Origin of the sequence: Chitinophaga sp. RCC_12 (genome assembly GCF_041360695.1) — a bacterium.
Taxonomy (GTDB): Bacteria; Bacteroidota; Bacteroidia; order Chitinophagales; family Chitinophagaceae; genus Chitinophaga.
In genome coordinates, this window is record NZ_JBFUPS010000008.1 from 1 (window position 1) to 230686 (window position 230686).

A 230686-nucleotide genomic window follows, 5' to 3' on the forward strand; every position below is an offset into this window, starting at 1 on the left:
TATCCGCTTATATCTCCCCAAATCATTTAAAATCCAAAGTGTTCAAATCCCTAAATCAGTATAATCAGCGTAATCAGCGGGAAAGACAAACTCCGCGCTAGAACTCCTGTTCAAGACGGCCCACGCTGCCATCTTCGCCGATACCTTCCACGACTAAACGAAAACGTTTGGTGTAGTCATTGTTGTAGAATTCTACTCTGGCGGTGTGCGTTAGGGTGTCTATTGCTACGTTCGGGTTCCAGTAAAGGGTGAGGCGTTTATCCGGTAAGGCGTGTACTTCTTTTTTCACGGAGTAATCCGGTGAATAGAATTGTTTCACGATCTGGTAACCGGCTTTTTTATAGAGTTTAAAGCCCCGGATGCTGGGGTCATTTTTCGGTGAATTATCGCCGCCTTTTTTGGTGTATACCGCGATAGCGCCATTGGCGCCGCCGAAGCCACCCATAAATGGCGGACGGAATACTTTAATGAGCGCGATATCCTGGATAGAGAGGGTGCTCAGCATGCTCACATCCGACTGCATTTCATTAAGGTATAATCCCGGTGCACCACCGCGCCAGGAAAGGGTGGGATTATTATAATCGCCTGTAATCTGCAAGCCTGCTACTTTAGATTGCAGGTACTGAAATACGTTGAGGGCAATTGGTGTTTCTTTGGTTAAGTCGAAGGAGTAGCCGTCGCCACCGGAGAACATACCGGAAGCATAACGTTTTTCAGTAGTTTCTTCCGGCTTCACTTTTTTCGCATTTACGTTTACTTCCTGCAGGTATACCGTTTTATTATTGATAGAGCGGTTTACTTTGTTGCCTTCTGCTGCATTGGCGAGGAATTGTTTCAATGCGTTATTATCCACCGCCGGCGGTATGCGCAGCGGGTAAGGAATTTTAATTTGTGTAGGACGTTCAAAGAAGTGGTTATCGAATTTCACATTTACATCCACGCCTTTTTTTACGAGGTCGTTGCCCTGGTAATAAATGTAAGCTGTATCCGGGAATACCATGTTGGCCATTTCAAACTGTCCTTTATCGTTGATGGGAGTAGAAGCAAACATGGAGGAGCTGTCTATCGGCAGGCGGATGATCATATCCAGCTTACCGGTAGGCATGGGGCGGCCATTGAGCATGGTGGCCACGCCTTTCATGAGCAAGCCCTGTTCGTAAGGGAACCTGACTTCAGGGAATTCGTTATTGACGATCTTTTCCCAGCTGAAACGTCTCCATCCGTTGGTCATCATTACCAGGTCCAGGCCTTTCAGGGTGGAGTCTGCGTCATTGCGGAAATACCACGATGGGTTGTAGATATAACCTTTGATGTCGGAGGTGAGCAGGAAAGTAGAGATGATGTTATTGGAATTTTTATCTACCGGTACCGCGTCTGCATCTGTGATGGCTACAGAGATATTTGTTTGCATGGTATCGGGTAGTCTTAGCTCAATAGCATTTTTTGTTCTTGGTTCCTTGTGAGTATCTGCATCCAGTACATCTATCTGCATGAGGTCATTTTTGCGGACGAAGGCAAGCCGTTCCGCGAGTGGCATACCTGATTTGGCAAAAAGGGTAATTTGAATAATGCCTGACGGCAGATGATCGGCGGGGATAAATCCGCTGATGCGACCTTCTCCTATGTCCAGGTTGGCTTTGTATACCAGTTGGCTGCCCATCTGGGCAATGATCACGAGGTCATTTAAGGAGGTATCGGCTACGTTGCCGGGTACGGCCTGGTAAAAGATGCGGCTGCCTTTATTGAATACTTTCAGGGAGGCGCCGGCCGCTACTGCTGCGGGCAGGGCCACTGTTTTGGTTTGGCCTTTATTGTTTTTTACGGTTGCCTGGAAGATGTCCTGTGCATTGGCGGGGGTGATCTCGAATGATCCCATGCCATCGTGCAGGGTTTTGATCACTGCGCTGCTGGCGCCTTTGGCGTCTTTTACAGCGCCGGATACTTCTACCGGGTAGCCATTGTTATCGATGGCCTTAAAGGCTACTACGTTCGGCTGGCCTGCGATCAGGTTTCCGCCTTCGGGGAAGAACTGTACGGCAAAGTCGGGTGTGGTAGCGCTATCTGCTTCCGGTGATGTTTTCTTTGAAGGATCAAAGATTTCTATGGTCCGGGTATAACTGAATGCAGGATCGAAGTTGAGCATCCAGGCGGTATAAGCCCTTAGCTGGTATACACCTGCTTTTTGTGTTTCGGGCAGGTCGAAGTTACCGGGTGCGCCGGCGTTGCCCACGGCGAACAGTTTCTTCTGCACGATGTTATTGTTTTTATCCAGCAGCTCCACATACAGGTTGGTGGCGGTGGTGGCGGGCATGCCCTGCAGGGTGAGATAGGCTTTGAACCAGATGGTTTCACCGGCTGCGTAGTAGTCCTTATCAAGATGCAGATATACTTTTTCGGCCGGGTAACGGCTGCCGAAGGTTTGTAATGCCTTTATAATGCGGTCGGACCAGTCAGTTGGGCGTGTTTGTATAGCCAGTGCACTCATTACGCCGCTTAACATTACGGCTGGTATTATCCATTTCAGATGTTGTCGCTTTTTCTTCAGGTTCGATTGCATGCAATATAGTTTGAGCGGGTATAATATATGTCAAAAATATAAACTTTGGAAGATTAATCAGTAAGATTACGGCAGGTTTGTTATTATTGCGTGTTCAACCTACGGTTTTAACAAGATTTTAATGAGTTCAGGAAAGAAACGTTTAGTGATAGCTGGTGGCGGTGCTGCCGGTTTTTTTTGTGCGGTGAATGCGGCCCGCTTATGCCCGCAGCTGGAAGTGGTGTTGCTGGAAAAAACAGGCAAGCTGTTGTCGAAGGTAAAAGTGAGTGGCGGCGGGCGGTGTAATGTTACCCACAATGCCCCTGATATTACGTATATGGCTAAACGCTATCCCCGTGGCCAGAACTTTGTAAAGAAGTCGTTTTCCCGGTTCTTTGTTCCCGATACCATCTCCTGGTTTGGGGAAAGAGGCGTACAGCTGAAGGCGGAAGACGATGGCCGGATGTTCCCGGTAACAGATAGTTCCCAAACGATCATCGACTGCCTCCTGCGCGAGGCCGACAAATACCATCTTAACATCCGCACGAATACAGAAGTTACCTCTTTTAAAAAAGGCAGCGACGGGCGCTGGCAGCTGCAACTGCAGCAAGGTCCTGCGCTCACCGCCGATTATTTATGTATCGCTGCGGGGGGCTATGCGCAGGCAGGTAAGTTTGCCTGGCTGGAACAAACAGGTCACAGCATTGTGCCGCCGGCGCCGTCCCTGTTTACCTTTAACATGCCCGGTAACCCTATCACCGGCCTGATGGGAGTAGCTACCCATGCACAGGTGAAGGTGGCCGGTACCAAACTGCTGGAGCAGGGTCCCTTGCTGATCACCCACTGGGGAATGAGCGGCCCGGCCATATTGCGGGTGTCGGCCTGGGGCGCCCGGGAACTGCAGCAGCTGCAATATACTTTTACTGCCATCGTTAACTGGATTCCGGCTTACAACGAAAATACCCTGCGGGAACACTGGCAGGACCTGCGTTTTGAATCAGGGAAGCAAAAAATATATAATAAAAATCCTTTTGGTTTACCACAGCGTTTATGGCAGTTCCTGCTGCAACAGACCGGCATTACGGAAGAGATGAGATGGGCGGACATCCCTGCGAAAGACCAGAACCGTTTAATGAAATTGCTGGTAGGCATGGAGTTCCCGGTGAAAGGTAAAACCACTTTTAAAGAAGAATTTGTTACCTGCGGCGGTATTACGCTCAGTGAAATAGACCCGGCTACCATGGAAAGCCGGCTGGTACCCAACCTGTTCTTCGCCGGCGAAGTAATGGACGTGGATGGCATCACAGGCGGCTTCAACTTCCAACACGCCTGGACGAGCGGCTTTGTGGCCGCTAGTGCGATAGCCCAGCGCGAAGGTTGTCTTTCTCACTGATTACGCTGATTATACTGATTACCTTGATTTTATTTTTTGGATTTTATAAAGGATTTAAAAGATTTTATTTTTTGGGGAGATATAAGCGAATATATCCGCTTATATCTCCCCAAATCATTTAAAATCCAAAGTGATCAAATCCCTAAATCAGTATAATCAGCGTAATCAGTGAGAAAGACAACCTTCGCGCGCGATTACAATTTGAGGTAATGTACCCCCGGTTCGTACTCTTTTTCCAGCGCCAGCAGCAGGTGGTCGAAGTCTTCCGGCTGCCGCAGGAAATCTACTTTGGTGGTGTCTACCACCAGTGTGCGTACGGGATGTTGTTTGATGTATTGCATGTACATGTCGTGTACATTCAGCAGGTATTCGTCGGGTATTTGCTGCTCATAGGAGCGGTTGCGGTGACGGATATTTTCCTGCAGCTTTGTAACCGGTGCGTTCAGGAAAATAAGCAGTTCGGGTTGTACCAGCTGGGGATTGATGATGTCGAAAAGTTTCTGGTAAAGGGAGTATTCTTCTTCTGGTAAATTGATCTTGGCAAACAGCAGGCTTTTGATGAAGAGGTAATCAGAAATGATCACATCGCTGAAAAGGTCCTGCGACTGCAACATTTCCTTGAGTTGTTTATACCGTTCTGCCATAAAGAATAGCTCCAGCGGAAAGGCGTATTGTTGCGGACGTTCATAAAAAAGAGGGAGAAAAGGATTGTCTGCAAACTCTTCCAATATCAGTTTTGCAGAGAAATGGGTAGCGAGCATGTTGGCCAGCGTGGTTTTGCCGGCGCCAATATTTCCTTCTACCGTAATAAATCTATAATGCATGAAAACGGGTTTAAAATTAATCCTGGTAACGGTTTGCAGCTAATGTATCCGGACAGCTGGCGGACAGCTCCCGCACGGTTTTATGCAACACAGGATGCATATAATCCGGGATGATTTCCATCAAAGGCGCCAACACAAACCGCCGGAGATGCATCCGCGGATGCGGTACCTTCAGATCCGGCAGCGAATGAATGCTGTCGTTGTAAAAGATCAGGTCGATATCAATAACCCTCGACCCCCATTTCTCCTGGCGGATACGGCCGATCTTTCTTTCTATTTCTAACAGTGTATGCAATAACGTTAGTGCATCCAATGATGTGCGGATCTCCACTCCCTGGTTCAGGTAGTCGGGTTGATCCACGGCTCCCCAGGGAGCGGTTTGGTATAAGGCCGAGGTTTGTACCACCTCTCCGGCTGTTTCAGCAATCAATTGTACCGCCTTTTGCAGGTTCCCGGTACGATCACCTAAATTGCCACCTATAAGTAATATTGCTGTATTCATGTATATTTCAGGACTCAAAAGTAGCCATATTCCTTATTTTTGAAAAAATGTATCTTTCCATCTCAGTTTCATCTTAACAAAAAAGTATGCGTTTCTTTAAAGTTTTCCTGGCCGCATTCCTTGCATTCGTAGCATTCACGGCAATATGCTTCTTTATATTGCTGATCATGATAGGAAGGGCCGTTACCCCTGAAAAGGTAACAATTTCCCCCAATGGCGTACTGGTACTCGAAACAGGGCAGTCGTACAACGAACAGAATATAATTAACCCACTCGGCAGACTGATGAACGACGACGCCGCAGTTACCCCCGGATTGTATCAGACCGTAAGACTGATAGAACACGCCGCTGACGATGACAACATCAAAGGTATTTACCTGAAAGTAAATGGTAACCCCAATGGCTTTGCCAGCACAGAGGAATTCCGCAATGCACTCCTCCGTTTCCGGAAGTCAAAGAAATTTGTGTATGCCTACGGAGAGGTAATGGACCAGAACGCCTACTACCTGGCCAGTGCTGCCGATAAAGTATACCTGAACCCTAAAGGCGGGGTTGATTTTACCGGCTTTGCCAGCCAGGTGATGTTCCTGAAAGGAACCCTGGATAGATTGGAAATCAAACCGGAGATTTTTTACTGCGGCAAATTTAAAAGCGCTACCGAGCCGCTGCGCGAAACCCAGATGACAGATGCTAACCGCATACAAACCACCCAGTTCCTGGGAGAACTGTATGGCACCTTCCTGAAAGGAATAGGTACGGCACGCAACATCGACACGGCCACTTTACATGGCTATGCCAATGAAAACCTCATCCAGCAACCCGCAGATGCGCTGAAGTATAAGCTGGTAGATGGTTTGAAGTATGACGATGAAGTAATAGCGGAACTGAAAAACAAAACAGGCGTTAAACAGGGCGACGAGGTAAACCTGGTGACGCTTAAAAAATATAACAGTGGCACCGACCTTTCTTCCGGTGGCGGAGATGGACAGTTAGCGCTGATCTACGCAGAGGGCGATATTATAGGTGGGGAATCAGACCGCGATAAAACCATTGCGAGCGACGACTATATCCGTGAAATCCGCAAAGCCCGCGAAGACAAAGATGTAAAGGCAATCGTGTTCCGGGTGAACTCCGGTGGCGGCAGTGCGCTGGCATCTGAAGTAATCTGGCGGGAACTGTCGCTGGCAAAGAAAGTGAAACCGGTGGTGGTATCCATGGGCGACTATGCAGCATCCGGTGGTTACTATATTTCCTGCATGGCCGACAGCATTTTTGCAGAACCCAATACTTTAACCGGTTCTATCGGCGTATTCGGCGTGATGTTTAATATGCAGGACTTCTTCAAAAATAAAGTGGGCGTTACCTTCGATGGCGTTAAAACCGCACCTTATGCGGATCTTGGTTCCGTTGGCCGTCCACTCACTGACGCAGAGAGGCGCTTTATACAGAACGGCGTTGACAGCACCTATGCCTCTTTCAAATCACGCGTGGTGGCCGGCAGGAAGCTGAACCCCGCCATCGTGGACAGCATCGCCCAGGGGCATGTATGGAGTGGGTTACAGGCAAAGGAACTCGGACTGGTAGACCGCATCGGTGGTATCAACGAAGCGCTGGCCTGTGCCGCGCGGCTGGCCAAGCTGCCGGACTACCGCCTGCGAGAGTTCCCGGAAGAGAAAAACCCGTTGAACAAATTCTTCAAAACCTTCGCCGGCAACGTACGCATGCAGCTGGTGAAGCAGGAACTCGGCGCCAATTACGACATTTACCAGCAGGTAAAGGACGTACAACAGCTGCATGGCGATGTTCAGGCGAGAATGCCGTTTAAGTATAATTTCTAGCGAATTTTGTCTTGGCTCAGGATTACGCTGATTATACTGATTAGCTGGATTTTTACTTTTTGATTTTATAAAGGATTAAGGGAGATAGCAGCGGATATTCGCTCTTATCTCCCTTAATTATTATTTAAGAAAATCTAAAAAATCAAAAAAAATCCAAAAGTAAAAATCCAGCTAATCAGTATAATCAGCGTAATCCTGAGCCAAGACAAAATCCCCGCCCCCGCATTTTTTGCTAAAAGCTGGAAAAACGTCGTAGTTTTACCGCCGGTTTTTAAATAGCAGAATCAGATGAATGGAGCGAAGTACAGTCAGTTGAGGGCCATGCTGGCCATTACAAAAGGAAGTTTAAGAGGTATTTTCCGTAGTCCTTCCGCCGTAGTGTTCAGTTTGGGGTTCCCGCTGGTATTTATCCTGGTGTTTGGGTTTATTGGTAAAAGTACTGTTTCCGTTAAAGTGGGGGTGGACCGCCGGACTGATATTACCAGCAGGTATTACCAGGAATTGTCGCATGCCGGTACACTGAAACTGGTTACCGATCAGCCTGAAGCGGAAATGGAGGATGATCTGAAGAAAGGCCGTTTGGTGGCTATTCTGAACATTGTGCCCAAAGCGGGAGTTAACCATGTAACTGCTTACGATATCAATATCCGGACCTCTACGGCGTCCGATGCCGCGAAGAAAGTAACCCTGTTATCGGTGCTGAAAAGCATCGCCGGCAAACTGGATGATGAAACCTATAAACGCCCTACGGTAGCCACTTTTACACAAACAGAGGTGCCTGGTCGTGAATTTAAGACCATCGACTTTATTTTACCGGGTCAACTGGGCTTTGCCCTGATGAGTGCCGCCGTTTTTGGTACGGCCTTCCTGTTTTATAATATGCGTCAAACGCTGGTACTCAAGCGTTTTTTCGCCACGCCCATCAAACGCACCTATATTGTACTGGCAGAAGCGCTGAGCCGGATGATCTTTCAGCTCATCAGCTCTGTGGTGATCATTGCGCTTGGGCATTTCGCCTTTGGCTTTACGCTGGTACATGGTTTTGCCACCTTCCTGGAAATGCTGGTATTGTCGGTATTCGGGCTGCTGGTATTCATGGGTTTTGGTTTTGTGGTGAGCAGCCTGGCAAAAAACGAGAGCACTATTCCGCCCCTGGCCAATATCGTTACCCTGCCACAGTTCCTGCTGGCAGGTACCTTTTTCCCGATAGATTCCTTCCCTGGCTGGCTGCAGCCAATCTGTAAGATCATGCCGCTGACCTACCTGATAGACGCCCTGAGAAAAGTGGCCTTTGAAGGGCTGCATCTCTGGGATGTGGGCTGGGATATTGCGATCCTTACTTTATGGGGTGTTGTCGTATATGCGGTAGCCGTGAAAGTATTCAAGTGGGAATAAGGCGATTTCGTTAGCTTTGTGGGACCTAAATCCAGTCACATGCAAGCCTTTTTCATTATCCTGGGTGCGTTCATTGTCCTTGTGCTGGGGCTTTTCATTTTCAGTTTATTCCTCTCATCTGCCATTAAGGTGGAGCGTTCGCTGGTAATACCGGCTGCGCCGGGAGCTATTTTCCCGCTGATGAACGTAGTGCGTAACTGGGAGCTATGGTCGCCCTGGAAAGAACAGGATCCCAACGTTAAAATTACTTACGGGGAAAAGGAAAGTGGTGTGGGCGCCGGTTACAGCTGGGAAAGCCGCAACCGGAATGTAGGTAAAGGACATATGACGATCACGGAGTCCAAACCTGATCAGCAGGTGGCCACCCACATCGATTTTATGGGCATGGGCGCTACCAAAGGCTATTTCCGGCTGGACCCGGTAAATGGCGGCACCCTGGTTACCTGGGGAATGGTGTGCGATATGGGGCAACATCCTATCCGGAAAGTGATGGGGCTGATGATGGACAAATGGGTAGGAAAGGATTTTGAGAAAGGACTGGAAAACATGAAACGGCTCCTTAAAGGGTAATATATTTTTTCTATGCGGTTTATTAAGTTGTTACTGATCAGCGTGATCATTTTAGGCATGGTGATTTTCGGATTGTCGCTGGCATTTCCTTCTACGGCGGTGGTGGAGCGTACAGGTGTTATCCGGGCGCCTATTGATACTGTTTATGCACATATCAGTAACCTGAAAGCCTGGGATGCCTGGAATCCCTGGACCCGCCCCGATACTACCGCTACCCTGGTATACTCCGATCCGCCTTCCGGCCCCGGCGCCTGGTACAGCTGGAACGGACAACTCAACAGCGGTAAGGTAACGGTGCTGGACAGTGATCCGGCCAAAGGAATACATTACCTGCTGGATATTAAAAGTGTGCGTCCTGTAAAAGGAGGCATAGAACTGAAGCCTACGGCAGATGGCAAAGCCACTGCGATCTTCTGGCATATGGAAATTAAGCTGGGCATGCTGCCGTGGTGGAAGCTGAGGGGATTTGTGGCCGACAGGGTATACGGCCCCGCTATGAACGACGGGTTGACAAAGCTGAGCCGGATCTGTGAAGGGAAATAGTATGGAGTTATTTTACCATTGATCCAATAGTTTTGTTTACGATGGTTTTTATGATTTAAATTGTTATCGTATCTCAACAACTTCTTACAGAAAAAACTAAAAAAAATGAAACATTTCTTTTTGGCAACCTTATTTCTGGCCTTTACCAGCCTCGTTTTTGCTCAGGAGAAGGCACGTAAAAGCCCCCACGTTACAGTAGAAGCCAACGGTATTAAAGTAGTGTACGGCCAGCCTTCCAAGAAAGGCCGCGAAATTTTTGGCAAACTGGAACCATTTGGTAAAGTATGGCGTACAGGCGCTGATGAAGCCACCCAGATCACTTTCAGCAAAGACGTGTCTTTTGGCGGCAAACCTGTAAAAGCAGGTACTTACACTTTGTTCTCTATTCCTGATCCTAACACCTGGACCGTTATCCTGAATGGTAAACTGGGCCAATGGGGTGCTTATGATTACGACAAGAATAAAGGCGAAGACGTAGTATCCGTGAAAGTACCACGCGAAAAACTGTCTACACCAGCAGAAAAACTCACCTTCACTTTACCCGGTAACGCCGTGGTATTTGAGTGGGATGACACTAAAGTATCCGTACCGGTTAAATAACACGACCGGTAAAAATATCAGGGGCACAGACACCGCGTCTGTGCCCTTTTTTTATGATAAGGTGGCTACCAGTTCCCGGATACTGCCATACACTTCATCCAGCTGTTCGTTGGTGATGCAGTAAGGCGGCAGTATATAAAGGGTATTCCCCAGCGGGCGCAACATCACTCTTTTTGCCCGGAAGAAGCGGTGCAGCTCATCGGCTAACGCATTCGTATAACCGTCGGCGTTAGCGGTTACTATTTCAAACGCCAGGATAGTGCCCAGCAATCTCGGATTTTTTATGACCGTGTAAGTAAACAATTCCTTCAGAAAGACGGTATGCTTTTCGTGTATGCGTTCCCGGTTGGCCGCGCAGGCCGGGTCGGTAAAGAGGTCGAGACTGGCCAGTGCAGCTGTACAGGCCAGCGGGTTGGCCGTGAAAGAATGCCCGTGGAATAATGTTTTCAGCTTGTCTTTGGAAAGAAAGGCTTCATACACCGCCGCAGTGCTGGTAGTTACACCGAGCGCCATGGTGCCGCCGGTAAGTCCTTTCGAAAGACAAACAATATCCGGTGGTGTTTGCAGGTATTCCATAGCAAAATTTTTCCCTGTTCTGCCGAAGCCGGTCATTACTTCATCTGCAATCAGCAGGATATTTTGGGAGGAACAAAACTGCAGGAGCTGTTCAAAGGCGGCAGCGTCATACATCACCATGCCACCGGAGCCCTGGAGGAGCGGTTCAAATACAAAGGCGGCAATATCTTCCGGTTGCAGTGCAGTAATGTTGTTTATAATTTGGGAGATGTTTTCCGCAGTGGGCACTTCTATGAATTGCACATCAAACAGGCGGTCATCAAAAACGCGGGTGAACACACTTCTGCCGCTCACGCTCATGGCGCCGAAGGTATCGCCGTGATAGGCGTTGTGGAAGGCCAGTATTTTATGTTTCGGTGTGCCTTTGTTATCCCAGTACTGGATGGCCATTTTCAGGGCTACTTCTATGGCTGTAGAGCCATTGTCGGAATAAAAAACGCGGCGCTGGTTGGCGGGAAGAAGCGGTAATAGCCGTTCCGCCAGATGAACAGCCGGCGGATGGGTGTACCCGGCGAAAATACAGTGCTCCAGTTGCAGCGCCTGTGCTGCCAGCTGCTGCGCAATATGCGGGTGTGCGTGACCGTGAATATTCACCCACCAGCTGGAGGTAGCGTCTATATAGCTGTTATTATTTTCGTCGAAAAGTAAAGCGCCTTCGCCGCGTACAATGCCTATGGGCGCAGGTGCGGTTTGCATTTGGGTGTAAGGATGCCAGATCACGTCCAGATCACGGGCCGACAAAGAAGATGTTTGCATAATTGCTGGCTGTTGGTGCAGGCGCGAAGGTACTATAAAAGCAGGTTATGTTTTCCTGTGCCGCTCCAGTATCTCCAGCAAATCCGCTGCTGCGTAAGGTTTGGGCAGCATATCTTTTACATGCAGGCGGGCCAGCCGTTCGGTTACTTCCGGCATAATGTCTGCCGTTAACACAATGATAAAAGCATCCGGCTGCAAGTGCTGAATGTGCGGAATAGTTTCATAACCATTCATCTCCGGCATATGCAGGTCGAGGATAATACCATCAAAAGATTGTTCCTGTATTTTCTGTAGTGCCAGTCTGCCATTGCTGGCTGTTTCAATCTGCGCACCGGAGTTTTTCAGCTGTAATTGCAGGATGCGGATATTGATGGCATTGTCTTCTACTACCAGCAGCTTCATATTTTCCAGATGGCCTTCCTGTTGTTTAGTTTTCTGGGGCACAGGACCGGGTGCAGTTTCAGGTATTGTAAAACTGATATCAAAACGGAAGGTAGTGCCTTCATTTTTTTTGCTTTCCAGTATGATGCTACTGTTGTGGAGCGCCACCAGTTTCTGGGTGATGGCGAGTCCAAGCCCTGTACCACCGTGATGGCGGTTGGTAGCCGAATCTTCCTGTACAAAAGTATCAAATACTTTTGCCTGCATTTCCGGAACAATGCCCACACCGGTATCCTTTACGGCAAAGGAAAGTGTGCAATCGCCGGCGGAAGCGGTTGCCCGGCGTACTTCCAAAGTAACTGATCCTGCACTGGTAAATTTGATGGCGTTGTGCAACAGGTTATTGAGTACCTGCGATAATCTTACGGGATCTCCTTTCAGTGTTCCCGGTAAATGATCAAACCGGGAAATGAGTTCAATACCCTTGCTGGTAGCCAGTGGCTGGCAGTTACGTACAATGCCCGTTAGCAGCGCCTCCGGATCAAATGGAGTATTTTCCAGTTCAATTTTTCCTGCCTCCATTTTACTGAAGTCGAGGATATCATTGATCAGTCCAAGCAAATGATGGGCGGAGAACTCCAGGTTATGCACCAGTTCCGCCTGTTCGGGTGCGGGATTTTCTCCCAGGATACCGGCGATGCCGATGATGGCATTGAGGGGTGTACGGATTTCGTGGCTCATTACGGACAGGAAATCACTCCTCGACTGGGCGGCTTTCTGTGCATTATCCCGGGCAGCAGTGAGCGCCAGTTCTGTATCTTTCTTATCAGTAATATCCATGATAATGCCCCTGAAATGCGTGAGCTGGCCCTGGCTGTTAAATACCGCCCTGCCGATGGTGCGCATCCAGGTATGTTTCCCTTTGGCAGAAATGTGCCGTAATTCCAGGTCGAACGGGGTTTTATGAGTAATCAGCGCTTCCCTGGCAGCAACGAAAACAGGCTGGTCGTCCGGGTGATAAAATGCAACGGACGAATGAAACGTAAGCGGGAAGTCGTGCGGCACCTCCCTCAATTCATACACTTCACGTGTCCAGTAGGTTTCGCCGGTGGCTACATTGAATTCCCATCCGCCCATTTTGCCCATCTGCTGGCAGATACCCAGCAGCTGGTTACTGCGGCGTAGTTCAGACTGTGCCTGTAGGTAGCTGTTGTTCTTTTTTTCTATTTCAGAGATATTACGGATCATCAGCAGGATGCGCCGGGGTGCGGGCAGCTTATCTTTAATCAGCCGTACTTTCAGCTGGTACCAGTTTTGAGGACCCTGCCTGATATCAGGATACACGTATTCCTGGTTTTCTCCGGTTTCCAGCAGTTTGTCGACTAGCCGGTTAAAAGCGCCGGCATGCTCGCCAAGGGCTTCTGAGATGGTTTTGCCGATCACCTCTTCCCGGGGCCGGAATAAGAGGTTGTCGTTGCTGCACCATACCCCGGTAAAGACCTTCTGCTCGTTCATCTCAAATAAGATATCATCCAGGGTGAGCATCAGCGAATCCCACTCGTATTTTAACCGGGTAAAAGCGGATTGCAGTTGCCTGGTTTCCTGTTCCCTGATACCGTGAAAATGCAGATGCCCCAGTATTTGCAGTAGTGGTTGGAGGAAAGTTACTGTATCTGCCGAATAGCCGTCCATGCAGCCTGCGAGCCCTATTACGGCCAGCACCTGCTGCTGGTATGTTACCGGCAGCCCGATAAATGCAGTGGTAGCATCCCCTGCCGGCAGGATCAGCGGTTGCCCGTTGCCGGCCACTTCCTGCAGGGCAGGCGTGAAATTCCAGCTGTGTTCCGGCGCATGATTAATGATCGTGATGGTATGCAGTTGGGAAGGTGCATCGCTTTTCTTCAATTCCCCCACAAAACCGTAAGAGCTGCCTGTCAGGTCCATTAGTTGTCCTAACAGTTGCTGGACGGCATTAACCGGGTGTTCCTGCAAACCGTAATCTGCGGGAATACTGCTAATGATATCCAGTAATTTTTGTTGACGCAGCGCTGCAGTAGCCAGCATGAGCGATGTTGGTTTTAATATTCGGTGTTAAAAAGAGGCCAGATTATGAAACCGGTGTAGTTATATTGTTATCGTCAGGATTATACCGGGGGAATAAATTTAGGGAATTAACCGGAGAAACGAACAAGGAATATTGTCATAAGCGGAGGGAATGGCCAAAAGGCGTTCCCTCCGCCGAGGTATTGTTATTTTGCCATGCCGCCGTTTTTAAACAGGGCATAAGCAGTTTGATAGTTGGCAATACTGTTTTTGAGGAGTGCACTGTCCATTGCCGTGGCATGTTGTTCATTGCGCTCTTTGTTCCAGCTGAAGCATTGTGCTTTTTGCTGCGGACTGAGGATCAGCAGTTTACCGGGCTCCAGGTAACCCAGTTTTTGATAGGTACTTACCATGGCACGGGGCTGGTATCCCGGTTCCAGTACGTTTTCTCCGTAAAACTTGCTGTTGTAAGACCAGTGCAGCATGCCCAGGAGGGTAGGGTAAATATCTATCTGGGAGCACATGGCACTGATTTCCTGCGGCGCTACACCCGGAACATTGTACAGGATACAGGGGATATGATATTTACTGATCTCTATTTCATTTTTACCGGCGCTGCTGGCGCAGTGGTCGGCCACAAAAATGATCACGGTATTTTTAAACCAGGGCTTGGTGCGGATCTTTTTCAGGAACTGCCCGATGGCGTAGTCGGTATACTTTACAGCGCCTTCACGGCTGCTGCCGGAAGGGATGTCTATTTTGCCGGAAGGATAGGTGAAAGGCCGGTGATTGGAGGTGGTCATCACGAAATCGTAGAACAGCTTGCCGGCCGCATATTTCTGATCGGCGCTTTTAATAGCTGCAGCATAGATGTCTTCATCACATACGCCCCAGGCATTTTCGAACTGTACGGCGCTGTCAGGAATATTTGTGCGGGTAGTGGTGATATGATCATCCACCAGTTTATGACGGAGCCGGTCGGTAATATCATAGCCGTTGTTCCCAAAGTACTTGTTCATGTTATCGAAGTAGCCGTCGCCGCCATAAAAGAAGGTGCTTTCATAACCCTGCTGCTCAAATAACTGGCCCACGGAAAAAAGTTGTTCATTCTTTTTCCGGCGAACAATGCTTTGCCCGGGGGTAGGTGGCACCGCCAATGTGAGCGCTTCCATTCCTCTTACCGTACGGGTGCCGGTCGCATACATATTGGTAAATAGGATACCTTCTTTGGCAATACTGTCCAGCACAGGCGTGATATGACCGGTGTTACCAAAGCGGTCCATGAAATCGGCGCTGAAGCTTTCAATGGTGACCATGATCACATTGGGTGCAACACGTGTACCCGTATCCGTTATACTCCTGTAAATATTGTTACCGGCAGTCAGGTAATGGCTGTCGGGCGATTGCAGCAAGGTGCGCATCCGGCTGAAGGCGGTGTTATCATCTTCCAGCAAATAATATTTATCGTAAGCCAGCTCATTATTCAGGTAGGCGGAAATAAATGAATACACACCTGCTTTGGATAACTCCTGTGCATACCGGTTTTTGCTTTTTTCGGCCCAGGTGTTATTGATGAAGAAAATGTGCAGGAGCATCAGCCCGGCCAGCCCGGCAAAGATGAGCAGCCGTTTCCCGAAAGGGGTGTGCGACTGGAAACTGTTGCGGAAAATACCTCTGCGGGACATTACCCAGGTGATGAGGGCGGTGAATAATAATACGCCGCCAATCAGCAATGGTAAAGGGTACGACTGGTTAATATTACTGATTACTTCATAGGTATAAATGAGGTAGTCCACCGCAATAAAATCAAAGCGCCCGGAGTATTCGCCCCAGAAGGTTAATTCTGCAAAAAAGGAAAATACAAGGATCACCAATGCCAGGAAAAAGCCGGTGTAAGTGAATATCCGGTTAAACAGCGTGTTATTGAGCCGTTGCGGCAGCAGCAGCAGGTAAAGGGCATAACCGATGGTAAAAAACAAAGCTACTCCGGTATCATATATCAGCCCTTTGCCATAAATGGCTGGTAAATGAGATAAGCGCAGCCCGGATTGGGGGAAAGCCCATACCAGCAACGCAGTTCTAACGAGGAACGACAGGATCAGGAGTACGGCGCCAAAGCCCAGGAGCACCGCGTACCTGTTTTTGATGAATTTCATAGTGTACAGAAAATTAAAGACCGCGAAGTTACACTCTTCCTAATAAATTTAACTATAAATTAACTTTCAATGACATATTGATGATTCTTCCATCTATAGGCCCCCATAATTGAGCAAATTCCGGGTGCGTAATGGTGCCGGTATATAAGGGTGTGTTCTTGCCTTGTCTTGCGTCAAAAATGTTCTCCCCGTTGAGTACCAGGGTAACGTGTTCCCCTAACTGCCGGGAAACCATCGCAGCCCAGAACCAGTAGTCGGGTGTTTTTTGATTGTGATCGTCGTACTGATGGCCTATCCGGCTGTTTTCAATGCCGAAGCGCCATTTGCCTTCGATGTTGTAAGCCAGCGTGCCGGCAAATTTGTCCTGTGGCGCAAACGCGACATTGGTATGGGCAGCATCGTTGTAACGGGATACGGTGTGGTTGTAACCCAGGTACAGTTCCAGGTGATCCAGTTCAAAGCGGAGGTAGGTATCTGTACCGAGACTATTTACGGCATAAGGCATATTCTGCAAGAGGTACATCCCCTGGCTACCGGGTTGCAGCACCGGCAGGATAGGATCTTTGATATGGGTGTAATAGAGCGCCTGGTTCAGGGTCATGTCTACCTTACCTAAACTGGTATGGTAGTTCCCATCAAAGTTAATCCCCTGGCTGCTTTCCGACTTTATACCCGCGCTGAGTGGCAGCAGGTAGCGGTAGCCGATGGTTTGGGTCTGCGTGGTGAAAACAGCCGGTGATTTATAACCCGTGCCTGAACTCAGCCGGATGGACAGGTCATCCACCGGTTTGTATACAAACGCCAGCCGTGGTAGAATGTACCATCCGAATTCATTGTGATGGTCTGCGCGCAGCCCGGCTTCTGCCATCAGCTGATCCGTGATCCGGAAGCCATCCTGTATAAAGGCGCCCACTGTGTTATACTGGTAGTTGCCGAGTAATGTGCTGTCGCCTTTGGCGCGGTGATATATTTCGCCGGTATTATTGATGCCGGCTACCCAGTTGTGCCGGCCGCTTGTTTTGTGGTAGGCTGCTTCTGCATAAGTGCTGGTTTGATTTCCCAGCAGCGTAAAAGTTTCTACGTTGTTTTGCAGGTGAAAGAAGCTGCCGGCTCCTTTTATTGTCAGCGTGCCGCCGCCCAGGTTTTTCCGGGTGAACTGCAGCTCTGCGCTGTGTCTTTCGCTGTTATTGGCTTCCGTATACTGGTGGATGCCGGCGGGCGCATGATCCAGTACCTGCATATCGCCGCCTTCGCGTTTTTCGATGGTACCGGTATAGCCGGCTACCAATGTGGTTTGCGGATTGAGGTACCAGAAGAAGCGGGGGTGAAGCAGGTATTGACGCAGGCGCGGCACATCGCTGAAGCCATCTTTATTTACATCGCTGGCGTTTTGTGTGGTAACGCCGGCAAAGAGGGTGACACCGGTTTTGCCGTATTTTTCTGCATAGTAAGCGTTTATGTTGGTTTCTTTCAGCGTACTACGATTAACCAGCACCGTTAGTTCGGGTTTACTGCCGGGCGTTTTGGCAATGAAGTTGATGATCCCGGCAATAGCGCCGCCGCCATAGAGGGTGGAAACAGATCCCTTTATGATTTCCACCTGTTTAAGATCTAATGGCGGAATGGACAGTACACCGAAGTTGCCGCTCAATCCTTCGTATACCGGTACACCGTCACGCAGCAGCTGGGTGTATTTGCCGTCCAGTCCCTGCATGCGGATGGCATTGTTACCGCTCACCGCAGAGGTATTCTGAATATGGATTACCGACAGGTCGCCGAGGATACTGGCCACGTTACCCGGTTTTATGCCGCTCTCTTCCATCATATCTTCTTTGCCAAGTACTTCTACTTTCATGGGCAGGTCTTCAATGCGGCGGTTATCCCGGGTAGAAGAAATCACTACTTCTTCCAGGTCGGATACTTTGCTGATGGTGGTATCTTTCGCCGGTTGCTGTGTGGTATCTTTAACGGAAACGGGTACACGATTTTGTGCGGTTACAATGCCTGTCGTGCTCAGTAAAATGATAGCCAGTATTACGTGTTTCATATGCTCCTTTATACTGCAAAGAAAAACATGGAATCTGGAGCAAATCTGAACGGTGGGTTATAGGCTTACACGGAAAGTATGCTGGCCGTTTGCATAATAGTAGGTAAGATGGAAATGATATGAGTCTGCCATTTTTTTAACAATGGCCAGTCCCAGTCCGTTGGAATTAGTGTAGCCGTTGTTGTGTTTTTTGAAGCGCTGAAATAGCACATTGGCGGGTATTTCAGGCAGATGGCTGGTATTGGTAATAGTGAACGCCTCGGGTGTTAACTGAATAGTGATGCTGCCTTGCGGATAATTATATTTGATGGCGTTTCCGAGCAGGTTGCTGACCAGTATATCGGTGAGTGCAGGATGCAGCGGCCATGGTGCGGTAGCGGTTATTTCTTTATGGATGTGCAGTTCTTTCTCTTTGATCAGTTCTTCAAAAAGCAGCAGGTATTTTTCAACAACGGTGCAAAGGTCCGGCTGTTCTGTCAGCGGGTATTGCTGGTTTTCTATTTTGGCCAGCAGCAACAGGTTGTGATTGAGGCGCGACAGGCGTTGCAGCTCATCATAGCTGGTGAGGATGCTGTTTAGTTGTGTTTCAGAGAGGGTATCGTCCTGCAGCAATAATTCCAGTTTGCTTTGGGCAATAGCAAGGGGTGTTTGCATTTCGTGGGCTGCATCTTCCGTTAACTCTTTTATACTGGTGTAATCGTTGTGAATACGGCTGGTCATGGCGCTGAGGGCGGTATTCAGCCGGTTAAATTCATGGGTGGCAGCTGGTTCAAAAACGGTGCCGTCCAGTTTGTTCAGTTGCAGCTTTTGTATTTTGTCGAGCGACCGGTAAAACGGTTTCCAGATGCTTTTGCTGATCAGCCAGTTGGAGAGCAATGCAAACAGGAGTAAACCGCCAAAAGCCGCCAGCATTACATGAATGATGTTTTTTACCAGGTCATCTTTTTCTATCAGTGATTTACGGAGTACCAGTTCATAATTTTTGTTATGCAAACGGATTACCTGCGATAGTTGCCGGAAAGGAGCGTAGGTATTTTCCGGTTCCTGGTAAATGTTTACGCCTTTCAGGTGATGTGTTTGCTGCGCTGCGTCATTTGTAGGATGCAGGTTAAATTCCGGTGTTTTGATACTGAAAACCGGGTTGTTCACGCTGGCGGTATCAAGATACCGCATCCACTGGAGTTTGTCATTCACCAGTTCCTCATCTGTTTCATACTTTATCTCCTGATTGAATTCCGTATACAGGTAAAAAGCGCCTGCGGTAAACACCGGGAGCATGATCAGTAAAAAGTATAGGGTTGTTTTTGTCAGCAGTTTCATGTGCGCAATCTTTTAAGGGATGTTATCCGAAGCGGTAACCGGTTCCGTATACTGTTTTGATATAATCTTCGCCGCCTGCTTCCAGCATTTTTTTCCGGAGATTTTTAATATGGGTATAGATAAAATCATAGGAGCCTGCCTGGTCGTATTCATCGCCCCAGAGATGTCCTGCCAGGGCGGATTTGGTGACTACCCGGTGTTGATTGGCAATAAAATACAGCAGCAGTTGGTATTCTTTCCCGGTGAGGGTAAGGGATTTATGATGAACCAGCACTGTTTTGGAGGCGGGTTTTATGGTAATTTCCTGGAAGTTGACGGTGGTATTGCCGTCAAAGTTTTTCCGGCGTAAGATGGCATTTACCCGGGCATTGAGTTCTGAAAGATGAAATGGTTTGGTGAGATAGTCATCTGCACCGAGTTCAAGGCCGTTAAGTTTATCTTCCAGGGAGTCTTTGGCAGAAATGATAATGATGCCGGCTTTGGACTCCAGCAGTTTCAGTTCCTTTACCACCTCCAGGCCGCTGCCTTTGGGCAGGCCGATGTCTGCCACGATGCAGTCGTAGTCAAATTCATTGACCTTGTCAATGGCCTGTGGAAAATCTGCCGCCAGTTCACAGATATATCCCTGGTGTTCCAGGTATTCCTGTATACTGGCCCTGAGAGCCGGTTCATCTTCTATAATCAGCACTTTCATAGGCTAAAAGTAGGCATAATTCCTAAAGGAATTCTGTAGCAGTATTCCGCAATCCCATACCGGGATTTCATCATTTTTTGGCAGGAATGAAAACTATGTACTCCTGTATTTCGTAAATACAATACCGATATCAAACCATTCATTCAGGCATTCTTATGAGTACTTATTTTAAAATGATGGCAGATAGGCTATTACTGAAAAAGTTGCCGGAAGCAGCCATCACACAGCGAAAAGTTTCAGATGATGACACGAGGGAGTTGTGTGCCCTGATGGACCATATTCCCAATGCGAAATCAGTGGCAGCAATGTACCGTCAGATGATGAGAACGGGCCGGCTCACAGAGCGTTATACCAGCGGGGATCCTGGCAGGAGGTGGCTCGAAGTGGAGCAAATTGTGCTGGACCGGAACGAGAGAAAGAAAGAAAACAAACGCCGGCTCCTATGGATGATGGTGGTTTTCATCACCGTGGGCATTGCTTCGTATTTCGGAGGCGTTTATTTGCTCGCAAAAGGAAAGCACCTGGCGGTCCAGGTATGGAGATAAAATATATATTTTATACACTTATAATATGGCTGAATAAAAACGTCCCGGCAGTACTGTACTGCCGGGACGTTTTTATTCAGCCCGTTTCCGGTATTATTTTCTTTCAGGCATCTTTACACTCAATGGCTTTTCGTTGCGCAACATGCTGGCGGCTTCGCCGGTTAGCCAGAGATAATGATCTGAAGGCTTCCCGTCGAAATTAATAAACGGCGTGGTGCTGCTTACGGGAGGCTGATCGCTTCCCTTAAATATGGCAGTGGCTTCATTTACTTCATCAAACATTGCTACGTACAGCATGCTGGCACCTGCGGTTAAGGCGGTGGAAATTTGCTGCCAGTAAAAACGTCCGCCCTGGCGGGGAATAGAGCCTACGGGTTTTATATCGTCCGGGAATTCATAACGACTGAGGTTGTGCCAGCTAAAGCCGGGATATACGCAGGGTACATATTCCAGGTGGTTGGCGCGGCACCAGGCCAGGTCGTCGATGAGGTTATCGCGGTAGCGGTCCATATCGTTGTGAAGCAGCGGGGAATACCGTTGTACCGTCCAGGGCAGCACCAGGTCGGCCTGTTTGATGATGGTGTGCAGGTAAGGATCCGGGAGGCAGTCGGCGTTCAAAGTACGCCAGGCAGTGGGTACGCCCAGCATAATGGCACAGCCGCCATACACCGGGTCATTTTTCAGGAAATCGATGAGCCTTTCCAGGCCAATATTACGGAGATTATACGGGCGGTCAGGAAAGCCAATTCCCCAGATGGCTACCACCGGTTTGCCGTTTTGCTGCAAATAAGTTTTGGCGCCGGGCTGGTTGGTTACTTTCAGTTGATCCACCAGGTATTTCCAGTCTTCAATAATAGCGGAGCAATCTTCCCCTGTGGCGCTTAACCCGGAAAGGTCGTACATCACGGCGATGGCCCTTTTATATTTGGAAGCTGCTGCGAAGGCGTTTTTCAGGATAACGGAAGAGACGCTGTCGCGGCGTTTGGCATTATTAAAAAAGCGTTGCATGAAAACGCCGTCAACCCCATAGTGCTGCATCCATTTGAAGTGAATGTCCACGGTGCTTTTGTCGTAGGAGCTGAAAAAACGGGCGGGCTGGCCGTTGGCGAGCTTAAAAGGTGTGGCGTATGTTTTCTCATATTCGCTTACGTCCGGCCACATGTCTATTCCACTGCGGGTTTCATCGCCATAGGAAAAGCGCCGGGCGCCGGAGCCATCACCTTCTGCGCGGAACCATCCCTGGTAGCCGGCCATCACCAATCCATGATAAGTTGGGTACTGTGATTCCCTGCTGTGTTTCAATTGTGCCTGGGCGGTTATGCTCAGCAGGAGAAGGAAAGCTAGTAAAATACGCTTCATATATATGCTGTTTGTTATTAACGTGGAACCTGCTTTTAAAAAGAGGAGAACCCGGCTTGCCCGGATTCTCCAAAGGTTTTGCATTCACCTTAGTTGTGTATCCCGGTGATGTTCCCCGGAATAAGATGCAAGTAAAGCGGGAAGGACTAACAGGAGCGTTAACAAAGCATTAATTGCGGGCATTAATGGCCTATTTACCGGATTAATTTCCGGAAACGGGCAAATTGACGAGGAGGAATCGCGGTATTTAGCAGTACCTTTTATTTTTCGCCGAACAGCATGGCAGAATAATATTTATCTTTCTGTATACGCAACCCAATGTTTTATGCCCGTAAAAACAAACAGATTACTATTCCGCGTTGTTACTGTATGGCTGCTGATGATTTTTGCAAATGATGCAAGCGGCGCCCGGGATATTTGTGGTGGAGGGGTCATTTCAGATACCAACCGCAGCAAGCCTGCCTTTGCAGCATTGGTGCTGTATGAAGGCGGTGGCCACCATGTGGCGTTTTCAAAAGCAGCCAGGGTTTGGCTGGACAGCCTCGCGGCGAAGAAACATTTTGCCGTTACGTATATCAACAACACCGAGGTAATTAATGATGACTACTTAAAGCAGTTCCGGCTTTTTATCCAGCTCGACTATCCGCCTTATGGATGGAAACCAGCGGCAGCAGCGGCGTTTGAGCGATATATTCAAGAGGGCCGGGGCGGATGGATCGGGTTACATCACGCCACCCTGCTCGGTGAATTCGACGGCTTTCCTATGTGGGATTGGTTTTCGGCATTTATGGGCGGCATCCGGTTTACAAACTATATTCCTGAGTTTGCCAACGGGAAGGTAATCGTGGAAGATAAAAAGCACCCGGTGATGAAGGGCATTACATCTCCCTTTATTATTAATAAAGAAGAATGGTATACCTACAATAAAAGCCCCCGCCCGCAGGTGCATGTACTGGCCAGTGTGGATGAAAGCTCCTATGTTCCTGCTTCTGACAGGAAGATGGGCGATCATCCGGTGGTATGGACCAATGAACATTATAAAGCCAGGAACATCTATATTTTTATGGGGCATGGCCCCGGGTTGCTGGACAACCCGGCATACCTGCAACTGTTTGAGAACGCTATTTTCTGGGCAGCCGGTAAATAGCAGGATGTGGAAGTTTTAGTAACTTTAAATGCTGCGTAGGAAGAGCCCTCCTTTGGGTGAGTTATAAGAAAAAATAAACCATATAAAATGGAGAAAAAATTTCTTATCAGCCGTATGCTGTATTGTTTGCTCCTGCTGCCGTTGTTTTTAAACGCACAGCCACTTCCCATTGGCGCGGCTGCACCGGATTTTACCCTGCCGGCTACAGACGGGAAAAACTATTCCCTGTCTTCTTTTTCCAGGGCGAAGGTACTGGCCGTGGTTTTTACCTGTAATCATTGTCCTACTGCGCAGGCGTATGAAGACAGGATAAAACAACTCACTTCCGACTATGCCGGTAAAGGCGTGGAGCTGGTGGCGATTATGCCCAACAACGCGGAGGGGTTGCGGTATGATGAGCTGGGCTACACAGATCTTGGGGATTCGTTCGACGATATGAAACAGCGTGCAAAAGACAAGCAGTTCAACTTTCCCTATTTGTATGATGGCGACAGTGAAATAGTTTCACGGGCCTATGGTCCTATCGCTACGCCGCACATTTTCATTTTTGATACAGACAGGAAGCTGCGTTACCAGGGAAGGATCGATGATATGGAGAATCCTGCAAAGAAGCCAGGATCGATGGATGCGCGGAATGCTATTGATGCATTGTTGCAACAGCGGGAAGTGCCGGTAGTGGTTACTAAAGTATTTGGTTGTTCTGTGAAGTGGAAAGATAAGAGCGGCAGCGTGGAAAAAGCAACGCAGGCCTGGGCGAAAGAACCGGTAAGCCTGGATACCGTGTCGGTGGACGGCATTAAGGAGCTGCTGAAAAATACTTCTTCCAATCTGCGGCTTATTAATATCTGGGCTACGTGGTGCGTGCCTTGTGTGGCGGAGTTCCCGGAGTTTATTATCCTGGCCAAAACATTCAGTGAGCGTGATTTTGAGTTTGTAAGTGTGAGTGCAGATGAACCGGAGAAGAAAGATAAGGTATTACAGTTTTTACAGAAGAAGCATTCTTCCGGGAAAAATTATCTCTTCAGTGGAAAAAGTAAATATGAGTTGATTGAAGCTGTTGACCCCAAATGGCAGGGCGCATTACCGTATACAATTTTAGTGGAGCCGGGTGGAAAGATCGTATATGCGCAACAGGGAGAAATTGATCCGGTGGCGCTTCGGAAGTTAATCTTTCATAACCGCATGATCGGCCCCATGTTTAAATAGATCGGTGTCCGGCCATTTTGTGGCGGGGTCGTTTACTGCTTTCCACAGCAATCCATCCAGGTCGTTGAAGAAGCTGCTGTCGGTACGCGTGTTGCAAAGCATCACCCAGTTGAATCCTTTTTGTGCGCGTATTACTTCGCTGGCAGTGCCGGGCAGGGAGCCCGAGTGCCACCAGTTGTGGTAGGGATTTACGGCCCATCCCAGGGCGTAACCGGGATTGGCTTCCGAACCGGTGGTCATAGCAGTGATAGACTTTGCCGTGAGTATATCCGGAGGTAATGCAAATCCATCTACGTGAACGAGCAGGCGTGCAAGGTCGGCAGCGCTGGCTATCCATCCTCCATGCGCATCCATACGGGTAATGTTGTAAATGTATGGTTGTTCGCCATGCTGGCCGTAGTATACTACCTCATTTGGTTTCCGCTCCGCCAGGGTATTGCCGCCTGTTTGCATCGCTGTAATACCGCAGGGTAGCAGCACTGCTTTCTTTACATACGCTTCATACGGCATACCGGATACTTTTTCAATGATACGGCCGAGGATACAGTACCCGAAATTGGAATAGGCGTATACTGTTCCGGGAATGTTGTCCAGTGGCTGATGATCAATAGTCCATGAAATCAGCTGGGCGGCGCTCATGTGCGGATGGCTGAACATGGGATCGGTACCGTTGTTGGTCCAGCCGCCGGAGGTATGTTCAAGCAACTGCCGTACCGTGATCTTTTTCAGGTCTTCCCGGTAGGGCGGTGTGCCGTAAGCCGTGCCTAATAAAGCATTGGGCCCAAATACATGGTCGTTCAGTGAGAGCTTTTTTGCTTCTGCCAATTTTAATATAGCCGTAGCCGTTATACATTTGGATACGCTGGCAATGCGGAACAGGTGTTGGGAATTTACCGGGATATGTTGTGTGGTATCTGCATAACCATAGTTGCCGGTATATACCAGTTTGCCTTTGTAAGTTACTGCAACCGCCATTCCGGGTACGTGGTAGCGATCCATGAAAGCAAGTACGGTGCTGTCTATTTGCGGGAGGGATTGTGCGGCAGCGGTATTCACTGCCAGCAGGTATAACAGCAGTATACGGGTATATCTCATAAAATTAAGGTACAAAAATATTTCCTTCCAGGTAAGTCTTGCAGGTACCGCCTATCAATACGCGTTCGCCGGCATCCACGCAGTAGAGCTTTCCTGTTCTGGGGGATACCTGCAGGGCAATCATTTCTTTCTTATCCAGTTGCCGGCTCCAGAAGGGGATGAGTGAGCAATGTGCAGAGCCGGTAACGGGGTCTTCAAAGATACTGGCCTGTGGCGTGAAGAAGCGTGATACAAAGTCCACCTGCTTTCCTTTTGCCGTAACAATAATGCCGCCGGGGTCGAGGTTGATCTGGTCAAGGATGGCTTTATCCGGATGCAGGTTGCGGACAATTTCCTCATCGTGATACACGAGGATATAGTCCCTTGCTTTCAGCACTTCCATGGGGTATGCGCCCATTCCTTTGAGTATTTCCGGAGGAAGGGATGCGGGTACTGCGGGTCTTGACGGAAAGTTAAGGGTGAGCAGATCGTTGTTTTTGGAAACGGTAAGCGGTCCACTTTGCGTATGAAAAGTGAGTTGGTGCATATCCCATCCGAGGTGATTGAACAGCACATGTGCGCTGGCCAGTGTGGCATGTCCGCAGAGGTCCATTTCTATTTCGGGCGTGAACCACCGGAGCTCGTAGTGGCCCTGTTGACCGGTGGGAATAAAGAATGCGGTTTCGGGCAGGAAATTTTCCGCCGCAATTTTCTGCAGGGTATCTGTTGGCAGCCATGCTTCCAGGAGACATACTGCTGCGGGGTTTCCGCCGAACAGTTCATTGGTGAAAGCATCTACCTGGTAAATGGGTATATGCGGCATGGAAATCAGCTTTGGTGTTGTACTGTAAAGGTATTGCTTTTTTGAGCGTGTATCTTCCGGGGGAGGGTGCATGTCCAGAAGAGCAATCCTGCGGCGCTGACAGCGGCACCGAGTATGCATACGGCCGTCCACCCGGCGAGGGCATATACCGTAGTGGCGGCAATGCTTCCCGCTCCGCTGCCGATGGAATAGAAAAGCATGTAGCCGGCTACCATGCGGTTGCGTGACTCCGGCCTGATGCTGTACAGCATACTTTGGTTGGTAACATGCACCGCCTGGATGGCCAGGTCCAGCAGGATGATACCGGCAATAAGTGCGGTCAGCGAGTGTGTGGCAAAACCCAGCGGGAGCCATGAAACCAGCAGTAATAACAAGGCGGCGCCGGTGGTGCGTTGGCCGTGGCCACGGTCTGCCAGTTTACCTGCATGGGCGGCGCCCAATGCACCTGCCACCCCGATTAAACCAAACATGCCAATCGTGGTAGCCGGAAAGGAATACGGTGGCGCGCTAAGTGGCAGTACCAGCGACGACCACAACACGCTGAAGGCTGCGAAGATGAAGAAGGCAATAATAGCGCGTACCCGTAGAATGGGTTCTTCCAGGAATAACCGGAATACAGACAGCAGCAATTGCGGATAGGAGGTATTGGCTTTCTGCGGGTCGTGAACGGGCAATACGCGGTAAAGGACACCGGCGGTGAGGAGCATTAGTGCAGCGGAAAAAAAGTATACCGACCGCCAACCGGCGATGTCTGCAAGTGCGCCTGAAACGGTGCGCGCGAGCAGGATACCCAGTACTACGCCGCTGGTCACCAAACCCACCATGCGCCCTCTTTCCGCCGGGGCGGCCAATGTGGCGGCATAGGCCACCAGCGTTTGCGTAACCACTGCCAGGAATCCTACGGCTGCAATGCCGCCCAGGAAAGGCAGTTTGGCCGGCGACCATGCTACGGTGAGCAATGCTGCCACGGCCAGTAGCAGTTGGGTTACAATCAGTTTGCGGCGGTTGAACAGATCGCCCAGCGGCAGTAACAGGAGAAGCCCGAGCGCATATCCTGTTTGGGTAATGGTAACAATGATGCCCAGTGAGCGGGATGGAATATGAAGATCGTTTCCCATTGTGTTCAGCAAAGGCTGTGCATAATAAACATTGGCAACGGCGAGGCCGCACGCTACCGCAAAAAGCAGCGCGGTAAACCGGGTGAATTTTTCCATGAGTGAAGTATGTATTTTGTACTTTATAGTACAAAATTGATCAGAAAAAAAGGAGATACGATGTCTCCTGGTTAACCAAGTATTTTTAATTGTGTTTCTATCAGTTCGGAGAGGGCTTCGTTATCCGGGTAAATCCGCCGGGTAATACCAAGTCCGTTCCAGTTATTGAGTAGCAGGCGGGCCAGCAGTGGGGGCGGCAGTTTGGAGTGCAGGGTGCCTTTTTGTTTGCCGCGCAGCAGTGCATCCAGGAATAATGCTTCCAGTCCCTGCAGGTGAGTGGCGGCCCTTTTCATCATAGGGTTTTCTACGTTTGAAAGCTCTGCTACTGCGTTGCCAAAGATGCAACCTTTCTGATGCCTGGTTTTGGTGCTTTGTGCCACCCTGCGGAAAAATTCCCGGATGTAATCCACGGGATCCACAGCGGCGTCCAGTTCTCTTCTGAACTGTGCAATCGCCTGATCACTATGTTGCGCCAGCGCCTTTTCATACAGCTCTTTTTTACCTCCTTTAAAAGCCAGGTAAAAGCTGCCCTTACCTATGCCCATAGCAGCGAGCAGGTCTTCCGTGGAAGTAGCCTCATATCCCTGGCGCCAGAAGATTTCAGCTGCTTTGCTGAGTACTTCCCCGTCGTCAAATATTTTCGGTCTGCCTGACATATCTCTCTCTTTTACATGCCAAAGATATATTCTTTACCAAATAGTACAAAATTTTTCCGGCATAAAAAAACCTGCGGAATACGCAGGTTAATCTTTTGTGTGGAAAATATACCGGCTAGTGATGCGGAGTTTGTGGGTGAAGCAGCTGAAACAATTCTCTTTGCAGATCATCATTATGAAGATTGTTTAACTGCTCCGTTGAAATTTCGTAAAAGGCAGTTTTCTTGCCTAATACGCCTATCACAAACGTGTGTCCGGCCTGCACCGGTTCTGCGGTCTGGGGGTGTTTTTTTGATAGTGTTACCACTACATCTTTGAATTTTGACATGTAGTGAATATAGCAAAAATTCCGGATTTTGGGTAAAATCACGGATCAGCTCATCCTTACCCCATGCAGTAATTTTTCCATTGCATTTTGTAAAGACCCCGCCCGCGTGACTTCTCCCGAATTCACAAAAAAGATCTCATCGGCGTTTTCAATGGTATTCAACCGGTGCGCAATGATTACCCGCGTGGTATTTTCCGGCAGCTTTTCCAGGATTTCTCCCAGCAACTGTTCGGTAACCGTATCAATATTGGCGGTGGCCTCATCCAGGATAAGGAGATCGGGTTTACGCAGTACTGCCCGCATAAAAGCAATCAGTTGTTTTTGCCCAAGGCTCACACCATCTCCGCCGGAAAGCACTTTTGTTTCCAACCCGTTTTCAAAAATGGCCAGCAACTTTTCCAGGTTGGCTTCCCTGATCACTTCCGTCAGCTGTTCGTTGGAGAAATCTTTATACGCCGGGTTGCCGTACAGGATGTTTTCTTTCACGGTGCCGGTAAACAGGAAAGGTTCCTGCAAAATGAAACCTATTTTCCGGGAACGTTCATCGGCATCATAACTGCGGATATCCCTTCCATTCAGTAATACCATCCCCTGCGTAGGATCATACAAACGCGCAATGAGTGATGCCGTGGTGGTTTTGCCGCCGCCGGTTGGTCCTACTAAAGCATAGGTTTTCCCTTTCTCCAGCGACAGGCTGATGTTATGTAATATTTCCCTGCCTTCGGGGTAACCAAAATGTACATTCCGGAACTCCAGTAACGCTGACGAGTCGCTGTAATCCTCGCCGGCATTCAGGGTAACAAGATCCGTTTCCAGTCCGAGTATTTCGGAGATCCGGTCCCAGCCAGCCATCGCCACCTGGAAGTTGGCCCACAATGTAGCAAGTTGCCGTAACGGATTATAGAAATAAGTAGCATACGCCAGGTAACTAACGAGCAGGCCTATACTAAATTCTCCCTGGGTGATCAGGTAGATGCCGCCGGTTAATACCAGCAATTGTGCGATACTGGCGCACATAGCGTAAAAAGGCAGGAACACGTTGTTGGCAAGCCCCGTACCAATGGCGCTCCGGTAGTTTTTTTCATTGGCATCCTGGAAGCGCTGACGGAAATAATCGCGGCGGTTGAAGGCTACAATTACTTTGAAGTTGCTGAGACTTTCCTGAATTTCCGCGCTCATATTACCTACTGTTTTCAGGTTGGCCGCATTTTTTCTTTTTACCCAGGGAGATAATATCCTGGTAAAGATGAGGATCAGCAAACCGGGCGCCAGTGCGGCAATGCCGATCTTGTAATTGATGATCAGCAGGAAGATACCGGCGCCGATCATAGTAGAAATGTTACCAATAAACTGCATCAGCGATTGTGAAAAAAACTGGTTGAGTTTATCCGTATCATTATTTACGCGGGAAATAAGGTCGCCTGCTTTATTCTGGTTAAAGAAGGCTACGGGCAGTTGCTGTATCTTACTAAAAATAGCATTCCGGAGGGTAAATAACGTACGCTGACCAACACCGCCCATGAGCTTTGTCTGGAAGTAACTGGTGAACAGCGCCGTCAGGTAAATGCCCAGCAGGATGCCTGAAAAGATCAGTACGCCGTGGTATTGCTTATGCTGCACATAATGATCGATGGTATAACCTATTAAGAAGGGACCCAGCAGGTTGAGTATAGAATTCAGCAGGATGGCGGTTAGCGCCACTGCCAGGTTTCTTCTTTCGTGGGAAATCAGCTTCAGCAAATTCCTGAATGCGGAGTAGTTGGATATCTTCTGCTCCTTCTCCGTAAACTTATTAAGATTGTAATTCATAGTTGCTGGTGCTTTGTTGGGAATTAAAGATCTGCACGTACTCGGGGCTGGTATGGAGAAGTTCTTCATGTCCGCCCGTGGCGATAATTTCGCCCTGCATGAGCAGGATGATCTGATCGTAATGCGTTACTGAAGAAATTTTCTGTGTTACAGACAGGAGTGTGATGCCCGGGTATTCCACCTGTACGTTTGCCAGGATCTTCTTTTCTGTATTGGTATCTACGCGGGCGGTGAAATCATCCAGCAGCAGTATCTTCGGGTTAATGGCCAGCGCGCGCGCCAGCATGATACGTTGTTTTTGTCCGCCGGAAAGACTGGCGCCTCTTTCTGAAACAATAGTATCCAGTTTTTCGGGGAGCGCTTCGGTAAATTCTTTCAGCTCCGCAGTATGCAACGCTTTTTCCATGGCCGCTTCCGTAACGGTTTCGTTGAATGCAATATTTTCCCGGACGCTCATATTAAAGATGATACTGTCCTGGAATACAAAGCCCACCTGGCTGTGAAAGGATTCGCTGTTATAATCCGCTACGGGGCGCCCGTCTACCAGCACTGTGCCGGAGGTAGGTTTGATTAACCCTGTGAGCAGGTAAAGCAGCTGCGTTTTACCGGCAGCAGTAGGCCCGATGATGGCTACTTTTGATCCGGCTTTTATGGAGAAGGAAATATCTTTGAGCACTGGTTTCTGACCGTAGTTAACGTTCACCTGCTGAAATTCAATATCTCCCTTAACAGGCGCCGTCAGAGAACCTGCGGGCATAATGTCGGGCATATTGATCACAGCGCTGATCCTTTGATAGGAGGCAGTGGCCTGCGCAATAATATTGCTCATAAAACCGATGACCAGTATCGGAAAGATCAGAAGGGCAAGATAACTGCTGAACGCCGCAAAATCGCCCAGGCTCATACTGCCGGTGATAACGAAATGCCCGCCCAGCGCCAGGATGATCAGGTTGGCAATGCCGGCGGTAAAGGTAATCACCGGGATCAGTCCCGCGAAAAGTTTTATGATGGATAATCCGAAGTCCATCGCTTTACCGTTGGCGTCCAGGAATTTCTGGTATTCCAGTTGCTGCGAGTTGATCACACGGATCAGCGCTGCACCGAGTATACTTTCATTGATCACTTTATTCAGCCAGTCCATTACTTCCCGGCTCTTGATGAACAGGGATCTCACTTTACGCAGTACCAGGAAAAAGGTAATGCCTATTACCGGCAGCGTGGCAATCACTGCCAGTGCCAGTTCCCAGTTGATGGTCAGCAGCAGGATGCTGGCGCCTATAATAATAAATAAGGAAGATACCAGTGAAACGATGGCCTGGGAAACAAACAGCTTGATGGAATCCACATCGGCAATCAGGTTGGTGAGAAGCCGCGAGGGGTTGGCCTGTTCCACCCATGCGTAACTCTGACCGGATACTTTATCCGATATTTTGGTGCGCAGGTTACGCGCCACTTTTTCAGACACATAGGTTTGTATGATGTTCTGCAGATAGGTAAACACCAAAATGATGATGACCGCCACCATAAATTTTATGACCAGCGTATTCAGCTGGAAGGTGCCATGTTCGTAGCTGTCGATACCGTTTCCGATAATTTTGGGCAACCACAGGTTGAGGCCATTGCTCACCAGTGTAAACAGGATCAGCAGGCTAACCATACCCATATATGGTTGCAGGAGACTGAATACACCGGCTTCTTTCTTTTTACTACCCTCTTCTTGTTTCATTTTTAACTGGTATGTTTAGCAGGATGCGGCTTTAAAGGTTTCCACATGAGGACGGATCCGCTCCGCAAATATTGTATAAATATCTCAACAAGATATTGTTTTTTTAGCGGTTTGGGGAACGCATTCAGGTGAGATATCCGGAGAAGGAGTAGAGGTGGAGAAGGAAAGAAGAACCAGCGCAGGTCCCTGCCCGTTGGGAGATGCGCTGGCCTTTGATTTAAATAGTGACAGCCGCCTTCTTTTTTTCGTAGATGGCGCTGGCCAGCCAATAAAATTCATCCATGAACCTGGCTGCTGATTTGAGGGTATGTTCGCTGGTAAGGTCGTGTGTATCATTGAATGCGCCGTACACTTCCGGCACCAGCAGTTTTACCGGCAGTGCGTAAGCGCCTACGCTGAGGATCACCTGTTGCAGTTGTGTAGCTGCGTTGATACCGCCCAGTTTTCCTGCACTAACGGTAACAATACCGATGGCTTTCCTGGAAAATTCGCTGTAAAAATAATCCAGGGCATTTTTCAGTACGCCGGAAAAACTGCCGTGGTATTCCGGTGTAACAAATATCAGGGCGTCTGCGGCGTGCAGGCGCTGACTCAGTTCTTTTACCACCTGCGGCAGCTGGGGATGTACGCCTACCCGTTCTTCCAGCATGGGCAGCGGGTTTTCGGCCAGGTCTATGAGATCGGTTTCCAATCCCCTGCCCTCTAATTGCTTTTGCAGGTAGTGGGCAATTTTCTGTGATTGCCTGCCCTGCCGGATGCTTCCGATTAATATGGCTATTCTCATTGTTTTTTATTTTTTGTGAAGACATGCAGCTACCTGCACTGAAAGTGATATTTCAGCCGTAACCGGTTATTGCATTGTTTGGTTGTTACCAGCCGGAGGGCCCTGCCGGCTGGCATATAGGAGCGCAGTATGCCGCTTTTTCATACCTGTGTTTGCGCACCGCACAGGTATAAAACCCGCGGAAATCTATGCCCGCGTTGCGTATCCAACTAGTCGTTTTCTTTATGGAACAAAGATAGTATCTTTGCTTAATAAACCAAATAAACACTTTGTTTATTATGAATAATAACTTTGCCGATAATGAGCGGGCGGTATGGATACTGAAAACACAAGGGCCACAACCCCTGTGCAAGTTGGCAGAGGAGCTGAAAGTAACGATGGAGGGCGCGCGGTTTCAGTTGCTCAAACTGGCAAATGAGGGATTAGTGCAGGCCACCACCGAAGCCAAAGGCAGGGGCAGACCCAAACAGATCTGGTCGCTTACGGAGGCGGGCAATTCACGTTTCCCCGACCGGCACCAGGACCTGGCATTGCGGCTCCTGTGTAATATGAATAAAACACTCCCCACCGGTGTGATGGACGAAGTGCTCGACGCCACGGCTCAAAGCACCCTCGAAAAATACCAGGAAGAGCTGAAAGGCATCACCAGCCTGGAAAGCCGTGTGAGTATATTAGCGGATATCCGTAACCGTGAAGGATACATGGCAGAATATATCAACGAAGGAAACAGTTATCTCCTCGTGGAAAATCATTGTCCCATTCAGGCCGCTGCCAGCTGCTGCAGCCGCTTCTGCCAGTCGGAACACGAGATGTTTGCACGGATACTGGGAAAGCATGCGAAAGTGGAGCGGCTGGAACATATACTGGGAGGGCAGCGGAGATGTGTATACAGGATCACGGGGAAATGACAATTACTTATATCTATGGAAGCAGTTATTTTTTGTGGCATTCAGGCTACGGGGAAAACATCTTTTTACAAACAAAAATTTTTTGAGACACACATGCGGATTTCGATGGATATGCTGCATACCCGTAATAAGGAGCGTCTCTTTTTAGAAACCTGTTTCTCTATACAACAGCCTTTCGTGGTTGATAATACCAATCCTTCCAAAGCGGAGCGGGAAAAATATATCCATCTTGCCAGACAATATAAGTATAAGGTGACCGGTTATTACTTTCAATCGGTATTGTCGGCTGCTGTTCAGCGTAATAGTGGCCGTACGGGCAAGGCCAATGTCCCGGAAGCCGGCATCCGTGGCACTTACAGGAGATTGGAATTGCCATCTGCGGAAGAAGGATTTGATGAACTGTTTTTTGTAGCATTACAGGATGGTGAGTTTATAATTAAAGCCTGGAATAATGAAATTTGATGATCTTGATGTAAAAATGCGGGCATTTGAAACGGCCCAGGACAGGCAGATATTGCCTGAAATGTATATGGTAGCCAGGATTGACGGCCGCGGGTTTACCCGACTGACCAAAGAAACACATCCGTTTGAAGCCCCATTTGATGAGCGTTTCAGAGATTATATGATCGCTACTACCGAACATCTCATGAGTTGCGGGTTTAAAGTGATCTACGGCTATACCCAAAGTGATGAAATTTCACTGCTGTTCGATTTTAATGAAAGCGCATTTTCGCGGAAGTACCGGAAATATATTTCTATCCTCGCAGGCGAAGCCAGTGCCAGATTTTCAACCCTGTTGGGCGACGTCGCAGCATTTGACTGCCGTATCTGCGAATTGCCCAATGAAGGATTGGTGATTGATTATTTCCGCTGGAGAAATGAAGATGCACATAGAAATGCCCTGAACGCGCACTGTTACTGGCGTTTACGGCAGGAAGGATTGAACAGGCTGGAGGCAACTAAACGCATAGAGAAACTAAGTACAGCTGAAAAAAACGAACTGCTTTTTTCATTCGGTATCAACTTCAATGATTTACCACTTTGGCAGAAAAGAGGCACCGGTATTTACTGGTCTGAAACAGAGAAAGAAGGGTTTGATGTGAAGCAGCAGACCACTGTAACTGTAAAAAGGAAGCAATTGCAAAGAAATATGGAATTGCCTATGAAAGACGACTACAGCCATTTCATCAAAAGTATTATAGGGGCTTGAACCGGGTTTAGCCCTATATTTTCCCCCTATCCATAAATAAATCAGCTTTTATCGGTATTTTTATACCGATAAATCATCGTTTATATTGCCAGGAGGGTGTTTCCAGGGATGATAGAGGAGTATTCAAACAAGGAGCATATTTTACTGCAAAAGTTCGCTGGTGGAGAACAATCCGCTTTCCAATTCATATTTAACCAGCATTACAAAGCATTATGTTATTTTGCCTTTACCATTGTCGCGGACGCACAGGAGGCGGAAGACCTCGTGCAGGAAACCTTTTCGAAGCTCTGGGATAAACGAGGCAACTTCAAATCTGCCGCCAACATAAAAGCCTTTCTTTTTATTGCCACCAAAAATGCCTGCCTCAATTTTTTGAAAAGCAGGGAGCGGCTTAATGTAAAGGAAAAGGAATTTTCTTATTTACAGGAAGAACAGGTCACCACGGAAATAGCCGGATTTGATCCGGTACTCACGGAAACGGAAATCATTCAGCAGCTGTACCGGGAAATAGAACATCTGCCCACCCAATGCCGGCGGATTTTTAAGATGAGCTATCTCGAAGGAAGAAAGAATGAAGAAATAGCCACCTCCCTGCAAATCTCCTACAATACGGTGAGGGCGCAAAAGCTCCGGGCGCTTAAACTTATCAGGAGCAGCCTTATTAAAAAGAACATACTGCCTTTACTGGGCATCTATATTACCCTTCTCAAATATTATTATAATTATTACTGATCCTGTTAGCCCGTAAAATTTTTTTCAGATTTATTTAATCGAAAGTAGTTTTTTATTGTTTCTATAGTAAAAGAGGTGAGTTGGAAATAGATCAAAACAGTGAAACAAATCCATTATTGCAGCGGATAGCCTGGCTGGTAGGCCGTTACCAGCAGGGTGCACTGACAGCCGCCGAAGCCGAAGAGCTGCGGACCTGGTGTGATGTCTCCGCGGAGAACCGTCTTTTTTTTGAACAGATGACCGATCCGGATATACTCCGTGATAAATTGCTGCAATACGAGAAATTTGATGTTACTGCCGGCTGGAACACTTTCAGTGCAAAGCATTTCCCGGTAAAAGATAAGGTGCCGGTACGCCCGTTGTATCGCTGGTGGACCGCTGCTGCGGCTGTTTTGCTGTTATTGGGTGCAGGCTTATATTTTCTTCGCCCTTCCGCCCCGCCTGCCCCGGTAGCGGCCCTTTCCACCACGTCTATTCAGCCCGGTACCAGCAAAGCCACGTTAACACTGGCAGATGGTTCGGTAGTACCGCTGGATAGCAACGGTAACCGCGTGATCACACAACAGGGCGCCCTTATTCACCTGAATAATGGTCAGCTGCAATACAACGCGCAGGATTATACTGCACAAACCACGCTGAACACACTGGCTACGCCAAGAGGCGGACAATTCCGTCTCACGCTGCCGGATGGTACCAGGGTGTGGCTGAATGCAGCTTCCGCAATTACTTTCCCCACTGCCTTCCAGCAAGGGAAAAGGGAAGTGGAGATAAAAGGAGAAGTTTATTTTGAAGTGGCTGCCATGGCGAAAATGCCTTTTCAGGTAAAAGTGGGCCACCAAACCAACATAGAAGTATTAGGCACCAGTTTTAATATCAACGCCTATACAGATGAACCAGGCATCAAAACGACCCTTATACAAGGAGCCGTAAAAGTAAATGCAGGCAACAATTCCAGGGTATTATTACCCGGTCAGCAGGCATTGGTAAAAAGTCCTGGAAATATCGATATCGTAGCGCATGCAGATACGGCTGCGATACTGGCCTGGAAAAAGGAAGAATTTAATTTCCGCGATGCAGACATCCCCACCGTGATGCGTCAGCTGGCCAGATGGTATGATGTAACAATTGTTTATGCAGGTAATATCCCTGCCCGCCGGTTCCAGGGAGAAATTCAACGTAACCTGCCACTGTCGGATGTTTTGGAAGGACTGCAAAGTACCGGTATCCATTTCCGCCTGCAGGGACGCAGCATTATCGTGGAACCATAATGGGTTTATTTTTTAGCTATTGTCAACTGAACATTTATGCACCACCAACTTCAGAGATTGTAATGCGACTATACGGATAAAAAAACCGGAGGTGATTGGACCCACCCCCGGCGAATATGTCCGGATGATAGTAGCACTAAGCTTGTACATACTTGAATACTGATTATCCATCCTAACAAATGCAAATCTATGCAATTGAATTATTATGGTAAAGTCCTTTCTATGCCTGGACTTTCCCCAACCAAAATTGCACTTACTATGAGATTAACGATTGTTCTCATGATTGTGGCGACATTGAAAGTATCTGCGGGTGCCTTCGGTCAAACAGTGTCTGTATCGGTGAAAAATGCGCCGATGGAAGAGGTGTTTACCTCCGTAAAACAGCAAACCGGCTACCTGTTCTTTTACGATCGGGACCTGCTGCGCACCGTGAAACCGGTTACCATCAAGGCGGAAAACACTAAGCTGGCAGACTTCCTTACCGAAATCTTTAAAGGCCAGCCACTGGATTACACGATCAAAGACAAAACAATTTTCATCAAAAAGAAAGCGCTGCCCGCAGGCAGCAACAACATCAGCACCGCACCGGAAGCCACTCAGCAACCGGTGACAGGTGTGGTGAAAGATGCCGCAGGCAACCTGCTTATCGGGGTAACCATCAAGGTGAAAGGCACTAATATTGGTGCCATCACTGATGAAAACGGACATTTCTCCCTGGCAGCAGGACCCGGCGATGAACTGGTGCTAACCTACGTCGGCTACGAGCCATATACCGTTCGCATCGGTAACTACGGCCCATTACAGCTGTTCCTTCGCCAGCGCGCCAGCAGCCTGGATGAAACTGTGGTAATTGGATACGGTACCACCAGCAAACGCAATAACACCGGATCAGTATCCAGCTTAAAGGCGGAAGACATTGCCTCACAGCCGGTAATGGACCCACTCGCGGCGATGCAGGGCAGGGTGGCCGGTATGCTGATATCATCTTCTAACGGTTTGCCCGGATCCAGTTTTAGGGTAACCATAAGAGGACTGAGCTCCATTGACCGCGATCACAAAAATGATCCTTTGTACATCATCGATGGGGTGCCTTTTTACTCCGAACCGCTGAACCAGTTTACTTCTGCCAACGGCAGTCAAAGTCCGCTGGCGACCATCAATCCTTCTGATATTGAACGCATTGATGTGCTGAAAGATGCAGATGCTACCGCTATCTATGGCTCCAGGGGTGCTAACGGCGTAGTGCTCATCACTACCAAAAGAGGGAAATCCGGTAAAACACAGGCTAACTTCAACGTATATACGGGCGCAAATAAAGTAGTTAATACCGTGAAAATGCTCAATACGCCTGAATATATTGCCATGCGTAAAGAAGCCTACAAAAATGATAATAAACCATACGACGAAGATATTGCACCAGATCTCACCGTCTGGGATCAGCAACATACCACCGACTGGCAGAAGTTCATGATCGGCGGCACTGGTCATACTACAGAGGCACAGGGCTCTGTGTCCGGGGGCAATGAACAAACGCAGTTTATATTAAGCGGTACGTATCACAAGGAATCAACGGTAATGCCGGGAAGTCTCGGTTACCAGCGTGGAGCAGGCCATTTCAATTTAAATCATAACAGCGCCGATGGTAAGTTTAACATCAGCACTTCGGTAAATTATACTGCCAATAAAGATAATTCGCTGGCAAGTGATCTTACCTCTTTCTTTAACATGTCTCCTAATTATCCGCTGTACGATTCAACTGGTAGATATTACTGGTTTGGAAATGCACAAAACCCACAAGCTTACCTGCTGCGCCGGTCTGAAATAAATACCAATAACCTGGTAGCTAACAGCACCATCAGGTATACCATCCTGCCGGGACTGAATCTGAAAACCAGCCTGGGTTACAACAAATCCACCATGAGGCAGGTGCAGGTATACCCCGATGCAACCTTTAATCCGCTCACTTCTACCGGAAGCATGTCGTATTTCGGTACTTCCGACATTGGGTCTTACATCATTGAGCCACAGATAGATTATAACAAAACCATTGCAAAAGGAGATCTGCAGGTAATGGTAGGCGGTACCTGGCAGCAAACCATTAACCAGGGGCAGTCCGTAAAAGCAACCGGCTTTTCCAGTGATGCACTGCTGGAAGATCAGCAGGCAGCCAATCTCGTCATACCCAATCCATCGAAATATGCCTTTTACCGCTACACATCTGTTTTCGGCAGGATCAATTACAACTGGGATGGAAAATATTTAGTAAATGCCACTTATCGCCGTGATGGCTCCACCCGCTTCGGCCCTGGTAATCGCTTCGGCAACTTCGGCGCCATAGGAGCAGCCTGGATATTTACCAAAGAAGGTTTTATGAAAGATGTGAGCTTCCTCAGCTTTGGTAAACTTCGCGCAAGCATCGGCCTTACAGGTAACGACAACATAGGCGATTACAGGTACCTCGATAGCTGGACTTCAAATCCCTATCCTTATGATGGCGTGCCAGGACTCGCACCTTCCCGATTAGCCAATCCACTGTATAAATGGGAGGAAAACCGTAAAAAGGAACTCGGACTAGAACTGGGATTCCTGAAAGACAGGATACTGTTTAATACCAACTATTATCATAACATTTCCGGTAATCAACTGGTGGAGGATCAGCTACCACCACAGGTTGGTTTTTCGACTATCACCGCCAACTTCCCGGCAACCGTGCTTAACAGCGGATGGGAATTTGAAGTAAATACTATCAATATCCAGCAGCGCGACTTTACCTGGAAATCATCTTTAAACCTGACGGTGAGTAAGAATGAACTTAAATCGTATCCGGGATTTGAAAGCTCTGCTTATAAAGACATGTATGTGGTAGGACAATCATTAACCATTGTAAGAGGATACAAGTTTGTGGGTATCGATCCTGAAACCGGCCTGGCGCAGTTTTACAGCAACAGCGGCACCACCACCGATCCGGCGGAATTTGACGACTATGTAACACTGGGTAAAACCATGCCTGCATATTACGGTGGGTTACAAAACAGCTTTACTTATAAAGGCATTAGTCTTGATTTCCTGCTGCAGTTTGTAAAACAGGAAGGCCCGCAAATTGGCTATGGATACAGTAGTCCGGCCATCGGCACATTTGCCAACCAGGACCTGCGCGCACTAGACCGGTGGAAAAATAAAGGCGACAACGCAAATGTGCCCGGCGCTACTACCTCCGCAGGAACGGCTAACTACAGGAACTACAGCCTCTCTACCGCCAGTTGGGGCGATGCTTCTTATATCCGCCTGAAAAATGTTTCGGTGAGATATGACTTGTCGAAATATACCAAACGTTGGAAAGTTAATAATATCAGTGTTTATGCACTGGCGCAAAACCTGCTCACCTTTACCAACTATAAAGGTCTTGACCCTGAAACACAGGGTATGGTAATGCCGCCATTGAAAGCATATACCATCGGCTTTCAGTTTGCTTTATAAAGAATATTCCTGTTTTGCAGATAATAAAAAGATTTACCATGAAACGAATTCATATATTTTTAATCAGCGTCCTCCTTTTCAGCAGCAGCTCCTGCAGCAAGTATGTGGATACGCCGTTACCAAAGAATGAGCTGGTATCCGGACTGGTGTTTACAGATGATAAAACTGCTACGGCCGCTGTTACCGGTTTATATGGCACCATGTACTCGTTCAACTACCAGTTTGCAAATGTGCTCATCAACTACCTGACCGCTATGCAGGCAGATGATATGGCTTATTACTCCTCCTTCGCCAACTACGATGTTTTTAAAGAAAACAGGTTACTGCCCAGCAGCCAGTATGTACAAAGTATGTTTGCAGATCTTTACAGTTATATCTACCAGACAAATGCCTGCGTGGAAGGGCTTTCCACGGCAACTGCATTAACGCCTTCTGTAAAGAACCAGTTGATGGGAGAGGCCCTGTTCATGCGTGCTTTCTGTTATTTTTACCTGGTGAATATGTATGGAGATGTACCCCTGCTCACCGGCACCGACTATAAAGCAAACGGCGTGAAACCACGCGCACCACGGGCAGATGTGTATAATGCGATCATCACAGATCTTAAAGCGGCAGTGGAATTAATGGGAGATGATTATCCTACGGGGCAGCATATACGCCCGGATAAGGCCGTAGCTAATGCTTTACTGGCAAGGGTTTACCTGTATAATCAAAACTGGGCGCTGGCAGAAACCACCGCCTCACTGGTTATCGATGGTGGTCGTTATTCATTGGTGACAGATCTGAATAAAGTATTCCTGGCTAACAGCAATGAAGCTATCTGGCAGCTGCAGCCCCTGAATGTAGTGGGTGGCCGCAATACCTGGGAAGGATTTACTTCCACACCAGCAATTAATCCTACGACGGGCGCCTTCGGTACCGCGGTATTCCGGTTAGATACCATCAACCTGATTAAGAAATACGAGCCGAATGATTTGCGGTTTACTAAATGGATAGTTTACTATAAAACTACTGCCGGCACAAGTGTTTACTTCCCTTATAAATACAAAGTAAGAACCAGCACCAGCGGCATTACCGAATACTCCATGGTGATGCGTCTTGCAGAACAGTATCTCATCCGTGCGGAAGCCCGCATCCAGCAAGGAAAACTGGACGATGGCCGTGCTGACCTGGATGCTATCCGTCAACGCGCCGGCTTACCCGGTTTGTCCGCTTCCCTCACACAACCCGCCCTGCTGCTGGCAGTGGAGCAGGAACGAAAAGTGGAATTGTTTGCAGAGTGGGGCCACCGCTGGTTTGACCTGAAACGTACCAAAAGGTCGGATGCGGTGCTGGGACCGATTAAAGGCGCCAACTGGCAGTCTACCGATACCCTGTACCCGATTCCTTCTGATGCCATCAGAACCAATGTTAACCTTACCCAGAACGAAGGGTACAAATAACCATTGCCGATATGAAGAAATTAACCATCCTACTTTTACTGGCTGCCCTGGCAGCCGGTAAAATATATGCACAACAACGGGTAGTGATCACCCCGGAATATCCGGAACGTGGTCAAACCGTTACGGTCACTTACGATCCCGCCGCGCCGGGAGCTGGTATTCCGGTCACCGCAGCATCGGTCACCCTCGTGTTTTCCTATTCCAATTTTTACAACCTCGCATGGCGCATGAACATGCAGCGTACCGGGAGTAAATGGACCACCTCTTTTGTACTGGCCGACTACACCACCTTCGCTACCTTTTACCTGGAAAGCGGCGATGCTGTGGATAAGCCGGCAAAAGACCGCCACTACGAAGTAGCCGTGTATAAAAATAAAGTGCCGGTAAAAGATATGGCGCTGTACAAAGCTTACAGTCTTAGTGCGCAAATGGGCAAATCTCCTTTACTGGCCGATAAACAGGCCGCGCTTTATAAAGAAGAACTGAAACGTTACCCGGACAACTACGAAGCAAAACTGCGCCTGCTTACCTACGAAATGAACAAGGCCACCAATGCGAAAGAAAAAGAAAAGTTCAGGGCACAGGCACACCAGGTGATTGCAGATAAATTTAACAGCGCACCCACTACTCCCGGCAACATGAACAAGGTAACCATGGGCTACCTGATCATTGGCGAAAACTCCCGGCTGGATTCTATCCGGCGCATAGTGATGGAACGCTACCCGGAATCCGCACTGGGCCGGGATATCATGACCGGCATCGTAGCCAAAGGAAAAGACACGGCCAGGCAGATCACCTTCTTTGAAAACGAACTGAAAAAGGAAACCCCGGAAAACAGGGAATCTTTCACAGAAATGCACGATGTCCTGTTTCAATATTATGCTGTAAGACAGGACAGCAACAAAGCATTGTATCATGCCCGTTTTATGACCACCGAAAAGGAAAATCCTTACAAGGTGATCACCTGGCAACAGATTGCGCAAACATTGCTGGATAATAATCTCTCGCTGGATACCGCACGCCGGTATGCACAACTGGCGTTAGACAGCGTACGCAGCTACCCGGTAGGCGTGATCCGCCATTTCCCGGAAACAGGATACATCTATCCGTATGCAGACGACAGTACACGCAACGCGGTGTATAATAAGGCCAGCCGGCATCTCGCATCTGTACTGGGCCTCATTGATATGAAACAGGGACGCCTGGCAGCGGCAGACAAACACATGGAACAAGCGGTGGATTATTATGCAGATAAAGAAACACTCGACAACGCAGAAACATATTATCAGCAAACCAATAATACCGCTCAACTGAACCAGCTGCAGGAGTTCCGGAAAAAAATACTGATAGAAAAAGTAAAAAAACAACGGATCAACCGCCCCGCGCCACCACTGAGCTCCTTTGTGGATATGAAAGGCCAGCCGGTATCTGCCGCTTCACTGAAAGGCAAAATCATACTGATCGACTTCTGGGCCACCTGGTGCGTACCGTGCATGCAGGAAATGCCCTACCTGCAGAAATTGTACGATCAATATAAACAACACCCGGATGTAGTTTTTATGATTGCCAACAGCGGCGCCCGCAACACCCTGGCCGATGCGCAGGGCTGGAGCGGTAATAAAAAATATTCCTTCCCGGTGTATTATAATACCGACCCGGCCATAGGAGATAAGTTCAGATTTAACATAATTCCCGCTTCCTATCTCATCAACAAAGAAGGAAACATCATTTTCGCCAACATCGGCTTTGAAGGACCGGAAGTAGAAGAAAAGCTGAAACAACAGCTGGAGATCCTGTTAAACGACTAAATACTTAAACGATCACCATTAAATACTTAAGTAGTCACCATAACCAGCCGGAAAGATTCCCGGAAATTTGTCTTATCAAAAAAAATAAAACAAAATGGCAACAAAGAACAAAATAGCCCTGGTTACTGGTGGCAGTCGCGGATTAGGCAAGAATATATCTTTACAACTCGCTAAAAGCGGACACGATATCATCCTTACTTACAGAAGCAACCAGGCGGAGGCCGATAAGGTAGTAGCAGAAATACAGGCCATCGGGCAAAAAGCCATCGCCTACCAGCTGGATACCGGCGATACAAAATCGTTCGATGGATTCCTGGCAACAGTTGCGGCGCACCTGCAGGAAAACACCGGCGAAGGCAAATTCGATTTCCTGGTAAATAATGCGGGCATCGACAGAAGCTCCCTCATCCCCGATACCACGGAAGATGATTTTGATGAGCTGTATCATGTGCACTTAAAGGGCGTATACTTCCTCACACAGAAAGCATTGCCTTTTATTAATAACAATGGCCGCATCATTAATTTGTCGACCGGCCTGGCGCGGTTTGCCACACCCGGGTATGCCGCCTATGCCTCCATGAAAGGCGCCATAGAAGTGTTTACCAGGTACCTGGCCAAAGAAGTGGGCACGCGTGGCATTACTGCCAATGTAGTAGCTCCCGGCATCATTGAAACAGATTTTACAAAATCCGTTTTTGAACATGCTCCACAGGCAATTAAACATATTGCTGCCCAAACAGCCCTTGGACGCACCGGCGTACCGGATGACATTGGCGGCGTTGTTGCCTTCCTCTGTACCGAAGAAGCCCGCTGGATCACGGCACAACGTATTGAAGCGTCCGGAGGCATGTTCCTGTAAGAGATGTAAAACAAATTATGCAGCACGGCGGGTTTCCTGCCGTGCTTTTTTTATACCCGGCGATTAAAATAGGTTTATTTTTGGCTGTTGCCGCTAAATAAACCATGACCGTAATCGGACACCTGCTGTATTAAAACCGGGCATCCATCAGTCATGTATTGATGTTAAAGTGCTGATTATCATGTCTCCTGATTTCCGGCATCCATTTAGAACGCCAGCATATTATGTTTAAGAATTACTTCAGCATTGCACTCAGGAACCTTTGGAGAAACAAAGGTTTTTCGGCTATTACTATATTCGGGTTGGCCATTGGCATGACTACCTGTTTACTTATCACTTTGTTTGTAACAGATGAGCTGAGCTACGACCGGTTCAATAAAAAAGCCCACAGGATCTATCGTATCAATGCCGACTTTTTTGTAAATGGCAATGCTTTTAAAGAAAGATTCAGTCCCAGCCAGCTGGGTCCGGTGCTATTACAGGAATATCCCAACGTGGAAAACTACGTACGGTTTATCCGCCAGGGAAGTATCCTGGTAAAAAAAGGAAACACCACACTGGTAGAAAAAAATGCCTGCTTTGCTGATTCCACCCTGTTTGATGTATTCAGCTTACAGATGATCAGCGGCGACCCTAAAACCGCGCTCACCCAACCTAATACGATGGTCATCTCCGAACGGATGGCCCTCAAATACTTCAACAGTACCGATGTAGTAGGTAAAACACTGCAAACAGATAATGTGGCCACTTACCAGATCAGCGGGGTAATAAAAGATGTGCCGGATCAGTCGCACCTGCACTTTGATTTTGTGCGCGCCATGTCCGAATTACCCGAAAGCCGGGAAAACGGCGGATGGATGTCAGATAACTACGCCACTTATGTATTAATGCGGGAAGGCGCCACCGGCGCGCAACTGCAAAGCTATGTGGATGCTGTTACCAAAAAATATATGGAGGGGCCGCTGAAAAAAATGACCGGCAGTACCTTTGCAGATCTCGAAAAATCAGGCGGGCATTTTGGATATAACCTGCTGCCGCTCACAAGCATTCATTTATATTCCCCGCTGCCCGATGAAGCAGAACCTTCCGGCAATATTCAATATGTGTACATCTTCATTGCGGTGGCGATCATCATTCTGCTGATTGCCTGCGTTAACTTCATGAACCTTTCCACCGCCCGCTCAGCGGGGCGCGCCAAAGAAGTAGGGGTGCGGAAGGTGCTGGGGTCCCAACGGTCTTCCCTGATCTTCCAGTTCCTTACCGAATCCACCCTGACCAGCTTCTTTGCCCTGATACTGGCAGTAGCATTCGCCATTTTACTGCTCCCGTATCTCAACCAGCTGTCAGGAAAAAACATCACACTGGAGGCGGGTTATTTTTTATGGCTGCTGCCTTTCCTGCTGGTAACCGCTGGTGTGATTGGGTTGCTGGCTGGCAGTTATCCCGCCTTTTTCCTGTCGGGCTTTGAGCCCATCAAAGTGCTGAAGGGCCGGTTGAACAGCGGTTTCAGGAATGGCTGGCTGCGGAACAGCCTCGTGGTTTTCCAGTTTGCTTCTGCCATCCTGTTGATTGTAGGCACGCTGGTGATCAACAGCCAGCTGAATTATATACGGAATAAAAAGCTTGGTTATAACCGCGAACAGGTGCTCATCCTGGGCAATACCCAGTCGTTGTGGACACATGCCCGCAACTTTAAAAATGAAGTGCTGAACATACCAGGTGTGGAATCGGGTACCATGACCGGCTCTTTGCCTACCGATATAAGACAGAACACCAATATCTATTCAAAAGATGCCGCCCGCAGCACGGGGCAGGTAACCGGCGTACCTGAATGGTATGTGGATGCTGATTACATCCACACAATGGGCATGCAAATGGCCAGTGGCCGGAACTTCTCGCCAGACATGCCTTCCGATACTTTTGCGGTTTTGCTCAATGAAACAGCTGCCCGGTTATTTGATTTCAGGGATCTGAATGAAAAGTATCTCTATGCGGATGGAAACAGGCCGCTGAAAGTAATAGGAGTGGTAAAAGATTTCAATGCCGGTAGCTTAAGGAATAAAATACCGCCAATGGTGTTCCGGCTACGGGAAAATTTCCAGTCAATGGCATTCCGCATCCAGACCAGTAATATCCAGGGACTCATTGCAAAGATAAAAACCGCTTATGAAGCGCAGCCGGGTATGGGCGGACAACCATTCGTCTATTCTTTTCTTGATGACGATTTTAACCGCCTCTTTATTGCGGAACAACGCACGGGTAAGATCTTCATTTCCTTTGCTGTACTGGCTGTATTAATTGCGTCCCTGGGTGTATTCGGCCTGATCACTTATGCAGCGGAACAACGTACCCGGGAAATAGGCATCCGCAAGGTGTTGGGCGCGTCAGTAACGGGTATTGTGGCCATGCTGTCGAAAGACTTCCTGAAACTGGTACTGGTGGCTGTTGTTATTGCCAGTCCGCTTGCCTGGTATATGATGAGCCGGTGGCTGCAGAATTTTGCCTACCAGGTAAAAATGAGCTGGACTACTTTTGTATTGGCCGCGTTTATTGCCATCGCCATCACCATTTTAACCGTTAGTTACCGGGCTATCAGGGCTGCTACCGCCAACCCGGTGAACAGCCTCAAAGCAGAATAATCAGTTGGCCAGCGGGAGTTCCAGGTAGAAGGAGCTTCCGCCTTCACGGTTGTTTTCAAACCAGATCTGTCCCTCCTGGGCGGTGGTGTACTCCTTACAGAGGAATAACCCCAGTCCAATCCCCTTTTCATTATCTGTTCCAAAAGTGGAACGTACTTTCAGGGAGAAAATATCCGGTTGCCTGGACAGGTCAATACCCACACCGCTGTCTCTCACTTCAATTAAGCATTTGTTGCCGGCCCTGCTGGTTTTGATGAAAATGGTGCCACCGGAAGGGGTGAACTTGGCGGCATTGCCAAGCAGGTTACGCACAATCAGCTGCAGCATATTGATGTCGGCCATCACTTTTATAGACGCGTCTATATTGGTATCCAGGCTGATCTTTTTTTTGGATACCGCCATTTTGTTGATCTTAAGAATGGGATGTATGGCCGATGCCACGTCTACGGGAGTAAGATTTACATTGAGCCCGTCCATTTGCGTTTTAGACCATACAAGGATATTATATAGCATCTCCTGTGTGCTGTTGACCACGTACAGCAGTTCCGTTTCTATCTGCGTTTTGTTTTCGGGGTCCAGTTCTATTTCCCGCATCAGCTGGAGGTACGATTGTATCGCTGCCAGTGGGTTACGCAGGTCGTGCGAGATCAGCGAAAAGAGTTTGCTCTTTTCCGTGTTCATGATTTCGAGTGCGCGCGTTTTTTCTTCCCCCTGCTGCTTTTCTTTGTTATACGCATTTTTCAGGTAAACCGTTCCTACAAAAATTACGCACACGCAGATAATATAGGTAGGGGTCATATCTGCAAAAATGTCTTTCCTCGTTTTATAAACCGCATCTACCGACGCCGGGTGATAATATTCCCACATGATCAGCCCAAGTACGGTGAGCAGGTTCAGCGCCAGCCACCAGTAATATTGTTTCCGGGAGGAAATCAGCATGACCAGGAAGAACGCCAGGGTAAAGGACAACAAGGAGGCGCCCTGTATTCCCCCGCTGTAGAAATAGTTAATGGCGAAGCTCACGTTAATAACGATCGCGGCAATGGCTATACTGATATTTACCTTCTTCCGGTATCTCGACAAAAAATAAATAAAGGAGAACGCAGGCACCAGTAAGGCAAAGATGAGCGAGGTAACCGTAAGGCCGGTAATATAATTATATGGTACGTTAATGGCAATTATAAAGAGGGAAATAGCACATATCGCATTGAATATGCGGTTTTCCAGCGAGAACTGTCTGGGGTCTCCTATCAGGAAGTGTGAGAATTGTTTCAATCGTTGGGATATCGTTATAGTTCCGGGTGTTGACATGTTACTAATTTAAGCAAAAACAACTGCTGTTGGCAGTGAAAATGCCGGGCTCAGGATAATCATATTATTGTAATGTCACAATTTTTTCGCGGTTTTCTTTATACTACCTGATTAATTTTAAAAAAAAATGCAGCATGGCCAAAGAAAATCTGACCGCCATCAAAAGCAATATCCGCGCCATTATCTGTAAGAAAAGATAATATGCTCCCAAACCCGAAGGGGTATACGTAAAGACCACCCGTTTCTGTTGTATTTTGCTAAATGCATTTTACAAAAGCGGGAAAGCTAAAATAATTATCATTAATTTTCGGCTGCGGGAGAGATGATGAGGTATTCACCCACTTTTAATATGCGCGAAAAATGATGAGTGATGGAGACTTATTACAGCTTATAAAAAGAGATGATACAGCTGCTTTTGAATCTATCTATGATAAATATTGGCAGGCCCTTTATTTAAAGGCTTGTCAGCGTGTGGATAAAGATGAGGCGAAAGACATGGTGCAGGAAGTGATGATTACGTTATGGAGGAGAAGGAACGATATCCGGGTAACGCAGGAGGGAGACCTTGGCCGGTACCTGTTCACCGCCATCCGGTACCGCGTGATCAGCCATTATGCCTTTAGTGCCGCAGAAATTAAAAAGGCGGATTTTTTTGATACTTTCGACGATTACATTGCGACAGATACATTAGAAACCAAAGAACTAAAAGCCAAAATCGAAACCGAGATCGGCAGGCTGCCTGCCCGTATGCAGCAGATCTTCCGCCTGAGCAGGGAGGATGATTACACCATCGCCGATATTGCAAAAACACTTAATATTTCTGAACAAACCGTGAAGAATCAGCTGACAGATGCCTTAAAACGCCTCCGTACTTCATTGAAAGCCTCTTCCACCGGCGACTGGACACTGGTATTAATATACCTCTTCTCCCAGTTACATCAGCAACAGTAGTCCGCCGGATAAAGTTTTTCCCGGCGTACAGGATTGGCCTGATGGTCTAACCTTTTCCCTTTGTTACCGGCAGGCTTCCCGCAGGGGAGGGGCGGTGCCGTGTCATCCGTTGCCGGGGGCGCATCATTCATTCATGCAGATGGGGCGTTCCCGGAGTGGCCGTTCCCGGGAAGGCCATATCATTGGTGGTAAAGGGCTATCTCCCGGAGATGATCTACCGCCAGGCTTCCTTCTCCCGGAGGGAAAATATTTTTTTAACCGGACTAGTACCGGATATTATTTTTTCAGATAACTAATAAAATCGCGCGCTTTGGAAGTCAGTAAAATCAGACAGCTTTTTAAAAAGTATATGCTGGGCCATAGCTCTGGACCGGAAAACCAACTCATAGAACAATGGTACCAGTCGTTCGATGCAGCAACTTTACCAGAAATGGACGAAGCGGAGCAGCAGCATATAAAACGCGAAATGTGGCTGAATATCCAGCCGCAAATTGAAGTCGCTAAAACGTTTTATCTTACCCGTGGTTGGAAAAGAGCCGCAGCGGCTGTATTGCTGCTGGCAGGCGCCGGGGCGGCCTGGTACCTGCTGAATTCTCACCCACGGGTTACCTGGACCACCTACGCCACCCGCACCGGTGAACGAAAAACCATTCACCTCAACGACGGATCAATAGTGATGTTAAACGCCGGCTCCACGATCCGGATACCCGACAACCTCTCCAAAGAAAGAAAACTCGACCTGGTTGACGGCGAAGCCTTCTTCGATGTGAAAACAAATCCCGGTGTACCGTTCATTGTAGAAAGCGGTCCGCTCCAGACCACCGTACTGGGAACGTCCTTCAACATCGCCGCCTATAAAGAAATACACACCCTCAGCATAGGAGTGGTATCCGGAAAAGTAAGCATCTCCGGAAAAGCCTCGTCCGCGCACATCCTCGGGCAAAACCAGGAACTGGTGTACAACCGGAGCAACGGGCAGATAAAAGTTTCACCGGTAGACGAACAACTCCCCGGATGGAAGGATGGCAAACTCGTTTTCAACGATGTCACTTTCCACGACATGGTCATACTGATGGAAAAAAACTTCGGCATCACCATCACCACCACACAGGAACATGTAAGAACTACCAGATATACCACGGAATTGCCAACAGATATGGCGCCCGAAAAAGCAGCCCAGGTGCTGGCGGCAATCCATCATCTGAAAGTACGCACGATCAATCAGCACACCGTTATTTACGAATAATAAACAATGTATCACCAAAGCTAATCGCTTAAAACAACTACGTATTAATGCCACGTAAATGGAACCTTTTGTTAATGCTAACAATTAATGCCTAACCACGTATGAAGAAAATTGTAAAAAATTTCAGAAAACGAATGCTTGCAGTCGTTTTGGCCCTGACGTGTGTCCCAGCCATACTGCCGGTATACGCCGGCCAGGGACAAATCCTGCAGGAAACCAGCGTCACCATTGCATTGAAAGGAGGTAGCCTGGAATCTGCTATCAGGGACCTGCACCGCCATACAAAAATTAATTTTGCCTACGACAGGCAACTGCTCAGCGGCTACAAAGTAGAAGGGTACTCGTTTTCCAACGAGCGACTGGACTACGTTCTCGAAAAATTACTGCAACACAAATCCCTCGGATATGCAGAAGTAAATGATATTGTAGTCATCAGTAAACTCACTGCCCCCAAAGCGGCCATGACCCGCCAGGAAGTAGTGGTGTCCGGTGTGATCAAAGATGAAAACGGTAAACCCCTCCCCGGCGTAAGCGTAGCGGTAAGGGGCGTAAGCACCATGACCACCACCGACGTCAACGGACGTTACAAAATCATCGTAAACGCTGCTACCGATGTACTGGCATTCAGTTTCATCGGTTATGAAACGGCAGAAATAGTGGCCGGCAGTCAAACTACCATCAACGTACAACTGAAAGTAGCCAGCAAATCACTCGGCGAAGTAGCTGTAGTAGGTTTTGGTACCCAGCGTAAAGTAAGCCTGGTAGGCGCCCAGTCTACTATTCGCCCGGCTGAATTCAAACAACCGGCATCAGACATCTCTTCCATGCTGGCAGGCCGCATCGCCGGCGTAATAGGCGTGCAGCGTACCGGCGAACCCGGTAAAGGCAGCGCCGATATCTGGATCCGTGGTATCTCCACCTTCGGAGGCGGTAATAAAGCAACGCCCCTTATCCTCGTGGATGGCGTGGAAAGATCTATCAATAACATTTCCCCGGAAGACATTGAGTCGTTCACCATCCTGAAAGATGCCGCCGGTACCGCCGTATATGGCGTGCGTGGCGCCAACGGTGTTATTCTCCTGAAAACAAAAACGGGGAAGGTAGGTAAACCACAGATCTACTTCGATTATAATGAAGGTGTAAACTCCTTTACCAAAAGACCGGAAATGCTCGATGGCGTTACTTATATGAACCTCGCGAACGAAGCCTCTACCACCCGGAACCACAACCCGGTTTTTTCAGAAGAAACCATCGAAAAAACAAAAAATAATGCGGACCCGCTGTTATACCCGAACGTAAACTGGATGGATGCTGTATTCAATAAATACGGTCATACCCGCAGCGCTAACCTCAACGCCAGCGGCGGTGTGGAAAATGCACAGTACTACGTATCACTCGGCTACTACAACGAAAGCGGCTTCCTGAAAACAGACGACCTGGAGAAGTACAATTCTTCCCTAAAATATAACCGCTATAACTTTACCTCTAACCTGAACCTGAAAGTAACAAAGTCCACCAAGCTCGATGTAGGGCTGCAGGGATACTTCTCCAACGGTAACTACCCCGGCATTAACACCCACGATATTTTCCAGAGCGCGATGGACGCCTCCCCGGTAGTGTATCCTGTAATGTACCCTGGTGGCTTCGTTCCCGGTCGCTCCGCTAACGGCGGCTTCAGGAATCCTTATGCCGACCTTACCCGCAGAGGTTATCGTAACGAATTCAGGAACCAGCTGTATTCCAATATCCGGGCTACGCAAGACCTGAAATCCATTACGGAAGGGTTGTCGGCCACCGCGATGTTTGCTTTCGACGTATTTAACCAGAACTATATTACCCGCTCCAAACGCGAGGACACCTGGTTCCCGGATATGAACAATCCGTACAAACCGGATGGTACGCTTAACCTGCTGAAAACATTCACCGGTAATCAATACCTTGGCTTCGATAAAAATGATGGCGACCGGCAGACCACCCGCCAGTTTTATACAGAGGCCGCCATCAACTACGACCGTGGTTTTGGTAAACACCGCGTAACCGGTTTGGGGCTGTTTTATACCAGCGATAAAACCAATACGCTCGCCGGCGACTTTATCAACTCCATCCCGGAAAGATACCTCGGCCTGGCAGGTAAAGCAGCCTATTCTTACGACGACCGCTACTTTATGGAATTCAATTTCGGTTACAACGGCTCTGAATTGTTTGCACCGGAAAACCGCTACGGATTTTTCCCCGCTATCGGTTTAGCCTGGGTGCCTTCCAATGAACGTTTTTTTGAACCGTTCAAAAATGCCATCTCCTTCCTGAAGTTCCGCTACTCCAACGGTAATACCGGTCTTGGTAGCGCAGAAGAACGTTTCCTGTATATCACCAAACTGAATGATAACGATCACGGCTATACGTTTGGGAAAGGTTTTAACGGCGGCAGCGGTATCAGCATCACCCGTTATGCATCGGATGTGCGCTGGTCTGTTTCCAACAAACAGGACCTGGGTATAGAACTGCGTACACTGAACGACCGCCTCCTTGTAAATGTGGATGTATTCAAGGAACATCGTACCGGTATCTTCCTGCAACGCGCTTCCAACGTGGATTTCATGGGCCTTGATAATCAGCAGTACGGTAACCTCGGCGCCGTGGAAAACAAAGGTTTGGATGCCAACCTGGAATACAATGCACGTATCGGGAATGTAGAAGTATCCGTGCGTGGTAACATTACCTGGAACCAGGATAAAGTATTGGAAGATGACCGCCCGCCGCAGCTGTATCCATGGATGGAACACCGCGGCAATAATATCCTGGCGCGGTATGGTTATATCGCAGAAGGCTTGTTCATTGACCAGGCCGACATCGACAAAAGCGCCGTTCCGGGTTCCCGCTCACAGGTGAAACCGGGCGACATCAAATACAAGGATCTTAACGGAGACGGTAAGATCAACTCCTCCGATGAAACAAAGATCGGCCGCGGCGATGTACCCGCAATGGTGTATGGCTTCGGGTTAAATCTTGCCTACAAAGGATTTAATATTGGTTTCCTGTTCCAGGGAATTTCTGATGCCGATCGTATGCTGCAGGGCAGCGCCATCATTCCATTCAATGGCGGTGGCGGAGAAAGCAACGCCTATAGCATTGCTACCGACAGATGGACCCCTGAAAACCCACGCCAGGACGCGTTTTACCCGCGCCTTGCCTATGGCGAAGCAGAGAATGTAAACAACACACAGCCTAGCAGCTGGTGGGTAAAAGATGTAAGCTTCATCCGCCTGAAATCTGCGCAGATCGCCTACAACCTGCCCGCCAGTTTGCTGCAGCGCATAGGCGTCCGGAATTCATCTGTTTACTTACAGGGTATCAACCTGCTTACTTTCAGCAAGTTCAAATTGTGGGATCCTGAATTAAATACCGACAACGGTTCTACTTATCCAAATGTGAGAACCATTTCGCTGGGAGTAAACCTGAAATTTTAATCACGTAAGCAACTGATCATGAAAAAGCTATTATATATTTTACTGGGCATCGTGTTATTGACGTCGTGCAAAAAATACCTGGACCAGGTGCCGGACGACCGGCTAACCATCGAGGAAACTTTCCGTACCTGGGCTACTGCACAGAAGTTCCTGAACAACGTGTATGTCCGCATACCGGATGAATTCGGACAACGCAACCCCGGCGATTACAACAACCGCGGCTTATGGACCGGTGGCTGCGATGAAGCAGATTATGTGTGGGGATTTGTACAATCCAACAGCGTAAACATCGGCAGCTGGGATGCCAAATCCGGTTTTGTGGGCGACTACTGGACCAATTTTTACCGGGGTATCCGCGCAGCCAGCGTATTTATTGATAACGCCGGTAAAATAACAGATCTCTCCCCGGATCTCATCACCCAATACAAAGCAGAGGCCCGGGCACTGCGCGCCATGTACTATTTTTACCTGATGCGTATATACGGTCCCGTTGTACTCATGGGCGAAAAACCAGTAGAAGTGGATGCCAGTCTCCAGATGCCCCGCAACTCCTTTGATGAGTGCGTGGCCTATGTAACCTCCGAACTGGAAACAGCTGCGGCTAACTTACCGGTAATACCCAACAACGATCAGGACTACGGCCGGATCAGTAAAGGCATTGCACTGGCCTTCCGCGCCAATGCACTGATGTACAGCGCCAGCCCGTTGTTTAATGGCAACACCGATATGGCTGCCCTGAAAAACACGGATGGCAAACAGCTGATTAGCCAGTCGTACGATGCCAATAAATGGAAACTGGCAGCAGACGCCTATAAATCTTTCCTCGACCAGTTTGTGCCTTCTACCTACAGTTTATTTAGGAAGAATAATGCAAAGGGAGAATTTGATCCTTATCTTTCCTGCAGGGATGTATTCCTGACCGACTGGAACCCGGAAGTGATCTTTGCCCGTCCTGCCAATTCGCTGAATTCCCGTCAGTACGAAATGACGCCGTTCCACAGCGGCGCGCCTTCCAGCGATGTACGGGGGAGCGGCGGCTTAGGCGCTACCCAGAATATGGTAGACGCATTTTTTATGAAGAATGGCAGAAGCATCGATGACCCGTTATCGCAGTATGTAAAAACAGGCTATTCAGATTTTACCGGTCCTAACGAAACGGCGCCCAGCAATATCTATAACCAATGGGTAAACCGCGAGCCCCGTTTTTATGTAAACATCACTTACGATGGAAGCACCTGGCTGAATAAATCTTTTGGGAATATCGTTACCCGCATCTATAATCACGGCAACTCGGGTAAGGCCACAGGCAACAACGATTACAGTCCTACCGGCTATATTGTACGCAAGGCGCAGGGCCTCGGCAAATGGGATGTAGGCGGCCGTACGCTGATGCTCATCCGCCTGGCGGAGATCTATCTCAGCTACGCAGAATGTGTGAATGAAGCCAATCCCGCCAGCCCGGAAGCACTGAAATATGTGAACCTCATCAGGGAAAGGGCAGGGATTCCGCAATACGGATCTGCAGAATTGCCGGCACCTGCAGGGCAAGCCGCCATCCGTGAAGCGATCCGCAAAGAACGCCGCGTGGAACTGGCTTTTGAAAATAACCGTTTCTTTGATGTACGCCGCTGGAAAATAGCAGAACAAACAGAAAATGGTCCTGTCTATGGTTTGAACATCGGATCTGATATGCCCGACTTCCTGCAGGTAGTGCCTTTTGAAACCCGCGTATTTGAAAGAAAACATTACCTGTTCCCACTGCCGGCAGATGATGTGGATAATGATAAACAGCTGGTGCAAAATCCAGGCTGGTAAGTATATTTAAAGTCACCACCGGAAGCCGGACTGTAGTACCGGCTCCCGGTTTTAACCCGATCATATGTATAAAATAACCTGTTTACTTTTTGCAGCATTGCTGCTGCACAGCAACTGCTCCAAAAGCAATGCAAAAGAAGACCCTGTAACACCGGGACCTACACCCACGGTATCTTTTACTACCAAAGATGCAGCTACTGCCTACGCCAGTTTTAACCAGTATTTCTATAGTACGGCCGACAAACTCTATTACAGCAATACAGAAAAGAAGGGCATCGGCGCCATCTGGGTCCAGGCTATTTACTGGGACATGGCCATGAACGTATACACACGCACAAAAGATCCGGCCGATCTTCAACGCATCACCGATATCTTCCAGGGTGGTTATAACCGCTATGATAAATACAACTGGAACAATACCAAGGAATGGTTTATTTACGATGATATCATGTGGTGGGTCATTTCACTTGCCCGTGCCAGCCAGGTTACCGGCAACAAGGCATACCTGGACCTCTCCGTTTCAGGTTTCAAAAGGGTATGGGATGGATCTTATGACCCGGATAAAGGCGGCATGTTCTGGGACTTTAACCACAGCGGTAAAAACGCCTGTATTAACTTCCCCACTGTAATCGCCGCCATGACCCTGTATAAGATCACCGGCGAAGCCGCTTATCTTCAAAAAGCAAAAGACGTGTACAACTGGGGCGTAAATAATCTCTACGATCCCGCTACCGGCAGGGTGGCAGATAATAATGTAAATGGTAACAAAGGCTGGTCTGATTACACCTACAACCAGGGCACGTTCATTGGAGCAGCCGTGATGTTGTACAAAGAAACCGGTACAGCGGCTTATCTTGATCAGGCGAAGCTCGCAGCTACCTATACGCAGAAAACCATGAGCGATGTAAATGGTATTATGCCCGCCGAAGGCGACTGGAATGAGCAGGGCATATTAAAGGCCATCTTCGGACAATATGTGATGACGCTGATCAACGATGCCGGCCAAACACAGTTCCTGCCCTGGATCCAGAAAAATATCAATGCTGCCTGGGGGAACCGCGACGTTACCCGCGGACTAACCTACCGCAACTATAAAGTGCCTTGTGTAACCGGCGTACTGCAATCCTATGAGGCCAGCAGCGCGGTATACATGATGCAGATATGCCCTCCGGCAAATTAATGGCAACACATCGTTTTCAGGAGGTAAAACGCTATTTTTGCGCTTTAATCATATACCTCATGAAAACGATGTTGTTTTTTACGTTGACTTGTTTGTTCGCCTGTTTTGCTACCCCTCTTTTTGCCCAGGAACAGGAATTTATCTTCAATACCTGGTCGTTAAGCAAAGATGATAGCCGGTATATTTTTGCAGATACCGCACTGGTACGTGTGAGCCCGGATACCAAACAAGCCGCCGTCGATACCCTGTTGGCCGGCGATGATATTACTACGGTGGAGGTATTGGCCAGCAAAATGCTCACACTCAAAGGTCTCACCCTTCCGTGGGTACAGATTAAATACAAAAAAGATGGTGTGGAAAAACAAGGTTACGTGTGGGAAGGACTGATCTCTTTTCCTCCTATGCGCAGAGGCGACATGAAATTTGTATTTGCTTACGACCGCCGCGTGGATACACTGATCGACAATGAAAAACATCCGCAGTATATTGTGAAACTAAAAGCCGTACAAGCCCGTAAAATCCTTGCTGCCACCACATTCCGGATAATGGATGATGAATCCGCCGGTTTTTCCTATGCGAAGGTAATGCCCGGTCTCGGTCTTACCAACGTGCAAAATATCGTATCTGTTGGCTTTGGTGGAGCAGCCTGTGGTGTCTCCACAAACTATTATTATTTCGCCTGGATGAAGGATGGACGGATCGCCGCACTGCCGGAAAGAATGGATGTAGGTGACGCCGGTGTATATTACCATGAGGAGTCTTTCATTTTCCCCGGCGAGAAAGACGGTATACCAGATACCATCATCCTGAAAATGCATGAGGAAGAAGAAACAGATAAGAAAGATAAGAACGGGGAACCGGTTATGTCAGTAAAAGAAGAACTTACTAAATACAGCTGGGATGGCGTAAACGGCACCTTCAAAAAACTGGGAAAGTAGGAGATCACCGGTGATAACATGATTTGTGTTTCTTTGTATCTTACATAGATGTTAGCTGTAATAGTAAAATGGGTACTGAAAACAACAGGCGTGCTGCTTCTCCTGTATGCAGCGGTTTGTGTCCTTGTATATTTCATCCAGGAGCGCTTGCTTTTTTTTCCGGAGAGATTACCACCGGCGTATGTTTTCCAGTTCCCCGAGCCCTTCGAAGAACGCACTATTACCACTGCTGATGGCACACAGTTAAACGGGCTGTTATTTAAATCCCGCGGCGACAAAGGCCTTATCTTTTATCTCCACGGTAACGCCGGCTCCCTCCGGTCGTGGGGAGAAGCCGCCAGGGTATATACACACCTCGGGTATGATGTATTTATGTTTGATTACCGTGGTTACGGAAAAAGTGGCGGTAAGATCCACAGTGAACGGCAGTTTTATGCTGATGCGCAAACAGCCTACGACAGCGTAAAAACAGTTTACCCGGAAAATACGATTGTCATTCTCGGTTATTCCATGGGCACAGGTACCGCCGCACGCCTCGCAGCAGACAATCATCCCAGGCAACTCATCCTGCAGGCGCCCTACTTCAGCATGAAGGATATGGCCAGGTATTATTATCCCATGCTGCCTTCATTGCTGTTGAAGTATACATTTCCAACTTACAGGAATATACAACGTGTTACCGTTCCCGTTACTATCTTTCATGGTGATAACGACGAAGTGATTTACTACGGCTCTTCCGAAAAACTGAAAGCATATTTTAAACCAGGAGATACGCTGATAACACTGAAAGGGCAACGGCATAATGGTATGACGGATAATCCCGAATACCAGGAGCGGCTGAAGGGGATATTGGAATAACTCATGCGCTTATCACCTTTACTCCCTTCTTCTTACAATACTTCAATGCGGCCGGATCGCCATCCGTAATAATTGCATCCACCAAATCCAGTCCTGCAAAATTCAGGTAGGAAGTTTTCCCTATTTTCCCTGCATCGCATAACAGGTACGTATAGTCACTTTGTGTAGCCAGCGCAGTGGCAATAGCTGCTTCTTTTTCGCTGTGTGCAAATAATCCCTGCCCCGAGAGGCCATCTACACCAATAAATGCTTTGCCTGCTTTATACCGTTGGATATGCTCTGTGGCCATTGTACCATGTATGGCCTGCCGGGCTGCATCGTATTCGCCGCCGATAATGTTGAGGGATACTGCGGAATGTTGCAGCTCAAATATCACCGGAAGGGAGTTGGTGATTACTTTAATCTTTTTGTTTTTTATAAACTGGCATAAGCGGAAAACAGTGCTGCCGCAATCCATGAAAATAATATCGCCATCGTTGATTTCCGCTGCTGCTTTTCTGCAGATCTTATCTTTTGCTGCTTGGTTGGCTGCTGCCTTATTCACAAATTCGAAGGGGGAATCCGGCTCGGTCACCGGGATAGCGCCGCCGTGGGTGCGGTACAACAGCCCGTCGTCCGACAACTGATTGAGATCCCGCCGGATGGTGATCTCTGAAATTCCCAATGTCTGTGCCAGTTCACCGGTGGCGACTTCTCCTTTCGCATGCAGCAGCGCCAGTATTTTTTGTTTTCTTAGCTGGAAATTCATTTTAAATAATTAACTTGATCAAAAATAATCAAAATCGATCAAAATCGATCATTTAATATGAAAACAATTAATATTCTGGAAACAGCCATCCTGTCGGACAATTGGTACACACTCAAGAAAATCACCTATGAAATGACCGGCAGCGATGGGGCAGTAGTGAAACAAGAACGGGAGGCGTATGATCGCGGCAACGGAGCTACTATATTGCTGTATAATAAAGAACACGGCACCGTAGTGCTAACCCGGCAATTCCGCATGCCTACCTATATCAATGGCAACGAAACCGGGTTGCTGATAGAATGCTGCGCCGGTTTACTGGATGAAGATAATGCGGAAGAATGCATCCGCCGGGAAACGATGGAGGAAACCGGTTACCAGGTAACCGCGGTGGAGAAGGTATTTGAAGCGTATATGTCGCCGGGCTCTGTTACCGAGATCCTGTATTTTTTTGTGGCTGCCTACACCAAAGAACTGAAAGTTCATGATGGTGGTGGACTGGAAGCCGAACAGGAAAATATAGAAGTGCTGGAACTGCCGTTTACGCAGGCAATGGACATGATCCGCACCGGGGAAATCAGGGATGGGAAAACAATCATGCTGCTGCAATATGCGGCGCTTCATCACCTGTGCGGCTAAACGAAAAAGCAATGCAGGTGTCAGTTATCCGCCAATACCGCTTTGTTTTCATCTTTCGTCAGCAAGGCCTGGTTCTTTTTGCCCCATTGATCCATGGCCTTTATCAATGGTAAAGTGCTTAGTCCTACTTCTGTCAGGTAATATTCTACTTTCAACGGGATACCGGCATATACTTTTTTGTACAGTATGCCAAGATCTTCCAGCTCCTTCAGGTGCATGGTGATCACGCGCATGCTGGCGCCATCTACTTCCATCTCGCGGTGAATTTCACTTGGCCGCCTGATATCATCATGAATACACTCAATGATCCAGGCTTTCCATTTACCGCCCAATACCTTCATGAAAATGCTGATGCCACAGTGCAGCTCCGGGATTTTTTTCTCGTACATGGTGTTTCATTTGCAGGAAAGATAAACATTTTACACTATTTCATAAAAGCGCATCGTCGTAATGCAACAGGGGAGTATACCGAAAAATTTTTCCATGGGTGAAACTTTTTTCGGTTATTGTCCGTCACCGCCACAGTCAAGACATTTGAGGTCTAAAAAATGAGACGATGACAACAAATAAAAGTGTTGCTGTAATTGGATTAGGCCCTATGGGATTTGTATTGGCGCGCACCCTGCTGGATAATGGTTACCACGTAACCGTATGGAACCGCAGCGCAGAAAAAGCATCGCCGTTGGTAACGGATGGCGCTGTATTGGCAGCAGATCCTGCCGCAGCGGTATTGGCAAGCCCGGTGATCATTACCTGCCTCAATAATTACGAAACCACCCGCAGCATTCTTTCCACGCCGGAAGCAGCAACGGCGCTGAATGGCCGCCTTCTGCTGGAACTCACTACCGGCACCCCGCAGGATGCAAGAACAGCAGAAACCTGGGCGCAGTCATTTGGTGCGTACTACCTGGATGGCGCACTGCTGGCTACACCCCGGCAGATAGGAAAACCGGATACGCCTATTTTTTTATCCGGGCAGCAGGCCGCTTTTGAAAAAGGAGAAGCCGTGTTAAAAGTATTGGTGGCAACCTGATGTATATGGGAGCCGCCACCGGCGCCGCCGCTGCGTGGGATCTTGCCATTCTTTCCAGCCTGTTCGGTTTGATCACCGGCTTCTTGCAGGGCGCCAGGATTTTTGAATCAGAAAAGCTGGATGTAAACGCATTAGGCGATATGATCAATAACATTGCACCGGTACTCGGGGAAATGGTGCGGCATGAAGGCGCTGTGATCAGCACCAACAATTTTTCCCAACCGGAAAGCAGCCTCAAAACCTGCGCGGTATCTATGACTTTAATGATGAAACAGGCCGCTGAATCCGGCATTCCCGGCGACGTGCCCGCCTTCATCCTCAACCTTATGAATAGAGGCATCAAAGCCGGTTATGGAGAAGAGCAGGTGGGAGCATTAATAAAAGCCATGCGGTAAGGAGGAGGTTAGTGTTTAGTCCGCCGAACTAAACACTAATTATCCGTATCTTTATAAGCACTCAAATTGTTACCGCATGAACATGGAAAGTTATCTTCCGTCAGCTCTTCTCTCTCCTTATGTCAGCGCTTATCTGATCATCGAAAGCAAAGACGGTATGGAGAACCGCGTAATGCCGGATACTGCTGTGGTGATGTCTTTCCGGTTTGGTGGTAAAGTAATAACCGGGGAATCCGGTGAGGTAACCGACCTGCCGGCAACAGCGCTGGCAGGTTTGCGCAGAACTTCCCGGTTGTTACACTATGCGCCCGGCACCGGCAATGTGCTGGTGAAGTTTAGAGAAGGTGGCGCTGCGGCCTTTTTCAAAACACCCCTGCATGAATTGTTCGATACCCATGAATCGCTCGATCAACTGGTACAGCGTCATAAAATAAGGGAAGTGGAAGAACAGTTGTATGAGGCGAAAAACAACCTGCAGCGGATCGCGGTTGTGGAGCAATTTCTGATGGCGGCACTCAGCAGCCGGCAACCGGATTTACTCATCCGCCATGCCGTACAACAAATTAAAACAGCCGCCGGCGATGTGAAGATCAAATCACTGGCAGCAGACCTGTACATCAGTCAGGATGCATTTGAAAAACGATTCAGGCGAAGCGTAGGAACTACGCCCAAGCAATTCTCCGCCATCGTAAGATTACGGCACCTGCTCGATCATTTTCCGGAAGCCGGCAGCCTCACAGAAGCAGCCTATGATGCCGGCTATTACGACCAGGCACATTTTATAAAAGACTTCCGGGCTTTCACCGGTCAAACGCCACAGGCATTTTTACAGCAAACCTCCTGGTGGTAATGTTATACGGCCACTGGTCCGTTTTTTCTTCACTGATACCTCAAATTCATCCCGTCTAATCTTTCACACTAATTTAAAAGGCTGAACCTCCTCAAAATCCCCCTGTCTCAAAAAAATATTTTAAAATGAGCAATCGCTCACTTATCTTTGTGCGGCATGAGATACAGAGACGAAAATAAAATACAGGCCATCCGCGAGTCCGCTATTGAAATGGTGGTGAAAGATGGACTGGAAAATTTTGGCATCAACCGGCTGGCAAAAGCAGCGGGTGTATCTCCGGCAACTATTTATATTTATTATAAAGATAAAGAAGACCTGCTGACCAGCATCAGCACAGAAGAAGCACTGAAAATGACGCGGGCCACCCTGAAAGATTTTAACCCGGAAATGGGCTTTGAGGAAGGGCTGTGGATCCAATGGAAAAACAGGGCCGCTTTTTCACTGGATAACCACCAATCTGTCAATTTCTTTGAACAGCTGCGGAATTCTATGTATAAAGAAAAAATGCTGGAAACGATCTCACATGAATTCCATAGCGCAATGGGGAGCTATGTACATAATGCAGTAAAGCGCGGAGAGATCAGAGAAATGCCGCTCGAAGTATACTGGTCTGTTGCTTTTGCGCCATTATACTCACTGATAAAATTCCATAACGAAGGACGGAGCCTCGATGGCCGCAAGTTTAAGTTTTCAGAGAAGATCATGAAAGAAACATTCGACTGTGTGATAAAAGGAATAATGAAATAGCTCTTTTTTTTGTCAAATTAATAAATGAACGCTCGCTCACAAAACAAATTAGTCATGCAACACGTTCTCATTTTCAAAACAAACATTGCCACTGTGCAAGCCCGCTCCAAAGTAGCGCCGTTACTGGATCAGCAGTCCTTTATTGAAAAATGGACAGTAGACATGGAAGACGTAGATTGCGTGCTGAGAGTAGTAGCTGCCGAACCGGTGCCGGATCGCATTATCGCATTAATCAATGCCAGCGAGTACGAATGTGCAGAGCTGGAAGACTAACAAATACATAAGATCAAAATCTCCCTGATGAAACAAGCATCCACCGCATTTTCGGGTCACCAGAAAATGATCGTAGCCCTGTTGGCACTCACACAATTCACAGTCATCCTCGATTTTATGGTTATGTCGCCACTCGGTGATATGCTTATGAAATCGATGAACATAAAGCCTAACCAGTTCGGACTCATCGTATCGGCCTACGCTTTCAGCGCCGGTATCTCCGGCCTGCTCACTGCCGGCTTTGCCGATCGCTTCGACCGTAAAAAACTGCTGATATTCTTTTATGCGGGCTTTATTCTCGGCACATTGTGCTGTGGCCTGGCCAACACGTATTACACGATGGTGGCGGCCCGTATCGTTACCGGTTTATTTGGCGGCGTAATAGGATCTATTTCCCTGGCAATCGTCACCGATCTTTTTGATATCTCACAACGCGGCCGCGTGATGGGGTTTGTGCAAATGGCATTCGGCGCCAGTCAGGTACTCGGTATCCCTATCGGGTTATACCTCGCCAACGCATGGGGATGGGAAGCGCCCTTTTTCCTGGTAGCCGGTGTAGCCGCTATCGTGATGCTGCTGATCATCTTTCAGCTGCAACCGGTCATTGCACACCTGGCCGTGCAACGCGATAAAAGTGCATTCACGCACCTGTGGCATACCGTGAGAAGCCGCGATTACCGCATCGGTTTTACCGCCACCGCACTCATGTCTGTAGGCGGATTTATGATGATGCCCTTTGGTAGCGCATTTGCCGTGAATAACCTGCACGTTACACAGGAACAGTTACCGCTGTTGTTCATGGTGACCGGTGTTGGTTCCCTGTTCATTATGCCGGTGCTGGGAAAGTTAAGTGATAAAAAAGACAGGTTTACACTCTTTACCATTGCCTCCATTTATGCACTGGTGATCATCATTATTTATACGCACTTAACACCGCAGCCGCTCTGGATCATCATGTGCCTGAACGTACTGATGATGGCGGGTATCATGGGCCGTATGATCCCATTCACCGCCTTAACTACCGGCATCCCCGACCTGTCGGACCGTGGCGCCTTTATGAGCGTAAACTCGTCCCTGCAACAAATTGCCGGCGGAATAGCGGCGGTCATTGCGGGTATGATCGTATCCCAGAAAGATAAATTCAGTCCGCTGGAACACTACGATACACTCGGATGGGTCATTGTAGGCTTAACGCTACCCTGTATTTACCTGGTACACCGGGTAAGCGTAATCGTAAAAAGAAAACTGGCCAAAGGCGCGGTGGTGAATACCACCAGCGTAGCGGCGGAAGTGTAATATTTTTTTGGGGAGCCGGTTAGCCCGGCTTCCCAAAAAAATATTTAGTAAGATAAGGTACGCGCACCACCTGTTTAGGGTTGATTCAGCGAAACTTTTATCTTAGATTTGAATTATGAAACAAATATCCATTCTCGTTCCCAAAGGCGCCGTTGCGCTCAGTAGTATTGAAGGTCCCTTTGTACTGTTTACCAAAGCCAACGACTTCCTCGAAAGCGTTGGAAAGGATCCGTTATTCAACGTGCAGCTGGTGGGACTCTCCAAAGAAGCACACGAATACGACCGGTTTTTTAAAGTAACCCCGGACGTAATGATCACAGAAAAACATAAAGCAGACCTGATCATTATTCCAGCCGTAAACGGGGAGCGTGCAGTAGTCATAGATCAGAATAAGGATTTCTATCCCTGGATTGTACAGCAGCATCAGCACGGATCAGAAGTGGCGAGCCTTTGTGTAGGCGCCTTTTTACTGGCATCCACAGGCTTGCTCAATGGAAAACGTTGCTCCACCCACTGGCTGGCAGCCAATGAATTCAGGAACATGTTCCCCGATGTGGAACTGGTGTCTGAAAAGATCATTACAGATGAAAAGGGTATTTATTCCAGCGGTGGCGCCAATTCCTTCTGGAACCTGCTCATCTACCTGATAGAAAAGTATACAGACAGGGACATGGCCATTCTTGCGTCCAAGTATTTTGAAATTGAAATAGACCGCACCAACCAGGCCACCTTTACTATTTTCAAAGGTCAGCGTGAACACCAGGATGAATCAGTAAAACAGGCGCAGGAATTTATTGAGCAGAATTGGCAGGAAAAAATCACGGTAGAACAATTGTCATCCATGTTTGCCGTAGGCCGCAGAAGCCTGGAAAGAAGATTTAAGAAAGCAACCAGCAACACCGTATCAGAATATATTCAACGGGTGAAGGTAGAAGTGGCCAAAAAAAGCTTTGAAAGCAGCCGTAAAAACATCAATGAAATTATGTGGGAAGTGGGTTATTCAGATACAAAGGCGTTTAGAACAATCTTTAAGAAAACAACCGGCTTATCGCCACTCGAGTATAGGAACAAATACAATAAAGGTGCAACTGCTAAGTAACCCTTTATTTTTCCGGGGAGAAGATCTTATGCCATCTGCCTTCCAATACCCCTTTCAGCATGGTGCATAATTCCTGGAAAGTATTGGGCTTGGTCAGGAATAATTTTGCACCCAGCCGCATGGCATCTTCCATATCTTCCTTCATATCAGAAGTACTCAGTATAACAATATTGGTTAACTGATGCTGAAGGATCTTTTTCAGTTCTACCAGGCATTCGCGCCCGTTCATCAGCGGCATGTTGAAATCAAGGAAAATGTAATCAGGAGCCGGAATTTTATTTTCCTGGAACATCGCTATTGCCTGTATTCCACTATCGCATACATGCGTTTCTATAACCGGGGAAATATTGTGGATGGCTTCCTGGAAAAAAATTCTATCATCGGCATCATCATCAATAATCATTATTTGTTGTGGTCTCGTCATGGCTAAAATTTTAAGCATTAAGGTCTTCACGTTCGTTTGGATCTTCGGCGGGAAATATGAAGATAAACAAAAATGCAAAAGCGTTCAAATTTAAGATTTTACCATACATACGGCCGCGCTCCTTTTGTGGCATCCGGTGGCGCAAATATTGTAAGAGAGATGGTATCACCCTAAAAGCACCTTCTCATGAAAAAATATTTGTTGTCACTTTTGATGTTGCCCGCAGCTCATCAGCTGTGCGCACAGGACAGTGCCCCCCTGCCGCCACCCCATGCCACAAAATCATATATGAATTATAGCCAGGTAGTTGGCTGGGGCCCCGGTGAAACACCCGTTGCACCTGCAGGTTTTCACGTGTCTTTATATGCGGATGGCCTGGTAAATCCACGCTGGATGTATGCGCTCCCAAACGGCGACGTGCTGGTGGCGGAATCAAACAGTAATTTCCCGCTGGTGATTAAAATAGGAGCGGTGTTTGTAGGCGCCCAGAAGTCAAAGAGTATGCGGCATAGCGCAGATCGCATCACCCTGCTGCGGGATGCCAACCACGACGGTATACCGGAGTTCCGCAGCACCTTTCTTTCCAATCTAAATCAGCCCTTTGGTATGCTGCTGATAGGCAATCATTTTTATGTGGCCAATACCAATGCGTTAGTCCGCTATCCTTACAAAACCGGCGATACGGTGATCACCGCGGCGCCGGAGAAAATAACAGACCTGCCTGTCGGCAAAAAAAATCAGCACTGGACGCGAAATATCATCGCTAATAAAGAGCAATCCAAAATTTATATCGCTATCGGCTCAGCCACCGACCATGCAGAGAAAGGTATTGAAAATGAACAATCGAGGGCAGCCATCGTGGAAATCAATCCCGATGGTACCGGTCGCCGCATTTACGCTGCCGGTTTAAGAAACCCCGTTGGCATGGACTGGGCACCCGGTACTTCTACCTTATGGGTAGCTGTTAATGAAAGGGATAAATTAGGCAACGACCTGGTACCCGATTACATGACCGGTGTAAAAGAAGGCGGCTTCTACGGATGGCCCTGGAAGTATTACGGTCAGCATACCGATACACGCGTAAAAGATCCCGCGCCACCGGAAGCAAACAATACCATTATCCCCGATGTAGAATTAGGCCCTCATACCGCCTCCCTGGGCCTGGTATTTTACCGGGGAGATAAATTTCCGGAAAGATACCACCAGGGTGCATTCATCGCCCAGCATGGCTCCTGGAACCGCAAGCCTATCTCTGGTTACAAAGTATTGTTTGTACCCTTTGCCAATGGAAAACCCGCCGGTAAACCAACGGATTTTCTCACCGGATTTGTGAAAGACTCGACCACGGCAGATGTAAGAGGCCGGCCGGTAGGACTCCTTGTATTGAAAAACGGCGCAATGCTGGTAACAGACGATAAAACCAATCGCATCTGGAAAGTGGCATACGGACAATAACGAAATGTTTAACTTGCACGGCATGAAAATATTCCAGCAGGCATTACAGCTACAGCAAAGAAGAAGGGGATTTCACATCATCACCACGGAAATCGTACAGGCATTTCCGCAACTTTCCGAAATAAAAACGGGGATGCTGCAGGTATTCATCCAGCATACCTCAGCGTCGCTTACGCTGAATGAAAATGCAGATCCCACCGTGCGGAAAGATTTCGAAATGTATTTCAATAAAACCGTCCCTGAAAACGATCCGGAATACCTGCACGATGATGAAGGATCCGACGATATGCCGGCGCACCTGAAAGCCGCGTTGTTAGGTAGTTCTGTTATGATCCCCATCCGCAACGGCCGGCTTGCAGTAGGTACCTGGCAGGGCATATACCTGTGTGAACACCGCAATCACGGCGGTCCGCGGAACCTGCTGCTTACCGCATGGGGTGAATAACAATCAGCTCAACGCATCGTGAAAAATAATTCCCAGCGTGTGCCGGTTCCCGTTATGCACCGGGCTTACGCCATGTTTCATGTTCACACGGTAATATCCCTTGCTGCCTTTCACCGGCCGGAAATTAGTGGTGAATATCAGCATATCCCCCCGCTGTGGCCGCAGCACATTGGCTTTGGATTGCGCCCTGGGGATCTGTTCCGTTAATACAAACTCGCCCCCGGTATAATCCTCTTCCGGCTCATTCAGGAATACCACCAGCTGCATCGGGAAATAAATATCGCCGTACAGGTCCTGGTGCAGGGTGTTAAACCCATCCTGCCCATATTTAAGGATCAGGATGGTAGGTTTCGTTTGCCCGTTAGCGTGACAATACGCTTTTAATGCGGCGTGCGTATCGGGATACCGCTGCGCGATGTGCAATACTTCCATCCATTTGTTGGCTACCGGCGCAATAAATGGGTACACTGTTTCCCGGATAGTGGTGACCAGCTCCGGCAGGGGATACTGAAAATATTTATATTCCCCTTTCCCAAAACGGTAACGCTCCATCACAATTGTTTTCCGGTAGGTGTCGTCGGCCTGGTAATCATTGATCAACGCATCACATTCCGCTTTGCCCAACACACCTTTCAGTAACGTATAACCGCGGTCGTTCAATTGGGTGGCTGCCTGTTGCCAGTCGTGCGCCAGCAGCCGCTGTTTAATATCTTTCATCTGGTATTTTTTTTATGGAGATACAAAAATAACTGCCCGGGCCACCACGGAAAACCCGGTTCTTGCGGTGTTGGGGTAATGGTATTATTCAACGGAATAATAGTATTTTCATAGTTTATTATTGCCTGAAATATGCAGTGCATGAATTAAATAGTAACGTTGCAAATATCAAAATGAACAAATGAAATGTTGAAGCTGGCCATCATCAGTGATATTCACGCAAACCTTCCTGCGTTGATATCCGTACTGGAAGACATAGAACAGTTTGGTGCCCACCAGGTATACTGCCTGGGCGATCTCACGGATGCGGCGCCGTGGCACAATGAAGTAATAGACCTGATCCGGCAAAAGAACATCCCGGTAATTATGGGCAATCATGATGAACGCATCGCCTTTGACCACCCTGTATACCCGCTTAGTAAACACACTCCGGAAGAACAAACAGCCAGGCTACAGGCCATCAACTATACAAAAGATACCATTAGGCCGCAACACGCAGCCTTCCTCGCAGAACTGCCACCCCATATACAGATGGATGTTGCCGGCGTAAAAGTATTACTGGTACACGGCAGCACCCGCAGTAACGATGAATACCTCTACCAGGATCATGATGAAAATGACCTGTTGGGAATGATGGAAGAATATCATGCAGATATAATGGTGACCGGGCATACGCATCTCTCTTATATACGCCCGCTGGAAGCGGCGGGAAAAATGGTGATCAACACCGGATCAGTAGGCAGGTCGAAAGAAAAAGACCGCCTGGCGGCCTATCTGCAACTAACGGTTAACGGTAGTGAAATTACACCGGCCATCCGGAAGGTACCTTACCCGGTGGAAGAAACCATAGCCGGCATCCGGAACAGTCCCATTCCCGATTTTTACGCACATTTTTTAGCAGGCAACGATAACGCTTAGTGCGTATCTTTATCCGTAAATTAACAGGTATGGAAACTGCTCACCGGGATTACAGCACCATCAGTCCTACTGCCAAATCATTGTTGCTGCTCAAAGGCGTTACCGCTATTCCTTATGCGAAGGAAGCTGCACAACTCATGCTGGCGCCGCAGCCCTATCATATGAATATGGATAGCAAGGATCTTTCTTTCTGGTTAAGAGTGGTGCATTTCGAGGATCGTTACTGGAGTATCAATCAATTACTGGATGAATTGCCGGTAAAAAATGTGCTTGAACTGTCTTCCGGGTTTTCTTTCCGTGGACTGGAAACTGTGAAACAACCGGGGTATCACTATATTGATACGGACCTGCCGGAAGTAATAGCACTAAAGAAGGAATTTGTTGCGGCGTTGGAGAAACAACCACCGGCCGGTGTGCTGGAAGTATTACCATTAAACGCATTGGATGAAGCGCAGTTTATGGAAACAGTGGATCGTTTCCCGGAAGGCCCGCTGGTAATAGTGAACGAAGGATTGTTGATGTACCTTGATGATACAGAAAAGGAAAAACTATGTAATATTATCCGCCGCGTGTTGCAACAACGTGGAGGATACTGGATCACCGCAGATATTTATGTGAAGCGGGATGCCGCCACCAACGAAATAAAACGGGATGAACAGTGGAAAGCATTTTATGCCCAGCACCAAATCCATGAAAAAATGTTCGATAGCTTTGAAGCCGCTGAAATATTTTTCCGGAAGATGGGATTCGAAATAGACAAGGCGGCTGCCCGTGATCATGCGCGCCTTACCGGTCTGCCACATGTGGTGGAAAACGCCACAGAAGAGCAGCTGCATAAAATGAGAGCGGCGGGAAGGATCAGGGCTACCTGGCGACTGAAACCGGTGGAGTAGCATCTGCCATTACTACCAGGTCTTTCAATATCGTATACAGTTGTTCAATGTTTACCGGTTTACTCAAAAATCCATCTGCCCCGGAAGCAATTATTTCTTCCTTTACTTCACTGTAGGCATTGCCGGATACCAGTATGAAAGGGATCTGCCGCAACTGGCGGTCGGCCCTGAACTGCGACAACATTTCCACACCGCTGATATGTGGCATGATCATGTCCATTAATATAGCATCCGGTTGATGCAGCCGGGCTTTGGCAAAACCCTGCGGACCGGAGTCGGCCACTATTACTTCTATGCCCATGCGTTTGAGCGCCAGTGAAAACGCGAGGTGGTTCAGGTGGTCATCGTCTACTACCAATACTTTTAAGCCTTTTAAAATGGAATAGTCCATCATTTGATGGATAGCAGCAGGTGGAGTAGTAATTTCCACCGGCATGCGCAGGGTAAAAATGCTGCCCCCGCCATCAGGATTATCTGTTACCGTAAGATCGCCTCCCATCATGCGGGCCATATGGCGGGCAATGGGCAGTCCCAGCCCGCTGGATTCTGTATGCTGCCCTGGTTCAGTCACATACGGATCAAAAATATGCTCCTTCCGGTCGGCACTAATGCCCACTCCCTGATCGGTTACGGAAACTACCAGCTGGTTGTTTTTCATGCCGGCCCTTACCGTAATGATCGACCGGAAAGTAGTGAACTTAATGGCGTTGCTGAGAAGGTTTACAATAATGGTGCGAAGCTTCGACTTATCTGCCAGGATATACTCCGGCAGGTTGTCGTTCAGTGAAATATTGATATGTACGGATCTTCTTTTGGCCAGGTATTCATACGTATCGCATAAGTGCTGTACCCAGTCGCTGAAGTGGAACGGCGATTTGCTGATCTCATCTTTTCCTTCCTCAATTTTCGACCATCCCAGCGCATTGCTCATTACCAGCTGCATATCCTGGCAGGCAAAATGCACTGCTTCCAGGTGGGCAATACCTACCTGTACCGTCCTTTTCCCGTGGTCGGCCGTTTCAATATAATTTTGCAGGATGCTGTTTACCACATTCAATGGCGACCGGATTTCGTGGGTGGTTTCACGCACGTAGATGCGCATGGCCTGGTTGGCTTTGTCCAGCTGGTTTACCAGCGATTTCAGCTGTTTATTCTGGAACCTGCTTTCCTTGGCAAAATAATACAGGGCTGTGCCGTTCAGGAAAGTAGCTGAAATAATCACCAGCCAGTGTAAGTATAATTCGGTATCCTTATTAAGCGGAAGCGAAGCAATCACCGGGTACCTGAAATTAAGCAGTACCAGTATCATTACCACTGCACTGGCAACAAGGGTTATTACCTGCGACCAGGGCTTTTCAAATACCAGGAATACACAAAAAGCAAGGAAGGGTGCAAACAGGTAAATCTGGGAAGCAGGCCCCAGCAACACGCCAAAAAACCAGATGGAAACACTGTGTAACAAGAACATTAACTGTTTCCCGTAAACCGGTTTGCTGTAACGGGTAATCAGCAGCGTGGAAAGAAAAAGGGTGCTTTCCAGCAGGGCAGGGTAAAAAATAATACCGTAGCCCGTTAGATAATATAATAGGCACCCAAGCGTAAATGCCAGCAGGCTGGCGCTTACCGCCAGGGAATTGACAATCTTTATAATCCGTTCCTTTGCTTCATTTTCCTCCGCATTGCGGCCATTCATCCTGGTCAGGGTAAGGTTGTTTTTCATAAAATCCAGGTTTTCATGTTAAGGGGTTGCAGGTCTTTCTTTTCCCAATGCATTCAAGGTAGAAGAATGCAGATTATCAAGTGTAAATTCTTTGTTAACAACATATATCTTTTGGTAGCGGTTTAAAGTTACCGTGTGAAGATTTGAACAATTAACGCACATTTTTTTGTCAGTTATAAACACTACTTTCATATTGAAATTATCATGTACATGAGTATACGTTTGTTTTACCTGGTCATCTGGCTGTTTATCATACCAGTGGCGGGCAAAGGCGCTATCATCATTGAAGGGCAGCTGTCTGGAAATCCGCACAGCCTCATTACTCTGTACGGCTATGCCGATTATATCAGTAAAGCGCCGGTGGAAATACTGAAGGTACATACAAATGGTGCCGGAAATTTCCGGGTAACCGTATCGGATTCCTGCGGACCATTGGTAAAACTGCTCGTAGAAAACAGGTCGCTGTCCTTTTTTACACTGCCGGGCGGCGCCTATTCCATTCAGGATACGACCGGCCAACTCACCGTAACCGATGCCGCCGGCGTTCCCGTGAACCAACTCCTGCATAGCATGGAACAAGCGCTCCTGGAAAACTGGTATCCCTTGTTCATGGATACTACGGGCCGTTTCCGGCCGGTTATGCCCGTGGATAGCATTTTTCAACGCTTCCGTGAAATAGTGCTACAATATGCCAACGACACTGCATCCGCCGCATACCCGCTGCTGCACTATGACGCGGCGATCTATTACCTGTCATTTGTGCAACAGCTGCCAGATACCACAGGCTTGATGGATCATTTTGAGAATGACTATTTCAATAACCTGCCCGTTCAGGAAAGAAATCCTTTTTATACGAAGCTATTGGAAGACGATATGTTTATCAGGATGTTCTTTCTCGTTAACCAACGATATAAAGGAAGTGCGGATAATCTCACCGGCAGAATCACTCATGAAGCGGCTTATTTTAAATCGCCGCAGCTGCAACAACTGGCACTGGCAGCAGGGTGTAACCAGGCATACCGGGTCAATCGTGAGCCGGGGCAGAAAGATGAACTGTCCCGCCGCATCCGCGCCACCATCCTGGATAGTCTTACCCATCCAGGGATCAGGACGATGCTTACCCACGTCATTACCGAAAATACCCGCGCCCGCATCGGGAATAAATTTCCAATGCTAACACTGAAAAATGAAAAAAATGAAACCGTGAATTTTGCAGATATCAAATCCGATTTTATCCTGGTCGACTTCTGGGCTACCTGGTGCTGGGGCTGCGTGGAAGGAATGAAAAACTTTCCCTCCTGGATCAGCCAGTGCAACGGCCAGTTAACCATCGTTTCCATTTCAGTTGACGATAACCTCCAGCAAATGAAAGCATTCCTGGATAAACGCGAAAAGTTCCCCGGCATATTATCACTGTACAACGGCCGTACCGGTGGGTATCTTGATAAATTGCAGATCAGCGGTTACCCCACCTATATCCTTCTTAATAAAAACCGCGAAATAATAGCCATGCCAGGCTACACCTCTGCGGTGGCTGAGCAGCTAAAAATCAACATAAAATAAAAATCAAAAAAAATCGAATCAAAAAAATCAGCATCATCAGTGTAATCCTGAGAAAGACAACCTCCCCCGCAATCCGGAAAAATAAATCTCCCGAAAAATTCCCGATATCGAAAATCCTTTGAAAGATATACACCTACTTTTACAGCAGATTTAAATACCTATAAGTACGCTGTATGCTGAATACCTGGATACCATGCTGCAGGATTCGCTACGGAATAACCTTGCCTTATGTCGTTTCAATAAAGCTGTTTTAAAATGTGATGGCGGAAGAATTACGGCACCAAAGCAGCATATTGATATCACTTTTATGCAGAAAAATATGAATGCAAATTCAAAGAAAACGGCCGGGAAAAAAGCAAATTCCCGGTCGCTGTTCTATCGCATCTCCGCCTGGCTGCATCTGTGGCTGGGCATTGCTTCGGGTATCGTAGTAGTCATCGTGTGCGTAACCGGATGCATCTACGTTTTCAACGAGGAAATCACCGGCTGGATGGAACCGGAAGCAAATGTTCCGGTACAATCGCAGCCACTCATCGCTCCTTCAAAGATCCTGGAAGTAGCCGCGAAAGAATATCCCGGCAAAACCGTAGGCTACGTGCTGTATAAAGAAGGCAAAGCCGTGGAAGCCAATATCGGCGCAAGGAGAGGCGGTTCTACCCTGAAGCTGAACCCTTACACCGGGGCGGTAATAAATAAAGTAAACCGCAAAGAAGGAGAACTGAACTTTTTCAGATGGGTACTCAACGGGCACCGTTTCCTCTGGCTGCCGTTTAAGATCGGCCGGCCTATCGTCAACTACAGTACTTTGATCTGCGTAATCACCCTGATCAGCGGCCTGGTATTATGGTGGCCGAAAAGATGGAATAAAAGTACCCGTAACCAGAGCTTTAAAATAAAATGGGGCGCCAGCTTCAAACGGGTCAACTACGACCTGCACAATGTACTGGGCTTTTACGCACTGCTGGTACTTTTTGCTATATGCGTTACCGGTATGGTATACGGACTGGAATGGTGGAGTAAAGGTCTCTATTGGGCTACCTCCGGTGGAAAAACACTGCCGGAATTCCGGGAGCTGAAATCCGATTCCCTGCAGGCAGGCAAAAAGCACTATGATAACCTCGGCCAGAAAATGGATATCGCCTGGAAAACGGCGATAGGCAAACACCCGGAGACATCCGGTTTTTACATGGCCTTCCCGGATACTTCCAAAGCCACCGCGTCTATTACCGTTATTGTATATCCTGAAAAAGGACAGTATTATAATAACCAGCGCTACGTATTTGATCAGCATACACTGGAACCGCTTACCGGTAATAAATTATATGAGCAATCCTTTGCAGAAGCCGAATTTGGCGCTAAGCTCAGACGCATGAACTACGATATCCACGTAGGCAGCATCCTGGGGTTACCGGGCAAGTTCATGGCATTTTTCGCCAGCCTGATCGGCGCTACACTACCTATTACGGGGTTTATTATCTGGTGGGGTAAAGGCCGGAAAAAGAAAACGCCTGCGCCGGTGAAAAGAAAGGCGCAAACAGCAGCAGTATAAAATAAATATTTCCCAATTGCATAGATTCAGAGAAGAAAGGGCGTCATTTAGTTGATGTCCTTTTTTTATGGGGTGTACATACACCGGCTTTCTTTTAAATGTACAGAATTAAAGGAATAATGTACAAGCGAATAAAGATATTATCGGTATAAATTTGCGCTTATAAAACAACGGACCATGAAAGCAATTGTTTTAAATGGCGCAGGAAGCGTGGATAACTTAGTACTCACAGACCTGCCGGTGCCTGTACCGGGAGAGGCTGAAGTACTGGTAAAAGTAAAGGCCATCAGCATTAACCCGGTGGATGTTAAAACCCGCGCCGGCAAAGGCAGGTACAACCTCCTGAAAGAGGAAAACCCGCTGATCCTTGGCTGGGATATTTCCGGCGTGGTAGTCGCCTCCAACTCACCGTTGTTTAAAGAAAACGATGAAGTATTCGGAATGGTCAACTTCCCCGGTCACGGCCGCGCATACGCGGAGTATGTAGCCGCACCGGCGGCGCACCTGGCGTTGAAGCCGGCAAATATCTCCCACGATGAAGCGGCTGCGGCCACCCTGGCGGCGCTCACCGCCTGGCAGGCACTGATAGATCATGCCAGCATAAGGCCCGGGCATAAAGTGCTGATCCATGCAGCGGCAGGTGGCGTAGGCCACTATGCAGTGCAACTGGCCAAACATCTCGGCGCGTATGTCATCGGTACTTCTTCGGCCGTTAACAGGGAGGTGATCCTCGGATTGGGAGCGGATGAGCACATCGATTATCACACCCAGCCCTTAATAGATCATGTATCAGATGTCGATTTCGTGCTTGACACCATCGGCGGCGATACCATCGATCAGTCGCTCGAAGTAATGAGGCCCGGCGCTACCATCATCAGCATTCCTTCCGGTTTCCGGGAAGCCGTAACCGCCAAGGCAGAAGCCAAAGGCATCACCGGTTTCTTTATCCTGGTGGAGTCCAACGGCGCAGAAATGGCCAGTATCGCTGCTTTGATGGAACAGGGCCTGCTCAGGTCCATCGTCTCCAAAACTTTCCCTTTGGAGGAAATGAAGCAGGCGCATCTCCAGATAGAAACCGGCAGAACAGTAGGTAAAATTATCGTACGGGTATAACCGTTAGTAACGATTCCAATAATAGAGCAGCGCAGTTAAAACAGGCGGTAGCCCGGCCGCCGGCGCTGCTTATTTTTTTAGAGAGATGTAAAGAAATATTTCTATCTTGCTGCCCATAATCAAGCACAAATGCACCGTATTTATTCAAGCACACCTCCGCCCGCTGTTGTTGTTTTGTTCGCAAAATAACCAGCACTACTACGGCTCTTAGCTATTCCTGTTACAGGAATCAGTTCGTCATTTATATGCACTAAGTCTGTTTATTGACCTGGTTATTTTCGTGTACCCATATTCTCCCTTTTTTATTACACAACCGAAAATAATGACCAGGTATATATTAATGGTTTTTGCCGGCGCATGCAGCTTCGGCATCCTTTCTACTTTTGTAAAATTAGCCTACCGCGAAGGCTATACAGCCGCGGAAATATCCGTTACACAAGCCTGCACAGGCATGATCGTTTTGTGGATCCTGTATCTTCTCACCCGGCGGCAACGCCACCCGGTGAAGCCCGGCGATTGGGCCTGGCTGTTGCTGACAGGCGGCGGTATTGGTCTTACCAGTTTCGTATATTATGTGTCGGTAGCCTATATCCCGGCATCGGTAGCTATCGTGATCCTGATGCAGTTTACCTGGATAGGTTTGCTGATAGAAGCCTTGCTGTTTAAAAAGATGCCTTCCTTATTACAGCTTATCACCACCATACTGATCCTGGTGGGCACCTGGCTGGGCAGCGGATTGGCCGGTGGCAGCCTTTCCGGCTTGTCGGTAAAAGGACTGTTGTATGCCGGCGCGTCTGCTTTTTTATACGCCGTGTATATCATTGCCAACAGCCGCGTAGGCAAATCGCTGGATACCGGAAAGAAAAGTGCGGTCATCATCACTGGCTCCACGTTGTGTATTTTCCTTGTAAACGCACCGCAACTGATCGCCAGTACCCACTTCGACACGGGCCTGCTGAAATGGGCGTTGTTCCTCGCGCTTTTTGGTACCATTATTCCGCCGTTGCTGTTTGCCAAAGGAATCCCCAAAGTAGGGGCGGGGATCAGCGCGGTGATCATGACCGCCGAATTACCGGTAGCCATTGTATGCTCGCATTTCATCCTGCTGGAACCGGTGAACGGTCTGCAATGGGCAGGAGTTGCGCTCATGCTGTTATCAATGTTGCTGCTGAATGCGCGTTATTTCCGCAAATAGAAGAGGGGACCGGGCGTCTTGCCCGGTTCTTTTTTTACTGGTACAAGATCGCTGAAAGCACTATTACCAGGCCATAGTCTTTAAACTCCCCGCGCATTACCTGCAACGATTTTCCCATGTGCTTTTCCACGGCCTTAACAGAAATGCCCAAACGCTGCGCGATTTCTTTATTGGACAAATGATCCCGGCGGCTCAGCAGGAATATTTCCCGGCTGCGCTCCGTTAATTTATCCAGCGCCAGCGCAAACCGCTGTTCCAGTAATTTCAGATCGTAGGTGTTGTCTGTTTCGGCGGTAGTAGTTACGGGAAGTTGCTGGTGATGCTGCTCATGCAGCAGCGAATTCCGCAGTTCATTCAGGATCCTGTTGCGCAGCGCGCCATGCAGGTATGCTTTGGCGTTTTTTATGCCGGTAAGGGTAGCGCGTTTTTTATACAGGGAGATAAAAATTTCCTGGATCATATCTTCCAGCAGATGAGGCGCCGGGAATTTCTTGTATGCATGTTGATACAGTTCCGCTGCATGGCGCTGGTACAAGGTTTCAAAAGCCTTGTTATCATTGTTCGCCAGTAGTGCCAGTAAAGCTTCATCCTGTAATGCAATATACTCCGTCATGCTTGCCACTTAAGCCGGATCACATGGTTGCCGGCTGCCCTTAAAAAGCATAAGATATAAAAAAAAGGACGCACCGCATAAAACGCCCGGAAAAATAAATATCTGCCAGGGGGTAGGGTAGCCTTTTTCTGCTGTGTCTATACTACAGACAACCAAAATAATGAGTGATCAACAACTGATAGGATTACTGGAAAAATACCTGCAGGGCAGGGGTACCGAAGAGGAACGGAATGCCCTGGAAGCCTGGTATGAAACATACCGGTCCGCAAAAGCCCCTGGCAGCGATCCGCAGCCGGATCTGCTGCAGATGTACCACGACATTACAGGCAGACTGAAACAGGAAGGAGAATGGGTGGAGCCGAAACCGGCAAAAATTCACCCGCTTAAACAACGGAGGTGGCGCATAGCCGCAGCCATACTGTTCCTGGTGGCCGGCGCCGGCATCTGGACGCTGCTTCCCCGCGCTAACAGGCAGCTCTCGGCGGATACAAAAGACGGCATCCGCAAAAAAGTACAACTGGAAGATGGCACACAGGTATGGCTTAATGTAAGCAGTCACCTTACCTATCCGGCCAACATCGGCAACAGCAGCAGGGAAGTATACCTCAAAGGAGAGGCCTTTTTTGAAGTAAAGCCAAAGGAAACACACCCCTTCACCATTCATACGTCGGGTGTGGACGTGCAGGTACTGGGCACCCGCTTTAACGTAAAAGCCTACCAAACCGATGAAAGCATGGAAACCACGCTGGTAGACGGCCGCGTGGCAGTAAGTCTCAGCGGGCAACCGGATAAAAGGCTGGTACTGGCGCCCGGTGAAAAACTCACCATCAGGAAGAAAGGAAAAACGCCGCCGGTAACAAATGGCCGTATCCTCGACTGGGGCAGCGTACTGGCCATTGTGGAAACAATAACGCCAAATGTGACCAGCAAAAAGGTAAGCGAACTGGTATGGATGGACGACCGCCTGGAATTCAAAGACAAATCTTTCACTGAACTGACCATCTTAATGAGCCGCTGGTACAACCGCAAAATTATCTTAACAGATACCTTCCCGGCCGACTACCGCTTTAAAGGCACGTTCAAGAAAGAATCCGTTACCGAAGCGCTCAAAGCATTACAGGTCACTGCCGATTTTAATTTCACGATAAAGGGAGATACCATCTTTATACATCATTAATCAACCAGATCATAAAACAAACAGTAACACGATGAAAAAAATATTCCCGGTTCCAACCGAACCTGTATAACCACTCCTTCCGCCCATAAAAAAAGGGAAGTGCGGCAACACTTCCCCTAAAGCCAAACATGGTACGAAACAACGTAATCCGTGCGGGATGCCCGTTGTTTCTAATGTCTAACGTTCAATTTCAAATGTATGAAAAAAAAGCTGTGTTCAAAAACAGCCCTTTCCAACTATTCAGTGAGAAAAATATTCTTGTGTATGAAGCTTTGTCTCATCCTTATTACTGCTTCAATTTTACAGGTGCGCGCCGAAGTGTATTCGCAAAGCAAATTCACGCTCAACAGCCGGCAAATTGCCCTGCATAAGCTGCTGGAGTGGGTGGAAACGAAAAGTGACTACCGGTTTCTGTACAACTACAAAACTTTTCCGAAAGATGAAAAGGTAGATGTCAACTTCAAAGAAGCCACCCTGCCGGAGATCCTGGATAAGGTGCTGGCGAAAAATTTCCGGTATAAAATGCTGGAAGGCGGACTGGTAGCCATCTCGGAAAGTACAGCCGATATCACGGTAACCGGTAAGGTAACGGCGGAGAACGGCCCTGAGCTGCCCGGCGTAAGCATCCAGCTGAAAGGGACCAGTCGTGGTACCACCACCGATGTAGACGGCAACTTTAAAATAACCGTCCCGGAAAACGGCGTCCTCATTATCTCCTACCTGGGCTTTGAAACAAGGGAAATCGCCGTAAAAGGCAACGCACAGCTGGCCGTCATAACACTGAAATCTTCCGATGCCGGCCTGAACGAAGTAGTGGTACTGGGATACGGACAAAAACAAACACGGCAAAGCATCACCGGCGCCGTGTCCAGTATACAAACAAAAGAGCTGAAACAAAGCCCGGTAGCCAACCTCTCGAACGCACTGGCCGGACGATTACCCGGCCTCATCACGGCGCAGCACTCCGGCCGCCCCGGCAGCGACGACTCACAGCTGTTTATCCGCGGTATCAGCACCACCGGCGCCACCAACCCGCTCGTGGTAATAGATGGCCTGCCCCGCGGCGATGCCAATATCGGTCAGTTGGACCCCAACGAAATAGAATCCGTTTCTATCCTGAAAGACGCTTCCTCTACTGCGTTATACGGTATACAAGGCGCCAACGGTATCGTGCTGGTGACCACCAAACGTGGTAAAGACGGCCCGCCCAACATCCAGGTGAACATGCAGTACGCCTTGCAGCAACCCACCAATTTTCCCCGCTTCCTCGATTCTTACCAATCCGGACTGCTGGAAAATGAAGCCGCCAAAAATGATGGCATGCCGGCAGTATTCACCGATCAGGAACTGGAATATTATAAAACAGGACTGAAACCTTATGACTATCCTAATACCGACTGGTACAAGGAAATCATCCGCGACTATTCCCCGCAGAAAACAGTGAACATCAATATCGGTGGCGGTTCTAAATTCGTGAAATATTTTGTATCGGGTTCTTACCTGCGCCAGGAGCCGGTATACAACCATGCCAATGAAAATATCTACGGCATCAAATACAAATACGACCGCTTTAATTTCCGCTCCAACGTAGATATCACCCTCGATAAAAATACCGATCTGCAGGTAGACCTGGCCTCCCGCCTGGAAAACCGTACCAGTCCTTCTGCGGACCGTGGCAACAATGAATTTTTCTGGGTACTGCTATCGCAGATGACCAACCGCCTTACACCCGTGTTTAACCCCGATGGCTCCATCGCCTCCGGTACCATGCGGGAAGATTTCTACAACCTGTATGGCGTACTTACCCGCAACGGTTATATCGATGCTTACTGGCATAGCACCAACGGCAGCGTGGCACTCACCCGTAAACTGGACTTTATCACACCCGGACTGAAAGTGAAAGGGCTCTTTACTTTCGAGAACTATGGCGATATTAACTTTGCACTGGACCAGGACTTTGATTCCTACCGCTACAAATCAGTGCCCGGTGCAGATGGTACGTATACCCAGCACCGTAAGGCCACCAGTTTACAGCGCTCCGGTTATTCCAGCGGCGAAAGATATTACTACTACGATCTGAAAGTGATGTACGACCGCGACTTTGGTAAACACTCACTCGGAGGCTTACTCCTGTTCAACCGCAATTACCGCTCCCAGTCGGGCAACCTCCCACGGGTATACGAAGGATTTGTAGGCAGGATTGCTTACAACTACGCCACCCGCTACTACCTCGAATTCAACGCCGGTTACAATGGCTCTGAGAACTTTCCTCCCGGTAAACGGTACGGATTTTTCCCCGCGCTTTCTGCCGCCTGGGTGCTGAGTAACGAACAGTTCATGAGCGGCCAGTCGTTGTTCAGCTACCTGAAAATGCGCTTCTCACACGGTTATGTGGGTAACGACCAGGTAGGCGGCGACCGCTGGTTATATGTATCTGATTACGCACGCGGCGATGGCTTTACTTTTGGCAGCGTAGGCACCGGCGCCGGTGGCTATTATGAAAACAGGGTGGGCAACACTGCTATCACCTGGGAGAAAGCCGCCAAAACAAACCTTGGTATTGAAACAGGATTTTTGAAAGATAAAGTGAAGTTTTCGGTAGATATTTTTAATGAACTGCGTAAAGATATCCTTACCTACGCCGGCACCATCCCTGCTTATCTCGGTATCACCGCATCGTTGAACCGCAATATGGGCCGTATCCGCAATAAAGGTGTGGAAGCAGAACTGAATGTAAATTCCAACATCGGCGCAGTAGGCGTCTTTTCAAAATTGAATTACCAGTATGTGAAAAATAAAATACTGGAGATGGATGAACCCAAACTGGCATATCCTTACCAGAGTGCAGTAGGCCATCCTATCGGGTACGATCTCGGCTATGTGGCCGAAGGACTGTTCCGCAACCAGGATGAAATCAATAAAAGCCCGCAGCAAACTTTTTCACCACTCATCCCCGGCGATATCAAGTACACCGACATCAATAAAGATGGCGTGATCAATGAAGCCGACAGGATCATGCTGCCCATGATGAATGTTCCCACCAGTTATTTCGGGGCCACTTTCGGAATCGACTATAAAGGCCTGGATGTAAGTGTGCTGTTCCAGGGTGCAGGCGGTGGACGCCAGATCTACTCTTCGCAGCTCACCGGCAACTTCCGCGAAAGCTACCGGCCCATGCACCTGAACAGGTGGACACCTGAAAACGCCGACAAAGCCACCTATCCTGTGCTGCATCTTTCAGAAAGTAATATGGCCAATAACTCGGTCAGTTCTACTTACTGGATCAGGAACACCGACTATGTTAAATTAAAGAATGCTGAGATAGGATACCGGCTGCCGGCGCATCTCCTGAAAAAGGTAAAAATTAAAAGCGCACGCATCTATGTGAATGGTATGAACCTCATCAGCTGGGATAATGTGAAGGAACTGGGGATAGATCCGGAATCCAATACCGGCGGCCGCTGGGGCTGGCAGCCTTATCCGATTATGCGCGTGTATAATGCCGGTATCACCATCAATCTTTAATCACCTGTGATAAATTAAAATCATGAATACGTTCTTCGTTAAAACAGGGATAGCAGCAGTACTGATCATGTGTGTTACTGCCTGCGGTAAGAATTACCTGGACAGGAAGCCCAGTGATCTGATCACTGAAAAAGAAGTGTTTTCAAATATTGAAAACGCCGAAAAGTTTGTGAATACTATCTACCAAAGCTTACCCAATATTTTTAAGCCCGGGTCGGCATGGCCGCTTAGTAGCGCCACCGACGAAACCAACCAGGCCAGCGATAATTCCGCCTCTTATCCCGATGCCGGCAATTTCAACACCGGCTCCATGAGCCCTGCCAACTTCCCGATGCAGAGCTCCTGGGCCGACTATTATGGCAAGATCCGTTCGTGTAATAAGTTCCTTGCCCAGTACGACCTCGTGCCCCAGGATCCTAATTATCCGCAACGCCGCAGCCGCCTTAAAGGAGAAGTGCTCACCCTGCGCGCCTTCTACTATTTTGAACTGATGCGCGCCTGGGGAGGCGTGCCACTGCTGCTGTCGGAAAAAAATCCGTTCGATGATCCAACCGGCATTTACTACAAACGCAACAGCATCGATGAAGTAACCGCCAGTATCCTGAACGACCTGCAGGAAGCCGGTACCTTACTGCCGGTCGCTTACAACGACCGTCCCTCCAACTGGGGCCGTGCCTCCAAAATGATTGCACTGGCACTGGAAGGCCGCGTACGGCTGTTTTATGCCAGCCCGCTTTACAACCCAGGCAATGATGCCGCCCGCTGGCAGTCCGCCGCAACCGCCTGCAAGGCCGCACTGGACACTGCTATCGCCAACGGCTACACGCTGTATGACACCTACGGCGATATCTTTACCCAATACTTCAACCGTGAAGTGATCTGGAGCCGCCCCGCGCCCGGCGCTTTCGGGGATGGTGGCATCGACAGGGAAATGAATCCCCGCAGCGCCAACGGCTATGGCAACATTACGCCGCTGCAGGAACTGGTAGACGATTACGAAATGAAAACCACCGGCCTATCCATTAAAGATCCCGCTTCCGGCTACAGCGCACAACGCCCGTACGATGGCAGGGATCCCCGCTTTTATGCCACCATCCTGTATCCTGGTTCCTCCTGGAAAGGAAAGGTACTGGATCCGAACGGGGCTGATGCACCGCGCTCCGGCCAGATTGCCACCAACTACTGGCCACGGAAATATCTCCTCCCGTCGGTCGACCTGTTTGCAGGCACCGGTGGCAGCGACCGCAAATGGGTACTCATCAGAACCGCGGAGCTTTATCTCAACTATGCGGAAGCACAAAATGAAGCCACAGGTCCCGCAACAGAAGTATACAATGCCCTCAATGCAATCCGCACCAGGGCAGGTATGCCGGGTATCAGCGGTGGAACCAAAGAAACCCTGCGCGAAAAGATCCGCCATGAAAGAAGAATAGAACTGGCATTGGAAGATCATCGCTTCTGGGATGTGCGCCGCTGGAAAACCGCTGAACAGGTGGACAATAAAGAAGTACACGGCGTAGCCGTTAGCGGCACGGGCAATGTTTCCTACCGCTATCCCGTAATAGAAAAAAGGGTGTTCGATCCGGGTAAAAATTACTGGCTTCCCATTCCGCAAAGTGAAATGGATAAGGTAAGCAGCCAGAATCCTGATTTTACGCAGAATAAAGGCTGGTAAAGCGTTTTACATCTCCCTAAATTTTAAAAAATGAAAACGATGATATACCGCTTACTGGCAGTATGGCTGTTGTTTACAGCCGCTGCCTGTAACAAAGACAACGATTTCGAACACGATAACAACGCACCGGTGGTAGTGGATAAATTTACCCCGGAAACCGGCGCCGCCGGTACGGAAGTGCTGATCTACGGAACTAATTTCAGTAAAGATACCAATGGAGTAACCGTTACGGTGAATGGCAAAAAAGCCCTTATCACCGGCATTATCAGCGATCATATCCTGGTGGTAATCCCGGAAAAAGCCGGCAGCGGTAAAGTAGTTGTGACCATTAACGGTAAAACCGGTACCGCTCCCAAAGACTTCCTGTATTTATCTTCCTATAAAGTAACAACCCTGGCAGGCAACGGCGCGGCAGGCTACTCCGATGGCAAAGGCTCAAACGCCGCGTTTAATTTTGATAAACGCTGCGGCCTTGATGTAGACGATAACGGAAACGTATATGTAGCCGATGCAGGTAATCTGCGCGTGAGAAAAATTGCACCGGATGGTACCGTCACCACACTCGCCGGCAGCGGCACTTCCGGTTATGTGGAAGGCAAAGGCCCCGCCGCACAGTTCTATCTACCCTTTGATATTGTAACCGATAACAGCGGGAATGTATTCGTATCCGACCCTTCCGCATGGACCATCCGCAAAATCACATCTGATGGCACCACTTCCCGTATTTGCTGGGGCGAAGCCTGGGGTATTGGCATCGATAAACGCAACGGCACCCTGTACTACGCCAACAACGGCAGCCCTGGCAGCATCTACCAGGTAACGCCTGATGGCAGCAGCGTTACACCTATCATCACCGGGCTAAACAGACCCGCCGATGTAGCGGTAGATGACAAAGGGAATTTATTTGTAACAGAGAATGGAAACTCCGTGATCAAAAAGTTTGCTGCAGGTAGCTGGGCGCCCACTATCATTGCCGGCGCGGAAAATCAAACCGGCCTGGTAAATGGTACCGGTACCGCTGCACGTTTTGAAAATCCCTGGAGCATTATCGTGGATAAAGCCAACAACCTGTTCGTGGCCGGTAACGGCAGTGCCGACGGATCATCTGTTAACAGCAACCAATGTATCCGCTTCATCACCGCCGGCGCTTGGGAAGTGAGCACCTATATAGGCGGCAGCACCGCAGGATTTGCGGATGGCGCCGGCGCAGCAGCACTGTTCAACGCACCTACCGGCGTGGCAGTTGACAAAGACGGCGTAGTGTATGTACTCGACCGCAACAATAACCGTATCCGTAAAGTAACGGCAGAATAAGTAGCAGTGGCGGCCCGTAAACGGGTCGCCACTTTTCTCAGATAATTAAATGTTCAGTAATGTTCAAACAAGTCCTGTTTTATATGGCCTTATGGCTGTTGCCCGCAACTGCCATGTCGCAAACACCAAAAGATTTTAAATGGAATGTATTGCCTGTAAAAGGCCTGCTGCTCAGCGTACCAGCTCCCCAGGATGTGCCGCTGCTATGCCGCTTTATCAAAGAAGCCCTGAAGGCAGAAGGTGTAAACACACTGGCATTACGGATTGAATATGCATACCAGTTTAAATCGCACCCTGAACTGGTCGAGGGCAACGTGATTTCGGAAGCAGACCTTAAACAGATTGTAGCTGCCTGCAAGGAAGCCGGCATCCGCTTTATCCCAACCATGAACCTGCTGGCCCACCAGTCGGAACAAACAGAAATGGGACCATTGCTGAAAAACTACCCGCAGCTCGACGAGTCACCGGATTATAATCCGCCGGTGCCCTGGAAAAATGGCGGTATGTTCGACTTCTACAGCAAAAGCCTATGCCCGCTGCACCCCGACCTGTTCAAGATCATTTTCCCCCTGATGGATGAACTCATTGATGTATGCGGCGCCGATGCGCTTCACGTGGGACTTGATGAAGTGTGGATTCTCGGCTATGACAAGTGTCCCCGCTGCGGTGGCCGCGACAAAGCCGAACTGTTTGCCGGCTACGTAAACGCATTGCATCAGCATCTCAAAGAAAAAAATTGCCAGCTGTGGATGTGGAGCGACCGCCTGATAGACGGAAAAGAAACCAACCTGCTCGGATGGCAGGCCAGTATGAACAATACCGCCAGGGCTATAGATATGATCCCGAAAGATATCATGATCTGCGACTGGAAATATGAAGATGCACCACCCACGCCGGCTTACTTTGCCATCAAAGGATTTCATGTATTGCCTTCGGCCTGCGGAAAAAAAGACGTGGCGCTGGCGCAACTGGAACAGGTATATGCCGCCCGGAAAAACGCGCTGCGGGCAGACTTTTCCTATACGTTATCTGAACGGATGCCCGGCGTATTTGAAACCATGTGGGTAAATACAAAAGAATTTATTGACGCTTACTACAACCGTAAAGGCGTGCGTAAACCAACGCAGGATAATGCAGATACCTTTAAAGCCTTGTTTGCAGAGATCCGGAAAAAAGAAAAGATGTAGCATACTGTTATTTCACGCAATCGTTTGTGCTGGAAAAGCCGGGTGAAATCGCCTAACATTATCCTCCGTTCAACAGCACAAGCCATGAAAAGAAGATCCGTTTTTATTGCCATCTTATTGCTATCCCGGTTGGCGTTATCTGCCCAGGTATATTATGCAGGTAAAACGCCCACCGCGGCAGTGGTGCAACCCACTGTCAATACACTGGGGAATAATATACTGGAAGTAAAGGTAAACGTGTTGAAAAACCACCTGCAACAGGTAACGTTTACGGATAAGCTGCGTGCGGAAACGTTCTCTTTTCCGCAACATAGTTTGTTTGAATTAAAATTGAAAGATGGAACCGTATTAACCGCCGCTGATTTCCAGGTAAGCGCAAAAGACGCCGGTAACATCGCTGCTTCACCAACCGCAGTACGTTTGATAGAACGCCTGCCCGGTAAGCAGCTCACCTTTACATTGGTAAATACGGCAAAGGATATCCAGGTGATCTGGAGGATCACTTTGCACAACGAGTGTAACTTCATTCAGCAACATTTCCATATCACCGATCCTGCGTCGGCTGTGGACGATTTGTTACTGGTAAATGTTCCATTGGCCTATCAGCCGCAGCTTTCCGGCACTGTGGACGGCTCGCCGGTTATAGCCGGCAACAGTTTCTTTGCGCTGGAGCACCCGATGGCACAGGGGCGTGTAACAGGCCAAGGTATTCAAAGCAGCGTGGCGGCATCTGCCACGCTGCGCTCCGGCAACGGGTTTGACGTGAGCACGGCCTGGGGCGTTACCCCGGAAACACAGCTCCGTCGCGGTTTCCTTTACTACCTGGAAAAAGTGCGCGCCGTGCCTTACCGTCCTTTTCCACACTACAACTCCTGGTATGACGTGGGTTACGACGGCAGGGAAATTACCGAAGCCAACGCAATGGACCGTATCCGCATGTTTGGCGACAGCCTCGTAGTAAAACGCAAAGCAAAGATCCGCGCTTTCCTTTGGGACAGCGGCTGGGATGATTACAATAAACTCTGGTATTTCAGCAGGCACCTGCCCAACGGGTTTAAGCACATGGAAGCACTGGCCGCTAAGTATCATGCTGCCATGGGCGTATGGGTGTCTCCCTGGGGCGGCTACGACCAGGAAAAGATCAGTCGCCTTGCCAGCATTAAAACGCTCGGCCTTCCCTTTACTCCCAATGAAAATGGCCTTAGCCTGGCGGATAAAAATTACTTCAGCTACTTTAAAAAACTAACCACCGGTTTTGTGAAAGACCAGGGCGTGGTGAGCTTTAAATTCGACGGCGTAGGCGCAGGCAACGGCGCCAGCGGGGCAGGAGAGAAGTACGCTAAAGATGTGGAAGCATTTTTACGCGTTATCACCGATCTGCGCAAAATAAAACCAGACCTCTTCTTTAATTTAACGGTAGGCACCTGGCCTTCTCCTTACTGGCTCAATTATGGCGACGCCATCTGGCGCGCCGGTGGCGATATGGACGTACAGGGCGCCGGCACCAAAAGGCAGCAATGGATCAGCTATCGCGATGCGGAAGTATATAAGAACGTAGTGCAACGCGCAAAACTCTATCCACTCAACGCTATGATGTATCACGGCGTGGTAATCAATAATGAAAATGGCGTGGGCGCCGGCTTCACCAACGACGACAAAGGTATTACGGAAGATATCTGGGAGTTTTTTGGCACCGGCACCGGCATGCAGGAACTGTATATCAACCCGCACCTGATGAGCAGCAACAGCTGGAATGTATTGGCTAAAGCCATGCGCTGGTCCGAAAAGCACCGGGATGTATTATCCGATGTACACTGGGTGGGTGGTGACCCCGGCAAACAGGAAGTGTATGGCTTTGCCGCGTGGAACCACCAGGAAGGCACCGTAACATGGAGGAACCCATCTCCCGGAACTAAAAAAATTACTTTCAACTTAAAACAAGTGCTGGAATTGCCGGTTGGCTATCATACAAAGTTTGCTGTTTTGAATGTTACGGAAGATGTAAAAGAAGAAGAGATGGATAGTGAGAAAACGATTACCCTTGAACTGGCGCCGTTCCAGGTGAAGGTGCTGGAGCTGAAGCCGGGGAGGTGATTACCGGCCATTTATGCGGCTAAGAAAGAAGGCGTTTCACACTCAATGAAACGCCTTCTCCACCTCATTTAAACGGGTCCGCATACTTCGGCTCTGTTGCCAGCGACTGATCGGTCAGTGTTTTAAGAAAAGCAATAATATCATTCTTGTCTTTCGCGGAAAACACTAACCCCCCGCTTTGTATTCCCGAAAATTGTATCCCGATATTCGGATTTTGTTTGATCCCGGTGGAATAGTGTTCTATCGCATCTTCGAGTGTGGCAAAGCGGCCATCGTGCATGTAAGGGGCGGTCAGCTCCACATTCCGCAGGCTTGGAATTTTAAAGGTACCCTGGTCGGCGGGCTTGTGGGTGATTTCACCAATACCTTTGTCGGTGTAGTTACTTTCCAGCCCGTTGTTGGAGCCAAACCCGGTATTCACCCCCGTATTGTCCACAATGAGGTAGGAGGCGTTTTTACCCACCCCGGCGGTGGAGAAGTCGCTATGACATTCGGTGCAGAAATCCGCCTGCATCAGCCGCATGCCATTTTTTTCTGAGGCGCTGAAGTTGCTGAACTGCGTGGCTACTCCCTGATCATACCTGGAATTGAAGGATACAATGCTTCGCAGGAACTGCGATATTGCTTTGGCTATTTTATCGGAGGCAACCACTTCGCTTCCGAAAGCAGATTTAAATAATGCCGGGTAGTAACTTATCCCTGTTAATTTCGTTTCAAGAGCAGCGAGGGAAGGTATTCCCATTTCTATATGATCCAGGACAGGTATCAGCGTTTGCGTTTCAATATCTTTGGCCCGCATGTCCCAGAACATGGTGGCCGACCGGAAGAAGCGGAGATTCACCACCGGCATGCTGTTGCGCCGGGTTAAATTCCCTTCAAATCCTTCGGATGTGGCTACGCCGTCGGTAAAGGCTTTGTCCTGGTGGTGACAGGAACCACACGACCGGGTATTATTCACCGACAGCGACTTGTCATAAAATAATACCCGGCCCAGGGTAGCTCCTGCATTGGTAATAGGATTGCCAACAGGCGTATTGTCCAGGGTAGGATTGGCATTCATAAATGCCTGCATGTAAGGAGGCATATTGTTGCGGGTACCCACATAGTCGTAAAGTGTACCGGGCAGGTTAGGAGCGGCAGGATCGTTCCCCCCGGGCTCGGGGTTCGGCTCATTGGGTATGGGAGCGGGGTTGGCGCCGTTGTTTTCCTTTTTACAGGAAACCGAATTTAAAATAACAAGGGCTATCCCGGCTATCAGGCAGATGAGATTTCTTTTGCTGATGGTTTTCGTCATGGTACAGATATTTGGGCTAATACACTTCGATTCATTTTTACCCTTACCTGGAATCATTAAAAAATTATTTTTTGAAACAGATAGGGGGATTTGAAAGCTGAAGTGTATTACCAGGGAACGATCACTTCAATCACGGTAACCGGTTTTGTATTGAACGCACATATTGGCAAGGCAGATGACCTGTACAGGCAGATAGAAACATACTTTCAAACGTATTTTGAAGGTTTGCACCGCTATGCCTTCACCATACTAAAAGATAATGAGGAGGCCAAAGATGCAGTACAGGTGGTTTTCCTGAAGTTATGGGAGAAAAGGGCAACAATAGACGGGCAGCAGTCGGTGAAATCCTATTTGTATACTGCCATCTACCATTATTGTCTTAATATAAAAAGACATAGAAAAATAAAAGATCATTACGCTACAACCAACAATCATCCTGCCGGCGAATTCAGGAATGCCCTGGTCAGCAAGGAAACGCAGCAACGAATTATGGCATGCATCAGAAAATTACCGCCACAATGTAAGCTGATCTTCACCAAAAGCAGGTTCGAAGGAAAGAAGTATGCAGATATTGCGGCAGAAATGGACCTTTCTGTAAAAACCGTGGAAGCCCAGATAGGAAAGGCTTTACGGATCCTTCGTGAGGAGCTGTCGGACATAACGATCGCTGTATTTATTTTACTTTTATTAGAACCATAATGAGCAACGGGGAGCTGTTATACGGGTTATTAGGGAAATACTTTTCCGGGGAAGCCTCCCCGGAAGAAGCGATGGCCGTGGATGACTGGATCACGCAGCACCCGGATCACCGCAAATTATACAACGAAGCAGCAGCAGCCTGGGAAGTAGCCGGGAACAACCCACATCACCAGTTGCCAGATAAAGCGCTCCTGCTCCATGAAATCAAACAAAAGGCAGTGGGGCATAAACCGCAAAGAAGCGCCTGGCGCATGGCCGCAGTCATATTGGTGCTGATAGGCGCCGCCACCCTTTACTTTATATGGCGGCCATCACCTGCAGTTGCTCCTTTGGTGATCAGGCAAACCACCACCGGCATTTACCGCGATACCCTGCCGGACCACTCCCTGGCAGTAGTGAACAGCCATTCGGCTATCAGGTATACCCCGGGCCTCGCAGATAAAACAAGGTTCATTCAATTAACCGGGGAAGCCTGGTTCAATGTAACTTCTGATCCGTTAAAACCGTTTATAGTATCAGTGGGGGACCTGCGCATTAAAGTATTAGGCACTGCCTTTAATGTCCGTGAACTGGCAGCCGTGATTGAAGTAGCAGTTACCAGCGGCGCTGTACTGGTCAGCAAGGGAGATACCGCTATAATAGTAAAAGCAGCACAGCAGCTGGAGTACAATACCATCTCCCAACGTTTCAGCATCACAGGCGCCTTTAATCCCAATAAAACGGGATACGCCACCAGGATCTTTAATTTTGAAAATGCGTCGTTGAAAGAAATTATCACTCAACTGGAAAAGGCATACAACATTAAAGTGATCCTGGAAGATAAACGCCTGGAGAACTGCACCATGAGCAGTGCCTTTGAGAATAAACCGATACAATACGTATTTGAAGTGATTTCAGTTACGTTGAATGTACAATGTAGATTTGAGCATGACAGGATATATATCAGTGGGACAGGATGTAATTAGTCTGCTGTCGAAATTTTTTATAGCGGCAGGGTTAACCCTCTTAACAGCCACCGTTTTTGCTCAGGAAGCTACTGTGAAGTTACAGGAAGAAGTGACCATTCCCGTTGCAGATATGCGCCTGGATGCCTTGCTGACCCTCGTCAGCAAACAGGCAGGTATCCGGTTTTCCGTGAACACACGGAAGTTTTCAACCTCCAGGACCGTGCATGTAAAAAAAGGAACGCAATCTTTGTTAAGGTTGCTCACAGAGCTGCGTGAACATACCGGAATTGATTACCGCGTGCTGGGAGGTCATATTATTTTTGTAGATGCACCAGCGCTTATTCTTACAAAAAAAGCTCCTGTAGTGGTAAAACGGGAAAGCGTAATACCACCTGCCCGTTTTGCCATCATCCCTGTTTCCCCGGTGACTACCAAACAGGCGGGCGTTACATTTCCCACGCCGGACACTATAAGAAAGAATACCGGCTATTTCAGGCCACTGGTAACTGCACCACCTGCCGGCGCTAAAAGAAGCGAATCCCCATTCACATTAAAACCCTATGCCGCCGCAGGAATGATAGCAGATGAATCTTTTTATGTAAATCCAACCATTCACGCAGGACTGCCGTTCCTTTACCTCGTCGGTTCCTGGAGCACTAACTTTTCTTTCTCCATGCTCCGGTATGGCGCAGGTACTTCCATAGGTTTATCAGACAACTGGCGCTTACACCTGCAGGGTACTACAGGGAGCATGGAAGCGAACTACGACTCGCTGGCATTCCTGCAAAAAACAGTGAAAGCACAGCTGCATAAATTATCCCTGGCAGGGGAAAAACAAATAGGCGATCATTGGCGGCTTCACTTTGGGGTGGCGCTGAATAGCCTGCAAACAATCTATTACACAGAAGGAAAACCACGTGCCCTGGGAAAGCAGGAGCGTGAGGCACTCGCTAATGTAAAATATTTTAAACCACCTTATACCATCAGCAATAATTTCTCTCCGGATGCAAGCCGCAGTAATAAATTATGGATCGGTTTCCAGGTAGGCATCTTCTACAGTTTCTTAAGATGATGGCATTAAACATAAAAAAGAAGCCGGCTCCATGTAATAAGCCGGCCTCCTTCCTCAATTACCTAACACCGCTTTCAACTTCTGATCCAATTCATCCCCGCCGCTTCCAACAAGTTTGAATAACACTTTCCCGTCCTTATCCAGCAATATCTTAGTAGGAAACCCGGTGATACCGTATGCCATCGCTAAATCGGCAGACGCCTTTTCATAGTTGTTAAGTACCTGTATCCAGCCGATGCCATCATCACTGATAGCTTTTAACCATGCTTTTTTTGCATCTTCCAGGTTGTTGGCTTTTTCGTCTGCAACCCCCACTATTTCTAATCCTTTATCTTTATACTTTGCGTACACTTCCTTCAGGTGTGGGTGACTCGCCCGGCAAGGACCACACCAGCTTCCCCAGAAATCGAGTAATACATACTTTCCTTTAAGTGAGGATAACGTAAACGGCTGACCGTAATTATCTTTTTTGGTGAAATTAATAGCCATGGCGCCCTCGCTGGTAGCTTTGGCGCCGGATATCCGGGAACCCAGGTACCTGCCCAAATAAGTGTTTTTATACGTGTCGCTTAACTTGTTGTACGCCTGCTCATAGGCTACCGCATCATAGTCGCCCTGCAACCTTGCCAGCAACATAACACTTACAAAAGAATTAGGATGCTTTGCCACAAACTGTTTACGCATAACCGTGAGCTGTTCATTGGCGGCGGCCATTTCTACTGTCAGCGCTTTCCTGGCGGTGCTGTCTTCCGGTTTGCGCATGGCGGCCGACTTCTTCCTCAGCTCCCATACTTTTGATACCAGCGGCATTTCCCGTTGCCGGAGTGCATTCAGTTCTTCATTGGCTTTATCGCCCTTTACTACTGCTTTGTAAAGTTCGGTGGCATCACCGGTAATGGTTACATCCGTATTTTCTGTGAGGAGGATTTCCAGGTTAGGCGCCGGCATAAACATACCGCCTTTCACCATTTCAAATTTTGAAGCAGGGTGGCGCGACAAAAAAGTACCGACTACAGGCTCCTGTACCTGCCCGGAGAAAATGAACTGATCACCATTGCGGGCAATTACCGTATCTGTCATATGCCCGCTGGCGGTTACATACGACAGGCTCAGACGATAGTCGTCCTGGCCTTTGATATGGGCAGTTATCTTGTATTTCTTTTGTGCGGTTGCCGGGAGAAAAGCGGCCAGCAGCATGCTGCCGGCCATTATCAGTGTGTTTTTATTCATGGTTGGTGTATGATGTTTAGAAACTGGACATTGGAACAGAGGCAGCCTGTTTTGCAGGAGCGGCTTTGGTGCCTTTTGCAAGGCTTTCCTTTATTTTCTTTTCTGCGTCATCACTGTAGCCGGTGAAACGTTCCATAATTTTTCCTTCGGTATCCACCAGGTACATGGTAGGGATGCCGGAAAACTGGAATTGTTCCATGGTCTTATCCTTGTTATCACTCAGCAATTGTTCCCATGGCATAGCTTCTTCTTTCATGGCCTTTTCCCACGCATTTTTATCGGTGTCGATGGAAATGCTGACTACCTCAAAACCTTTTGCCTTGTAACTTTCATACAGCTCTTTTACTTTTGGAATGGCTTGCCTGCAAGGGCCGCACCAGCTCGCCCAGAAGTCAACCAACAGGTATTTACCCTTGTATTTTTCCAGTCCGGCTAACGAGCCATTGGCATCAGGGTATTGCACGGATGGCATAGGCTGTCCTGCTTTCAAACGCATGGCCTGTGCCTTGTTGGTAATAATAGTTTCTTTCAGCAGCTTTGCTTCTGTTAACCACGGATAACGCGCTATCAGCACCTCCAGCATTTTCATAGCATTGTCGTATTGTGTACCTGCCTGTGTGCCAGCCATTCCACGGATGGCATATACCATCACCGGGCGGTCGGCATACGCTTTGGTAAGCACCTCTTCGCGGATTTTATAATCCTCGCCCATCGGGTTATATTTCTGATGATCCCTCATATAGGCGTACCAGGTAGTATCAGTGGCTTTCTTGGCATAATACTCCATGTTGTATTCATCTACCATCCTGCGGTAATTCAGCTCGTTGTTCAGCTCGCGGAGGTTCACAAAGTTATTGTCGTAAGATCCTGCTACATAATTGTAGTGCGGAATTTTAACTTTATACTTCGAAGTATCATATCCTCTCATATGTACCGTTACATCGGCGTCGCTCCAGAAGGTAGCACGGTCCCAGTTCATCGCATTGATAATATAAATGCCCTGGTGGTCCTGCTTAATTTTAAAAGAAAAAGAATTGTCTTTGCCTACTTCACAGGAATCTACTACCACAGGTTTTCCTTTAAAGTTATCTTTCGACAAAAATACTTTATTGACCGCCTGTTTGGGATCGGTAAATTCAACAGTGCCTTTCACCGTGACCGATTTAACTAACTTGTTCTGTTGCGCCTGTAATGCTGCGGGTATGGCCAGCACCGCTACACAAATCTTGAAAATTGCTTTCTTCATCATTGTTTGTTTAAATTATTATTTTAATATTTTATTTACTGTAATCTGCATTTTGCGCCAGGTCAGGATTGATGAAAAATTCCCTGGAAGGCAGCGGCATCAAGGCATGCGTTATGGGTTGCCCGAACGACTGCAGCCAGCCGTCCATTTTACCAAAGCGGCGCATGTCACTCCATCTTAAACGTTCGCCGATGAACTCTCTGCGGCGTTCCTGTTCTATCACCGCAAGGAATGCGGCCGGACTGCTGAAATCGCTGCTGCTGACAGTGCTGGCTTTGCGGGCCGTACGCAGCTGGTTATACGTGCTTACATCTGTTATGCCTTTACGCGCATTGGCTTCCGCTACAATCAATAATGCTTCGCTATAACGGCAAACCATATACGAAGGCGTAATTTCTGCCGGAAACTTGGTGAGAAAGTATACAGAGTCTATGATAGCGGCGCCTTTGGTACGAAGGAAACAAGTTCTGCGCACATCTGCCGGCTCATAGGATTTAACAAGGTTACTGTCGGCCCAGGTGTTGCCGGAACCGGACATATTCACGCCGTTGTAAGTACCCGGACCAAACACTGCAGGTAGTCCGTAAAAGGTACTGGTACTGGTTTCATTGATCTTATACACTGCTTCTGCACTGTTCACCTGCGATTTGAAAATATCGGCATAGTTAGATTGCAGGCTGAACTTCCCGGAGCTGATCACCGCTGTTGCCTGGGCCAGCGCTTCATCATTACGCCCCTGGTTCAGGTATATCCTCGACAGGAGCAGCTGCGCCGCCTGTTTGGACCCGGCTACCGGGCTGGTGTAATCTGCCAGCAGCGTAGCAGCCGCTTTCAGGTCTGCTTCAATCAGCTGGTTGACTGCTGTGAGCGGGCTACGCGCCGGCCGGCTTTTGGGATCTTCCCCGCCTTTTATGATAGCGGCATCACCAAAGCATTCAGAAAGCAGCATATAGGAGAAGGCGCGCAACAGGTAGGCTTCTCCCAGCGAAGCACTGATGGTACTATCGCCAGGAAACCCGCTGGCATATTGAATCACCATGTTGGCATTGGCAATACACTGGTAAGGCTGCCGGTACACTACAGGCAGCGAATTATCATTGGGCGCGATGTTATTGTTGTCGTAGGTTGGGAAGGTGAGCGACTGGAAGTCGTCGCTCATAATATCCTGGAACGCATAATAAAGATAAAATGCATTGTTGTTGGTGAGTGCCAGCTTGGCGCCGTTGACCACCAGCGGCAGATTGTTTTTACTGAGCTGCGAAAAACCGATCTTCGTATCGGGCGCCACCTCATCCAGTTGCTTACTGCAGGCAGAAAAACTGATGGTGGCAATAGCAGCAAAATATAATAAAGTATGTTTTTTCATGTGATGCCAGATTAAAATGAAAGATCTATACCTACAACGGCTGCACGCGGATTGGGCAGGTTGGAGCTTACAATACCGTTATTAGCGGCTGCTTCAGGATCAAACCCAATATATTTCGTGATGGTAAATACATTCTGGGCAGATGCGTAGATGCGTGCCCGTGAGATCTTTACCTTGCTTAAAACTGCCGTTGGAATGTTATAGCTCAGGGAAATATTGCGCAAACGCACATAAGAGGCGTTGTAGATAAATTGTGTGGAAGGACGATAGTTCCAGTCGGCCGTTTGCCCGGCGCCATGTGGCCCTGTAATGGCCCTTGGCACATCCGTGATATCACCTTTTTGCTTCCAGCGCTTATTGATGATATCAAATTTATTAGGCATTACACCGTAAAAATCGGGACTGTAGTTGCGTAATGTTTGCTCATAGAAATCATATACCTTATTGCCTACCACATAGTTGAACAGCGCATCTATTGTAAAGTTTTTGTAAGACAGGGTAATGTTGGTGCCACCGGTAAATGTAGGCAACGCCACGGGTACGGTGATCATATCATTGTTATCCCATTTACCATCCTTGTTCTGATCCTTATACAACATATCACCTGTTTGAGGATCTACGCCCAGCGACTCATACACCTGTACGGAGCCCAGTGATTGCCCCACTTTGGCTTTTGTCATAGGTCCGCCAAATACATAGGCGCCATAAGTAGTAAGGGAGTCTTTCAAAGACAATAACTGGTTCCTGTTTATATTCATATTGGTTTCCACTTTCCACGAAAACGCTGCGCCGGCACGGCTGCTGAGCGCCAGTTCCAGGTCAGCGCCATAGTTGCGGATACTGCCTATGTTATCCGGTATGCTGCTGGCGCCGTAAATCCAGGAGATGTCATTGTTGCTCATTAAACCGTCGGTGGTTTTATTGTAATAGTCGGCCGCCAACGTGAGCCTGTTGCCCAGCAGCGACACATCAATACCTGCATCTACCTGTTTGGTGCGCTCCCAGCGGATATTCGGATTACCTATAACGGTGTTCAGCATCAATGCCGGGTTGTTTACGTAAGAAGTAGCGTTGAGCAGATTCTGCGCATCAAAATATCCCAACGGGCGGATATTGCCGCTGATACCATAACTGCTGCGGATTTTCAGCTGGTTCACCAACCTGCTGCCGGCAAGAAAATTTTCACGCGCTATGTCCCATCCTGCCGATACCGCAGGAAACCAGCTATACCGGTTACCCGCATTTAGTTTGGAAGAACCATCGCGGCGGATGGAAGCATTGAGAAGGTATTTGCCTTCCCAGTCGAGCCCCGTGCGTAGAAAATAAGCATCCGATACCTCTTTGTTACTGGTATTATTACTGCCAATGGCAAATGCGCTGCCATAAGTGCTGCCAGCGCCGCCACCAGTAATACCATCTATTTTTGGAAAACCATTCAGCTCATAGCCAAAGTAATTAAGCTGGTTGTTATAAAAAGTATAACCCAGGGTGGCATTGATTCCTAAACGGCTGACTTTTTTCGTATAGGTGAAATAGTTATCAAAATTATAAGAGAAATTATCCACGCCGCTGTTCTTTAAAACGCCCTTGTTAAAAGCGCCCAGGTAGCCGGTAGGAGGGTAGAAAACCGTGTTCAGGTCATTGAACTTGGTGGCATTGAAAGAGGAGCGGAACGACAGATCCTGCAGTAGTTTAATATCTGCAGATAAACCTCCAAGGTATACATTGTTCCTGTCTTTGTTATTGTTATCCATCATTACGCCCAGCGGATGCTGCTGCTGACCAACATAATAACCCAGCGAGCCATCGGGGTTCAGTACCGGATCTTCCGGGGTGTCTGGCCGTGCATTGAATGCAGCGACCAACGGGTTATTGAAATTCTTCCTGACCGATTGCGTAATGTTGATGTTACCATTTATCTTCAGCCAGTTGTTTACCTGCTGGGTTACGTCCAGGCGGCCTGTATATCTTTCAAAATTGCCGGTACCAATGGTGGCTTCTTCTGCATAACGGCCCAGCGACATATAATAATTATTCCTGTCGCCGCCACCACTCATACTGGCCTGGATATTATTCACCGGCGCATTTTTATTTTTAACCCGGTCTATCCAGTCGGTGCTGCGATCCGCCATTTGCAGGCCATTCACCTGGCTTTGCAGGGTTTGTTTTTCGTTGGTCAACTGGCTGATCTTGCCGGGCGTGAGGTTGCCGGGATCCGACAGCAACGTATTGATATCGCCAATACGGTTATTGCGGGCATCCAGGAAAGCGGAACTGTATTCTTCCGTATTCAGCATATGCCGGGAAGTAGGCACATTGTTCACTCCCGTGTACATATTGATGCTGAAAGCAGGCTTACTGTTCATCCTGCCCTTCTTGGTGGTAACAATGATCACACCGGTAGAGCCCCTGGCGCCATAAATGGCCACTGATGCAGCATCTTTCAATACCTCAATGGATTCAATATCCTGCGGATTAATATTGTTGATAGAGATGGTACTTCCCTCTACGATCAAACCATCTATTACAATCAGCGGATTGGTGCTGGCCGCATTCACCGACTGCGCCCCGCGGATGAGGATATTGGGTGTGCCACCCGGACTTCCGTCTTTAGACGCAACAAATACGCCCGCTACACGGCCGGTCAGCGCTTTCCCGAAATCGCTGGCAATGTTTTTTTCAGGAGATAAAGCATCGCTTTTGACAGTGGAAATAGCGTTGGTTACTTTGCCTCTTTGCTGGGTGCCGTAACCTACTACCACGGCATCCGTGAGATTAATAGCCCTGATTTTCAACCATACCGGCGAAGCCTGGATAATACTGGCAGCAACAATTACATTTTCAAAACCTACAGAGGAGATCTGCAGTTGCGCATTGACGGGAACATTCAGTTCAAATTCCCCTTTTTCATTGGTGGTAGCGCCTTTGGACGAACCAATTACTTTTACGGTGGCGCCGGGAACCGGTTGGCGGGAAACCGCATCCTTCACGGTTCCTTTTAGTACCTGCTGTGCATATACCGACGCCCCGGACATGCACAACAACAGGAATAAAAATGACTTTCTCATACAAATGGTTGGTTGATTTTTGCGATATACGGACTGTCTCATAAAAATGAAAATCCAAGATACTTATCCTGTTTTCAGCTGTACCGGATAATGGACATACCGGGTGCGGAACAGTACATTCCCTCTTTTTACATGGATGAAACATTTTTCGCTTCACAAAAGCACGAATCGCCGGAAAGTAACGGCAGCAGGTACTTTCCCGTGATAATAAAGTACCAACAGGCATATAACAGGGACGAAAAAAATAAATATCGTTTTATGCCAAAACCGTTATTTCAAATGCTATCTTCAATGTTGTAAGTGTATATGCAACACATTAAACCATACCGCTACTTTGTTCACCTTGCCGTTTGCATGGCCGTGATACTGTTGTATAGTTTCCCGCAGCTGAAAGGAGGCTGGCCCTATCCCATTGCCATGAAATGGACATTGGTGCGGCTGGTACTGTACGGATGTATTAATTTCCACCTGTTTTACCTGCTGGTTTTCGGTTTACTTCCCCGCCTGGTACAATATAAACAGCATTGGAAGGTGATCATTTATACCCTTGCGGCGATCTTTCTTTTTTCTGTTATTAAGTACGCGGTAGGTTATTTCTTTTTCCCCGACCAGGTATTGCTCCGCGGGATCCCTTTTATTGGCCGCCCCAAAATATATATGACCTTCGTCGAGTACGCACCGGAAACCATCAAAACAGGAATGGGAGTAGCCCTGCTGGCCTACGGTTACCGGTTGTTATTGCAATGGCGCAATACCGCACCCGGCGACCGGTTGCTCGCTACCGCCGCCACACAGGCGGCCATCCGTTATGAGCGTATGCAGGATGGATCCAGGCAGTTGCTGCACTATCTCCAGCAACTCACACCGGTACTGGAAAATGAACAAACACGCGAAAAAGAAGGCACCAAAGCGATCCTGCTATTGTCTGATTTGCTGAGATATATGCTGTATGATAAAGCGCTGGAAAAAGATAAAGTGAGTTTTAAGAAAGAACTGCTCAACTATGAACGCTACCTGGATTTGCGCAGGATCTGCCATGCCCATCAGCCGCTGACCCTCCGTATCACCGGGGAGCCCGGCGGTATGATCGAGGCATTACGGCTGCAGAACACCACAGAAAAATACCTGCAGCAACTGGGTGATACGCCGGGCGGAATTATGATAGCACTGCATATTGTGGAACAATCGGTGGCGCTGTCTGTATCGCCGGTGCTCACCACCGTTCACATCTCCCAACATAAAATAAAATTGTACCCTGAATATGCATAGTACCCGCAAAAATATACAGGAGCTGTTGCTCTTATTGCTGGTATGGATGCTGGCGGTATATGGTGTTAATGTGGTATTGGCAAGACCGCTCACACCGGAGAAATTACATCATCTAAATATCAAATCCGGCCTGTTCGGGTTGTTTAACTTCCTGCCGTTTTATATTTATGTACGCTGGATAGTTCCTGCCTTTCTGCAAAAAACAAATTGGATAAAACTGTTGCTGTCTGTAGTACCGGTCATCCTGGGAAGCATTGCATTGAAATATTTTATCGCGGATCATTTTTTCAGGCAGGAAATATTATACACAGGTTACCGGTATGTGGATATGCAAAAAGTACAGCTATATATTTCCGCAGGGGATTATTTCCTGAGTAACCTGTGGAGCGGCGCTATGATTGTGTTAGCCGCTTTCTCGTACCGGTTTTTTATTTTGTGGTTACAGGAAGATAAACGCAGGGCCATTTTACAGCAACAGCAGCTGCAGGCAGAATCAGGTTTTCTGAAGATGCAGCTCAACTCGCACTTTTTAATCAACAGCCTGAACAGCATCTATTCACTGGCGCTGATGAACTCACCGGAAGTAGTAAGCGCCCATAAAACGCTTACCCACCTGCTGGCCTATATGGTAGAACAGCCTTCAGATATTGCTTACCGCGCCGCTATAACGGAAGAAATACGCTATTTGCAGGACTTCGTAACACTCCAGCGCATACGCACGGGTTGCAACGAAGGCGTTATTTTTTCCCTGCCGGAACAATTGCCCGGCAAGGAAATAGCACCGCTGCTGCTGGTGCCTTTCGTGGAAAATGCTTTTAAACACGGCGTGAGCAATCGCCCGGAAAAGCCGGTCACCATTACCATGATGTGTGATGAACAGCAACTGGTATTCCGCGTACACAACTATATATCCGGCCAGCAACGGGATAAAACCGGCGGCATTGGACTGGATAACGTACGGAAACGTTTACAACTGATCTATCCTGGCCGGCATCACCTGGAAATTCAGGATTTGAAAGAAGAATATTTCAGTAACTTAACGATCAACTGGTAATAATATGGCGGTAAAGTGTATAGTAGTAGACGATGAGCCATTGGCCGCACAGGTGTTGGTAGCCTTCATCAACAAAACGCCGGACCTGCAGCTACTGAAAACATTTCACAATCCGCAGGAAGCGTTGGCATTTGTAAAAAATGAGCCGGTGGACCTGGTATTCCTGGATATACAAATGCAGGAACTCAGCGGCATAGAATTTATGCAGCTCGCACCCCGCGGTATACAGGTAGTAATTGTTTCTGCCTACGATGAGTATGCAGTGGAAGGCTTCGACCGCGAAGCGGTGGACTATCTCCTGAAACCCGTATCGTTTGAGCGTTTCGCGCGGACCGTACAACGGGTGCTCGCGAAAAATGCGCCCGCTATATCGCAGCCCGCAGGCACCGATTATATATTTGTGCGCACCGATAAACGTATTGTACGGGTCGATGTAAAAGATATTCTTTTTGTAGAAGCGCTCCGCAACTATGTAGCCATACAAACTAACAAGCAGAAGATCCTGACGTTACAAAACCTCCGCAGCTTTGAAGACATCCTGGCGCCCTTCCGTTTTTTTCGCGTGCATAAATCGTTTATCATCTCACTGGATAAAATAGACAGCATAGAACGGCAACGGATATTCACAGGAGAACATCATGTACCTATTGGAGATGCTTACCTGAAACAGTTTATGGAAGCGATTAATATGCAGCGGTAACACTATCTCATTTAATAAAAACGGCCCGCCAACCGGCAGGCCATCTTTAAATTGAACCCCGGACCCGGACTACTCAGGCGCCAGTGGGTACTTCTTTTCTAATCCTCTCCGCCTCATGAATCGCCATCACCGTTTTTATGATTGCATCTGGTGTAACTGAAACACTATCTATGCCCAGCTGAACAAGGAACCTGGTGAAGTCCGGGAAGTCGGACGGTCCCTGCCCGCAGATCCCTACCTTTACATTCTGTTGCTTCGCCACCTTGATCAGGTGCGCAATCAGCCGTTGCACTGCAGGGTTACGCTCGTTATAAAGATTGGCCACCAGGGAAGAATCCCTGTCGAGACCAAGTGTGAGCTGTGTCAGATCATTGGATCCGATCGAGAATCCATCTATGTATGCAGAAAATTCTTCGGCCATCATAATGTTCGACGGCAGTTCGGCCATCAGGTATACTTCCAGTCCGTGCTCTCCACGGCGCAGCCCGAATTCCTCCATCGTAGCCAGCACCAGCTGAAGCTCTTCCACGGTCCGACAGAAAGGGATCATCACCACCACATTCTTTAATCCCATCGTTTCCCTTACTTTAAGGATCGCTTTACACTCCAGCTCAAAGGCCGGTTTGTATTCAGGGGAATAGTAGCGGGAAGCGCCTCTCCAGCCTATCATCGGGTTTTCTTCCGTAGGCTCAAAGTATTTACCGCCTAATAAATTGAAGTATTCATTACTCTTAAAATCAGAGAAACGGACAATCACTTTTTCCGGGTAAAAAGCCGCGGCAATTTTTCCTACGCCATACGCCAGTTTATCAACGAAGTAATCTGTTTCGCTGGCATGTCCCTGGATGAGTTGCGCAATCTTCGCAGACAGCTCAGGGTCATTCAGTTCCTTGTGCTTCAGCAATGCCATCGGGTGCGCCTTGATGTAGTTGTTGATGATAAATTCTTCGCGGGCCAATCCCACGCCTTTGTTGGGCAGGTGTGTAAACTGGAACGCCATGGCGGGAGAGCCCACATTCAGCATCAGCGGTGTGCGGATGGAAGGCAGGGTGCTCAGGTCCAGTTTATCTTCCCGGAATGGCAGGATCCCTTCATATACAATACCATCGCTGCCTTCTGCGCAACTCACGGTGATGTCCTGCCCGGTGTTTAATTTTTCGGTAGCATCGCCGCAGCCAACAATGGCGGGGATACCCATTTCACGGGCTACTATCGCAGCATGACAGGTACGGCCGCCTTTATTGGTAACAATGGCAGAAGCCATTTTCATGATGGGTTCCCAGTCGGGATCAGTCATGTCGGTAACCAGTACGTCGCCCGGTTTAAATTCACTGCCCGTAATAAGGCGGTTATCGAGGGAGAAGAGGATGTTTACTTTGCCGGCGGCAATTTTATCACCCACAGCGATGCCCTTCAGCAATTGCCGGGGATGCGTACCGTTATGGTTGATCGCATAAGTGGTGATGAGGTTATGATCTTTGCGTGAATGAATGGTTTCCGGCCTTGCCTGTACAATGTATAAATCATTGGTAAGCCCGTCTACCGCCCATTCCACATCCATCGGGCACCAGCGGCCTTTTTTCTCAGAATAATAGGTTTCAATACAGCGCACCCAGGTAGCCAGCTGCATGATCTGTGCATCGCTTAAACAAAAATGTTGCTGCTGCTTTTTTTCTACCGGGATGATCTTTGTTCTTTCATCACTGCTTTCACCATACACCATTTTCTTATCCTTTACGCCCAGTTTCTTTTCAATGATAGGGATGTAGCCGTCCTTCATACAAGGTTTGAATACAATAAATTCATCCGGCGATACGGCGCCCTGTACGACCATTTCTCCCAATCCGAAAGAACCGTTGATCACTACCACTTCTTTAAACCCGGATTCTGTGTCGAGCGAAAAAGCGACCCCGGAAGCGCCAAGATCGGCCCGCACCATTTTTTGCACACATACGGATAAGCCTATACCAAAATGGTCATACCCGAAGTTCTGGCGGTAGCTGATGGCGCGGTCAGTAAACAGGGAGGCAAAACAGTTCCTTACTGCATCAATCAGGGCTGCGGGGCCTCTTACGTTGAGAAAGGTTTCCTGCTGACCGGCAAAAGAAGCATCAGGAAGGTCTTCCGCGGTGGCAGACGACCGCACGGCTACATCGGTTTGTTCCTGCCCGTATTGCTGCGATAAAGCATAATACGCAGCAATGATTTCCTCGCTTAGTTCATGCGGAAACCGGGTGCTGCTGATGGCCTGCCGTATCTTCTGACCGGCCCTGCGCAGGGTGATGATGTCGCTGTAGTCTACCGTGGCTACCTGCTCGGCAATAAATTGTTCGAGCCCGCTTTGCTTCATAAATTCATAGTATGCTTTGGTAGTGATAGCAAACCCGGAAGGAACTGCTACGCCTGCTGCTGAAAGATTGGCAATCATTTCGCCAAGCGAAGCAGATTTACCGCCCACTAAGGCAATAGCATCCATGCCCACCGCGTGGAGCGGCAGTACAATACTCTCTCTCATGTAAAAATGAGTTTAGTGAATAATAATGAGGAAGGACGTTTTTTTGTCTTCCAAACGTGGTTAGATTTCTATGACACCAAATTAGATCATGCAGAAATGGAATAGCGGCAACCCGGATAAAAGCGAAAACAAAACTAAAAAAAGGGGATGTCACCGATTTTTTTTCATCAAATCAGTAGCAGTATCATTATTTTTGATGAAAAATCGGCCCATGAATTTTATACCTGACCAGATTGATATGTGTATAATGGACATATTGCAGGAGGACGCCAGGACCACGAATAAAGAGATTGCTGCGAGGTTGGGTAAGTCGGTTACTTCTATATTTGAAAGAGTGAAGCGCCTCGAAGCAGAGGGGTATATTTTACGCTATATCGCTGTACTGAATAAAAATAAACTGGGCAAAAATCTCGTGGCCTGGACCAGCATCACCCTCAAAGAGCACGGCCAGGACAAGTTTCCGGAGTTTGAACAAAAGATCAATACCTTCCCCGAAGTAATGGAGTGCTATAAAATGAACGGGCAGTTCGACTACCTCCTCAAAGTACTCATCGCGGATATGGAAGCCTATGAAGTATTTAATTTTACCAAATTATCCAAACTGGATAATATCTACAAGATCCGCAGCCTGTTTGTTTTAGCAGAAACAAAACAGGAAGTGGAACTCAACCTCAAAACAGGATTACAAACAAAACTGCAACAGAAAAATAAATAATTTTAAAAAGTAGGGGAGAAGGTTTTTTTTCCGGATTATCGTAATTTCAGGAAAAGTTAACCCATATGGCAAAACAAACCGGGATGCTCCAGTTCACCGGTAGGCTCGGTAACATCATCGGCTACAGGCGAAACGGCTCCTACTTCCTCCGCACTATGCCGGAAACAGTCCGGCAAACTTCTGCTACCCAAAAGGCAGCACACCATTTTGGCATCGCCAGCAGGAAAGGTAAACTGATCCGGCAGGCTATTACTCCCCACCTGGATATCCATTCCGATGGAACACTGGTGAACCGCCTGAATAAAATACTTATTCCGGCAGGAAAAAATCACCTGCATGCTGTCAAAGGATTCCGGTTTAACCGGCATTGCGGCGTGGAATATTTCTTCCCGGAACAACCGGTTATCCAGGACAACATCGTGAAAATACCTGCACAGGTAATACCGCAACAGGAAACTTTCACCCACCTGGTGGTAAAAGCCATTGCGGTGCGGCTCTGTTTTACGGAACGCTGCATTGAAAAGATGTATACCGCCACTGTTGTCATTGATCTGAACCAGCCCTTCAATGGCGCGGAACTGGAAACAACCCTTCCCGGGAAAGGATCACTGCTGGTCATATTACAGGTACAACCTTACAACGGTACCTATGCAATACAGAACAAACGCTGCATGGCGGCGGATATCATAGCGGTAGCGGCACCCGCAGCCATAAAGCGAAAGACCATCACAACAACAACTGATCACCGCATCAAGTCCACCTTTTCTGCACGCATCTGGCGGGTCCTAAGCGACCCCTCGCCCCATCCTCCGCCATTGCTTAGCGATGTCACCGGCCATTCACCACCGGGAATTGTGAAATCCGCAACTTAGTACACCCAAAAGGTACCAAGGTAATCTCTTCTTCTTCCCCTGTTTCCATACCATAGGTAATGCTATACGGAATGGGGCCGGTCATCTCATTGTATAACTTCCAGGAGGGAATCCTTTTTGCGGTTGTTTTAAGGGAGATGGGTACCTGCCCGGGACTCCACGGCCAGCCGGTCTTACTGACATGTTGCTCTACCCGGTAACGCGCTTCCAGGTGATCATCCGGAGTGGCTATCAGCGCATAGTTCCATGGGGTAGTGGGGCGCACTTCCAGGTAACCGTCGCCATAGTCCAACGGGTCCTTATCATTTTTTACCGCCCTCACTTCCTCGCCTATCTGCAGCGCATAGGTAACCGGGCCGCGTTCTACTGATAATGAATTTTCAAACCAGTGTTGCTGGTAGATATGCATCGGCAACGATAGTTCTACCACATCACCCTGTTGCCAGGTTCTCTCCACTTTTACTACCTGGTTGCCTGCAGCTTCCTGCCATACTTTACCATTGATCTTTATAACCCCTTTCTTACACCAGGCAGGTATCCGCAGGTGAAAAGGAAAGTTTACTTTTTTAGGTGTATTAACGGTAAAAGTAACGGCTTCTTCAAACGGGTAATTAGTGACTTCCTTTACCGTAACAGGCGTTTGACCGGCCACATTTATTTTCACTTCACTGGGGGCATACACCAATGCTGCCACGCCACTGTCGGCGGTAGCATACCAGAGGTTTTGTGCAAACTTAGGCCAGCCCTGGTGCATATTGGAGGTGCAGCAGGGATAACCGGACAACAACCCGTAACAAAGATCGGTACCGCTGTGGTTCACATCAAAGTTGCGGATATGCCGTGTAGCCATCACCTGGTTGGCCTGCTGGAAATACTGCCGGCTCATAAAGTCTTCGGTAATCTGTGAAGGCAAAACATTAAACGCAATCTTCTCCAGCTGATCGGCATACCTTACATCGCCGCTTATCTCCAGGATGCTTTCCAGCGAAAACATCATCTCTACAGCGCTGCATAACTCCGACCCCTGCGTGGGATTATTGCCATGCAGGGCTTCATCACCGCCATAAAGGCCATTCGCCATCCCATTGAAGGTACGGAGGTCATCAAACCCTTTGGCCGTGGCCTGCGGGTATAAGGTGTCGGGCTGCTGCTGGAAATAGATCATGGGCTCTTTTATGCCCTGCGCCAGGTTTACGCCATGAATACTCCCTGTGGTGGACAACAGGTTGGTATGCATAAAGGCGCCGGCGTAGTCGAAGGTTTGTTTGTGAATCAGGGCTGCAAGGTCCAGCAGGAACGCATCTCCCGTAATATTATATAACCAGTACACCACCATCAGGTTATCACCGGCACGGTACTTCGCCCAAAAGGTCCAGTGGTCCAGCGGCTTTTGCGGCAACTCTTTCAGCTGGTACCGGAAGTAGTTGGTCATGAGTGTAATGATCCGCGGATCAGCAGTAGCATCATAGTATTGCTTCAATACTTTCAGCATTACCATCTTGGGCCACCAATCGCGGCTGTTATCCCTTTGAATCCCCGGTTCAGCGGGATAGTCTTTAGCCGGACCAAAATAGCCGTCGGGTTGCTGGCTTTTGATAGACCATTCCACCCAGGGCTTTACCTTTGCAATCAGCGCTTCATCTTTCAGGAGATAAGCCAGCGGCAGCAATCCATCGATCCAGTAAGGACCGCGTTCCCACTGGTCGCCATCCCCGCCCAGCCAGCCGTTTCGTTGGTTCATTACCAGCGGGTACAATTTATCCAGCTGACCGGTAGCGCCGTTCTTTTGCTGCACCAGCACGGTACGCAGCCATCCCTGTGGCGTAATAGCGCCCAAAGGAAGCAGGGAGTAAGGTTTAGGATGGAGCGGCGCCCGGTTGCCGTAATACTGTGGCACAGGCGCTGTATTCTTTTTTCCCTGCGCCGCTGCCTGTAAAGTAAGACCCAGCAATATCGTGGAAGCAATAGCAAAGTATTTCATAAATGAGTTGTGAGATGGCATAATGAAACACCAATATATCTTTTTTTTATATCGGTAGCTATCCCGGTTGCCTCATTCTTTCTATAAAACGTATCATAACACCTACTCATAATGTATCTGGCAGTTGTTACAGAAAAAACTCCGCCGGTTGGTTTTACCCAGGTAGGCTTTGATGAGCGGAATCTCACAACGCGGACAAATCTTTTTCGTATGTGCGAGCCAGTGTTTCTTCAGTACAAAAGCTTTCTTCCATTCAAGAAAGTCGTAGCTGTATTGCACGGCCTCCTTTATAAGCTCTTTCTTCTTTTTCAACGGCAGCTTTCCCACTAAACTTTGCGGATGCACGCGGATACGGAACAACACTTCATTTTTGATAATATTCCCTACGCCGGCAAAAATATCCTGGTTTAGCAGGGCATCACAAACCAGGGCATCGGGGATCTTTTTAAGTTTAGCCATTGCCTTTGCTGCATCCCAGCTTTCATTCAGCACGTCGGCGCTCCAGTCGTATACTTCATCCAATGGCTCCTCTATGATCCGGATGGAAGAGGTATAAAAATTCAGTTCCCCTTTGGCAAACTGCAGATGCAAACGGGCAGGCATATCCTTGGTTTCATTGATCCGGTAGGTGCCAAACATCAGGAAATGAATGCGCACCGCAAAGCCCGGAAAACAGATCAGGAAATGTTTGCCCCAGCTTTTAAAAGCAATGATCTTTTTCCCTGTCATCCGGCTGAAATCAATTGTTTTGGAATTGCCGGAGGCCACAAGCACCTTCTTCCCGGTAAAGCGGGCTGCCTCTTCTTTCAATATAACTATGGAAGGTCCTTCTGGCATAAAATTGATGTAAATTTATCTACCGTTAACCGTACTAAATTATGTGCCGTATATGTCGCAGTTAAGTTTTTTTGATGACAACGAAAGCCTGCGTTTCCCGGAGAACCTGCTGGAATATTATCCGCATTTCCTGGAAGCAGGGCCGGCACTGGCACTGATGAACGAGCTGATAGCCACGGCGCCATGGAAACAAACCACGCTCACCATCAAAGACAAAGTACTGCTTACCCCGCGGCTTACCGCCTGGTATGGCGATGCACAGAAAAGTTACCGGCTGTCGGAAAAACAACTGCACCCATTTCCGTGGACACCTGCGCTGAGTGCGTTACGGGAAAAGGTGGAAGCCTTTACCCATATGCACTTCAACAGCGTATTACTGAATTACTACCGCGATGGAAATGACTCCGTAGCCTGGCACAGCGATAATGAAAAGGAACTGGGACAACATCCCAATATTGCTTCCCTGAGCCTTGGACAGGCGAGGAGCTTTGATTTCAGGAATAAAAAAGATCATCAGCAGAAGTATTCACTTAAATTGGGCAACGGCTCCTTATTAATTATGAAAGGAGACCTGCAGCATCATTGGGAACACCGTATCCCGAAATCAGCCCGGCCCCTGCAACCAAGAATAAACCTCACCTTCCGGATTATTTATTAGGTGGTATTATTACACAGTTGAGGAATAATGTCACACCCGTTTATCGCATCTTGTTACAAATGCCTACTTTCGCAGTACGTTAAACACCTGTTTTATGAATCTATACACGGCAGTAGCATTACCGTTATTCCTTTTGACCCTGCATCCCCGGGATGTACACAGCAAAGACAAAGCTAACACGGAATTTTCGGCTCCAAAGCCCCAGTCACGGATCTCTATCGGCAAGGGTATTGATCTTATTGTAAAAGGACTCGGACTGAACATCGATAACGTCCGTTTTATTAAAGCGCCCAAAGCCACTGATTATTTTAAGAAGGCCAACGATAAAGCATCGTATGCACCTTCGCTCATCATTGCAGCCGTCAACGGTCTGGAGTCGCTGCGCGATGTAAACCCGGAATCACCGGCTACCCGCGAGCAGTTTGCCCTGGCGCTGTATGAAGCAATCCAGTCGACCGGCCAGTATCCCGTGAACATGATGTTTATCAACATCAAAGATGAAAAGTCTTTTGTAAGCGGAGGTATGAATGCCGTGCAAACATTGATCAAGTTTAATGTAGTAGCACTGGAAAATGGCAACTACCGCCCGAAGGCATATATCACCAAAACAGAAGCTTCCGCAATGGTGAAGAAAGCGGCCGCATTTATTCAATCGCATAAAAGCGCCGCAGCAGAACATAACGGAAAAGAAACGGCGGGCTTTACTTCCACACCGGTGAATGATAAAGTGAACAGCATCGTTATCACTGCGGAAAACCAGCCTACGTCCGGCTATTCGGTTAAAGTAACCAGTATCGTTTTTACAGAAGCAGGCGAAGCAGAGATCCATTATAAACTCACTGCCCCGGCTTCCGGCAGCATCAACCTGCAGGTAATCACCTCACCAACAGCAGAAACATTTGTACCTGCCGGGTATAAAGTAGTATTGAAACAAGACTGATAAAATATCACTATAAAAAAAGCGGGCATTTCATATCTGAGATGCCCGCTTTTTTTATGATATTTTTTTTTCAGATGCTATCCTTGCCTATCACGGTCCAGTCGTTATTGCCATGTCCCTTTTCAATCCAACGGTCCATTTCAGCGGCAATAGCCGGCAACACCGCCAGTTTAACATCGCTTTTCTTTGCCGCATCTATAAACAGCTGCGTGTCTTTCCGCGCCATGCTCAGTTCCCAGGAAGGACTGTTGTAGTTACCGGAAGTCATACGCTGTAAACGTGCCGGCAACGCCGCTCCGGGGTTCCAGGAATCAAATAATGTACTTACATCGCCCAAAGGAATGTCCAGTGCTTTGGCAAGCGACAGGGTATCAGCAAGACCGGCAGTGAGTCCTACCAGGAAGCTGTTCCCGATGAGCTTCATGGCCGCAGCCTTACCGGGTGTATCGCCGAAATTGATCACTTTCCCTGTCATTTTGGAGAGTGCCGGCTCCCAGGTGCTGATCACTGCCTGATCGCCGGAAACCAGCATGTAACCGGTGCTGTCCAGCGCATTTGCCGGACCCATAAATACCGGTGCATGCAGGTAAGTAAAACCGCGTTCTTTCCATTCTTTTGTTCTGGCAGCTGCGCCTTCGGCGGAAGTGGTGGTATGATCAATGATCACCGCTCCCGGTTTGAGTGCAGCGGCAGCTGCTGCCAATACTTCATTTACAGTATGATCATCTTTTAAGGTAAGATGAATGCGGTCTGCACCTTGTACCGCAGCGGTTACCTCAGGAAATACTTTGGCGCCGTATGCTTCCAGCGCAGTCGCTTTCGACGCGGTACGGTTCCATACCTGTACCTGTTCACCCTTGCCGATCAATGCCCTTACGAAATTTGACCCCAGGAGGCCCATGCCTAAGAATGCTATCATAACCTTTTTTTTCCGAAGGTAGCAAAAAGTTAAAAAGTGTTACCTGCATATACGGCCGGTTTACGTGCACCCCACGGCGCCGCGGCTTCCAGCTGTGCTGCCAGCCGGAGCAGCAACGCATCGTTACCTGTTTTGGCCGAAAAGGTAATGCCTACAGGCAGGCCATTATCTCCCATACCCAATGGTAAACTGATGGCCGGCACGCCCGCGATATTGAATACCTGCCCAAAGGGAGCAACGGCACAAACTTCCTGCACCCAGCTATGCCAGTCGATGTCCGCGGCATTGCCGTTCATACTGCCAACTAACGGCGCCTGTATAGCGGTAGAAGGGGTGATCATAATATCGTATTCTTCGTAGAAGTTACCAGCTGCCCTTGACACGGTATTGCTGAATTCTACCGCCCTTATGAGGTCTGCGGCGGACAATGCCTGTCCTGCCTGGTAGCCGCTCAGCGTACTGGTTTCCAGCGTTTGCAGGGAAATGTTGCGTTGCATGGTATGTGATACCTGTGTGATGCCATAAAACGTATAGGCGCCCCAGATAGTCTTTATGCAATCCAGGAGTTGCGTTGCTTCCAGGTCGAAGTGTTGCTCTTCCACCCGGTGTCCCAGCGATGCGCATAGCGCTGCTGCGGCTTTTACGGCATTCACCATAACCTGGTCAACGCTTCCGGGCAGCCATGGTTGGAGGTTGAAGGCGATGTTTAATACAGGCAGGGGCTGTGTCAGCGCGGCCATGTAGGAGGCTTCCGGTGGTGTGTAATAGAACTCGCCGGGCGCGGGGCCGGCAGTGGCATCCAGGGCAGCAGCGGAATCGCGCACACTGCGCGTGAGCACATGCTGCACCGCCAACCCAAAAAAGGATTGTCCCCGGTCCGGTCCTACGGGGTTGAGATTGCGGCTGGGCTTTAGTCCTACCAGCCCGTTAAATGCAGCCGGTATGCGGATAGATCCCGCCAGGTCCGTAGCGTGCGCCATGGGGACCATACCAGCCGCCACCGCTGCTGCGGAGCCACCGGATGATCCACCGGGGGAATAGCCGGTATTCCAGGGATTGCGGGTAATGCCGGATGCCAGCGATGCCGTGTCGGTAGACCCGCCAAATTCCGGCGTGGTGGTACGGCCCATGATGAGCAAGCCGGCTGCTTTGTAGCGTTTTACCAGTTCGGTATCATGGGGAGCCTTCATACCTTTGGCAATGCGGCTTCCCATTTCGTAATACTGGCCCGCTTCAAAGGCCGCTAGGTCTTTCAGTAAAAAGGGGACGCCCGCAAAAGCGCCGCTACCCGTATTTTCCGGCAAATGTGCTGCCCGGTCAGGGTACACTTCTACCACGGCATTTAATACCGGGTTCAACTGTTGAATGGCGGCCAGCGCACATTCCGCCACCTCTTTCCGGCTCACCTGTTTTTCTTTGATCAGTGCTGCCAATCCTGTGGCATCATAGCCGGCGTATTCAGATAAATGCATATTTCCTGTTTTTTGTTATAGCAAAATTATACCCGGTGGATGGGTTGTTTTAGGTATGATTTTGCCATTATTAGGTATATTTACACTTATGAAAGAGAACCTGCATTATCCGTTTGAAATCATTTATAAGGAGCTGGAAGTAGGTGAAGAGAAGCGGCGGACGAGTAATTTTTTTGAGCTCATTTATATCATGGAAGGCACGGGTCAGGAGACCATCAATCAGCAAACATTTAATTATGTGCCGGGGCGCCTGCTGCTCATCACACCTGAAGACCTGACCACCTTTCATATCACTACGCCCACGAAGATGTTGTTGATCTGCTTTAATGATATCTACATCAGGTCGGCCGCTTTTTCGGGTAATGAACGGGAGCGGGAAGCCTGGATCAAACGGCTGGAATTTATCCTGCAACACGCCAACCACGAACCCGGTTGTGTGCTGCCAAACCAGCCACATAAAATGCTGGCAAAAACAATGGTGGAAACGCTGGTAACCGAATACCAGCACTGTGATCTGTACAGCAAAGAATTGATTCAGCAGATGGTGAACAGCCTTATCATCCTCGTGGCCCGGTCCATTGCACAAAGGCTCCCTGATAAATTTACCCCGGTAGCCGATAAGAAAACGCTCGACATCTTCCAATACATCCACGAGCATATCTATGAGCCGGAACAATTAAAGGTGAGCGCCATCTGCCAGTATTTTAATATCTCCCCCAATTATCTCGGTAAATTCTTTAAAAAACAGGCCGACGAAACGCTGCAGCAATATATCCAGCATTATAAAATAAAGATGGTGGAAACACGCTTACTCCACAGTGATATGCGGATCAATGAAATTGTAAATGAATTAGGGTTTACAGATGAAAGCCATTTAAACAGGCTTTTTAAAAGATATAAAGGGATGAGTGCTTCCATGTACCGGAAAACAATGTGGAATGCAGATATCAGCGCGTTTACAAAAAACAAAACAATAGTGACGGACCAGCAGCGAGGCGCTTAATTTTTCAGATCTCCCTGAAGGATCGCTTCTTTCAATACTTCTTCATGTTCATCTGCCCATTCTCCCAAAATTTTTATTACTGGAATGAGGGATGCGCCCAGCTTAGTAAGGCTATACTCCACCTTCGGCGGGGCCTGTGCAAACACTATCTTCGACACCAGGCCATGCTTTTCCATTTCGTTGAGCTGGATGTTCAATACCCGGCGTGTAGCATCCGGAATCTTCCGCTGTAGCTCACTCGGGCGCTTATGCCCTTCATGGATGAAATACAGCAGGCGCACTTTCCATTTACCGTAGAGCACTTCGCCCACGAGGTCGAGACCGCAATTCAGTGTAATGGGTAGTTTTTTTACATACATGGTTCAAAAGTACTTTATTGTTCTTAAACGGGCTATAGGGATAAATTCCACCCAATGCGAATCGTTTTTCCGTTATTGTCCGGCATGGATGATTGACGGAATTTTGCTGAAAATAATAATAACAGATGGAACCAAGATTAAGTTTTGATAACGAACTATCCGGTAAAACAGCCCTGGTTACAGGCGGTACAAAGGGAGCAGGAAAAGCCATTGCAACACGACTGGCCAATGCCGGTGCAAAAGTGATCATTACTGCCAGAACAAAGCCGGCAGACACCCACCCGGCATTTCATTTTATAGGCGCTGATCTGAGCACTCCTGCAGGCATTACCACCGTAGCAAACGAAATAAAGGAAAACTATGGCGGCGTAAACATCCTGGTTAATAACATGGGCGGTTCGGAAAGTCCCGGTGGCGGCTTTGAGGTATTAACGGATCATCATTGGGATGCCACCCTCCAGGCCAACCTGCTGGCGCCGGTGCGGCTGGACAGGGCGCTGTTGCCTTACATGCTTGCACAAGGCACTGGTGTAATTATTCATATTGCTTCCATACAAGGCACTATGCCGCTGTATGATTCCACGCTGCCCTACGCAGCCGCCAAGGCTGCATTGATTAATTACAGCAAGGGCTTGTCCAACGAAGTGGCGCCGAAAGGAGTGAGGGTACTCACCGTATCGCCCGGCTTTATCCAAACCACCGCCGCCGATAAAATGATTCAGGAAATGGCCGACCGTGCCAGCAGCAGCTTTAATGATGCCTTACAGCAACTCATGCAGTTCCTCGGCGGCATTCCCATGGGGCGCCCCGCCAAGCCGGAAGAAGTTGCGGACCTTGTCGGCTTCCTCGTTTCCCCGCGTGCAGGATATTTAACCGGCACACAATACATCATCGATGGCGGCACCATCCCCACCACATAAATAAACATAAATAAAAAAACGGGAAGATGAAAATGTCACCATTTCCATCTTCCCAAATCAAAAATCCAACCCAAGCAAATCAAAAATCAAATCAAATCAAATTAAAATCACCCCCATCAAATCAAAATCAAACAGCAACACCAAATCAAAAAAAACAATCAGCAAAATCAGCGTAATCAGCGGGAAAGACAACCTCCGCTGCATTTCTTAGGAGGAAATCATAAATTTACAGCATGAGTCAACACCCGCGTTTTACAGAAATGGCCTCCGCGGCTATCCATGCAGCCCAATCCGATATGGCCGAACACGCCCACCTGGTACCGGTTTTCGCTACCGCTACCTTTACATTCGATAATGCACAGCAGGGCATGGACCGTTTTAAAGGTACCGCCCCCGGCTATATTTATTCCCGGTTTGGCAATCCCACTGTAACAGTAGCAGAAAAGCTGATCGCCGCCCTGGAAGCTTTTGGCGTTACCACGGCAGATGGTGAGCCCCTGCAATTGAAAGCACTGCTGCACGCCAGCGGACAATCCGCTATGGCCAGCATGTTCCTGTCAAATGTAGTAGCCGGACATACCATACTCACGCATTACTCGCTCTATGGCGGCACACACGAGTTCTTATTCGACTTCCTCCCGCAATTTGGCGTGAAGGCACTCATTGCCGATCTGCATGACACTGCCGCCGTAGCTGCCCTGCTGCAACAGGACCCGTCTATAAAAATGATCCATATTGAATCGCCCGCCAATCCATCCATGCGTTGTGTGGATATTGCGGCCATCTGCAAAATAGCCGGCATGCACGGCGTAAAAGTAAGTGTGGATAATACTTTTGCTACGCCCTACCTGCAGCAGCCATTCCGGTATGGGGCCGACTTTGTTTTTCATTCCACCACCAAATTCCTGAACGGTCATGGTACCGCTATTGGCGGTGTGCTCATCGGAAAAGATATTCCCCTGATGCAAACGAAAGTCAATAAAACAGCGAAATTGCTCGGTGGCTGCGCTAATCCGTTCGATACTTTTTTACTGATCCAGGGCATCAAAACACTAGAACTGCGCATGAAGCAACATTGCAGCAATGCGCAAACGGTCGCGGAATTTTTGCATGCGCATCCTGCCGTAGCACAGGTCAATTATAACGGGCTTCCTTCCCACCCGGATTATGCGCTGTCGGCCAAACAAATGCGTCATCCCGGTGCGGTGATGAGCTTTGAACTGAAAGATGGATTTGACGCCGCCGTACGTTTTATTGACCGGCTGCAGATGTGTTTGCGCGCCGTATCATTGGGTGCCGTAGATACATTGGTATCTCACCCGGCATCTATGACGCATTCAGGAATGAAAAAAGAGGACCGTGAGAAAGCGGGGATTTCTGATGGTTTGATCCGAATTAGTGTTGGGCTGGAAAGTGTAGGGGATATTGTAGCGGATCTGAAGCAGGCATTGGAAGGGTAACCATAAAATGATTATCTTTCCAGACGCAGCTTTAAAGCTGGTTATTAAATATTTTAATAATAAATAACATGGGATATATTAAGGAACCGAAGGGTATTAATTTTGTTGTGGATCCTAAGCCTGTTACAGAAAATGATAAGAAATTGATCAGTGAAGTAATTTCTCATTATAAGGCAACAGGAAAGAAGAAACGGGTAGTATCAGGCAAGCCTGCGAGTAAACAAAAGGATAGTAAAAAGCTATCCCATTAGGCGCTTTTTGTCTTTTACACCGCCAGCACCAGCGACAACAAATACACCAATCCCACAGACACCAGCCCCATTACCACTGTACCCGTACTATACACCCGCAACATATCTTTTATCTCCAATCCTGAGAATTTAGAGATCACCCAGAAGTAAGCGTCATTGGTGTGTGAAATCATCATGGACCCTGCACCCATTGCCAGCACACAAAGGATGCGGCCATTAGCCGAATCCAGTCCCATTACCGGCAGCAGCGGTTGCACAATGGCGGCCGCGGCAATCACGGCTACGGTAGACGACCCCTGCGCGGTTTTCAGGAGCGCAGTGATGAGGAAAGGAAGAAATAATCCCAGCGCAGCGATGGACTGGTTCTGCGCAATATGACTACCAATATCTGCTTTTGCGAGGATGGCGCCAAAGGCGCCGCCACCGCCAATAATCACCAGTATGCCTGCCGCTTTTTCAGCGCCTTCCTGCAGGATAGCGCCCATATTATTTTTCAGTTGGGATAACGCCAGCAGGATACCTGCGCTGATCGCCACTTCAGGGATGCCCAGAATAGAGATGGCCTTCAATGCGGGGGAAGGATGCGTTAATTCCAGTCCGCTCAGGGAACGGATGGCAATGAGCAGCACCGGAACAGCGATAGGCAATACAGACATCAGCACAGAGGGGCCACGGGGCGCTTCGGTAGTAATGTCTTCTTCGTTACTAACGCCAACGGCTATCCGCCGGCCGGCGAATACAGACCATAAATAACCTGCCGCCGATACCGGGATGGCAATGAGTAATCCAAACAGCATTACCCTGCCCGTTTCCGCCTGTATAGTGCCGGTGGCGGCAGTGATGCCGGGGTGCGGCGGCATCAGGCAATGAACGGCATACAGGCCGGTGGCCAGTGAAGATGCCATCACCATCATCGGGATGCCCGAACGTTTGGCCAGCGCTTTATTTAATCCGCTTAGTACAATAAACCCTGAGTCGCAGAAAATAGGCATGCCTACCAGGTAGCCGATGATATTCATCGCCAGCGCAGAGCGGCCGGTGCCGGTACGGCGCAACACATAGTTGGCCAGCACAGTAGTGCTGCCGGTATGCTCCAGGATCAAACCCAGTGTAGTGCCGAGCACAATGAGCAATCCCAGTGAGCCAATAATATTGCCCATGCCGCTTTTAATACTGCCAAGGATATCCGTTACAGGTAACTGTAAAATTACGCCGGTGAGAACACTTGCCAACAGCAATGCAAAAAAAGCATGCACCCGGAAGCGCGCGGTGAGCAATACAATGAGCGCAATGCCCGCCAGCAATCCCAGCATGCTTTGTATCAAAGGAATGGTATTCATATCTCTCCAAGATAAAAAGAATTACGCAATACCCCGTATAGGTGTTACCGTGGCAGCACGATAGGGTTATAACATTAACGCATATATGTTTTTGTAAATATTACAGATTATTTATGCAACAGCTTGATAATAGCTATTTTACATACCTTTGCAGCTTAATACAGCGGATATGAAAAGAATGTTATTGACCTCACGTTATTGCCTGCTGGCAATAGTGACCATTGTTTTAACGGCTTCGTGCGCATCTTCCCGGAAAAGCGGCAGCCAGCATGCTTATATGAACAAGCAGTATGAAGAGCTGAAAAACACGTTGAATGATGCGGAAGTAAGTATCATCAAAGACAGCCTGAAAGTGATTTTCCCTAACAACGTACTGTTTTCATCGTCTTCCGACCAGGTGAACGAAAGCGTAAAGCCTACCTTCAAACATTTTGCAGAAGTACTCAACAAATACAATAAAACAAAGATCCTGATCACCGGTCATACGGATAACACCGGCGCGGCGGAATACAACCGTGATTTGTCAGAACGCCGTGCAACAGGCGCCAAACAATTACTCAATAGTTTTGAGGTGAGCAACGACCGTATGTTCACCTGGGGATTGTCTGACCGCGATCCTGTTGCCACCAACGATACAGAAGCAGGAAAGGCAAGGAACAGGAGAGTGGAGTTTGTCATTTTGTATGATGTAAAGAATTGATTTTTTTATAAAGATAGCCAGCCGCTCCGTCGCCCGGAGGGGCTTTTTTTTTGATATAATTTCCTGGATAAATTTTGTATTATTAAGGAATCAATGAAACCCAAATCTCCCGTCATGAATACTCGTCGTGATTTTATACAGAAAATTGCCGCCTCCGCTATGGTACTGCCCCTGATGCCGCTTGCCGGCTGGGCAAAAGATCTCCATCACTATGATGGCCCGGTATTACGTGTAGCCATTATGGGATTAGGCAGTTATGGCAACCGGGTGGCAGAAGCCATGCAGGCCTGCGTAAAGGCAAAACTGGTAGGCGTGGTCAGCGGCACCCCCGCTAAAATAAAAGACTGGCAGAGCCGGTTCTCCATCCCCGACAAGAACTGTTATAATTACGAAAACTTCGACCGAATAAAAGATAACAAAGACATTGATGCGGTATATATCACCACACCCAATGCACTGCATCACGACCAGGCCATCCGCCTGGCTGCGGCAGGTAAACATGTGATCTGCGAAAAGCCAATGGCGCTGAATGCTAAACAGGGCCAGGAAATGATTGCCGCCTGTAAAAAAGCAAACGTAAAGTTGCTGGTGGGATACCGCATGCATTTTGAAGCCAAAACACTGGAAGTTATCCGCATGCGCAAAAACGGCGACTTCGGAAAAATCATGTTCTTCCAGGGGCAATGCGGTTTCCGTATCGGCGACCCCTCGCAGTGGCGCCTCAATAAAGAACTGGCCGGCGGCGGTTCCTTAATGGATATAGGCATCTACGCTATCAACGGCTCCCGGTATATGACCGGCGAAGACCCCATATGGGTAACAGCCCAGGAAACCAAAACCGACCCCGTGAAATTTAAAGAAGGCGTGGATGAAACCATCCAATTCCAGCTGGGCTTTCCCAGTGGCGCCGTAGCGTCGTGCCTGTCTACTTACAACATGAACTACCTCGACCGCTTTTACCTCACCGGCGAAAAAGGATTTGCTGAGATGCAGCCTTCCACCGGCTACGGCCCCATCCGCGGGCGCACCAATAAAGGAGAACTTACCCAGCCACACGTTACCCATCAAACCGTGCAAATGGAAGAAATGGCAGGCATTATCCTGGATGGAAAACAACCGGTGGTAGCTGTAGACGGAGAAGAGGCCCTGAAAGACCTGAAAATTATTGACGCCATCTATCACGCTGTTAAAACCGGGCAGAAAGTAGACCTTAAACTGTCATAACCCCAAACGATCTGCCGAGGAAATATCCCGCATGATAGTGAAAAACAGCAGGATCATCTATTAGTGGTCCGGGCGCAGCAATTCGCATCTGATCAATTCGTTTCTTTATGCTAAAATCATCAGCTATGAAAAAACGATTACTGTCAGTATTGTTGCTGGTTTGCCTTGCTGCCGCGGCCAGCGCACAGGGACTGCATTACGGTATCAAGGCAGACCTGAACATGTTTAAACTGGATGGGGCAGGCATTAAATCAAATTATACACTGGGCGGAAGATTAGGTGTATACGCCGAATATGATTTTACAAAAAAATGGGGCCTGCAACCGGAACTCCTGTTCTCGCAGGTGGGACCCAAACGTGACGATGATTTCGGTGCAAAATATATTTCTGCCGGCAACGACAACGCCAATAAAAGCATTAAACTCAGCTATATAACCTTGCCCCTGTTATTGCGTTACAACGTGAATAAGTTAATTACTATCAACGCCGGACCGCAATACAGCTACCTGTTTTATGCTAACGAAAACCTCCTTAACTACAACCGTAATGCTTTTAAGCGCAGCGATCTGGGAGTGGCTGCCGGCGCCACATTGAACTTCGACATACTGCACGTATACGCACGCTATGTACTCGGCCTTACGAATGTAAATGACATTGATGACCGCTACCAGTGGAAAACAAGCCAGGTACAGATCGGCATCGGTGTAAATATAAAGTAAACCGCTTTACGCCTTTACTACGGTATCGTATATACGTTGTAACTGGTGTATATGTCTTTGCGTATGAATATTGATAAACTGTATCCACTCCAGCCGGGTAAAAGGTCCGAAGCCAGGCACTTCAAAGTCGGTGCATTCTTCTGTAAGGTTAACAGTATTGGCGGCAGTGGTTAATTTATGCCAGGCGGCAGCGGTATCTTCCAGTACAGCTTCTTTCGGCATATAACCTTCTTCCGGTACAATCATGTCCGGCGACTTCATCTTAATATCGAAGTTCAGGAACAGCGATTTTACGGCGGGTATTTTTTCATCCGGTTGACGGTCGGTAGGTACCGCCTCGCCATACAAGATGCCACAGTCGCCGGCTTTGCAAATATGCGACGCCACCTGCGCGGCTGTCCAGCTGCCTTCAAAAGGCACTTTGTTCAGTTGTTCGTCATCAAAGGAAGTAAGCAATTGTTGCAGGGTATCGCCGGTGTTGGTTACTTCGCGGAGCAGTTCTTGTCTCATGATTTTCTTTTTCACAAACTTAGGTGGATATATCGGTATATAACGGGTGTGAAAACGACAATCAGGCGGGCAAAAAAGGACAATAACAGCTGCAGTTATTTCACTACCTGCAGCTGTTATTTGTATTATATTTTTTGGACTCAAATATTATTTCCTGGAAGACCCCAGCTTTCTTTCAGCAGATTCCACTGTTTGGGCAATCAGCTTTGCGATCGTCATAGGTCCAACGCCACCCGGTACCGGCGTGTAGGCCGCCACCCGGTTTGCTAATGGCGCCAGTTCTATATCGCCGATGCCGCCTTTGTGATAACCGGCATCTATTACAACGGCATCATCTTTTATCCATTCCGCTTTTATAAATTCAGGTTTGCCCACTGCGCCTACTATAATGTCTGCCTGTTGGATAAGCTCCCGTAAATTATTGGTCCGCGAATGACAAATAGTTACCGTGGCATTTTCATTCAGCAGCATCATAGCTACCGGTTTGCCGAGGATAGGACTCCGGCCCACTACTACTGCATGCTTACCGGCAACAGGTACCTGGTAATGCTTCAGCAACTCCATAATTCCCGCAGGTGTGGCGCTGCCATAAGCGGGTTCGTTCATCGACATACGGCCAAAACCCAGGCAGGTAACCCCATCTACATCTTTATCGATATGTATTTTATCAAAACAGGCCCGCTCATCGATCTGTGACGGCACCGGGTGTTGCAACAGGATGCCGCAGATCTGGTCGTCGTTATTCAGCTTTTTGATAGTGTCCAGCAATTCTTTGGTAGTGGTTTCTTTAGGCAGGTGTACCTTTACCGAGGTCATGCCCACCCGCTCACACGCATTCCCTTTCATTTTCACATATACTTCCGAAGAAGGATCATCACCCACCAGGATGGTAGCCAGAACAGGTACCACACCCGTTTTTTCAATGATGCGCTGCACCCTGACCTTTAATTCTGCTTCCATTTGTTTGGATAAAGCTTTTCCGTCGAGTAGTATTGTTGTTGCTGTCATATTTTGGTGTTTATTTCCGTGTGTTGAGCCAGATGTGTGTAGAAGACAGCAAAGATACTAACCACCTGCGACATAATTTTTTTTCGTAAGACACATTCCTGTTACCTTTTTTCCCGTCTTTATAAACATAACGGTCTTTTAAAGGGCCGTTATTGATTCACGTATGAAAATAAAACTCTTTTCTATCCTCGTTGTATGTACAGGGTATCTCCTTCCGCTTAACAGTTCCGGGCTTACAGCGCCTCCCAGGGAGGTGGACATTTGCGTATACGGCGGCACCTCTGCGGGTGTAATAGCTGCTTATACAGCAAAGCAGTTGCATAAAACAGTACTGCTCGTATCACCGGACAAACACCTGGGCGGCCTTACCTCCGGCGGTTTGGGATATACCGACATCGGTAATAAGTATGCTATCACCGGGTTATCGCGCGACTTCTACCGCCGGATCGGCAACCACTACGGAAAACTGGAACAGTGGATCTTTGAACCTCATGTGGCGGAAGCTACTTTCCAGCAGTATATCGATGCCGCCAAAGTGGAAGTGCTGTACGGATACACCATCAGCAACGCGGTAAAGAAAAACGGGTATGTGACGGAAATAACTGTGAACGGACCCGCGGAACAGGTGGTAAAAGCCAAAATGTTCATCGATTGCTCCTATGAAGGCGATCTGATGGCGAAAGCAGGCATCTCCTACACCGTTGGCCGGGAATCCAATGCACAATACCACGAAACCTACAACGGCGTTCAGCTCCTCGATAAACACCAGTTTCCCGACGGCATTGATCCGTACAAGATCCCCGGCAAACCCGAAAGTGGCCTGCTGTGGGGCATTAGTCCCGATTCGCTTGCTGCCCATGGCGAGGGCGACAAAAAGGTACAGGCCTATAATTTCAGGATCTGCCTGAGCAACCGCCCGGAAAACAGTATTCCGGTCACCAAACCGGAAGATTATGATCCGTCGCGCTACGAACTGCTGGTACGCCTCCTGAATGCTACCAAACCTGACGCCCTGAAACCCAACCTCAAGATTGATCTCATGCCCAACGGGAAAACCGATATTAATAATTACGGCGCTTTTTCCACGGATATGATCGGGATGAACTATAACTACCCCGAGGCCGATCCGGCTACCCGGAAAAAGATCATCCACGATCATGAGCTTTATACCAAAGGCCTGTTATATTTTATAGGACACGATGAACGGATTGCTTCCCATCTCCGGGAACAAATGTTACAATGGGGGTACCCGAAAGATGAGTACACGGATAACGGCCATTGGTCGCCCCAGCTGTATATACGCGAGGCCAGGCGCATGATTGGCGGATATGTGATGACACAGGCCAATTGTGAAGGCCGCGAAAAAGTGACGGATGCCGTTGGTATGGCGGCCTACAATATGGATTCCCATAATTGTCAGCGTATCGTAGTAAATGGTATGGTAAAAAATGAGGGAGATGTACAGATTGGCGGTCTTGGCCCTTACCCGGTCTCTTACAGGTCTATTACACCTAAACCGGAGGACGCGAAAAATGTACTGGTGCCGGTTTGTTTATCAGCGTCGCACATTGCCTATGGCTCCATCCGCATGGAACCGGTATTTATGGTGCTGGGGCAATCTGCTGCCACCGCAGCGGCGGTAGCCATCGATCAGCGCAGCTCCATACAGGACGCGGACGTAAAAAAGATCCAAACCATGCTGCGTACCAACCCGTTGGTGGATAACAGTCCCGCTGAAATACTGGTGGACGACAATGACGAGCAACACGTAACCATTACCGGCGAATGGAAAAAGGTGATCCATGGCTGCTATGGCCCTTCCATGCTCACAGACGACAGCAAGGGAGCCGTGCGCAAATCGGTACGTTTTTCACCGGCTATCGGGAAAACGGGTAAATATGAGGTATTTACCTATGTGCCACGCCTCCCCGGATTAGATGGAAATGCACGGGTAAAGGTATATGATGGCCGCACGGTAAAGGAAGTGGAAATTGCAGCGGCAAGTATAAAAGTTGAAGGGCAAACCAGCGGCGAATGGGTGAGCCTGGGTAGTTACCAGCTGAAAGCCGGAACCGGCGCCTATGTGGAAATAGACAACCACAAAACGGACGGGATAATAGCTGCGGATGCAGTATTATTTATCCCGAGATAATTATTTTGGAAAAAATAGAACAGGAAGGATTCGGTTTACATTTTTTATCGTCTTTATAATTACAGGTAGTTCCGCGAAATGATTATTTTGTAATAAATTCCATGACCTTCCTTGCCGAAAGATAGTCCACATAATGAAAAAGAGCTGTTGCTGCGTGTGGCAGCGGGGGATCAGCCCGCCTTCCAGCGGTTGTTTGACCGGTACTGGGGGAAGATGTATGCCAACACCCTGCAATTTGTTAAGTCGCCTGCCGTGGCAGAAGACCTGACACAGGAAATTTTTATAAAAATATGGATGAACCGGGAACGCCTGCTGGCAGTACACCGTTTCGATGCCTTCCTGTATACGATGGCAAAAAACCTGATCCTGGATGAGTTCCGGAAAAGGGTATTGCCTACAGTGCAGGAAGAAGGACACCATGTGTACATGGCATCGGACCAACCGTCTGCCCAGGATAAACTGGAACTGAAGGATTTTGAAGGCCAGTTGCATGCCGCTATCAACCAGCTGCCGGCGCAAATGCAACTGGCCTTCCGGCTGAGCCGCTTCCAGGGATTGTCGCACGATGAAATAGCCCGGCAGATGAATATTTCCAGGGTCACTTCCAAAAATTATATTGCACGGTCCATTGCCGCTATCCGGAAGTATATGGGTGGGAGAGCGGAGCATGTTACATGAGCATGGAAACAGGGGGATAACGTTGCCGGTTAAACGAAGCTGAAATATTTTCCGGTAGCTGAAGGATTCCCGTTCGTTCTTTTTTCGTCTTTATTATACAACCCTTCATGAGAGTGTTGTGCTTGCATCCGGTTTTATGTTACACGATGAGTTAAAAGATTTATTGGAGAAATACCTGGACAACCGGATCACCCCGGAAGAAACCAGGCGCCTGCAGGTATTAATGCAGGCAGCACGTAACGGGCCGGCAATGGAAGAAATGATTGAAGCCATACTGGCGGAAGACAGGTATGCGGCTAACGCTCATCCTGATTTACAACAGGCTTTTAACAAGGTAATGGAAACTGCTGCCTTGCGGCAGGCGCTGACGCGGAGAGATGATGACACGGAAACAGGCAATGATGCGCAACCACCAATAAAGGAAGAAGATAACCGCTACCACATCTCCCGGAAAAATATCCGCACTTTTTATAAAACAGTGGCCGCGGCAGCAGCAGTAGCCTTTATACTGGCAGCAGGCTACACCTGGCGTTATTATTACGCAGGCCAGGCACCGTTAGTATCAAACAAAACAACTGCGCCAATACCGGCAGGTAACAACAAAGCAGAACTGATCCTGGCTGATGGCAGCACCATTGTGCTGGACGATGCAGGAACCGGAACAGTAGGCAAACAGGGAAACACCCGTATCATTAAACTGGACAGCGGCCGGCTCGCCTATCGTGGCATGAGCAGTAGCAGTGGCGCCGCCCCGGAATATAATACCATCCGCACGCCTAAAGGAGGACAGTACCAGGTGGTATTGCCCGATGGCAGCCAGGTATGGCTGAATGCCGCCTCCTCGCTGAAATTTCCTGTAGTGTTTACAGGCAGCAACAGAACAGTACTCCTCACCGGGGAAGCGTATTTTGAAATCGCGCAAAATGCGGCGAAGCCTTTTGTGGTGCAAACATCCGGTATACAGGTGAAAGTACTGGGTACTCATTTTAACGTAATGGCTTACACCGACGAAGCCCGCGTAAAAACAACCCTGCTGGAAGGCGCTGTCAGCGTAACACAAGGCGCCGCCACCGCAATGATGAAACCTGGTCAGCAGGCAAGCATCGCTGAAAAAGAAAACCAGTTTTTAATTACCCGCCCGGAAATAGAAGAGGTAATGGCCTGGAAAGAAGGACAGTTCAAATTCCGCAAAACAGATATCACCGTTATCATGCGACAGATAGCCCGGTGGTATGATGTGGACATCGAATACAAGGGCGATCTTTCCGGTATTCAGCTGTATGGCAGCATGACCCGCAAGGAAAGTGTAACACAGCTCCTGGAGCTGCTGGAACAAACCGGAAGGGTGCATTTCACCATCAACGGAAGCCGTATCACCGTAATGCCCGCCACTATGAAGTAAATCAGGAGAGTACTCCACGTATGAATTATTTAAACTCAACCAGAAGATAGTATGGAACTGTTTACCATTGTCCACTCCCACGGGAGCAGGAGCCGTATGCCGGCTAAACAACGAACATGGCGGGTATTTAAATTTACCACCTGGCTGCTGCTGGCAGCCTCACTTACCGCCAGCGCTCAAACCGTAAAGCTCTCCGTGAGTAAAATGCCGCTGGATAAAGTATTTGATCTTATCAGCAAGCAAACCGGCTACCAGTTTATCTGCGATGAAAAACTGCTGGAAGATGCGCCGCCGCTCAGCGTGAATATCGCCAACAAATCGCTGGAGGAAGCCCTGAAGATCTGCCTGAAAGATCTTCCGCTTACCTACACGATTAAATACGGCACCGTCGTTATCAAAAAAAACACACCGCCCGGCGGAACGCTTTCCCCACAGGACGGCAGCTCGCCGGCAAAAACCATTACCGGCATCGTTACGGATAGCGCCGGTGTAGGCTTACCTGGCGTAACAGTAGGCATCAAAGGCACTACAAAAGGTGTGCTCACAGATGAAAACGGAAAGTTTTCACTGCCCAATGTAACAGACCAGGACGTACTGAGTATTTCCAGCATCGGGTATCTCACAAAACAACAACCTGTTAAAGGGGAGAAGTTTTTTCGTATACCGCTGTCCGTTACCCCCGCAGCATTAACGGAAGTGGTGGTAGTAGGATATAGTACCCAGAAAAAAGTAAATCTCACGGGAGCCGTAGCCACCGTATCCGGCGAAGTGCTGGCCGCGCGGCCGGTAGGACAAACCGCTGCGGGGTTGCAAGGTACCATGCCCGGCGTTACTATCACGCAAGGCAACGGTAAGCCCGGTGGCGATGGCGGTACGGTGCGCGTGCGCGGCTGGGGCACCCTGAAAAACCCCGATCCGCTGGTGCTCATCGATGGCGTGGAAGGCTCTATCAACAACATCGATCCTAATGTGATCGCCTCCGTCAGCGTACTGAAAGACGCGGCATCGGCAGCTATCTATGGTTCGCGTGCGGCCAACGGTGTAATACTCGTAACCACCAAGAGAGGCAAAAGCAATAAGCTGTCCATTAACTACAACAACTACGTTGGTTGGCAGAAACCTACCAATCTGCCTGCACTCACCAACGCGCTGGATTATATGTTGCTGGCGAATGAAGCGTATAAAAATTCCGGCCGCTCTCCGTTGTACTCCGATGCACTGCTGGAAAAATACCGGCAGCAGGGAAACGGCAGCTCGGATTCACTGCCCAATACCGACTGGCAGAAGGCGGTGTTAACCGGTTCCGGTTTTCAGCAAAGCCATTTCCTGACAGTGAACGGCGGTACCGATAAAGTAAAGATGCTGGTGTCCTTGGGGTATTTTGATCAGAAGGGATTGATGGATAACAACGAATTTAAACGCCTTACCATCCGCAGTAATACCGATATCATTTTTTCGAAGAAATTAAACATGCAGTTTGACCTGCAATATATCAGCCCGGTAACCACCGAGCCGGCAACAGGCGCCGATGTGATCTTTGCCTATATGAATAATATTTCCCCCAATCAGCTGGCGGTAAATGCCAACGGTACCCGCGGGGAAGGATGGGTAGGCATCAACCCGGCGGCAGCAGCCAGTGAAGGTGGTCTGAACCGCGTAAGCGCGCCCTGGGGCAGTCTTAACACGTCCATCAACTACCAGCCGGTAGAATGGCTTACTGCTTCCTTTAATATCGCCCCCAAATACGTGCAAACCTATACGAACAAGTTTAATAAAGTAGTGCAAACGTATCATCCTGATGGCACCCCCAGCTATAAGTTTCCACCGGTAAGCACCCTGGACGTTTCCAGTCAGCGGCAGTTTTATAACAACATGCGCGGTACGCTCACGTTCCAGAAAAAATACGGCGTACACGACCTGAAAGTATTGGGCGGCGTGGAACAGAATAGCTATCGCCAGGACAGATTCACCGCGTACCGCGACAACTACGTTTTACCAGACTATCCCATCCTGAATGCCGGAGCGGCTACCAATATGAATAACGGCGGCGCCGGCGAAGAGTGGGCGCTGCGTTCCTTTTTTGGCAGGATCAACTATAACTACAAAGAAAAGTACCTGCTTGAAGTTAATACCCGCTATGATGGATCTTCCCGTTTTGCAGAAGGCCGCAAATGGGGGGTATTCCCTTCTGCATCAGCCGGATGGCGCATTTCAGAAGAAGCATTTATGGCATCGCTGAAACCGGTGGTGAATGAATTAAAGCTCCGCGCATCGTGGGGCCGGCTGGGTAACCAGAATATAGGTACTTACCCGTCTGCCACCGTAGTGAACCTCAGCTCTTATACTATGGGCGGACAAATCATAGGCGCCGCCGCCCTGGATTCTCTGGCGAACAAGAATATCACCTGGGAAAGTACCGAGATGAGCGATATAGGATTTGATGTGACCCTGTTTTCCCATCTCTCCATAACAGGAGATTATTATGTCAGTAAAACAAAAGATATCCTGCTGCTGCTCAATATACCACTGATCACCGGTCTGACAGCACCTTACCAGAATGCAGGAAAAGTAAGTAACAAAGGCTGGGAGCTTGGCATCAACTACGATGGCAGGATCCGCGATTTTAAATACAACATCGGTGTGAATGTATCCGACGTAAAAAATAAAGTAGTGGATATGCACGGCATAAACCAATCGGCTGTAACCGTGAGCAGGGAAGGATACCCGGTGAATTCAATTTTCGGGTTAGAGGCAGAGGGATTTTTCCAGAATGCCGATGATGTAGCCAAACATGCCACACAATTCGGTACCGTTGCGCCAGGCGATATCAAATATAAAGATCAGAACGGCGATGGCATCATCAATGAAAGTGATAAGGTAATTATTGGCAACACCATTCCCCGCTATACTTATGGCGTTAGTTTAAACGCATCGTGGAAAGGCTTCGACCTCAGCGCATTTCTGCAGGGCGTAGGTAAAGTAGACGGCCTGATTTACGGCGCCGGTATCATGCCTTTTTATGTAAGCTCTGTAGGCGGTACCGCACAGGAGCGCTTCAAAGATTACTGGACGCCGGAGCATAAAGATGCCGCCTTTCCGCGGCTGGTATTTGGCGGCACCAACAACCAGCAGATCTCCAGTTTCTGGATGAAGAGCGCCGCTTATCTGCGCCTGAAAAACTTACAGCTGGGATATACGCTGCCGGCCAACCTGGTGAAAGCCATGCGGATCAACAGCCTGCGGGTATTTGTAAATGGTTCCAACCTGTTTACGTCCAGTAAGTTCTGGCCGGGCTATGATGTGGAAACAGCTGTGGGCGTGGCCGACAACTATGCCATTGTAAAGGTTTACAGTTTTGGGGTTAATGTAAATTTCTAAAAACCGAAATCATGAGGAAGCGTTTTACCTGTTGGATGATGATGGCTGTTACCCTGCTGGGGATACAGGCCTGTAATAAAGATTACCTGGATAAAGATCCTTTAACCGGCCCTTCCGACGCCGATTATTTCAATAACCAGGACGAACTGCTGCTGGCAGTGAACGGACTGTATAAAGGGCTGAATAAGCCTATGGACAAAGCCTCCGACCCGGCCCAGCTGGACGGGTTCCCGTCAGTGCTCCTGTTTGATGCCATCAGTGATATTGGCTACGAACGCAATAACAGTGATCTGCAAAAAATAGGACTGGGCAACCACGATGCCAACAATACCTTCACACAAGGCATCTGGACGGGTTACTACAAGGTGATAGGACGGTGTAATTATATTCTGGACAATGCGGAGAGAGTACGGGCCGTGACTGATCCCTTGCTGTACCAGCGCAGTATGGGCGAAACCCGTTTTGTAAGGGCATTTATGTATCAACAGCTGCTGTCGATGTTTGGCGGGGTGCCGTTGGTAACACATACCCTTTCACTGGAAAACTCGCAGGTGCCGCGCAGCGAGAAAGCAGCCGTACTTAAATTTGTTTTCGATGAGCTGGACAGTGCAGCAGCATTACTGCCGGTTACCTATCCGGCTACTGATAATGGCCGCGCTACCAAAGGCGCTGCGCTCACTGTAAAAGCAAGGGCTGCGCTGTATAACGAACAATGGAAAATTGCTGCCAATGCCGCCAAGGCAGTAATGGATCTTAACGTGTACAAGCTGGATGACAGTTACCCACGGTTATTTAGCTATGATGGAAAAAATTCACCGGAAGTGATCCTGTCCCTGCAATATCAGCTGCCGGTTATCAACTGGGTAGGGCCGTACCCGCTCCTGTGCAGGAATGCCGGTGGTGCCTCCAATAAAATTCCTTCACAGTCGCTGGTCGACAGCTATGAGTGTACCGACGGACTTACCATTGATCAATCACCGTTGTTCAACCCGCAGAAGCCTTTTGAACACCGCGATCCGCGGCTTGGCTACACGATTGCACTCCCAGGATCCATATTTTTTAATTACCAGTTTGAAACGCATAAGGACAGTCTCACGTGCTGGAACTATAATACCAACCCGGCTACCCGGATCGTAAACCAGGATGCCGTTAACGCTTATGCCTCTTTCAGTGGTTATTGCTGGCGTAAGTATGTGGATCTGAAAGATAAAGACAATACGCGCCAGTCGACCATGAGCGTGATCCTTGCACGGTATGCGGAAATACTGCTCATGTATGCGGAGGCAAAAATAGAAGCCAATGAGCTGGATGCCACCGTATACCAGGCGATTAACGCGGTAAGGAAACGGCCGGGTGTAAACATGCCGGACATTCCCGCCGGCAGCACACAGGAAGCCCTTCGTTCTGCGGTAAGGAAAGAACGGATGCATGAATTGTCGATGGAAGGATTCCGTTTGTTTGACATCCGCCGCTGGAAGATTGCCGATAAAGTGATGAAAGGACCATTTTATGGCCGTGTGCCAAGAGGCTGGCTCGCCGCCGCCCCGAAGATAGATGCCAATGGGATCGCCGATTACAGTGCAGTGCCCAATAAAAGCGAAATGAGGGTGATAGAAGTGCGCACCTTTAACGCTGCACGGGATTACCTGTGGCCAATCCCTTATATAGAAACACAAACAGATCCGCTGATCGTACAAAATCCCGGTTATTAATTCCGGGAGATAAATATCTGGTCACCCATGCTGCTGCCCGTTGTGTTTACAGCGGGCAGCTTAGTTTTTAAGATCTTTCGGAAGCAGGCCGAATTTCTTCCGGAAGGCAGCCGTGAAGTGCTGGGGATATTTATAACCCATCCTGTCGGCCACCTCGTTTACATACATTTTTTCCTCCAGCAGCAATCGCCTGGCTTCCTGCATTCTCAATCCTGAGATGTAGCCAAATACCGTGGTGTTAAACAGGGCTTTAAAGCCGTTTTTCAGCTTCATCTGGTTAATGCCGGCAGTGCGGGCCAGTTCCAATATGGAAAGCGGTTTTTCGTAGTGCTGATCGATGTAGTATTTAATGCTGTGAAGCCGCTCCGTATCGCCGGGTGTTAATCCTGCGGGAGCGGGCGATGGCTGGTCCAGTTGCAGTATCTGCATCAGGAATAATTCCGTGGCTTTGGTTTCCAGGTAGGTCGCTTTTAATGCGCCGCTGTACGGACTATGCTGCATATCGTTGATGACGCTGTACATAGCCGGCAGCATTTGTGCGGTAAATTCCGGCGCGGGTATATTAAAAGTGTTGTACCGGCGGAAACGCTCCATAAAACGGCTTTCTTCCGTGAAAATATGATCAAAGAAATCATCGGTAACGATCAGTTCAAAGAAGGAGCGTATTTTATTATTGGTGGGAGGAATGAAAAGATCGTGCGACTCCGGTGATTCGCGGTATACCACGAACTGTTTTTCGCGGATGGCGTGTGTGCTGGCGGCGCCGGCATCCTGTATTCTGAAGTGTGATACAATGGCCTTTTTTTCCGGATGAAAGGACATCACTTTGGCGTCGTGGTTGATGTAGCTTCCCCAGCGTAGATCTACGCCGTTAAAAGTGATCTCTTCCAGTTGAATGCGAAACCCGGAGGCGTCTCCGATACTCAGCTGTTTTTCCTGCACGGGAGGTTTATCTGCGCTATGGGTTACCTGGCATCTGCGGGTCATAATACTTCTTTTTGCGTTGATGAGAGTTCCTTCTGCGTTATCAGCCGGAATTTACGGGCGGTAACTTTGGGTCTGCTAAATTAAATCATTAAAATGGAAAACACACCGTACCGCACCGTGTTTGGTGCAACAGGAAAAATAGGCAGGGCATTGCTCGGTTTCTTATCAGAGGCGCAGCTGCCCACTATTGCAGTAACCCGCGACCTGGGCAGGGCTGAAAGCCTGCCTTTTGTAAAATGGGTGGCCGCGGATATGAGCCGGCCGGAAACGCTTCCTGCCACGATGGAAAACAGTGTGGCGGCTTTCCTGGTATCCGGCATGGGGGCCAGCTTCATAGCGGAACAACACCATGTGATCACCGCCGCCAAAGCTGCCGGGGTGAAAAGCTTTGTAAAACTATCCTCTGCGGCGGCCGGTAAAAGCTGGCCCGCACACATCGCACCGTCGGCCATCGGGCAGTCGCACAGGAAAGTGGAAGACTTGCTGAAAGCCTCCGGCCTGGACTGGACCATCCTGCAGCCGACTGGTTTTATGCAGAACTGGCTGGGCGAGTTTTCAAAACGGGTAAAAGAAGAGCGCCGTATTTATGAAGCTACCGGCGATGGGGGGCGGGCGTATATCGACCTCCGGGATATTGCGGAAGTGGCATTCACTGTGCTCAAAGACCCGGCAAGGCATGCCGGGCAAACGTATATCCTCACCGGCGATGAAGTCCTTAATTACTGGCAGCTGGCCGATATCATAGGAACGGTGATCCATCACAAAGTGACCTATGTGCCGCTCACCCTGGAGGAAGCCCGGGAACGGATGGAAAAGACGGGTATGCCGCAGTGGACCATTCAAACCCTGATAACGTATGCTGAAGTACAGCGGAATGGCGACGCCACTTATGTGAGCAATGATGTGCAGCAGGTATTGGGCAAGCCGGCGCGTACCGCCGCCGCTTTTATAGCAGACTATATAGAATGGTTCAAATAAATGCCCGTTAAAGAACATCGGTTACATTATTTATCCCTATTCCCCGGAAGGCATTCCTTCCGGGGAATGTATTTCGTGTAAAAATGACAATTAATATAAAATAACAATTGAACAGGGGTTTGTTTCCCGTAAACCCTTATCCATCATATCTCCCGTAATAATTAAAAAAAAATCCGGAAAAAAAATAACGGGTCAATAGTTATTAATTGTATATTAGACAATTAATAATTCTCACGTTCCGTAGGAACAGAAGACCGTAGATAAAGAGAGGTTTCACGTTTATGTTAATTTTCCACTTATGAATAGTGTGCATCTTCAACAATATGCAGACGATATTCTTTTAAATTTGCTGAAAGAGGATAGCAAGGAAGCCTTTGATGTAATCTATATGCGTTATTGGGAGCGGCTGTACTTTTATCTGGTAAAGGCAATCAAGGATACCGCGGAAGCGGAAGATATCCTGCAGGAAGTATTTGTGTCCCTGTGGAAACGTCGCAGCAACCTGCACAATGTGGAATCACTGTATACCTATCTTCACTCCTGCGTACGATACGGCGGTTTCCGGTATATCCGCCAGGAAATCAAACGAAACCATTTCCGCAAATCCTGGGGCATACTCTTCGCGGAGGCCGACGACCTTTTTGAACGGCAACTGGCCGCCAATGAGCTTTCCCTGCTGGTAAACCGTGAAATAGATAAGCTGCCCCTGAAAATGCGGGAAGTATTTCTCCTCAGCAGAACAGAAGATCTCTCTCATAAAGAAATTGCACATAAGCTGAATATCTCCGATAAAACAGTAAAGAAACAGATCAGCAACGCATTGAAATACCTGCACCTCAAACTGAATGTATAATTTTTTCAACTTTTTTTTAAGTCATCTACTACCATCCCTTCTTTTTATACACTTCTATATTAACCACGTGTTCCATACAAAGAAAAACAGCCGTTATGAATGAAACTGACTTTAACACGCTGCTGGAACTTTACCTGGAAGGGAAATGCACGCCGGAACAAAAAGAGTGGATGGAGCAGTGGTTCGACCGCCTTTCAGAAGAAGGAAGCGGGGAGGAGTTGCCTGCAGATAAAGAATTGGTAATGCAGCGGCTGAAAGAACGCATCGACGGACAAATCAAAAGACAAAATTTTTTTAATCTTCCGGTATTGCTGCGTGTAGCCGCTTCTGTTATTGTTATTTTATCATTGGGCACATGGGCATACCTGCATTATCAAAACACAGGCACCGTTGCAGTACAGTATGTTACAAGATCCACCGCCAGGGGCCAACAGTTGAAAGTACCGCTTCCGGATGGATCAATAGTAACACTGAATGCAGGCTCCGGTATCCGTTACCCGGAAAACTTCCGGGAGAACAGAACGGTAACGCTGCTCGAAGGCGAAGCTTGTTTTGACGTAACAACTGATCCTATGCATCCCTTTACTGTTTCCAGTGCAGGCGTACAAACAGAAGTACTGGGCACCGCATTCAATGTACAGGCATACAAAGCACTGGGAGAGGTAACAGTTACGGTTATACGTGGTAAGGTAGCAGTGGAAACATCTTCGCAGGAAGCGCCTTTAATGGTGCTGCCGGATGAACAGGCTATCATCCATACTGCCAACGGGTCACCACACAAAAAAAAGGTGGACGCGGCCGCCACCACCGGGTGGCTCACAGGAAAATTAATCTTCCGTAATGAAACTTTGCAGCACGTGGCCATCCTGCTGGAGAATATTTATGATGTCAAAATAGTTTTTAAAGATGAAGCTACGAAGGGAATACGTTTTACAGCAAATTTCAGTTCCACCGATTCATTGGAAAAAATTCTTTTCGCTATTGCTAAAGCCAACAAACTTAACTGGTCAGCCCGGAATAAAGTAGTACAATTCTAAATCTTTTCTTAACCAAAATTCTCACTCGTTATGAAGCAATTCATTTGGTGTCATCTCTATGCCATCCGGAAAACGATGCGCACCGGCTGTAGCATATTCCTGCTCATTTCACTGGGCACACAACTTTTGTTTGCAGGCGCCTTAACCGGGCAAACAGCCAGGGAGATAAAAATAGATGTACAGCTGGAGAACCGCTCCCTGCATGATATCCTGACAGAGATAGAAAAGAAGAGCGGGCTTTCATTTGTATATAACGATAAACTGGTAGCGGAATACAGGCAGTTGTCCGTGTCTGCAAACAGGCAGCCGCTTTCTGTTATACTCGACAAAGTACTGAAGAATACGAAGCTCAGTTACCTGCAGAAAGATAACCTGATCATTATCGTGGAAAAAGAAATCCCGCACCAGGAAATCATCAATGATATACCCGTACAACAACAGATAACGATACAGGGAAAGGTAACCGATGATAAAAACGAAGCACTGCCCGGTGTAAGCGTGAAAGTGAAGAACGGGCAAACAGGCACTTCTACAGACGTGGACGGAAAATACCGCATCGCTGTAGACCCCGGCGCCGTACTAATATTTTCCTATGTGGGCTACCAGGATGAAGAAGCGCAGGTGGGCAACAGGACTTTGATAAATGTAGTCATGCAGGGATCGATAGCAAGCCTCCGAGAAGCGGTGGTGATTGGTTATGGCACACAGCGCAGGGGCGATGTAACCAGCGCCATCGCCACCGTGAAGGCGGCCAACTTTGTGAAAGGCCCGGTACTGGATGCGGGACAGCTGTTGCAGGGAAAAGTAGCAGGTTTAACCATCGCTACGCCAAGCGGTAACCCCACCGATGGATCACAGATATTACTGCGAGGTAACACCACCTTATTCGGCGCTAACGCCAATCCCCTCGTTATCGTTGATGGTATCCCCGGCGATCTTAAAACAGTAGCGCCCGAAGATATTGAATCGGTGGATGTGCTGAAAGATGGTTCTTCTGCAGCCATCTATGGCGTAAGAGGATCCAATGGCGTTATCATCATCACTACAAAAAGAGCCAAAGGCACCATCGCTAACGCCGTGGACTACAGCGGCTATGCTACCACGCAAATGATCTCCAAAAAACTGGACATGCTCACGGCACAGGACTACCGCGACCAGATAAAAGCCGGCACCAGGCTGGCTTCCTGGGATGCAGGCGGTTCCACCGACTGGCTGAAGGAAGCCACCCGCACGCCGCTTACACAGGTGCATAACCTCACCATCCGCGGAGGTAACGCTACCACTAACTACCTCGCCTCTGCCAACTACCGCGCGCTACAGGGTATCTTTAGAAAAAGTGATAACAATACTTTCTCGGGCAGGATCGATGTAAACCACAGCATGCTGGATGATAAACTGAAACTGAACATTGGTATCCTGAACCAAACCAATAACTACAGCCGTAATAATAATGGGGATAACAGCTTCAACGGATGGATTTACCGCCAAACAGTCATCAGGAATCCTACCGAACCGGTGCGTAAAGAAAACGGTGACTTCTATGAGCAAACCGGCAACTTTGATTATGAAAACCCAATGGCGTTATTATATGAAAGCGACGGAGAAGCCAAGAATGTAAATTCGCGCATGAACGCCACGCTTACCTACCGCCCCATTAATAATTTGAAGCTGTCGGCCTTATTCTCCTATGCGCGTTTTAATTCCAACAAAGGTTATGCAGAAACGAAGAAGCATATCTCCAATATCAAAAGCGGCGTGAATGGCTTTGCATCGGTGGCGTCGGATTTATCTATCGATCGCCTCACAGAATGGACGGCGGAGTATTCCCGGTCATTCAATGCGCATCACTTTACATTATTGGGTGGATATGGCTACCAGGAAAATGAATCTTCCGGTAACTATGCCGATAACCAGGATTTCCCGACTGATCTTTTTGGTTATAACAATATTGGTTTGGGAGAAGGCATCAAGAACCAGCTGGCGAATATCAGCAGTTATAAAAGAGAAACAAACCTGATCAGTTTTTTTGGACGACTGAACTATAGCTACGAAGACCGTTACCTGCTGATGGCCAGCCTGAGAAGGGAAGGAGCCAGCCAGTTGTTTGGCGCAAAGAACCCCTGGGGTAACTTCTGGGCAGCATCCGGTGGCTGGAGAATTTCAAATGAAAACTTTATGAAACAGCAACGGCTGTTTGATGACCTGAAGCTGCGTGTTGGATATGGTATCACCGGAAATCCGCCGAAAGATGGGTTTTTAAGTCAGCCATTGATCGGCTATGGCGACTATGTGTATACCAACGGTAAATGGTCCCGCATCTTAGTGCCTTCTACCAACGCCAATCCGTTTATCCGCTGGGAAGAGAAAGCAGAAGCTAATATAGGATTAGACTTTAGTATGCTGAAAGGCCGCATCAGTGGTAATGTGGATGTATACAACCGCCGGATCAAAGGCCTGTTATATAATTATGATGTGCCCAGTCCGCCAAACCTGTACCGCACCACTACCGCGAACGTAGGCAAAATGGAGAATAAAGGCATTGAGGTAATGCTGAACTTCATACCGGTGAAAGCAAAAGATTTCACCTGGAATACCAGCGTTAATTTTTCCACTAACAGCAATAAATTAATCAGCCTCTCCAACGAATTATACCAAACCACTACTCCTTACTTCACTGATGGTGCAGCGGGGATTCCCATTCAAACCTTTACCCACATCGTAAATATCGGGAAAGGCATCGGCGATTTTTACGGATATAAAGTGATTGATGTGGATGATAACGGGAAATGGATATACGAAGGGAGAGATGGGAAGCCGGTGACCTACGATAATTTTGCCCATGCTTTTGAAGATAAAAAAGTAATCGGTAATGGTTTACCGAAATACTATGCCGGCTGGAACAATAATTTCTCCTACAAACAATTTGATCTCAGTATCACCATGCGCGGCGCTTTCGGGTACCAGATCATTAATTCGCAGAGGATGTATATGGAGAACCCATCTATCCAGAATTACAATATCCTGAAATCGGCTTACGATCCTGTTTTTGGAAAGAAGGCGCTGAATGTAAATGCCCTCGAGTTCAATAGCTATTATGTGGAAAATGGCGACTTCTGGAAGATAGATAACATTACACTGGGTTACACTTTATCACAGGTTAAAACCAAGTATCTCAAAGGTGCGCGTTTCTATGTTTCCTCGCTGAATACTTTCGTGATCACTAAATATAAAGGCCTGGACCCCGAAGTAAACAGGATGGGGCTGAACCCTGGTGTGGACGACCGCGACAAGTACCCGTCTACCCGTTCCTTTACCGTTGGTGTGAACCTGAATTTCTAATCTTCCAAAAACACGCATATGAAAATGCTTCGTAAAATAAATCTGCTGATGGTTGTTGTTTTACTGTCGGCGTGTACCAAGTTAAAGGATAAGCCATATACCACCATCATCTCCACGGAGTTCAATCCTACTAAAGATGACATCGCCGCGCTGGTGGGCGCAGGATATTCGCAATGGCGGTTTATATTGCTGGACTGGAATGGCCTCTGGCGGGCACAGGAAGTAACAGGCGATCAGCTGGTGATTCCAAAGCGCCCATGGGGATGGTTTGATGACGGGGTATACCAGCGCCTGCACAAGCACACGTGGACTACCGACGATGATGTAGTAAATCAAACGTGGTCCCGGACCTACGCAGGTATCACCAACTGCAACAGGATCATCTACCAGATTGAATCCGGTCTGATACCCATCACAGATGAAAAAGAAGCCACTCTCGCGGAACTGAAAGTGCTCCGCGCGTCGTACTATGCCATTCTTTGCGACTTTTACGGGAATGTTCCCGTGGTAACACAGTTTGATCTGCCTGCAGGATTTCTGCCTGAACAAAGCACGCGTAAGGAAGTGTATGACTTCATTGTAAAAGACCTCACCGATAATATTCCCTTACTGAGCAGGGATAATACGGTGGCTACCTACGGCAAGTTCAACAAATGGGCGGCCTTTACGCTGCTGGCTAAAATGTACCTGAACGCAGGTGTGTATACCGGTACGCCGCAGTGGGAAAAATGTATCAGTGCCTGCGATAGCGTTATGAATTCAGGCGCCGGGTATATCCTGGAACCGGCACAGAAAAATGTGTTTGTAACAGAGAACCAGAGTTCAAAAGAAATCATACTGGCGATTCCGATGGATGAGGATTATACCAATAACTGGAATGCCTTTGACCTGCACATGCAAACATTGCAGCAGGAAAACCAGGCGACCTATAACCTGAAGAATACGCCCTGGGGTGGCATCTGCGCTATTCCGCAGTTCATCAGCACCTTTGATGCTGCGGATGCCCGCTATCAGAATAACTGGATCAAGGGTCAGCAGTATACCGCCGGCGGCCAGATGCTGTTTGTGGCGCAGGGCGATTTCGCCGGGAAGCCGCTGAGCTTCGTGAATGAATTACCTGGATTGGAAAAGGGAGAGTCGGTGCATGGTTTCCGTTTAGGAAAGTTTGAAATAAAGATGGGCGCCACCAACCGGTTGAGTAACGACTACCCGCTGTTCCGCTACGCAGAAGTATTGATGATGAAAGCGGAAAGCCTGCTCCGTACAGGTAAGGCCGATGAGGCAGCAGCCATTGTTACCCAGGTAAGGCAACGGGATTTCGTGGATAATCCCGCCAAAGCAGTGGTGACTGGTGCGCAGCTGAAAGCCGGCAGTTCCTACCAATATGGTATGAAAGACGCCGTGAATAATCAGTTCAGCAATGAAGGCGGTGCAGATCTTTCATTCGGCCGGTTTTTGGATGAGCTGGGATGGGAGTTTGACCAGGAAGGTCATCGCCGCACAGATATGATCCGGTTTGGCGCGTTTACGAAAAAGTCGTGGTTGTCGCATGCCGCCACCAATAACATTAACCGTACGCTATTCCCGATACCCAGAACGGAGATACAGAAGAATAATAATCTGAAACAGAATCCGGGGTATTGAGGTCTATTTTGGTTGTATAAAGATCGCGGGGATGATTAGTCATCCCCGTTTTTTTTTGATAACAACTAATACTCCCTCCTTTAAAATAAAATTTACTAAACACTAGGATCATCCAAATTATTATTTTAGTTTCAATCTTGTTATTTTGCTTAAACGTGTAAGCAAAATTTAATGGTCCACGGAGAAACGATGAAAAACGACACATTTAACCAGCAGAGCCATAGTTGATTTTATTGTAAAGTGCAGCAGCGGTACCGCTTACCGGCTGTTTAAAATTTTGAACCCACATGAAAAAAAGTAACAACCGGCGTTTCTTTCTGAAAAACATTGCTGTTGCCTACCTGGGCGCTACCACCATTCCTGCCATAGCGCTGGCGGCAAAGGAAGAAACGCCTCCGCCGGGAGAAAAAAAGGCACCCGGTGGCCGTCGTTTTAATGAAACGTACAGCGGAAAGTATAATAACCGTATAGCCTTTCCTGTTGGAGGAATAGGCGCCGGCATGTTTTGCCTGGAAGGTACCGGCGCTATTTCACATATGTCGGTACACCATAATCCCGAAATGTTTTATGAACCGGCCATGTTTGCCGCCATTAGCATAAAGGGCATTCCAGATGGAGCGAGGGTACTTGAAGGGAGTGTACCCGACTGGAAAAAATTCGGGCAGCGTGATGCCGGGTTGGGCGGTACCAGTGGCGCCACCTGGGGCCTGCCACGTTTCAACGAATCCACTTTTAACGCACGCTTCCCGTTTGCGGATATCCGTCTCCGTGATAACGCATTGCCCCTTCAGGTAGCCATAAAGGGCTGGAGCCCTTTTACGCCGGGCGATGAAGATCATGCCAGCATGCCTTTTGGCGCACTGGAATACCAGTTTACCAATACCGGCACAAAACCGGAAGAATATATCTTTTCCTATCATGCGCGCAACTTTATGCGGCAGGGAGATACAGGGAATAGTGTAAAGGCCATGCCGCAAGGGTTTGTTTTATCGCAGGAGGCAATTCCGGATGCACCGGAAAAGAAAGGCCAATTCGCCATCTTTACTACGGAGCCGGCTACTATTGTGGATCATTGCTGGTTCCGGGGTGGTTGGTTCGATCCCTTAACAATGTCGTGGAATACCGTAAAAGCAGGCGAAACACGCAACACAGCACCTGTAGAGAAAGACGCACCCGGAGGATCTTTGTATGTGCCTTTCCGTTTGCAGCCCGGTGAGAAAAAAGTGATCTGTTTGATGATGACCTGGTATGTGCCGGATTCAAAACTGCATATTGGTGATAGTCCGGGTGGCGGCACTCCCGCTACCGGCAAATATTACCGGCCCTGGTACAGCAGCAGGTTTAAAGATGTGGCAGAAGCAGCCGCTTACTGGTCCGCCCACTATGATGAACTGTACAGGCAAACATCTCTTTTTACAAATACCTTTTATAAAAGCACCTTACCGCCGGAAGTGCTGGAAGCAGTAGCCGCCAACCTCACCATCCTGAAATCCGCTACCGTGATGCGGCAGTACGATGGCCGCTTCTGGTGCTGGGAAGGCTCCGGCGACAACTGGGGAAGTTGCCACGGCACGTGCACGCATGTATGGAATTATGCACAGGCAGTACCACACCTCTTTCCAGCACTGGAAAGAAGTTTACGCCATACCGAGTTTCATGAAAATCAAAATACGGAAGGACACCAGGGCTTCCGCGCAAATATCCCCATTTCGCCACTGGTGCATAACTTCCATTCAGCGGCCGATGGGCAGCTGGGAGGGATCATGAAAATGTACCGCGACTGGCGTATCAGTGGGGATAACGACTGGCTGAAGAAAATGTTCCCACTGGTGAAAGTGAGCATGGATTATTGTATCCGCACCTGGGATCCGAAAAGAAAAGGTATCGTGGAAGAACCGCATCATAATACTTACGACATTGAATTCTGGGGGCCTACCGGTATGTGTACCAGCTTCTATCTGGGGGCACTCACGGCGTTCACTGCAATGGGCGCCTATCTTGGCGAAGATGTTAGCGCCTACAAAACGCTTTATGCAAAAGGAAAGCAATACCTGGAAACGGAGTTATACAACGGGGAGTATTTTATACAGCAAATAAAATGGACCGACCTGCAGGCGCCCGATCCAGTAAAAGCGCAGTCGTTCAGTACCCAGTACTCGCCGGAAGCATTGGCCCTGCTGAAAAAGGAAGGACCCAAATATCAATACGGTACAGGATGCCTCTCTGATGGCGTGCTGGGTTCCTGGATTGCACGCGTATGCGGTCTGCCGGAACCCGTTGATACTGCCAAAACAAAAAGCCACTTACTGGCCGTACATAAATACAATCTTAAAAAAGACCTGCAGCAACATGAAAACCCACAACGCTCTACCTATGCACTGGGGCATGAAGGCGGACTGCTGCTATGCTCCTGGCCAAAGGGTGGCATGCTGTCGCTGCCGTTTGTGTACAGCAATGAAGTATGGACCGGCATCGAATACCAGGTGGCTTCCCACCTGATGTTCCAGGGCGAAGTGGAAAAAGGACTTGATATTGTACGCACCTGCCGTCAACGGTATGATGGTACTGTAAGGAATCCTTTCAATGAATATGAATGCGGGCACTGGTACGCCCGGGCAATGTCGAGCTACGGCTTATTGCAGGGGCTCACCGGTGTACGGTACGACGCGGTGGATAAAGCCATCCACATCGATTCAAAGATCGGCGATTTCAGCAGCTTCCTGGCTACCGACAAAGGCTTTGGCACTGTGAGCTGGAAGAAAGGTGTGCCTTCCTTAACCGTGTCCTATGGTACTATTCCGGCCATACACGCCGTAGTGGGCGGAAAAACGATCCCGCTGCAACAATCCGCCGTTTAAATAATAACAGATGAACATTTACCGCTGCCTGGTTTTTAGTATAATCGTTGCCGTTAGCACTGCATCTGCGCAGCAACCAGTGTCGGAACCGCAATGGATCAGACCCGATAATGCCGCCAGTCCACCGGTGTGGGGGATACGCAATGGTATTGTAATCGGGCTGTGGCCCGCTGCGATAGAAGGGGCGCGGCCCGGCAATGATGGCGGCCCCCGGGGACTGCTACGCATCGGGTATGAATGGAAAGGCATCGTGTACCATCTTAACTACATCGCCATAGAGCCGGTAGTGAATGGCAAAATTGAGTTCAGTGAAATCTCCCCTTCACGGGTAGACGGGAAGTGGGGCAAGTTGATGTGGACCGGCGAAACCAGTGACCCAGGCCGGTTTACGGCTGCTGCCGGTACCCGCGGCGTGCTTTCACATCCTGATCCGCAGCATCCGGAATATACCACCCTCAGCTTATTTGTTTTCATGGAGGCATTTGAAAACGGCGCCCGGCCTTATCTCCGTTTGAGCATCAGCAGCAACCGGCCGGAAGAACTATGTATAGAAGTATTCCACCAGCCAGGCGGTACGCCCATGGAGCGATGCGGCATCACCGCTACCATGGGTAACTATGCGCGATTGAGGAAATTACACCTGAAGGATAAAGTCGTGTATGCTAAGACGTTATATGGCGGGTATGATGGCACCGGGTTCGTGGAAAAAGCACCGTACCCGGTACAGCAGCTGTTGCGTAACAAAAGCGGCGACTACCTGGTAATGGCACAACCCGACGAATCATTAAAAGAGCTGGCCGCCTGGCCGGAGGATGAACAACATGCCGCCCGCTGGGGCTGGCGGTATCGCCCTTTTTATACACTTACCCAATACTGGCGCAAAGAAGCCCACGAAGCCGATAGCTCACTGCAGGTAAGGGTAAACGGGCGGGCGAAATACTGGAGCGGTGGAAGCACCGATCCGAACGCATACATCAATATACCCGGTGGTCCATCTTTCGAAAACTTTGAATTACGGGAAAAATATAATGCGGGTGAGAAAGTATATTTTGGCCTGACCCGTAAACCCATTAGTGAATTGCTGGAACAGTAACCGGCGCCGCTCGTCTTAACGCATAATAACCTACTACCGCAAAACAAATCAATGGCACTATGTATGCCAGCTGCACATTGCTGTAAAAACTCACTGCACCCAGGGCCAGTGGTATCAATGCTCCGCCTACGATAGACATTACCAGGAAAGCAGATGCCGATTTCGTTTCGTTACCAAGATCTTTGATCGCCAATGAAAAAATAGTAGGAAACATAATAGACATAAAGAATTCTACTGCCAGCAAAAAGTAAACGCCCGTTCTACCGCCAACGGCTACACTATAACACAACAATAATACGCACGCAATACTGTATAGCAGCAATAATCGTTGCGGTGCTATTTTCCGCATGAATAATGTACCCGCATACCTGCCCGTCATAAAGCAAAGCAGCAATAATCCTAAATAGGTAGTTGCTTCTTTTTCCTGCATATGACCACTGTAGCCTGCATAACGGATAAAGAAACTGGAGATACAAACCTGCGCACCTACATATGCGAACTGTGCAATCACCCCCCACCGGAAATGAACATGCCTGAATACACGCAGGTTAACACTCAAGCCGCCACTATGCTCTTCATGTATTTTGGGGAAACGTACCAACCGGAATAGTAACGCTGTAAACAGCAACACGCCTGCAATTGCCAGGTACGGAACCTGAACGGAACGTGCTTCGGTAAGCAGGTATTGGTTCAATGCTTCGGGCGACATACTGCTGCTTTGCGCTGCGGTGAGTTCCTTCCCGGAAAGGATCACTTTACTCAGGAAAAAAGCCGCTACAAAAGCGCCCAGGCCATTAAAGGCCTGCGCAAAATTGAGTCGCTGCACCGCTGTTTCGGGCGTGCCCATAATGGTGATATACGGATTGGCAGCGGTTTCCAGGAAGGTCATGCCAGCAGCTACTAGGAACAGGGCAAAGAGGAATAAGCCAAATGAACGCAGTTCTGCGGCCGGGAAAAACAGCACAGCGCCCGCAGCGGCAATGAGCAAACCCGTGATGATACCGGTTTTGTAACTCCATTTGCGCATCACCCAGGCCGCCGGCAAAGCAAAAAAGAAATAGCTGATCCAATAGGCAGCGTCAATAAAAGCCGACTGGAAATCGTTCAGCTGGCAGGCTTTCCGGAGATGTGGTATTAGTACAGGAATGAGATTGCCCGTGAGCGCCCATAAAAAGAAAAGGCTGATAATAAGTACAGTAGCAAGTTTCAGCTGACGCGAAGCAGGAGAAGCGGTGGGCGCCTCTTGTTGGATGGCTGCAGTGGAATTCATAAAGATATTTTTTAATTATAAGCGGTAAGTCTGTACTTCGTTCACCAGCTGTCCTATATGATCGATGCTGATCTCCACCCGGTCGTTGTCCTGTAACGTGAAACTATTGTCCGGTACCAGGCAGGTGCCGGTCATCAGGAAACAGCCATCAGGGAAGGCGCAGCCGCGGTATAAGAAATCCACCAGCTCCTGGTGACTGCGTTTCATCTGGCTGATAGGCACGCTGTCGGAATATTGCACTTCGTTGTTCCGGTAAATAGCCATGCGGATGATAGTGTCCGGGGGAACCGGTTTATCAGGCACCATCAGGCAGGGGCCAAGCCCGGCGCATTTCTCGTATACTTTTGCCTGCGGCAGATACAAAGGATTTTCTCCTTCTATGCTGCGCGAACTCATGTCGTTGCCAATGGTATAGCCTTCAATAGTACCTTTGCTGCTGATAAACAAGGTCAGTTCCGGCTCCGGTACATCCCAGGAGGAGTCTTCACGGATATACACGGTTTGCCCATGACCGGCTACGCGGTGTGGCGTAGCCTTGAAAAATAATTCAGGACGTTCGGCTACATATACTTTATCATAGAAAGTGGCGCCGCCTGATATCTCTGATTCTTCCATGCGGGCGGTGCGGCTCCGGTAATAAGTAACGCCGGCAGCCCATACTTCCTGTGAGCCAATAGGTGGCTGCAGCGATGTTGCCAGTATTTTTTCGGCCACGGATTTTTCAACAGGCGACAATCCTTTCAGATCTTCTACCACACGCTGGTATAATGCTTCCCTGTTTACGAATTCATTCCAGCCGGCAATAACAGTATAGTACTGCTCCTGGTAAGCGATGAGTAAAGTAGTAGTGGTTTTATAAATGCGGATGCTATTCATTTGGAATTATTTGTTGGTAAGAAAATGTTGAACGTCTTCCAGTGGGAGTTGCCATAACTGCATAGCCAGCGCCTGCAATGCTTTACGGTCGCCTTCAAAGTGCAGGGTCGTTTGCCGGTAACGGAGCGATTCGCCTGCCTTCAGGGCCCGCGCATCGGAGGAGGACTCTACTTCATAGAAGGGACCCATTTGCGTGCCGTCGGCAAGGGGACCATCATTGTAACAATTCACTGCGTCGCCTTTGAATGGTTCTTTCTGCAATTCCCATTTTGAATTTACATAACGGCCCTGTGGTACTACATCATAAAGCAATACCGTGAGCGTGTTGTTTTCAAGGTCAATACTGCCTGCGCCTCTTTTGGCCACGAGAGGAGAGAGGCCCAGTTTGCCACGCGACTTTCCATCTGCGCGGAACAACAGCAGGCTGTCTTTTACCTGTAAATTCTGTGGTGGTATCTTACCGAAATAATCATCCGTAATATGTTGCCTGGCATCGCGCCCTGGTCTGAAAGGCGCTACAATGGCGGTTTGATCGGATGGTTTAAACATGCCCAGCAGCCAGATGCTCAGTAACCCGTTTTCTTCCTGCCAGCTGCTGTCGCCTTTATTGGTAATGGTATTGTCGGTTTCATAGGCTACGCTGCTAATGCCTGAAGGTAACGCAAATCCAATACTGGAAACGATATCGGCATTGTTCAGCAACCGGATGGTTCTGTTGATCTGCAATTGAAAGGTACTGCCTTTATAATTTTGAATCGTTCCTTCCTGTTGATAGGTAATACTGTTCTCTGTTTGCGCAGTTACCGTATAATGTGCCGTATCTATCAGGCCGGGCGTTTGCCAGTTGGCAAAGTCGAAAGGTTTTCCCGGTGGAAAGAAGAGCGCATATTGCCCGCCTTCAGGGCCCAGCCAGAAGCGTTCTTCGCCGCCAAAGGCATTGATATGCGGTGCGTATTGCTGTGATGACACCAGGTTGTAGTTGATCCAGCCAAAACTCTTTCCTTTGTCGCCGCCGGTGGTGCTGGTCATTACGCGTGCCTGGTAGTCGCCGGTAACCACCAGCCGGCCGCTGTCGCTGCCATTTTTTAATACCACAACGTTCTTCAGATGTTGTTGTAAAAAGGATACGTCTTCACCAAAATTTACGGGCTTCATATGATTGGGTGCTTTCGTTGGTCCGGCGCCGTTACAGCTAAAAAGCGCTGCAGCAATACAACCGGAGAGAAGGATAGATTTCATAACGATGGCATTTTTAGCTTGATAAAATATGAACTATAGTGATACCCCTCTTTTCCAGGGAATAAAATCATCCTGTCCGAGTACCTGTGCTTTTGTCTGGTAGTTGCCGCTGGCGGTATTGATCACCATTTCCATAATGCGGGCAGCCACTTCATCGATGGTTTCTTCTCCGCTGATGATGGTGCCGGTATCAAGATCAATGATATCATGCATTTTGCGGGCGAGGATACTGTTGGTAGATAATTTAACGACTGGCGTAACAGGGTTGCCGGTAGGCGTACCAAGACCCGTGGTGAACAGTACAATGTTAGCGCCTGCGCCTACTTCCGCTGTAGTGGATTCTACGTCACTGCCAGGCGTACAGAGCAGGGCAAGACCAGGATGTTGTACCCAACCGGGATAATCTATTACATCGGTTACAGGGGAGGAGCCTCCTTTTTTCGCCGCTCCTGCCGACTTGATGGCGTCTGTAATGAGGCCATCGCGGATATTACCGGCAGAAGGATTGGAGTCGAAGCCGGAGCCTACTGCTTCCGCTCTGCTGGCGTAATCGCGCATCAGTTGCACATAGCGTGCAGCCATGTCCGTAGTAACGCACCGATCGCTCAGTTCCTGCTCCACACCGCACAGTTCCGGGAACTCTGAAAGTATCACAGAACCGCCCAGCGCTACCACTATATCGGCCACTTTGCCAACAGCGGGGTTGGCAGAGATACCGGAGAACCCATCGGAGCCGCCGCATTCCATGCCAATGCATAATTTGCTGAGTGGCGCTGGTTGCCGCTGCCAGCTGTTGGCCTGCGTTAACCCTTCAAAGGTTTGTTGCAATGCCTGTGTCATCAGTTCTTTTTCCGAACCTACCTGTTGCTGTTCGAGACAGATCACCGGTCTGTCGAAGCCGGGCGAACGTTTTTCAATTTCTTCCTTGAGGATACTGATCTGTGCATTCTGGCATCCAAGGCTTAACACCGTGGCGCCGGCTACATTGGGATGTGTGATGTAACCCGCCAGTAATCCGCAGAGGGTACGTGCATCGTCTTTAGTGCCGCCGCAGCCCATGGTGTGCGAGAGTAATTTAATACCATCTATATTGGGAAAGGTGCGGGTAGGCAGCGTAAGTGTGGCCGCAGCAGCGGAGCGACCTGGTTGTACGCCCTGCCGGAAATCCTGCAGCAATTGTTGCAGCATGGATTCATAGGGAGAGGGTTCCCGGTAGCCCAGCTCTTTCACCAGCATCTCATGCAGCAGTTGTACGTTACGGTTTTCGCAGAACACCAGGGGAATGATTACCCAGTAGTTACCGGTGCCTACGCGGCCATCATTTCGGTGATAGCCCATAAAGGTGCGGTTTTTCCAGGGAGATGTATCCGGCGGTGTCCATTCGGCGTGGCGTTCACCGCTCACGCTGAACTGACCGGAGGCATGCCGTATATTCCCGGTGGTGATGAGTTCCCCGGCAGGAAGATCTTCATTGGCCAGTCCTACCAGTACGCCGTACATAATGATGGGCGCATCTTTCGGGATATTGCCTGCCGTTATTTTATGTTTGGCGGCAACATCACGTATAGCTGTTACCGTTTGCCCGCCATTGCTCACCGAGGTGCCGGCAGGAATGTTTTGCAAGGCTACCCAAACATTGTCACCAGGATGGATTTGTAATATGCTTTGTTTCATTATTGCTTGAATAAAATAATTTATACCAGTGCCCTGTCGAGGTGTACATAGCCCCCATCCACATGAATAAGTTGCCCGGTAGTATGGCTCGATTTCCCCGACAGGAGGAAGGCGGTCATTTGTGCAATTTCTTCAGGGGTGGTCATGCGTTTTTCGAGGGGAATGCGTTCCACGATGCTGGCCAGTTTCGCTTCTTTGTCGGGGAAGGTATTGATCCAGTTTTCGTATAAAGGCGTCCACGATTCAGCTACCACGATGGCGTTTACACGGATGCTGAAAGGCAACAGTTCCACGGCCCATTCACGGGTAAGCGCATTGCGGCCACCGTTGGCGGCAGCATAAGCGGAAGTGTTACCCTGACCGGTTTCTGCGGTTTTTGAGGTGATATTTACAATGGCGCCTTTTGATATTTTGAGGTAGGGAAGTGCATGATGCGCCATCAGGTAATAGTGTACGAGGTTGCGGTGCAGTGATTGCATAAACGCTTCGTAGTTTCCTTTCTCCAGTCCAACGCCATCGTTGATACCAGCATTGTTTACCAGCCCGTCGATGCGCCCGAATTCCGCGGCAACCGCGGCCACGGCTTTTTCGCAGGCCTGCGGATCGGTGAGTTCCGCTACTGCCTGTGCACCCTGGCCACCTGCTTCACGGATACGTTCCAGTTGCAGGAGATTATCGGCTTCACTTCTGCCGATAATAACAGGGATGGCGCCTTCCTGTGCCAGCACGGCGCTGATAGCGGCGCCAATGCCTTTGGCGCCGCCGGTTACGATGATGATCTTATCTTTTAAACCCAGGTCCATACTTATTATTTAGAGGGATTTTTTTGAAATATCGCCATTCACCTGTCGCCATATATTCGTTGGATTTTCGTCTTGTAATTCCGGTGGCAGCAGGTAAGCGGGGAAGTCCTGGTAACATACGGGGCGGCAGAAGCGATAGATCGCTGCGGTGCCTACGGATGTGCCGGCGGCCGGCGTGGTAGCGGGCCAGGGGCCACCATGTACCATCGCATGACTAACGGCTACGCCTGTAGGAAATCCGTTGATGATGATCCTGCCGGCTTTCTCCCGCAGGATGTCGATCAAAGCGGCGTGTTGCTGCAGTTCTTCTCCGGTACCGTGAATGGTAGCGGTAAGCTGACCTTCCAGCTTCCTGGCTACCGTGTATATTTCTTCGATGCTGCCGGCATGAATATGCAGCGAAGAAGGGCCAAATACCTCGTGACAAAGAGCCGGGTTTTCCAACGCCTGGGCTGCGGTAACCTGCAGCAGGCTGGGGGCTGCCTGTTGATCGGCAGGAGTGGCTTCGCCCAGTATTTGTACGCCCTGCTCACGCAGGGTGGCAATACCGTTGTTATACGCCGCCAGGATCCCCGGTGTTAGCATATAGCCATTGGGCAGTGTGCTTATGCCTTGCTGCAGGGCGCTGATAAAGGTATCGGTGGACCCGCCGGCAGCGGTGATGAACAAACCGGGATTGGTACAAAACTGCCCGGTGCCCAGGGTAACAGATTGCAGGAATTGTGTGGCCAGGGCAGCGCCTTTCTCGCGGAGTATCCCCGGAAGAAAAAATACCGGGTTTACGCTGCCCATTTCCGCAAATACCGGGATGGGTACCGCTCTTCGTGTAGCCGTATCATATAGTGCTTTTCCTCCTTTGAAGGAGCCGGTAAAGGCGATGGCAGCTACCAGCGGATGAGCGGCCAGGTATTGCCCTGTTTCATGGGAGGTGCCATGCACCAGGGAGAATACGCCATCGGGCATATTGGTGCGGAGCACTGCTTTACGTATAGCCGTAGCAGTTAAATGTGAGGTATGCGGATGTGCAGGATGCGCTTTGAACACCACGGTACAGCCGGCCGCCAGTGCGGCGGTGGTGTCTCCGCCGGCCACGGAAAATGCCAGCGGAAAATTGCTGGCGCCAAAGATACCGGTAACGCCTATGGGAATCTGCATTTGCCGCAGGTCGGGAGCAGGCGTGGTGATTCGCGCATTTACCCAGGAGCCTTCCATGATGGTAGCGGCAAACAGCCGCAGCTGACCGGTGGTGCGGTCTCTTTCGCCCTGCAGCCTTGGTAGTGGCAGCCCGCTCTCCGCCGACGCAACGTTGATTAGTTCATCTCCCAGGGAAATTATTTCCTCCGCAATCGCCTCAAGGAAAGCGGCCCTTTGCAGCGAGGTTGTTTTTTTATAAACGGTGAAAGCCTGTGCGGCTAAGTTTAAAGCCGAGTCAATTTCGCCGGTAGTAGCTTCCCTGAATTCCTGCGGCAGCCATTGCTGCTGCGCAGGAGCGAATGCCCGGAAGGTGTGGTCACCTTCACCGGAAAAGTTATTGCCTATCATCTGCAATCCTGTCAACGAGGTTCTGTTCATCTTCCTTTATTTTTATGATTAGTTTACTTCCAGGTCGTTCATAGCCGGCAGTTTCGGGAACGGAGCGTGTGGTTCACGCTGGTACCAGTACACTACGCTGCTGATATCCGATTGTTGCGGAAGATAGCGTCCGCCGCTGCGCCAGCCCAGGTCCTGGATGGTGATCTTCAGTTCTTTTTCAAAACGTATTGGGTCCATAATATGCCAGCGGTACAATCCAAACCGTTGCTGTGATTTATACAACCCGTCGGGGCGTATTACCTGTGATAACCCGGAATAAGGTGTGCAGAATTCCTGGTAGCGGCCTTTCGTGTCGAAGTTGTAGGAGCCGCAGAAATAATCTTCCGTGCCGGTGCCGCAAATAGTGGGATATTGTTTATCGCCATCCATAAAGAATTTTATTTCTCCTTCGCCCCACCAGCCGTTGTTGTTGACGCCCCAGGCGATGTAGGTGCCTACGTACTGGCCTTTTCCCTTCACACCATCGATCATGGTAAAGCTCGCGTCTTTCACGGGATTATTGCGGCGGAACTGTGCATGGAAATAGCCGGCGTCTTCTGGTACGTTAGTAAGCGTGTAGTCGACCTGGTAGTACAAGGTCATTCTTTCTGTGTTGATATTTTCCATAGTGATGCGGCACTTCTTGCGGAAGGGCATAGCCCAGTAGCAGTTGAAGGCGCTGCCTGGATTTACACATACGGCCAGTGAATTGAGCGGTGCATATTCGCCCCAGCCCATCCCAAAGAAATCGCCTACCGGCACTTCTACGGAAGGCGTGGTTTCATCGTCCCAGTAAAAACGGAGGATAGAGTAGCGCCAGTTGCCGGTGGGTGTCATCCATATATGCTGAATGGCGCCGGGACCGCTGATTTCCGCGAGGGTAACGGTTTTCCCGGGCTCAATATGAATATAAGGATTTACTTTCCAGCCCTGGCCCAGCTCTTTTGCTGCGCTACGGGCATTGCCCTGGTCGAGTGTGGCCATGCCGCCTTTGCCGGGTTCGCCGGTAAAGTTTTCGGGGCTGATAGAACGGGTTTTGGCATCAGACAAACGGTAGAGGTTTCCCATGTTCATCTCCAGGCCATTAAAGGGTTGCTGGGCGCTGGTGGCCGTCCATGTGAAGAGCGCAATAAAAGAAAGAAGCAATAACTTTTTCATCATACGTGAATATTAAAAGATTAGGTTTTACGGGTTTCTTCTGAATATAGCTTTATCGTTTAAGCAATCGGGTAAATTTTTAAAGATCACTTTCACGCGTGGTCGTGTGTTACCGGCTGCCACAGGATTTTCTTACCACCAGCGTTGTGTCAATGCAAATCGCGGTGGTGGCAGTAGTATGGTCCAGGATCTGTTCCAGCAGCACGCGCACTGCGGCCTTTCCTATTTCAAGGATCGGCTGTCGTACAAATGTTACAGGTGCGTAAAACAAATCCAGCGCTTCTCCTTCATCAAATGTAATCACCGCCAAATCATCGGGTATGCGTATACCCAGTGTATTAATGTATTTCAATCCCTCTATCGCCAGGCTGTTGGTAGCAAAGAAGATAGCATCTGCTGGCTGTTTTCCTTTCAGCAGCTGATCAATCGCCAGCCTGATATCTTCTTTCAAATGCGAGTACCTTGCCTTCTTCAGCAAACTATTACTTGCTTTTATATCATGTTGCTGCAACGCGTCCTGGTAGCCGCCTATCCTTTCGCTGATATGGTGCAGCGTGGTTTTATAAGCCACCATGCCAATCCGTTTTCTGCCCAGTTTAATAAGATGCGATACTGCTGTTGCGGCGGACTCGCGGTTATTAACGGCAATATAACTGGCCGGAATCTCCGGAAAGAACCGGTCGATCAGCACAAAAGGGATTTTCTGCTCTTTCAGCTGCAGGATCTGCTGCTCCGATCCTTCGGTAGGAGTGATAATAAGGCCATCTACCTGCCGGTTTACGAGCACATTGATCAGGTCCTGCGACTTATCCACGTTTTCATCTGAGCTGCCAAAAATCACGTTGTAATTGTGTTTTTTGGCCTCGTCTTCAATAGTCCGGGCAATATTGGCAAAGAAAGGATTGGAAATGTCCGCCACGATCAGGCCAATGGTAAAAGACCGGCCGCTTTTAAGGCTGCGCGCAATATGATTGGGCTGATAGTTCAGTTTCCGCGCAATTTCACGGATCTTCTTCGCCATCTCTTCCCCGATCCGGGCCTTCTTGTCTTTGTTGGTCAGCACATAAGATACCAGCGCAGTGGATACACCTGCTTCGGTAGCGATATCTTTCAGCGAGACTTTCTTCATCTTTTAAAAATATGCTTAAACGTTTAAGTTTGCAAGCTTTTGGGTAATTTTTTTTGAGAGAAGAACTTTTGACCAACTCCGGGTATTTGTATTTTTACCCGCAATGGTCTATTTTTAAGGGCATGATACAACTGGAAACATTTACTGCTGCGGACTTTGACCGTTTTATATCCTGGATCGACAATGAAGAAGCATTGGTACAGTTTGCAGGCCCGTTGTTTACTTACCCGTTAACCCACGGGCAACTAACCGCCTACCTGGAACAAACCCAAAAGAAACCTTTTAAGATCCGGTTAGTGGAAACCGGTGAGGTGATTGGTCATTGTGAACTGAATTTTGAAAAGGAAATGCCCCGCTTATCCCGCATCCTGATAGGCGACAAGAACATGCGTAATAAAGGATTGGGAAAACAGGTGGTGAAAGAAATGGTGAACAGGTTATTCAGTACTACGGAGCATACGGCGGTTGACCTGAATGTGTTCGACTGGAACCACAACGCCATTGCGTGTTACACGCAGCTGGGTTTCCGGATTAACCCGGAGATGGCCGGTACCACGGAGGTAGGCGGGAAAATATGGCATACACATAATATGGTATTACAAAAAGCCGACTGGCAGATGCTGTAATATTTCCCTACTTTAGCAGTTGGGCCGGCATTTGCCGGCAGTAATAAACTGAAGCCGATCAGCATGGAGAAACCAGACCATACTTCGCCCTCTTTGGTGAATGAAAATCTTGAAAAGCTTGCCGCCCTTTTTCCGGATTGTGTGGTGGAAAGTGCCAATGGTAAAGTGGTTGATTTTGATTTGCTGAAGCAGGAAATTGGCCATGCAGTAGTAGAAGGTCCCAGGGAAAGATACCGCCTGGACTGGCCCGGGAAGCGCGCTGCCATTATTTCCGCCGGCAAGCCGGCTACACAGGCACTGCACCCGGTAAAAACAGATTCCCTGCACTTTGATGAAACGGCGAATATTTATATCGAAGGAGATAATCTCGAAGTACTGAAATTGTTGCAGCCGCACTATCTCGCTAAAGTAAAAATGATCTACATTGATCCGCCCTATAATACCGGTAGAAATTTTGTATACAGTGACAATTTTACACAAAGCAACGGAAACCATCAACCATTGAACAGTCCACCGGATGAATCCCCGGAGGTGGGCGGCAGATACCACGCTAACTGGCTTTCCATGATGTACCCCCGGCTGAAACTGGCCGCTGCTTTGTTGCGCGAAGACGGGATCATTTTTATTTCCATTGACGACAGGGAATTGCCTAACCTCCGCAGGATCTGTGATGAGATTTTTGGAGAGATAAATTTTGTGAGCTGCCTGCCACGCCTCACAAAAAAAGCCGGTAAATCCACCAGCATGATCGCCAGGAATAACGATTATGTATTGTGCTATCGCCGGTCACCTTACGCGCGCTTTAATACGACCACATTTGAAGCGCAGGGATACACCAACGCTGATGAATATGAACCGGAAAGAGGCAGGTATAAATTAAATCAAACGCTCGATTACAGCTCTATCCAGTATTCTGCCTCGCTTGATTATGAAATTGAAATAGACGGGCAGGTGCTGAGACCCGGAAATGTTACCCGGGAAGAAATGCTGAAAAGGCAGCAGCGTAACCCCCAAAGTGATTTTTGCTGGAGATGGAGCAAAGGGCTGTATGAATTTGGTTTAAAGCATGGGTTTGTGGTGCTGAAGCAATCAAGGCACGGCTACCGCATTTATACAAAAACATACGAGAAGGCCACTATTTCCAAAGCAGGCAGCGGGTATGCGGTGGAAATGAAAGAAAGAACCAAAGCCTTCACCAGCCTTGATTTTATTGATAACCGGTTTTCAAACGATAATGCCAGGAAAGATATGGGCAAATTGTTTGAAGGGAAGATATTTGAGTATTCAAAACCGGTATCTCTCATCAGTGAACTCATCGCCCTGTCTACCTCCGCAGGCGATATTGTGCTGGATTTCTTTTCCGGGTCTGCCACCACTGCGCATGCGGTATTTTCACTGGCTGCGCACACGGGGCAGCAGCGGAAATTTATCCTGGTGCAGGAGCCACAGCTTACGGCTGAAGACAGCGACGCTTATCATGCCGGGTATAAAAATATTTGCGAGATAGGGAAAGAGCGGATACGGAGAGCCGGCAAGGCAATAAAAGAGGAAACCGGCGCCGCGTTCGACGATGGTTTCCGCGTATACCGGTTAGGCCCCGCTGAGCTATAGTTGTATTGCTGCGGAACAATCCGCTGCTACTTAACCACCGGCGGCCATCCCTGCCGTTTGATTTTTTATTCCGTTATATTTGATCCGGTATGTCCAATTGCTGCCATTCCATTTGTTATAAGGTATATTATCACACTTAAAACTTTAAAAAGATGGAAGAATTTATGTTGATTTTCAGACACGAAGATGGCAACAAAGTGGCCTCCCCGGAGCAAATCCAGGTTTGGATGAAACAAACGATGGACTGGATCGGCGGCATTGCCGCACAAAACAAATTTGTAGAAGGAAATGGTTTGCCTTTTGCCGACAGCAGGGTAGTGCATCATAATAACGTGGTGACTAACGGGCCTTTCGGCGAAATTAAAGAAACCATCGGCGGCTACATTATTGTAAAAGCAGCATCCGTAGAAGAAGCGGTGAAGTTCGCAAAAGGAAGCCCGGTATTGCAGGGAGACGGTAATACGGTGGAAGTAAGGAAAGTGGATCGTCACTAAAAAGTATAAGCCCCTGTGCAACAGGGGCTGTTTTAATGTATGGCACAATCCGAATTAATACCACATTTGTTCCGTACAGAGTTCCGGAAAATAACGGCGGTGCTCTGCAAGGTTTTTGGCATAGAACACCTGCAGGTGGCGGAAGACATTGCCAGTGAAACGTTTTTGTCGGCAATGGAAACCTGGACCTATAAAGGAATTCCGGAGAATCCAACAGCATGGCTATATCTCGTGGCAAAAAATAAGGCGAAGAATTACTTTCAGCGGAATCAACTGTTTGCAGCAAAAATTGCCAGCCAGATCAAGTATACTTCCCCTGGCAGTGAAGAACCCGACATCGACCTGTCTGATAAAAATATCACTGATAGCCAGTTGCAGATGATATTCGCTATTTGTCATCCTGGTATTTCAAAGGAAGCGCAGATTGGGCTTGCACTCCGCGTGCTCTGCGGGTTTGGGATTACAGAAATTGCCAACGCATTTTTAACCAATAAGGAAATTATCAATAAACGTTTGTTCCGGGCGAAAGAAAAACTGCGCGAAGCAAAAGTGCAGATGGAGTTCCCGGGAGAAACGGAGATCAAAAAACGCCTGGATACGGTACTCACCACACTGTACCTGCTTTTCAATGAAGGCTATTATTCTGAAAGCCAGGATGCCGTGTTGCGGGAAGATTTCTGCCTGGAGGCCATGCGGCTGACTTACCTCTTGCTGGAAAATGCCGCTACCAATACGCCGGAGGTAAATGCCTTATTTGCCCTGATGTGTTTTCACGCATCGCGGTTTGAAGCACGGAAAAATGAAAACGGTGAGCTTATCCTGTACCGGGACCAGGACGAGTCACGCTGGAATGAAGCGCTGATCGCCAAAGGCGCGTGGTTCCTGCATGAAGCCTCCGGTGGTAAAAAGCTCTCCCGTTATCATCTTGAAGCTACTATCGCTTACTGGAATACACAAAAGCAGGATACACCGGAAAAGTGGGAGAGTATCCTGCAACTGTATAACCGTTTGCTGCAAATCTGCTATTCGCCGGTGGCGGCATTGAACAGAACATATGCATTGTCAAAAGCCAACGGGAAGGAAGCAGCCATCGCGGAAGCAGAAAAACTGCAGCTGACGGATAACCACTATTATTTTGTGCTGCTGGGAGAATTGTATACAGATATTGATAATAACCGTGCCGTTACCCATCTTCAAAAAGCTTTATTACTGGCTAAAACCGAAGCAGATAAACAAACCATTCAAAAGAAACTGGCCGGGTTGGCAGCTATGTAAGCCGGTCTGAAATATAACATACAGCAATCAGCTGCTGATACGCAGCGCAGTTGAAAATGCAGTGGTAATAGCGGCGTTATCCCTTCTGAGTATAGTCGGGTTCACCATCATACGCGAAGCACCATAAGCCTGCGGCTGACCCACAATAATTCCTTTCTCTTCCCGGAGCCATTTGGCTGCTTTTACGGTATCGGTCTGTTTATCAAAATGCAGGTCAAAGATATTGGTCCCTCTTTCCCTTGCCGTTATTTTTATACCGTTAATGTTGTTCAGCTCTTTAAACAACGCCTGTGCTTTTTTGATAGATGCCTGTAATACTCCGTCGATGTCCCGCAGGTGATGCAAGGCCATGGCTGCATTTCCCCAGTTGGTGAAAATGCCGCCGCCATGTACTTTCAGCAGGTGCGGCATTTTGTCGATCACTTTCTTTTCACCGCACAGGATAGCGCCGCCCTGTGCACCGAGGTATTTATAAAGGCAGAGATATACCGTGTCGAAGTTTTTCGTATAGTCGATTACTTTATTCCCGGTAAACGCGGCCGATATATGCAGCCGCGCGCCATCCAGGTGTGTTTTTATGCCCTGCTCCCGGCAATAGGCAGTGATGGCGGTGATATCTTCCAAAGGAAAAAAAGTATTGCTGAATCTTCTCACCGGCGTTTCTATGGAGAGTGCACCCACCGGGGCTTCAAACGCTTCTTCTGTTTTATGCCAGCTGATGGCCTGCTTCAGTTCCTCCAATGTAAAAGCAGCCTGGTCTTTTCCCAGGGGAACCAGTCTTTTATTAAACACCGTTTGTGCTGCATCGGCTTCATCACGGTAAACGTGGCTGCTTTCCTGTACCATTACTTTTGGATGATCACCGGAAAGCACCTGTAAGGCCAGCTGGTTGGCTAGTGTGCCGGATGGCATGTATATCGCCGCCTCTTTGCCGGTGATTTCACAGCATTTGTCCAGCAATTCTTTCAGTGTGCCGTCCGTACCATAAAAATCCCTGGTGATAGGATGCTGTTGCTGGATAAGTTGAAGTTGTTGTATATAATCTGCCGGCCTGTAAAAGATACCGTCGTTGATAAAATATATCCTTTCGCTGTCTTTGTCGGGATCCATGTTATCAGGATGGGCTATTGCCTTGGATACCAGTGGCAAAGCGCCCGCCAATGCGCTGAGGGAGGCTGCTTTAAGGAAATGTCTACGCGGAATATAGGTCATAAACAGTTGTTTTTTACGGGAAGACATAAACCTGTTCATCCGGTAAATATAACAAACGCAGCACGTTACTTTTCATTGTGAGTAATACTTTTTTATATGCCTTCAGTGGGAATGCCTGTTGTGTGCATATCCATATTTTCAGGCAGCAGCCAAAGCATCCATCCTACTATTGCCAGGCAGCAGATACCGGTAAGGATCCCCCAGTCGAGCGCTTTGCTGTAATCCGGAAAATGCGGACTGCTATTGATCACGTAATAAAATACACCACCCACAATACTGATGCCCAGTGCAGAAGCAGTTTGCTGGAAAGTAGAGAAAACGCCTGCCGCTGCTCCTGCAAATTTTACAGGTACGCTTTTCAAAACAATGTTTAACAGGAAAGGTAATACCAGTCCGTTGCCCAGGCCGTATAATCCTATCAGCAGTATTACATACAGGGTGCTGACGTGTGGCTTGAAAAGCAGGAGTTGCAGTAGGAAAGAAATAAGAATGATAAGTAGTCCTGCCTGCAATACTTTTTTCCCGGACCGTACTATCAGCTTAGAAGCGAGCACAGAGGAGATCATAAACAACACCGCATGCGGAAGAAAGAACATGCCGCAGTCCAACGCCGTATAGCCGAGGCCGTTCTGTAAATATACGGCGCTCATCAGCAGGAAAGCAGTGTGCATCATAAAGTGAAACAGTACCGCCAGCAGGCCGATATTAAATTCCCTGATCTTAAAGAGTGCCGTATCAATTAAACAGCCTTTCTGTAAAAGTGTTTTTGTTTGCTGGTCGCGGATAAAGAAGGCAAATATGAAAACGGCCAACAGCATCAACCCGATTGCCCACAGCGGCCATCCCATTTCGCGTCCTTTGGTGAGCGGATAGATGAGGCAAACCAGTCCTGCTGTGAGGATAGCGGCGCCGGAGTAGTCAAACTGCTGACCCGTATCCCTTGGTGTTTCATCAAGATATTTCCGGATAGCCCATAAGGATACGATCCCAACGGGGAGGTTGATGAAAAAGATAAGCCGCCAGCCGGCGATGAGAAAATGGGTATCTACCAGATAACCGCCCAGGATCTGGCCAATGATAGCGGCAATGCTTAACGTGATACCATACCACCCGATGGCCTTTGCCCTTTCCTGCGGGTCGGTAAACAATACCTGTATGAACGCGATGGATTGCGGCACCATCAGGGAGGAGCTCACCCCTTGCAGAAAGCGCATGATGTTTAACTCCAGCGGGGTTTGCGCTAACCCACATCCGCAGGAGGTGAGGGTAAAGAGCAGCATGCCCAGGAAGAAAATTTTCTTTCTGCCAAGATAATCGCCGGCCCTGCCACCGGTAATCAGGAAAGAAGCGCTGCCCAGCAGGTACCCGGCTATCACTAGCTGTACTTCGCCGTCGGTAGCTTGCACGCCTTTCTGAATACCGGGAATCGCCATGTTGATAATGAAGATATCAATGACATAGAGCAGCGGGGCCGTTAAAATAACGGCCAGGGCAATCCATTTGGAATGCCGGTGTTGTTTTGGGTTCATAACCTCGTTTATGTGAATGTTTTACCGGTTACCCTGTTCCAGGTCGAGTAACCATTGTTTTCGCCAGATGCCGCCGCCGTAGCCGGTTAAACTGCCGTCTTCTCCAATTACGCGGTGGCAGGGGACAAGGATGGAGATGCGGTTCATGCCATTGGCATTTGCGATGGCACGGATGGCTTCCGGCTTTTGCAGGGCGATGGCCTGTTGCTTGTAAGACCTGGTGCTGCCATACGGAATAGTTTGAAGCAGGCGCCACACCGATTGCTGAAAGTCTGTGCCTGGCATAAACAAAGGCACCGTGAATGTTTTTCTTCTTCCGGAAAAATACGCTTCCAGCTGCTGTTCTAATACATCAAAATGTGGGTTAGCGCCCTGGATGATATTGGCGTTGAGTTTTTGTGAAAGTTGTTTTAATTCCGTTTCCAGCATCTTCCGGTCAGTGAATTCCAGTAAGCAAATGCCTGCCTCCACTGCGCCTGCAAACATAGTTCCCAGCGGCGTTTCCAGGCGTGTGATATTCATCACCTGCTTTTGTTTGCTATTGGATGGCGATACCCCGAATACTGATCTGAATGAATCGGCAAAGCCGCTCAGGGATTCGTAACCGGCGTCAAATGCTGCCGCCGTTACGGGTTCGCCATGCTGAATTTTTTTGAAAGCAGCATTAATGCGGAACATGCGCTGGTATGCCTGGAAAGTAATACCATGATTTTTCAGGAACCACCGCCTGATGGCGCTGGGTGCTATACCTTTTACAGCCAGGTCTGCATCTTTGAATTTCCGTGAGGGGTTTTCATTCAGCTCCTGCAGGATCGCCCTGATAGCCGGAGGTGTTTCATCCAGTTTTTCCAGCGGGCTGCATACCTTACAGGGCCGGTATCCCTTTGTAATAGCTTCTTTCGTGGTTTTAAAGAATTCTACATTTTCCCTTTTGGGTTTCCTGGCCGTACAGGTAGGACGGCAGAATATCCCGGTGGTTTTAACCCCTGTTATGAAGCTGCCTTCATAAGCCACATTTTTATCAAGTATCGCCTGGTACATGATTTCGTCCGTCAGCATGTATATCTTTTTTTCAAAAGTACGCCAGCTGAACCTGGGTAACAACCGGAAATTGAACAAGTATTTTTTTAGCGTACCTCGTAGTTGTGTAACTTTAAATACGGAGATAAAAACCATGCTATATGCAGGAAGAAAAAGCAAGCGGCTGGGACTTCAGCTATTTAATCAACACAGGCAGAATGATGGAAAGCCCTTTGCCCTGGAACTATTTTGTAATGGTGTGCCGCCATCTGAAGCCGGGCTGTACCCTTCTCGACCTGGGAACCGGCGGGGGAGAGTTTTTAAGCCTGCTACCCGGTAAAGAACAATTTCGTATATACGCTACCGAAGGATACATTCCCAATGTGGTACTCGCCCAAAAACGGCTGCATTCGTTTGGCGGAACGCTTGTTCATGAGTATACAGATGATAACCTGCCTTTTGAAGATAATTATTTTGACCTGGTAATAGATCGTCATGAGAGTTATGATCTGAAAGAAGTATATCGTATCCTGAAGCCCGGCGGACACTTCATTACCCAACAGGTGGATGGAAGAAGTGATCTTTCCATCGCGGAGGTACTGGGAGTGAAACCTAATGAAGAATTTTTGCACTGGAACATCGATTATGCGCTGCAGCAGTTTGCACCAACCGCTTTCAGCATTCTTCACCAGCAGGATGATTATGGCTTTATGCGTTTTTATGATGCGGAGGCATTGCTGTTTTATATTCGCTCTATGCCTTACTTGTTTGAGGAATACGACAGCTTTGATTTTGAGCAGCTGTCGGCCCGGCTGTCGGATTATTTTGACCTGCATACTTTCCTGGATGTGCGGAAAGACAGGTTCATCATTGTGGCGCAAAAGTAAGCGCAGGCAACAATATTCCCCGGCTGGTTGTTAGAAGATAAGAGAAACATCATATGATCATGAAAAATATACTGCTTTTTCTGTTGTGCTTACCGCTTTTTACTTTCGCGCAGCGGGAGAAATTACTGTATGGTTACGCTTATGGAATGATCCACGACGGTAGCGGCGGCGGTGGCGTGACGGCGAACGTGGAGCTGCTGAATCATATCATTAGTGTAGGGCCGGGTGTGGAGCTCACTTCTTACAATGATCATTCCTTGATCCCGGTATTTGCGGATGTGAAAATCAAACACCGCTTCGGACATATAGATCCTTATATCACCGGGCAGTTCGGCAGGAATGGCTATAATGTAACCCGCACTGCGGAAGTGCCGTCAGGAACGGGGCAGGAATCTGTTACTTTCAATGAATCCGGTAAATATTTTTATGGAGCAGGTGCTGGTGTTGCCTGGCACTTCAGTAAGATAGGCGTGTTCGCTTCTTATATTTACCGCGGTTATAAATACCGGTACCCCGACAGGATAGCGGAAGAGGATCACAGCGTTGTGTTCGGCGAAAAATCCGTTAATGCAAATGTGTTTGTTGTGGGAATTGTATTTTGAAGCAGGTGCTGACTAATGCCGGCTGATATTTTTTAAATTGATGAATTACCGGCTTAAAATATCCGCAAGCTGTTGTTGTTTAATCCGCTCAATCTGGCGCCTGTGCCGGAGTACATGCACAATGGCGTGTTCGGCCATTTGTTCTATATCGTATACCTGTCCCCAGCCGGCTTTTATTTTTAACGCATCGTCCATTTGTTCCAGTTCATCATCTTTAAATGCTGCGAATATTTTTTCTGTGAAGATAAATACCTGGGTCAGGTCTTCCAGGTAAGCGTTTACAGTAAGATGAAATGTTTTGGCAGGACGCGTCAGCTGCGGGCCCCGGAGGTTGTGAATACTGGTGGCATAGCCAAATCCGGAGCTGACTACATGCGACAATATGGTTTGAACCGACCGGCAGTTTTCGTCGGCTGTATGCGGATCGGTGATAACAGTGAGTGCGTGATCGGGAATGGTCCTGATCACTTCTTTCAATTCCGAAATGGCTCTTTCATATTCATCAAGCAATGCGCCGATAGCGCCCTGTCTGAAAGTTTGGGTCATATGTTTTATGATGGTCCTGTCAAAAGTAGGACATTCACCTGATAAGAAGACGTTAATAGTCCGACCGCTTTTTAGCTTCCTTTGTTGCCAGGTCCAGCAGGGAGTTTCTGATCACCTTTGTATAGGCATCCCTGCTTTTATCGCTATAGGTAAATGACTGCAGGTATTGTTCATAATCCTTTCCTTCGTAGGTCATTTTCTTTGCCAGCAGGAGCCAGGTCTCCGGACCGGCTTCTTTCCCGAAAATATGGATAATGGTAAGGGTGTTGTGCGTTAACAATGCGTTGAGGTAATCCTTATGTTCCTTTGAGGTATCTTCTTTTGCAATGAGGTCTTTCATCACCACTGCGCCGAGGTCAACGCTGTTCGCATCATATACCGGCTGGGGAGTATCGTCCGCTTCCCGCAGGCTGTCCACTCTTTTATAGTAAATTTACTGCGTTGCCTTCATGGTGGCTGCTGCTTTCTTCAGCTTTTTTGCGTCGGCCTTTTCATTGCTCAGTGTGATAGCTGCTTTCTTTACCAATGCTAAGAATTGCGCCTGCTTAACAGTATCCATTTGTTGTGCGAAACTATTCCCGGTAATAAAAAGTAATAATAGAGCAGCTGCAAAGGCAATGAGTGTCTGCGGTTTCATAAGGTCAGGTATTTTTTAAAACAGGCAAATATATAATATATTATCTATATACTGATCCGGTATAAAAAAATAACCTTTCAGCAGATTTTATTAATAAATTTACTTCCGCAACCAATTTCCAATTTACTAATCAAGGAATTCATCCTGATTTCATTGATTCATCATATGAGGGGTTCCGGAATTCATGAGGATCTGCCAGGAGAGCAGGAGTTGCTCCATCGCGTAGCTGACGGTGACACCATGGCGTTTGCCATATTGTTTAAAACGCACAAGGAAAATTTGTATACCACTGTTTTGCGGGTAACCGGCAGTCGTGAGATGGCGGAAGATGTATTACAGGAAGTATTTATCAAGGTATGGATGCACCGGGACCGATTGCCGGGTATTATTAATTTCCCCGGATGGCTGTACAAAGTAGCCGAATATGCCGGCTTTAAAGTAATCCGCAGTAACCGCCGCATTGCCGGTGGGCTGCAGGCTTTATCCAATGATCCGTTAACGCCGCCGGAGAAAGATCCCGTTGATATTTTTATTGAGAAAGAGTACGACCAGCTGTTGGAGGCTGCCATTGCGCAGTTACCGGAAAAACAGCAGCTCACCTACCGGCTCGTCAAGCAGCAGGGACTAAAAAGAAAAGAGGTGGCAGCACGATTGTCGGTATCGCCAGAAACAGTTAAATGGAACCTCGATCAGGCGAATCAGTCCGTCCGTAAATACTGTATGGCGCACCTTGGACTTACCCTGGCTTTCATGCTGCTGAACGGTTTGCAATAATTTTTTTCGTCCTTACCCCCCAATTGTTATTCCCGTGGCTCTTATATATATGATTCACAGGAAAGGCCGTAAAAATCATACTGTTTATCTGCCTGATGAAGCAGGGTTACTCGGGAGAATTGCCAACGGAGATACTGCTGCCTTTGCCACGGTATTCGCGCATTACAGGAAGCAACTGTATACAACCATCTATCACCTTACGGGGAGCCGGGAGCTGGCGGAAGATGTGTTGCAGGAAGTTTTTATGAAGGTGTGGTTGCACCGGGAACGGTTGCCGGTAATCACACATTTCGGCGGCTGGATTTACCGGGTAACGGAACATGCCGGTTTTAAAGTGATCCGTGAGTTGCGCAGAACCGTCAGCAACCCGCAGTCACCGCCGGAAACGGATAAGAAAGATCCGCTGGACCTCTACATCGAAAAGGAGCTGGATACCTTGCTGGACGAGGCGGTAGCACGGCTGCCGGATAAACAGCAACAAACCTATAAGCTGATAAAAGAGGAAGGACTAAAAAGAAATGAAGTGGCCGATCAGCTCCTGGTATCACCGGAAACGGTGAAATGGAACCTGGACCAGGCGATGCGATCGATACGGCGGTTTTGCCTGGCAAAGCTTTCCCATTAAAAACATACACCTAAGAAATTGAATGATGGAACTACCAGATAATATAGCTGCTTTATATCACCGTTGTATACAGGGCGCCGCTACTGCAGAGGAGCAGGCCACATTCCTGCAATATCTGCAGGAACCTGGTCATGAAGATATCCTGCGGGAAGTACTGCGCCGCGGTTTGCGGGAACCCAAACCGCTGACAGATCTCCCGCCGGAGCGGGAAGAAGTGGTGTGGCAGACTATTATGGCCTCCACCGGGGCTACGCCGGCTGCAACACCGGTATACCGGGTGGCCTGGTTCCGTATGGCAGCTGCGGCCTCTATAGCAGTATTGTTGGCCATAGGTGGCTATACTTATTACCGTTCGCATGAAAGCAGACCATTGGCGGTGCAAACACCACTGGCGCCGGGTGGCAACAAAGCCATACTCACGCTGGGCAATGGTAAGGTGATCACACTGGATAGTATTGGAAACGGGCAAATTGCCGGTGAAAATGGCGTGGTTAAACAAAACAACGGCAAACTCGCTTATGCCGCTGATCCTGCCGGAGCTGTTACCATGCACGTGCTTACTATACCGCGCGGCGGGCAATATCAGCTGGAACTGTCTGATGGTACAGAAGTGTGGCTCAACAGTGCTTCTTATATCAGGTATCCCAACCGTTTTGGTGATAAGGAAAGGACCGTGGAAATTTCGGGAGAAGCATACATCAGTGTGGCAAAGAATGCCACAAAACCTTTTATCGTTGTTTCGAAAGGACAACGCATTGAAGTATTGGGAACAGCATTTAACCTGATGGCCTATCCTGATGAAGCAGCCATAAAAACTACGTTGATAAACGGCGCTATCAAGGTGATACAACAGGGAACACAAAAAATACTAAAACCCGGTCAACAGGCCGCCGTAACAAACAACACGCCCGGTATTACCATTACCACACCGGACCTGGAAGAAGTGCTGGCCTGGAAGGAAGGAAAGTTCCGGTTTTATAATACAGATATCGCTACTATTATGCGGCAGGTAGCCAGGTGGTATGATGTAGAGGTAGTATACCAGGGACAATTACCGGAAGAAGAATTTTACGGCGCCATTCCAAAAAGCGAAAATGCCCGGCAGATCCTGGATGTGCTGGAACTGACACGCAAAGTACATTTTGAAATAAAAGGGAAGCAGATCATTGTTATTCCAGGTCCGAGGTAAATTTAAACCAACCAGTCATTGTGAATGAAAAATAAATAAACAGGAGTACATCAACCAAAGAAAAATCCGGATATGGGAAAACATTTCCGGATAGCAGCAGGAACTAAACGTAAAACCAGCATCGCTTTTCAGCATTACTTTAACAACCAAACCGGTACAAGATATGAACTCAATTGTACATGGCAGTCCCGTGCCTGATTGTATGCCACCTAAACTGACCAGATTTATAAAGGTGTGTTTCTTTATTTTTACAGCAGCATTGCTTCTTAGTGCAAATACCTACGCACAAAAGATTACGATTACAGGACGGAATTTATCCCTGGAGAAGATCTTCAGGGAAGTAGAAAAACAAACAGGATATTCTTTTCTCGTCAGTAAAGAAACGCTGAAGAAAGCAAAATCCGTCAGCCTGAATGCGAAAGATGCATCCCTGGCGGATGTATTGGATCAATGTCTTTCAGAACAACATCTCACCTGGGAAATAAAAAACAAGGTGATTGTGATTACGCCTGCACCGTCTTCTACAGGGCCTCAGCAAATAGTCATGCAGGCGGTGCCATCCAATCCCGGCAGGGTGCTGAGCGGGCGTGTGATAGATGAACATAAAAATCCGGTCATAGGCGCCACCATCCGGGCTGATGTAGCCGCCGACCGGGTGCAGATGTCTTTTACAGATGAAGACGGTGGCTTCTTTTTATCCGAAGTAGACCTTCCGGTGGTGAAGGTGCAGATTACAAGTGTGAATATGGAACCCTGGACCGGCGAGCTTAAATTGGACGGACAGCAACATACCATCGTGGTAAAAAGTAAAATATACCAGCTCACCGATGTAAAAGTGATTGTTAACACCGGCTACCAGCAACTCGATAAAGAAAGGGCCACCGGCTCCTTTGGTAAACCCGATATGGAGATTGTTGCCAAACGCACCGGCACCATGGATATCATGCAAAGGCTTGATGGACTGGTACCGGGATTAACCCTTGCAGTAGGCAGCGATTACGATGTGGAAACGCAAAACGGTAACGGAAACGGCGTAAAAACCAGGAGAAGTGTGATCCGGGGAAAAGGCAGCATCCAGTTGAATTCGGATCCGCTGTATGTGATCAACGGCATGATCGTAAATGATTTCAGCACGTTGAATCCCGATGATATTGAAAATATCACGGTATTGAAAGACGCCGCTGCCGCCGCCATTTATGGGGCGAGAGCAGCTAATGGCGTTATAGTGCTTACCACCAAATCAGGTAAAAACAATCAACGGCTCACGGTTAATTACAGCGGCTTTATCAACTTCCAGGGTAAACCCGATTATAGCTATATCCCGGTGATGAACAGTCAGCAGTTCATTGCCACCTCAAAAGAATTATTCAACCCGGAGCAGTTTCCCTGGAACACCCTGTATGATAAAACCATTCCACCGCACGACCAGCTCCTGTATGATCATTACCGCGGGCTGATCTCTGACGCGCAGTACAACAAAGGAATGGACAGCCTGGCCTCCATCAACAACCGGCAGCAGATCCTGGATGTGCTGGTTCGCCCGGCGTTTACCACTAACCATACTGTTTCAGTGAGCGGCGGAAATAATGTGTATTCATTTTATGGATCATTGGCCTATACGATGTCGCAGGATAATATGCCGGGGAACAAAGACAATAGTTACAAAATAAACCTCACCCAACATCTGCAGCCAAACAGGAATATTAAGATCTCTGTAAACGCTTCCCTCATCAATAACGTACAAAGCTCAAAAAATTCAATAGCATCTGGTCCTAATGTGGTGCCCTACCTGTTACCCAAAGATGCCTCCGGGAAAAACGTAGCAATGCCTTTTATGTCCGGGTGGTCAGATTCCCTGCGGCTCGATTACCAGGCCCGCAGCAGGATCAATATGGATTATGTACCGCTCGATGAAGTGGATTATGCGCACAGTGAAAGGAATACCATTTTCATTAACCTCACGGCTAACGCAAATATTAAGCTCTGGAAAGGTTTAAGTTTTGATGGTACCTATGGTTATGTAAAATCTCCGGGTGTCAACAATTACTTTTTGGATAACAGGGCGTTTATGCAGCGGCGGGAGCTCCTGGGTTTTACCATAGCACCCACTGTTAATTCCACGCCTCAATACCTGGTACCCATCACCGGCGGGACCTTCGGTAACGGCCACAACGATCAGCGCAACTGGACGGTGCGGAATCAACTGGTATACACAGCAGAACCCCGCGAAGGCCGGGACCACCTGATGGTACAGGTAGGGCAGGAGGCACAGGAGCAATTCAATTTTTCAACTACCAGTACTTTTTTAGGATATGACGAAAAACTGGGCACCTACGGCCTGGTAGATTATGCAACACTGACCCAGGGTGTAACAGGTGCGGTCAGCGGCTACGGCTACCTGCAGCGACCATACTCCATTAATCAAACGCTTTCGCGCTTTACCTCAAAATTCGCACTGGCCAGTTATACCTTCAATGATAAATATAGTGTAGACGGGAGCTGGCGCCAGGATCACAGCAATCTTTTTGGCAGCGATGTTTCTTCGCAGAATAAGCCGATATGGAGTTTTGGCGCTAAATGGCAACTGGCGAAAGAGAATTTCTTTAAGCCCATCACCTGGGTGGATGATCTTAGTATCAGAACTACCTATGGTATCACAGGTAACTCGCCCTACGTCGGGTCGGCGTCGAGGAATGATATCCTGAATGCCATTTCGCAGGCAAATAGCGGCGGAATAGCCGGTGATGCATTAGGCATCGTATCTACCGCTAATACCAAACTGGCATGGGAACATACCGCAACTGTAAATATCGGCATCGACTATTCACTGCTGAAAGGAAAGATCAGCGGAGGCATCGATTTGTACAGCAAAACCACCACCGATATGCTGGGCAATGTTTACCTGAATCCGTTCACCGGGTATAAAACCAGTATAGGCAACCTCGGTAAGTATTCCAATAAAGGAATTGAGCTGAATCTTACTTCCCAGAATATCCAGGGAGACGGTTTGAACTGGTCTACTACATTTATATTCAGCTATAATAAAAACAAGCTGCAGGACTTTGAAGCGTTATCCGCGTATTCCAATACCGGTGATTATAAAATACAGTCGTTTTATTACATCGGTTATCCCGCCGGACCTGTTTTTGCCTACACCTGGGGAGGATTGGATAATATGGGTGACCCGCAGATAAAACTGAGTGATAAATCCATTACCAAAGACCCTTATTACCAGGCGAAGAATGAAGATATCAAATATATGGGCACCACTAATCCCGTTTTCAACGGAGGGCTTTCCAACACTTTCGGTTACAAGGGCATTTCTCTTTCGGTGAACATGATTTATAACATGGGCAACGTAATGCGCCGCGATGTAAACAATTTCACCTCCGACCGGCCCGGGTATTATGCGTCAGGATTTTCTTTCGGAAACCTGTCGAGCTATTTCCTGGACCGCTGGAAAAAGCCCGGAGACGAAGCTATCACCAATGTGCCTTCCTATGTGGCCAATCCGAATGAAGATTACAGCCGGCGCAACATGATGTATTATTACAGGGCCGATATTAATGTAGTGAGCGCCTCCTATCTCAAGATCAGGGATCTTACACTTAATTATGAACTGCCCGCTGCGTGGCTGAAACCCTTGAAAATACAGCAACTGAGCATATACGGACAAGCCACCAATTTTATGGTATGGAGAGCCAATGATCTTGGCATTGACCCGGAATACCACGACATGCGGCAGGGATACCGGTCCACACCTCCTTTCCGGCACAGTTACAGCCTGGGCGTAAATCTTACTTTATAAGTGAACATAAATGAACAGATCATGATAAAGAAAATAATTTGTCCTTTCTTATACATAACGCTGCTCTTTTCCTTTGTTGCCTGCAAAAAGGATTTCCTGGAAGTAGTGCCGCAGGGTAACCAGGTAGCCACTACCACCGACGATTATGATAAGCTGATGAACAATCCCCTTTTTTATATGAACGAAGTTTCGGGGTGCCAGGAAGCCGTATCAATGGGAGATGAAACAGGTGCGGAAGCGGCTTTCCTGAATAGAGGCTCTGTATGGATGCCGCGGCTTTTTCAATGGGCCGACAGTATCTACAAACCCGGCGATGAAATACCGTACCCTTTCATGTTACGGGAGGGACTGGAAAATATGTACCTGCTTAACAAGATCATTACAGAAGTAATGGCATCATCGGGTGGGTCAGACACACAGAAGAAACAACTCCTCGGGGAAGCAAAAGCGACCCGCGCCTGGCTGAATTTCCTGTTTGTCAATTACTACGCAAAACCTTACAATGCAGCTACTGCCGCCACAGATCCGGGTTTCCCTGTTATTGATAAAGCGGATATTACGGTGCAGCGGTTCGATCGTGGCACTGTACAAAGCAGTTACGACTTTATTATTAAAGACCTTACCGACGCGCTGGCGGATGTGCCCATGCAACCACGCATCGTTACCCGCATGTCGAAACCCGCAGTGGCCGGGCTGTTGGGGAAAGTGTACCTGTTTATGGGCCGTTATGCGGATGCGTTGCCATTACTGGATGATGCGTTTGCCGCTATTGCTGCCAACGGCGCACCGGTGCTGTATAACTACAACGTGGAGTTTGCACCGGGCGGCACATTTCTTCCCATCGATCCAACCTTTGGTCCGCAAGGTCCGGGCGTTAACCGCAATGATACCCGGGAAGCAATTCTTTCTAAAGTTTATTACAATGGTCCCAACAGGGGCAATATGTTTGGTACCGACGGACTGGTACTGATGCCGGCCACCGCAGCCTTGTATGGGCCTCATGATCAACGCCTGTTGTTGTATACCAATAAAGATCTGGATGGTAACCTTAATCCCGGTGGCAGGTTGCGCAAATATGGTATTACCTGGTCGCGCTACGGGTTGCAATTACCCGAATTGTACCTGCTACGGGCAGAGTGCAGGGCCAGAACAAACGACCTGGGTGGCGCCATAACAGACCTGGAAACATTGAGAAGAAACCGGATGCCGGCTGCCGATGCGCAGGTTCCGGCTGCTGTTGCGGGCAACCAGGTAGCGCTGATAAAATATATTATCGATGAGCGTATCCGTGAATTTGCACAGGAAGGGTACCGCTGGTTTGATATGCGCAGGTTATCAGTAGATCCCATTTTCAGCGGGAAAGCCATCACACGCAATTTGTATAACACCAACGGAACCACTACGGTGATTACCCTGAGGCAGCCGGACCGCCTGGTGATGAAAATACCGCCTTACTTTTTACAGAACAACCCGGGTATGCCCGACAATCCATAATTAAATTATTAAAACAGACCAACACGATATGACCAGCATTGTAAAGCTCGAGCACCTGTCTCATAAGTATAGCAGCTCATGGGCGATCCGTGATATCAATATAGAGATCAGTAAAACCGGTATTGTAGGACTGCTGGGATCCAATGGTGCGGGTAAATCCACCACCATGAACATCCTCTGCGGCGCCCTGAACCAAACAGAAGGGAATGTATATATCAACGGGATCAATATGCGGGAAGATCCGCAACTCGCCAAAAGAGAGATCGGTTTTTTGCCACAGAACCCGCCGCTGTACATGGATCTGACTGTAGATGAATACCTGGGTTATTGCGCAGGGCTAAGACAGTTACCAAAAGACAGAATGAAACCAGCCATAAAAGAAGCCAAGGAACGTTGCGGCATCGACCACTTCAGCAGCCGGTTGATCCGCAATCTTTCCGGCGGCTACCGGCAACGTGTAGGCATTGCACAGGCCATTGTTCACCGCCCCCGCCTGGTGGTACTGGATGAACCTACCAACGGCCTCGATCCTAACCAGATCACGGAAGTACGCGCCCTGATCAAAGAAATTGCGCAGGACCGGGCGGTTATCTTTTCTTCTCACATTCTCTCCGAAATACAAGTGCTCTGTAAAGAAATCAAGATGATTGAAAACGGAAGGATTGTATTCTCCGACAGTATGGACGCATTCAATAACTATGTGGAACCGCACAGCGTTATCATGCACCTGGAAAATCCACCGGCTGCCGCTGAACTGCTGAAAATAGACGGGGTTACAAAAGCGGATTTTCTTACGGAAAGACAAGTACGCCTGTATTTCAACGGAAGCCAGGACATCACCGAGAAGCTGATCGTTGCCAGTGTGCAGAACGGATGGCGGCTGCGTGAGATCAATCTTGATAAAACAGCACTCGATGAGATCTTCAAACAATTATCCAGTCAATCATCTCAATAAAAATATTTAATGAAGACAATATTCAGAATTGCAAAAACAGAACTGCGGGTCCTGTTCTATTCTCCCATTGCCTGGTTTTTACTGGTTGCCTTTTTTGTTCAATGCGGTATCGCTTATTTCCTCCAGTTACAAAGCTTTGCCGGCATGCAGGAAATGGGCGGTGAGCAGTTAAGATACATGGATAGCCTCACCATCAGGATCTTTTCCGGTGATAACAGTGTTTTCAGCAACGTAATGCAGAAACTGTATCTCTACATCCCATTGCTTACCATGGGATTGATCAGCCGGGAAACCAGCAGCGGCACCATTAAGCTGCTCTATTCTTCCCCCATCAAGGTACGGGATATTGTGCTCGGTAAGTACCTGGCGATGCTCATTTACAGCCTGCTGATGGTTGCCGCCATGAGTGTTTTTATTTTTGCCGGTATGTGGCAGATTAAATCAATGGACAGCGGTATCATGTTGTCTGCCGTACTGGGGCTTTTCCTGTTACTCTGCACGTATGCTGCCATTGGGCTATTTATGTCCAGTTTAACAACTTACCAGGTGGTGGCGGCAGTATGTACTTTTGTGATGATCGGCATCCTCAGCTTCATCGGTACCATGTGGCAGGGAATCGAGTTTGTACGGGATCTCACCTATTTCCTGTCCATCCAGGGACGTACACAGAAAATGTTATTCGGTTTAATCAGCAGTAAAGACGTCATATATTTCCTCGTCATCATCTTTATGTTTATCGGGTTCACTTATTTCAAGCTGAAATCAGGTATGGAATCCAAACCATTTATGGTGAAAACAATGAGATATGTGGTAGTAGTGGTAATCGGACTGGCAATAGGGTATATTAGTTCCCGCCCTGCTTTTACTTTATATACAGATACTACGGTTCACCAGCAACAAACGCTTACCCCCAATGCCCAGCGGATTATTAAAGAGCTGGGAGATGAACCACTGGAAGTGATCACTTATAACAATGCATTGAGCAGGTATGTGTGGCTGGGCATACCCCAGGAGCGCAACAGGTTGCTGGACAATTGGGACCTGTACACCCGTTTCAAGCCGGATATCAGTTTCCGGTTTGTGCACTACTATGCAGAACCGCTGGATAATCCACAGTTCCCGTTTTCTAAGATGTATCCCAATAAAACCGTCAAAGAGGCCGCCGAACAGTCCATACGCGGGCTGGGAATGAAGGTGTCCCAATTTAAAACACCCGAAGAGATCAGGAAGATAATTGACCTGGAGCCGGAATTAAACAGGTATGTGATGCAGTTAAAGTACAAAGGCCGTTCTACTTTTCTGCGGGTATTTGACGATCAGCAGGTATGGCCGAGTGAAACAGAGGTTTCCGCCGCTTTCAAGCGTTTACTGCAGGCTAAACTCCCAAAAATTCTGTTTGTAACCGGTAACCTGGAAAGGGATATTTATAAAATAGGGGCCCGGGAATATATGACCATCACCAATACCAAAACATTCCGGTATTCATTCATTAATCAGGGCTTCGATTCAGATACTATTTCACTGGATTCACGCGATATTCCGGAAGGCATCACCGCCCTGGTACTGGCAGATCCAAAAACAACCCTTAGTCCGGCCTCACTAGCCAAACTGGAACAGTACATCGATAACGGAGGCAACCTGCTCATTGCCGGCGAGCCAGGCAAACAAACGGTGCTGAATCCTGTTTTGCAAAAGCTCGGTGTACAAATGATGGAAGGCGTGATAGCCCAGCCCAGCAAAGATCTTACACCGGATGTTGTATTGCCGGAATTAACGCCGCTGGCGGTATCTTTATCAGCCAATGTAGCCAAAACGGTGAAAGACAGCCTGAAAGTGGCGATGCCGGGCGTTACCGGTCTTACTTACAGCGGTAGTTCCTTCACTGTTGAACCATTGCTGGTTACCGACGCAAAAAAGAGCTGGTTAAGAAAAACTGCATTGGTGCTGGATTCTGCACAGATTGTATATGATGCGGCTGCCGGAGATGAGAAAAAAGCATTACCGGTGATGATCAGCATGACCCGTAAAGTGAACGGAAAAGAACAACGCATCATTGTATCCGGCGATGCCGATTTTATGAATAACACCAACCTGAACAGGTTCGATGTGGAAACCGCTAACTTCCCTTTCATCACGGCATTATTCAGCTGGCTGGATTACAAAGAGTTCCCGATTGATACGCACCGCCCGGAGGCGGAAGACAACCGGGTAAAAGTATCGCTGGATGATGTGGACCTGCTGAAGATAGTATACCTATGGGTGATGCCCGGAATCCTGATCGCCTTTGGCGCCATATTGCTGATCAGACGTAAGCGGAAATAAAACTTTATGTTATTTACTACAGATAAACAAACACTGGAAGATCTTAACATCTTTGGCAAACATGGCGGAGATTCCATCTTCCATATCTTTAACCGCTGCATCACGAGGGGTGGTGCGGCGGTACTGGATGAGATGTTCCAGTACCCGCTATCAGATGAGAAATTGATTAACCGCCGCAGTGGTATCATTCAGCATTTTGCGGCAAAAGAAACCATGTTCCCGTTTGAGAACACCCTCTTTGATGCGGCAGAACCTTATCTCGGTAATACGGATGAACGGACCAGGCTCACCACGGAAGATCATGCGGTCACCAAAAAGCTCAGCAGTTTTATTGCACCTGATGCAGATGCTGTTCAGATCCGGAAAGGAGTGGTAGCGCTTACACGGCTGATAAAAGGGCTGAACGATTTTATTCATTCACCGGCAGTAGCCGGAATGCCTTATTATAACACGGAGAAAGCTGCTATAGGTGCGCTGCTGACAGATCCCGCACTGAACCCGGTGATCACGCACGAAGGGAAAGACAAGCTGCCTGCCGCTACAATGGCTGCTTTTGACGGTATTTTCCGTTTCCGCCACCGGGACATTATTATGAAACTGCTGCGGCATATCTATTATCTCGATGTGTACATAGCGATTGCAAAGGTGGCAAAGGAACGGGGATTTGTATTCCCGGTAGCCTTACCTCCAAGCCGGTTAACGGTGACACTGGAAGGCGTGTATCACCCGCAGGTGCCCAATGCTGTTGCCAATACCATCGGGATAACACCGGAAGGCAATGTTATTTTCCTGACAGGCGCTAACATGGCCGGAAAGTCTACTTTTATGAAATCGCTGAGTATTGCGCTGTTCCTGGCGCATATGGGTTTCCCGGTGCCGGCCACCCGCATGGAATTTTCCGTGCTGGATGGCATCTATACTACTATAAACCTTCCGGATAATTTGGGAATGGGCGCCAGTCATTTCTATGCGGAGGTATTGCGTGTGAAAAAGATAGCGCATGAACTTAGTCAGGGTAAAAACCTGCTGATCGTTTTTGATGAAATGTTCCGTGGTACCAACGTAAAAGACGCTTACGAAGCCACTATTGCCATTACCAAAGCCTTTGCTACCAAACGTAACAGCCTGTTTGTAATTTCCACGCATATCATTGAGGCGGGAGAGGTATTAAAGCAAGCCTGCGACAACGTTCATTTTATTTACCTGCCTACACGTATGGATGGGAACAAACCCGTGTATACGTATAAGCTGGAAAACGGTATTACAGACGACCGCCATGGTATGATCATCATCAATAATGAGGGCATCCTGGATATGCTCCGGGCAGGTATTTCAACATGAACTAAAAGATAAAACATGAGCTTCATTGCCGATAAACAAACATTGGACGACCTGAACCTGCTGGGTAAATATAAATCGCATTCCATTTACAGTATTTTTAATAAAGTGCGCACCGCTGGCGGGGAACGGTTACTGGAATCCATGTTCCAGCATCCGCTTACCACGCCGGAAGAAATCAACCGCCGCAGCGGCACATTCCGGTATTTCCAGGAAAAGCAGCTGGAATTCCCTTTTCAGAACGGCTCCTTCCGGGCAGCGGAAAACTACCTGGGCATGGAAACCGCCGGCAACAGCGTGTCAGCGATCATTATTACCGTGAGAAAGAAGATCTGGCAGTCGTTGTTGCGGGACGACCAGTTTGACATCCTGCACAACGGGCTGCTCGCCTGCATTGCCGCATTAAACGCATTGAAAGAATTGTTGGGCCGTATGGATGATAACCAGCATCCTTTTCATGAACAGGTAAAAATGTTGCTGGGTATTTTTTCCAGCCCCCGGTTAAAGTGGCTTGCAGAAGAGAAAGGCGTAACACAGTTACCGCTGATGAAAGTGGCCCGGTACGATTTCCTGCTGCGTAACACCCTGCGAAAGGAAATGGATATCATCCTGGAAAATATTTACCTGCTGGACGTTTACATCGCAGTAAGCCAGGTGGCAAGGGAAAAGAATTTCTCCTATGCAACGGCGTTGCCGGCAGCGGATCATTTAATGCAGGTAGAAGGGCTCCGGCATCCGGGGCTGGACAGTGGCGTGCCTAATCCCGTGTCCCTTCACCGCGACCGGAACGTGATGTTCCTCACCGGCGCTAATATGGCCGGCAAGTCCACACTGATGAAATCTTTTGGTATTGCAGTGTACCTGGCGCATATGGGATTCCCGGTTGCCGCTACTGCTATGAGGTTTGCGGTAAGGGATGGTTTATATACCTCTATTAATGTACCGGATAGTTTGAGTTTGGGGTACAGTCATTTTTATGCGGAGGTAATGCGTGTAAAAAATGTAGCAGCAGAAGTGAGTCAGAGAAAGAACCTGGTAGTCATCTTCGACGAATTATTTAAAGGTACCAATGTAAAAGATGCGTACGATGCCACCCTGGCGGTAACGGAAGCCTTTTCGCAATACAGGAATTCTTTCTTTATTATCTCCACTCATATTATTGAGGTGGGGGAAACCTTAAAAAAGCGATGCGATAACCTGCAGTTTGCTTACCTGCCAACGGTGATGGAAGGAACTGTTCCCAGGTATACTTACCAGCTGGAAGCCGGCATTACTACTGACCGTCATGGTATGATGATCATAGAAAATGAAGGGATCCTGGAAATTATTATGTCTTAATAAGATAAATGTCACTCATTGCATGGGCTTCATCTTATTATAAATATCGTTGTAAGTATCAAAGTTGCGGAATACCTGGCTGGTAGGTAAATTTAATTGCTGCGCGATCGTGGAAATGCTATCTGCTCTTGTCAGCAGCTTGATGGCTTCCTTTGTCTGGTTGGTGGCAATGAGGCGGGTAACGGCCTGGATCAGCCGTTCCTGGTAGGTATTCCCTTTAACGTTAATGATGTAAGGATGTGTAATAAAGCTTCTCGTAAGCTCGTCTAAACGGTTCATGAAGCCGGTGAGGTTGCTGTAAGGTGCATCTATCTGTGAAAAATTATTCCAGTAAAGATCATATTTAACGTAATCGATTACCATATCCACCAGTAGTTCCTGCTCAAAATTAATCCCGCCATTATTTTCATTAACGGCAAACCGGGTCATCACGGCGGAAAGTACCGGCAAAAGATTATTTAATTCAAAGAGCTGTTTGTTGCCCGTCAGCAGTTCAAGATCGGGGAGCGGCAGAAATGCGTCATCTGTAAAGTCCGTACTTTCGCCGGTAGCCAGTATTTGCAGGGCGCGGACCAGTGATACCAGGAAAGGATGCTCCCGGATGATAAGGTGATCGCTGTCGGTGAGTTGCTGGAAATTTTTATAATCTTTGAACGCATACATGATTTTGTCCAGCACCAGGTATTCTTCTGCATCCCTGCTGAATGATTGTTTGTTGGAATAGAAGAAGAAGCAATTCTCCATATCCGCTTTATTGTGATAGCGGATAAAGAACTGCGTTTGATAGTGATCATATATATAGAAAGGGAAGATCCTGGGATCCTCCGTACCATTGGCTTTCAGGAAGTACAAACCATTCTCCAGTTTGCCGGAAAAGATGAACCAGCCTTCTTCATTATTGAAGCGGGTGTTATCGGCGTTGAATTCAATCAGTGTATCATTGGTACTGCTGAGGATGGAGTAGCTGGTAAGCAGGTTGACAGGAACCAGTTCCGGGAAAGTGTTTTTATCGTATTTGGCGCCAAAGAACAGGAAGCTGGGCCGGTCCGGCGTATCCGGGTTGGTGGATTGCAGGCTGGCTGCTTCGAGGTTTTTGCATAAGTAATCATGCGTGGCTTTAAAAGATAAGATGGGCGCAACGGAAGGATAGTCAAAGTCGAAGTGAAATGTTTTATCGGCATCTACAATGAGGAGGTATTCCTGGTAGTAGTCGATAAGGTTTACTTTCAGGCGGTAGATGCCTTTGTCCACAAACATGTCCAGTTCAGCAGTATACCCGGCGTAAATGATCTGCAGATCGCCGTTTACGAGTATGAGGTGCAGTCCCTCCACAGGTTGATTGAAAGCTACGGTAATATGGAATTTAACATCAGAATTGTTCATAACCCACAGTATTTTCAGAGAAGTTGATGATCGTTTTTTGTTCACCACTTACATTGTCCAGTAAAACATAATTTCCTTTTTCCAGTTTGTAGTGCCATTTCTCGCCGGTAACTACATCGGCTGTACGCAGTTTGTCGGCGTTTTTATTATAGAGGGTTACATTGGAATTGCGGTTGAAAGTAATCTCGAAGTTGTAGGCTTCTTCCAGTTTTTTTACTTCGCAGATTACGATGTTATCGCCGCCATTGTCGGTGGAGGCGCTGCCGTTCTGGATTTTGTTATATTTCAGGGCATACGTGGGAAAATTGGTTTCTATATGCTGTTTCAGGTCCAGCGCGGTAATTTTACCACTGTTGTTGATATCGGCATCGCCTTTCAGGCTTTCAATGAGAAAAGAGGTAAAGGCGCCTCTTTTCTGGTTGGAGTCGATAGATACTTCATAGCTTAATTTCCCGTAGATGGTAGAATTGCAAACCAATACCCTGGGTACGCGTTCACCCACTTTATTCTGCCAGTCGCCGATAGGAGGCAAACCTTTTATCATGGTGTCGTTTTCCCGGCAGCAGTCGAGGAACAGCAGCACTTCATCAAAGATCCCCTTGTTGATTAGCCCGGTGAGGTAATCCAGGCTGGAGATACAGTGATTAATCATTTTGGGCCAGAACCGCATGCACAGTGCCGTATTGTTAAAGGTATTGCCGATACCGTGACCAGAAAAATAGAAATAGATGCGATTGGTTTCGTTCCTGTGCGCTTTCGCATTTTCTGTAATAGCTTCTATGGCACTATCAATTTCATAGCCAATCACGATCTGGTTGCTGGCATCGGATTTCAGTAATTTGATGTTATCGGGGTTAGAAACGAGCTGCATGTCGGTCAGGAATTTTGCAAATGCCTCTGCATCGGCTACCGCCCCGGAGAGTGCCCTTTTATCATAATGGTCAATACCTATTATAATTGCATATTCCATGGTTTATATGCTTTTTAGAATAGCGGTTAAAGTGAGTGTGTCGTTATCAAAATCGCCGTGTTTAAGAGAGCTGCATCGCAGGCTTTCGTCCGCATTTTCGAGATCGGTGGAGAGGATCAGTTTATTATTGCTGATATATTGATTCAGTTTTTTTAGTTCATCGAAGTCTTCATAGCGGCCGGTTGCTTTCAGTTGTTCATGCAGCCCCATAATTTTTGCATCCACTTCTTCTTCAAACAGACCGGACACCATGTATAGCAGGGAATGGGTGTAAGCGAAAGGAATGCAATGATCCTTTTTCTCGTTGCTTTCATCCATGGTAAACATCTTAAAATGTTTAAACACGCCTTTTTCCTGCGCGGGGCTTCCTTTCTGGAGGAAGAAGTCTGTTCTGCAGGCAGGGGCGAGGAAGAAAACGTTGTTATAGGTTACGGCATTGAAATGATTGGTAGTGGCTTCCAGCAAATTGCATACGGCAATAGCGCCGGCACTGTGGCCTATGAGTTCTATATCCAGCTTTTTCCCGGCGGCCTTTCTTTTTTGCAGGTGCGTATCCAGCAGGGAGAGGAAGTGCGTACCGGCATGCAGGTTGTTGCCGGTTACGCCGCTGTTGCTGTTGAACATATTGCCGGATTTATCTTTGATCTGTTTCCAGCCCCATCCGCCGATTTTATCCAGGTACAATTTTCTGAAGGCTTCTTCCATAATAGTGGGGTAGAAGTCGTGGTGCGTTTTTTTAAAGTAGCGTTTTAATACGGCGAAGGCTATCTGCGCTACTACTTTGGCCACAAACAGCATTCCGCCCCTGGCCACTTCATCGCCTTCGGCCTGTTCATATTTGAGTTCTTCCGATCCTTCGGCGCTGACGAGCCCCTTGGCTTCTGTTTCCAGTTTAGCGTAGTAGGTGCTGTAGTTTTCATCGTCCTCATCTATTTCAAGCGGAGTGCCGCCGCGGGCGTCCAGGGACCTGTCGAGGTCTTCAAAAGGCGCGATCTTTTGTTTTTCTATGGCAATGGTTTCATCGCTGAGGTAGGTGCCTCCGCCTTTGGCATCATCCAGACCTAGTTTTTTGGCGACCAGTTTGGTGACGAATTTCACGATCTCATCGAACACACCTTTCCCCGTAAGTTCCTTCAGGTTTTTGAGGTTTTGCATCACTACTTCAGCGGGACCGGTTTCCCATACAAAGGCCACGGTATGCCTTTTTGCTGCCGCGTCGGCAAAGTGTTCTTTCATGACGGCAGCGGCTTTCAGCCCGCTTTTTTCGCTGACTAATCCCCCATGAAAATAGATCAGCAGTTTTTCGATATCTTTTTCTTCGAGGAAGCTAAAGATCTGTTCTACATCAGCCGGGGTAGTGGACAGGTGACCTGAATCGGCAAAGGTGCCATCAGCGCCTACATTTACAAAGAAGATTTTTTCAAGTGCTTCCATGATCTTTTTTTGGGGTTGATTTGAATACACGGAGAGCCCCGTCTTTAATTGAGGTTATTGGGGTATTGATTTGGAGTTACTCGTCTTCTGGGGCTTCTTTTCCTGATATCTAATATCGGTCATTTTTACAGAAATTCAAATTTATTGTACCGGGAGATGCCTGTGGCGGTTAATAGCAGTCCCTGGGTGGGCGGCTTCAGGCACCGGTGCATTAAGGCAGCCGGGCTGCCAGTCTTTCCGGCATATACTTCAGCACCTGGTAAATGATTTTCCATTTGGCGCCCGGCACAATGGCAAAACGGTTACCAGCGTTGACGATAGTCTTTGCAATAAAAGAAGGCTCCATCAGTAAATATTCGGGAAGGTTAAGCCCTGCTGTCATTTTGCTGCGGATATATCCTGCTATAATTACATTAACAATAATTTTCCTCGGGAACAGGTATTGCCGCAGTCCTGCAAGATACTGTGTGAAGGCAGCCTTGGTGCTGCCGTATACAAAGTTGCTTTTGCGCCCGCGTACGCCGGATAGCGACGATAGCCCGATAATCCTTTCCAGGTGATCGTTTCCGGGATCCGAAATAAGGAGATTAAGAATAGACAGCGCGCCGGCATAGTGCACGTTGATCATCCGGTAACTGCCTTCCCAATCCACCAGCGCCTGTTCATTGGTAACCTGGAAACCCGCGGCGTATACCACGATGTGGGGTTTAGCCGGCAGTCCGGCATAGAACCCGGCGTGATCGTTAAAAGCGGTGGCATCAAAGTAGCAGATGGTCAGTTGCCCAGCGGCTGCCTTCCTGGCTTTCATAAACGATGCGATGTCGGCGGTGCTGCGAGAAGCAGCTATAACATGATAGCCTTTTTCCAGGTATAATAATATCGCTTCTTTGGCCACATCGGAATTCGCGCCAAGAACAAGGACCGTTTTGATAGCAGGAAGAGTCATAGATCATAAAAATAGTCATTGTCCGGAGATTCGTTGCAGGCGTTTGTTAAATCCGGTTATTTACTGTAATCTTATACGGTAATAAAGTAACCCGATGACAGTACCTAGAATTAACAGGTGGATCTCCTGCCTGTGTTGTTTAATTTTTGCAGCAGTGGCCACTGCTCAAACTCCCGCCAAAAATAATAAACTTGAAAAGATAGACGCTGCGCTGACGGATATCCTGCAGGAAGCGCAGGGCGCCGGCTTTGCCGTGGCGGTGGTGGAAAAAGATAAGGTAATATTTTCAAAGGGCTTTGGTTGCCGGGATATGACCCGTAAATTACCGGTGACGGAGCACACCCGTTTTGCCATCGGCTCCTGCACCAAAGCATTTACCAGCACATTGCTCGGCGATTTGCGGAAAGAGGGGAAGGTTGATTTTGATAAACCGGCTACCACTTACCTGCCCGCACTGGATTTTTCGGATAGCTATCTCAATACCCAGGTTACTTTACGTGATATGATGTGCCACCGTACCGGCTTTTCGCGTTACGACCTTGCATGGTATCTTTTTGAAACGGATTCGCGGGACTCGCTGCTGAAACGCATCCATTATATGAAGCCCAATGCGCCTTTGCGCGCCCGTTGGCAGTACAACAACTTTATGTTTATGGTACAGGGAATGGTGGTAGAGCGGTTAACGGGGCAATCGTGGGAACAGAACATTGCCAGCCGCGTTTTTCAACCGCTGGGCATGAGGGAATCTTCTATCGGTACTATTGCCCTCACCGCTGAAGAAGAGCGCTCACACGGATATGAGTTCAGCAGGGAGAAAGGCATTAATGAAATGAAGTATCACCCTATAGTAGCAATGGGTCCCGCCGGAGCTATCAACAGCACGGTAACGGATATGTCGAAGTGGCTGATCACCTGGATCCATGGCGGGAAGTATAACGGGAAGGAAATCATCCCGGCAGACTACGTGAAAGAAGCCATTTCTTCCCAGATGGTGATTCCTGGCGGAGAACCGGATACAAAAACACCGTATATCCAGTTTGCCAATTACGGACTTGGCTGGATGCTGCTTTCTTATCGTGGTCATTACCGCGTGGAGCACGGCGGGAATATAGATGGCTTCACGGCATTGACTACCTTTTACCCAACAGATAGTATTGGCATCGTGGTGCTGAGCAATCAGAATAATTCTGCTATTCCCACTAAGGTGACCAACCTGATCACCGACCGGCTGCTGGGCATTGCAGCTGCGACCAGTCCTAAAGCTAAACCCGGTAAAAAGGACGAGGATCCCGCGCCTCACCGGGATTCAGCCTCCAGGGCGCATCCTGCTACACACCCGGTAGCGGCATTCGCCGGGGTGTTTAAGAATGATGCTTATGGTAACTTTGATATTTCTGTAAAGAGAGATTCCCTGTTTGCCACATTCCCCGACGTGACCTGGTACCTTAACCAGGAAGACTATAACATTTTCTCTCCTTACGATGCCGCAGATACGGCGATTGACGTAAAGTACAAGTCGAACATGAGAGTACAATTCCTGATGAATAACAGCGGGGATATCGACCGGCTGAGTTTTGCCTATGATCCGTCCGGCGACCCGGTTATATTTGAGCGCGTACCACAACAGGTGGTATTATCTGCCGCCTCGCTGGCGCCGTTTGTAGGCGCTTATAAAATGGCCTCCATGCCGATCCAGATCAAACTGTCGGATAAGCAGGTACTTACTATGATAGTGCCCGGGCAACCAGTGTATACGCTGGAGGCTATCGACGGTAGTACCTTCCGTATTCAGGGGCTGAAAGAGTACAAGGTGAAGTTTATCAGGGATGATAAAGACAAGGTGGTGGCGTTAACATCCATCCAGCCTAATGGCTCCTTCCGGGCGGAGAAGGAATAATGCGCTTTAAAACTTATGTTTGCTGCCGGCGTGGTTATAACACGCCGGACTACCTATATTTTTGATAAAAACAGATCCCTTACCGTATGAAAAGAATTTTCACCCTGCTGCTCTTAGTGGCAGCTATGACCACAACAACCCAATTAAAAGCACAGGACCTTGTAAAAGGAAAGCTTGATTTCCTGAAGGATGTTACAGAATTGGGCGTATCCTTCGACTACAATAAAGTAACCGTAGGAACAGAAGGCAAAGAAGCGAACTATCTCAAAAGAAAAAAAGCAGAAAAGGAAGCTAAAGAGCCGGGAACCGGCGACAAGTGGGAGGAGAGCTGGTTTGCCGACAGGAAAAAACATTATGAACCCGAATTCTCAGAGCTTTTTACCAAATACTCCGATATTAAACTTACAGCCGATTCCGCCAGTAAATATTTAATGGTGGTGCGGACAAAATTTATTGAGGTAGGCTATAACGTGGCGGTTTCTTCGCAGAAGGCGGCCGTGAACCTGGAAGTTGAAATATACGACCGGGCCGACCTGAAAAAATCTATCTGTAAAATTATGATGAATGATATGAAAGGTGGAAAGGGGCAGTTCGCTACCGGTATGCGGATTGGTGATGCATATGCCAAAGCGGGGAAAGAGCTGGGACGGATGGTGAGTAAAAAAGTAAAATAACAATTGATATCTCCAAACAGAAAAAACCGGTGCAGTTCTGTATTACTGCACCGGTCTGGGGAACATTGTATTTATTGAATGGGGCCGGGTTACCAACAATGACGTTAAGACACACTATTAAAAACTAATATTGGGGTGTTACCGAGATACCACCATTATACAAACCGTTGCCAGGTCTGCTTTTGATGGGATCTCCGGATAAAAGGCCATCAGCTATTCTTCTTGTTAATCCTCAAAGGATTGTATTACAGGGGCAAAAGTATAGTGCAGCAGCCAGTGAATCAACTGCGAAAATTCGCAGGTTATGCTATTCTTTATTATTTTTACGATCAAAAAGATGCATCCTGATAAGTTGGGGTTTGGAAGTTACTCGAAAGGATTTATAACTGATGTTCCGGCTGATCTGACCAGCCCGGAAGCTTTGCATTTTAAAAATACGATCCGCCGGTTTGCGGATGAAGCCATCTATATCTACTCGTTTAAAGAAAATAAGATGTTGTATGCTGATGGCTGGGAGGAATTGCTCGGCTATGCAGATAACGAGATCAGCATGCTCACCATTGTAAATATTACCGCACCCGAATATGCCCCTTTTTCCAATGAACTGAACGATAAAGCCCTGATGTTCCTGCACAATAAATCTATTGGTGACGAACAATACAGCTTTACCATCGAATTGAAAAAGATCCATAAAAACGGTACACCCATACCCCTGATCAGCAAAGTAGGCGTATTTACCACCGAACAGGGAAAGGTGACCAGCATCATTGGCCACTCCCAGAAAAATGAGAGCATTAAATTCGGAAACGTGATGCGCTATGCGGCATACGGCCCCGAAAAATCCGAGTTTGAGGAAGAGTTGAACAAGCAGTTGTTCCGGTATTATGCCATCTCTGAAAAAGAGAAAGACGCCCTTTCCTTAGTGGCGGAAGGTTATTCCTTCAAGGAAATTGCCGCCCGGTTCGGGGTATCGCAGTCAGCTATTGAGAAAAGGATCTTACCGATGTACAAACGTTTCGGGGTAAAAAGCCTGACTCACCTTATCAGCTTTGCATTTGCAAATCATATTCTGCCTTAGCCGCTTTATTTTTCCGTACATACCGCTCCAGGTTGAGGGAAAGCATTTTTTCCGGTTCCACACCTATGCTCTGCAACATGTTTTGCCAGGTGGCAGACAGCTTACGGTCCTGGTCGTCGTTGCCCAGCACCCAGATAACGTTGGTATCCTTTAACGCAGTTCTGTTAATGTCGTTGGTAGACGAGCCATCCACGAAACTAAGGAAGCGGTCGGACGTGATCAGGTCTTCTTTCACCGGGTTGCCGGGATTGATATCGTCTATCACCAGGATGGAGGCTTTGCGCCAGGTCCACAGCACATCGGCGGTGGAGTCATCGTCGTGTTCATAAAACATGCAGTAAAGCTTCATGGCGGAGGTATACACCGCCGAATAGTGGCGGATGGATAGTTCAGTAGCGATGGCCACGCTCAAACTCGTTTTGCCACTGTTCTTCGGCCCAAACAGGAAAAGATGCATCCCCTGTGTTTTACTGTCCAGGAAACGCCTGATCAGGTCGATATCTTCGGGGGCAATCTGTTCTGTGCTCCATTGGCTCAGCCGGAACTGAAATGGATAGCCCGGCGTTTGCAGGTACATTTTGGTAAGATACCAGTAATACGTAGGATAGAGTAGCAACGCAGCGGTTACTATTACGATGGCCCTGGCCACCATGGTATCTTTACATAAAAGGGAACAGAAAAACGCACCCAGCCAGAAAAACAACAGATCCGTGATGGTATCAAAAGCCACATTGCCCCAGGCAGGCTGAAATACGTAGGATTTTACACCGCCTTTCTTGCCAAAGGTCAAAGGCCACAGGAAGTTGATGGCCTCAAATACCAGCCAAACGGCACTGATACTCCAGGCGGCCGTAAGTGCAGCGCGCGTTTCCTCCATACGATGCCTCAGCACCAGGTATAAAATGAATGCAGGAATAAACCCCAGTGAAAAGTGACCAAACTGGTTGGCCAGCCACGTATAGGTAAGCGTAACCCCCCGGTAAGAGTCCTTACCTCCGAGGTCAGCCTTCAGCTGACGGAGCATGTTGCCGTGAGTAATCGTTTTTTTCATGAGCAGTTCGGGATAGCAGCGGTTGGATAATCGAGGGTAAATATAATAAGTTGACAGAAATAATAGACCCGCCGCCTGAAAAAAGCCTTGTTGCCAGGGTACCGGGGCTGCGAAAAACGAATCGTTGCATGTATATTTAAGGTTGATCCGTCTTTTATGAAGAAATTACTTGTTTTTATTTTTTTAGCAGGACTCCTGCATAACGCCACCGCACAGGATGCCGTATACCTGTTTGCCTATTTTAAAGACAATGGGCAGGATGGGCTGCACCTGGCGTATAGCCGGGATGGTTATACCTGGCAGGCACTGAACAACGACCAGTCTGTGCTCACGCCCACCGCCGGAGTGGATAAGCTGATGCGGGACCCCTGCATTATCCGTGGCGCCGATGGCCGGTTTCATATGGTATGGACCGTGAGCTGGAAGGAGAAAAGCATCGGCTATGCTTCATCGGCCGACCTGGTGCATTGGTCCGGGCAAAGGGATATCCCCGTGATGGCGCATGAACCGGGCGCCTTAAACTGCTGGGCGCCTGAAATTACTTACGATGCCCGGCGTAAGGAATATATGATCTATTGGGCCACCACAATCCCCGGCCGGTTCCCCGCCGGTGATTCCACCGGCGACGAAAAGTATAACCACCGGCTGTATTATGTTACCACAAAAGATTTCCAGCATTTCAGCCCGGCGAAATTATTATACGACCAGGGCTTTAATGTGATAGACGCGAGTATTGTTCCTGACCAGGGCCGGTTTATTATGTTCCTGAAAGATGAAACCAAAACACCGCCACAGAAAAATATCCGCACAACAGTCAGCAACACGTTAACCGGTGGCTATGGGAAGCCTTCTGCGCCTATTACCGGGCCTTACTGGGCAGAAGGCCCTACGGCACTGCATACCGCCGGTAAGTGGATCGTGTATTTCGATAAGTATACCCAGCACCGTTATGGTGCAGTGGAATCTACTGATCTGAAAACATGGACGGATGTATCGGACAAATTATCTATGCCGCAGGGCATCCGGCATGGTACGGTGCTGACCATTACCAGCAAGGAGTTTGAATTGCTGAAGTAAGAAGAAAATATCGCGGTGTCGGTTTTGTTCTATTTTCCGGGTAACCGCCATAGTAGCTTTGAGAAAAAATAGATCATGAAAACAGCAAATACTACCAAACAAACAGTACTCGTATTAGGCGGCACCGGTAAAACCGGCAGCAGGGTAGCAGCACAACTCACAGAAAAGGGCTGGCCCGTACGTATCGGATCACGCTCTGCCAGTCCTGCTTTCGACTGGGAAGATACATCCACCTGGGAACCTGCTTTACAGGGTATTGACGCCGTATATCTCAGCTATCACCCCGACCTGGCGATACCCGGAGCAGTAGATACGGTACGTTCATTTACCCAAACAGCGGTGAAAAACGACATTAAGAAAATAGTATTGCTGTCGGGCCGCGGAGAAAAAGAAGCGCAGGCATGCGAGCAGATCATTATGAACAGCGGAACCAGCTGGACCATTCTCAGGTGCGCCTGGTTTAGCCAGAATTTTAGTGAGGGTTATCTTTTAGATCCGCTGCTGGCCGGCCATGTAGCGCTTCCGGCCGGAAACGTTGCAGAGCCATTTGTGGATGTGGACGATATTGCAGACGTAGTCATTGCGGCGCTTACCACGGAAAACCATAACGGCCAGCTATACGAACTTACCGGTCCCCGCCTGATGACCTTTGAAGAAGCTGTGGGAGAAATAGCCAAAGCCGCAGGCAGGCCAATTCAATACCAGGCGATACCCATGGAAGCGTACAAAGCCATGCTCGTTGAATACAACATCCCCGATGATTTCATCTGGCTGGTCACCTATTTATTTGCTGAAGTACTGGATGGCCGGAATGCCCATCTCACCGATGGGGTGCAACGTGCCCTGGGCCACGCGCCACGGGACTTCTCAGACTATGCCCGGAAAACCGCTGCCGAAGGCGTATGGAATGCATAGGAAGATTAGCATGGAAAAGTACTTCAAATACTTTTCCATGCCTAAGTTATAACGTATAAACAATGAGCACGCCTATACTAAATAATACATGCGACAGGCCAACCGCCATCACATACGACATGACCGGAATGGCTGGTGGCCGCGGGTGGAGACGGATAAAAGTAAACCAGAATCCCATCGCGAAAATACCGTTCAGTAACCCAAACACAATACTCCAGAACAACGTAGGATGTCCGACGCCCGCCTGCCACAGGTAAAAGTAAATAATGGCGAAAAACACACCTATGAGGTAATGCAGTATGATGCCGGTTAAGAGGTCTGCCGGCTTCCGGGTTAAACCCTTATCCGGTGTTGTATGATTAGTAACCATAGTAGCAAGCACCCCCACCACTTTATAATTTTTACCGGTAATGGCGGTGAGAAGATATAAGGCGCCTGTCATTAATAAAGTACCAAATAGGCCTGCAGCGATCGCTTTCATAAAAACCTGGTTTGTATAGCAGCCTTTTATCAAATAGCAATCCTATTAATGGGAACAAGCTGCAGCCTTCTTTGAAACCGGTTTTACGATGTATGGCCGCTACATTTTGGGGAGCAGTTTCTGCAATTCCGCACCGTTTTTCTATCCCATACCTGTTATCGGTCAGGGCATATAATTTGCGGCAACTGAGAAGGAAAAGCATTTACATCTTCACCTAAATTTCATTGTTATGGCAGACGATAAAAAAAACGTTGGCAAGCAGGATGATATCCGGGTAGATAGCCAGGACCCTTCTGAAGTGGAATACCTGCATCAGCAGTTTCCGTCTAAAACCCACCAGGAAATTAAAGACGCCATCAAAAAAGCGGGGCCAATGAGAAGCGATGTGATCAAATACCTGAATGGTCATTAATAACCCCGTTGCATGGCGGATAAAATTTCCCATAAGAGCTTGTTGGAACAGGCCAGGCAACTGGAGGCGAAAGACGACCTGCCGGGCGCTATCGGCTTGTATAACGAAGCGCTTTCCAATGATCCGCTGACGATTGCTGCCTATAACCGGTTAATGATCATTTACCGGAAGCAGAAAGCGTATAAAAAAGAACTGGAAACAATTAATAAAGGAATCAAATCTTTGGAAGATAATGTGCATCAAACCAGGACCACCTGGATGAAAGCGCACCGGAAGGCGGCGAAGCTGAGCCAGGCACTGGCAAAAAGCCTGGGACAAATAGATGCCAAAGGGAAACCGACAAATGAAGACCCGGTGATTACCGGGTGGAAGCGAAGAAAGGCAATCGTTTTAAAACGGATGAAGACCCCATAAGTTTGCCGTATAAAACAAGCGTCTTACAGTATTATGCTGTAAGACGCTTTCGTATTTTAAATACTTTTTTTACCGAAGAATTTCTTCTTGGCGCTATGGGCAGGAACCAATGGCAGGATGGCCGCTGCGGCTTCTATGGAGCGGTCGGCTTCAATTAGACTGGCGCCATCGCGGATAATCGCCTGGTAAGCGGCACTGCGTTCAGCGGTAGAAGGAAGCTTGTCGTAGGTGGGCGCCGTGGATATCATACACATCACACCACGCTTATTTAATTGCTGGTAAAGTTCCTTCAGCGCCGGTTTGTTATCCGGACCTACGTACGCCATGATATGCGACCACGGAATTTTAGCTGCCTCGTATTCTTCCAACGCCTGCTGTGTTTTTACAAATGCTTCGAATACAATATCCTTATTGCGGCTGTGGTACCAGCGGGCTTCTTCAGCGGTATGTACCGTTACCATTACGTTTCCTTCGGCATGATTGTCTTTAATGATCTTTGCTGTCATCTCAAAAGGAACATCTTTTTTATCCAGGATGAGCACTGTTTTCCCCTTGCTCCACACAATCGCCTCCTGCAGGGTGGGAATGCGGAAATTGGTGATATTTCCTTCCACATCTTTTAGCTGCAACTGTTTAAGTTCCGCCAGTGTATAATCGGAAATTTTTCCTTTGCCGGTGGTGGTGCGGTCCAGTGTTGCATCGTGCATGAGTACAATGGCGCTGTCTTTTGTAAGCCGGGGATCAATTTCAAAAGTGGCGGGCGTATGCCGCAGGGTATTTTCAAAGGCTTCGATACTGTTTTCCGGGAAGCCTTTGTTTACACCGCCACGATGCCCGCTGATAAAGGGAATATCTTTCCCGGTATACTTAAAGAATGCCTGCAGATCCTGGCTGTTGCGGATGTTCAGCACATTCAGTTCAGGTGATTGAGCTTTTGTGTTAAGCTGGCAGGTAAGATACGCGCCTGTCAGCAGTAAGGTGCTGGCAATAACTTTTATCATGTTCAGAATTTTGCATTGAGGTGTTGTAATGTAAAGGGTTCGTGGGCCGACAGGTTAAATACTGTAACAGAGGCGTTGTCCTGCACCAGCATCCGGTAATTTTTTAGCGGCATGCCCAGCTTATAGGCCAGGTACAGGCGGTTTACGCCATTATGCGCTGCTACAAGAATGTTTCCATGGTCATGTTGCTGTAGCAGGTCACGGAAAAAATTATCGACACGGGCAACGATTTCGCTGCCGGTTTCGCCGGTGCCGCCGGCGCGGTGCTGACCTGGGTCGTCCATCCAGTTATGCCACAGCTGTGGATCTTCGGCAATAAATTCTTCCTTTGTTTTCTTTTCCCAGTTACCAAAATCAGCTTCAATAAGACGGTTATCTTTAATAACGTCCATCCCACCGGCGATGCGCGCAGTCTGGTATGCACGCTCTAACGGGGAAGAATATACGCCGGTGAAAGTAATGCCTTTCAGTTGTTCCCGCACGGCTTCTGCCTGCCCGATTCCTTTTGCCGTGAGGGCAATGTCGGACCTGCCGCAGTAGCGGTTATTATCGGCGTTCCAGGCGGTTTGTCCGTGTCTTAACAGGTAAATATTAAGCATGTTCATAAGTTGAAATGTATCCTTTTTCTTTCAGCAGTTGTATAAATTTCAGGTAGCTGGCATCGTAGGCTTTTACGGGAGATGGCGAAGGCAGTATCTCTTCCGCTACCTGGGTCATTGCAGCTGTTGCCTCCATAACCGTGTGGTACCATGTTTTGGACGCCGCCAGGATAGCCGCACCGGCAGCGCCGCTTACATGTTTCATTTTAATGATGGGCAGGTTGAGCACATTGCTGCGGATGGTGAGCCATGCGCGGCTGTTGCTGGCGCCGCCTGCGGTATAGATCTTTTCCACCGCTTCACCGCTTAACTGCCGGATCATCTGGTAGGCGTAGCGCTCTATATAAGCTACACCTTCCATGCCGGCGGCATAGCTTTCAATGGCAGAAAGCCCCGCGGCTTCAAACCCGCGTGCCTGCGGCGCCACAAACGGAAACCTTTCTCCATGTTGCAGCAGCGGCCAGGAGAGGTGGCCGGTGGGTATGATCCGCAACGCCTGCTCGTTCAGCAACGCAAGGTCACCGGGGAATTTTTGAGATACCCAGTCCGCCCCGGTATTGCTGGCGCCGCCCGGCATCCAGTACCCCTCCGGGTGCCGGTGACAATACAATGCACCGGAAGGATCATCGATATACCGGGTAGTTACTCCTTTCACCACCAGGGTGGTACCAATGGTGGTGTTCCAGTCGCCCGGGCAAACGGCGCCCGCCGCAATCTGTGAGGCACAGCCATCTGTCATGCCAGCTACAATGGTCACGTCTTCCGGCAGGTGGAGGAGGGCTGCCACACCGGGTTGTATCTTTCCCAACGGGGTACCCGCCGGTACCACTGCGGGCAGCCACGATTGTTGCAGCGGCAGGTGCTCCCAGAGATAGGAAGGCCACTCCTGCGCCAGTATATCATATCCCGATTTCAGTGCGTTGGTAGCGTCAGTTATATCAAAGCGGCCGCTGAGCTGCCCGGTGATATAGTCGGCCGCATGAATGAACTTATAAAGTTGTTGGGCTGCCTCCGGATATTGTTGTACAAACCAGCACATTTTCGATAGTCCACTGGAAGTATTAAACGACGTATAGCCATGCGGGTGGTACCGGAGAGCGGCCTCCCGGCAAAGCTTCCCGGCCTCCACCTGCCTGCCGTCGCTGTACATCAGGGCGTTATGCAGTGGCTGGTGCCGGCGGTCAACGGGTACGATGGTGCCGGACGTAGAAGTAACGGCTATAGCCCTGATAAGTGGCCGGTACGGTTGCACGGAGGCATCCCGCAGGAGTTGATGCAAACACGCAAGGCAGGCGTCCCACCAGCCGGTGGGCGACTGCTCCTCCCGCATCTTTTCATGCAGCGGGAAATGTTCCTCCCGGCTACCCAGCAGGTTGCCGGCGGCATCCATTAATACCACCCTCGCGCCTTGTGTACCTACGTCGATGCCTATGAAACAAGCTGTTGCCATAATCAAATTTTAAGTAGTTAGTTCATGCCCCGGAAGTAATGCCGGGTCTTTTCCCATTCTGCATACAGGGTGCTGTAATAGGCAGTATCAACAGGATGGATTACTTCGGTAGCATCCTCCATTACTGCATTTACCTGCAACGCTTCATTGCAGATCAACGCACCGCCAACGGCGGATGATTGCTGGTATTCTTTCCTGATCTGTACTTTTTTCCCCGTGAGATTGGCGATGAGCTGCCGCAGCACCCGGCTTTGCAGTCCGCCGCCACAGGCCCAGATATAATCGGGATCATGACCGGCAGTAGCAGCCAGTATCCGGTAGTTTTTAACGATGGAGCAGGCAATGTCCAGGATGGTAGCCCATACAAAAGAGCCGCGGGTGAGCAGGTGCGATACCGGCGCGGGAAAAATAAAGCCACCGCGGGTAAGGGACACTTCTTCATCAGCCAGCAGTGATCCCAGGGAGGCCATGCAAAACGTATGGGTGTTTTCTTCCAGCTCTTTTTCAATCACTTCATAATCCTCATTAGGATAAAAAATTTCTTTCAGCCGCTGGTAGTTTAGCCCGGTTACACCGGCATTGGCTTCAAATACAAAGCGTCCCGGTTCTATATCACGGCTTGTCCAGGTTCTTTCTTCCGTATCCAGTGTATACGTGCCCGTTATCTTCACAATAGGAGTGGTAGTGCCTGAAACAATCACCACGTCATCTACCGCCGGGCGCGTGCTTTTGATGGCAAGTTGTGTATCGCCGCCACCGGCTACTATTTTCACGGCGGCAGGCAGACCCAGTTCCTGTGCTACTCCGGGAAGGATATTTCCCAGTATGGTGGCGGAGTCTGCGAGCGGTGGCAGCAACGCCGCATCCAGTGCAAAAACTTTGCACAACTCAGCCGACCATTGTTTTTGCGATACATCATACAGCAACGTTTCTGATGCCTGTGAATGTTCATACCGCGCTACACCGCTGAGCATAAATTCTATCCAGTTGCTGATGCTGAGGAACGTGCTGCATTGCTGCCACAGTTCCGGCCTGCGCTCGCGGATGCCCACCAGTTTCAGGGCGGAGAACAGGGAGGTAGGATAACGCCCGGTCAGCTGGTACACCCTGCTTTTATCGGTAATGATGTTTTCCCATTCCCGGCCACGGTGGTCGATATTGGGTAACCCGGTCAGCGATTCGCCGGTGGGGGACAGCAGCACAATACCTTCGCGCTGACTGGTAGCCGTAATGGCTTTTACCACCGTGCCGGGAATACCGGAGAGTACCTGCACGGCTAAACGCTTTACCTGAAGCCACAGTTGCATGGGTTCAAAATACAGGGCATCCGGGTACAACGGATCTTTGATGTAATGTATATCTTCCCGGGCAACGCTTAATACCTGTCCCTGCGGGGAAGTTGCTGCTACCCTTACGTTTCCGGTGCCTATGTCCACAATGATGTAGGTGTCCTGTGTTGTCATTGGAAATGAACTTTAAGTATGTCTTTGTTGGCTAATTCGGCTATGTGCCTGTTGGCATGTGCATACCATTGCAGCAAGGCCCTGTTCATAATTTCAACGTGGTGATCTTCCACTTCAAAGGTGGCGCCCGCAATGTGCGGGGTGGCAATTACCTGTGGAAGGTCAATGATCCTGTAATCCAGTTCGTCTGGTGGTTCATGATCGAAAACATCTAAGATAGCCCCCCGGATCGATTTTTTTTCCAGTACTTCAAGCAGGTCTTCCCGTTGCACGACGGAAGCCCTGGCTGTATTGATAAATATGGCGTCTTTTTTCATCATTTTCAGGAGCCGGCCGTTGATCATCCCTTTCGTTTCTGCGGTAACCGGCAGGTGGATAGATACGATATCGCTGGAGGTAAACAAATCTTCCAGGCTTGTTTTCCGGTAATCGCTGTTATATTCAGCTACATACGGATCAAAAAACTGGATGGGGCAGGGATATTCTTTTACCAGCTTTGCAATCAGCTGGCCGATAGCGCCAAAGCCAACCATGCCAATAGTTTTGCCTGCCAGCTCATTGCCTTTGAAGTGCAGGTAGGAGTCGTGCGCACCTGCCTGCCAGTTGCGGCCTTTCAGCCAGTTGATGCCGGGGATGGTATTACGCAACAGCATGATCACATTGGAAATAAACAGTTCTGCTACGGCCTGCGCATTACGGGCAGGTGTGAAGAATACCGGAATTCCCATTTCAGTGGCTTTGCTCACTGCCACGTTGGACGGTGTGCCGCGGCATACGCCGATAAACTGCAGCTGGGGATTGGCGGCTATTACTTTTGCAGTAACATGATCGTGCTCTGTTATCAGCGCTTCGGCCTGCGTGTCTGAAAGTATGGCCAGCAGCTCGTCTTCATTGTATGCCCTTCCATGAGGCTTCCACGACCGGTAAATAATTTCTCCGAACTGCCGCTGCAATGTTTCCAGCCCCTGCTCATGATAAGGGGCAGTGATTAAGATTTTCATGTGTATTATAATTGTATGGTTTCCGTTGTATTGCTGTAATGATGAGATGTTTTTGCATTGTCTGGCAGGGTGATAAACCGGGTGATGACGGCGCTTACCAGGTAAAGGGCTGCCAGGATCCAGATAACGCCTGCATCGCCTGCGCTGCCGATAAATAATCCTACAATTGCAGGGCCCACAAAAACGGGCAAGCCGGCGCCCAGGTTCAGAATGGCCATTGCCGCGCCTTTATCTTTTTTCACGAGGGAAGGTACTAACGCCGACAGGGGTACGTAGCCCGCCAGGCAGGCGCCCCAAAGGATGCCGGCTGTCATTACCATCCAGAAATTGCCTTCCCATATCTGTGGTGCGTAATAAAACAGCAGGGTAGTGGCCGCGCATCCTACGCCGCCGAACCACATGATGGTATTACGCCAGCCCATGCGGTCGCCCACAAAGCCAAAGATGAGGTTGAAGATGATATTGGCGGTGAAGATAGTTCCCCAGATCTGCAGCCATTGCGTGGTTTCGTAACCATGTTTCGCCATATACATCGGCAGGAATACCGGGAAGGCAAATTGCGCCGTGGTATTAATAATGCGTACTATGCCGCCCAATAATACCTTCGGTTCTTCTTTCACAATGGTAAGCCCCTTGATCAGTTCTTTTACCTGCGAGCCGCCGGCAGTTTCTTTCTTAATACTTCCTTTATTCAGTACCAGTGCAAACAATGCGCCCAGCAGCGCCCAGAAAACAGAGGTCCATAAAGTATTGAGGTGCCCGAAGCGGGTAATGGCCCAACTGGAATAGTACGCGCCGAGCACATTAAGCCCGCCGGTGAATACAAACCAGAACCAGCCTACAGCACGGCCTAGTTGCTGCCGCGGACTGCTGTATGCGATCCATACCAGGAAGGAGTAGGCAAACAAAGGATAGCCAAATCCACGCAATGCATAAAAGAGCAACATCAGCGGGTAGTTCAGTTCCGGCATGCCGTATCCGACGAACCCGATGGTGCCGAGAATGTAGAGGATCAAACCCGTGGACATGGTGCGCTTTACGCCGTAGCCTTCTGCCAGTACGCCGGAAAACCAGGCGGAGATGGCGATGGTGATGCCATAGGCGGTAAACAGGGTGGCCGACTGCTGCACCGACATACCATGTGATACCAGGTATGGGCTTAGCCATCCCTGTTCAATACCATCCCCCATCATGAATATCATGATACCGATGTAGCCAAAGAGCAGCTGCCGAGGTAGTCCGGCCTTTTCGAAAAATGTTTTGTTTACTGTGGAATTGTTACCTGATAACATACGGTTGCTTGTTTAAGGTTTTTCGGTTTATTTAATTTGCCCACTCCGGGTCCTGGATTAAGTTGCCGTTTAAGATGATTTCGTTGTATGGAATGGGATAGAAGTATTTGCGGTCTTCGTATTTGCGCACCAGGTTATCAAACAGCTGCAGATTGCCGTTGGTACCGTTGCTGAGCTTGAACTGTACTTTGTCTATCAGGAAATAATATACGCCCGGTACTTTGGTCGCCGGGATTTTCTCTACAAAACAAACATCCATTTTCCCATCTTCATTCAGATCCATCAGTGTGTTGAGGGAGGGTACATACATGCCATCATAGGGCATGGTGAGCAGGTTGCCGAGATGCCAGCGCTTCAGATCGTCGTAGCGAAATCCTTCCAATGCCAGCTCAATGCCTCTCTCCCGGCGTATTTCCAGCAGTACCGGATCATTTGTACCAGGAAAATAATGTTGCTGAAGATATGGATCTGCTGTAACCGGCGGCGTGGTAACGGTGATGCCTGCACGCTGCCGCAGGGGGGCAATGGTGAGGTTCCAGTCTTCCGCGGTAAAGTTGCCACGCTCTGCTTTTGCTTCCGCATAGTTCAGCAATACTTCTGCATACCGGATCAGCGGCAGGGAATTGAAGTTTTCTGCCACGCCATCAGTCGCTTTCGCATCCACGGCCAGTTTGATAGGCATATAACCCGTATAGGTATACGTAAAGTCGGGCGGCGTTACCACACCATCGCGGGAGTAGTTACCCATGCGGATGCTTTGTTTCAGGCGGAGGTCGCGGTTCTTTACTTCCTGGGCGAAAGGGATCTTATTATAATCCGCTTGGGCGGTGAAAGGCGTACCATCCGTATTTAAATAGGTGTTGATAAAAGTTTTGATGAAGCTGTACCGGCCGCCGTAAGTGGCGCTGGTCCAGTACCAGTTGGCATCGTTGAATACCCGTAGACTTTTATTATTAACGGCCGCCAGCAGTACTTCTGTGCTGTTGGGTGTTTCATTGATAAACAGGTTGCGGTAATTTTGATCGGTGGCGCCGGTGGTCAGCAGTTTATACTGGTTTCCTTTGATCACCTGGTTGGCGGCGTCAATGGCTTTGTCGAGCCAGTCGTTCGCCGTGCCGGCAAGCTTCAGTTTCGGATGATATTTGCGGATGGTGCCTTCAAAAAGGCATACCCTTGATTTAAATGCGAGGGCTACCCATCTTGTTACCTGTGATGCGCCGTTATCTTTGGTATTACGGATATGGCTACACGCATAGTCGAGATCGGCGAGCACGTTGTCCATTACAAGCGTGCGTGGATCGCGGCCTTTGTAAAGGTCCGGGTCATCCGCAGCGAGGCTTTTATCGTACCAGGGCACATCGCCGAATTGTTTTACTTTGTTGAAATAAAACCAGGCGCGGAAAAAGCGGGCGAGACCTATGTAATGTTCTTTGGCTTCGTCTGTAATTTTTGCGTTGCCGGCATGTTCCAGGAAGTAGTTGATCTTGCGCAGTGCGCTCCAGCTCCAGCCAGTGGCTTCGGTGGGGCCAAAGGCGCCGTAGATGTAGTTGGACAGGGTTCTGCCCACCAGGTAATCGCTCAGGGCATCTCCCCTTACAATATCACTGCCATCGGGCAAATCCAGGTAAAAGGAGTTGGCGTATAACTGCAGGTCCTTTTCGGTATTAAAAGCATTTTCAGGCGACAGCTTATCAAATGGTTTCAGGTTCAGATCACGGTTACATGCACTCATGATCATCAATCCGGCAACCAGGAAGAGAATATTTTTCATGATCATTTTATTTGAATGTTACATTGATCCCTATAGTGTAGGTTTTCAGCATAGGATAACTCATCCCGTTTCCGGAGCCATCGTTCAGCTCAGGATCTGAGCCTTCAATAACTTCCGGGTCCATTGTTTTCACGTACTTATACATCGGGCTCCACGTCCACAGGTTTTGGCCGGTTACGTAAATGCGCGCGTTGGCGATGCCGGCTTTGTTCACCATTGATGCGGGAAGGTTGTATCCCAGTGTAATATTTTTGAGCCGCAGGTAAGCTGCATTTTGTAAATATTTGGATTGTGTTACCTGTAGTTCGGCGCGGGAGTTCAGCGCGGTATAGCCACGCATGCGCGGGAAGTAGGCGTCGGGCTTTTCTTCCGACCATACGTTGTTCACTACATCTACCGGCTGCCAGCTGTAAGGGCGGTTGTAAGCGCCCCAGAACAGGGAGTTGTCGGCTCCCGGCCAGAAGTCTCTTTTACCAATACCCTGCAGGAAAAAGGAGAAGAAGATATTATTCCATTCCATGTTGCCGGTGAAGCCATACATATAACGCGGGGAGCTGTTGCCGATAACCGTTTTATCGCCCGGATCAGCGAGTGAGCCTGCGCCTTCATTGATCTTTTTATCGTTGTTAAGATCTTTAAATTTAATATCGCCCGGTAATATTTTGTTGGCGGCGGATACGCGGATAAAGCTCTGGTCGATGCCACGGGTATCTATTTCATTTTGATCTTTAAAGTAACCATCGTTTACAAATCCCCAGATATCACCGATCTGCATGCCTTCATAGTAGGTGTTGATAAGGCCGAGTGGATTATTGAAGCGGATGATCACACTTTTATTATCAGACAGTACCAGCCGGGCATCGTAGCTGAATGGTTTGCTGCCATTGGTTTTATTCCTCCACCCGATAGATATTTCCCAGCCTTTTGTTTCCAGGTCGGCATAGTTGCCTTTAGGTTCGGTGGCGCCGAATACGCCGGGGAGCGGCAATCCGTCGGTGAACATATCTTTCGTTTTGCGGGTGTACCAGTCGGCCGTGAGCGTGAGCCGGTTGTTGAGCAATGCGAGATCAGTACCAACATTCAGCGTGGTGGCCTTTTCCCAGGTGAGTCCGTTCGGGATTACATTGGGTTGCTGCGTATAGTCGGGCCGGATACCATTCAGGATACGGGCCATTTGCGTTACGCTCATGGTTTCGAGGAACTTATAAGGAGCGATATTGCCATTGCCGAGGGTACCATATGATGCCCGCAGCTTCATGTCGGATACCACTTTATAAGGGATGTTCCAGAACTTTTCCTTGGAAATCCTCCATCCTGCGGAAGCAGATGGGAAGAAGCCCCATTGCTGCGTTTGCGGGAATTTAGAGGTGCCGTCGTACCGGCCGTTTACTTCCAGGAGGTAGCGTTCATCGAAGTTATAGTTGATGCGGAAGAACCCGCCGAGTGTGCGCCATTCGTTACCGCCGCCTCTCATGGTGAAGTTGAGCCCGTTGGTAAGGGAGAAGTCGGGCAGTTCATTGTTGATGATGCCATCCCGCTGGATGTACCTGCTTTTCAGCAGGGAGTTTTCATAGTTATAGCCGGCCATTACCTTGAAGTAATGTTTGCGGTAGGTATGTTCATAGTCGGCATAGACATTGGCGGCGAGATAGTTTGTTTTATCGTCGTTTTCGTTGATCTTACTTTCGCCGCGTTCCAGTGTTACGCCTGGTTTTTTGCTGTAGGGCACGGGGGTGTATATACGCGTTTCCACATCGTTGAGTCGCCAGAAGGTGAGATCGCCGTTTACATGTACTTTATTTTTAAAGAAGGTAGCGGTAAAACGGGAGGTGTTACGGATCTGCGCGCGACTCAGTTCTGACTGGTTATTACCGGAGATAAAGCTGCCGAATACGATGGAAGCGTTTTCGGTGAGTGTGCCATCCGGGTTGCGGAGCATGGCGATGGGGAAGGCTTCATCGGAAATTCTTCTCCACACGGGTGTGTTACTGGGATGGTTTAATATCGGGTAGAAATAATTTGTTTGTGTGAAGTTGAGATCATTTTCCACTTTAAGCCACGGTAACGCCTGTACGGAGCCGCGTGCCCGGAGGTTATAGGTTTTGAAGTTGTCCGGGTTGTAACGGAAGATCCCATCCTGTGCCATGTATCGGCCGGAGAGATAGTAGCTCACGTTTTTGCTGCTGCCGGAAAGACTGAGATTATGTTCCATAGATGGATTGTTATCTGCATAGAGTTCTTTCAGCCAGTCGGTGTTGCCGTAGTAAACATATTCGCCGGTAGTGGGATTGATATCTGTTTTGGGCAGTGAGGGATCGTCGTTTCTGCGTTTCAGTTCATCGAGGTAATCTAACGAGAAAGGGAACACGGAGTTTGCTTTTTGCGGGTGCGAGGCATAGTCGTTCCACGAGGTAAATGCGTCGTCGAAGTTTTTGGCCCATTCGTAACCGTTAGTTACCATTTTGGGTTTGATGGTGCGTTCGTTAACAGAGTAGCTGCCGGCGTAGTTGAGGGTGGTTTTATCTTTCGCCGGGCTTTTGGTGGTGATAAGGATAACACCAAACGATCCGCGGGAACCGTATATAGCCGCAGCAGCTGCATCTTTGAGCACGGTGACGCTTTCTATATCGTTGGGGTTGAGGAGAGAGGGTTCTCCCGGTACGCCATCGATGAGTATGAGGGCGCTGCCGCCGGCGCCGATGGAGGTGGTGCCGCGTACATTATAGGTAGCGCTGCGGGTAGGTTTACCATCGGTCATACGGATATTGAGGTTGGGAATTACGCCCTGTAAACCACGGGTGACGCTGGTGAGCGGCCGGTTTTGAAATACCTCGCTGCCTACCTGGTCTACCGCGCCGGTGAGGTTTACTTTCTTTTGTGTTCCATAACCTACTACTACCAGGTCCTGCAATTGTTTGGCGGAGGAAGTGAGCTGGAGGTCGATGGTGTTGCGGTTGCCAACGGGGAGTTCCTGCGGGGTGTAACCCACAAAAGAGAACTGGAGAATAGATTCGTTGCCGGGTACGGCCAGCTGGTAGCGCCCTTCTGTGTTGGTGGTAACGCCGGTAGTACTGCCTTTCACTCTTACATTCACACCAATCAGTATTTCTCCTTTGTCGTTGGTAACCTGCCCCTGTACTTTCCGGGACGTTTGGCCGGATAATGCACACGGCCATGCAAGCAGCAGGAAACAGAGCATGTACATTTTGTACATAGCTGTGCAGCTTAAGTGATTCATAACTGGATTGTTTTGTTTTGGTTGACCCTTTTTTCTATAACATGAAATTGTTTGTTGATGTCCGTTACACGTTGATTCGCCTGGCTTTTTCCGGACTAATGGTGGAATTCAGTAACGTGGAACATACGGTTGCGCAATCGATGTTACCTTTAAAATTAAACAAAATTTAATTAAATTAAAGTAAATGTAAGTAAACTATTTAATCTTTTTAAATATTTTTTAAGTGTAGGGAAACGGGATGATTTCCTGGCTGATAGAGAGTTATAGCTATAATGGTGGCTGTTTTATAGAAAAGGACAGTAGAGTCTTGATTAATAATTTTATATTTGATGAAAGGAATTTAAACATAAAGAAGAAATTCAACTTTCCATGAATATTACAGACAGACATCAGCTCATCCTGCAGAAATTGCAGGAAAACGGGAAAGTGGATATCCAGGAACTGAGTGATGCCTTGCAGGTATCAGGGGTAACAATCCGGAAAGATCTCAAACTCCTGGAAGAGAAAAAGTTATTATACCGTACCAAAGGAGGCGGATCAACGCAGAATCCTTATACGGTGGAGCGGCCGATCAACGAGAAAGAGTTTATCAAAACAGAAGAGAAGAAAAAGATAGCCAAAGCAGCGGAAGCGCTTATCGGGATGAATGATTCCATCATTATTGGCTCCGGCACCACCGCCTTTGAACTGACCCGTTACCTGCACCCGTCGAAGCATATCACGGTAATTACGCCTGCGCTGAAAGTGGCGCTGGAGCTATGTAACCGCCCCTTTGTAGATGTGCTGCAGATTGGCGGCCTCATTCATCAAACCTCATCTTCGGCAGCGGGTTCCTTTGCAGAACGGCTGCTGGATGATATTTCCTGCGGGGTATTATTTATCGGGGTAGATGGGATTGACATGGAATTTGGTCTTTCTATTACCAACCTGGCCGAAGCCAGCCTCAATATGAAAATGATTAACCTGGCGCAAACCGTGGTCATCATGGCCGACAGCTCCAAATTTAACCGCCGCGGCATAGGCCGCATCTGCAGCCTTGAACAGGTGGATTATATTATCACCGATAACCTGGTATCCGCAGACACCGTGAAAACGCTGAAGGAGCACGGCGTGAAAGTAATTATAGCAGAATAACTTGTTAACACCACTACATATCAATCCGTATGGAAACAAATCACACCACTACTTTACTCCGGCATTTCAATGAAACCATTGAAATATGGATTACTTACCTCAATGACTATACGTTAGAGATGCTTTGCCGCAAACCCCGGGAGGACGCCTGGTCGCTGGGACAGGTGTACCTGCACATTATTGCCGATACCACCTTTTTTTATGAGCAGATGAAAGCTGCACTGGCGGACAATGCCAACCATGATAAAGCCATGCATAAACATGCCAAAGCCATATTTGCAAAGAACGATTTCCCGGATATGTTGGTCGAAAACCCTTCCAATAACCCTTATTCAAGACAACCACAAAGCAAAGAGGAGCTGTTACAGGGCCTGTTGCGTGTACAACAGCAGGTGAATACCCTGTACGCTGAAAATCCCTCACCGGCAGGCGGAAAAACCGAACATCCGGGTTTGCTTTTTTTTAGTTCAATGGAATGGCTTCAGTTTGCAGAGATGCATATGAGGCATCACCTCCGGCAGAAAAAGCGGATTGATGAACAGCTGTTCCCCGGATAAAACGAACGGGGAACGAAACAGCTATCATTCGCCTGAACCGGGAAGGAGTTCCACTTCCTCAGGGATCACAAAGAACAGGACGCAGCCGGTTTTGCTGGTAACGGAGTGCCGGAAGCCTGGTGGTGTATACAGGTAGTCGCCTGCCAGCAGTGTTGCGTGTTCCAGCACCGCATCGCCACTGAGCACAAAGATCTCTTCACCACCGGGATGGTTATGATAAGGATAATGCGCACCGGGCTCAAATTTGAGCAGGATGGTTTTAGAGCGCCCCGCGGCTTCGTCGTACCGGAGCGACTTCACGAATATTCCTTTGTAGTGAACATTTTTTTCCACGAGCGGCTGCCATTCAGCCTGATTGCTTTTAGTGATGTAGTGATGGATGTCTGTATTCATGATCTTGTTTAATTGTTAACCTGGTACAAAGGTCCGGTTTATAAGGGGGCCAGGGAATAGAGAATCCTGCAAAAAGCATGTAATATTCAAAGGGAGAACTGCTCTTTATACAGTTTGGGGGAGATTTCCGTTTGTTTTTTGAAGAAGTTGGAAAAATAGAAGGGATCGTTGAAGCCGAGTTTATAAGCGACTTCTTTTACGGACAGGTCGCCATAGGTAAGCAGCCGTTTTGCCTCAGAGGTAACGAGGCCATAAATCACGTTTTGGGCTGTTTTGCCGGCATGTAGTTTCGCGAGTTCATTGAGCTTTGCTTCGGTAGTGCCAAGCAGTTTGGCAAATTGCGCGAGGGGATAGTTATGCTCAAAGTTATCCCTTACAGCTTCCAGGAATCTCAGGAAGAGGGCTTCCGGTTTCCAGATTTCATCGCCACGTTTCACCTTTGCCCGGTTGATAGATACCAGTATCAGCGCTACGCGGCTATGTACAGAAATGAGGTATTGGTAAGGCTGCTCCTGTAATTCTTCCCGGATGAGGGCGAGTTGTGTTTCGACGATCTCTTTATCCACGGGAATTACTTCATTCATGGCGAAGTGGCAGAAAAGCCCGTTGTGAAAAATCAGTTCAATATCCTTATCATCTTTACAGAAAAAGTCCAGTGTAAATTCCAGTATAAATCCTTTGGCATTTTGAAGCGGCTGAATGTGGTGTATCTGTCCGGAGGTGATAGTGATAACGTCGCCCGGATTCAGGTCAAATGCGGTATGATCTACCTGTACATGGAGCTTTCCTGATGTGCAGTACACCAATACATACTTCATGATGCGCCGTGGCTTGTCGGGGAGCGGGCTATGGTCCAGGTTTTTTATTTCAATCATCCTGCGTTTGGGTGGTTGTGTTACCGAAGATAGGGTTTTAAACGGTAATAGGAATCTGCGTATTTCTTTTTTGAAAAGCTTCTGGTGGTAAATATTTTTATACGCATTTACAATGCGTATGGGAAGTGGATTTTTATAAAGACAATTTCTTTATTGAAAACCCACAAATAAATTAGCAATGACGTTTCAAAATGTAAATGAATTGAAGGCAACTGCCGGCACAACGAATGGGGAACTTAGCCATCTGTTAGGATATCTTGAACCGGCCGATGGAGGAGGAGGGATATTTTATTGGGATAGTACTTCTTCTTTAACTGCCAACCTGGGTACTATATTTGAGGTGACGGGCAGTCCAGGCAGATGGATCAGGAATATTGATGGCAATATCATAAATGTCCTGTGGTTTGGCGCTTCAGGAAATCCTGCTGTTGATTCAACCAATGCACTGAAGGATGCGGTGAAGGTAGCAAATGCGTACTCCGTCACTTCGCCTGATCCGGGTACCAGCTATTATGGGAATAAGCCTACATTGTATTTCCCCAGGGGCGACCGGTATACCTGTAGCGCTACCCTGAATATCGCCGCAGGCGTGAATGTGGAAATGGAGGCACCGGTGAGTTTTGTTGACCCCACTGATTCACTGCCAGGCATGGTAATAGGAAGTGACGGTGCAAGTAATGCATCCGTAAAACTCAGCATCCGGATCGTGAAAGAAACCATATCGGGCTGGACGAATGAAAGCTGTATTGGCGTAAAGCTTATTAACCTTTTATCATCAAGATTAAACCTGGAATTTGTAAGTTCCTTTACCATTAACGCGCAGCTCATAGGTAGTGTGCAATGCGCCTACAACCGGGTGGGGATCGGCACGTTGAAAGATGGCAAGATACAGCTGGACCTGCAGGCATCAGGAACAATTGGGTTTTGTAATGAAAATGTTTTTACCGGCGGCCGGTTTGCCGTAAACTCACTAAGCGACCTGGCGAACAGAGCAAGATATGGTGTCAGGATTGGCATGTCGGGAACAACAGCGCATATTCCCAACAACAATGTATTTTACAAGCCCAGTTTTGAGTTGAGCGCATCATACATAACTGATCCAACCGTTACGGAATGTCGTGCCGTACTAATCAACCGGGGAATTAATAACCGGATATGGGATGCAAGAAACGAGAACAGTGGGAAGTGCTCCCTGAAGATCACTGGCGAGGATAGTGTACAGAACAGTGTTTATATCGGATACACCGACTTATCTGCCAATGAGGTAAACAATGCCGCTATCCAGATAGAGGATGGAAGTAAGGCCCGTAACAACCGGGTGGCTAACTATCCGAACTATTATAACGACGCTGTCAATAACAGCAATTGCTGGCAATCACTTTTCCTGCCCCTGCATATCAACAGGTATAACGCTACCAGTTACTTTTTCAGGGGATTGCACTGCGCCGATAAAGCCAGCAGCGCTGTGTTACCATCAAGGCTCATTGCAGGGGTAACCAGCAGTTACGTGGAGATATCCGGGAACACCGGCATAGGTGTTTTTATCAATACATCGTCTGCGAAAAAGTTTATTGTAAGAAAGAATGTGGATACCGGCTTCGGAGGAAGGGTATCGGTGGTTTGCTACGACAGTGCAGGCAATATATTGGCGCCTGTAATCGGCGCCAACCTCTTTTCACCACATTTGACAATAGTTAATACAGGACAGTTTGGAGGGTGTTACCTGAATAACTCAGATGTTGAATACCCAACCAGCTTTAATGTGGCAGACAATGTAGCGTTTGTAAGAGTAATATTAACATCCGGAACGGCAAATCTGAGAATAAGATCATTTTCCGTGGCCACACTTGACTTTAAACAGGTAACAGCCTATACCGGTCTGGAGGCAGCGGGCATAGATCATGATTTATCTTATGCAGCAGTGGTGCCAACAGAAGTGAAACCCAAAGGAACCATTATATATAACGACTGGAGTATAACAACCGGTCATCTTTGCTGGAGAAACGCAGACGGAGGTACTACCTGGACGGAGCTATAAGCAGGTAGCGGGATTTCAACGCCCGTATGCAGCGGCGTTGAAATCCCGGCTCTATTCCGGACAGGCGGGAAAGGCAGTTGATTGCAGCGTAAAAAAGTGAGACATCGTTTTTTATCACACTATTTTAGGGCTACTAAATAATTATTATTAATTTTCAGTATAAAACATTACGATGCGCCATTTATTCAAACTATGCCTGTTACTCGTCGTTTATTTGCCAGCTATGGCTCAGAAACCCGCCAATGAACTACATTTTACCAGCAGTCAGCAGCAGCTGATCACGGTGTACAAAGGAACTATTTTTGTGAACGGCAATAAAGCTTTTGTGCTTCATGAAGATATTATCAACTACAAAAGTAAACGCAACCGCCTGGTGGAAAACGGTAAATCCGTTTTTCTCTTCCTGGAGGTAAACGGCAGCCCGAACAAGAACAGGCTGTATGTGTTTAATATCGACCACTCCCTGGCAGATTCGCTGTTGAGCGCAGTGAGCTCGGATGTGAAGGACTGGGACCGCGATGGTGACCTCGAATTCGGCGGCAGTGATGTCACAAAGGTTTATCCCGCTGCCGATTCAATGTATTATGTTCCGTCGAAGTTCTATGAAATAAAACGTGGCAAAATCACTTATGACGCCGAGCTAACGGAAACCACCGACAAAAAAGTCAATGGTGTTTTCCTGGCCTCGCCTTCGAACAATACGGTAATACCTAAACCGAAGAAACGGTACTAGCCGGAATTAAATCTCGGGGTCGTTATTTTTCTCCCGTTGCTCGGCCTTCCAGATAAGGAGGTCGATTCCCGACAACCCGGAAGGGTGGGAGGAAGCGTCTTCCTTATCTGTTTTTTCTTTCTTTACAACCGGCGCTACCGGTGTCAGCGTTTTGAAATCATTTGCAAAATCAGTGGTTGCGGGCCGGTTATTTTCCCAGAACTTCGACAGGAAGTTTAATGCTTGCTGGGGTGTATCTATCTTCTCTTCTTCCTTCAGCAATTCCAGCAGCTTTAAATCGAATCTCACCGGTACCGGTTTGTTTTTTTCTTTTGCCATAGTGTTAAAGATACTACCTTACCCGCACACCAGGAAAAGATATCCGGCGCATGAACCCAGCTTCAATAGACCTTCTTTCTGAAATTATATATTGCTGCACCTGACAGCAGCGAAATGAGCACTGCCAGTGAAAGCACACTTTGCCAGATGGCGCCGGTACCGTTTTCATCATAGCGCTTTAACTTAAACTGGCTCCAATCAATACTTTTAACCGGTTGGTCCTGGAAAATGGCCGGATAAAAATACAGGCGCAGCTGTTCATGATAATTCCTGATAGCCTGCTGGAAATCCAGGTGCTGCTGAAGATCGGATCCGGCGATTCCATTAAGCGTAAGCTGGGTTTGAATACCAGGAAGAATAAACGCCACTGTATTTGTAAAATCGTTCCTTTGTGCCAGCTTTTGTTTCATGGCCCTGGCGCCCGGTGCGGCCTGGTCATCGCCGTTTTGCTGCATGGCGAAATACCAATACCAGCTGAACGCCAGTTCTTCCGGGAACGGATATTTTTTAAACTGTGGATAATGCCGGTAAAATGAGGTGAGGGCTACGCGCTTATCCATATCCCATTTTTCGTGGTATCCTTCCCGTTGCATCACCACGGTTTCCAACGCTTCAGGAACAGGATATTTCCGGGTAAGCCAAACATTTACCAAAGCAGGTGCGAGGATGTTCAGCACCACCCAGCATGAAATGAGCGTCACCGCATTAACGCTGGAGGACTTTCCCCGTGAGATGACCCAAAAGGAGAGGGCAAACCAGAACAACAGGTACAGGCTTAATACCACGATTACCGCCAGCAAACGGAGATCAGCTGCGAGCCGGAGGTAAACAATCGCCGCAGCTATTAATACCAGTGCCGTCAGGTAAACGGTACTCATCCTCACCAGGAACTTCCGCCATAGTATTTTTAAAGGAACAGCCGATTGGGAACGCAGCAGCCCCCAAATGCCGGACTCCTGTTCTCCCGAAAGTAAATTATAGCTGAATGCAATGATGATGAGGGGAAATATGAAGATAAATACAAAAGCAAGATCCATATTGCCCAGCAACAGCGTGGAAGGATTGTTCAGGTCGGTGTCATAGAGCTGTCCTTCCAGGCCCAGGGTGGTAACCCCGATGAGATAAGGATTGATGTCGCGCTGGCCATTGGAAAATGCCGCCCAGTTGCGTGGCATGTTGGCCATCGAAAATTTGGTGTGATATAACATCAATCCCAGTTCTTTGCCAAAGTAATTAACATTCCTGGCGGTATTTTCTGCCTGTAGTTTTTCGGCTTTGACAATCACTTCCTGCTGCCTGTCTATAAAATTCTTTCCAAAATATAACCCGGCCAACCCGCTGATAAAAAGGATCAGTATACCTGTCAACACCGTTTTATTCCTGAAAAAGATCTTGTATTCCAAATGATATATACGCTGATTCATAGTTGCTGTTATAAAGTTTTAACCCATTTTGCTGACAGCAGCAGGCACCCCAACAAGGCCGCCAGCCAGCAGAGTAAGGAAATGATGGTGCTGATGTGATGTGACATTACCTGGTCAACCGGTTTAAACACATACTTAAAATCGGCCTGCTCTGCCCAGTGCGCCCGGCTGATGGTTAAAGGTTTATCTTTTTCACCCGGTGTGGTGTTGCTGATTTTATCTTTCTGCAATTTGTTCATACGCTGGGCAAGCCCGTAGCGGTAAACTTCTGCCTGATCCTGGAAGTCAGCAAAGGTGTTGAAGTCGGAGGCGGTCAGCGCCATGGAAAGGTTCTTTATAGCGAGGAACGGGTTCAGGTAGCCGGCTGCCACCTGGAAACTGTTCTGCTGTTCAAATGTTTTCGTCAGCGCTTTCTGATGGCGGGTATAGATGCCGGCGGAAATTCTTTCTCCTTCAGCCATCACATAGCCACCGTAGTTAAAGGGCAGTTGTTTCACATCACTTACGCCATACTGTTTTAAAACATCTGCCCTGAACTTCGCATAGTGCGGATCGTCCGGGTTATGGCTGTCGCCTTGCTGGTGCAGGTCCGATTCCACGGCAGCAGCAAACTCAATTTTCGATGGAGACGGATATACTTTAACGCCAATCGCCTGGGTAATCCGCGGCATCACAATAGTGAAAAACACCCAACAGGCCAGCAGCGTAGTAAGCGCAGCCCTCGATGTTTTGTGCACCGCGGATACCACTACGGCAATGCCGGCGCAGATGATAAAGTATACCGCGTAAGCCAGTACCAGTAATAAAAGACGGATGCTTGCATCGGCCGTTACCTGCCAGTGACTTAGCATTGCCCAAAGGAAAATGGTGAGCAGGATAACCGGGATGAAAAGTGTAAAGCTGACCGCAATAATCCCTGCAATTTTTCCCGTTAGCAATGCAGGCCAGCTAACCCCCTGGCAAAGCAGTATTTTTAAAGTACCGTTTTCGCGCTCCGCGGAAATACTGTTATATCCCAGGAAAAAGATCAGCAATGGAACAAGCAGTTGTAACACCATGGCTACACTCATTTCCCCGAAACGGAGCATGCCATTGGAGAAGCCGGCTTCGCTGAAGTTGACGGTATTTTGTTTGTGCGCTTCCAGGAAAATGGATACGCCCGCGAAGCTTTCAATGCCAAAATCAAAGAAGCTCAGTTCATGTTTATCACGGAACGCGAGATAGCCGTAGTGGGCCATCCGGTGCGGGTGCTTATCCGGTTTGGCCAGCCATTGCTGGCGGACGATTTGTTTATATTTCAGCCGCTGGCCATTCTGGATGTTGAAGTTCTGCCACCCGATGTACATGGCCAGGCACAATGCCAGGCCGAGGATCAATGTGAGGACCAGCGTGGCTTTATTCCTGAATGATGCTTTCCAGGTGCTGCCTGCAATCAAAAAAATTGTTCTCATACAATCAGAATTTATAGGTAGCGTTGAACATCACGTTTCTGGGAGATCCGGGGAAGAGGCGGAGATAATTCTGCGCGCCTATCCAATAGGTTTTGTTCAGGAGGTTACCCACATTCAATGCCAGTTGTATCCTTGTTTTGGCCGGACTGTAATACAAAGCGGCATCCAGTAATGTATACGCCGGCAGTGTGAAATCGCGGATATACCACGGTAGTTTGTTACCACTGTATTGAATGCCGGCGCCAAAGCCAATTCCTTTCAGCAGCGGGTGATCGTCCAGGTCGTACCGGGTCCACAGGCTGCCGCTGTGTTTGGGCGTGTTTTGTACGCGTTCACCTATGAGTTTAGGATTTAAGTCTTGCAGGATGATGGCATCCACGAAGCTATAGCCTGCATTAAATTGCCAGTTGGGCATGATGAACCCGGAAGCTTCAAGTTCTATTCCGCGACTACGTTGTGCGCCGCGTTCTATAAGCCGGTTCACATCTTCCGGATCGTTGGCATTCATCAGTAAATTCTTCTGGTTGATTTCAAAAATGGAAATATTCACCATCAGCAGATCATTCAGCCATTCAGATTTTGCCCCGATTTCTTTAAGATCGCTTTCCAGCGGTTTATAGTTGACGCCTGCCGGCGGAGGTACAATTACCAGCGTGGAGGTATTGCCCTGTGGCTGGTAACCGCGGAGATAAGTACTGTATAAATTAATATTCGGAGAGATAGCATAGGTAAGGCCTATCCTGGGCAGCAGTTGCTGCTGGGAGATCTTTTTTTCACCGGGAAGTTTATAGTTGCTGAAATCTTCATACCATTCCTGCCGCAGGCCTAGCGTGAGGGTGAGCTTTTGATAGTTCACCTGGTCCTGGATGTATACGCCGTTAACGAGATAATAGGCAGGCGGGATCTCTGTTTTGTTGAAAATATAATCGCTCAGGTTCCGAAGTGTATAAACGGGACTGGCGAGGTTGAAGAAGTCGACATTAGGAACCGGTGCATTTACGCCGTTAATTGTTTTAAAGAGATAGGCATCTTTCTTTGCCGGATCATACCGTGTAGCAATGGTCCCGTCTTTCAGCCGGTAGCCCTGGGCGGAATTTTCGCCGCCGCCACGGTACTTCTGTGTGTTAATACGATCGTATCCCGCTACGATTTTATGATTCACAGCGCCGGTGCTGACGTTGATACTGAAGTAAGCGCTCAGGTTATCTGTATTCCATTTCTGTTGCCGTTGTACAGCGCGCATCGCAGCGAGGGTGGGGATAGCGACATTGTTTTCATCCACGCCAAAAGCATTGGTGGTGCGGTGTTCGAGCAGGTCTTCATTCCAGGTTTGCTTCATGTAGGCCACATTGAAAACCACTTTTGATGTAAAGGCATGGGAGCCGCTGATCATCAGCATCAGGTCCTGCGTATTGAAGTAATCGTTGCTGGCGCCCATATTAAAATTGATGGGGGTACTGTTGAGGTTTGTTTGCCCCGCGATAGCCCCGAATATTGCCTGCCCGCGATCCAGCCTGGAATTGCTGTTGTTCATCACCAGCTCCGCATTCAAACTGGTACTTTGATTGGGCACATAGGAAAAGGACGGTGAAATAAGGTAGGCCTTTTTGTATTGCAGGTCGCGGAAGCTCTTACTGTTTTCGTATCCTACATTCAGGCGGTACAGCAATGTTTTTTCCTTATTCAATGGACCGGTGAAGTCGAGGGCAGCCCTTATGGTGCTGAAGCTGCCGGTGGAGATGCTGACCTGCTTCCTGTTTTCCGTGAGTGGTTTTTTAGTCACCATATTGATACTGCCGCCGGGGTCTACGCTGGAGAAAGTAGCGCTGGCCGGTCCTTTAATCACTTCAATGCGTTCCAGGTTATTGGTCAGCGGTTGATTGAAGAAGTACTGGCGTGTACGCATGCCGTTGATTATAGCGCCTTCTTCGTTCTGGCTGATACCGCGTATGGCAAACTGGTTGTAGTAGCTGCTTTGGGAAACGCCTGTTACATTTTTCACGGCGTCGGCCAGCGTGAATGCCTGCCGGTCGGAGATCAGTTCTTTAGATACCGAAGAAATAGCCTGCGGGATATCTTTGTTGGGAGAGGCGATCTTGGTGGCAGAGAAGGAGTAGTCGCCATAATATTTTTGTGCGTTGGTACCGGTGATTTCCACTGTTTGCAGTTCTACCTTTTTCCTGGAGGAATCGGTGACCGCATGCAGCCGGGTGGTGTCGCCGGCCTTTGTTTGGGCCGTTGCCGCCGTTGATAAATATATAAAGCCTGTTGCCAAAAACAGGTTTTTGGCCATTGGCTGAGAATAAAGAAATTTCATGAAGTGTGTAACTAGATGGTTTGTAAGTATAGTTCCTGTAGATCGAGGGCATTGATATCGCCGGCATTTAAGGTATGCACCAGCTGACCTTTGCGCATGATCCCAATGCGGGCGCCTACGTTAACGGCGTTGAATATATCATGCGTGGCCATTAGCACGGATTTGCCCTGCCTGCCGAGTTCCCGGACCAGCCCCGTGAATTCATCGGTGGCTTTGGGATCCAGTCCGCTGGTGGGTTCATCCATCAGGATTACGTCTGCATTTTTTGCCAGTGCGATGGCAATGCCTACTTTTTGCCGCATGCCTTTACTGAATCCTGAGAGATGTTTATGATGCGCTTCGGGTTGTAAGCCGCAATCGGAGAGGAAGGTGGTGAGCCTGTTTTTATCATACTTAAACCCGGCGAGCCGGCTGAAGTAGTCCAGGTTTTCGGTGGCGGTTAAGCTGCCGTACAGCATTACCACTTCGGGGATATACGCCAGGTGTTTGCGCGTTTCAGCGTCACCGGGGCGCACTTCCTGCTGGTGGATCATTACCTTCCCTGATGTGGGCGCCGTAAAGCCCAGGAACAGGTTGATGGTAGTGGTTTTGCCGGCTCCGTTCTGGCCAAGCAGACAAAAAATTTCACCTGGCTTAACTTCCAGGTTGAGATTGTCCAGCGCAACGTGCGACTGGTAATGTTTGGATAAAGATATTGCCTGAAGCATAAAAAAAGAATATAAGCAGCGATACACCTCCCGTATAGCAGGTGTGAAAAATCAGGAACCGGATGTAACATCCGGTAGCAGTAAATGATTTAACAGAAAGCGGGAGGTCCTTTATTTGTACAGGAAAGCAGATAGCCTGCATAGGCCTGTACGCGGAAAAGGGAAACGGTTGTTTTTTTAACCGGGGAAATGAATGCCAGGTGAGGTAGTTGTGTGGGCAGAAAATGATGCGACTGGTGTTTTATCAGATCGCACAGCTTACACTTTACATGAACAGTTTTGAATTGCTGATCGCCGGCAGGGGTATGTTTTTTCAGGATCAGTTCCGTTCCGGCCGTGCAATGATGATGATGGAAAGCCTCTATCAGCGGGGCACTCAGGAATACAAGCAATAGGAATACCGCTCCAATCCTGGAGAGTAGCTGAAGGCGGTATTTTTGTTGCTTATTCAAAATATGCAACGAAGTTACAATTTTCAGTAAAAAGGCGGAAGGTTTATTTTTTTGAGAGCGTAAGAGAGCAGTCGTATAATTAAGTGAGGGTGTATTTGAAGATGGCCGGTGGAAGAGATAGCGCATACTTTGCAGTTGCCTTTAACATGCTTTGGGGATACTTGGGAGATGCCTTTGCTATGGAGTTAACCTGGAGTTGATGTGGAGGTGACGTGGACTTGATCGGTAAGCTATTGAGGGTCAAAACGTTGCAGAGGGTTTTGCCGTTGTGTTTAGACAAACAGCAAAGAGAAAAATATTGGATGTCAACGTTTTATACATGTTTCAAAGATACACCTGATCAGCGGAAATATCAAAAAAATGAGGTTGTACTATTGGTACAACCTCACACAAATAAAATTCTTTTCGTTTCTTTTATCAGTTCTTAAGATCAAAGCTGATAAAAATATTATTCAATGTTGCGAGCAGCGAATTAGCGCTTGTTGGCGGTGTAGTGCCAGGTGTGCCGGTATTTCCTGACGCGTTAAAAGAAAAGCTATTGATAGTGCTGAGAGTGGCCAGCTCGCCGGTAGCCGGGAAGTTTGTTAATGAAGAGGCGCCTTGTATCAGCGCATCATTTACCCACAGGTTATAGGTTTGTGCTGGTAATGCATAGGTGGAAGCGCCTTTTGTATAATTCTCTCCTGCACTGCTGTTATTGCAGTATAATTCAATTTTATAATTACCTGTTTTATTGAATACCGTATTGTTGATGGTAGTGTAGCCAAAAGTAGCATTGCGGTAGGAGAGGGTGGCGAAGTTGCCGCCGTAAAAGTCGAGGCGGATAGCAGCGAAAACGCCGGGTGTGCTAACGGAAGTCAGCTGGTTGGTATTATTAAACGTACTGCTGCTGGTGGTGCTGTAGCCAAATGGAATGATCAGCTGGCCGTTTGTTAATGCAGCATTGAGGTTGAGATTAAAAGTAAGGGCAGCCAGTGGTTTCGCCTCATCGATATTATACCAGGAAAGTTTTGCCGGGGTGTTGGTGGAACTTGCAGCGATTTTTAAACTGGGTGGACTAGCGCCGGGCTGCAATTGAAAGTATCCTCCGCAGGTGGCCGGCAGAAATACCCGTCCGTAGCCATACGGTGGAGCGGGGAGGAATCCAGGTGTTCCTTTTACAGAAACAGACGCTTTAGCGGCGGTGGAATCAGCGAAGGTAGCGGAAGCGGGTGCGCTCAGATCAAATTTCCAGGTGATGTAGGGATGTTCCCATCCTGTGCTGCTGTTTATTTTGTCGTGAATCGCATTCAGCAGGGAGAGCGATCCGGTGGCGTCCTGGAGCACCTGCCAGAACATGATGCCGCCGGCTTCCTGTTGGGCATACGCCGTTTTATTCTGAATGGTGGGGATGCCGTTGTAGTTAACTATGGCGCCGTCTGGCCGCCGCACGGTGTCTTTGTTTTCGGAGCCGGGGTATTGTGCGGTGATCTCGCTGTACTTCATGGATTGTAAATTACCAGACAGGGTGTATAGCCCGTAAAAAGGCACACCCACTACTATTTTAGCGGCCGCTAATCCTCTTTGTCCTTTCCAGTATTCCACATGTTGTTTGGCATAGCTGTAAGGGGAATGTTCGTCGCCGGCTTTGTCGTATGCCATCACGTTGATAAAATCAAAGGCAGCGAGACAAGAATCTGTTACACGGTCGCGCGTCCACCAGGCGACAGCTGCGGTCAGTAATTTTCCGTTGGGTTTGAGTTGAGCGGACAGGCCGGTAATAAATGCTTCGTAGTTTTCATCGATGTTATCTCCTTCGAGGTCTACGTCGATCCCGTCTACATGGTATTGTGATACGAGGTTGACCACTTTGGTGATGAAAGCCGCCCTGTTGGTGGAGGTGAGCAGGTTGGCATACTGACTCTGATTGGAGCCGCCACCGAGCGACAACAGTACTTTAACGTTATTGAGATGCGCTTTTGACACGATGGTATCCAGCCCGGTGCCTTGTGATGCGGGGAAGTTACCATTTACATCGGGGTTAAAGAAAGCGATATTCAGGTGGGTAACTTTGGAGAAGTCGAAGGCATTGATATGGTCTGCGAGTGTGGAAGTATATTTAGGCAGATAGGCGACTATCTTAAACCCGGTTTCATCCAGTTGCAATGTGGATATATGCGCCGGTTTGCCGGCATTAAGCATATACCGGATTTTTGTGCAGCCGGAAATAAGCAATACAAGAAGGGTGGATACGACTAATTTTTGTTTCATTTTTTTTGGTTTAAATGAACGGTAAATAATAAGCGGAAATATTTGAATAGCTGTTCCTGTCCCGGTGCAGCAATGCCGGGAAAGTGTGATCTGGTTGATGTTTTACATTAGCATGCCATCATTGTTATGCCACTAAAGAAGTGATACAATAATGCAGCAGGGAAGCTGTTTTTTAAAACATGCTTCAGTAATGATGGGAGATGTATTTTTTTGGGCGAACGGTTTTTTACCTATGTTTCGTGTACGTACACAAAAATAGTGTTTATTTCTTCATATCCAAGTTTTGCGATAAAAAATATCAGGATATTGTTGTGGCGGGCAACGCTTATATATGAATAGATGAAAACAGGATTAAATTAGTATTTTTGATGTATTACCGGCTGGTATAGCAGGTTTTGCTGCAACAGGCATAACTTCGCAACTGTAAGCCGAATAATTGAATGTTCAATAAACCAGTTAATGAAAGATACAAAAGAAGCAGCATTGGTGGGCGTGAAGGAAATTGCCAGGCGGGCGAATGTTTCCATAGGCACGGTTGACAGGGTATTGAATAACCGTACCGGTGTGGCGGAGAAAACGAGGGAAAAGGTACTGGAGATTATTAAGGACCTGGATTACCAGCCCAACATTATGGCAAGGCGGCTGGCATCCAAGAGGCTTCTTCACCTGGCGGTACTGATCCCGGCGGCTTCCGGTGAAACAGGATACTGGAATGCGCCGCTGAATGGAATCAGGCAGGCGGCTGCCGCGATCAGGGACTTCGGGGTGACTGTGGAAATATACTTCTTTGATCAGAACGATAAAACTACGTTTACTGCCAGGGCCAATGAAATTTTAAAGAAAGAATACCAGGGCATTCTGCTGGCGCCTATGTTTGAAGAAGAATCGCTGAGCTTCACAAAAAAATGCCGGGCCAAGAAGATCCCTTTTGTATTTATTAATTCAGATATTGAAACAGCCGGAAGTCTTAGTTACATTGGGCCGGACCTTTACCAGAGCGGTTACCTGGCGGCGCATCTCATCAGCTACCTGGTGAGGGAAGGGCAGCAGGTGCTGATTGTGAATATCTCCAGGGAAATGGACCTGCATCATCACCTGTTGAGAAAGGAAGAAGGTTTCCGTGCCTATTATAAGGCGCATCCTGCGGATATCCAGATCAGGAAAACCGATATCCGGCAAACCGATTACAAGTCCGTAAAAAGCAAGTTGCACAAGGCGCTGTCCAAAACGCCGGTGGATATAATTTTTGTTACCAATTCGCGGGTGGCTACCGTTGGCCGCTACCTGGAGGAAGCCGGTCTGGCGCACATCAAACTGATAGGCTATGATTTCCTCGCAGAAAATATCGACTATCTCAAAAAGTCGGTGATCGATTTCCTGATTTGCCAGAAACCACAGGAGCAGGGGCATAAGGGCATCATGGCCTTGTATGATCATCTTACACATGCCGCTGTAATTGAACGGCAGCAGTATATGCCCATTGATATTATTACCAGGGAAAACTATCTCAATTACAGGAACTGACCCTGTTTTTTACTTCTTCCGAAAAAAAATATTTTACGATAGATAGCATTTTCTGAATTTTATTTCTATATTCGTGTACGTTAACGAAATGACGGATTTTGTAATTCCTTTATCGCTTCGTTAACGTACATGGAATTGTGCTTTTGGGGCGATTCCTCTTTTTTACCTTTTTTTCGTGTACGTTAACGGTCTTATTTTCAGCCATCGTTTTTTAACAGCCTGTATCATTTCATCGTTGTTGCCAGGGAGTATTCAGTCAACCAAAATGCGCTACGCTTTATTCCGGATAAAGTGAAGCCGGGCGGGTATTTATTGATCACTGCTGTGTACCTATCGAATTAGGCCAGAACCAAAATCACTACCACCATGAATGCAATTGTCAAGTTTAAACATCTGTACTTATGTATAACGATGTTGGCGGCTTCCCGGCACTATGCCGCTGCGCAGGCGCCCGCTGTTATAAAGGGCATCATCACCGATGAAAAGGGCGCTGTGATTCCCGGCGCCAGTATCTTCAACAAAAACAGTAAAGAAACCGCCATCTCAGCGGGAGACGGGGCCTATTCCATTAAAGCTGCCGGCGGCGACAGCATCATCATCCAGATGATTGGCTACGAACGTGCCGGCTTCCTCACCCGGACACAACGCCTCATGAATGTGAAGCTGCTGTCGCGTTCAGAAACATTGAAAGATGTGGTGGTCACCGCACTCGGCATCCGCCGGGAAGAACGGGAACTGGGCTACGCATTTTCCGAAGTAAAGGGAGAGGATATCAATAAAGCAAAAGAAACCAATGTGATCAACTCTCTCGCAGGGAAGGTGCCAGGCCTGATCATCAACAGCACCGCGGGAGGTCCCTCCGGTTCTTCCAGGGTTATCATCCGCGGAAACACCAGTATCACCGGCAACAACCAGCCACTGTATGTTATCGACGGTATCCCGATGGATAACTCCAATTACGGCCAGGTAGGCGATACCAAGTTCGCAGAAGGCGTGGACATGGGCGATGCCATCTCCGCTATTAATCCGGATGATATCGATAAGATCAGTGTATTGAAAGGCCCCTCCGCCGCTGCATTATACGGCAGCAGCGCTGCCAACGGGGTGATACTCATCACTACCAAAAGAGGCGCGAAGTCGAAAGAACTGGGCGTGGAACTGAGCAGTACTGCCACTATTGAAAACCAGCTTACAAAAGTGGATGGCAACCAGTACCTGTATGGACAGGGCCGCTCCGGGCAACTGCCACTGGATCAATCGCAGGCGCAAAGCACCATGTTCACCAATTTTGGTCCCCGGTTGGATCCCAGTCTCCACTCCATCGGATTCGACGGCGTAACCAGGCCCTATGCCCTTGCAAAAGATAATTTCCGCAGCTTCTTCAGAACAGGATCTTCCTTGAATAATACGTTATCGCTCACCAATGCCACCGACAGGTCCAATTTCCGCTTTTCCGTTTCAGACCTGCGGTATAAAGATATCCTGCCGAACAGTGATATCCGCCGCAATAATTTTACGTTCAGCGGCCGGTCGAAATTCGGAACTAAACTCGATGTGGATGTAAGAGCCACCTATCTGAATGAAAGGGTTAACAACAGGGCAGGACTGGGAGATGCACCCACCAACATCGGGCAAAACTTTAACGGCCTGGCCAATAACATCGATCAATCTGTATTTTCCGATACCTATAAATCCGCGCAGGGCGAGTACGTGGAATGGGGCGGTGGCGCTTACCGCCTGAATCCTTACTGGATACTTTACGAAATGTCGAACGTTACGCTGAAAGACAGGCTCACTGGTGCTTTCAACGCTACCTATACGGTTAACAACTGGCTTAGTTTCCTCGCACGTGCTTCCACCGATATCACTTTCCTCAACTACCGGAAATACAGTCCGCGTACCACGCCACTGGCGCTTTCGGGTATGATGAATGTACTGGACCAGAAGTACTCCACCACCCAGGCCGATTTCATGGCTACCATCACTAAAAAGATCACACCCGATCTCAACTTTTCTGCACGACTGGGCGCCAGCTTTAACCAGCGAATCAGGAAAGGTACTACCGCTACCTATTCCAATATGACGGTAACAGATGTGATCAGCATCAACAGCTACCAGGATAAAAGCATTGAAGAAAATAACCTGCGCAGGGAGATCAGATCTGCGTATGGGCTGTTCACCTTTGGCTATAAGAATTACCTGTACCTCGACGCTACGGTGAGAACGGATGCTTCGTCGACCCTGCCTGAAAATAACAACGTATATACTTACCCGTCTGTATCCGCCAGTTTCATTTTTACCGATGCGTTTAAAATGAAGAGCGATGTATTGTCGTTCGGTAAACTCAGGGCCTCCTGGGCGGAAGTAGGAAACGACACCGACCCTTACATGCTGGATGTGTATTACAGTCTTTACCCACTGGCATTCAACGGGGTGCAGCCGGCTAACCTGGCCACGAAGATATTACCAAACATTAACCTGAAACCCACCAGGACCCGCTCATTTGAGGCGGGGACTAACCTGAAGTTCTTTAACGGCCGGCTTAATTTCGACGCCACCTATTATACTTCCCATTCCAGGGACCAGATCAATATTGTGCCGGCGCCCATCTCTTCCGGGTTTCCAAAGCAGATCATCAATGCCGGTATGATCACTAATAAGGGAATAGAATTGTTACTGTCTGGCACCCCGGTATCAAAAAAGAATTTCTCCTGGGATCTTACGGTGAATTTTGCCCGGAATGTCAATAAAGTTGAATCGCTGGCAGATGATGTACCGTTTATTGCTTTATCAGAAGCAAGATGGCTTGGCCTGCTGGTAGCCGCTATGCCCGGTCAGCAATACGGCGCTATCCTTGGATACGACTACCAGCGCGATCCGGACGGAAACATTATCCTTAACCCATCTTCACTGAACCCCATGCCTACGTCCGACAGAAGAGTATTGGGTAAGGGCGTGTTCGACTGGACCGGTGGTGTGATGAGCAGGTTTACCTATAGAAATTTTAGTCTTAATGCGGCATTCGATGTCAAATACGGCGCTGATATTTTCTCTATGACCGACCTGTTTTCCGTAGTAAGAGGCAGCAGCGTGAAAACCTTACCCGGCCGCGAAGAATGGATCCTGTCCGAACAGGAAAGGCTCGCCGCGAAAAAGACGCCGGCCGAGTGGCAGGCAGCCGGAAACGTAAAAGGATATGTGCCTGAAGGAGTAGTACAAACCGGCACTGACGCGGGCGGCAAACCGGTGTACACCAAAAACACGCGGGCAGTGGATCCCTCTGTTTACTGGGGCGGCTTTTACTCCGATGGTAATGGTATTGCGGTACCATTTATTTACAAGGCCACTTATGTGAAGGTGCGGGAAATCACATTGTCTTACCGCGTGCCGGGAACCTTCAACAGGAGGTTGGGCATCAAAGATGCTTCGGTTGGTTTAGTGGCGAGAAATCCTTTTATCATCTACAAAGATATTCCCAACGTAGATCCGGATTCAAATTATAACAACGGTAACGGTCAGGGACTGGAATATGGATCGCTTCCATCAAGACGGGGCTGGGGAATTAACCTGAATGTCAAGTTCTAATCAATCAAAACATGACAGACATGAACACTAAAAGCAATCATTCAATGAGATATATACTACTGGCGCTGTTGCTGCTGATATCCGCCTGCAGCAAGTTCGGCGATCTGAATACCGATCCCACCAAGTCCAGCAAAATAAACCCCGAGAACCAGCTGATCTTTGCACAACTGTGGTTCTCCGGAGACCTTTCCACGCAGGAACGTACCAACAGCATTGTGCTGATGCCGATGATGCAACAGCTCGGAGCTGCTTATTATGCAAGGGTAGGAGGAATGTATATCAAAGACATTACGCGGATGTGGGTGATGTGGGAAAACAGTTATCAGAATGATGTGGTGAATATAGTAGATGCCGTGGAACGCACAAAGGGGGTAGCATCAAAAAACAATCTGAATGCGATCTGCCGGATCATGAAAGTATATACTTTCGCCAGGTTAACAGATCTCTATGGAGATATCCCCTATTCCCAGGCGGGCAGCGCTTTTTACACCCAGGTGAAACGCCCGGTGTATGATCTGCAGCAGGACATTTACAATAATTTTCTTGAAGAACTGAAAGCGGCATCTGCACAACTGGATCCTGCTAAGGATAAAGTATCCAACGAAATTTTTTACAAGGGGGATATTGTTGCCTGGAAGAAATTTGCCAATTCGCTGCGGATCAGGCTGGCCCTGCGCCTGGTGAAGCGTGATGCCGAAAAGGCAAAGAAAGAAGTGCAGGAAGCCTTTAATGCCGATGGCGGCGTGATGATCAGCAACGCTGATAACTGCATGACGAAGCACATGGATATCCAGAATAATTATTCCGACCTGCGGGGTAATTCTGTGTCAGCCGCCATCAATCAGCAGAGTGCCATGCCGAAGCTGGTGACCACTTTCCTGGATCAGCTGAAAAATACCAACGACCCGCGTGTGAATTACATTCCGCGTTGTTACAAGCAGAACGTACCGCTGAAGCCCTTTGAAAGGGAAGACATTACGGCGCAGGTAAAAGCCAGTGTGCTGGGGCTGGTGGGATCGAAGCCCGGGAAATATGTGTATGACGACTGGGTAGGTCCGGTTACAGTTAAACTCGCCAATGGCGCCAATTATAACGCAGTGAACGGTGATTTGAAATGTGAGATGAATACTTGTTTTATGCGCAATAACGCGCCCTTCCTGCATCTGACCTATGCAGAAGTGGAGTTGTTATTGGCAGATGCGTCCGTGCGCCTGGGGCTCACACTGGGAGCGGATGCGGCTACGCATTATCAGAAGGGGGTAGAGGCAGCCATGAAACAGCTGAGCCTTTACCCCGGCGGGCCGGTGATCCCCGATGCGGAAATAGCGGATTTCTTAACGAATAACCCACTGCAACCAGGTACGGAATTGAAGCAGATCAACAACCAGTTGTGGATCGCTTTAATGCTGAACGGGCCAGAACTGTTTGCCAACTGGCGCAGGACTGGCTATCCCGAACTGGTAGCTACTCCCAACAATGAATCCACCTCCCTGACGATACCGCGGCGGTTTCAGTATCCGTTATCAGAAAAAGAGCAGAACACTGTGAACGTACAGGCTGCTATTGAGCGGATAAACGAAGATGACTGGCTGAAGAGGGTATGGTGGGACAAAGAATAAACATCCAAACACAGGAATAAAAATATTAACTGATGAAACGATCCATTTATTTATTGCTGGCGGTTTGCTGCTTTTGTATAGCAGGATGTAAAAAAGAAGAAGCGGATGAACAATCCGATGGACGGCCATTTACACCGCGCGTATTCAATGAAGCGGCCTTGTTCCCGGAAAGTCGTGATAGTGTAAGGGTATTGATGATGGGAGAGCAACTGCCCTTCACCGGCATGCAATTTTCTCCGGGCGGCAGAGTGGCTATTTCCTGGAAGGTGAATGATAAAGAAGTATCCACTGCCGATACCTTTGCCTTCAGGGCCACCACCGGCGGTGCCTTCCGTATAAGGCTGGATGTGTCTTATGAAGGCATGACCACCAGCCGGTACCGCGACGTTTTTGTAGTGCCGGACACCTATCAGAAAAAGGCGGCTGCCGGCGTTGTGCTGGCCTACCTGAATGATACGGCCGGCTATAAGTATATCGACTGGAACACGATCACGCACCTGGCTTATAAAGTAGCCACTATATCGGCTGCCGGCGTAATGGATATCTCAAAAGGAGAGCCTTACCGGAAAGCCGAGGAGCTGACAGGCAGGGCGCATCTCAACGGCGTACCGGTGCTGCTGAGTGTAAGCGGCGCATTGTCGGGCGACGGATGGAGCGTAAGCCAGAGTAATAATTTTGGTGCCGTGATCACCGATGCGGCAAAAAGGGCGGCGCTGGTGAAGGCCATTGCCGGTTATATTGCCGCAAAGAAAATGGATGGTGTGGATATCATGATGACCGACATCAACGCTTCTTCCGCTATTATTAATGCCAACATTGCGGCAACGGGTTTGTTATTGAATGAGCTGCGGGCAGCACTGGGGGCAGGCGCTATTATTTCAGTAACGGTGCCTACCAATCAATACCACGACCGTTACCCGGATCTCTCCGCCGCCACCTGGCTGAATGTGCATGCCTTTGAAGACGGCGTGCATGTAGGGCCGGGGAAAATTCCGGGCCAGCCTTCAGGATATGATTATTTTGTGACGGGAGCGTTGCTGTGGAAAGCGAAATACCCTGCTTCAAAACTGGTAATCGGCATACCGGCGTTCGGGCTGAGGTATAACCAGCTCGATGCAAACGGGAATAACCTGGGCTGGTCGTCGTACAACTATATTCCTTATAAAGATATTCTGGCAGCAGTGCCTTCAGCATCAGACAAGGAGTACGCGGATATCTCCAAAGGGGTGTATTTTAATGGCTTGCCATTGGTAACGCAGAAAGCCACTTACCTGAAACAGAACGGCTTCCTGGGCGCTTATATCTGGACCGGCGATTATGATGTACAGGGCGCGAACTCATTAACAGGTGCTGTATTCAACTTACTGAAATGAGCACACGTAATTAATAAAAACCAGTAGTACTATGATAGCAAAGCGGGTATTAACAGCCCTGTTTATATTGTTCATGTATCTTTCCGTAAGTGGTCAGGCGGATACTTTCCGTGTGAAAGGTTTTCATCTCGACCTGCGCATCCAGGTGATGAAAATGCCGGCGTTGAAAGCATTTGCGCGGCAACTGAGCGGGCATGGCATCAACACGCTGGTGATGGAGTGGGAGGCCACTTATCCTTACCAGCAACACGCCGTTATTTCCAACCGCTACGCCTATACGCGAACGGAGATTGTTGATTTTGTAAAGTATTGTAACGGGTTGGGGATAGATGTGATACCCCTCCAGCAAAGCTTTGGGCATGTTGAATATATTCTACGGCACTGGCGCTACCGGGAGCTCCGGGAAGACCAGAAAGATTACTCCCAGGTAAATCCTACTAAAGAAGCGGCGTGCAAGGCCCTCTTTAGCGAGCTGTATAAGGATCTTATCTCCACACATACCTCCCGGTATATTCATATTGGTGGGGATGAAACTTACCTGCTTGGTCATTCAGAAGCATCCAAACAAAAAGTGGCGAAAGTGGGCAAAGGGCGTTTGTATGGCGATTACATAAAAATGCTGTGCGAGGTAGTGGTGAGCCTGGGCAAAATACCGGTCGTATGGGCGGATATTGCGTTGAAATACCCGGATGCATTAGAAGGATTGCCAAAGCAAACTGTTTTTATTGACTGGAACTATGGCTGGGCACTCAATCGTTTTGGCGATCATGAAAAGCTTATGCACAGCGGGTTTGAAATATGGGGTTCCCCGGCTATCCGGAGTGGGCCGGATAATTATTTCCTGACCGACTGGGAGAAGCATTTTAACAATCTCCGCGACTTTATTCCGCAGGCGCGGAAGTTAGGTTACCGTGGTATGGTCATGACTTCCTGGTCCACCTCCGGACTGTATTCCCCGGTGTTTGAATCGGCCAGCGATATTACAGATCTCTATGCGATCCGCCGGGTATATCCCATTGCGGGGTTTGATATGCTGATAGCTGCGTATTTTGAAAGTTTGCGTACCACCCACCCGCTGGAAGTAACGAAATTCATTACCCGGTATTGCAAAGATACCTATGGCTTTAATGAAACGCAGGCCCTTGCCTGCTGGAACGCCCTGAAGAAAGCGCCTTACGAAGTATCGCAGGGTGCGGTGGTAAAGCCGGGTGTTTCGCTCGCCGCCTTGCTGGACAGCGCCCGGGAAACAGCCAGGGTTTTATATTCCCTTCAACCGTCTGCTAACAAGGCCAGCTTCGGTCATTTCCTGTTAATGAGTGATATCAGGATTTATTACCTGTCTTGCTTAATGATAGAAGCAAAGATGAATGAGGTGAATTATACCCGGGATCAGGCGGCCGGCTTGCTGCAACAACTAAATGCGCTGAAGCCGGAGGAGCTGAACAAACGCTTTTCGCTGATGAATGAGGAAATAATGTTTCCGGCGGAAATTGAAACAGAGAACACGTTGCGTAATGAAAGATGGAATCAGTTAAGAAATAAGCTGGAGGCCAACAAATGACACATATGAATATACAGGGCGTATTGTACAAACGGAGGGAAGACACGATATCTATTGTGATCATCGGGTTGATGTTTTTTATTTTTGGGATGGTCACCTGGATCAATGCTATCCTGATCCCTTATTTTAAGATAGGCTGTGAGCTGAATAATTTTCAATCCTACCTGGTGGCTTTTGCTTTTTATATTGCCTACCTGGTGATGTCGTTGCCGGCCGGTTACCTGCTGAAGAAAACCGGCTTCCGCAAGGGGATGATGATTGGCTTCTGGATCATGGCTTCGGGTACATTGCTTTTTGTACCTGCGGGTTTTACAAGGGCTTACCCTGTTTTCCTGGCGGGCCTTTTCACGATCGGTCTCGGGCTGGCCGTTTTGCAAACTGCCGCCAACCCGTACATTACTATACTGGGCGATAAAGAGCGCGCCGCGCAGCGGTTCAGCATCATGGGCATATGCAACAAAGCTGCTGGTATACTGGCGCCGCTTTTATTTGCGGTCGCTATCATCCGGCCCGGTGATCAAACGCTTTTTAAGGCACTTCCCGCGATGCAGGGACCGGAAAAAGAATTGATACTGGACCAGCTGATACAACGGGTGATTGTTCCTTATGCAGTGGTATCTGTTGTTTTATTTTTGTTGGGATTATTGATAAGATTTTCTCCTTTACCGGAAATTGATACCGATACCGGGCATGGCGATACCACTGCTTTACATGCAGGCCGGAAAAGTGTATTAGAGTTTCCGCACCTGGTTTTGGGAGCAGTGGCCATTTTTTTTCATGTAGGCTCCCAGGTGATTGCGGTGGACAGTATTATTAATTACGCCTCCGGTATGGGGATGCCATTCCTGGAAGCAAAGGTATTTCCGTCGTATACTTTAGCCGCTACCATCACCGGTTATATACTGGGTATATTATTGATACCGCGGTTTCTTTCGCAGCTGGTGGCGCTGCGTATCTGCACCGTATTGGGACTGTTGTTTAGCTGTATGATTCCTTTTATACAAGGAAACGTAACGCTGCTGGGACACCACACGGATATTTCTGTATGGTGCATTGTGCTGCTGGGATTTGCCAATTCCATGATATGGGCGGGAATATGGCCGCTGGCACTCGACAGCCTGGGAAGTTTTATAAAAACGGGCGCCTCCTTACTGGTAATGGGGTTATGCGGCAATGCCATTTTGCCGCTGCTGTATGGATACTGGGCCGATAGGTATGGTTTGCGGTTGGCTTACCTGGTGTTGTTGCCCTGCTATGGCTACCTGATCTTTTACGCATTTTATGCATTTGGCTTGAGAAGCTGGAACCGGAAAACTATTAATAAATGAAAAACTATCTGAAGATATATAACGGAACGGTGCTTACACCGCAACGCACTATTCCCGGTGGTTGCGTGATTATCGCTGATGGTGTTATCGCTGAGGTAAGCGATCAGCAGATAGACGTGCCCGGCGCCATAGAGATAGATGCCCGCGGGCAATATATTGCGCCTGGTTTTATAGACATGCATGTGCATGGCGGCGGCGGCCACGACTTTATGGATAATACCATCGAAGCCTTCCATCAGATTGCCATTACGCATGCGCGCTTTGGCACCACCGCCATGATGCCCACTACGCTGAGTTGTGGTAAGCAGGATTTGCTGGATACGCTGGCTATTTACGAACAGGCGGATAAGGGAAATGATAAAGGCGCGGCATTCATTGGCCTGCATATCGAAGGACCTTATTTTTCCATGCAGCAGAGAGGAGCGCAGGA

General features: G+C 48.4%; 188 protein-coding genes (1 of these 188 cut by a window edge). 111 read left to right on the forward strand and 77 right to left on the reverse strand.

The features are described 5' to 3' along the window. Window positions 1-97: 97 nt before the first annotated feature. Window positions 98-2557, reverse strand: coding sequence for an MG2 domain-containing protein (locus AB6805_RS21780; protein WP_370911556.1), 2460 nt, complete (start codon window positions 2555-2557; stop codon window positions 98-100). A gap of 121 nt (window positions 2558-2678) precedes the next feature. Here AB6805_RS21780 and AB6805_RS21785 point away from each other — a divergent pair, with 121 nt between their 5' ends. Then, window positions 2679-3929, forward strand: a complete 1251-nt coding sequence (locus tag AB6805_RS21785) for an NAD(P)/FAD-dependent oxidoreductase (RefSeq protein WP_370911557.1) — start codon at window positions 2679-2681, stop codon at window positions 3927-3929. 194 nt (window positions 3930-4123) lie between these two features. On the opposite strand, the gene AB6805_RS21790 is transcribed toward AB6805_RS21785, so the two are convergent. Continuing rightward, window positions 4124-4753, reverse strand: a complete 630-nt coding sequence (locus AB6805_RS21790) for a deoxynucleoside kinase (protein WP_370911558.1) — start codon at window positions 4751-4753, stop codon at window positions 4124-4126. A 16-nt stretch (window positions 4754-4769) separates the two neighbouring features. Then, the gene (folK, locus tag AB6805_RS21795; RefSeq protein ID WP_370911559.1) at window positions 4770-5255 is read right to left on the reverse strand and encodes a 2-amino-4-hydroxy-6-hydroxymethyldihydropteridine diphosphokinase; all 486 of its coding nucleotides are present in this window, start codon (window positions 5253-5255) and stop codon (window positions 4770-4772) included. 86 nt (window positions 5256-5341) lie between these two features. On the opposite strand from folK, the gene sppA reads away from it, so the two are divergent. The 5 genes from sppA to AB6805_RS21820 all read left to right on the forward strand — a co-directional run bounded on the left by sppA (window position 5342) and on the right by AB6805_RS21820 (window position 10201). Beyond that, window positions 5342-7093 (forward strand): signal peptide peptidase SppA, encoded by a 1752-nt coding sequence (gene sppA, locus AB6805_RS21800; RefSeq protein ID WP_370911560.1) that lies wholly within the window; start codon window positions 5342-5344, stop codon window positions 7091-7093. A 288-nt stretch (window positions 7094-7381) separates the two neighbouring features. Beyond that, window positions 7382-8488, forward strand: coding sequence for an ABC transporter permease (locus tag AB6805_RS21805; RefSeq protein WP_370911561.1), 1107 nt, complete (start codon window positions 7382-7384; stop codon window positions 8486-8488). Between the two features lie 39 nt (window positions 8489-8527). Then, window positions 8528-9058, forward strand: a complete 531-nt coding sequence (locus AB6805_RS21810; RefSeq protein WP_370911562.1) for an SRPBCC family protein — start codon at window positions 8528-8530, stop codon at window positions 9056-9058. Window positions 9059-9070: 12 nt separating this feature from the next. After that, window positions 9071-9601: an SRPBCC family protein gene (locus tag AB6805_RS21815; protein ID WP_370911563.1), complete on the forward strand. Its 531-nt coding sequence runs from the start codon at window positions 9071-9073 to the stop codon at window positions 9599-9601. A gap of 105 nt (window positions 9602-9706) precedes the next feature. Beyond that, window positions 9707-10201 carry a DUF2911 domain-containing protein gene (locus AB6805_RS21820; RefSeq protein WP_370911564.1) on the forward strand — a complete coding sequence of 165 codons (495 nt, stop codon included), beginning with the start codon at window positions 9707-9709 and terminating at the stop codon, window positions 10199-10201. Between the two features lie 51 nt (window positions 10202-10252). Here the strand turns inward: AB6805_RS21820 and bioA are convergent, their stop codons facing one another. The 6 genes from bioA to AB6805_RS21850 all read right to left on the reverse strand — a co-directional run bounded on the left by bioA (window position 10253) and on the right by AB6805_RS21850 (window position 20174). Beyond that, entirely contained in the window at window positions 10253-11533 is a 1281-nt protein-coding gene (bioA, locus tag AB6805_RS21825) for an adenosylmethionine--8-amino-7-oxononanoate transaminase (RefSeq protein WP_370911565.1), read from the reverse strand. A 45-nt stretch (window positions 11534-11578) separates the two neighbouring features. Then, window positions 11579-13978, reverse strand: a complete 2400-nt coding sequence (locus AB6805_RS21830; RefSeq protein WP_370911566.1) for an ATP-binding protein — start codon at window positions 13976-13978, stop codon at window positions 11579-11581. Between the two features lie 185 nt (window positions 13979-14163). After that, window positions 14164-16113, reverse strand: a complete 1950-nt coding sequence (locus tag AB6805_RS21835) for an LTA synthase family protein (protein ID WP_370911567.1) — start codon at window positions 16111-16113, stop codon at window positions 14164-14166. Between the two features lie 52 nt (window positions 16114-16165). Continuing rightward, entirely contained in the window at window positions 16166-18160 is a 1995-nt protein-coding gene (locus AB6805_RS21840) for a TonB-dependent receptor plug domain-containing protein (protein WP_370911568.1), read from the reverse strand. Between the two features lie 57 nt (window positions 18161-18217). Continuing rightward, complete coding sequence (locus AB6805_RS21845) at window positions 18218-19480, reverse strand: sensor histidine kinase (RefSeq protein WP_370911569.1); 1263 nt, start codon at window positions 19478-19480, stop codon at window positions 18218-18220. A 22-nt stretch (window positions 19481-19502) separates the two neighbouring features. Beyond that, on the reverse strand, window positions 19503-20174 hold the full coding sequence (locus AB6805_RS21850) for a response regulator transcription factor (RefSeq protein ID WP_370911570.1): 672 nt from the start codon (window positions 20172-20174) through the stop codon (window positions 19503-19505). Between the two features lie 155 nt (window positions 20175-20329). Between AB6805_RS21850 and AB6805_RS21855 the strand changes: the two genes are divergently transcribed. Next, window positions 20330-20719 carry a hypothetical protein gene (locus AB6805_RS21855; protein ID WP_370911571.1) on the forward strand — a complete coding sequence of 130 codons (390 nt, stop codon included), beginning with the start codon at window positions 20330-20332 and terminating at the stop codon, window positions 20717-20719. Between the two features lie 93 nt (window positions 20720-20812). Here AB6805_RS21855 and AB6805_RS21860 read toward each other — a convergent pair whose 3' ends face one another. Beyond that, window positions 20813-22078 (reverse strand): glycoside hydrolase family 71/99-like protein, encoded by a 1266-nt coding sequence (locus tag AB6805_RS21860; protein ID WP_370911572.1) that lies wholly within the window; start codon window positions 22076-22078, stop codon window positions 20813-20815. A 325-nt stretch (window positions 22079-22403) separates the two neighbouring features. On the opposite strand from AB6805_RS21860, the gene AB6805_RS21865 reads away from it, so the two are divergent. Then, window positions 22404-23225 carry a ThuA domain-containing protein gene (locus AB6805_RS21865; protein WP_370911573.1) on the forward strand — a complete coding sequence of 274 codons (822 nt, stop codon included), beginning with the start codon at window positions 22404-22406 and terminating at the stop codon, window positions 23223-23225. Window positions 23226-23312: 87 nt separating this feature from the next. Then, window positions 23313-24431 (forward strand): redoxin family protein, encoded by a 1119-nt coding sequence (locus AB6805_RS21870; protein ID WP_370911574.1) that lies wholly within the window; start codon window positions 23313-23315, stop codon window positions 24429-24431. Here the strand turns inward: AB6805_RS21870 and AB6805_RS21875 are convergent. The 8 genes from AB6805_RS21875 to AB6805_RS21910 all read right to left on the reverse strand — a co-directional run bounded on the left by AB6805_RS21875 (window position 24390) and on the right by AB6805_RS21910 (window position 32845). Next, window positions 24390-25526 (reverse strand): serine hydrolase domain-containing protein, encoded by a 1137-nt coding sequence (locus AB6805_RS21875; protein WP_370911575.1) that lies wholly within the window; start codon window positions 25524-25526, stop codon window positions 24390-24392. The genes AB6805_RS21870 and AB6805_RS21875 overlap by 42 nt on opposite strands. 4 nt (window positions 25527-25530) lie before the next feature. Further along, on the reverse strand, window positions 25531-26328 hold the full coding sequence (locus AB6805_RS21880; RefSeq protein ID WP_370911576.1) for a PhzF family phenazine biosynthesis protein: 798 nt from the start codon (window positions 26326-26328) through the stop codon (window positions 25531-25533). Between the two features lie 5 nt (window positions 26329-26333). Further along, window positions 26334-27542, reverse strand: a complete 1209-nt coding sequence (locus AB6805_RS21885) for an MFS transporter (RefSeq protein ID WP_370911577.1) — start codon at window positions 27540-27542, stop codon at window positions 26334-26336. A 71-nt stretch (window positions 27543-27613) separates the two neighbouring features. Next, the gene (locus tag AB6805_RS21890; protein WP_370911578.1) at window positions 27614-28198 is read right to left on the reverse strand and encodes a TetR/AcrR family transcriptional regulator; all 585 of its coding nucleotides are present in this window, start codon (window positions 28196-28198) and stop codon (window positions 27614-27616) included. 115 nt (window positions 28199-28313) lie between these two features. Next, window positions 28314-28526 (reverse strand): hypothetical protein, encoded by a 213-nt coding sequence (locus tag AB6805_RS21895; RefSeq protein ID WP_079468513.1) that lies wholly within the window; start codon window positions 28524-28526, stop codon window positions 28314-28316. Between the two features lie 45 nt (window positions 28527-28571). Beyond that, complete coding sequence (locus AB6805_RS21900) at window positions 28572-30335, reverse strand: ABC transporter ATP-binding protein (protein WP_370911579.1); 1764 nt, start codon at window positions 30333-30335, stop codon at window positions 28572-28574. Continuing rightward, complete coding sequence (locus tag AB6805_RS21905; protein ID WP_370911580.1) at window positions 30319-32061, reverse strand: ABC transporter ATP-binding protein; 1743 nt, start codon at window positions 32059-32061, stop codon at window positions 30319-30321. Before AB6805_RS21905 ends, AB6805_RS21900 begins: the two co-directional genes overlap by 17 nt. A gap of 217 nt (window positions 32062-32278) precedes the next feature. Continuing rightward, window positions 32279-32845 (reverse strand): NADPH-dependent FMN reductase, encoded by a 567-nt coding sequence (locus AB6805_RS21910; RefSeq protein ID WP_370911581.1) that lies wholly within the window; start codon window positions 32843-32845, stop codon window positions 32279-32281. 278 nt (window positions 32846-33123) lie between these two features. Between AB6805_RS21910 and AB6805_RS21915 the strand changes: the two genes are divergently transcribed. From AB6805_RS21915 to AB6805_RS21960, 10 genes are all read left to right on the forward strand, one after another. After that, window positions 33124-33753 carry a helix-turn-helix transcriptional regulator gene (locus AB6805_RS21915; RefSeq protein WP_370911582.1) on the forward strand — a complete coding sequence of 210 codons (630 nt, stop codon included), beginning with the start codon at window positions 33124-33126 and terminating at the stop codon, window positions 33751-33753. Window positions 33754-33768: 15 nt separating this feature from the next. Continuing rightward, window positions 33769-34215 (forward strand): AAA family ATPase, encoded by a 447-nt coding sequence (locus AB6805_RS21920; protein WP_370911583.1) that lies wholly within the window; start codon window positions 33769-33771, stop codon window positions 34213-34215. Then, the gene (locus AB6805_RS21925; protein ID WP_370911584.1) at window positions 34205-34963 is read left to right on the forward strand and encodes a tRNA(His) guanylyltransferase Thg1 family protein; all 759 of its coding nucleotides are present in this window, start codon (window positions 34205-34207) and stop codon (window positions 34961-34963) included. Before AB6805_RS21920 ends, AB6805_RS21925 begins: the two co-directional genes overlap by 11 nt. Window positions 34964-35059: 96 nt before the next feature. Further along, window positions 35060-35695 (forward strand): RNA polymerase sigma factor, encoded by a 636-nt coding sequence (locus tag AB6805_RS21930; RefSeq protein ID WP_370911585.1) that lies wholly within the window; start codon window positions 35060-35062, stop codon window positions 35693-35695. Between the two features lie 80 nt (window positions 35696-35775). Further along, window positions 35776-36963, forward strand: a complete 1188-nt coding sequence (locus tag AB6805_RS21935) for a FecR family protein (RefSeq protein ID WP_370911586.1) — start codon at window positions 35776-35778, stop codon at window positions 36961-36963. Between the two features lie 258 nt (window positions 36964-37221). After that, window positions 37222-40440 carry a TonB-dependent receptor gene (locus AB6805_RS21940; protein ID WP_370911587.1) on the forward strand — a complete coding sequence of 1073 codons (3219 nt, stop codon included), beginning with the start codon at window positions 37222-37224 and terminating at the stop codon, window positions 40438-40440. Between the two features lie 38 nt (window positions 40441-40478). Next, window positions 40479-41882, forward strand: a complete 1404-nt coding sequence (locus AB6805_RS21945) for a RagB/SusD family nutrient uptake outer membrane protein (protein ID WP_370911588.1) — start codon at window positions 40479-40481, stop codon at window positions 41880-41882. Window positions 41883-41893: 11 nt separating this feature from the next. Continuing rightward, the gene (locus AB6805_RS21950; protein ID WP_370911589.1) at window positions 41894-43690 is read left to right on the forward strand and encodes a TlpA family protein disulfide reductase; all 1797 of its coding nucleotides are present in this window, start codon (window positions 41894-41896) and stop codon (window positions 43688-43690) included. 94 nt (window positions 43691-43784) lie between these two features. After that, window positions 43785-44549, forward strand: a complete 765-nt coding sequence (locus AB6805_RS21955) for an SDR family NAD(P)-dependent oxidoreductase (protein ID WP_370911590.1) — start codon at window positions 43785-43787, stop codon at window positions 44547-44549. A gap of 224 nt (window positions 44550-44773) precedes the next feature. Then, the gene (locus AB6805_RS21960) at window positions 44774-47188 is read left to right on the forward strand and encodes an ABC transporter permease (RefSeq protein WP_370911591.1); all 2415 of its coding nucleotides are present in this window, start codon (window positions 44774-44776) and stop codon (window positions 47186-47188) included. On the opposite strand, the gene AB6805_RS21965 is transcribed toward AB6805_RS21960, so the two are convergent. Beyond that, window positions 47189-48499, reverse strand: a complete 1311-nt coding sequence (locus AB6805_RS21965) for a sensor histidine kinase (RefSeq protein WP_370911592.1) — start codon at window positions 48497-48499, stop codon at window positions 47189-47191. A 360-nt stretch (window positions 48500-48859) separates the two neighbouring features. Here AB6805_RS21965 and AB6805_RS21970 point away from each other — a divergent pair, with 360 nt between their 5' ends. From AB6805_RS21970 to AB6805_RS22000, 7 genes are all read left to right on the forward strand, one after another. Further along, complete coding sequence (locus tag AB6805_RS21970) at window positions 48860-49450, forward strand: RNA polymerase sigma factor (protein ID WP_370911593.1); 591 nt, start codon at window positions 48860-48862, stop codon at window positions 49448-49450. Window positions 49451-49760: 310 nt separating this feature from the next. Next, window positions 49761-50696, forward strand: coding sequence for a FecR family protein (locus tag AB6805_RS21975; RefSeq protein WP_370911594.1), 936 nt, complete (start codon window positions 49761-49763; stop codon window positions 50694-50696). Window positions 50697-50830: 134 nt separating this feature from the next. Next, window positions 50831-54163 (forward strand): SusC/RagA family TonB-linked outer membrane protein, encoded by a 3333-nt coding sequence (locus tag AB6805_RS21980; RefSeq protein ID WP_370911595.1) that lies wholly within the window; start codon window positions 50831-50833, stop codon window positions 54161-54163. An 18-nt stretch (window positions 54164-54181) separates the two neighbouring features. Then, window positions 54182-55978: a RagB/SusD family nutrient uptake outer membrane protein gene (locus AB6805_RS21985; protein ID WP_370911596.1), complete on the forward strand. Its 1797-nt coding sequence runs from the start codon at window positions 54182-54184 to the stop codon at window positions 55976-55978. Between the two features lie 64 nt (window positions 55979-56042). After that, a complete protein-coding gene (locus AB6805_RS21990; protein WP_370911597.1) occupies window positions 56043-57158 on the forward strand; it encodes a glycoside hydrolase family 76 protein in 1116 nt (371 codons plus the stop codon). A 59-nt stretch (window positions 57159-57217) separates the two neighbouring features. Beyond that, a complete protein-coding gene (locus AB6805_RS21995; RefSeq protein WP_370911598.1) occupies window positions 57218-58096 on the forward strand; it encodes an SH3 domain-containing protein in 879 nt (292 codons plus the stop codon). Between the two features lie 48 nt (window positions 58097-58144). Then, on the forward strand, window positions 58145-58954 hold the full coding sequence (locus AB6805_RS22000; protein ID WP_370911599.1) for an alpha/beta hydrolase: 810 nt from the start codon (window positions 58145-58147) through the stop codon (window positions 58952-58954). 1 nt (window position 58955) lies between these two features. Here the strand turns inward: AB6805_RS22000 and AB6805_RS22005 are convergent, their stop codons facing one another. Further along, entirely contained in the window at window positions 58956-59702 is a 747-nt protein-coding gene (locus tag AB6805_RS22005; RefSeq protein ID WP_370911600.1) for a DeoR/GlpR family DNA-binding transcription regulator, read from the reverse strand. Window positions 59703-59759: 57 nt separating this feature from the next. On the opposite strand from AB6805_RS22005, the gene nudK reads away from it, so the two are divergent. Continuing rightward, a complete protein-coding gene (gene nudK / locus AB6805_RS22010; RefSeq protein ID WP_370911601.1) occupies window positions 59760-60338 on the forward strand; it encodes a GDP-mannose pyrophosphatase NudK in 579 nt (192 codons plus the stop codon). Window positions 60339-60358: 20 nt separating this feature from the next. Here nudK and AB6805_RS22015 read toward each other — a convergent pair whose 3' ends face one another. Next, window positions 60359-60727, reverse strand: coding sequence for a winged helix-turn-helix transcriptional regulator (locus AB6805_RS22015; RefSeq protein ID WP_370911602.1), 369 nt, complete (start codon window positions 60725-60727; stop codon window positions 60359-60361). A 167-nt stretch (window positions 60728-60894) separates the two neighbouring features. On the opposite strand from AB6805_RS22015, the gene AB6805_RS22020 reads away from it, so the two are divergent. From AB6805_RS22020 to AB6805_RS22050, 7 genes are all read left to right on the forward strand, one after another. Next, a complete protein-coding gene (locus AB6805_RS22020) occupies window positions 60895-61371 on the forward strand; it encodes an NAD(P)-binding domain-containing protein (protein WP_370911603.1) in 477 nt (158 codons plus the stop codon). A gap of 5 nt (window positions 61372-61376) precedes the next feature. Continuing rightward, window positions 61377-61766 carry a hypothetical protein gene (locus AB6805_RS22025; protein ID WP_370911604.1) on the forward strand — a complete coding sequence of 130 codons (390 nt, stop codon included), beginning with the start codon at window positions 61377-61379 and terminating at the stop codon, window positions 61764-61766. 76 nt (window positions 61767-61842) lie between these two features. Then, on the forward strand, window positions 61843-62616 hold the full coding sequence (locus tag AB6805_RS22030) for a helix-turn-helix domain-containing protein (RefSeq protein ID WP_370911605.1): 774 nt from the start codon (window positions 61843-61845) through the stop codon (window positions 62614-62616). Window positions 62617-62772: 156 nt separating this feature from the next. Continuing rightward, window positions 62773-63363, forward strand: coding sequence for a TetR/AcrR family transcriptional regulator (locus tag AB6805_RS22035; RefSeq protein ID WP_370911606.1), 591 nt, complete (start codon window positions 62773-62775; stop codon window positions 63361-63363). Window positions 63364-63417: 54 nt separating this feature from the next. Further along, a complete protein-coding gene (locus tag AB6805_RS22040; protein WP_370911607.1) occupies window positions 63418-63636 on the forward strand; it encodes a hypothetical protein in 219 nt (72 codons plus the stop codon). Between the two features lie 27 nt (window positions 63637-63663). Beyond that, on the forward strand, window positions 63664-64932 hold the full coding sequence (locus AB6805_RS22045; RefSeq protein ID WP_370911608.1) for an MFS transporter: 1269 nt from the start codon (window positions 63664-63666) through the stop codon (window positions 64930-64932). Between the two features lie 115 nt (window positions 64933-65047). Next, entirely contained in the window at window positions 65048-66031 is a 984-nt protein-coding gene (locus AB6805_RS22050) for a GlxA family transcriptional regulator (RefSeq protein ID WP_370911609.1), read from the forward strand. Window positions 66032-66035: 4 nt separating this feature from the next. On the opposite strand, the gene AB6805_RS22055 is transcribed toward AB6805_RS22050, so the two are convergent. After that, window positions 66036-66455: a response regulator gene (locus AB6805_RS22055; RefSeq protein ID WP_370911610.1), complete on the reverse strand. Its 420-nt coding sequence runs from the start codon at window positions 66453-66455 to the stop codon at window positions 66036-66038. A 186-nt stretch (window positions 66456-66641) separates the two neighbouring features. Between AB6805_RS22055 and AB6805_RS22060 the strand changes: the two genes are divergently transcribed. Both AB6805_RS22060 and AB6805_RS22065 read left to right on the forward strand, forming a co-directional pair. Next, entirely contained in the window at window positions 66642-67910 is a 1269-nt protein-coding gene (locus AB6805_RS22060) for a sorbosone dehydrogenase family protein (protein ID WP_370911611.1), read from the forward strand. Between the two features lie 22 nt (window positions 67911-67932). After that, the gene (locus tag AB6805_RS22065; protein ID WP_370911612.1) at window positions 67933-68355 is read left to right on the forward strand and encodes a secondary thiamine-phosphate synthase enzyme YjbQ; all 423 of its coding nucleotides are present in this window, start codon (window positions 67933-67935) and stop codon (window positions 68353-68355) included. Between the two features lie 3 nt (window positions 68356-68358). Here AB6805_RS22065 and AB6805_RS22070 read toward each other — a convergent pair whose 3' ends face one another. Continuing rightward, entirely contained in the window at window positions 68359-69072 is a 714-nt protein-coding gene (locus AB6805_RS22070) for a 2OG-Fe(II) oxygenase (protein ID WP_370911613.1), read from the reverse strand. A gap of 186 nt (window positions 69073-69258) precedes the next feature. Here AB6805_RS22070 and AB6805_RS22075 point away from each other — a divergent pair, with 186 nt between their 5' ends. Next, on the forward strand, window positions 69259-69990 hold the full coding sequence (locus AB6805_RS22075; protein WP_370911614.1) for a metallophosphoesterase: 732 nt from the start codon (window positions 69259-69261) through the stop codon (window positions 69988-69990). A 29-nt stretch (window positions 69991-70019) separates the two neighbouring features. Then, the gene (locus tag AB6805_RS22080) at window positions 70020-70883 is read left to right on the forward strand and encodes a class I SAM-dependent methyltransferase (RefSeq protein WP_370911615.1); all 864 of its coding nucleotides are present in this window, start codon (window positions 70020-70022) and stop codon (window positions 70881-70883) included. On the opposite strand, the gene AB6805_RS22085 is transcribed toward AB6805_RS22080, so the two are convergent. After that, the gene (locus AB6805_RS22085; protein WP_370911616.1) at window positions 70855-72603 is read right to left on the reverse strand and encodes a hybrid sensor histidine kinase/response regulator; all 1749 of its coding nucleotides are present in this window, start codon (window positions 72601-72603) and stop codon (window positions 70855-70857) included. The genes AB6805_RS22080 and AB6805_RS22085 overlap by 29 nt on opposite strands. Window positions 72604-72813: 210 nt before the next feature. On the opposite strand from AB6805_RS22085, the gene AB6805_RS22090 reads away from it, so the two are divergent. The 4 genes from AB6805_RS22090 to AB6805_RS22105 all read left to right on the forward strand — a co-directional run bounded on the left by AB6805_RS22090 (window position 72814) and on the right by AB6805_RS22105 (window position 78023). Beyond that, a complete protein-coding gene (locus AB6805_RS22090) occupies window positions 72814-74166 on the forward strand; it encodes a TlpA family protein disulfide reductase (RefSeq protein WP_370911617.1) in 1353 nt (450 codons plus the stop codon). 319 nt (window positions 74167-74485) lie between these two features. Next, window positions 74486-75715 (forward strand): PepSY-associated TM helix domain-containing protein, encoded by a 1230-nt coding sequence (locus AB6805_RS22095; RefSeq protein ID WP_370911618.1) that lies wholly within the window; start codon window positions 74486-74488, stop codon window positions 75713-75715. Window positions 75716-75892: 177 nt separating this feature from the next. Beyond that, a complete protein-coding gene (locus AB6805_RS22100) occupies window positions 75893-76828 on the forward strand; it encodes an NADP-dependent oxidoreductase (protein ID WP_370911619.1) in 936 nt (311 codons plus the stop codon). Window positions 76829-77150: 322 nt separating this feature from the next. Next, window positions 77151-78023: a DMT family transporter gene (locus AB6805_RS22105; RefSeq protein WP_370911620.1), complete on the forward strand. Its 873-nt coding sequence runs from the start codon at window positions 77151-77153 to the stop codon at window positions 78021-78023. Window positions 78024-78057: 34 nt separating this feature from the next. On the opposite strand, the gene AB6805_RS22110 is transcribed toward AB6805_RS22105, so the two are convergent. After that, window positions 78058-78636: an RNA polymerase sigma factor gene (locus tag AB6805_RS22110; RefSeq protein WP_370911621.1), complete on the reverse strand. Its 579-nt coding sequence runs from the start codon at window positions 78634-78636 to the stop codon at window positions 78058-78060. A gap of 160 nt (window positions 78637-78796) precedes the next feature. On the opposite strand from AB6805_RS22110, the gene AB6805_RS22115 reads away from it, so the two are divergent. From AB6805_RS22115 to AB6805_RS22140, 6 genes are all read left to right on the forward strand, one after another. Beyond that, complete coding sequence (locus AB6805_RS22115) at window positions 78797-79813, forward strand: FecR family protein (protein ID WP_370911622.1); 1017 nt, start codon at window positions 78797-78799, stop codon at window positions 79811-79813. A gap of 264 nt (window positions 79814-80077) precedes the next feature. After that, the gene (locus AB6805_RS22120) at window positions 80078-83338 is read left to right on the forward strand and encodes a SusC/RagA family TonB-linked outer membrane protein (protein WP_370911623.1); all 3261 of its coding nucleotides are present in this window, start codon (window positions 80078-80080) and stop codon (window positions 83336-83338) included. A gap of 22 nt (window positions 83339-83360) precedes the next feature. After that, window positions 83361-85013, forward strand: a complete 1653-nt coding sequence (locus tag AB6805_RS22125; protein WP_370911624.1) for a RagB/SusD family nutrient uptake outer membrane protein — start codon at window positions 83361-83363, stop codon at window positions 85011-85013. Between the two features lie 30 nt (window positions 85014-85043). Continuing rightward, the gene (locus AB6805_RS22130) at window positions 85044-86327 is read left to right on the forward strand and encodes an IPT/TIG domain-containing protein (protein WP_370911625.1); all 1284 of its coding nucleotides are present in this window, start codon (window positions 85044-85046) and stop codon (window positions 86325-86327) included. Between the two features lie 59 nt (window positions 86328-86386). Beyond that, on the forward strand, window positions 86387-87514 hold the full coding sequence (locus tag AB6805_RS22135; RefSeq protein WP_370911626.1) for a family 20 glycosylhydrolase: 1128 nt from the start codon (window positions 86387-86389) through the stop codon (window positions 87512-87514). A gap of 84 nt (window positions 87515-87598) precedes the next feature. Continuing rightward, window positions 87599-89608 carry a hypothetical protein gene (locus AB6805_RS22140; RefSeq protein WP_370911627.1) on the forward strand — a complete coding sequence of 670 codons (2010 nt, stop codon included), beginning with the start codon at window positions 87599-87601 and terminating at the stop codon, window positions 89606-89608. Window positions 89609-89672: 64 nt separating this feature from the next. On the opposite strand, the gene AB6805_RS22145 is transcribed toward AB6805_RS22140, so the two are convergent. Further along, window positions 89673-90902, reverse strand: coding sequence for a cytochrome-c peroxidase (locus AB6805_RS22145; protein WP_370911628.1), 1230 nt, complete (start codon window positions 90900-90902; stop codon window positions 89673-89675). A gap of 90 nt (window positions 90903-90992) precedes the next feature. On the opposite strand from AB6805_RS22145, the gene AB6805_RS22150 reads away from it, so the two are divergent. Genes AB6805_RS22150 through AB6805_RS22160 form a run of 3 tightly spaced genes read left to right on the forward strand, consistent with a single transcriptional unit; the run spans window position 90993 to window position 93620 of the window. Then, on the forward strand, window positions 90993-91601 hold the full coding sequence (locus AB6805_RS22150; protein ID WP_370911629.1) for an RNA polymerase sigma-70 factor: 609 nt from the start codon (window positions 90993-90995) through the stop codon (window positions 91599-91601). After that, on the forward strand, window positions 91601-92566 hold the full coding sequence (locus tag AB6805_RS22155; RefSeq protein ID WP_370911630.1) for a FecR domain-containing protein: 966 nt from the start codon (window positions 91601-91603) through the stop codon (window positions 92564-92566). The genes AB6805_RS22150 and AB6805_RS22155 overlap by 1 nt, the downstream gene beginning before the upstream one ends. Further along, complete coding sequence (locus AB6805_RS22160; protein WP_370911631.1) at window positions 92529-93620, forward strand: hypothetical protein; 1092 nt, start codon at window positions 92529-92531, stop codon at window positions 93618-93620. Before AB6805_RS22155 ends, AB6805_RS22160 begins: the two co-directional genes overlap by 38 nt. A gap of 54 nt (window positions 93621-93674) precedes the next feature. Here the strand turns inward: AB6805_RS22160 and AB6805_RS22165 are convergent, their stop codons facing one another. Genes AB6805_RS22165 through AB6805_RS22180 form a run of 4 tightly spaced genes read right to left on the reverse strand, consistent with a single transcriptional unit; the run spans window position 93675 to window position 100530 of the window. Further along, on the reverse strand, window positions 93675-94850 hold the full coding sequence (locus tag AB6805_RS22165) for a redoxin family protein (RefSeq protein WP_370911632.1): 1176 nt from the start codon (window positions 94848-94850) through the stop codon (window positions 93675-93677). A gap of 16 nt (window positions 94851-94866) precedes the next feature. Next, on the reverse strand, window positions 94867-96096 hold the full coding sequence (locus tag AB6805_RS22170; protein ID WP_370911633.1) for a TlpA family protein disulfide reductase: 1230 nt from the start codon (window positions 96094-96096) through the stop codon (window positions 94867-94869). Between the two features lie 31 nt (window positions 96097-96127). Further along, complete coding sequence (locus tag AB6805_RS22175; protein ID WP_370911634.1) at window positions 96128-97462, reverse strand: RagB/SusD family nutrient uptake outer membrane protein; 1335 nt, start codon at window positions 97460-97462, stop codon at window positions 96128-96130. 11 nt (window positions 97463-97473) lie between these two features. Beyond that, window positions 97474-100530: a SusC/RagA family TonB-linked outer membrane protein gene (locus AB6805_RS22180; RefSeq protein ID WP_370911635.1), complete on the reverse strand. Its 3057-nt coding sequence runs from the start codon at window positions 100528-100530 to the stop codon at window positions 97474-97476. Between the two features lie 306 nt (window positions 100531-100836). Between AB6805_RS22180 and AB6805_RS22185 the strand changes: the two genes are divergently transcribed. Genes AB6805_RS22185 through AB6805_RS22195 form a run of 3 tightly spaced genes read left to right on the forward strand, consistent with a single transcriptional unit; the run spans window position 100837 to window position 103553 of the window. Beyond that, a complete protein-coding gene (locus tag AB6805_RS22185; protein ID WP_370911636.1) occupies window positions 100837-101799 on the forward strand; it encodes a hypothetical protein in 963 nt (320 codons plus the stop codon). Further along, on the forward strand, window positions 101792-102853 hold the full coding sequence (locus tag AB6805_RS22190; protein WP_370911637.1) for a sensor histidine kinase: 1062 nt from the start codon (window positions 101792-101794) through the stop codon (window positions 102851-102853). The genes AB6805_RS22185 and AB6805_RS22190 overlap by 8 nt, the downstream gene beginning before the upstream one ends. A gap of 4 nt (window positions 102854-102857) precedes the next feature. After that, complete coding sequence (locus AB6805_RS22195) at window positions 102858-103553, forward strand: LytR/AlgR family response regulator transcription factor (RefSeq protein ID WP_370911638.1); 696 nt, start codon at window positions 102858-102860, stop codon at window positions 103551-103553. Window positions 103554-103626: 73 nt separating this feature from the next. Here AB6805_RS22195 and ppsA read toward each other — a convergent pair whose 3' ends face one another. Then, entirely contained in the window at window positions 103627-106068 is a 2442-nt protein-coding gene (gene ppsA, locus AB6805_RS22200) for a phosphoenolpyruvate synthase (protein WP_370911639.1), read from the reverse strand. A 211-nt stretch (window positions 106069-106279) separates the two neighbouring features. Here ppsA and AB6805_RS22205 point away from each other — a divergent pair, with 211 nt between their 5' ends. Further along, window positions 106280-106783, forward strand: a complete 504-nt coding sequence (locus AB6805_RS22205) for an Lrp/AsnC family transcriptional regulator (RefSeq protein WP_370911640.1) — start codon at window positions 106280-106282, stop codon at window positions 106781-106783. A gap of 65 nt (window positions 106784-106848) precedes the next feature. Continuing rightward, complete coding sequence (locus AB6805_RS22210; RefSeq protein ID WP_370911641.1) at window positions 106849-107655, forward strand: hypothetical protein; 807 nt, start codon at window positions 106849-106851, stop codon at window positions 107653-107655. On the opposite strand, the gene AB6805_RS22215 is transcribed toward AB6805_RS22210, so the two are convergent. Beyond that, window positions 107612-109636 carry a beta-L-arabinofuranosidase domain-containing protein gene (locus tag AB6805_RS22215; protein WP_370911642.1) on the reverse strand — a complete coding sequence of 675 codons (2025 nt, stop codon included), beginning with the start codon at window positions 109634-109636 and terminating at the stop codon, window positions 107612-107614. The two genes, AB6805_RS22210 and AB6805_RS22215, sit on opposite strands and share 44 nt — an antisense overlap. Window positions 109637-109738: 102 nt before the next feature. Further along, window positions 109739-110473, reverse strand: a complete 735-nt coding sequence (locus AB6805_RS22220) for a DNA-formamidopyrimidine glycosylase family protein (protein ID WP_370911643.1) — start codon at window positions 110471-110473, stop codon at window positions 109739-109741. 52 nt (window positions 110474-110525) lie between these two features. On the opposite strand from AB6805_RS22220, the gene AB6805_RS22225 reads away from it, so the two are divergent. Continuing rightward, window positions 110526-111131, forward strand: coding sequence for an alpha-ketoglutarate-dependent dioxygenase AlkB (locus AB6805_RS22225; protein WP_370911644.1), 606 nt, complete (start codon window positions 110526-110528; stop codon window positions 111129-111131). Between the two features lie 94 nt (window positions 111132-111225). After that, on the forward strand, window positions 111226-112071 hold the full coding sequence (locus tag AB6805_RS22230) for a protease complex subunit PrcB family protein (RefSeq protein WP_370911645.1): 846 nt from the start codon (window positions 111226-111228) through the stop codon (window positions 112069-112071). Window positions 112072-112141: 70 nt separating this feature from the next. Here the strand turns inward: AB6805_RS22230 and AB6805_RS22235 are convergent, their stop codons facing one another. Both AB6805_RS22235 and AB6805_RS22240 read right to left on the reverse strand, forming a co-directional pair. Beyond that, the gene (locus AB6805_RS22235; protein ID WP_370911646.1) at window positions 112142-112990 is read right to left on the reverse strand and encodes an NAD(P)-dependent oxidoreductase; all 849 of its coding nucleotides are present in this window, start codon (window positions 112988-112990) and stop codon (window positions 112142-112144) included. 29 nt (window positions 112991-113019) lie between these two features. Then, complete coding sequence (locus AB6805_RS22240) at window positions 113020-114462, reverse strand: amidase (protein ID WP_370911647.1); 1443 nt, start codon at window positions 114460-114462, stop codon at window positions 113020-113022. Window positions 114463-114550: 88 nt separating this feature from the next. Between AB6805_RS22240 and AB6805_RS22245 the strand changes: the two genes are divergently transcribed. Then, the gene (locus tag AB6805_RS22245) at window positions 114551-115465 is read left to right on the forward strand and encodes an AraC family transcriptional regulator (RefSeq protein ID WP_370911648.1); all 915 of its coding nucleotides are present in this window, start codon (window positions 114551-114553) and stop codon (window positions 115463-115465) included. Here AB6805_RS22245 and AB6805_RS22250 read toward each other — a convergent pair. Next, window positions 115462-115824 carry a winged helix-turn-helix transcriptional regulator gene (locus AB6805_RS22250; protein WP_370911649.1) on the reverse strand — a complete coding sequence of 121 codons (363 nt, stop codon included), beginning with the start codon at window positions 115822-115824 and terminating at the stop codon, window positions 115462-115464. The genes AB6805_RS22245 and AB6805_RS22250 overlap by 4 nt on opposite strands. Window positions 115825-115949: 125 nt before the next feature. On the opposite strand from AB6805_RS22250, the gene AB6805_RS22255 reads away from it, so the two are divergent. The 4 genes from AB6805_RS22255 to AB6805_RS22270 all read left to right on the forward strand — a co-directional run bounded on the left by AB6805_RS22255 (window position 115950) and on the right by AB6805_RS22270 (window position 118455). Continuing rightward, window positions 115950-116744, forward strand: a complete 795-nt coding sequence (locus AB6805_RS22255) for an SDR family oxidoreductase (RefSeq protein ID WP_370911650.1) — start codon at window positions 115950-115952, stop codon at window positions 116742-116744. Between the two features lie 26 nt (window positions 116745-116770). Further along, entirely contained in the window at window positions 116771-116920 is a 150-nt protein-coding gene (locus AB6805_RS22260) for a hypothetical protein (RefSeq protein ID WP_370911651.1), read from the forward strand. A gap of 57 nt (window positions 116921-116977) precedes the next feature. Next, window positions 116978-118204: a PLP-dependent aspartate aminotransferase family protein gene (locus AB6805_RS22265; protein ID WP_370911652.1), complete on the forward strand. Its 1227-nt coding sequence runs from the start codon at window positions 116978-116980 to the stop codon at window positions 118202-118204. A 68-nt stretch (window positions 118205-118272) separates the two neighbouring features. After that, window positions 118273-118455 carry a hypothetical protein gene (locus AB6805_RS22270; protein ID WP_370911653.1) on the forward strand — a complete coding sequence of 61 codons (183 nt, stop codon included), beginning with the start codon at window positions 118273-118275 and terminating at the stop codon, window positions 118453-118455. Between the two features lie 14 nt (window positions 118456-118469). Here AB6805_RS22270 and AB6805_RS22275 read toward each other — a convergent pair whose 3' ends face one another. Beyond that, window positions 118470-119795: a GntP family permease gene (locus tag AB6805_RS22275; RefSeq protein ID WP_370911654.1), complete on the reverse strand. Its 1326-nt coding sequence runs from the start codon at window positions 119793-119795 to the stop codon at window positions 118470-118472. Window positions 119796-119964: 169 nt separating this feature from the next. Between AB6805_RS22275 and AB6805_RS22280 the strand changes: the two genes are divergently transcribed. The 3 genes from AB6805_RS22280 (at window position 119965) to AB6805_RS22290 (ending at window position 122438) form a co-directional block, all read left to right on the forward strand. Beyond that, window positions 119965-120495, forward strand: coding sequence for an OmpA family protein (locus AB6805_RS22280; RefSeq protein WP_370911655.1), 531 nt, complete (start codon window positions 119965-119967; stop codon window positions 120493-120495). Between the two features lie 114 nt (window positions 120496-120609). After that, on the forward strand, window positions 120610-121719 hold the full coding sequence (locus AB6805_RS22285; RefSeq protein WP_370911656.1) for a Gfo/Idh/MocA family protein: 1110 nt from the start codon (window positions 120610-120612) through the stop codon (window positions 121717-121719). A 125-nt stretch (window positions 121720-121844) separates the two neighbouring features. After that, window positions 121845-122438 carry a porin family protein gene (locus tag AB6805_RS22290; RefSeq protein WP_370911657.1) on the forward strand — a complete coding sequence of 198 codons (594 nt, stop codon included), beginning with the start codon at window positions 121845-121847 and terminating at the stop codon, window positions 122436-122438. A 6-nt stretch (window positions 122439-122444) separates the two neighbouring features. Here AB6805_RS22290 and AB6805_RS22295 read toward each other — a convergent pair whose 3' ends face one another. Then, on the reverse strand, window positions 122445-122948 hold the full coding sequence (locus AB6805_RS22295; protein ID WP_370911658.1) for a DinB family protein: 504 nt from the start codon (window positions 122946-122948) through the stop codon (window positions 122445-122447). Window positions 122949-123095: 147 nt separating this feature from the next. Beyond that, entirely contained in the window at window positions 123096-123956 is an 861-nt protein-coding gene (folD, locus tag AB6805_RS22300) for a bifunctional methylenetetrahydrofolate dehydrogenase/methenyltetrahydrofolate cyclohydrolase FolD (RefSeq protein ID WP_370911659.1), read from the reverse strand. A gap of 163 nt (window positions 123957-124119) precedes the next feature. Between folD and AB6805_RS22305 the strand changes: the two genes are divergently transcribed. From AB6805_RS22305 to AB6805_RS22325, 5 genes are all read left to right on the forward strand, one after another. Beyond that, window positions 124120-126108: an FAD-dependent oxidoreductase gene (locus tag AB6805_RS22305; RefSeq protein WP_370911660.1), complete on the forward strand. Its 1989-nt coding sequence runs from the start codon at window positions 124120-124122 to the stop codon at window positions 126106-126108. A 111-nt stretch (window positions 126109-126219) separates the two neighbouring features. Beyond that, window positions 126220-126786, forward strand: a complete 567-nt coding sequence (locus AB6805_RS22310) for an RNA polymerase sigma factor (protein ID WP_370911661.1) — start codon at window positions 126220-126222, stop codon at window positions 126784-126786. Between the two features lie 136 nt (window positions 126787-126922). Then, window positions 126923-128188, forward strand: coding sequence for a FecR family protein (locus AB6805_RS22315; RefSeq protein WP_370911662.1), 1266 nt, complete (start codon window positions 126923-126925; stop codon window positions 128186-128188). A gap of 51 nt (window positions 128189-128239) precedes the next feature. Then, a complete protein-coding gene (locus AB6805_RS22320; protein ID WP_370911663.1) occupies window positions 128240-131566 on the forward strand; it encodes a TonB-dependent receptor in 3327 nt (1108 codons plus the stop codon). Between the two features lie 11 nt (window positions 131567-131577). Beyond that, complete coding sequence (locus AB6805_RS22325; RefSeq protein ID WP_370911664.1) at window positions 131578-133278, forward strand: RagB/SusD family nutrient uptake outer membrane protein; 1701 nt, start codon at window positions 131578-131580, stop codon at window positions 133276-133278. Between the two features lie 60 nt (window positions 133279-133338). Here the strand turns inward: AB6805_RS22325 and AB6805_RS22330 are convergent, their stop codons facing one another. Then, window positions 133339-134265: a helix-turn-helix transcriptional regulator gene (locus AB6805_RS22330; protein ID WP_370911665.1), complete on the reverse strand. Its 927-nt coding sequence runs from the start codon at window positions 134263-134265 to the stop codon at window positions 133339-133341. Window positions 134266-134358: 93 nt separating this feature from the next. Between AB6805_RS22330 and AB6805_RS22335 the strand changes: the two genes are divergently transcribed. The 7 genes from AB6805_RS22335 (at window position 134359) to AB6805_RS22365 (ending at window position 146067) form a co-directional block, all read left to right on the forward strand. Further along, window positions 134359-135243, forward strand: a complete 885-nt coding sequence (locus AB6805_RS22335; protein ID WP_370911666.1) for an NAD(P)H-binding protein — start codon at window positions 134359-134361, stop codon at window positions 135241-135243. Between the two features lie 298 nt (window positions 135244-135541). Then, the gene (locus AB6805_RS22340; RefSeq protein ID WP_370911667.1) at window positions 135542-136096 is read left to right on the forward strand and encodes an RNA polymerase sigma-70 factor; all 555 of its coding nucleotides are present in this window, start codon (window positions 135542-135544) and stop codon (window positions 136094-136096) included. 95 nt (window positions 136097-136191) lie between these two features. Beyond that, window positions 136192-137133 carry a FecR family protein gene (locus AB6805_RS22345; protein WP_370911668.1) on the forward strand — a complete coding sequence of 314 codons (942 nt, stop codon included), beginning with the start codon at window positions 136192-136194 and terminating at the stop codon, window positions 137131-137133. Window positions 137134-137163: 30 nt separating this feature from the next. Next, window positions 137164-140472 carry a TonB-dependent receptor gene (locus tag AB6805_RS22350; protein WP_370911669.1) on the forward strand — a complete coding sequence of 1103 codons (3309 nt, stop codon included), beginning with the start codon at window positions 137164-137166 and terminating at the stop codon, window positions 140470-140472. An 18-nt stretch (window positions 140473-140490) separates the two neighbouring features. After that, entirely contained in the window at window positions 140491-142116 is a 1626-nt protein-coding gene (locus tag AB6805_RS22355; protein ID WP_370911670.1) for a RagB/SusD family nutrient uptake outer membrane protein, read from the forward strand. 287 nt (window positions 142117-142403) lie between these two features. Next, complete coding sequence (locus tag AB6805_RS22360) at window positions 142404-144974, forward strand: GH116 family glycosyl hydrolase (protein WP_370911671.1); 2571 nt, start codon at window positions 142404-142406, stop codon at window positions 144972-144974. A 10-nt stretch (window positions 144975-144984) separates the two neighbouring features. Beyond that, window positions 144985-146067 (forward strand): hypothetical protein, encoded by a 1083-nt coding sequence (locus AB6805_RS22365; protein ID WP_370911672.1) that lies wholly within the window; start codon window positions 144985-144987, stop codon window positions 146065-146067. Here AB6805_RS22365 and fucP read toward each other — a convergent pair. From fucP to AB6805_RS22405, 8 genes are all read right to left on the reverse strand, one after another. Further along, window positions 146045-147337: an L-fucose:H+ symporter permease gene (gene fucP, locus AB6805_RS22370; RefSeq protein WP_370911673.1), complete on the reverse strand. Its 1293-nt coding sequence runs from the start codon at window positions 147335-147337 to the stop codon at window positions 146045-146047. The genes AB6805_RS22365 and fucP overlap by 23 nt on opposite strands. 15 nt (window positions 147338-147352) lie before the next feature. Then, complete coding sequence (locus AB6805_RS22375; RefSeq protein ID WP_370911674.1) at window positions 147353-148213, reverse strand: fumarylacetoacetate hydrolase family protein; 861 nt, start codon at window positions 148211-148213, stop codon at window positions 147353-147355. Between the two features lie 6 nt (window positions 148214-148219). After that, entirely contained in the window at window positions 148220-149452 is a 1233-nt protein-coding gene (locus tag AB6805_RS22380; RefSeq protein ID WP_370911675.1) for a DUF6786 family protein, read from the reverse strand. 33 nt (window positions 149453-149485) lie between these two features. Further along, entirely contained in the window at window positions 149486-151126 is a 1641-nt protein-coding gene (locus AB6805_RS22385) for a UxaA family hydrolase (RefSeq protein ID WP_370911676.1), read from the reverse strand. A 20-nt stretch (window positions 151127-151146) separates the two neighbouring features. Continuing rightward, window positions 151147-151929, reverse strand: a complete 783-nt coding sequence (locus tag AB6805_RS22390; RefSeq protein WP_370911677.1) for an SDR family oxidoreductase — start codon at window positions 151927-151929, stop codon at window positions 151147-151149. 9 nt (window positions 151930-151938) lie between these two features. Next, window positions 151939-153501 (reverse strand): aldehyde dehydrogenase (NADP(+)), encoded by a 1563-nt coding sequence (locus AB6805_RS22395; RefSeq protein ID WP_370911678.1) that lies wholly within the window; start codon window positions 153499-153501, stop codon window positions 151939-151941. Between the two features lie 18 nt (window positions 153502-153519). After that, entirely contained in the window at window positions 153520-154662 is a 1143-nt protein-coding gene (locus AB6805_RS22400; protein ID WP_370911679.1) for a glycoside hydrolase family 172 protein, read from the reverse strand. A 106-nt stretch (window positions 154663-154768) separates the two neighbouring features. Next, window positions 154769-155788, reverse strand: a complete 1020-nt coding sequence (locus AB6805_RS22405; protein ID WP_370911680.1) for a LacI family DNA-binding transcriptional regulator — start codon at window positions 155786-155788, stop codon at window positions 154769-154771. Between the two features lie 122 nt (window positions 155789-155910). Here AB6805_RS22405 and AB6805_RS22410 point away from each other — a divergent pair, with 122 nt between their 5' ends. The 4 genes from AB6805_RS22410 (at window position 155911) to AB6805_RS22425 (ending at window position 159794) form a co-directional block, all read left to right on the forward strand. Next, complete coding sequence (locus AB6805_RS22410; protein ID WP_370911681.1) at window positions 155911-156414, forward strand: GNAT family N-acetyltransferase; 504 nt, start codon at window positions 155911-155913, stop codon at window positions 156412-156414. 63 nt (window positions 156415-156477) lie between these two features. Continuing rightward, a complete protein-coding gene (locus tag AB6805_RS22415) occupies window positions 156478-158025 on the forward strand; it encodes a site-specific DNA-methyltransferase (protein ID WP_370911682.1) in 1548 nt (515 codons plus the stop codon). A 152-nt stretch (window positions 158026-158177) separates the two neighbouring features. After that, entirely contained in the window at window positions 158178-158519 is a 342-nt protein-coding gene (locus AB6805_RS22420; protein WP_370911683.1) for a YciI family protein, read from the forward strand. Between the two features lie 39 nt (window positions 158520-158558). Then, window positions 158559-159794 carry an RNA polymerase sigma factor gene (locus AB6805_RS22425; RefSeq protein ID WP_370911684.1) on the forward strand — a complete coding sequence of 412 codons (1236 nt, stop codon included), beginning with the start codon at window positions 158559-158561 and terminating at the stop codon, window positions 159792-159794. Window positions 159795-159821: 27 nt separating this feature from the next. Here AB6805_RS22425 and AB6805_RS22430 read toward each other — a convergent pair whose 3' ends face one another. Genes AB6805_RS22430 through AB6805_RS22440 form a run of 3 tightly spaced genes read right to left on the reverse strand, consistent with a single transcriptional unit; the run spans window position 159822 to window position 163594 of the window. Continuing rightward, window positions 159822-161045, reverse strand: coding sequence for a low specificity L-threonine aldolase (locus AB6805_RS22430; protein WP_370911685.1), 1224 nt, complete (start codon window positions 161043-161045; stop codon window positions 159822-159824). Between the two features lie 53 nt (window positions 161046-161098). Next, entirely contained in the window at window positions 161099-162535 is a 1437-nt protein-coding gene (locus tag AB6805_RS22435; RefSeq protein ID WP_370911686.1) for an MFS transporter, read from the reverse strand. A gap of 21 nt (window positions 162536-162556) precedes the next feature. Then, window positions 162557-163594 (reverse strand): bifunctional transcriptional activator/DNA repair enzyme AdaA, encoded by a 1038-nt coding sequence (locus AB6805_RS22440; protein ID WP_370911687.1) that lies wholly within the window; start codon window positions 163592-163594, stop codon window positions 162557-162559. Between the two features lie 122 nt (window positions 163595-163716). Here AB6805_RS22440 and AB6805_RS22445 point away from each other — a divergent pair, with 122 nt between their 5' ends. Then, on the forward strand, window positions 163717-164442 hold the full coding sequence (locus AB6805_RS22445) for a class I SAM-dependent methyltransferase (protein ID WP_370911688.1): 726 nt from the start codon (window positions 163717-163719) through the stop codon (window positions 164440-164442). Between the two features lie 59 nt (window positions 164443-164501). Beyond that, on the forward strand, window positions 164502-165044 hold the full coding sequence (locus AB6805_RS22450) for a hypothetical protein (protein ID WP_370911689.1): 543 nt from the start codon (window positions 164502-164504) through the stop codon (window positions 165042-165044). A 45-nt stretch (window positions 165045-165089) separates the two neighbouring features. Here the strand turns inward: AB6805_RS22450 and AB6805_RS22455 are convergent, their stop codons facing one another. Genes AB6805_RS22455 through AB6805_RS22465 form a run of 3 tightly spaced genes read right to left on the reverse strand, consistent with a single transcriptional unit; the run spans window position 165090 to window position 166227 of the window. Next, the gene (locus tag AB6805_RS22455) at window positions 165090-165590 is read right to left on the reverse strand and encodes a DinB family protein (RefSeq protein WP_370911690.1); all 501 of its coding nucleotides are present in this window, start codon (window positions 165588-165590) and stop codon (window positions 165090-165092) included. A 52-nt stretch (window positions 165591-165642) separates the two neighbouring features. Then, complete coding sequence (locus AB6805_RS22460) at window positions 165643-166008, reverse strand: hypothetical protein (protein WP_370911691.1); 366 nt, start codon at window positions 166006-166008, stop codon at window positions 165643-165645. Between the two features lie 15 nt (window positions 166009-166023). Continuing rightward, entirely contained in the window at window positions 166024-166227 is a 204-nt protein-coding gene (locus AB6805_RS22465) for a hypothetical protein (protein ID WP_370911692.1), read from the reverse strand. A gap of 165 nt (window positions 166228-166392) precedes the next feature. On the opposite strand from AB6805_RS22465, the gene AB6805_RS22470 reads away from it, so the two are divergent. From AB6805_RS22470 to AB6805_RS22510, 9 genes are all read left to right on the forward strand, one after another. Beyond that, on the forward strand, window positions 166393-167001 hold the full coding sequence (locus AB6805_RS22470) for an RNA polymerase sigma factor (protein ID WP_370911693.1): 609 nt from the start codon (window positions 166393-166395) through the stop codon (window positions 166999-167001). A 49-nt stretch (window positions 167002-167050) separates the two neighbouring features. After that, the gene (locus tag AB6805_RS22475; RefSeq protein ID WP_370911694.1) at window positions 167051-167626 is read left to right on the forward strand and encodes an RNA polymerase sigma factor; all 576 of its coding nucleotides are present in this window, start codon (window positions 167051-167053) and stop codon (window positions 167624-167626) included. A 25-nt stretch (window positions 167627-167651) separates the two neighbouring features. Further along, a complete protein-coding gene (locus tag AB6805_RS22480) occupies window positions 167652-168815 on the forward strand; it encodes a FecR domain-containing protein (protein ID WP_370911695.1) in 1164 nt (387 codons plus the stop codon). A 163-nt stretch (window positions 168816-168978) separates the two neighbouring features. Next, window positions 168979-172623, forward strand: coding sequence for a SusC/RagA family TonB-linked outer membrane protein (locus AB6805_RS22485; protein ID WP_370911696.1), 3645 nt, complete (start codon window positions 168979-168981; stop codon window positions 172621-172623). Window positions 172624-172644: 21 nt separating this feature from the next. After that, the gene (locus AB6805_RS22490) at window positions 172645-174117 is read left to right on the forward strand and encodes a RagB/SusD family nutrient uptake outer membrane protein (RefSeq protein ID WP_370911697.1); all 1473 of its coding nucleotides are present in this window, start codon (window positions 172645-172647) and stop codon (window positions 174115-174117) included. Window positions 174118-174145: 28 nt separating this feature from the next. Continuing rightward, the gene (locus AB6805_RS22495; protein WP_370911698.1) at window positions 174146-175072 is read left to right on the forward strand and encodes an ABC transporter ATP-binding protein; all 927 of its coding nucleotides are present in this window, start codon (window positions 174146-174148) and stop codon (window positions 175070-175072) included. A 9-nt stretch (window positions 175073-175081) separates the two neighbouring features. After that, on the forward strand, window positions 175082-177394 hold the full coding sequence (locus tag AB6805_RS22500) for a Gldg family protein (protein ID WP_370911699.1): 2313 nt from the start codon (window positions 175082-175084) through the stop codon (window positions 177392-177394). 6 nt (window positions 177395-177400) lie between these two features. Beyond that, window positions 177401-178735, forward strand: a complete 1335-nt coding sequence (locus tag AB6805_RS22505) for a DNA mismatch repair protein (RefSeq protein WP_370911700.1) — start codon at window positions 177401-177403, stop codon at window positions 178733-178735. Window positions 178736-178750: 15 nt separating this feature from the next. After that, window positions 178751-180070 (forward strand): DNA mismatch repair protein, encoded by a 1320-nt coding sequence (locus AB6805_RS22510; RefSeq protein ID WP_370911701.1) that lies wholly within the window; start codon window positions 178751-178753, stop codon window positions 180068-180070. Window positions 180071-180085: 15 nt separating this feature from the next. On the opposite strand, the gene AB6805_RS22515 is transcribed toward AB6805_RS22510, so the two are convergent. From AB6805_RS22515 to AB6805_RS22530, 4 genes are all read right to left on the reverse strand, one after another. After that, window positions 180086-181453 (reverse strand): hypothetical protein, encoded by a 1368-nt coding sequence (locus AB6805_RS22515; protein WP_370911702.1) that lies wholly within the window; start codon window positions 181451-181453, stop codon window positions 180086-180088. Then, on the reverse strand, window positions 181440-182423 hold the full coding sequence (locus AB6805_RS22520; RefSeq protein ID WP_370911703.1) for a caspase domain-containing protein: 984 nt from the start codon (window positions 182421-182423) through the stop codon (window positions 181440-181442). Before AB6805_RS22520 ends, AB6805_RS22515 begins: the two co-directional genes overlap by 14 nt. Before the next feature lie 3 nt (window positions 182424-182426). Continuing rightward, window positions 182427-183857, reverse strand: a complete 1431-nt coding sequence (locus AB6805_RS22525; RefSeq protein ID WP_370911704.1) for a hypothetical protein — start codon at window positions 183855-183857, stop codon at window positions 182427-182429. A gap of 211 nt (window positions 183858-184068) precedes the next feature. Continuing rightward, window positions 184069-184803, reverse strand: coding sequence for an SDR family NAD(P)-dependent oxidoreductase (locus tag AB6805_RS22530; protein ID WP_370911705.1), 735 nt, complete (start codon window positions 184801-184803; stop codon window positions 184069-184071). A 94-nt stretch (window positions 184804-184897) separates the two neighbouring features. Here AB6805_RS22530 and AB6805_RS22535 point away from each other — a divergent pair, with 94 nt between their 5' ends. The 3 genes from AB6805_RS22535 to AB6805_RS22545 all read left to right on the forward strand — a co-directional run bounded on the left by AB6805_RS22535 (window position 184898) and on the right by AB6805_RS22545 (window position 188452). Next, window positions 184898-186700, forward strand: coding sequence for a serine hydrolase (locus tag AB6805_RS22535; protein WP_370911706.1), 1803 nt, complete (start codon window positions 184898-184900; stop codon window positions 186698-186700). A gap of 86 nt (window positions 186701-186786) precedes the next feature. Then, the gene (locus AB6805_RS22540) at window positions 186787-187374 is read left to right on the forward strand and encodes a hypothetical protein (RefSeq protein WP_370911707.1); all 588 of its coding nucleotides are present in this window, start codon (window positions 186787-186789) and stop codon (window positions 187372-187374) included. Window positions 187375-187678: 304 nt separating this feature from the next. Beyond that, on the forward strand, window positions 187679-188452 hold the full coding sequence (locus AB6805_RS22545; protein ID WP_370911708.1) for a LuxR C-terminal-related transcriptional regulator: 774 nt from the start codon (window positions 187679-187681) through the stop codon (window positions 188450-188452). Here the strand turns inward: AB6805_RS22545 and AB6805_RS22550 are convergent. Beyond that, the gene (locus AB6805_RS22550) at window positions 188418-189503 is read right to left on the reverse strand and encodes an ATP-binding protein (RefSeq protein WP_370911709.1); all 1086 of its coding nucleotides are present in this window, start codon (window positions 189501-189503) and stop codon (window positions 188418-188420) included. The two genes, AB6805_RS22545 and AB6805_RS22550, sit on opposite strands and share 35 nt — an antisense overlap. A 156-nt stretch (window positions 189504-189659) precedes the next feature. Here AB6805_RS22550 and AB6805_RS22555 point away from each other — a divergent pair, with 156 nt between their 5' ends. After that, on the forward strand, window positions 189660-190580 hold the full coding sequence (locus AB6805_RS22555) for a glycoside hydrolase family 43 protein (protein WP_370911710.1): 921 nt from the start codon (window positions 189660-189662) through the stop codon (window positions 190578-190580). A gap of 75 nt (window positions 190581-190655) precedes the next feature. Continuing rightward, window positions 190656-191495 carry an NAD(P)H-binding protein gene (locus AB6805_RS22560; RefSeq protein ID WP_370911711.1) on the forward strand — a complete coding sequence of 280 codons (840 nt, stop codon included), beginning with the start codon at window positions 190656-190658 and terminating at the stop codon, window positions 191493-191495. Between the two features lie 46 nt (window positions 191496-191541). On the opposite strand, the gene AB6805_RS22565 is transcribed toward AB6805_RS22560, so the two are convergent. Continuing rightward, window positions 191542-191976 (reverse strand): hypothetical protein, encoded by a 435-nt coding sequence (locus tag AB6805_RS22565; protein WP_370911712.1) that lies wholly within the window; start codon window positions 191974-191976, stop codon window positions 191542-191544. A 229-nt stretch (window positions 191977-192205) separates the two neighbouring features. Here AB6805_RS22565 and AB6805_RS22570 point away from each other — a divergent pair, with 229 nt between their 5' ends. Then, complete coding sequence (locus AB6805_RS22570) at window positions 192206-192388, forward strand: DUF3606 domain-containing protein (protein WP_370911713.1); 183 nt, start codon at window positions 192206-192208, stop codon at window positions 192386-192388. Window positions 192389-192400: 12 nt separating this feature from the next. Then, on the forward strand, window positions 192401-192802 hold the full coding sequence (locus AB6805_RS22575; RefSeq protein WP_370911714.1) for a tetratricopeptide repeat protein: 402 nt from the start codon (window positions 192401-192403) through the stop codon (window positions 192800-192802). Between the two features lie 56 nt (window positions 192803-192858). Here AB6805_RS22575 and AB6805_RS22580 read toward each other — a convergent pair whose 3' ends face one another. The 8 genes from AB6805_RS22580 to AB6805_RS22615 are packed head-to-tail and all read right to left on the reverse strand — an operon-like array spanning window position 192859 to window position 204617. Beyond that, complete coding sequence (locus AB6805_RS22580; protein ID WP_370911715.1) at window positions 192859-193803, reverse strand: glycerophosphodiester phosphodiesterase family protein; 945 nt, start codon at window positions 193801-193803, stop codon at window positions 192859-192861. Window positions 193804-193805: 2 nt separating this feature from the next. Further along, a complete protein-coding gene (locus tag AB6805_RS22585; protein WP_370911716.1) occupies window positions 193806-194402 on the reverse strand; it encodes a histidine phosphatase family protein in 597 nt (198 codons plus the stop codon). After that, window positions 194395-195852, reverse strand: a complete 1458-nt coding sequence (locus AB6805_RS22590; RefSeq protein ID WP_370911717.1) for an FGGY-family carbohydrate kinase — start codon at window positions 195850-195852, stop codon at window positions 194395-194397. The genes AB6805_RS22585 and AB6805_RS22590 overlap by 8 nt, the downstream gene beginning before the upstream one ends. A gap of 17 nt (window positions 195853-195869) precedes the next feature. After that, window positions 195870-197315 carry an FGGY-family carbohydrate kinase gene (locus AB6805_RS22595; protein WP_370911718.1) on the reverse strand — a complete coding sequence of 482 codons (1446 nt, stop codon included), beginning with the start codon at window positions 197313-197315 and terminating at the stop codon, window positions 195870-195872. Beyond that, window positions 197312-198316: a 2-hydroxyacid dehydrogenase gene (locus AB6805_RS22600; RefSeq protein WP_370911719.1), complete on the reverse strand. Its 1005-nt coding sequence runs from the start codon at window positions 198314-198316 to the stop codon at window positions 197312-197314. The genes AB6805_RS22595 and AB6805_RS22600 overlap by 4 nt, the downstream gene beginning before the upstream one ends. A 5-nt stretch (window positions 198317-198321) precedes the next feature. After that, window positions 198322-199608: an MFS transporter gene (locus tag AB6805_RS22605; protein WP_370911720.1), complete on the reverse strand. Its 1287-nt coding sequence runs from the start codon at window positions 199606-199608 to the stop codon at window positions 198322-198324. A gap of 31 nt (window positions 199609-199639) precedes the next feature. Further along, the gene (locus AB6805_RS22610; protein WP_370911721.1) at window positions 199640-201379 is read right to left on the reverse strand and encodes a RagB/SusD family nutrient uptake outer membrane protein; all 1740 of its coding nucleotides are present in this window, start codon (window positions 201377-201379) and stop codon (window positions 199640-199642) included. 7 nt (window positions 201380-201386) lie between these two features. Then, window positions 201387-204617, reverse strand: coding sequence for a SusC/RagA family TonB-linked outer membrane protein (locus tag AB6805_RS22615; protein ID WP_370911722.1), 3231 nt, complete (start codon window positions 204615-204617; stop codon window positions 201387-201389). 369 nt (window positions 204618-204986) lie between these two features. Here AB6805_RS22615 and AB6805_RS22620 point away from each other — a divergent pair, with 369 nt between their 5' ends. Beyond that, entirely contained in the window at window positions 204987-205751 is a 765-nt protein-coding gene (locus AB6805_RS22620) for a DeoR/GlpR family DNA-binding transcription regulator (protein ID WP_370911723.1), read from the forward strand. A 29-nt stretch (window positions 205752-205780) separates the two neighbouring features. Further along, on the forward strand, window positions 205781-206308 hold the full coding sequence (locus AB6805_RS22625; RefSeq protein WP_370911724.1) for a DinB family protein: 528 nt from the start codon (window positions 205781-205783) through the stop codon (window positions 206306-206308). Between the two features lie 24 nt (window positions 206309-206332). Here the strand turns inward: AB6805_RS22625 and AB6805_RS22630 are convergent, their stop codons facing one another. Together AB6805_RS22630 and AB6805_RS22635 are read right to left on the reverse strand one after the other, a co-directional pair. Next, window positions 206333-206701 carry a cupin domain-containing protein gene (locus AB6805_RS22630; RefSeq protein WP_370911725.1) on the reverse strand — a complete coding sequence of 123 codons (369 nt, stop codon included), beginning with the start codon at window positions 206699-206701 and terminating at the stop codon, window positions 206333-206335. 86 nt (window positions 206702-206787) lie between these two features. Further along, window positions 206788-207576 (reverse strand): helix-turn-helix domain-containing protein, encoded by a 789-nt coding sequence (locus AB6805_RS22635; protein WP_370911726.1) that lies wholly within the window; start codon window positions 207574-207576, stop codon window positions 206788-206790. 178 nt (window positions 207577-207754) lie between these two features. On the opposite strand from AB6805_RS22635, the gene AB6805_RS22640 reads away from it, so the two are divergent. Further along, window positions 207755-209614, forward strand: a complete 1860-nt coding sequence (locus tag AB6805_RS22640; RefSeq protein WP_370911727.1) for a hypothetical protein — start codon at window positions 207755-207757, stop codon at window positions 209612-209614. 223 nt (window positions 209615-209837) lie between these two features. Then, a complete protein-coding gene (locus AB6805_RS22645) occupies window positions 209838-210347 on the forward strand; it encodes a hypothetical protein (RefSeq protein ID WP_370911728.1) in 510 nt (169 codons plus the stop codon). A 6-nt stretch (window positions 210348-210353) separates the two neighbouring features. Here the strand turns inward: AB6805_RS22645 and AB6805_RS22650 are convergent, their stop codons facing one another. The 7 genes from AB6805_RS22650 to AB6805_RS22680 form a co-directional block, all read right to left on the reverse strand. Further along, complete coding sequence (locus AB6805_RS22650; protein ID WP_370911729.1) at window positions 210354-210665, reverse strand: hypothetical protein; 312 nt, start codon at window positions 210663-210665, stop codon at window positions 210354-210356. A 62-nt stretch (window positions 210666-210727) separates the two neighbouring features. Further along, window positions 210728-212089, reverse strand: coding sequence for a DUF3526 domain-containing protein (locus tag AB6805_RS22655; protein WP_370911730.1), 1362 nt, complete (start codon window positions 212087-212089; stop codon window positions 210728-210730). 8 nt (window positions 212090-212097) lie between these two features. Further along, window positions 212098-213540 (reverse strand): ABC transporter permease, encoded by a 1443-nt coding sequence (locus tag AB6805_RS22660; RefSeq protein ID WP_370911731.1) that lies wholly within the window; start codon window positions 213538-213540, stop codon window positions 212098-212100. A 4-nt stretch (window positions 213541-213544) separates the two neighbouring features. Further along, window positions 213545-215815, reverse strand: coding sequence for a TonB-dependent siderophore receptor (locus tag AB6805_RS22665; RefSeq protein ID WP_370911732.1), 2271 nt, complete (start codon window positions 215813-215815; stop codon window positions 213545-213547). 53 nt (window positions 215816-215868) lie between these two features. Continuing rightward, the gene (locus AB6805_RS22670; protein WP_370911733.1) at window positions 215869-216564 is read right to left on the reverse strand and encodes an ABC transporter ATP-binding protein; all 696 of its coding nucleotides are present in this window, start codon (window positions 216562-216564) and stop codon (window positions 215869-215871) included. A gap of 89 nt (window positions 216565-216653) precedes the next feature. After that, window positions 216654-217016: a hypothetical protein gene (locus tag AB6805_RS22675; RefSeq protein WP_370911734.1), complete on the reverse strand. Its 363-nt coding sequence runs from the start codon at window positions 217014-217016 to the stop codon at window positions 216654-216656. A gap of 417 nt (window positions 217017-217433) precedes the next feature. Next, complete coding sequence (locus tag AB6805_RS22680) at window positions 217434-219266, reverse strand: glycosyl hydrolase family 18 protein (protein ID WP_370911735.1); 1833 nt, start codon at window positions 219264-219266, stop codon at window positions 217434-217436. Window positions 219267-219725: 459 nt separating this feature from the next. Here AB6805_RS22680 and AB6805_RS22685 point away from each other — a divergent pair, with 459 nt between their 5' ends. The 7 genes from AB6805_RS22685 to nagA form a co-directional block, all read left to right on the forward strand. Continuing rightward, the gene (locus AB6805_RS22685) at window positions 219726-220790 is read left to right on the forward strand and encodes a substrate-binding domain-containing protein (protein WP_370911736.1); all 1065 of its coding nucleotides are present in this window, start codon (window positions 219726-219728) and stop codon (window positions 220788-220790) included. Between the two features lie 366 nt (window positions 220791-221156). Further along, window positions 221157-224375, forward strand: coding sequence for a SusC/RagA family TonB-linked outer membrane protein (locus AB6805_RS22690; protein WP_370911737.1), 3219 nt, complete (start codon window positions 221157-221159; stop codon window positions 224373-224375). A 44-nt stretch (window positions 224376-224419) separates the two neighbouring features. Then, window positions 224420-225994: a SusD/RagB family nutrient-binding outer membrane lipoprotein gene (locus AB6805_RS22695; RefSeq protein WP_370911738.1), complete on the forward strand. Its 1575-nt coding sequence runs from the start codon at window positions 224420-224422 to the stop codon at window positions 225992-225994. A 32-nt stretch (window positions 225995-226026) separates the two neighbouring features. Beyond that, window positions 226027-227367 carry a glycosyl hydrolase family 18 protein gene (locus tag AB6805_RS22700; RefSeq protein WP_370911739.1) on the forward strand — a complete coding sequence of 447 codons (1341 nt, stop codon included), beginning with the start codon at window positions 226027-226029 and terminating at the stop codon, window positions 227365-227367. Between the two features lie 31 nt (window positions 227368-227398). Continuing rightward, window positions 227399-228928, forward strand: a complete 1530-nt coding sequence (locus tag AB6805_RS22705) for a beta-N-acetylhexosaminidase (protein ID WP_370911740.1) — start codon at window positions 227399-227401, stop codon at window positions 228926-228928. A gap of 5 nt (window positions 228929-228933) precedes the next feature. Further along, complete coding sequence (locus tag AB6805_RS22710) at window positions 228934-230256, forward strand: sugar MFS transporter (protein WP_370911741.1); 1323 nt, start codon at window positions 228934-228936, stop codon at window positions 230254-230256. Next, on the forward strand, window positions 230253-230686 hold the 5' portion of the coding sequence (gene nagA / locus AB6805_RS22715) for an N-acetylglucosamine-6-phosphate deacetylase (protein ID WP_370911742.1). 781 nt of this gene lie beyond the right edge of the window; the window shows 434 of its 1215 coding nt (coding positions 1-434); its start codon is at window positions 230253-230255; the stop codon falls past the right edge of the window. The genes AB6805_RS22710 and nagA overlap by 4 nt, the downstream gene beginning before the upstream one ends.

What these genes read in the sequence shown, in the direction of transcription:
- AB6805_RS21830 (WP_370911566.1), bottom strand. Translation starts at nt 13,978, where the DNA reads ATGCTGGCTACTGCAGCGCTGCGTCAACAAAAATTACTGGATATCATT.
- AB6805_RS22595 (WP_370911718.1), bottom strand. Translation starts at nt 197,315, where the DNA reads ATGACAACACAGGACACCTACATCATTGTGGACATAGGCACCGGAAAC.
- AB6805_RS22085 (WP_370911616.1), bottom strand. Translation starts at nt 72,603, where the DNA reads ATGAAAAACAACCTTACCCTGACCAGGATGAATGGCCGCAATGCGGAG.
- AB6805_RS21820 (WP_370911564.1), top strand. Translation starts at nt 9,707, where the DNA reads ATGAAACATTTCTTTTTGGCAACCTTATTTCTGGCCTTTACCAGCCTC.
- AB6805_RS22590 (WP_370911717.1), bottom strand. Translation starts at nt 195,852, where the DNA reads ATGGCAACAGCTTGTTTCATAGGCATCGACGTAGGTACACAAGGCGCG.
- AB6805_RS22185 (WP_370911636.1), top strand. Translation starts at nt 100,837, where the DNA reads ATGCAACACATTAAACCATACCGCTACTTTGTTCACCTTGCCGTTTGC.
- AB6805_RS22550 (WP_370911709.1), bottom strand. Translation starts at nt 189,503, where the DNA reads ATGAAAAAAACGATTACTCACGGCAACATGCTCCGTCAGCTGAAGGCT.
- folK (WP_370911559.1), bottom strand. Translation starts at nt 5,255, where the DNA reads ATGAATACAGCAATATTACTTATAGGTGGCAATTTAGGTGATCGTACC.
- AB6805_RS22060 (WP_370911611.1), top strand. Translation starts at nt 66,642, where the DNA reads ATGAAAAAATATTTGTTGTCACTTTTGATGTTGCCCGCAGCTCATCAG.
- AB6805_RS22680 (WP_370911735.1), bottom strand. Translation starts at nt 219,266, where the DNA reads ATGAAACAAAAATTAGTCGTATCCACCCTTCTTGTATTGCTTATTTCC.
- AB6805_RS22240 (WP_370911647.1), bottom strand. Translation starts at nt 114,462, where the DNA reads ATGCATTTATCTGAATACGCCGGCTATGATGCCACAGGATTGGCAGCA.
- AB6805_RS21895 (WP_079468513.1), bottom strand. Translation starts at nt 28,526, where the DNA reads ATGTCAAAATTCAAAGATGTAGTGGTAACACTATCAAAAAAACACCCC.
- AB6805_RS22065 (WP_370911612.1), top strand. Translation starts at nt 67,933, where the DNA reads ATGAAAATATTCCAGCAGGCATTACAGCTACAGCAAAGAAGAAGGGGA.
- AB6805_RS22400 (WP_370911679.1), bottom strand. Translation starts at nt 154,662, where the DNA reads ATGATGAAAAAGTTATTGCTTCTTTCTTTTATTGCGCTCTTCACATGG.
- AB6805_RS22555 (WP_370911710.1), top strand. Translation starts at nt 189,660, where the DNA reads ATGAAGAAATTACTTGTTTTTATTTTTTTAGCAGGACTCCTGCATAAC.
- AB6805_RS22440 (WP_370911687.1), bottom strand. Translation starts at nt 163,594, where the DNA reads ATGCTGACGGACGAAATCATGTACCAGGCGATACTTGATAAAAATGTG.
- AB6805_RS22080 (WP_370911615.1), top strand. Translation starts at nt 70,020, where the DNA reads ATGGAAACTGCTCACCGGGATTACAGCACCATCAGTCCTACTGCCAAA.
- AB6805_RS22525 (WP_370911704.1), bottom strand. Translation starts at nt 183,857, where the DNA reads ATGGAAGCACTTGAAAAAATCTTCTTTGTAAATGTAGGCGCTGATGGC.
- AB6805_RS22355 (WP_370911670.1), top strand. Translation starts at nt 140,491, where the DNA reads ATGAAAATGCTTCGTAAAATAAATCTGCTGATGGTTGTTGTTTTACTG.
- AB6805_RS22290 (WP_370911657.1), top strand. Translation starts at nt 121,845, where the DNA reads ATGAAAAAACGATTACTGTCAGTATTGTTGCTGGTTTGCCTTGCTGCC.
- AB6805_RS21885 (WP_370911577.1), bottom strand. Translation starts at nt 27,542, where the DNA reads ATGGAAAAATTCACCCGGTTTACCGCGCTGCTTTTTGCGGTAGCGTGC.
- AB6805_RS22325 (WP_370911664.1), top strand. Translation starts at nt 131,578, where the DNA reads ATGAGGAAGCGTTTTACCTGTTGGATGATGATGGCTGTTACCCTGCTG.
- AB6805_RS22340 (WP_370911667.1), top strand. Translation starts at nt 135,542, where the DNA reads ATGAATAGTGTGCATCTTCAACAATATGCAGACGATATTCTTTTAAAT.
- AB6805_RS22535 (WP_370911706.1), top strand. Translation starts at nt 184,898, where the DNA reads ATGACAGTACCTAGAATTAACAGGTGGATCTCCTGCCTGTGTTGTTTA.
- nudK (WP_370911601.1), top strand. Translation starts at nt 59,760, where the DNA reads ATGAAAACAATTAATATTCTGGAAACAGCCATCCTGTCGGACAATTGG.
- AB6805_RS22050 (WP_370911609.1), top strand. Translation starts at nt 65,048, where the DNA reads ATGAAACAAATATCCATTCTCGTTCCCAAAGGCGCCGTTGCGCTCAGT.
- AB6805_RS22510 (WP_370911701.1), top strand. Translation starts at nt 178,751, where the DNA reads ATGAGCTTCATTGCCGATAAACAAACATTGGACGACCTGAACCTGCTG.
- AB6805_RS22455 (WP_370911690.1), bottom strand. Translation starts at nt 165,590, where the DNA reads ATGACCCAAACTTTCAGACAGGGCGCTATCGGCGCATTGCTTGATGAA.
- AB6805_RS22165 (WP_370911632.1), bottom strand. Translation starts at nt 94,850, where the DNA reads ATGAATAAAAACACACTGATAATGGCCGGCAGCATGCTGCTGGCCGCT.
- AB6805_RS22210 (WP_370911641.1), top strand. Translation starts at nt 106,849, where the DNA reads ATGGCAAAACAAACCGGGATGCTCCAGTTCACCGGTAGGCTCGGTAAC.
- AB6805_RS22430 (WP_370911685.1), bottom strand. Translation starts at nt 161,045, where the DNA reads ATGAACAGGTTTATGTCTTCCCGTAAAAAACAACTGTTTATGACCTAT.
- AB6805_RS22490 (WP_370911697.1), top strand. Translation starts at nt 172,645, where the DNA reads ATGATAAAGAAAATAATTTGTCCTTTCTTATACATAACGCTGCTCTTT.
- AB6805_RS22070 (WP_370911613.1), bottom strand. Translation starts at nt 69,072, where the DNA reads ATGAAAGATATTAAACAGCGGCTGCTGGCGCACGACTGGCAACAGGCA.
- AB6805_RS22475 (WP_370911694.1), top strand. Translation starts at nt 167,051, where the DNA reads ATGATTCACAGGAAAGGCCGTAAAAATCATACTGTTTATCTGCCTGAT.
- AB6805_RS22215 (WP_370911642.1), bottom strand. Translation starts at nt 109,636, where the DNA reads ATGAAATACTTTGCTATTGCTTCCACGATATTGCTGGGTCTTACTTTA.
- AB6805_RS22645 (WP_370911728.1), top strand. Translation starts at nt 209,838, where the DNA reads ATGGCTCAGAAACCCGCCAATGAACTACATTTTACCAGCAGTCAGCAG.
- AB6805_RS22030 (WP_370911605.1), top strand. Translation starts at nt 61,843, where the DNA reads ATGAACATGGAAAGTTATCTTCCGTCAGCTCTTCTCTCTCCTTATGTC.
- AB6805_RS22495 (WP_370911698.1), top strand. Translation starts at nt 174,146, where the DNA reads ATGACCAGCATTGTAAAGCTCGAGCACCTGTCTCATAAGTATAGCAGC.
- AB6805_RS22195 (WP_370911638.1), top strand. Translation starts at nt 102,858, where the DNA reads ATGGCGGTAAAGTGTATAGTAGTAGACGATGAGCCATTGGCCGCACAG.
- AB6805_RS21810 (WP_370911562.1), top strand. Translation starts at nt 8,528, where the DNA reads ATGCAAGCCTTTTTCATTATCCTGGGTGCGTTCATTGTCCTTGTGCTG.
- AB6805_RS22035 (WP_370911606.1), top strand. Translation starts at nt 62,773, where the DNA reads ATGAGATACAGAGACGAAAATAAAATACAGGCCATCCGCGAGTCCGCT.
- AB6805_RS22285 (WP_370911656.1), top strand. Translation starts at nt 120,610, where the DNA reads ATGAATACTCGTCGTGATTTTATACAGAAAATTGCCGCCTCCGCTATG.
- AB6805_RS22335 (WP_370911666.1), top strand. Translation starts at nt 134,359, where the DNA reads ATGGAAAACACACCGTACCGCACCGTGTTTGGTGCAACAGGAAAAATA.
- AB6805_RS22545 (WP_370911708.1), top strand. Translation starts at nt 187,679, where the DNA reads ATGCTATTCTTTATTATTTTTACGATCAAAAAGATGCATCCTGATAAG.
- AB6805_RS22420 (WP_370911683.1), top strand. Translation starts at nt 158,178, where the DNA reads ATGGAAGAATTTATGTTGATTTTCAGACACGAAGATGGCAACAAAGTG.
- AB6805_RS22700 (WP_370911739.1), top strand. Translation starts at nt 226,027, where the DNA reads ATGAAACGATCCATTTATTTATTGCTGGCGGTTTGCTGCTTTTGTATA.
- AB6805_RS22040 (WP_370911607.1), top strand. Translation starts at nt 63,418, where the DNA reads ATGCAACACGTTCTCATTTTCAAAACAAACATTGCCACTGTGCAAGCC.
- AB6805_RS22295 (WP_370911658.1), bottom strand. Translation starts at nt 122,948, where the DNA reads ATGAGACAAGAACTGCTCCGCGAAGTAACCAACACCGGCGATACCCTG.
- AB6805_RS22685 (WP_370911736.1), top strand. Translation starts at nt 219,726, where the DNA reads ATGAAAGATACAAAAGAAGCAGCATTGGTGGGCGTGAAGGAAATTGCC.
- AB6805_RS22615 (WP_370911722.1), bottom strand. Translation starts at nt 204,617, where the DNA reads ATGAATCACTTAAGCTGCACAGCTATGTACAAAATGTACATGCTCTGT.
- AB6805_RS22705 (WP_370911740.1), top strand. Translation starts at nt 227,399, where the DNA reads ATGATAGCAAAGCGGGTATTAACAGCCCTGTTTATATTGTTCATGTAT.
- AB6805_RS22365 (WP_370911672.1), top strand. Translation starts at nt 144,985, where the DNA reads ATGAACATTTACCGCTGCCTGGTTTTTAGTATAATCGTTGCCGTTAGC.
- AB6805_RS22660 (WP_370911731.1), bottom strand. Translation starts at nt 213,540, where the DNA reads ATGAGAACAATTTTTTTGATTGCAGGCAGCACCTGGAAAGCATCATTC.
- AB6805_RS22025 (WP_370911604.1), top strand. Translation starts at nt 61,377, where the DNA reads ATGGGAGCCGCCACCGGCGCCGCCGCTGCGTGGGATCTTGCCATTCTT.
- AB6805_RS21850 (WP_370911570.1), bottom strand. Translation starts at nt 20,174, where the DNA reads ATGAAAGTGCTGATTATAGAAGATGAACCGGCTCTCAGGGCCAGTATA.
- AB6805_RS22500 (WP_370911699.1), top strand. Translation starts at nt 175,082, where the DNA reads ATGAAGACAATATTCAGAATTGCAAAAACAGAACTGCGGGTCCTGTTC.
- AB6805_RS22635 (WP_370911726.1), bottom strand. Translation starts at nt 207,576, where the DNA reads ATGATTGAAATAAAAAACCTGGACCATAGCCCGCTCCCCGACAAGCCA.
- AB6805_RS22450 (WP_370911689.1), top strand. Translation starts at nt 164,502, where the DNA reads ATGAAAAATATACTGCTTTTTCTGTTGTGCTTACCGCTTTTTACTTTC.
- AB6805_RS22515 (WP_370911702.1), bottom strand. Translation starts at nt 181,453, where the DNA reads ATGAACAATTCTGATGTTAAATTCCATATTACCGTAGCTTTCAATCAA.
- AB6805_RS22100 (WP_370911619.1), top strand. Translation starts at nt 75,893, where the DNA reads ATGAAAGCAATTGTTTTAAATGGCGCAGGAAGCGTGGATAACTTAGTA.
- AB6805_RS22350 (WP_370911669.1), top strand. Translation starts at nt 137,164, where the DNA reads ATGAAGCAATTCATTTGGTGTCATCTCTATGCCATCCGGAAAACGATG.
- AB6805_RS22225 (WP_370911644.1), top strand. Translation starts at nt 110,526, where the DNA reads ATGTCGCAGTTAAGTTTTTTTGATGACAACGAAAGCCTGCGTTTCCCG.
- AB6805_RS22110 (WP_370911621.1), bottom strand. Translation starts at nt 78,636, where the DNA reads ATGACGGAGTATATTGCATTACAGGATGAAGCTTTACTGGCACTACTG.
- AB6805_RS21805 (WP_370911561.1), top strand. Translation starts at nt 7,382, where the DNA reads ATGAATGGAGCGAAGTACAGTCAGTTGAGGGCCATGCTGGCCATTACA.
- AB6805_RS22710 (WP_370911741.1), top strand. Translation starts at nt 228,934, where the DNA reads ATGAATATACAGGGCGTATTGTACAAACGGAGGGAAGACACGATATCT.
- AB6805_RS22395 (WP_370911678.1), bottom strand. Translation starts at nt 153,501, where the DNA reads ATGAACAGAACCTCGTTGACAGGATTGCAGATGATAGGCAATAACTTT.
- AB6805_RS22640 (WP_370911727.1), top strand. Translation starts at nt 207,755, where the DNA reads ATGACGTTTCAAAATGTAAATGAATTGAAGGCAACTGCCGGCACAACG.
- AB6805_RS22280 (WP_370911655.1), top strand. Translation starts at nt 119,965, where the DNA reads ATGAAAAGAATGTTATTGACCTCACGTTATTGCCTGCTGGCAATAGTG.
- AB6805_RS22160 (WP_370911631.1), top strand. Translation starts at nt 92,529, where the DNA reads ATGACAGGATATATATCAGTGGGACAGGATGTAATTAGTCTGCTGTCG.
- sppA (WP_370911560.1), top strand. Translation starts at nt 5,342, where the DNA reads ATGCGTTTCTTTAAAGTTTTCCTGGCCGCATTCCTTGCATTCGTAGCA.
- AB6805_RS21955 (WP_370911590.1), top strand. Translation starts at nt 43,785, where the DNA reads ATGGCAACAAAGAACAAAATAGCCCTGGTTACTGGTGGCAGTCGCGGA.
- AB6805_RS21970 (WP_370911593.1), top strand. Translation starts at nt 48,860, where the DNA reads ATGATGAGTGATGGAGACTTATTACAGCTTATAAAAAGAGATGATACA.
- AB6805_RS22170 (WP_370911633.1), bottom strand. Translation starts at nt 96,096, where the DNA reads ATGAAGAAAGCAATTTTCAAGATTTGTGTAGCGGTGCTGGCCATACCC.
- AB6805_RS22505 (WP_370911700.1), top strand. Translation starts at nt 177,401, where the DNA reads ATGTTATTTACTACAGATAAACAAACACTGGAAGATCTTAACATCTTT.
- AB6805_RS22480 (WP_370911695.1), top strand. Translation starts at nt 167,652, where the DNA reads ATGGAACTACCAGATAATATAGCTGCTTTATATCACCGTTGTATACAG.
- AB6805_RS22190 (WP_370911637.1), top strand. Translation starts at nt 101,792, where the DNA reads ATGCATAGTACCCGCAAAAATATACAGGAGCTGTTGCTCTTATTGCTG.
- AB6805_RS21910 (WP_370911581.1), bottom strand. Translation starts at nt 32,845, where the DNA reads ATGAGAATAGCCATATTAATCGGAAGCATCCGGCAGGGCAGGCAATCA.
- AB6805_RS22105 (WP_370911620.1), top strand. Translation starts at nt 77,151, where the DNA reads ATGACCAGGTATATATTAATGGTTTTTGCCGGCGCATGCAGCTTCGGC.
- AB6805_RS22575 (WP_370911714.1), top strand. Translation starts at nt 192,401, where the DNA reads ATGGCGGATAAAATTTCCCATAAGAGCTTGTTGGAACAGGCCAGGCAA.
- AB6805_RS22005 (WP_370911600.1), bottom strand. Translation starts at nt 59,702, where the DNA reads ATGAATTTCCAGCTAAGAAAACAAAAAATACTGGCGCTGCTGCATGCG.
- AB6805_RS22125 (WP_370911624.1), top strand. Translation starts at nt 83,361, where the DNA reads ATGAATACGTTCTTCGTTAAAACAGGGATAGCAGCAGTACTGATCATG.
- AB6805_RS22330 (WP_370911665.1), bottom strand. Translation starts at nt 134,265, where the DNA reads ATGACCCGCAGATGCCAGGTAACCCATAGCGCAGATAAACCTCCCGTG.
- AB6805_RS22075 (WP_370911614.1), top strand. Translation starts at nt 69,259, where the DNA reads ATGTTGAAGCTGGCCATCATCAGTGATATTCACGCAAACCTTCCTGCG.
- AB6805_RS22235 (WP_370911646.1), bottom strand. Translation starts at nt 112,990, where the DNA reads ATGATAGCATTCTTAGGCATGGGCCTCCTGGGGTCAAATTTCGTAAGG.
- AB6805_RS21980 (WP_370911595.1), top strand. Translation starts at nt 50,831, where the DNA reads ATGCTTGCAGTCGTTTTGGCCCTGACGTGTGTCCCAGCCATACTGCCG.
- AB6805_RS22305 (WP_370911660.1), top strand. Translation starts at nt 124,120, where the DNA reads ATGAAAATAAAACTCTTTTCTATCCTCGTTGTATGTACAGGGTATCTC.
- AB6805_RS22385 (WP_370911676.1), bottom strand. Translation starts at nt 151,126, where the DNA reads ATGAAACAAAGCATATTACAAATCCATCCTGGTGACAATGTTTGGGTA.
- bioA (WP_370911565.1), bottom strand. Translation starts at nt 11,533, where the DNA reads ATGCAAACATCTTCTTTGTCGGCCCGTGATCTGGACGTGATCTGGCAT.
- AB6805_RS22055 (WP_370911610.1), bottom strand. Translation starts at nt 66,455, where the DNA reads ATGACGAGACCACAACAAATAATGATTATTGATGATGATGCCGATGAT.
- AB6805_RS22650 (WP_370911729.1), bottom strand. Translation starts at nt 210,665, where the DNA reads ATGGCAAAAGAAAAAAACAAACCGGTACCGGTGAGATTCGATTTAAAG.
- AB6805_RS21920 (WP_370911583.1), top strand. Translation starts at nt 33,769, where the DNA reads ATGGAAGCAGTTATTTTTTGTGGCATTCAGGCTACGGGGAAAACATCT.
- AB6805_RS22580 (WP_370911715.1), bottom strand. Translation starts at nt 193,803, where the DNA reads ATGATAAAAGTTATTGCCAGCACCTTACTGCTGACAGGCGCGTATCTT.
- AB6805_RS22265 (WP_370911652.1), top strand. Translation starts at nt 116,978, where the DNA reads ATGAGTCAACACCCGCGTTTTACAGAAATGGCCTCCGCGGCTATCCAT.
- AB6805_RS22320 (WP_370911663.1), top strand. Translation starts at nt 128,240, where the DNA reads ATGGAACTGTTTACCATTGTCCACTCCCACGGGAGCAGGAGCCGTATG.
- AB6805_RS22360 (WP_370911671.1), top strand. Translation starts at nt 142,404, where the DNA reads ATGAAAAAAAGTAACAACCGGCGTTTCTTTCTGAAAAACATTGCTGTT.
- AB6805_RS22205 (WP_370911640.1), top strand. Translation starts at nt 106,280, where the DNA reads ATGAATTTTATACCTGACCAGATTGATATGTGTATAATGGACATATTG.
- AB6805_RS22120 (WP_370911623.1), top strand. Translation starts at nt 80,078, where the DNA reads ATGAAGCTTTGTCTCATCCTTATTACTGCTTCAATTTTACAGGTGCGC.
- AB6805_RS21815 (WP_370911563.1), top strand. Translation starts at nt 9,071, where the DNA reads ATGCGGTTTATTAAGTTGTTACTGATCAGCGTGATCATTTTAGGCATG.
- AB6805_RS22230 (WP_370911645.1), top strand. Translation starts at nt 111,226, where the DNA reads ATGAATCTATACACGGCAGTAGCATTACCGTTATTCCTTTTGACCCTG.
- AB6805_RS22465 (WP_370911692.1), bottom strand. Translation starts at nt 166,227, where the DNA reads ATGAAACCGCAGACACTCATTGCCTTTGCAGCTGCTCTATTATTACTT.
- AB6805_RS21835 (WP_370911567.1), bottom strand. Translation starts at nt 16,113, where the DNA reads ATGAAATTCATCAAAAACAGGTACGCGGTGCTCCTGGGCTTTGGCGCC.
- AB6805_RS22390 (WP_370911677.1), bottom strand. Translation starts at nt 151,929, where the DNA reads ATGGACCTGGGTTTAAAAGATAAGATCATCATCGTAACCGGCGGCGCC.
- AB6805_RS21985 (WP_370911596.1), top strand. Translation starts at nt 54,182, where the DNA reads ATGAAAAAGCTATTATATATTTTACTGGGCATCGTGTTATTGACGTCG.
- AB6805_RS22485 (WP_370911696.1), top strand. Translation starts at nt 168,979, where the DNA reads ATGAACTCAATTGTACATGGCAGTCCCGTGCCTGATTGTATGCCACCT.
- AB6805_RS22530 (WP_370911705.1), bottom strand. Translation starts at nt 184,803, where the DNA reads ATGACTCTTCCTGCTATCAAAACGGTCCTTGTTCTTGGCGCGAATTCC.
- AB6805_RS21870 (WP_370911574.1), top strand. Translation starts at nt 23,313, where the DNA reads ATGGAGAAAAAATTTCTTATCAGCCGTATGCTGTATTGTTTGCTCCTG.
- AB6805_RS22560 (WP_370911711.1), top strand. Translation starts at nt 190,656, where the DNA reads ATGAAAACAGCAAATACTACCAAACAAACAGTACTCGTATTAGGCGGC.
- AB6805_RS22155 (WP_370911630.1), top strand. Translation starts at nt 91,601, where the DNA reads ATGAGCAACGGGGAGCTGTTATACGGGTTATTAGGGAAATACTTTTCC.
- AB6805_RS21915 (WP_370911582.1), top strand. Translation starts at nt 33,124, where the DNA reads ATGAATAATAACTTTGCCGATAATGAGCGGGCGGTATGGATACTGAAA.
- AB6805_RS22260 (WP_370911651.1), top strand. Translation starts at nt 116,771, where the DNA reads ATGAAAATGTCACCATTTCCATCTTCCCAAATCAAAAATCCAACCCAA.
- AB6805_RS22690 (WP_370911737.1), top strand. Translation starts at nt 221,157, where the DNA reads ATGAATGCAATTGTCAAGTTTAAACATCTGTACTTATGTATAACGATG.
- ppsA (WP_370911639.1), bottom strand. Translation starts at nt 106,068, where the DNA reads ATGAGAGAGAGTATTGTACTGCCGCTCCACGCGGTGGGCATGGATGCT.
- AB6805_RS21875 (WP_370911575.1), bottom strand. Translation starts at nt 25,526, where the DNA reads ATGAGATATACCCGTATACTGCTGTTATACCTGCTGGCAGTGAATACC.
- AB6805_RS22600 (WP_370911719.1), bottom strand. Translation starts at nt 198,316, where the DNA reads ATGAAAATCTTAATCACTGCCCCTTATCATGAGCAGGGGCTGGAAACA.
- AB6805_RS22250 (WP_370911649.1), bottom strand. Translation starts at nt 115,824, where the DNA reads ATGTATGTAAAAAAACTACCCATTACACTGAATTGCGGTCTCGACCTC.
- AB6805_RS21780 (WP_370911556.1), bottom strand. Translation starts at nt 2,557, where the DNA reads ATGCAATCGAACCTGAAGAAAAAGCGACAACATCTGAAATGGATAATA.
- AB6805_RS22435 (WP_370911686.1), bottom strand. Translation starts at nt 162,535, where the DNA reads ATGAACCCAAAACAACACCGGCATTCCAAATGGATTGCCCTGGCCGTT.
- AB6805_RS22565 (WP_370911712.1), bottom strand. Translation starts at nt 191,976, where the DNA reads ATGAAAGCGATCGCTGCAGGCCTATTTGGTACTTTATTAATGACAGGC.
- AB6805_RS21840 (WP_370911568.1), bottom strand. Translation starts at nt 18,160, where the DNA reads ATGAAACACGTAATACTGGCTATCATTTTACTGAGCACGACAGGCATT.
- AB6805_RS22425 (WP_370911684.1), top strand. Translation starts at nt 158,559, where the DNA reads ATGGCACAATCCGAATTAATACCACATTTGTTCCGTACAGAGTTCCGG.
- fucP (WP_370911673.1), bottom strand. Translation starts at nt 147,337, where the DNA reads ATGAATTCCACTGCAGCCATCCAACAAGAGGCGCCCACCGCTTCTCCT.
- AB6805_RS21855 (WP_370911571.1), top strand. Translation starts at nt 20,330, where the DNA reads ATGAGTACTTATTTTAAAATGATGGCAGATAGGCTATTACTGAAAAAG.
- AB6805_RS21960 (WP_370911591.1), top strand. Translation starts at nt 44,774, where the DNA reads ATGTTTAAGAATTACTTCAGCATTGCACTCAGGAACCTTTGGAGAAAC.
- AB6805_RS22020 (WP_370911603.1), top strand. Translation starts at nt 60,895, where the DNA reads ATGACAACAAATAAAAGTGTTGCTGTAATTGGATTAGGCCCTATGGGA.
- AB6805_RS22245 (WP_370911648.1), top strand. Translation starts at nt 114,551, where the DNA reads ATGAAAGAGAACCTGCATTATCCGTTTGAAATCATTTATAAGGAGCTG.
- AB6805_RS21905 (WP_370911580.1), bottom strand. Translation starts at nt 32,061, where the DNA reads ATGAAACAAGAAGAGGGTAGTAAAAAGAAAGAAGCCGGTGTATTCAGT.
- AB6805_RS22275 (WP_370911654.1), bottom strand. Translation starts at nt 119,795, where the DNA reads ATGAATACCATTCCTTTGATACAAAGCATGCTGGGATTGCTGGCGGGC.
- AB6805_RS22655 (WP_370911730.1), bottom strand. Translation starts at nt 212,089, where the DNA reads ATGAATCAGCGTATATATCATTTGGAATACAAGATCTTTTTCAGGAAT.
- AB6805_RS22620 (WP_370911723.1), top strand. Translation starts at nt 204,987, where the DNA reads ATGAATATTACAGACAGACATCAGCTCATCCTGCAGAAATTGCAGGAA.
- AB6805_RS21945 (WP_370911588.1), top strand. Translation starts at nt 40,479, where the DNA reads ATGAAACGAATTCATATATTTTTAATCAGCGTCCTCCTTTTCAGCAGC.
- AB6805_RS21790 (WP_370911558.1), bottom strand. Translation starts at nt 4,753, where the DNA reads ATGCATTATAGATTTATTACGGTAGAAGGAAATATTGGCGCCGGCAAA.
- AB6805_RS22585 (WP_370911716.1), bottom strand. Translation starts at nt 194,402, where the DNA reads ATGCTTAATATTTACCTGTTAAGACACGGACAAACCGCCTGGAACGCC.
- AB6805_RS22570 (WP_370911713.1), top strand. Translation starts at nt 192,206, where the DNA reads ATGGCAGACGATAAAAAAAACGTTGGCAAGCAGGATGATATCCGGGTA.
- AB6805_RS21860 (WP_370911572.1), bottom strand. Translation starts at nt 22,078, where the DNA reads ATGAAGCGTATTTTACTAGCTTTCCTTCTCCTGCTGAGCATAACCGCC.
- AB6805_RS22670 (WP_370911733.1), bottom strand. Translation starts at nt 216,564, where the DNA reads ATGCTTCAGGCAATATCTTTATCCAAACATTACCAGTCGCACGTTGCG.
- AB6805_RS22470 (WP_370911693.1), top strand. Translation starts at nt 166,393, where the DNA reads ATGAGGGGTTCCGGAATTCATGAGGATCTGCCAGGAGAGCAGGAGTTG.
- AB6805_RS22220 (WP_370911643.1), bottom strand. Translation starts at nt 110,473, where the DNA reads ATGCCAGAAGGACCTTCCATAGTTATATTGAAAGAAGAGGCAGCCCGC.
- AB6805_RS22000 (WP_370911599.1), top strand. Translation starts at nt 58,145, where the DNA reads ATGTTAGCTGTAATAGTAAAATGGGTACTGAAAACAACAGGCGTGCTG.
- AB6805_RS21880 (WP_370911576.1), bottom strand. Translation starts at nt 26,328, where the DNA reads ATGCCGCATATACCCATTTACCAGGTAGATGCTTTCACCAATGAACTG.
- AB6805_RS22135 (WP_370911626.1), top strand. Translation starts at nt 86,387, where the DNA reads ATGTTCAAACAAGTCCTGTTTTATATGGCCTTATGGCTGTTGCCCGCA.
- AB6805_RS22605 (WP_370911720.1), bottom strand. Translation starts at nt 199,608, where the DNA reads ATGTTATCAGGTAACAATTCCACAGTAAACAAAACATTTTTCGAAAAG.
- AB6805_RS22255 (WP_370911650.1), top strand. Translation starts at nt 115,950, where the DNA reads ATGGAACCAAGATTAAGTTTTGATAACGAACTATCCGGTAAAACAGCC.
- AB6805_RS22090 (WP_370911617.1), top strand. Translation starts at nt 72,814, where the DNA reads ATGAGTATACGTTTGTTTTACCTGGTCATCTGGCTGTTTATCATACCA.
- AB6805_RS22375 (WP_370911674.1), bottom strand. Translation starts at nt 148,213, where the DNA reads ATGAATAGCATCCGCATTTATAAAACCACTACTACTTTACTCATCGCT.
- AB6805_RS21890 (WP_370911578.1), bottom strand. Translation starts at nt 28,198, where the DNA reads ATGTCAGGCAGACCGAAAATATTTGACGACGGGGAAGTACTCAGCAAA.
- AB6805_RS22445 (WP_370911688.1), top strand. Translation starts at nt 163,717, where the DNA reads ATGCAGGAAGAAAAAGCAAGCGGCTGGGACTTCAGCTATTTAATCAAC.
- AB6805_RS22520 (WP_370911703.1), bottom strand. Translation starts at nt 182,423, where the DNA reads ATGGAATATGCAATTATAATAGGTATTGACCATTATGATAAAAGGGCA.
- AB6805_RS22540 (WP_370911707.1), top strand. Translation starts at nt 186,787, where the DNA reads ATGAAAAGAATTTTCACCCTGCTGCTCTTAGTGGCAGCTATGACCACA.
- AB6805_RS22140 (WP_370911627.1), top strand. Translation starts at nt 87,599, where the DNA reads ATGAAAAGAAGATCCGTTTTTATTGCCATCTTATTGCTATCCCGGTTG.
- AB6805_RS22345 (WP_370911668.1), top strand. Translation starts at nt 136,192, where the DNA reads ATGAATGAAACTGACTTTAACACGCTGCTGGAACTTTACCTGGAAGGG.
- AB6805_RS22180 (WP_370911635.1), bottom strand. Translation starts at nt 100,530, where the DNA reads ATGAGAAAGTCATTTTTATTCCTGTTGTTGTGCATGTCCGGGGCGTCG.
- AB6805_RS21995 (WP_370911598.1), top strand. Translation starts at nt 57,218, where the DNA reads ATGAAAACGATGTTGTTTTTTACGTTGACTTGTTTGTTCGCCTGTTTT.
- AB6805_RS21865 (WP_370911573.1), top strand. Translation starts at nt 22,404, where the DNA reads ATGCCCGTAAAAACAAACAGATTACTATTCCGCGTTGTTACTGTATGG.
- AB6805_RS22695 (WP_370911738.1), top strand. Translation starts at nt 224,420, where the DNA reads ATGAGATATATACTACTGGCGCTGTTGCTGCTGATATCCGCCTGCAGC.
- folD (WP_370911659.1), bottom strand. Translation starts at nt 123,956, where the DNA reads ATGACAGCAACAACAATACTACTCGACGGAAAAGCTTTATCCAAACAA.
- AB6805_RS22095 (WP_370911618.1), top strand. Translation starts at nt 74,486, where the DNA reads ATGAATGCAAATTCAAAGAAAACGGCCGGGAAAAAAGCAAATTCCCGG.
- AB6805_RS22015 (WP_370911602.1), bottom strand. Translation starts at nt 60,727, where the DNA reads ATGTACGAGAAAAAAATCCCGGAGCTGCACTGTGGCATCAGCATTTTC.
- AB6805_RS21925 (WP_370911584.1), top strand. Translation starts at nt 34,205, where the DNA reads ATGAAATTTGATGATCTTGATGTAAAAATGCGGGCATTTGAAACGGCC.
- AB6805_RS22630 (WP_370911725.1), bottom strand. Translation starts at nt 206,701, where the DNA reads ATGAATACAGACATCCATCACTACATCACTAAAAGCAATCAGGCTGAA.
- AB6805_RS22625 (WP_370911724.1), top strand. Translation starts at nt 205,781, where the DNA reads ATGGAAACAAATCACACCACTACTTTACTCCGGCATTTCAATGAAACC.
- AB6805_RS21845 (WP_370911569.1), bottom strand. Translation starts at nt 19,480, where the DNA reads ATGAAACTGCTGACAAAAACAACCCTATACTTTTTACTGATCATGCTC.
- AB6805_RS22130 (WP_370911625.1), top strand. Translation starts at nt 85,044, where the DNA reads ATGAAAACGATGATATACCGCTTACTGGCAGTATGGCTGTTGTTTACA.
- AB6805_RS22145 (WP_370911628.1), bottom strand. Translation starts at nt 90,902, where the DNA reads ATGACGAAAACCATCAGCAAAAGAAATCTCATCTGCCTGATAGCCGGG.
- AB6805_RS21940 (WP_370911587.1), top strand. Translation starts at nt 37,222, where the DNA reads ATGAGATTAACGATTGTTCTCATGATTGTGGCGACATTGAAAGTATCT.
- AB6805_RS21950 (WP_370911589.1), top strand. Translation starts at nt 41,894, where the DNA reads ATGAAGAAATTAACCATCCTACTTTTACTGGCTGCCCTGGCAGCCGGT.
- AB6805_RS22045 (WP_370911608.1), top strand. Translation starts at nt 63,664, where the DNA reads ATGAAACAAGCATCCACCGCATTTTCGGGTCACCAGAAAATGATCGTA.
- AB6805_RS22405 (WP_370911680.1), bottom strand. Translation starts at nt 155,788, where the DNA reads ATGAAGAAAGTCTCGCTGAAAGATATCGCTACCGAAGCAGGTGTATCC.
- AB6805_RS21990 (WP_370911597.1), top strand. Translation starts at nt 56,043, where the DNA reads ATGTATAAAATAACCTGTTTACTTTTTGCAGCATTGCTGCTGCACAGC.
- AB6805_RS21900 (WP_370911579.1), bottom strand. Translation starts at nt 30,335, where the DNA reads ATGAATTACAATCTTAATAAGTTTACGGAGAAGGAGCAGAAGATATCC.
- AB6805_RS22175 (WP_370911634.1), bottom strand. Translation starts at nt 97,462, where the DNA reads ATGAAAAAACATACTTTATTATATTTTGCTGCTATTGCCACCATCAGT.
- AB6805_RS22415 (WP_370911682.1), top strand. Translation starts at nt 156,478, where the DNA reads ATGGAGAAACCAGACCATACTTCGCCCTCTTTGGTGAATGAAAATCTT.
- AB6805_RS22610 (WP_370911721.1), bottom strand. Translation starts at nt 201,379, where the DNA reads ATGAAAAATATTCTCTTCCTGGTTGCCGGATTGATGATCATGAGTGCA.
- AB6805_RS22315 (WP_370911662.1), top strand. Translation starts at nt 126,923, where the DNA reads ATGTTACACGATGAGTTAAAAGATTTATTGGAGAAATACCTGGACAAC.
- AB6805_RS21965 (WP_370911592.1), bottom strand. Translation starts at nt 48,499, where the DNA reads ATGTCAACACCCGGAACTATAACGATATCCCAACGATTGAAACAATTC.
- AB6805_RS22115 (WP_370911622.1), top strand. Translation starts at nt 78,797, where the DNA reads ATGAGTGATCAACAACTGATAGGATTACTGGAAAAATACCTGCAGGGC.
- AB6805_RS22410 (WP_370911681.1), top strand. Translation starts at nt 155,911, where the DNA reads ATGATACAACTGGAAACATTTACTGCTGCGGACTTTGACCGTTTTATA.
- AB6805_RS21785 (WP_370911557.1), top strand. Translation starts at nt 2,679, where the DNA reads ATGAGTTCAGGAAAGAAACGTTTAGTGATAGCTGGTGGCGGTGCTGCC.
- AB6805_RS22380 (WP_370911675.1), bottom strand. Translation starts at nt 149,452, where the DNA reads ATGAAATCTATCCTTCTCTCCGGTTGTATTGCTGCAGCGCTTTTTAGC.
- AB6805_RS22270 (WP_370911653.1), top strand. Translation starts at nt 118,273, where the DNA reads ATGGGATATATTAAGGAACCGAAGGGTATTAATTTTGTTGTGGATCCT.